This window comes from Vibrio sp. McD22-P3, from assembly GCF_021568915.1.
GTDB classification, from domain to species: Bacteria; Pseudomonadota; Gammaproteobacteria; order Enterobacterales; family Vibrionaceae; genus Vibrio; species Vibrio mediterranei.
Genome location: NZ_JAKGTN010000001.1, coordinates 115,344 through 346,029, shown reverse-complemented (window position 1 = coordinate 346,029; position 230,686 = coordinate 115,344). Strand labels below are relative to the sequence as shown.

Annotated in this window: 197 protein-coding genes and 2 tRNA genes (2 of these 199 only partly in view); 126 read left to right on the top strand and 73 right to left on the bottom strand. The window is 44.4% G+C overall.

Translation table 11 applies throughout. The features are described 5' to 3' along the window. From L2W36_RS01560 to tldD, 9 genes are all read left to right on the top strand, one after another. On the top strand, positions 1–3,161 hold the 3' portion of the coding sequence (locus L2W36_RS01560) for a DUF6701 domain-containing protein (protein WP_236109157.1). It extends 814 nt beyond the left edge of the window; the window shows 3,161 of its 3,975 coding nt (coding positions 815–3,975); its start codon lies off the left edge, out of view; it ends in the stop codon at positions 3,159–3,161. 151 nt (positions 3,162–3,312) lie between these two features. Then, the gene (locus tag L2W36_RS01555) at positions 3,313–4,356 is read left to right on the top strand and encodes a rod shape-determining protein (RefSeq protein WP_006071009.1); all 1,044 of its coding nucleotides are present in this window, start codon (positions 3,313–3,315) and stop codon (positions 4,354–4,356) included. Between the two features lie 61 nt (positions 4,357–4,417). Then, positions 4,418–5,281, top strand: a complete 864-nt coding sequence (gene mreC / locus L2W36_RS01550; RefSeq protein ID WP_006071010.1) for a rod shape-determining protein MreC — start codon at positions 4,418–4,420, stop codon at positions 5,279–5,281. A gap of 17 nt (positions 5,282–5,298) precedes the next feature. Then, complete coding sequence (mreD, locus tag L2W36_RS01545) at positions 5,299–5,787, top strand: rod shape-determining protein MreD (protein WP_006071011.1); 489 nt, start codon at positions 5,299–5,301, stop codon at positions 5,785–5,787. Positions 5,788–5,791: 4 nt separating this feature from the next. Continuing rightward, complete coding sequence (locus L2W36_RS01540) at positions 5,792–6,361, top strand: Maf family protein (RefSeq protein WP_031493050.1); 570 nt, start codon at positions 5,792–5,794, stop codon at positions 6,359–6,361. Between the two features lie 18 nt (positions 6,362–6,379). After that, complete coding sequence (gene rng / locus L2W36_RS01535) at positions 6,380–7,849, top strand: ribonuclease G (protein ID WP_006071014.1); 1,470 nt, start codon at positions 6,380–6,382, stop codon at positions 7,847–7,849. 10 nt (positions 7,850–7,859) lie between these two features. Beyond that, on the top strand, positions 7,860–11,753 hold the full coding sequence (locus tag L2W36_RS01530; RefSeq protein ID WP_236109156.1) for a YhdP family protein: 3,894 nt from the start codon (positions 7,860–7,862) through the stop codon (positions 11,751–11,753). 4 nt (positions 11,754–11,757) lie between these two features. Continuing rightward, a complete protein-coding gene (locus L2W36_RS01525) occupies positions 11,758–12,582 on the top strand; it encodes a carbon-nitrogen hydrolase family protein (protein ID WP_236109155.1) in 825 nt (274 codons plus the stop codon). Between the two features lie 26 nt (positions 12,583–12,608). Continuing rightward, entirely contained in the window at positions 12,609–14,048 is a 1,440-nt protein-coding gene (gene tldD, locus L2W36_RS01520; RefSeq protein WP_006071021.1) for a metalloprotease TldD, read from the top strand. A 64-nt stretch (positions 14,049–14,112) separates the two neighbouring features. Here tldD and L2W36_RS01515 read toward each other — a convergent pair whose 3' ends face one another. Next, positions 14,113–15,489: a PhoH family protein gene (locus L2W36_RS01515; RefSeq protein WP_236109154.1), complete on the bottom strand. Its 1,377-nt coding sequence runs from the start codon at positions 15,487–15,489 to the stop codon at positions 14,113–14,115. A 491-nt stretch (positions 15,490–15,980) separates the two neighbouring features. Here L2W36_RS01515 and rapA point away from each other — a divergent pair, with 491 nt between their 5' ends. The 3 genes from rapA to L2W36_RS01500 are packed head-to-tail and all read left to right on the top strand — an operon-like array spanning position 15,981 to position 20,682. Beyond that, positions 15,981–18,890 carry an RNA polymerase-associated protein RapA gene (rapA, locus tag L2W36_RS01510; RefSeq protein ID WP_236109153.1) on the top strand — a complete coding sequence of 970 codons (2,910 nt, stop codon included), beginning with the start codon at positions 15,981–15,983 and terminating at the stop codon, positions 18,888–18,890. 59 nt (positions 18,891–18,949) lie between these two features. After that, positions 18,950–19,687, top strand: a complete 738-nt coding sequence (gene rluA / locus L2W36_RS01505; RefSeq protein WP_236109152.1) for a bifunctional tRNA pseudouridine(32) synthase/23S rRNA pseudouridine(746) synthase RluA — start codon at positions 18,950–18,952, stop codon at positions 19,685–19,687. 32 nt (positions 19,688–19,719) lie between these two features. Continuing rightward, positions 19,720–20,682, top strand: coding sequence for a D-2-hydroxyacid dehydrogenase (locus L2W36_RS01500; RefSeq protein ID WP_236109151.1), 963 nt, complete (start codon positions 19,720–19,722; stop codon positions 20,680–20,682). Positions 20,683–20,717: 35 nt separating this feature from the next. Here L2W36_RS01500 and L2W36_RS01495 read toward each other — a convergent pair whose 3' ends face one another. The 4 genes from L2W36_RS01495 to argR all read right to left on the bottom strand — a co-directional run bounded on the left by L2W36_RS01495 (position 20,718) and on the right by argR (position 25,891). Continuing rightward, positions 20,718–21,158, bottom strand: a complete 441-nt coding sequence (locus L2W36_RS01495) for a universal stress protein (protein ID WP_006072878.1) — start codon at positions 21,156–21,158, stop codon at positions 20,718–20,720. A 125-nt stretch (positions 21,159–21,283) separates the two neighbouring features. Then, positions 21,284–23,863, bottom strand: coding sequence for a TRAP transporter permease (locus L2W36_RS01490; protein ID WP_171389586.1), 2,580 nt, complete (start codon positions 23,861–23,863; stop codon positions 21,284–21,286). 254 nt (positions 23,864–24,117) lie between these two features. Next, entirely contained in the window at positions 24,118–25,086 is a 969-nt protein-coding gene (locus L2W36_RS01485; RefSeq protein WP_006072880.1) for a TAXI family TRAP transporter solute-binding subunit, read from the bottom strand. Between the two features lie 334 nt (positions 25,087–25,420). Further along, positions 25,421–25,891: a transcriptional regulator ArgR gene (gene argR, locus L2W36_RS01480; protein ID WP_006072881.1), complete on the bottom strand. Its 471-nt coding sequence runs from the start codon at positions 25,889–25,891 to the stop codon at positions 25,421–25,423. Positions 25,892–26,229: 338 nt separating this feature from the next. Between argR and mdh the strand changes: the two genes are divergently transcribed. Together mdh and L2W36_RS01470 are read left to right on the top strand one after the other, a co-directional pair. Next, the gene (gene mdh, locus L2W36_RS01475; RefSeq protein ID WP_038229161.1) at positions 26,230–27,165 is read left to right on the top strand and encodes a malate dehydrogenase; all 936 of its coding nucleotides are present in this window, start codon (positions 26,230–26,232) and stop codon (positions 27,163–27,165) included. 105 nt (positions 27,166–27,270) lie between these two features. After that, entirely contained in the window at positions 27,271–27,462 is a 192-nt protein-coding gene (locus tag L2W36_RS01470) for a hypothetical protein (protein WP_031496916.1), read from the top strand. Between the two features lie 55 nt (positions 27,463–27,517). Here the strand turns inward: L2W36_RS01470 and ispB are convergent, their stop codons facing one another. Then, the gene (ispB, locus tag L2W36_RS01465) at positions 27,518–28,489 is read right to left on the bottom strand and encodes an octaprenyl diphosphate synthase (RefSeq protein ID WP_062456728.1); all 972 of its coding nucleotides are present in this window, start codon (positions 28,487–28,489) and stop codon (positions 27,518–27,520) included. A 272-nt stretch (positions 28,490–28,761) separates the two neighbouring features. Here ispB and rplU point away from each other — a divergent pair, with 272 nt between their 5' ends. From rplU to folA, 7 genes are all read left to right on the top strand, one after another. Beyond that, complete coding sequence (gene rplU / locus L2W36_RS01460; protein ID WP_006074830.1) at positions 28,762–29,073, top strand: 50S ribosomal protein L21; 312 nt, start codon at positions 28,762–28,764, stop codon at positions 29,071–29,073. Between the two features lie 21 nt (positions 29,074–29,094). Further along, positions 29,095–29,352: a 50S ribosomal protein L27 gene (rpmA, locus tag L2W36_RS01455; RefSeq protein WP_004409945.1), complete on the top strand. Its 258-nt coding sequence runs from the start codon at positions 29,095–29,097 to the stop codon at positions 29,350–29,352. A gap of 268 nt (positions 29,353–29,620) precedes the next feature. Continuing rightward, the gene (gene cgtA / locus L2W36_RS01450; protein ID WP_038229165.1) at positions 29,621–30,787 is read left to right on the top strand and encodes an Obg family GTPase CgtA; all 1,167 of its coding nucleotides are present in this window, start codon (positions 29,621–29,623) and stop codon (positions 30,785–30,787) included. Positions 30,788–30,927: 140 nt separating this feature from the next. Further along, positions 30,928–31,983, top strand: a complete 1,056-nt coding sequence (locus tag L2W36_RS01445; RefSeq protein WP_236109150.1) for an FUSC family protein — start codon at positions 30,928–30,930, stop codon at positions 31,981–31,983. 109 nt (positions 31,984–32,092) lie between these two features. Further along, a complete protein-coding gene (locus L2W36_RS01440; protein ID WP_031493074.1) occupies positions 32,093–32,860 on the top strand; it encodes a threonine/serine exporter family protein in 768 nt (255 codons plus the stop codon). Then, a complete protein-coding gene (locus tag L2W36_RS01435; protein WP_006074835.1) occupies positions 32,860–33,333 on the top strand; it encodes a threonine/serine exporter family protein in 474 nt (157 codons plus the stop codon). The genes L2W36_RS01440 and L2W36_RS01435 overlap by 1 nt, the downstream gene beginning before the upstream one ends. Positions 33,334–33,352: 19 nt before the next feature. Further along, entirely contained in the window at positions 33,353–33,832 is a 480-nt protein-coding gene (gene folA / locus L2W36_RS01430) for a type 3 dihydrofolate reductase (protein WP_107306321.1), read from the top strand. 46 nt (positions 33,833–33,878) lie between these two features. On the opposite strand, the gene L2W36_RS01425 is transcribed toward folA, so the two are convergent. The 6 genes from L2W36_RS01425 to lptD form a co-directional block, all read right to left on the bottom strand. Continuing rightward, positions 33,879–34,685 carry a symmetrical bis(5'-nucleosyl)-tetraphosphatase gene (locus L2W36_RS01425; RefSeq protein WP_124940631.1) on the bottom strand — a complete coding sequence of 269 codons (807 nt, stop codon included), beginning with the start codon at positions 34,683–34,685 and terminating at the stop codon, positions 33,879–33,881. An 8-nt stretch (positions 34,686–34,693) separates the two neighbouring features. Next, a complete protein-coding gene (apaG, locus tag L2W36_RS01420) occupies positions 34,694–35,074 on the bottom strand; it encodes a Co2+/Mg2+ efflux protein ApaG (RefSeq protein WP_006074838.1) in 381 nt (126 codons plus the stop codon). An 89-nt stretch (positions 35,075–35,163) separates the two neighbouring features. After that, positions 35,164–35,970, bottom strand: a complete 807-nt coding sequence (rsmA, locus tag L2W36_RS01415; RefSeq protein ID WP_006074840.1) for a 16S rRNA (adenine(1518)-N(6)/adenine(1519)-N(6))-dimethyltransferase RsmA — start codon at positions 35,968–35,970, stop codon at positions 35,164–35,166. Further along, positions 35,967–36,953, bottom strand: coding sequence for a 4-hydroxythreonine-4-phosphate dehydrogenase PdxA (gene pdxA / locus L2W36_RS01410; RefSeq protein WP_236109149.1), 987 nt, complete (start codon positions 36,951–36,953; stop codon positions 35,967–35,969). Before pdxA ends, rsmA begins: the two co-directional genes overlap by 4 nt. Further along, positions 36,943–38,247, bottom strand: a complete 1,305-nt coding sequence (gene surA, locus L2W36_RS01405; protein ID WP_236109148.1) for a peptidylprolyl isomerase SurA — start codon at positions 38,245–38,247, stop codon at positions 36,943–36,945. Before surA ends, pdxA begins: the two co-directional genes overlap by 11 nt. Before the next feature lie 73 nt (positions 38,248–38,320). Further along, positions 38,321–40,660 (bottom strand): LPS assembly protein LptD, encoded by a 2,340-nt coding sequence (lptD, locus tag L2W36_RS01400; RefSeq protein ID WP_236109147.1) that lies wholly within the window; start codon positions 40,658–40,660, stop codon positions 38,321–38,323. A gap of 159 nt (positions 40,661–40,819) precedes the next feature. On the opposite strand from lptD, the gene djlA reads away from it, so the two are divergent. Beyond that, the gene (gene djlA / locus L2W36_RS01395) at positions 40,820–41,668 is read left to right on the top strand and encodes a co-chaperone DjlA (protein ID WP_038229178.1); all 849 of its coding nucleotides are present in this window, start codon (positions 40,820–40,822) and stop codon (positions 41,666–41,668) included. Then, entirely contained in the window at positions 41,668–42,210 is a 543-nt protein-coding gene (locus L2W36_RS01390; RefSeq protein WP_124940635.1) for a DUF924 family protein, read from the top strand. The genes djlA and L2W36_RS01390 overlap by 1 nt, the downstream gene beginning before the upstream one ends. Before the next feature lie 40 nt (positions 42,211–42,250). Here L2W36_RS01390 and L2W36_RS01385 read toward each other — a convergent pair whose 3' ends face one another. From L2W36_RS01385 to leuA, 5 genes are all read right to left on the bottom strand, one after another. Further along, positions 42,251–43,042 (bottom strand): DUF547 domain-containing protein, encoded by a 792-nt coding sequence (locus L2W36_RS01385; RefSeq protein WP_124940636.1) that lies wholly within the window; start codon positions 43,040–43,042, stop codon positions 42,251–42,253. 117 nt (positions 43,043–43,159) lie between these two features. Beyond that, on the bottom strand, positions 43,160–43,762 hold the full coding sequence (gene leuD, locus L2W36_RS01380; RefSeq protein WP_006074847.1) for a 3-isopropylmalate dehydratase small subunit: 603 nt from the start codon (positions 43,760–43,762) through the stop codon (positions 43,160–43,162). Positions 43,763–43,775: 13 nt separating this feature from the next. Further along, positions 43,776–45,176 carry a 3-isopropylmalate dehydratase large subunit gene (leuC, locus tag L2W36_RS01375; protein WP_124940637.1) on the bottom strand — a complete coding sequence of 467 codons (1,401 nt, stop codon included), beginning with the start codon at positions 45,174–45,176 and terminating at the stop codon, positions 43,776–43,778. A gap of 60 nt (positions 45,177–45,236) precedes the next feature. Continuing rightward, positions 45,237–46,325 (bottom strand): 3-isopropylmalate dehydrogenase, encoded by a 1,089-nt coding sequence (leuB, locus tag L2W36_RS01370; protein ID WP_124940638.1) that lies wholly within the window; start codon positions 46,323–46,325, stop codon positions 45,237–45,239. A 120-nt stretch (positions 46,326–46,445) separates the two neighbouring features. Beyond that, on the bottom strand, positions 46,446–47,993 hold the full coding sequence (gene leuA / locus L2W36_RS01365; protein ID WP_006074850.1) for a 2-isopropylmalate synthase: 1,548 nt from the start codon (positions 47,991–47,993) through the stop codon (positions 46,446–46,448). Positions 47,994–48,397: 404 nt separating this feature from the next. Here leuA and L2W36_RS01360 point away from each other — a divergent pair, with 404 nt between their 5' ends. The 7 genes from L2W36_RS01360 to L2W36_RS01330 all read left to right on the top strand — a co-directional run bounded on the left by L2W36_RS01360 (position 48,398) and on the right by L2W36_RS01330 (position 58,717). Beyond that, a complete protein-coding gene (locus L2W36_RS01360) occupies positions 48,398–49,054 on the top strand; it encodes a TetR/AcrR family transcriptional regulator (RefSeq protein WP_236109146.1) in 657 nt (218 codons plus the stop codon). 15 nt (positions 49,055–49,069) lie between these two features. Further along, positions 49,070–50,371, top strand: a complete 1,302-nt coding sequence (locus L2W36_RS01355) for an efflux RND transporter periplasmic adaptor subunit (protein ID WP_236109145.1) — start codon at positions 49,070–49,072, stop codon at positions 50,369–50,371. Further along, on the top strand, positions 50,368–53,469 hold the full coding sequence (locus L2W36_RS01350) for an efflux RND transporter permease subunit (protein ID WP_063605953.1): 3,102 nt from the start codon (positions 50,368–50,370) through the stop codon (positions 53,467–53,469). The genes L2W36_RS01355 and L2W36_RS01350 overlap by 4 nt, the downstream gene beginning before the upstream one ends. Positions 53,470–53,629: 160 nt before the next feature. Beyond that, a complete protein-coding gene (locus tag L2W36_RS01345; RefSeq protein WP_236109144.1) occupies positions 53,630–54,163 on the top strand; it encodes a phosphatase PAP2 family protein in 534 nt (177 codons plus the stop codon). Between the two features lie 12 nt (positions 54,164–54,175). Then, a complete protein-coding gene (locus tag L2W36_RS01340; protein WP_236109143.1) occupies positions 54,176–55,219 on the top strand; it encodes an MJ1255/VC2487 family glycosyltransferase in 1,044 nt (347 codons plus the stop codon). A 522-nt stretch (positions 55,220–55,741) separates the two neighbouring features. Continuing rightward, positions 55,742–56,701: a transcriptional regulator LeuO gene (gene leuO / locus L2W36_RS01335; protein ID WP_006074856.1), complete on the top strand. Its 960-nt coding sequence runs from the start codon at positions 55,742–55,744 to the stop codon at positions 56,699–56,701. A gap of 204 nt (positions 56,702–56,905) precedes the next feature. Further along, positions 56,906–58,717, top strand: coding sequence for an AMP-dependent synthetase/ligase (locus L2W36_RS01330; RefSeq protein WP_038229195.1), 1,812 nt, complete (start codon positions 56,906–56,908; stop codon positions 58,715–58,717). Between the two features lie 85 nt (positions 58,718–58,802). Here L2W36_RS01330 and L2W36_RS01325 read toward each other — a convergent pair whose 3' ends face one another. Continuing rightward, on the bottom strand, positions 58,803–60,092 hold the full coding sequence (locus tag L2W36_RS01325) for a peptidoglycan DD-metalloendopeptidase family protein (RefSeq protein ID WP_236109142.1): 1,290 nt from the start codon (positions 60,090–60,092) through the stop codon (positions 58,803–58,805). A gap of 129 nt (positions 60,093–60,221) precedes the next feature. Between L2W36_RS01325 and tyrS the strand changes: the two genes are divergently transcribed. Next, positions 60,222–61,409 (top strand): tyrosine--tRNA ligase, encoded by a 1,188-nt coding sequence (tyrS, locus tag L2W36_RS01320; protein WP_062456773.1) that lies wholly within the window; start codon positions 60,222–60,224, stop codon positions 61,407–61,409. A 234-nt stretch (positions 61,410–61,643) separates the two neighbouring features. On the opposite strand, the gene grcA is transcribed toward tyrS, so the two are convergent. Continuing rightward, the gene (gene grcA / locus L2W36_RS01315) at positions 61,644–62,021 is read right to left on the bottom strand and encodes an autonomous glycyl radical cofactor GrcA (RefSeq protein ID WP_031494358.1); all 378 of its coding nucleotides are present in this window, start codon (positions 62,019–62,021) and stop codon (positions 61,644–61,646) included. 372 nt (positions 62,022–62,393) lie between these two features. Between grcA and nfo the strand changes: the two genes are divergently transcribed. The 3 genes from nfo to L2W36_RS01300 all read left to right on the top strand — a co-directional run bounded on the left by nfo (position 62,394) and on the right by L2W36_RS01300 (position 64,919). Continuing rightward, positions 62,394–63,245 carry a deoxyribonuclease IV gene (nfo, locus tag L2W36_RS01310; RefSeq protein WP_236109141.1) on the top strand — a complete coding sequence of 284 codons (852 nt, stop codon included), beginning with the start codon at positions 62,394–62,396 and terminating at the stop codon, positions 63,243–63,245. A gap of 347 nt (positions 63,246–63,592) precedes the next feature. Next, positions 63,593–64,267, top strand: coding sequence for a uracil-DNA glycosylase (gene ung, locus L2W36_RS01305; RefSeq protein ID WP_096441801.1), 675 nt, complete (start codon positions 63,593–63,595; stop codon positions 64,265–64,267). Positions 64,268–64,367: 100 nt separating this feature from the next. Further along, positions 64,368–64,919 carry a hemerythrin domain-containing protein gene (locus tag L2W36_RS01300; protein WP_006075429.1) on the top strand — a complete coding sequence of 184 codons (552 nt, stop codon included), beginning with the start codon at positions 64,368–64,370 and terminating at the stop codon, positions 64,917–64,919. Between the two features lie 61 nt (positions 64,920–64,980). Here the strand turns inward: L2W36_RS01300 and L2W36_RS01295 are convergent, their stop codons facing one another. The 10 genes from L2W36_RS01295 to L2W36_RS01250 form a co-directional block, all read right to left on the bottom strand. Further along, positions 64,981–66,168, bottom strand: a complete 1,188-nt coding sequence (locus tag L2W36_RS01295) for a tetratricopeptide repeat protein (protein ID WP_236109140.1) — start codon at positions 66,166–66,168, stop codon at positions 64,981–64,983. Next, positions 66,165–66,791 (bottom strand): energy transducer TonB, encoded by a 627-nt coding sequence (locus L2W36_RS01290; RefSeq protein WP_063605963.1) that lies wholly within the window; start codon positions 66,789–66,791, stop codon positions 66,165–66,167. The genes L2W36_RS01295 and L2W36_RS01290 overlap by 4 nt, the downstream gene beginning before the upstream one ends. Beyond that, positions 66,791–67,195, bottom strand: coding sequence for an ExbD/TolR family protein (locus tag L2W36_RS01285; protein WP_006075432.1), 405 nt, complete (start codon positions 67,193–67,195; stop codon positions 66,791–66,793). The genes L2W36_RS01290 and L2W36_RS01285 overlap by 1 nt, the downstream gene beginning before the upstream one ends. Beyond that, positions 67,192–67,770 (bottom strand): MotA/TolQ/ExbB proton channel family protein, encoded by a 579-nt coding sequence (locus L2W36_RS01280; protein WP_062456778.1) that lies wholly within the window; start codon positions 67,768–67,770, stop codon positions 67,192–67,194. Before L2W36_RS01280 ends, L2W36_RS01285 begins: the two co-directional genes overlap by 4 nt. Continuing rightward, positions 67,760–69,118 (bottom strand): MotA/TolQ/ExbB proton channel family protein, encoded by a 1,359-nt coding sequence (locus tag L2W36_RS01275; RefSeq protein ID WP_443088375.1) that lies wholly within the window; start codon positions 69,116–69,118, stop codon positions 67,760–67,762. Before L2W36_RS01275 ends, L2W36_RS01280 begins: the two co-directional genes overlap by 11 nt. After that, a complete protein-coding gene (locus L2W36_RS01270; RefSeq protein WP_236109139.1) occupies positions 69,118–69,900 on the bottom strand; it encodes a DUF3450 domain-containing protein in 783 nt (260 codons plus the stop codon). The genes L2W36_RS01275 and L2W36_RS01270 overlap by 1 nt, the downstream gene beginning before the upstream one ends. Positions 69,901–70,219: 319 nt before the next feature. Then, the gene (locus L2W36_RS01265) at positions 70,220–70,960 is read right to left on the bottom strand and encodes a siderophore ferric iron reductase (RefSeq protein ID WP_236109138.1); all 741 of its coding nucleotides are present in this window, start codon (positions 70,958–70,960) and stop codon (positions 70,220–70,222) included. A 6-nt stretch (positions 70,961–70,966) separates the two neighbouring features. Further along, complete coding sequence (locus L2W36_RS01260) at positions 70,967–73,111, bottom strand: TonB-dependent siderophore receptor (protein WP_206379133.1); 2,145 nt, start codon at positions 73,109–73,111, stop codon at positions 70,967–70,969. A gap of 132 nt (positions 73,112–73,243) precedes the next feature. Further along, positions 73,244–74,161, bottom strand: a complete 918-nt coding sequence (locus L2W36_RS01255; protein WP_236109137.1) for an AraC family transcriptional regulator — start codon at positions 74,159–74,161, stop codon at positions 73,244–73,246. A 152-nt stretch (positions 74,162–74,313) separates the two neighbouring features. Next, complete coding sequence (locus L2W36_RS01250; RefSeq protein WP_006075440.1) at positions 74,314–74,499, bottom strand: DUF3545 family protein; 186 nt, start codon at positions 74,497–74,499, stop codon at positions 74,314–74,316. A 704-nt stretch (positions 74,500–75,203) separates the two neighbouring features. On the opposite strand from L2W36_RS01250, the gene L2W36_RS01245 reads away from it, so the two are divergent. Next, complete coding sequence (locus tag L2W36_RS01245) at positions 75,204–76,640, top strand: alanine/glycine:cation symporter family protein (protein WP_038225549.1); 1,437 nt, start codon at positions 75,204–75,206, stop codon at positions 76,638–76,640. Positions 76,641–76,747: 107 nt separating this feature from the next. After that, positions 76,748–77,521 (top strand): peroxide stress protein YaaA, encoded by a 774-nt coding sequence (gene yaaA, locus L2W36_RS01240; RefSeq protein ID WP_038225586.1) that lies wholly within the window; start codon positions 76,748–76,750, stop codon positions 77,519–77,521. Between the two features lie 99 nt (positions 77,522–77,620). Here the strand turns inward: yaaA and srmB are convergent, their stop codons facing one another. Together srmB and L2W36_RS01230 are read right to left on the bottom strand one after the other, a co-directional pair. Then, positions 77,621–78,844 (bottom strand): ATP-dependent RNA helicase SrmB, encoded by a 1,224-nt coding sequence (gene srmB / locus L2W36_RS01235; RefSeq protein ID WP_006075412.1) that lies wholly within the window; start codon positions 78,842–78,844, stop codon positions 77,621–77,623. 99 nt (positions 78,845–78,943) lie between these two features. Beyond that, positions 78,944–79,666 (bottom strand): tRNA1(Val) (adenine(37)-N6)-methyltransferase, encoded by a 723-nt coding sequence (locus tag L2W36_RS01230; protein ID WP_236109136.1) that lies wholly within the window; start codon positions 79,664–79,666, stop codon positions 78,944–78,946. 297 nt (positions 79,667–79,963) lie between these two features. Here L2W36_RS01230 and brnQ point away from each other — a divergent pair, with 297 nt between their 5' ends. Further along, positions 79,964–81,274, top strand: coding sequence for a branched-chain amino acid transport system II carrier protein (gene brnQ / locus L2W36_RS01225; RefSeq protein WP_006075410.1), 1,311 nt, complete (start codon positions 79,964–79,966; stop codon positions 81,272–81,274). A 75-nt stretch (positions 81,275–81,349) separates the two neighbouring features. Here brnQ and fldB read toward each other — a convergent pair whose 3' ends face one another. Then, positions 81,350–81,868 carry a flavodoxin FldB gene (gene fldB / locus L2W36_RS01220; RefSeq protein WP_062457033.1) on the bottom strand — a complete coding sequence of 173 codons (519 nt, stop codon included), beginning with the start codon at positions 81,866–81,868 and terminating at the stop codon, positions 81,350–81,352. Between the two features lie 150 nt (positions 81,869–82,018). Between fldB and xerD the strand changes: the two genes are divergently transcribed. The 8 genes from xerD to L2W36_RS01185 all read left to right on the top strand — a co-directional run bounded on the left by xerD (position 82,019) and on the right by L2W36_RS01185 (position 90,672). Then, positions 82,019–82,933: a site-specific tyrosine recombinase XerD gene (gene xerD / locus L2W36_RS01215; RefSeq protein ID WP_370736768.1), complete on the top strand. Its 915-nt coding sequence runs from the start codon at positions 82,019–82,021 to the stop codon at positions 82,931–82,933. Between the two features lie 30 nt (positions 82,934–82,963). Next, a complete protein-coding gene (gene dsbC, locus L2W36_RS01210; RefSeq protein WP_236109135.1) occupies positions 82,964–83,749 on the top strand; it encodes a bifunctional protein-disulfide isomerase/oxidoreductase DsbC in 786 nt (261 codons plus the stop codon). A 42-nt stretch (positions 83,750–83,791) separates the two neighbouring features. Further along, a complete protein-coding gene (gene recJ, locus L2W36_RS01205) occupies positions 83,792–85,531 on the top strand; it encodes a single-stranded-DNA-specific exonuclease RecJ (protein WP_236109134.1) in 1,740 nt (579 codons plus the stop codon). Positions 85,532–85,635: 104 nt separating this feature from the next. Next, positions 85,636–86,734, top strand: a protein-coding gene (prfB, locus tag L2W36_RS01200) for a peptide chain release factor 2 (RefSeq protein WP_096441785.1) whose coding sequence is annotated in 2 segments (ribosomal slippage) — positions 85,636–85,710 and positions 85,712–86,734 — 1,098 coding nt in all. Because the reading frame shifts where the segments join, the coding sequence is not laid out codon by codon here. A gap of 34 nt (positions 86,735–86,768) precedes the next feature. Further along, on the top strand, positions 86,769–88,286 hold the full coding sequence (lysS, locus tag L2W36_RS01195; protein ID WP_006075403.1) for a lysine--tRNA ligase: 1,518 nt from the start codon (positions 86,769–86,771) through the stop codon (positions 88,284–88,286). A gap of 216 nt (positions 88,287–88,502) precedes the next feature. Then, positions 88,503–89,831: a sigma-54-dependent transcriptional regulator gene (locus L2W36_RS01190; protein WP_006075402.1), complete on the top strand. Its 1,329-nt coding sequence runs from the start codon at positions 88,503–88,505 to the stop codon at positions 89,829–89,831. Positions 89,832–90,181: 350 nt separating this feature from the next. Continuing rightward, complete coding sequence (locus L2W36_RS27270; RefSeq protein WP_256200709.1) at positions 90,182–90,307, top strand: hypothetical protein; 126 nt, start codon at positions 90,182–90,184, stop codon at positions 90,305–90,307. 113 nt (positions 90,308–90,420) lie between these two features. Further along, on the top strand, positions 90,421–90,672 hold the full coding sequence (locus tag L2W36_RS01185) for a DUF1127 domain-containing protein (protein WP_236109133.1): 252 nt from the start codon (positions 90,421–90,423) through the stop codon (positions 90,670–90,672). 52 nt (positions 90,673–90,724) lie between these two features. Here the strand turns inward: L2W36_RS01185 and L2W36_RS01180 are convergent, their stop codons facing one another. Continuing rightward, positions 90,725–91,759, bottom strand: coding sequence for an NADP(H)-dependent aldo-keto reductase (locus tag L2W36_RS01180; protein WP_236109132.1), 1,035 nt, complete (start codon positions 91,757–91,759; stop codon positions 90,725–90,727). Positions 91,760–91,905: 146 nt separating this feature from the next. On the opposite strand from L2W36_RS01180, the gene L2W36_RS01175 reads away from it, so the two are divergent. After that, positions 91,906–92,211, top strand: coding sequence for a DUF6482 family protein (locus L2W36_RS01175; protein ID WP_006075661.1), 306 nt, complete (start codon positions 91,906–91,908; stop codon positions 92,209–92,211). A 20-nt stretch (positions 92,212–92,231) separates the two neighbouring features. Here L2W36_RS01175 and mutH read toward each other — a convergent pair whose 3' ends face one another. Next, positions 92,232–92,897, bottom strand: a complete 666-nt coding sequence (mutH, locus tag L2W36_RS01170; RefSeq protein ID WP_031493629.1) for a DNA mismatch repair endonuclease MutH — start codon at positions 92,895–92,897, stop codon at positions 92,232–92,234. Between the two features lie 628 nt (positions 92,898–93,525). On the opposite strand from mutH, the gene rppH reads away from it, so the two are divergent. Genes rppH through L2W36_RS01145 form a run of 5 tightly spaced genes read left to right on the top strand, consistent with a single transcriptional unit; the run spans position 93,526 to position 98,821 of the window. Next, positions 93,526–94,044 (top strand): RNA pyrophosphohydrolase, encoded by a 519-nt coding sequence (gene rppH / locus L2W36_RS01165; protein ID WP_038225527.1) that lies wholly within the window; start codon positions 93,526–93,528, stop codon positions 94,042–94,044. A gap of 2 nt (positions 94,045–94,046) precedes the next feature. Then, a complete protein-coding gene (gene ptsP, locus L2W36_RS01160) occupies positions 94,047–96,296 on the top strand; it encodes a phosphoenolpyruvate--protein phosphotransferase (RefSeq protein ID WP_236109131.1) in 2,250 nt (749 codons plus the stop codon). Positions 96,297–96,317: 21 nt separating this feature from the next. Beyond that, positions 96,318–97,109: a sulfite exporter TauE/SafE family protein gene (locus L2W36_RS01155; protein WP_006075641.1), complete on the top strand. Its 792-nt coding sequence runs from the start codon at positions 96,318–96,320 to the stop codon at positions 97,107–97,109. Positions 97,110–97,142: 33 nt separating this feature from the next. Then, on the top strand, positions 97,143–97,958 hold the full coding sequence (gene lgt / locus L2W36_RS01150) for a prolipoprotein diacylglyceryl transferase (protein WP_006075640.1): 816 nt from the start codon (positions 97,143–97,145) through the stop codon (positions 97,956–97,958). An 11-nt stretch (positions 97,959–97,969) separates the two neighbouring features. Continuing rightward, entirely contained in the window at positions 97,970–98,821 is an 852-nt protein-coding gene (locus L2W36_RS01145) for a thymidylate synthase (protein WP_006075639.1), read from the top strand. 42 nt (positions 98,822–98,863) lie between these two features. On the opposite strand, the gene L2W36_RS01140 is transcribed toward L2W36_RS01145, so the two are convergent. Both L2W36_RS01140 and L2W36_RS01135 read right to left on the bottom strand, forming a co-directional pair. Continuing rightward, a complete protein-coding gene (locus L2W36_RS01140; RefSeq protein ID WP_006075638.1) occupies positions 98,864–99,604 on the bottom strand; it encodes an SDR family NAD(P)-dependent oxidoreductase in 741 nt (246 codons plus the stop codon). Between the two features lie 113 nt (positions 99,605–99,717). Continuing rightward, on the bottom strand, positions 99,718–100,041 hold the full coding sequence (locus L2W36_RS01135; RefSeq protein ID WP_006075637.1) for a hypothetical protein: 324 nt from the start codon (positions 100,039–100,041) through the stop codon (positions 99,718–99,720). A 245-nt stretch (positions 100,042–100,286) separates the two neighbouring features. Between L2W36_RS01135 and L2W36_RS01130 the strand changes: the two genes are divergently transcribed. Beyond that, entirely contained in the window at positions 100,287–100,856 is a 570-nt protein-coding gene (locus L2W36_RS01130) for a Slp family lipoprotein (protein WP_006075636.1), read from the top strand. Between the two features lie 61 nt (positions 100,857–100,917). On the opposite strand, the gene L2W36_RS01125 is transcribed toward L2W36_RS01130, so the two are convergent. Next, the gene (locus L2W36_RS01125; protein WP_031493676.1) at positions 100,918–102,063 is read right to left on the bottom strand and encodes a Na/Pi symporter; all 1,146 of its coding nucleotides are present in this window, start codon (positions 102,061–102,063) and stop codon (positions 100,918–100,920) included. A gap of 406 nt (positions 102,064–102,469) precedes the next feature. Between L2W36_RS01125 and nhaR the strand changes: the two genes are divergently transcribed. Together nhaR and L2W36_RS01115 are read left to right on the top strand one after the other, a co-directional pair. Then, entirely contained in the window at positions 102,470–103,363 is an 894-nt protein-coding gene (gene nhaR, locus L2W36_RS01120) for a transcriptional activator NhaR (RefSeq protein WP_006075376.1), read from the top strand. A gap of 177 nt (positions 103,364–103,540) precedes the next feature. Then, positions 103,541–103,840, top strand: coding sequence for an ArsR/SmtB family transcription factor (locus tag L2W36_RS01115; protein ID WP_006075375.1), 300 nt, complete (start codon positions 103,541–103,543; stop codon positions 103,838–103,840). 64 nt (positions 103,841–103,904) lie between these two features. Here L2W36_RS01115 and rpsT read toward each other — a convergent pair whose 3' ends face one another. Next, positions 103,905–104,165, bottom strand: coding sequence for a 30S ribosomal protein S20 (rpsT, locus tag L2W36_RS01110; protein ID WP_031493675.1), 261 nt, complete (start codon positions 104,163–104,165; stop codon positions 103,905–103,907). Positions 104,166–104,423: 258 nt separating this feature from the next. Between rpsT and murJ the strand changes: the two genes are divergently transcribed. From murJ to L2W36_RS01075, 7 genes are all read left to right on the top strand, one after another. Beyond that, positions 104,424–105,986 carry a murein biosynthesis integral membrane protein MurJ gene (gene murJ / locus L2W36_RS01105; protein ID WP_038225514.1) on the top strand — a complete coding sequence of 521 codons (1,563 nt, stop codon included), beginning with the start codon at positions 104,424–104,426 and terminating at the stop codon, positions 105,984–105,986. 69 nt (positions 105,987–106,055) lie between these two features. Beyond that, positions 106,056–106,991, top strand: a complete 936-nt coding sequence (gene ribF / locus L2W36_RS01100) for a bifunctional riboflavin kinase/FAD synthetase (protein ID WP_038225512.1) — start codon at positions 106,056–106,058, stop codon at positions 106,989–106,991. Positions 106,992–107,053: 62 nt separating this feature from the next. Next, complete coding sequence (gene ileS, locus L2W36_RS01095; RefSeq protein ID WP_006075371.1) at positions 107,054–109,882, top strand: isoleucine--tRNA ligase; 2,829 nt, start codon at positions 107,054–107,056, stop codon at positions 109,880–109,882. Between the two features lie 115 nt (positions 109,883–109,997). Beyond that, positions 109,998–110,501, top strand: a complete 504-nt coding sequence (lspA, locus tag L2W36_RS01090; RefSeq protein WP_236109130.1) for a signal peptidase II — start codon at positions 109,998–110,000, stop codon at positions 110,499–110,501. Between the two features lie 129 nt (positions 110,502–110,630). After that, positions 110,631–111,062, top strand: a complete 432-nt coding sequence (gene fkpB / locus L2W36_RS01085; protein WP_038225509.1) for an FKBP-type peptidyl-prolyl cis-trans isomerase — start codon at positions 110,631–110,633, stop codon at positions 111,060–111,062. 29 nt (positions 111,063–111,091) lie between these two features. Further along, on the top strand, positions 111,092–112,048 hold the full coding sequence (gene ispH / locus L2W36_RS01080) for a 4-hydroxy-3-methylbut-2-enyl diphosphate reductase (protein ID WP_081836341.1): 957 nt from the start codon (positions 111,092–111,094) through the stop codon (positions 112,046–112,048). 414 nt (positions 112,049–112,462) lie between these two features. After that, complete coding sequence (locus L2W36_RS01075) at positions 112,463–113,308, top strand: magnesium transporter (RefSeq protein ID WP_006075367.1); 846 nt, start codon at positions 112,463–112,465, stop codon at positions 113,306–113,308. A 33-nt stretch (positions 113,309–113,341) separates the two neighbouring features. Here L2W36_RS01075 and dacB read toward each other — a convergent pair whose 3' ends face one another. After that, positions 113,342–114,781 carry a serine-type D-Ala-D-Ala carboxypeptidase gene (dacB, locus tag L2W36_RS01070; protein WP_236109129.1) on the bottom strand — a complete coding sequence of 480 codons (1,440 nt, stop codon included), beginning with the start codon at positions 114,779–114,781 and terminating at the stop codon, positions 113,342–113,344. Positions 114,782–115,253: 472 nt separating this feature from the next. On the opposite strand from dacB, the gene greA reads away from it, so the two are divergent. Beyond that, positions 115,254–115,727 (top strand): transcription elongation factor GreA, encoded by a 474-nt coding sequence (greA, locus tag L2W36_RS01065; protein WP_006075365.1) that lies wholly within the window; start codon positions 115,254–115,256, stop codon positions 115,725–115,727. A 147-nt stretch (positions 115,728–115,874) separates the two neighbouring features. On the opposite strand, the gene yhbY is transcribed toward greA, so the two are convergent. Next, positions 115,875–116,171, bottom strand: coding sequence for a ribosome assembly RNA-binding protein YhbY (gene yhbY, locus L2W36_RS01060; protein WP_038225582.1), 297 nt, complete (start codon positions 116,169–116,171; stop codon positions 115,875–115,877). 112 nt (positions 116,172–116,283) lie between these two features. Between yhbY and rlmE the strand changes: the two genes are divergently transcribed. From rlmE to L2W36_RS00975, 17 genes are all read left to right on the top strand, one after another. After that, on the top strand, positions 116,284–116,913 hold the full coding sequence (gene rlmE / locus L2W36_RS01055) for a 23S rRNA (uridine(2552)-2'-O)-methyltransferase RlmE (protein ID WP_038225504.1): 630 nt from the start codon (positions 116,284–116,286) through the stop codon (positions 116,911–116,913). Positions 116,914–117,019: 106 nt separating this feature from the next. Further along, positions 117,020–118,999: an ATP-dependent zinc metalloprotease FtsH gene (ftsH, locus tag L2W36_RS01050; RefSeq protein WP_124940659.1), complete on the top strand. Its 1,980-nt coding sequence runs from the start codon at positions 117,020–117,022 to the stop codon at positions 118,997–118,999. 55 nt (positions 119,000–119,054) lie between these two features. After that, positions 119,055–119,885, top strand: a complete 831-nt coding sequence (gene folP / locus L2W36_RS01045) for a dihydropteroate synthase (protein ID WP_038225500.1) — start codon at positions 119,055–119,057, stop codon at positions 119,883–119,885. Positions 119,886–119,906: 21 nt separating this feature from the next. Further along, entirely contained in the window at positions 119,907–121,244 is a 1,338-nt protein-coding gene (gene glmM, locus L2W36_RS01040; RefSeq protein WP_236109128.1) for a phosphoglucosamine mutase, read from the top strand. 280 nt (positions 121,245–121,524) lie between these two features. Further along, complete coding sequence (gene secG / locus L2W36_RS01035; protein WP_006075643.1) at positions 121,525–121,860, top strand: preprotein translocase subunit SecG; 336 nt, start codon at positions 121,525–121,527, stop codon at positions 121,858–121,860. A gap of 34 nt (positions 121,861–121,894) precedes the next feature. Then, positions 121,895–121,978 (top strand) — tRNA-Leu (locus L2W36_RS01030). A gap of 55 nt (positions 121,979–122,033) precedes the next feature. After that, a tRNA-Met gene (locus tag L2W36_RS01025) sits at positions 122,034–122,110 on the top strand. Between the two features lie 234 nt (positions 122,111–122,344). Beyond that, a complete protein-coding gene (rimP, locus tag L2W36_RS01020; protein WP_006072042.1) occupies positions 122,345–122,800 on the top strand; it encodes a ribosome maturation factor RimP in 456 nt (151 codons plus the stop codon). 33 nt (positions 122,801–122,833) lie between these two features. Next, positions 122,834–124,321, top strand: coding sequence for a transcription termination factor NusA (gene nusA / locus L2W36_RS01015; protein ID WP_006072040.1), 1,488 nt, complete (start codon positions 122,834–122,836; stop codon positions 124,319–124,321). A 22-nt stretch (positions 124,322–124,343) separates the two neighbouring features. Next, complete coding sequence (gene infB, locus L2W36_RS01010; protein WP_171388989.1) at positions 124,344–127,061, top strand: translation initiation factor IF-2; 2,718 nt, start codon at positions 124,344–124,346, stop codon at positions 127,059–127,061. 108 nt (positions 127,062–127,169) lie between these two features. Continuing rightward, positions 127,170–127,586, top strand: coding sequence for a 30S ribosome-binding factor RbfA (rbfA, locus tag L2W36_RS01005; RefSeq protein ID WP_006072035.1), 417 nt, complete (start codon positions 127,170–127,172; stop codon positions 127,584–127,586). Then, entirely contained in the window at positions 127,586–128,539 is a 954-nt protein-coding gene (truB, locus tag L2W36_RS01000; protein ID WP_038225493.1) for a tRNA pseudouridine(55) synthase TruB, read from the top strand. Before rbfA ends, truB begins: the two co-directional genes overlap by 1 nt. A gap of 118 nt (positions 128,540–128,657) precedes the next feature. After that, complete coding sequence (gene rpsO / locus L2W36_RS00995; protein WP_005380094.1) at positions 128,658–128,927, top strand: 30S ribosomal protein S15; 270 nt, start codon at positions 128,658–128,660, stop codon at positions 128,925–128,927. Positions 128,928–129,239: 312 nt separating this feature from the next. Continuing rightward, entirely contained in the window at positions 129,240–131,381 is a 2,142-nt protein-coding gene (pnp, locus tag L2W36_RS00990) for a polyribonucleotide nucleotidyltransferase (RefSeq protein ID WP_236109127.1), read from the top strand. Between the two features lie 176 nt (positions 131,382–131,557). Beyond that, complete coding sequence (gene nlpI / locus L2W36_RS00985) at positions 131,558–132,493, top strand: lipoprotein NlpI (protein WP_124940661.1); 936 nt, start codon at positions 131,558–131,560, stop codon at positions 132,491–132,493. Positions 132,494–132,614: 121 nt separating this feature from the next. Continuing rightward, positions 132,615–133,025 (top strand): MarR family winged helix-turn-helix transcriptional regulator, encoded by a 411-nt coding sequence (locus L2W36_RS00980; RefSeq protein WP_031494136.1) that lies wholly within the window; start codon positions 132,615–132,617, stop codon positions 133,023–133,025. A gap of 46 nt (positions 133,026–133,071) precedes the next feature. Continuing rightward, a complete protein-coding gene (locus L2W36_RS00975) occupies positions 133,072–134,412 on the top strand; it encodes an MATE family efflux transporter (protein WP_124940662.1) in 1,341 nt (446 codons plus the stop codon). Between the two features lie 49 nt (positions 134,413–134,461). On the opposite strand, the gene L2W36_RS00970 is transcribed toward L2W36_RS00975, so the two are convergent. From L2W36_RS00970 to L2W36_RS00960, 3 genes are all read right to left on the bottom strand, one after another. Beyond that, the gene (locus L2W36_RS00970; RefSeq protein ID WP_031494832.1) at positions 134,462–135,340 is read right to left on the bottom strand and encodes a U32 family peptidase; all 879 of its coding nucleotides are present in this window, start codon (positions 135,338–135,340) and stop codon (positions 134,462–134,464) included. 10 nt (positions 135,341–135,350) lie between these two features. Further along, positions 135,351–136,364, bottom strand: coding sequence for a ubiquinone anaerobic biosynthesis protein UbiU (gene ubiU / locus L2W36_RS00965; protein ID WP_236109126.1), 1,014 nt, complete (start codon positions 136,362–136,364; stop codon positions 135,351–135,353). A gap of 126 nt (positions 136,365–136,490) precedes the next feature. Then, on the bottom strand, positions 136,491–138,530 hold the full coding sequence (locus tag L2W36_RS00960) for a sensor domain-containing protein (protein WP_006072012.1): 2,040 nt from the start codon (positions 138,528–138,530) through the stop codon (positions 136,491–136,493). Positions 138,531–138,709: 179 nt separating this feature from the next. On the opposite strand from L2W36_RS00960, the gene ubiT reads away from it, so the two are divergent. The 7 genes from ubiT to L2W36_RS00925 all read left to right on the top strand — a co-directional run bounded on the left by ubiT (position 138,710) and on the right by L2W36_RS00925 (position 143,117). Then, entirely contained in the window at positions 138,710–139,237 is a 528-nt protein-coding gene (gene ubiT, locus L2W36_RS00955; RefSeq protein WP_006072010.1) for a ubiquinone anaerobic biosynthesis accessory factor UbiT, read from the top strand. After that, the gene (locus tag L2W36_RS00950; protein WP_006072009.1) at positions 139,221–139,736 is read left to right on the top strand and encodes a GNAT family N-acetyltransferase; all 516 of its coding nucleotides are present in this window, start codon (positions 139,221–139,223) and stop codon (positions 139,734–139,736) included. The genes ubiT and L2W36_RS00950 overlap by 17 nt, the downstream gene beginning before the upstream one ends. A gap of 162 nt (positions 139,737–139,898) precedes the next feature. After that, positions 139,899–140,330 carry a DNA polymerase III subunit psi gene (locus L2W36_RS00945; RefSeq protein WP_236109125.1) on the top strand — a complete coding sequence of 144 codons (432 nt, stop codon included), beginning with the start codon at positions 139,899–139,901 and terminating at the stop codon, positions 140,328–140,330. Beyond that, positions 140,323–140,781, top strand: coding sequence for a ribosomal protein S18-alanine N-acetyltransferase (gene rimI / locus L2W36_RS00940; RefSeq protein ID WP_236109124.1), 459 nt, complete (start codon positions 140,323–140,325; stop codon positions 140,779–140,781). The genes L2W36_RS00945 and rimI overlap by 8 nt, the downstream gene beginning before the upstream one ends. 170 nt (positions 140,782–140,951) lie before the next feature. Next, positions 140,952–141,743, top strand: coding sequence for a hypothetical protein (locus L2W36_RS00935; protein ID WP_236109123.1), 792 nt, complete (start codon positions 140,952–140,954; stop codon positions 141,741–141,743). A 203-nt stretch (positions 141,744–141,946) separates the two neighbouring features. Next, positions 141,947–142,714, top strand: a complete 768-nt coding sequence (locus L2W36_RS00930; protein WP_236109122.1) for an SDR family NAD(P)-dependent oxidoreductase — start codon at positions 141,947–141,949, stop codon at positions 142,712–142,714. Between the two features lie 13 nt (positions 142,715–142,727). Then, complete coding sequence (locus tag L2W36_RS00925) at positions 142,728–143,117, top strand: hypothetical protein (protein ID WP_038167341.1); 390 nt, start codon at positions 142,728–142,730, stop codon at positions 143,115–143,117. Between the two features lie 54 nt (positions 143,118–143,171). Here L2W36_RS00925 and L2W36_RS00920 read toward each other — a convergent pair whose 3' ends face one another. After that, positions 143,172–144,827 carry a transmembrane adenylate cyclase gene (locus tag L2W36_RS00920; RefSeq protein WP_171388997.1) on the bottom strand — a complete coding sequence of 552 codons (1,656 nt, stop codon included), beginning with the start codon at positions 144,825–144,827 and terminating at the stop codon, positions 143,172–143,174. A gap of 271 nt (positions 144,828–145,098) precedes the next feature. On the opposite strand from L2W36_RS00920, the gene L2W36_RS00915 reads away from it, so the two are divergent. Continuing rightward, positions 145,099–146,223: a BamA/TamA family outer membrane protein gene (locus L2W36_RS00915; RefSeq protein ID WP_006071997.1), complete on the top strand. Its 1,125-nt coding sequence runs from the start codon at positions 145,099–145,101 to the stop codon at positions 146,221–146,223. Positions 146,224–146,275: 52 nt separating this feature from the next. On the opposite strand, the gene L2W36_RS00910 is transcribed toward L2W36_RS00915, so the two are convergent. Further along, the gene (locus L2W36_RS00910) at positions 146,276–147,454 is read right to left on the bottom strand and encodes an MFS transporter (protein ID WP_236109121.1); all 1,179 of its coding nucleotides are present in this window, start codon (positions 147,452–147,454) and stop codon (positions 146,276–146,278) included. 335 nt (positions 147,455–147,789) lie between these two features. Here L2W36_RS00910 and prfC point away from each other — a divergent pair, with 335 nt between their 5' ends. Further along, positions 147,790–149,379: a peptide chain release factor 3 gene (prfC, locus tag L2W36_RS00905; RefSeq protein WP_006071994.1), complete on the top strand. Its 1,590-nt coding sequence runs from the start codon at positions 147,790–147,792 to the stop codon at positions 149,377–149,379. Positions 149,380–149,454: 75 nt separating this feature from the next. Here prfC and L2W36_RS00900 read toward each other — a convergent pair whose 3' ends face one another. The 4 genes from L2W36_RS00900 to L2W36_RS00885 all read right to left on the bottom strand — a co-directional run bounded on the left by L2W36_RS00900 (position 149,455) and on the right by L2W36_RS00885 (position 154,242). Next, complete coding sequence (locus L2W36_RS00900; RefSeq protein ID WP_038225478.1) at positions 149,455–150,420, bottom strand: ABC transporter permease; 966 nt, start codon at positions 150,418–150,420, stop codon at positions 149,455–149,457. Positions 150,421–150,422: 2 nt separating this feature from the next. Continuing rightward, the gene (locus L2W36_RS00895) at positions 150,423–151,553 is read right to left on the bottom strand and encodes an ABC transporter permease (RefSeq protein WP_006071990.1); all 1,131 of its coding nucleotides are present in this window, start codon (positions 151,551–151,553) and stop codon (positions 150,423–150,425) included. Then, on the bottom strand, positions 151,550–153,130 hold the full coding sequence (locus tag L2W36_RS00890) for an ABC transporter ATP-binding protein (protein ID WP_062456862.1): 1,581 nt from the start codon (positions 153,128–153,130) through the stop codon (positions 151,550–151,552). Before L2W36_RS00890 ends, L2W36_RS00895 begins: the two co-directional genes overlap by 4 nt. A gap of 116 nt (positions 153,131–153,246) precedes the next feature. Further along, positions 153,247–154,242 carry a BMP family lipoprotein gene (locus tag L2W36_RS00885; RefSeq protein WP_236109120.1) on the bottom strand — a complete coding sequence of 332 codons (996 nt, stop codon included), beginning with the start codon at positions 154,240–154,242 and terminating at the stop codon, positions 153,247–153,249. A gap of 318 nt (positions 154,243–154,560) precedes the next feature. Here L2W36_RS00885 and L2W36_RS00880 point away from each other — a divergent pair, with 318 nt between their 5' ends. The 7 genes from L2W36_RS00880 (at position 154,561) to deoD (ending at position 161,628) form a co-directional block, all read left to right on the top strand. Then, complete coding sequence (locus L2W36_RS00880; protein WP_006071986.1) at positions 154,561–154,683, top strand: DUF5363 family protein; 123 nt, start codon at positions 154,561–154,563, stop codon at positions 154,681–154,683. After that, positions 154,673–155,452, top strand: coding sequence for a TatD family hydrolase (locus L2W36_RS00875; RefSeq protein WP_031493527.1), 780 nt, complete (start codon positions 154,673–154,675; stop codon positions 155,450–155,452). Before L2W36_RS00880 ends, L2W36_RS00875 begins: the two co-directional genes overlap by 11 nt. 205 nt (positions 155,453–155,657) lie before the next feature. Beyond that, positions 155,658–156,923, top strand: coding sequence for a NupC/NupG family nucleoside CNT transporter (locus tag L2W36_RS00870; protein WP_006071982.1), 1,266 nt, complete (start codon positions 155,658–155,660; stop codon positions 156,921–156,923). A 449-nt stretch (positions 156,924–157,372) separates the two neighbouring features. After that, complete coding sequence (gene deoC / locus L2W36_RS00865) at positions 157,373–158,149, top strand: deoxyribose-phosphate aldolase (protein WP_006071980.1); 777 nt, start codon at positions 157,373–157,375, stop codon at positions 158,147–158,149. 85 nt (positions 158,150–158,234) lie between these two features. Continuing rightward, complete coding sequence (gene deoA / locus L2W36_RS00860) at positions 158,235–159,569, top strand: thymidine phosphorylase (protein ID WP_236109119.1); 1,335 nt, start codon at positions 158,235–158,237, stop codon at positions 159,567–159,569. Between the two features lie 15 nt (positions 159,570–159,584). Further along, on the top strand, positions 159,585–160,805 hold the full coding sequence (locus tag L2W36_RS00855; RefSeq protein ID WP_236109118.1) for a phosphopentomutase: 1,221 nt from the start codon (positions 159,585–159,587) through the stop codon (positions 160,803–160,805). Positions 160,806–160,908: 103 nt separating this feature from the next. Then, a complete protein-coding gene (gene deoD / locus L2W36_RS00850) occupies positions 160,909–161,628 on the top strand; it encodes a purine-nucleoside phosphorylase (protein ID WP_006071974.1) in 720 nt (239 codons plus the stop codon). Between the two features lie 96 nt (positions 161,629–161,724). Here the strand turns inward: deoD and L2W36_RS00845 are convergent, their stop codons facing one another. Beyond that, positions 161,725–162,324: a YtjB family periplasmic protein gene (locus L2W36_RS00845; protein ID WP_006071972.1), complete on the bottom strand. Its 600-nt coding sequence runs from the start codon at positions 162,322–162,324 to the stop codon at positions 161,725–161,727. A 107-nt stretch (positions 162,325–162,431) separates the two neighbouring features. Here L2W36_RS00845 and serB point away from each other — a divergent pair, with 107 nt between their 5' ends. Continuing rightward, positions 162,432–163,400 (top strand): phosphoserine phosphatase, encoded by a 969-nt coding sequence (serB, locus tag L2W36_RS00840; protein ID WP_236109117.1) that lies wholly within the window; start codon positions 162,432–162,434, stop codon positions 163,398–163,400. 51 nt (positions 163,401–163,451) lie between these two features. On the opposite strand, the gene L2W36_RS00835 is transcribed toward serB, so the two are convergent. Next, on the bottom strand, positions 163,452–165,797 hold the full coding sequence (locus L2W36_RS00835) for a PilZ domain-containing protein (RefSeq protein ID WP_088876748.1): 2,346 nt from the start codon (positions 165,795–165,797) through the stop codon (positions 163,452–163,454). A gap of 262 nt (positions 165,798–166,059) precedes the next feature. Between L2W36_RS00835 and radA the strand changes: the two genes are divergently transcribed. Beyond that, positions 166,060–167,439: a DNA repair protein RadA gene (gene radA, locus L2W36_RS00830; RefSeq protein WP_006071967.1), complete on the top strand. Its 1,380-nt coding sequence runs from the start codon at positions 166,060–166,062 to the stop codon at positions 167,437–167,439. A gap of 293 nt (positions 167,440–167,732) precedes the next feature. Next, positions 167,733–169,814, top strand: a complete 2,082-nt coding sequence (fusA, locus tag L2W36_RS00825) for an elongation factor G (protein WP_236109116.1) — start codon at positions 167,733–167,735, stop codon at positions 169,812–169,814. A 55-nt stretch (positions 169,815–169,869) separates the two neighbouring features. Here the strand turns inward: fusA and L2W36_RS00820 are convergent, their stop codons facing one another. Further along, positions 169,870–170,811 carry a LysR substrate-binding domain-containing protein gene (locus tag L2W36_RS00820; RefSeq protein ID WP_006071963.1) on the bottom strand — a complete coding sequence of 314 codons (942 nt, stop codon included), beginning with the start codon at positions 170,809–170,811 and terminating at the stop codon, positions 169,870–169,872. Positions 170,812–170,902: 91 nt separating this feature from the next. Between L2W36_RS00820 and L2W36_RS00815 the strand changes: the two genes are divergently transcribed. Beyond that, positions 170,903–171,118: a DUF1127 domain-containing protein gene (locus L2W36_RS00815; protein WP_236109115.1), complete on the top strand. Its 216-nt coding sequence runs from the start codon at positions 170,903–170,905 to the stop codon at positions 171,116–171,118. A 41-nt stretch (positions 171,119–171,159) separates the two neighbouring features. Here L2W36_RS00815 and L2W36_RS00810 read toward each other — a convergent pair whose 3' ends face one another. The 3 genes from L2W36_RS00810 to chrA form a co-directional block, all read right to left on the bottom strand. Continuing rightward, entirely contained in the window at positions 171,160–172,845 is a 1,686-nt protein-coding gene (locus L2W36_RS00810; RefSeq protein ID WP_038225467.1) for an AMP-binding protein, read from the bottom strand. A gap of 204 nt (positions 172,846–173,049) precedes the next feature. After that, positions 173,050–174,183: an HD domain-containing phosphohydrolase gene (locus L2W36_RS00805; RefSeq protein ID WP_236109114.1), complete on the bottom strand. Its 1,134-nt coding sequence runs from the start codon at positions 174,181–174,183 to the stop codon at positions 173,050–173,052. Positions 174,184–174,353: 170 nt separating this feature from the next. Further along, a complete protein-coding gene (gene chrA, locus L2W36_RS00800) occupies positions 174,354–175,511 on the bottom strand; it encodes a chromate efflux transporter (protein ID WP_236109199.1) in 1,158 nt (385 codons plus the stop codon). Positions 175,512–175,659: 148 nt separating this feature from the next. On the opposite strand from chrA, the gene L2W36_RS00795 reads away from it, so the two are divergent. The 6 genes from L2W36_RS00795 to L2W36_RS00770 all read left to right on the top strand — a co-directional run bounded on the left by L2W36_RS00795 (position 175,660) and on the right by L2W36_RS00770 (position 184,207). After that, positions 175,660–176,604, top strand: a complete 945-nt coding sequence (locus tag L2W36_RS00795) for a LysR family transcriptional regulator (RefSeq protein ID WP_236109113.1) — start codon at positions 175,660–175,662, stop codon at positions 176,602–176,604. 254 nt (positions 176,605–176,858) lie between these two features. Further along, positions 176,859–178,118: an ABC transporter substrate-binding protein gene (locus tag L2W36_RS00790; protein ID WP_006071952.1), complete on the top strand. Its 1,260-nt coding sequence runs from the start codon at positions 176,859–176,861 to the stop codon at positions 178,116–178,118. Positions 178,119–178,190: 72 nt separating this feature from the next. Then, the gene (locus L2W36_RS00785; RefSeq protein ID WP_006071943.1) at positions 178,191–179,108 is read left to right on the top strand and encodes a carbohydrate ABC transporter permease; all 918 of its coding nucleotides are present in this window, start codon (positions 178,191–178,193) and stop codon (positions 179,106–179,108) included. Beyond that, positions 179,108–179,923, top strand: coding sequence for a carbohydrate ABC transporter permease (locus tag L2W36_RS00780; protein WP_006071941.1), 816 nt, complete (start codon positions 179,108–179,110; stop codon positions 179,921–179,923). The genes L2W36_RS00785 and L2W36_RS00780 overlap by 1 nt, the downstream gene beginning before the upstream one ends. 13 nt (positions 179,924–179,936) lie before the next feature. Beyond that, positions 179,937–183,041: a beta-galactosidase gene (locus tag L2W36_RS00775; RefSeq protein WP_236109112.1), complete on the top strand. Its 3,105-nt coding sequence runs from the start codon at positions 179,937–179,939 to the stop codon at positions 183,039–183,041. An 80-nt stretch (positions 183,042–183,121) separates the two neighbouring features. Further along, positions 183,122–184,207, top strand: a complete 1,086-nt coding sequence (locus L2W36_RS00770; RefSeq protein WP_236109111.1) for an ABC transporter ATP-binding protein — start codon at positions 183,122–183,124, stop codon at positions 184,205–184,207. A gap of 54 nt (positions 184,208–184,261) precedes the next feature. On the opposite strand, the gene L2W36_RS00765 is transcribed toward L2W36_RS00770, so the two are convergent. Beyond that, positions 184,262–185,605, bottom strand: coding sequence for an MATE family efflux transporter (locus L2W36_RS00765; RefSeq protein ID WP_038225461.1), 1,344 nt, complete (start codon positions 185,603–185,605; stop codon positions 184,262–184,264). A 442-nt stretch (positions 185,606–186,047) separates the two neighbouring features. Between L2W36_RS00765 and mglB the strand changes: the two genes are divergently transcribed. The 7 genes from mglB to galM all read left to right on the top strand — a co-directional run bounded on the left by mglB (position 186,048) and on the right by galM (position 194,413). Beyond that, on the top strand, positions 186,048–187,022 hold the full coding sequence (mglB, locus tag L2W36_RS00760) for a galactose/glucose ABC transporter substrate-binding protein MglB (RefSeq protein ID WP_006071934.1): 975 nt from the start codon (positions 186,048–186,050) through the stop codon (positions 187,020–187,022). 135 nt (positions 187,023–187,157) lie between these two features. Then, positions 187,158–188,666: a galactose/methyl galactoside ABC transporter ATP-binding protein MglA gene (gene mglA / locus L2W36_RS00755; RefSeq protein ID WP_006071932.1), complete on the top strand. Its 1,509-nt coding sequence runs from the start codon at positions 187,158–187,160 to the stop codon at positions 188,664–188,666. A gap of 10 nt (positions 188,667–188,676) precedes the next feature. Beyond that, positions 188,677–189,684, top strand: coding sequence for a galactose/methyl galactoside ABC transporter permease MglC (gene mglC / locus L2W36_RS00750; protein ID WP_006071930.1), 1,008 nt, complete (start codon positions 188,677–188,679; stop codon positions 189,682–189,684). A gap of 299 nt (positions 189,685–189,983) precedes the next feature. After that, positions 189,984–191,003 carry a UDP-glucose 4-epimerase GalE gene (gene galE, locus L2W36_RS00745; RefSeq protein WP_236109110.1) on the top strand — a complete coding sequence of 340 codons (1,020 nt, stop codon included), beginning with the start codon at positions 189,984–189,986 and terminating at the stop codon, positions 191,001–191,003. Positions 191,004–191,054: 51 nt separating this feature from the next. Then, on the top strand, positions 191,055–192,107 hold the full coding sequence (galT, locus tag L2W36_RS00740; protein WP_171389012.1) for a galactose-1-phosphate uridylyltransferase: 1,053 nt from the start codon (positions 191,055–191,057) through the stop codon (positions 192,105–192,107). Positions 192,108–192,185: 78 nt separating this feature from the next. After that, on the top strand, positions 192,186–193,343 hold the full coding sequence (gene galK / locus L2W36_RS00735; protein WP_171391547.1) for a galactokinase: 1,158 nt from the start codon (positions 192,186–192,188) through the stop codon (positions 193,341–193,343). After that, a complete protein-coding gene (galM, locus tag L2W36_RS00730; protein ID WP_236109109.1) occupies positions 193,340–194,413 on the top strand; it encodes a galactose-1-epimerase in 1,074 nt (357 codons plus the stop codon). Before galK ends, galM begins: the two co-directional genes overlap by 4 nt. A 52-nt stretch (positions 194,414–194,465) precedes the next feature. On the opposite strand, the gene L2W36_RS00725 is transcribed toward galM, so the two are convergent. Continuing rightward, positions 194,466–195,482 (bottom strand): LacI family DNA-binding transcriptional regulator, encoded by a 1,017-nt coding sequence (locus L2W36_RS00725; RefSeq protein ID WP_006071920.1) that lies wholly within the window; start codon positions 195,480–195,482, stop codon positions 194,466–194,468. Positions 195,483–195,700: 218 nt separating this feature from the next. Here L2W36_RS00725 and L2W36_RS00720 point away from each other — a divergent pair, with 218 nt between their 5' ends. Continuing rightward, entirely contained in the window at positions 195,701–196,771 is a 1,071-nt protein-coding gene (locus tag L2W36_RS00720) for a cellulase family glycosylhydrolase (protein WP_236109108.1), read from the top strand. Positions 196,772–196,840: 69 nt separating this feature from the next. Further along, positions 196,841–198,226 (top strand): MFS transporter, encoded by a 1,386-nt coding sequence (locus tag L2W36_RS00715; protein ID WP_152559635.1) that lies wholly within the window; start codon positions 196,841–196,843, stop codon positions 198,224–198,226. A gap of 65 nt (positions 198,227–198,291) precedes the next feature. On the opposite strand, the gene L2W36_RS00710 is transcribed toward L2W36_RS00715, so the two are convergent. Beyond that, a complete protein-coding gene (locus L2W36_RS00710) occupies positions 198,292–199,293 on the bottom strand; it encodes a substrate-binding domain-containing protein (RefSeq protein ID WP_006071916.1) in 1,002 nt (333 codons plus the stop codon). A 229-nt stretch (positions 199,294–199,522) separates the two neighbouring features. Then, entirely contained in the window at positions 199,523–201,415 is a 1,893-nt protein-coding gene (locus L2W36_RS00705; RefSeq protein WP_236109107.1) for a PTS fructose transporter subunit IIABC, read from the bottom strand. 431 nt (positions 201,416–201,846) lie between these two features. Between L2W36_RS00705 and L2W36_RS00700 the strand changes: the two genes are divergently transcribed. Next, complete coding sequence (locus L2W36_RS00700; RefSeq protein ID WP_236109106.1) at positions 201,847–202,677, top strand: helix-turn-helix transcriptional regulator; 831 nt, start codon at positions 201,847–201,849, stop codon at positions 202,675–202,677. On the opposite strand, the gene L2W36_RS00695 is transcribed toward L2W36_RS00700, so the two are convergent. Both L2W36_RS00695 and L2W36_RS00690 read right to left on the bottom strand, forming a co-directional pair. Next, positions 202,672–203,466: a PTS sugar transporter subunit IIA gene (locus L2W36_RS00695; protein ID WP_236109105.1), complete on the bottom strand. Its 795-nt coding sequence runs from the start codon at positions 203,464–203,466 to the stop codon at positions 202,672–202,674. The two genes, L2W36_RS00700 and L2W36_RS00695, sit on opposite strands and share 6 nt — an antisense overlap. Before the next feature lie 2 nt (positions 203,467–203,468). After that, positions 203,469–203,780, bottom strand: a complete 312-nt coding sequence (locus tag L2W36_RS00690) for a PTS fructose transporter subunit IIB (RefSeq protein WP_038225448.1) — start codon at positions 203,778–203,780, stop codon at positions 203,469–203,471. 256 nt (positions 203,781–204,036) lie between these two features. On the opposite strand from L2W36_RS00690, the gene L2W36_RS00685 reads away from it, so the two are divergent. Further along, complete coding sequence (locus tag L2W36_RS00685) at positions 204,037–205,221, top strand: NnrS family protein (protein ID WP_236109104.1); 1,185 nt, start codon at positions 204,037–204,039, stop codon at positions 205,219–205,221. Positions 205,222–205,292: 71 nt separating this feature from the next. On the opposite strand, the gene asnB is transcribed toward L2W36_RS00685, so the two are convergent. The 4 genes from asnB to nagA form a co-directional block, all read right to left on the bottom strand. Then, positions 205,293–206,957, bottom strand: coding sequence for an asparagine synthase B (gene asnB / locus L2W36_RS00680; RefSeq protein WP_006071905.1), 1,665 nt, complete (start codon positions 206,955–206,957; stop codon positions 205,293–205,295). Between the two features lie 227 nt (positions 206,958–207,184). Further along, entirely contained in the window at positions 207,185–208,765 is a 1,581-nt protein-coding gene (locus L2W36_RS00675; RefSeq protein WP_038225443.1) for a cation:proton antiporter family protein, read from the bottom strand. 101 nt (positions 208,766–208,866) lie between these two features. Next, entirely contained in the window at positions 208,867–210,081 is a 1,215-nt protein-coding gene (nagC, locus tag L2W36_RS00670; RefSeq protein ID WP_006071900.1) for a DNA-binding transcriptional regulator NagC, read from the bottom strand. Positions 210,082–210,083: 2 nt separating this feature from the next. Continuing rightward, a complete protein-coding gene (gene nagA, locus L2W36_RS00665) occupies positions 210,084–211,220 on the bottom strand; it encodes an N-acetylglucosamine-6-phosphate deacetylase (protein WP_006071898.1) in 1,137 nt (378 codons plus the stop codon). Between the two features lie 466 nt (positions 211,221–211,686). On the opposite strand from nagA, the gene nagE reads away from it, so the two are divergent. Next, positions 211,687–213,255, top strand: coding sequence for an N-acetylglucosamine-specific PTS transporter subunit IIBC (gene nagE / locus L2W36_RS00660; protein WP_038222489.1), 1,569 nt, complete (start codon positions 211,687–211,689; stop codon positions 213,253–213,255). Between the two features lie 203 nt (positions 213,256–213,458). After that, positions 213,459–215,126, top strand: a complete 1,668-nt coding sequence (gene glnS / locus L2W36_RS00655) for a glutamine--tRNA ligase (RefSeq protein WP_236109103.1) — start codon at positions 213,459–213,461, stop codon at positions 215,124–215,126. Positions 215,127–215,217: 91 nt separating this feature from the next. Here glnS and fcrX read toward each other — a convergent pair whose 3' ends face one another. Next, on the bottom strand, positions 215,218–215,664 hold the full coding sequence (gene fcrX / locus L2W36_RS00650) for a ferric iron uptake transcriptional regulator FcrX (protein WP_006071894.1): 447 nt from the start codon (positions 215,662–215,664) through the stop codon (positions 215,218–215,220). Positions 215,665–215,855: 191 nt separating this feature from the next. Between fcrX and L2W36_RS00645 the strand changes: the two genes are divergently transcribed. Together L2W36_RS00645 and L2W36_RS00640 are read left to right on the top strand one after the other, a co-directional pair. Beyond that, positions 215,856–216,368, top strand: a complete 513-nt coding sequence (locus L2W36_RS00645; protein ID WP_236109102.1) for a DUF4442 domain-containing protein — start codon at positions 215,856–215,858, stop codon at positions 216,366–216,368. A 74-nt stretch (positions 216,369–216,442) separates the two neighbouring features. Then, positions 216,443–216,850: a hypothetical protein gene (locus L2W36_RS00640; protein ID WP_236109101.1), complete on the top strand. Its 408-nt coding sequence runs from the start codon at positions 216,443–216,445 to the stop codon at positions 216,848–216,850. Positions 216,851–216,897: 47 nt separating this feature from the next. Here L2W36_RS00640 and fldA read toward each other — a convergent pair whose 3' ends face one another. From fldA to L2W36_RS00625, 3 genes are all read right to left on the bottom strand, one after another. Further along, complete coding sequence (gene fldA, locus L2W36_RS00635; protein WP_006075773.1) at positions 216,898–217,431, bottom strand: flavodoxin FldA; 534 nt, start codon at positions 217,429–217,431, stop codon at positions 216,898–216,900. A 48-nt stretch (positions 217,432–217,479) separates the two neighbouring features. Continuing rightward, positions 217,480–217,701: a DUF2788 domain-containing protein gene (locus tag L2W36_RS00630; RefSeq protein WP_006075772.1), complete on the bottom strand. Its 222-nt coding sequence runs from the start codon at positions 217,699–217,701 to the stop codon at positions 217,480–217,482. Between the two features lie 98 nt (positions 217,702–217,799). Next, a complete protein-coding gene (locus L2W36_RS00625) occupies positions 217,800–218,558 on the bottom strand; it encodes an alpha/beta fold hydrolase (protein ID WP_236109198.1) in 759 nt (252 codons plus the stop codon). Positions 218,559–218,651: 93 nt separating this feature from the next. Between L2W36_RS00625 and seqA the strand changes: the two genes are divergently transcribed. The 6 genes from seqA to rlmM all read left to right on the top strand — a co-directional run bounded on the left by seqA (position 218,652) and on the right by rlmM (position 224,342). Further along, complete coding sequence (gene seqA, locus L2W36_RS00620) at positions 218,652–219,182, top strand: replication initiation negative regulator SeqA (RefSeq protein WP_171389018.1); 531 nt, start codon at positions 218,652–218,654, stop codon at positions 219,180–219,182. Between the two features lie 91 nt (positions 219,183–219,273). Then, positions 219,274–220,920, top strand: a complete 1,647-nt coding sequence (gene pgm, locus L2W36_RS00615) for a phosphoglucomutase (alpha-D-glucose-1,6-bisphosphate-dependent) (protein ID WP_236109100.1) — start codon at positions 219,274–219,276, stop codon at positions 220,918–220,920. 400 nt (positions 220,921–221,320) lie between these two features. After that, the gene (locus tag L2W36_RS00610; RefSeq protein ID WP_038225434.1) at positions 221,321–222,229 is read left to right on the top strand and encodes a transcriptional regulator GcvA; all 909 of its coding nucleotides are present in this window, start codon (positions 221,321–221,323) and stop codon (positions 222,227–222,229) included. Further along, positions 222,222–222,845 (top strand): alpha/beta family hydrolase, encoded by a 624-nt coding sequence (locus L2W36_RS00605; protein ID WP_236109099.1) that lies wholly within the window; start codon positions 222,222–222,224, stop codon positions 222,843–222,845. The genes L2W36_RS00610 and L2W36_RS00605 overlap by 8 nt, the downstream gene beginning before the upstream one ends. Continuing rightward, entirely contained in the window at positions 222,838–223,254 is a 417-nt protein-coding gene (locus L2W36_RS00600; RefSeq protein WP_031493794.1) for a DUF423 domain-containing protein, read from the top strand. Before L2W36_RS00605 ends, L2W36_RS00600 begins: the two co-directional genes overlap by 8 nt. Next, the gene (gene rlmM, locus L2W36_RS00595; RefSeq protein WP_038225431.1) at positions 223,251–224,342 is read left to right on the top strand and encodes a 23S rRNA (cytidine(2498)-2'-O)-methyltransferase RlmM; all 1,092 of its coding nucleotides are present in this window, start codon (positions 223,251–223,253) and stop codon (positions 224,340–224,342) included. Before L2W36_RS00600 ends, rlmM begins: the two co-directional genes overlap by 4 nt. Before the next feature lie 14 nt (positions 224,343–224,356). Here the strand turns inward: rlmM and xni are convergent, their stop codons facing one another. The 4 genes from xni to L2W36_RS00575 all read right to left on the bottom strand — a co-directional run. Next, positions 224,357–225,139: a flap endonuclease Xni gene (gene xni / locus L2W36_RS00590; protein WP_236109098.1), complete on the bottom strand. Its 783-nt coding sequence runs from the start codon at positions 225,137–225,139 to the stop codon at positions 224,357–224,359. Positions 225,140–225,202: 63 nt separating this feature from the next. After that, complete coding sequence (gene ppnN / locus L2W36_RS00585) at positions 225,203–226,564, bottom strand: nucleotide 5'-monophosphate nucleosidase PpnN (protein WP_031496516.1); 1,362 nt, start codon at positions 226,562–226,564, stop codon at positions 225,203–225,205. A gap of 290 nt (positions 226,565–226,854) precedes the next feature. Then, entirely contained in the window at positions 226,855–228,423 is a 1,569-nt protein-coding gene (locus tag L2W36_RS00580; protein WP_329605657.1) for a diguanylate cyclase domain-containing protein, read from the bottom strand. A 104-nt stretch (positions 228,424–228,527) separates the two neighbouring features. Then, positions 228,528–230,686: the 3' portion of a tetratricopeptide repeat protein gene (locus L2W36_RS00575; RefSeq protein WP_006075399.1), read on the bottom strand. 106 nt of this gene lie beyond the right edge of the window; the window shows 2,159 of its 2,265 coding nt (coding positions 107–2,265); its start codon lies beyond the right edge, outside the window; it ends in the stop codon at positions 228,528–228,530.

Sequence of the window (230,686 nt, the reverse complement as noted above, 5' to 3'; positions counted from 1 at the left end):
TTTGCCCTTATTTCAAAGAAGAAGTGCAGACTACCCTTTATGACACATCTGGATCGCCACAAGGGCTTCTGAATGTGAATAGTGAATATGACAATGATAGAGACGAATGGTTTGATGATTTTGATGTCAACGCTATCGTTTTACCGCGCAATAACACTGGCCTCGCGTTTTCTCGCTTTACTAATAACAGCACTTATGGCGGCTGCTTTTATACGTCTTCATCCATTGGCTTACGTGGCTTTGGTTGGCAAAACTGTCAAGTGGAGCCCACGAAGAGCTTTGAAAACTATCCACCGCAATTGGATGATTTTCCGAGTGGTGACTATTCGAGCGATTTTAAGTGTAAAGACGGCAAAGTATGTCATTTGAAATGGACTAATAATAAGATCAAGAAGTTAGAGGTTAAAGATGACAGTAAGCTTATTATTGACTCTGGCGAGTATTGGGTTAATGAGCATATACATCTGGAAGATGCGGAGATCCAACTGATCAATGGGCCAGTTAAGATCAATTATCGAGGAATAAAAGCAAACGGAGAGCTGTATCCGCCTCACTTCAAAGATGAGCTAAAAATCAATACATTAGGAAACAGTGAAGATTTACTTTTTGTCGGGCATGGCGCGGGCAGTGACATTGAAATAGAGAGTGAAGACTCTGTTATCAAAGCCTATTTTTATGTCCCTCCTGAAGCTGCTACTGTCGGAACGCGAGGTTTCTTAGTCAATGGTGAAGACAACTACATCTTTGGTGGAGTTGCTGCCCCAAATGTGACGCTTGGCGAGCGTGACTATGATGATCGGAAACGACATAAAGACAGAGATGATAACGATATTGAAGGTGAGGGTAATGTGTTGTTTGCGCGTATTCCTGCGCAATGTAAAGCTCCACCACCAAGTCAAGACTACTATTTGGAATTAGAGCCATTAAAAGGTATCGCATTGAGTTGTGAAACCCAACGAGTCACGTTTAATGTGGTAGATAAGTACGGTAAGCCTATTGAAGACTACACCAAAGGCGTCAGAATTACAGTGCCTGCCTCTGCCACAATGCAATTGATAGAAGGGATTCGTATTAGCGAGGGGCTATACAACCCAAGTACTAACGGCCGGGTTATATTTGATGTGAGTAGCCAACATATCGAACAGCTCAGCGTGTCCGGTGAATTGGTGGAGAGTGCGAACAATACGCTTGTGACAGGTAACTACGAGTTTACGGCAAACAAGTTTGAATTTACGCCGCAAGCGTCTAGTTTGATTGCTGGAAAATCGGCAACGCTCGAAGTACGCCCTGTGACCTGTAATGTAACGCGTTCAGGTCTGTCCCAAGTTGTAGCAGCAAAAAACTATTCTGGAGTGCAAAACGTTGATATTACAACGACACGTTATCTAGAACCCAAATCTCCAACAGTACAGGCATCAGTTAAAGTCAAAGCTGCACAGAGTAATGATTTTGTGCCAATTCCAGTGACGGATCTCGCACTAGATTTTTCTCATGGCAGCAGCACCCCTGATGCTGGTCGCAGTGCTCTGATGGATATTCAATACGATGAAGCTGGGCGAGTTTCTTTTGAGTTATCTCAGACGCGTTGTGTCAATGAGAGTGAGCATAACCCTTCAGACCAACAAGGTGCGGACGCCGCGAAGCAATGCGTCACATATAAAGGAGTTCACGAGTTAAAAGTAAGGCCGTGGACGTTCGCGATCTGTGATGCATCAAACTACCAATTAGCATTAGATGGTACTTCATCTCAAGGCAGTGGCTATAAAGCAGCAGGGGAACGCTTTAACCTAGATGCCGTTCCAATTCGATGGCAGAAAAATGGCGCGACTCAAGGTGAAATTCCGATATTGCCATCCTTTTGCCAGTCGCAATTTATCACCAAAAATTACTTCGATAATGATGCGCCTGTCTCCAGTGTTTTACTCACTGCCACTGAGAACACGCCTGCAGTTAGACCTGTCGACGAAAGATTCCCTATTAAAATGGATGGTGAGGACGGGTCAACATTTGTTCGTAGTAATCGAGGTAGTAATGGTGTGTTGCCATTTTACGCTCTCTATTGGGAAGATGTCGGAAGTCTTCTAGTACAGACTCAAAGTCAATCGAACTATTTGGGGATGGTAATCAATCCAAGTAGCCGTAGTATCGGCCGCTTCTATCCTCATCATCTTGCTATGGTCTCCAATCAATGGGGCTATGAGTCAGGGCATTCAGGGTTTGCATATATGGGCCAACCAATAAAACCAAGCTTTGTTGTGGAGGCGCGTAATCTAGAAAAATCACCTACCCCTAACTATGGTTATTTTGCCTCCAATTTGATGGTGACCTTAAATCATGTTGCTGCCAATGAAAGTGGTGATAGTTACTTACCGAGAATAAGTGCGACGGCAACGAGTTGGGATAGTGAAGCTTGGAAGTGCGATTCTACTGACTTGTCATGCAGCACTTCACGAGCTCGACTTGAGGCTAGCTTTGGTGATTATGTTTTCTCTAAACGTTATCAACTGGATGGTGTTACCTCGATAAAAGAACTGCCTGTTAAAGGGCACTTTGGGGTACAGTCTAATTTAGTTGACGGTGTAGATTTTGAAAGCCCTTCTTTAACCGTAAGTGGTACCAACGCGAAAGCGTTCCCAATACAACCCGAGTTTCGTTATGGCCGTATGTTGATAGATAACGTTGGTGGCGATTTGACAACGGACATCAATATCCCTTTGAGAACAGAATATTGGACTGAGACTGGGTTTGTGCTCAATGATGAAGACAGTGGTTCTGTATTCAATGGTAAGCACTACTGCCGGCAGATCTTGTGGTCAGGTCAGCTAGAGACGGATGCAAAGCTGTTTAATAAAGACGGCAATACTATAACCACAGAAGATGCTGCCATCAGCCAAGGTAGCAGCAGCCAACTCTTTGCAAGCAACAATAGGATTCGCGAACAAGTTAATTTGTGGTTAAGGCTTGATCAAAGTGCCCCAATTAAACTGAACCAAAACGATAGTGCTGTTAAGTGTTTTGACAGTAATGCCGGTCGTTCCTGGTTGAGATATAACTGGCGCGGTGTGGGTGATGAAGATCCACATGCTGTAGTGACCTTCGGATCACATAGAGGAAATGATAGAGTCATTTATCGAGGTGAGCCACGCCTTATCGGACAATAAATCCTGTGAATTTTTTGCGTTAAGTAAGGAAACTGTAAGAAAATGCGGGTTTCACCCCATGTTTCTGCTTCAATGCCTTGCTGTGATGGCAAGGCATTGGTACATTTAGTGCAATTTTTGTCTTCTCATTCTTGCAGGACGAGCGAAGAATATGTTTAAAAAACTGCGTGGCATGTTTTCTAACGACCTATCGATAGATCTAGGTACTGCCAACACACTGATTTATGTAAAAGGACAGGGTATCGTCCTTGACGAGCCTTCTGTAGTAGCAATCCGCCAAGATCGTGCGGGTTCAGCCAAAAGCGTTGCGGCGGTAGGCCATGCAGCGAAGCAGATGCTAGGTCGAACGCCTGGTAATATTTCTGCGATTCGTCCAATGAAAGATGGCGTTATTGCTGACTTCTATGTGACCGAAAAAATGCTTCAGCACTTTATCAAACAAGTGCACGACAACAGCGTTCTTAAACCAAGCCCACGTGTTCTAGTTTGTGTCCCTTGCGGTTCAACACAAGTAGAGCGTCGTGCTATCCGTGAGTCTGCACTGGGTGCAGGTGCTCGTGAAGTGTATTTGATCGATGAACCTATGGCTGCTGCTATTGGTGCAGGTCTACGCGTCTCTGAGCCAACAGGTTCTATGGTTGTTGATATCGGTGGTGGTACAACAGAAGTTGCGGTTATCTCACTTAACGGTGTGGTTTACTCTTCTTCAGTACGTATCGGCGGTGACCGATTTGACGAAGCGGTTATCAATTATGTGCGCCGAAACTACGGCAGCTTGATTGGTGAAGCGACTGCTGAGAAGATCAAGCACGAAATCGGTTCTGCGTATCCAGGTGATACGGTTGAAGAGATTGAAGTACGTGGTCGTAACCTTGCAGAAGGTGTGCCTCGTAGCTTTAGCCTAAACTCAAATGAAATTCTAGAAGCGTTGCAAGAGCCATTAACTGGTATTGTATCGGCAGTGATGGTTGCGCTTGAGCAATGTCCGCCAGAACTTGCTTCTGATATTTCTGAAAACGGTATGGTACTAACAGGTGGCGGTGCACTGCTACGCGATCTAGACCGATTGCTCACTGAAGAAACTGGTATCCCTGTTGTTATCGCTGAAGACCCACTAACATGTGTGGCTCGTGGTGGCGGTAAAGCTCTAGAAATGATCGACATGCACGGTGGCGATCTATTTACAGAAGAATAATGGTTTCACTCTAGTTTTGGTGTGGCACTGAAACTAGAGTCCACATCAGGATTATGAGTACATGAAACCAATATTTGGTCGAGGTCCTTCTTTACAACTTCGGTTATTTCTTGCTGTTACTTTATCAGCCGGCTTAATGCTGGCTGATAGTCGTTTAGATACATTCTCAAATTTCCGTTACTTATTAAACAGTGCAGTCGCACCGATTCAGTATGCCGCGAACCTTCCTCGTACCATGTTTGATGGTGTCTATGAAAGGCTAAATACTCGACAAGGTCTAGCCGAGCAAAACGTAAACTTAAAACGCGAAGTGTTGCGCCTTAAAAGTGACTTAATTTTGCTTGATCAATACCGTGAAGAGAATCAGCGTTTTCGTGAGCTTTTAGGCTCATCTTTCGTCCGAGATGAAAAGAAGATGGTGACAGAGGTGATGGCTGTGGACACGTCGCCATATCGTCACCAAGTGGTGATTGATAAAGGTCGTATCGACGGTGTTTATGAAGGTCAGCCGGTTATTAATGAAAACGGTATCGTTGGTCAAGTGACCTTCGTTGGCGCTCACAACAGCCGTATTATGCTGCTGACGGACTCTAACAGCGCAATACCAGTGCAAGTCATTCGTAACGATATTCGAGTTATTGCATCAGGCAATGGGTCTATCGATGAGATTCAACTAGAGCACATTCCAACAAGTACTGACATTCAGAAAGATGACCTGTTGGTGACCTCTGGTCTGGGTGGAATCTATCCCGAAGGCTATCCAGTTGCTCATGTTAAATCGGTACAACGAGACAATCGACGAGAGTTTGCCAGCATTATTGCGGAGCCCGTGGTCGACTTTGATCGACTGCGATACTTACTGTTGATTTGGCCGAGTAATGATAGACAGCAACAAGCGGTTGAAGATACGCTGAACGCGCAATAAAGGATTCTCATACTATTATGGCTAATAGTTCATTTCGCAGTCACTTAGTGATCAGTGTGTCACTGATAGTGGCGCTTGTATTGCAAACCATACCTTGGCCAGGCGTGCTAGACTTCGTAAGACCGTCATGGTTGTTCTTGGTTCTAGGGTACTGGGTATTAGCACTTCCGCACCGAGTAAATGTGGGTACCGCATTGATTGTTGGTCTGACTTGGGATCTACTGGTCGGATCTACCTTGGGTATTCGCGGGATGATGATGTCGATTGTCATCTATATCGTGGCTCTTAATTTCTTGGTACTTAGAAACATGGCACTTTGGCAGCAAGCCACGATCATGGCCTTGATATCTATGCTGCTAGAAGTGTTTATCTTTTTTGGTGAGTATTTGATCCAAGACGTCACTTTTAATCCGATGTCGCTGTGGAGTGGTCTGATTAACTGTATACTTTGGCCATGGATGTTTTTACTGTTGCGTCGTGTAAGACGGCATTGGCATGTCAGGTAAATCAATGACTACAAAGATAGTATTGGCGTCAACTTCACCAAGACGCAGAGAGCTGTTAAGCCAGCTCGGATACCAATTCTCAGTGGTGAGCCCTGATATTGAAGAAGTGAAACAAGCCCAAGAAAGTGCTCAACAGTACGTTGAGCGCTTGTCGTTAGAGAAAGCGATGGCTGGGCTTGAGCTGAGCGACTCCAGATCTGTAGTTGTCGGTTCTGATACGGTCGTCGTTTTAAACGAACATGTACTAGAAAAACCCAATGATTTCGAACATGCCAAAGCTATGCTTCAAGGGATGTCGGGAGAAAAACATCAGGTGCTCACTGCTGTCAGTGTTGTATCTAAGAATAAGCAGTCATCGGTCGTGGTAACGACGGATGTATGGTTCAAAACACTTAGCGAAAAAGAAATCGAACAATACTGGTTAAGTGGAGAACCTCAAGATAAAGCTGGCAGTTATGGAATCCAAGGATTAGGGGGACGCTTCGTCACTCGAATCGAGGGCAGCTATTACGCTGTAGTTGGACTGCCACTGTATGAAACTGACCAGCTCTTGCAAGAATTTATAAATAATTAAAAATATTGAGGTGCGCTCATGAGTGCAGAGCTGTTAATAAACGTAACCCCTAGTGAAACAAGGGTTGCCATGATTGAAGGTGGGGTTCTCCAAGAAGTCCACATTGAGCGCGAAGCAAAGCGTGGAATTGTTGGCAACATCTATAAAGGTAAAGTGAGCCGAGTCTTGCCTGGAATGCAGGCTGCTTTCGTGGATATCGGCCTCGAAAAAGCGGCGTTTCTGCATGCTTCCGACATCGTACCGCACACTGAGTGTGTGGCTGAAAATGAAAAGAAGCAGTTTCAAGTCCGTGATATTTCTGAGTTAGTTCGTCAAGGTCAAGACATCATAGTGCAAGTGGTCAAAGACCCGCTTGGAACTAAAGGTGCTCGTTTAACCACGGATATCACCCTCCCATCCCGTTACCTCGTCTTTATGCCTGGCGCGAGCCATGTCGGTGTTTCTCAACGTATCGAGAGCGAGGAAGAGCGTAACCGTTTAAAGAATGTGGTTGCTGACTACTGCGATGAAAACGGTGGCTTTATTATTCGAACTGCAGCAGAAGGTGCGAATGAAAAAGAACTGGCGCAAGATGCTGCATTCCTTAAGCGTTTGTGGACCAAAATCAATGAACGTCGTACTAAATATAAAACGCGTTCAACGTTATATGGTGAACTGGGTTTAGCGCATCGTATTCTTCGTGATTTCGTTGGGACGGAAATTACTCGTGTTCAAGTGGATTCAAGACTGATTTTTGAGAGCTTAAAAGAGTTTACTAGCGAGTTTGTACCTGAACTGGAGAGTTTGCTTGAACTTTATGAAGGCGATAAGCCCATTTTCGATATGTACGATACCGAGAATGAGATACAACGTTCACTTGAACGTAAAGTCGACTTAAAGTCTGGCGGTTACTTGATTATTGATCAAACTGAAGCGATGACAACAGTTGATATTAACACCGGTGCATTCGTAGGTCGTCGCAACTTAGAAGAGACTATCTTCAACACCAATGTCGAAGCAACGCAAGCTATTGCTCGACAGCTTAGACTGCGTAACTTAGGCGGTATCATCATCATCGATTTTATCGATATGGGTCTTGAAGAGCATCGTCAACGTGTGTTGAACTCTCTAGAAGGGGCACTTTCTAAAGATCGAGTGAAGACGAATATCAATGGATTCACCCAGTTAGGGTTGGTTGAGATGACACGAAAAAGAACTAGAGAAAGTATTGAACATGTTCTTTGTAGTGGTTGTCCAACTTGTGAAGGCCGAGGTTCGGTTAAAACTGTCGAAACAGTTTGCTATGAGATTTTACGCGAGATTACGCGTGTTAATCGAGCTTACGATGCCGACAAATTCGTGGCTTATGCGTCTCCTGCTGTTGCTGAAGCACTTGAAGGCGATGAATCTCATGCATTGGCTGAACTGGAAGTCTTTATAGGTAAACAGGTTCGAATTCAAGCTGAGCCTTTATATATTCAAGAACAATTTGATGTTGTTATGATGTAATGAGTAATTTGTGAGTTCTCGCGTTAATCGGATTGTCCGTTTTTTTCTCTGGTTACTACTGACCGTATTGGTATTACTTGCCTCTGCGGTCACAGTGTTGCGTGTGGGTTTGCCACAGCTAAACAAAATTCAACCAGAAATTGTGACTTGGGTAAACCAAGGAACAGGTCTCAATATTTCTTTGAAAGATGTGCGCGGTTTTTGGCGTAACACTCACCCTTCTATTTCTCTTCAAGGTGTTGTTGTAGGTCTTCCTGAAAGTCCTGAAACCAAATTCGAAGTCGGGAACTTAGAGCTCGAATTTGATTTGATTCAAACCATTATTCAAAGACAGCCTGTCTTAGCGGATATGGTCATTAATGACATGATGCTGGACATTCGTTCGGTCGATTTACTAAAAGCGACCGAGCCAAAAACGGTTCAACAGCCCAAGCAACCCGCAGCGAGTGGCGAGCAGTTGGTCAACCGCCTAGATAACTTGTTATTAAGGCAGTTAGATCGCTTTGCTGTCGCTAATTCAACTGTGTTGTATCAATCTATATCTGGTGAAGAACGTCAGTTAGATATAGAGAATCTGCAATGGCGGAATCAAAAGGCACGCCATTTAGCACAGGGCACCATCTCCATTGCCGATGCAAACTTAAACTCGCTAGAAGTTAGAGCGGACTTTATTGATAAAGGTTCGTTGTCGAATGTCTCTGGTGACTTTTATGTGGCCGTGGACCAAATGTCACTGTCCCCGTGGCTGTCTGAAACTCAAAAGCAACAAACTGGTATTAAAGATGGTGAAGTAAGCTTACGCAGCTGGATTACATTGGATAACAGCACTGCAAAAGAAGCTTATCTTGAAGTGTTACCATCTGAGCTTAGTTGGTCTAAAGATGGCAAAGACCACGATCTATTCGTCGAGTCTGCGGTTATGCATTTATTGCCATCAGATGCTGGTTGGCAGCTGAATGTTCATGAAGTTCAAGCCAGAACTAATGATGTTCCGTGGCCTGAACTAGATATTGCAGCAGAATGGAATCGCCAACAGCAATGGCAAGTGAATATTTCTCAGCTCGATGTGAATGCGTTAAAGCCATTGGCATCACTAAGTCCTGACCCGAGTGTGGAAGAGTGGTTAACTAAACTCAACCCGGGTGGGCTGATTGAAGATATTCGACTGTCCCAAACTAATGGTACTGACTCCCTGAAATATTCGGCACACCTTGAGAATATGTCGATGTCGCAATGGGAACTTTTGCCGGGCTTCTCTCATGTCTCAGGATCGGTGCGCGGTAATATGAAGCAAGCTCATGCCCGCGTTAACGTTATTGATGATCGTTTCCCTTATGGTGATGTGTTTCAAGCTCCACTAAATATTAAGCAAGGTTTGGTTGATATTCATTGGCAAAATAACGACGAGCAAGGTTGGTCGTTATGGTCTGATAAAGTGACGGCTGCGACGCCAGACTTGCAAGTGCTTGGTGCTTTTAGACTTGATTTCCCTAAGAATGACAGCCCATTCTTGTCATTCTATGCCGAAGCGGATCTTTACAACGCAGGTGAGGTTTGGCGTTATCTGCCAACTTTAGCTATGGGGCAAAGTCTTACGGACTACTTATCGGCAGCGATCCAAGCGGGTCGAGTCAATACATCTAAGCTGTTGTGGTATGGCAAACTGTCAGACTTCCCATATCGAGAACACAACGGCATGTTCCAAGCTTGGGTGGGACTTCGCGATGCTAAATTTAGTTTTGATACCAATTGGCCACCACTGACTGACTTACAACTCGATTTGTTGTTCCAGAATGAGACCATGTATTTGGACTCTCGTTCTGCGACACTGATGAACGTTAAAGGCCAGCGAATCACGGGTCGAATTCCAGTACTCAGTGGTGATGGGCACCTTGAAATAGAAGCGAAGGCAACAGGTCAAGGCAGTGCCGTCAGGGATTATATGACCGCTTCGCCGCTAGTGGACTCGGTTGGTGCCGCGTTAACCGCGGTTCAAGTTAGTGGCGATGTGAATGCCGACTTCCAGTTGTATATTCCGTTTTCTGGCGACGATACTCCGTCCAGAGCTTGGGGGTATGCGGAGCTAAAAGACAATCATGTCGAAATTGATGCTCCCCCAATGACGCTGGAAAAAGTGTCCGGTAGAGTTGAGTTTGACAATGATGTGGTGAAAGCGACAGGGCTGTCTGCAAACTTGCTGAACCAGCCGATTTTCCTTGATTTTCAAGGGCAGAATGCTGGCAAAGGTTATTCGGTTGGAATTGATGCGGTTGGAGATTGGAAAACCGCACCACTAGAGCCTTATGTTGGTGATAAGGTGGTCAGTCGACTGGCAGGGCATTCGCCTTGGAACCTAGACGTGGATATTCAGCTTAACGATGTCGGCTTTACTTACCAGCTTGACCTGAATGCTAACCTTGCAACCATTGCGAGTGAATATCCTTATCCACTCAAAAAAGCGTTTGGTGAATCAGGTAAAGCAAGGCTTCAAGCTTCCGGAAACCAACAAGCTATAACCGCTAGATTGCAGTTACCCTCCGTTAAATACCAAACCGAGATTGATATCACAGGAGAGGTTCCGGTTCTTAAGGCGACTAACTTGGTGTTGGGGAAAGGTGGGTTCAAAATCAGCCCTATAGTTGGCCATCACTTCCAAGTACGGTCCGATAAGTTCAATGTCGACCAGTGGAGCGAGTTGTTTAAAGAGCCGCCGAGTGAAAAGAAAGCATTACTAGATGAGCTGAATAAACCGGAGCTTCCATTACCTAAACGGGTAAACGTGGAAGCGAAAGAACTGATGTTAGGTGGTATTGAGTGGCACGATGTGAACTTCAATGCCAGATACAAAAAAGGTGGCTGGCAGTTCGATCTTGATAGCCAAGAGGCAAAAGGGCAGGCGAGTTACAGCGACAACAACGAGTTGTATGTTGCGTTGAAGCGTCTGCATATCTACGTGCCAGAATTTGATAAGAAGGCACAGGATGATGAGTCGCTGATCACTCAGGAAAACCTTGAAGCGCCATTAGTGACTGAGTTTGATAAAACCTTCTTTGATATCATGCCGGATACTCAACTGACGATTGATAACTTCTGGTTCCAAGGTTACAAAGTCGGCAAAGTGGATATGAATGTTGAACGACAAGGTAATAAGCTCGTTTGGAAAAAACTGGACTTATCGAGTGGGACAAACAAAGTACATATTGACGGCAACTGGATGGTCGCTGGTCAGCAAAATAAAACACAGGTCAACCTAGCAGTCAGTGGTGAGAACAACAGTGATCTTATGGAACGATTTGGTATTACCTCTGGTATCCAACGTGCACCATTTGATCTCGACTCAAAGTTAACGTGGGATGGCGCACCATGGTCGATGCGAGTAAATACCGTCAGTGGTGAAATCAGTACTAAGCTAGGTAAAGGTATTATCTCTGATGTGAGCGGTGCCGCACGCTTGCTTGGTTTGTTTAGCTTGGATTCCATTATTCGTAAGATGCAGCTCGATTTTACCGATGTATTTGATAAAGGGATGGCGTTTAACTCAATTACAGGTAGCGGCAAAATCAGAGATGGCGTGTTTGTGACCAATGACATTAAGATGGATGCGGTCGCTGGTGAAATGACGATTAAAGGATTGGCTGACCTCTCGACTCAAACCGTCGACGCTGAAGTAAACTTTACGCCTGACATGACTTCAGGGATCCCTATCATTACGGCTTTTGCGGTGACGCCTCAGACAGCATTGGTTGTGCTTGCCGTGACGACAGTGATATCACCAGTAGTTGAGGTCGTGACACAAGTTAACTACTCAGTTAAAGGTCCACTGGACTCACCAACGGTAAGTGAGATTTCGAGGAGTCAGGGAGAGTATAAGTTACCTGAAAACCTCAAGAAGGAGATTAAGTAACACCATGAGCAAGGAACGCTTTGGCATCATACAAATGACATCAGGACCTGAACCAGAAGAGAACTTCAAGTTCATTGAACATAAGGTTGAGTTTCTTTCTGCTAAGGGGATGAAGTGGATTCTTACCCCAGAGAACTCGCTGGTTTTTGGTTCCCGTGACGATTATCACCGTCACGCGGAATTTTTAGGAAAAGGCAAGTATCAAGACAAGTTATCTGACTTAGCAAGACGCCATCAGATTCACCTTATTATTGGCAGCTTTCCTATTCGGGTTTCTGAAACGGAAGTGACTACAACAACGCTGGTCTTTGACGTAAATGGGCAGCGTATGAATCATTATGATAAGCTGCATATGTTTGATGTAGACGTCAATGATGGTCACAAAAATTACCGTGAATCAGAAACGTTTAAAGCGGGTACAAGCATTGCGATGGTGCCGACTGATTTTGGTGCGGTGGGCTTAACCATCTGCTATGACCTGCGTTTCCCACATCTATTCAGTGCGTTGAGGGCTCAAGGGGCGAGCGTAATTGTTGTGCCTGCGGCATTTACTGCGGTGACTGGAAAGGCACATTGGGAAGTCCTGTTGCGTGCTAGAGCGATTGAAAACCAATGTTGGATAGTCGCAGCTAATCAATGTGGCACCCACCCGTGTGGAAGAGAAACCTGGGGACACTCTATGGTGATATCGCCTTGGGGAGAGGTTCAAGGACGGCTTGAGCAGCAGACAGGTACAATAACCGCCGAACTGAATTTTGATGTTGTTGAAGAAGTGAGACAGAGTATGCCTGTCGCTAAACACATTCGATTTGAACAGCACTTACACTAATTATATTTACTATAAAGAGTAATCATATGGAACGCATAGAAGACGCGCTATTAGGGCCTACAGGTCTGTCTGAGCAAGATATTGAAGCTACGCTTGCGAGCATTGCAACTCGCCAGATTGACTATGCGGATATCTATTTTCAATCCAGCTGGCACGAATCTCTAGTGCTCGAAGACAGCATCATCAAGGACGGTTCATTTAATATCGACCGCGGTGTTGGTGTTAGAGCGGTTGCTGGCGAAAAAACGGGTTTTGCATACTCAGACCAAATCACACTGGATGGTCTGAAGCAAAGTGCAGTAGCGGCAAGAGGCATTGCACAGCAAGGTCAAAGCGCGCAAGTTAACGCGCTTACTCGTCGCGATAATCAAGCTTACTATGCAGCGGTTAACCCATTAGAAAGTTGGGAAAAACAACAAAAAACTGAACTGCTAAAGCAGCTTGATGCCTACATTCGTACTAAAGAGCCTTTAGTTAAAGAAGTCTCTGTCAGCTTAAGTGGCGTCTATGAGCAAATGCTAGTGGCGGCAACCGATGGAACCTTTGCTGGAGATGTGCGCCCATTGGTGCGCTTATCTATCAGTGTATTAGCACAGAAAGGTGACCGTCGTGAGCGTGGTAGTGCCGGTGGTGGTGGCCGCTATGGTTACGATTTCTTCCTCTCAACAGAAGAAGGTCAACAAGTCGCTTACAACTATGCGGATGAAGCCATTCGCCAAGCGCTAGTCAATCTGGAAGCGATTGACGCACCTGCTGGTACTATGCCAGTTGTACTAGGTTCTGGTTGGCCGGGAGTACTGTTACACGAAGCCGTAGGTCATGGCCTAGAGGGTGATTTTAACCGTAAAGAGTCATCAGTATTCTCTGGCAAGGTAGGTCAGCAAGTCACATCAAACCTGTGTACGATTGTTGATGATGGAACACTGCAAGACCTTCGTGGTTCGCTTAACGTGGACGATGAGGGTGTTCATGGGCAGTACAATACGTTGATTGAAAATGGCACTCTAAAAGGTTACATGCAAGACAAGCTTAATGCGCGTCTAATGGGAGTAAACCCTACAGGTAACGCCCGTCGTGAATCCTATGCCCACTTACCTATGCCTCGTATGACCAACACTTATATGTTGCCGGGTGAGCATTCTCCAGAAGAAATTATCTCTACCGTGAAGAAAGGTCTTTATGCACCAAACTTTGGTGGTGGTCAGGTTGATATTACCTCTGGCAAGTTTGTGTTCTCAGCATCAGAAGCGTATCTCATCGAAGACGGTAAGATTACTGCGCCAGTGAAAGGTGCGACGCTAATTGGCTCTGGTATCGAAGCGATGCAGCAAGTCTCTATGGTGGGTAATGACCTGAGTATCGACCGCGGTGTTGGCGTCTGTGGTAAGGCTGGGCAAAGTGTGCCAGTTGGTGTTGGTCAGCCAAGCTTGAAGTTAGATGCACTAACTGTCGGCGGTACTGACTAAGTTCACAAGTATAAAGCAAAAACTACCGTCATCCCCTTTTTCAAGGGGATGACGTCTCAGCCACTTACAAGTTTTCCTCTGCAAATTCGGCCAATCTACTTCTTACCACACCATTTAAGTGAATGTTGGCACTGCCTCCGAAGTTCTTAAAGCGCTCAACCATATATGTTAACCCTGATGTTACTGGCGTTAAGTACGGGGAATCAATTTGTGCTAAGTTACCCGAGCAGACAATCTTAGTCCCCTCACCACAGCGAGTAATGATGGTTTTAATCTGAGAGGCTGTTAAGTTCTGGCACTCATCGAGTAAAACAAACGCATTTTGGATTGAACGTCCGCGCATGAAGTTAATAGATTTGAACTGAATGTTCGCTTTATCACAGATGTATTTCAGTGAGCCCTCAGTGCAGTGATCGTTCTTGTGTAGCGCTTCGAGTGTATCGGTAATGGCAGCCAACCAAGGCATCATTTTTTCTTCTTCAGTACCCGGAAGAAAACCGATGGACTCGCCAATATCTGGTGTATTTCGGGTGACGATGATCTTATCGAACATACCTCTCTCTATCGTCATCTCTAGCGCTGCAGCCATAGCGAGTAGCGTCTTACCACTACCAGCGGCACCTGTGAGAATCACTAAATCGATATCAGGGTCGAGTAAAGCATCCATGGCCATGCCTTGGTAGATATTCTTAGGGCGAATGTCCCATGCTTGTCGACACAATAGGCGTTCTTGGCTCAGATCTCGAATTGTCACTTTATCACTATCAATGTTGGCTACTCGTCCAGCAAAATCACTACTATCATCGATCAAGTATTGATTGATAAACGTTGGGTCAATCGCGGCTCTGTCGAAAGTGTGATATGTCTTGTTGGCGAGGGTTTTGGTTTCCACCTCGTCAATATGTTCCCAAAACGCCCCTTCAGATTTTTGAAAACCTTTTGTGAGGTACTGAACATCATCGATTAGTTGATCAGTACGGTAGTCTTCAACAAAGCGAACACCAGCTCCTTTAGCTCTTAAGCGCATGTTGATGTCTTTAGTGACTAAAACGACTTCTCGAGGAGAGCGTTTATTTTGCAAGTAGAGCACCGCATTGAGAATCCGGTTGTCGCCTTCCTTGTCGGCGAAAGCTTTGACTGTTTCTTGCAGCACATAATCTGCCAATATTGAAATGGTTCCTGTTGCTTCCATTTGGTGAGAGAAGGGAATTCCTTCAGAAATTTCATCAGGCGTCGCTTCTTTAAAGATATCTTCAAGAGCTCTAATTGCGACGCGTGCATCACGAGCAACATCGCGTTTGCTGTCCTTAATGCGATCGAGTTCTTCAAGTACGGTCATGGGTATGACGACGTCGTGTTCTTTGAACGAAAAAATGGCGTGGGGTTCGTGGAGAAGGATGTTGGTGTCGAGAACGAAAAATTTACGGTCGGTATCGCCCATAGAGTCTCCTTGCCGCAACTGGCGCTTGTCCTTTGCGGTTAACTCGGATTGGGAACGAGTCAGACTGGGGTCAATGCTGGCTCGGATTTCCTATCTTAGTGAGTCAACCTTGCTATGTTCAATCGATGGTTAGTCTGATTGAACCTGATACCCTTGTATCCAATTAAAACATGGTTCTTTGGTAACATGTTATTAACGTTTACAATTTGAGTATAAGTGAAAAAACTCACTTTGGTCTTTACATTTGCCACTATTTTTTTGCAGTTTGATGTCAGCCACGACAATACAAAAAAAACTTAGGATTTCCTTGTAATTGGCGTGACCTGCATCACGCCTTCAAGTAAGATTAGCGACCTTTCACCCTAGGGTGAAAATGAGCAATATTTGCTCTATCACCTACTATTATTTGGGCGGGGTTTTGAGCTTAGTTTTCGACTGAGTTACCGTTTGAATGACCAAAAGATATCGATACGAGTTGAGGTAGTCTCTCTATGACATTTGCTTTAGGGCAGCGCTGGATTAGCGATACGGAAAGTGATTTAGGTTTAGGTACGGTCGTCGCATTGGATGCGAGAACAGTGTCTCTTATGTTTGCTGCATCAGAAGAAAACCGTGTGTACGCACGCAGTGATGCGCCAGTCACCAGAGTTATCTTTAATGTTGGCGATGTCATAGATAGCCAAGAAGGTTGGACGCTTCTAGTTGAAGAAGTGCTCGAAGACCAAGGCGTATTAACGTATGTCGGTATACGTCAAGATACAGAAGAGCAGGGCGTTTCATTGCGCGAGATCTTCTTGAGCCATCAAATTCGTTTTAACAAGCCGCAAGACAAATTGTTTGCAGGTCAAATCGACCGAATGGATAACTTTGTACTGCGCTATCGTGCACTAAGTAATCAATACGAACAACACAAAAGTCCAATGCGCGGTCTTTGTGGTATGCGTGCAGGCTTGATTCCTCACCAGCTCTTTATTGCTCATGAAGTGGGTCGTCGTTATGCGCCACGTGTATTGCTAGCTGATGAAGTTGGTCTCGGTAAAACCATTGAAGCAGGTATGATCATTCACCAGCAAGTGCTGTCTGGCCGTGCTCAACGTGTTTTGATTGTGGTACCAGAGACACTACAGCATCAATGGTTGGTAGAAATGATGCGTCGTTTCAATCTGCATTTCTCTATTTTTGATGAAGAACGCTGTATTGAGGCATACGCAGAAGCGGATAACCCGTTTGATACTCAACAGTTTGTCCTATGCTCTTTGGACTTTTTACGTAAGAGTCGTAAACGTTTTGAACAAGCATTGGAAGGCGAATGGGATCTGCTGGTCGTAGATGAAGCGCACCACCTTGAGTGGAGTCAAGACAATCCAAGTCGTCAGTACCAAGTCATTGAAGCGCTGGCCGAAAAGACACCGGGTGTCCTTTTGCTAACAGCAACACCAGAGCAGTTGGGACGCGAAAGCCACTTTGCACGATTGCGCCTTCTCGATTCAGACCGTTTCTTTGATTATGAATCTTTCGTTAAAGAAGAAGAGCAATATGCGCCAGTTGCCGATGCAGTAACAGCTCTGTTCTCAGGGGAAGCGCTGAGCAATGAGGCGAAAAACCAAATTACTGAGCTATTGTCTGAGCAAGACGTTGAGCCATTGTTCAACGTTCTAGATAGCAATGCCAGTGATGAAGAAAAAGCCACGGCACGTCAAGAGCTTATCGACAACCTAATGGATCGCCACGGTACTGGACGAGTGCTGTTCCGAAATACGCGTGCCGCGATTAAAGGCTTTCCAAAGCGTAACGTAAACCTTGTGCCGATGCCGATTCCACAGCAATACACCACCTCTATGCGCGTATCAGGCATGATTGGTGGCAAGATGGCACCAGAAGCACGCGCGATGAAAATGCTTTACCCTGAAGAGATTTTCCAAGAGTTTGAAGGCGAAGACTCTAGCTGGTGGCAGTTCGATTCTCGTGTTAACTGGCTGATTGAAAAGATCACAGCAAAGCGCAGCGAGAAAGTGTTGGTGATTGCATCACGTGCAAGTACCGCTCTTCAGCTTGAGCAAGCGTTGCGTGAACGTGAAGGTATCCGTGCAACTGTGTTCCATGAAGGTATGTCGATTCTTGAACGTGATAAAGCAGCAGCCTACTTCGCTCAAGAAGAAGGTGGTGCTCAGGTCTTGATCTGTAGTGAAATTGGTTCTGAAGGTCGTAACTTCCAGTTTGCGAACCAACTGGTGATGTTTGATTTACCATTCAACCCAGACTTGCTAGAACAGCGTATTGGCCGTTTGGACCGTATTGGTCAGAAGCGTGATATTGACGTGCACGTTCCCTATTTAGAGAACACCTCTCAAGCGATACTAGCACGTTGGTTCGATGAAGGACTCAATGCATTTGCTGAGACGTGTCCAACGGGACGTATGGTGTATGACCGCTATGAAGAGAGCATTATCAACATGCTTGCGAGTGGCGATACGACCGAGCTGGATGAGGTGATTGAAGGCTCAAGACATTACAACCAAGAGCTTAAGCATGAACTTGAGCAAGGCCGTGACCGTTTACTTGAGATGCATTCTAATGGTGGTGAAGCAGCGCAAGAGATTGTCGAAAAGATTGCAGCGACCGATGGCGATACTAACTTAGTCACATTCGCACTGAGTTTGTTTGACACCATTGGTTTAAACCAAGATGACAAAGGTGAAAACGCTCTGGTGGTGACGCCTTCTGAGCATATGATGGTACCGAGCTATCCAGGCCTACCGTATGAAGGAGCAACCATTACGTTTGACCGTGATACGGCGCTTTCTCGTGAAGATATGAACTTTATTAGTTGGGAACATCCAATGATTCAGGGCGGTATCGATCTCGTGATGAGTGAAGGCGTAGGGACGTGCGCCGTTTCGCTTCTGAAAAACAAAGCACTGCCAGTCGGTACTATCTTATTGGAGTTGGTGTATGTTGTGGATGCGCAAGCACCAAAACAGAGTGGTATTAGCCGCTTCTTACCACCAACACCGATTCGCTTGATGATGGATGCTCGCGGTAATGATCTCTCTTCACAAGTAGAGTTTGAAGGCTTCAACCGTCAGCTCAGCCCTGTGAATCGCCATTTGGGCAGTAAGTTGGTGACGTCTGTTCAAGCCGATGTTCATCGATTGATTGAATCGGGTAATGAGGCGGTAGAAGAGAAAGTCGTGGCGGTTCGCGAGCAAGCGCATAAAGTAATGTATGCGAGCTTGAATGGTGAACTAGAACGCTTACAGGCGCTAAAAGCGGTGAACCCAAATATTCGTAACGAGGAAATCGAAGCGATTGAAGCTCAAATCAAAGAGCTTGATGGTTATATTGCGAAAGCACAAGTCCAACTGGATTCACTACGTCTGATCGTTGTCAGCCACAACTAATAACACAAAATAGGGCGCAGATATCTGCGTCCTACTTCATTGTGATGCGGTAAATTATTATGGCCATGCTTAGCTACACACCTCCAACAGATCCTTGGATAGACACTGTATTTGAAGATGAACATATTCTCGCGGTAAACAAACCTTCAGGCTTGTTATCTGTGCCAGGGAAAGCGCCCGAGCATTATGACAGTATGTGGAGCCGTCTTGTTGAGGTGTATCCCGAGATTCAAGTAGTGCATCGTTTAGACATGTCGACCTCTGGGCTGATGTTACTAGCGAAAAACAAAGAAGCAGAACGTTCTCTAAAGAAACAATTTCAGTATCGGCTTACTCATAAAGTTTACTATGCGCGAGTTTGGGGAACACCTGCTGAATCGGAAGGGTTAATCGATTTACCGCTTATTTGTGATTGGCCGAATCGCCCAAGGCAGAAAGTGTGCTACGAACATGGCAAGCCGTCGCAAACATACTACCAAGTGGTAAAGCAGGAACAACAGACAAGTATTGTGCGTTTATTTCCTATTACCGGACGTTCACATCAACTAAGAGTGCATTTATTGGAACTGGGGCATCCTATCGTTGGTGATGAGTTTTATGCCCATGAAGAAGCGCTGATGTTCTCAGATAGATTAGAGCTGCATGCGGCAGAGCTGTGTTTCTACCATCCTGAAACTGAAAAGCTACAATCCATTTTCGTGCCATGCGATTTTCATCAAGTGTCTGAGTCATTAGTGGTGCAACATTTTGACCCCGCGCCAGATTTACCGGATTATAAGACCTTGCCTCGGTCATAAAGTGTGTGGCCGTACGACATCAAGGAGAAGTCATGGCCACTAAGAAAATTGTCTTTTTAGATCGTGATACCATTCCAGGGTCCATCACGATTCCTACTCCAAATTTCGCACATCAATGGGTCGAGTATCAGTCGACCTCGCCTGAACAAGTCTTAGAGCGTATTTATGATGCGGATGTCGTCATCAGCAATAAAGTCTATTTAGGTTCAGACATTCTTAAACAGGCCAAGCAAGTAAAACATATTGCGGTGGCTGCTACTGGGGTTAATAACGTCGAGCTTGATTACTGCGCGCAACGCGGCATTAACGTTACCAATGTCCAAGGTTATGCGACTCAATCGGTGCCTGAGCATGTGATTGCATTGCTATTTACTTTGATGCGAAATATTCCTGCTTACCACAACGATATCCGCAATGGTGAGTGGCAACGCCAGAATAAGTTCTGTTTCTTCACTCATCCTATTCAAGATATTGCTCAATCTACCTTAGGTATTATTGGTAGTGGAGCCCTAGGGCAGGCGACAGCGACACTTGCTAGAGCAGTTGGTATGAAAGTGCAGTTTTCCGAACGCAAAGGTGTAACACAATGCCGCGAGGGCTATGTACCTTTTGAACGATTTTTGAAAACTAGCGATGCCATTGCCCTTCTGTGTCCTTTGACCGAGGAAACAACCAATCTTATCGATAGTGAAGCATTGTCGAAAATGAAGTCTACGGCGATATTGATTAATACTGGACGTGGTGGCTTGGTTAACGAAGCGGATTTGGTTTGTGCTCTAAAGGAGAATCACATTGCTGGAGCAGGAGTGGATGTGTTTACAGAAGAGCCTGCGCCTCAAACGAATCCTCTAATCGAGAATATGGATTTGCCCAATCTCATTTTAACGCCGCATGTCGCATGGGGAAGCCGCTCTTCCATAGAGAAGCTTTGTGAAATATTAGTGAGTAATATTGAAGCGGTAGAACAAGGCAAAACGCAAAATAGAGTGGTCTAGAAATAACTCGCCCCACGTAAAGTGGGGCGAGGAAATTAATCTGCTTGTGGTTTAACGACCAGTACATTGATGGGTGAGTTCTGAACCACTTTACTTGCAACAGAGCCAAGAACTACCTTGTCGATCTTAGAGCGTTTGTGACTTGGCATAACAATTAAGTCTGCGCCTAAGCGCTCCGCATAATCAAGTATAGTTGCATAAGGCTTACCCTCAGCAACATGAACTTTATAGACGACTTCATCAGGGATGTGCTGATCAGCAAATGATTTAAGTTGCGCTTTGACATCATTTTTCATTTGCGAGGCGGCATCTTTAGGGAAATACGTAGCCACCATAGACATATGGATACCCGGCAGAACATTTAGTAAATGCACTTCGGCATTAGAGTGCTTAGCATGCCATACCGCGATTTCTACAGCTTTGTCTGAAAAGCCTTTATCGTTTAAATCGACAGGAACAAGGATTTGCTTGTACATGTGTTTTCTCTTTTTGGTTTGTACCCTACTAGCATAGGGTAAAGCATACGCTTGGCTAGTTTTATCCGTTCCGTATTAAGGTTTTTAGGCTCTGGGTTCAAAAGCGAGTCCAGAGCCTGATACCTTTATGCGCTCAAGTTTTCACGACGAGCACGACGCTTTTGGTTCATCGCCATCGCGAGAAGCAAGAGCAACGCAGGTACAAATACCCACTCTTTCATTGGTCTATCGGCATCCTGCACAATAGATTTTATTTCCCAGTCAAAGTCTAGACCGGATGCTTCTGCTGGGCTTCCAAACTCAACCATATCGATGATCATTTTATCAGCATCTTTGTCGAGCATTAGTCCCATCGAAGCGATACGCTCTTCTGCGGTGACAGCGCTATCATCAAAAGGTAGTCGAACGGTTTTTTCAACGTACTTACCTTCGAGGGTTTCACCTGCAACACGTAACTCGATGGATTGTCCAACATTTAGCTTCTCAACAACTTGAGCTATCTCAACACCTGGCGAAAGAACTTTCGCAGGGAAAGCCATATCCCACCAAAAACCTGGTCTGAAGAAGGTAAACGTTAATACAAGTAGCAATACAGTCTCCCACCACTTGTTCTTAGTAAACCACCAACCTTGAGTGGCCGCTGAGAAAATAAGCATCGCAATAATCGCAGAGATAACCGTCAGAGCAAGGTGCCACCACGAGTCAATTCCCATCATCAATAATTGAGTGTTAAAGATGAACATGAAAGGCAAAATTGCAGTTCGAATATCGTAGGTGAAGCCTTGAATACCGGTGCGAATTGGATCGGACTTAGCAATTGCAGCTGCGGCAAAAGCAGCAAGACCAACTGGTGGTGTGTCATCGGCTAAGATGCCGAAGTAGAACACAAATAGGTGAACGGCAATCAGTGGGATGATCAAACCGTGTGCTGCACCCAATGTGACGATAACAGGCGCCATGAGAGTTGAAACAACAATGTAGTTTGCTGTTGTTGGTAGACCCATCCCGAGGATAAGAGAGATGACGGCGGTAAATAGCAGCATCAAGATAATGCTACCACCTGAGATAAACTCAACGAAGTCGGTCATTACAAGGCCGATACCCGTGAGTGTAACCACACCCACTACGGTACCCGCAGCAGCTGTCGCCACACCGATACCAATCATGTTGCGTGCACCAGACACTAGGCTTTCTGCCAAATCGACAAAACCAGCTTTGATCTCTGCATTGACATCACTGGTTTTCGACATGATTGCGATCAGTGGGCGCTGGGTAATCAGAATGAAGATCATAAAGACCGTTGCCCAGAACGCTGAGAGACCCGGAGAAAAGCGCTCAACCGTCAAACACCACACTAAAACCACGATTGGCAGTAGGAAATGTAAACCAGACTTGATGGTTGGACCCGGATCTGGCACTTCAGTAAGTTCTGCATCAATTTCAATACCACCTTCTTTCGCATACTTAGCTGAGACGCGCAGTAACGCGATATAAGATATCAAGAGCACAACACCTACGATTGGGGTCGCAGCGTCACCAAACACGTCTTTGGTCCAGCCAATGCCGTAGTACACCACAGCACTAATGACACAAAGACCAAGAATGGTGCCGGTAAATGATAAGAGACTTTGAACTAGCGTCGGGTTATGGCGGCGCGGTAGGCCAGTCATACCCGCTTTGCAAGCTTCAAGGTGAACAATGTAAATCAAAGCGATATAAGAAATCAGCGCAGGTAGTAGCGCTGCTTTGATTACTTCAACGTATGAAATCCCCACATACTCAACCATCAGGAATGCCGCAGCGCCCATGATCGGTGGCGTTAGCTGACCGTTGGTTGATGCAGCAACTTCCACAGCCCCCGCTTTCGTCCCTGGAAAGCCAACGCGCTTCATTAGAGGTATGGTAAAGGTACCTGTAGTTACTACGTTGGCGATGGAAGAACCAGAAACCAAGCCTGACAGACCTGATGCCACAACGGCCGCTTTTGCGGGACCACCACGCATGTGACCTAATAGAGAAAATGCGACTTTAATAAAGTAAGCACCTGCTCCAGCTCGCTCCAACATGGCTCCGAACAAAACGAATAAGAATACAAATGACGTTGAAACACCAAGAGCAACACCAAATACACCTTCTGTCGTTAGCCACAGGTGTGACATCGCTTTGTTTAAGCTTGCGCCTTTGTGAGCGATAACATCCGGCATGTATGGACCGCCAAAGGTATACAACAAGAATACTGCAGCGACGACCATTAGCGGCGGACCTAAAGCACGACGTGTTGCTTCAAGTAGTAGAACCATACCTGTACAGGCAACGACAATGTCCATTGTCGTTGGTGCGCCCGAGCGGCCTGCTAATTGAGTGTAAAAGAGGTAAATGTAGGCAGCAGATAAACTACCTGCCAGTGCTAAAATCCAGTCGATGGCAGGGATTCGATCGCGCGGTGACCCCTTCATTGCAGGATAAGCGGTAAACGCTAGAAAAATAGCAAACGTTAAGTGAATTGAACGTGCTTCTGTGTCGTTTAGTACGCCAAAGTTAAAAATGAACGGCAGTGGGGATGCGTACCAAAGTTGAAATAGCGACCAACATAGTGGAACAAACCAAAGTATTTTTGCGGGAATCCCTTTCGGGCTTCTTGCTCCAGTGTCAGCTTGTGCGACCATTTCTTGCACATCTTGCGACGGTTGTGTTGTCTGCGTCATGTACTTTTTCCTTTATTATTTTATGGTCCAGTGTTTTTCAAACAAAATGAACGAACCATATTTCGCATTTAACATTGTAGTCAATGGATGCAAACGTGTGGTTTTAGTTGTGTTTCTTAAGGCTCTAAAAATGACGGGCTTGGAAAGAGAGCCCAAATAGCCACACCAATTGGGTTAATTGGTGTTGATTGTTTTGAGTGATACTCATATTAGAAAAGTGATAGGGGAAGGGAGCCTTCCCCTACGGAGTCGTCTTACTTAAGAAGACCAACTTCTTTGTAGTACTTCTCTGCACCTGGGTGAAGAGGAATAGATAGGCCTGCTTGTACCATGTCTTCCTTCTTCAGGTTAGCAAATGCAGGGTGCAGACGTTTGAACGTGTCAAAGTTTTCAAACACTGCTTTTGCAACGTTGTAAGCCACTTCATCAGAAACATCTGATGTGGTTACCATTGTTGCTGCTACACCAAAGCTCTTCACATCTTGATCCGTGCCACGGTACATACCTGCTGGTACATTGCTGTACGCGTAGTATGGGTTTGCCGCTACGATCTCATCGATTTGTGCGCCTGTTGCTGGAACTAGCTTAGCATCACAAGATGTTGTTGCTTCTTTGATTGATCCGTTTGGATGACCAACCACATAAACGAATGCGTCGATTTTATTGTCACAAAGTGCTTGAGAACGCTCTGAACCTTTAAGCTCTGATGCAAGTTTAAAGTCTGCGTTGGTCCAACCCATTGCATCCATAACAACGCCCATTGTCGCACGGTCACCTGAGCCTGGGTTACCGATGTTCACGCGCTTACCTTTAAGGTCAGTTACGTTTTCGATACCAGCATCAGTGCGAGCGATAATGTTGAATGGTTCTGTGTGCAGAGAGAACATTGCACGAAGCTTTTTGTAAGGGCCTTGCTCTTCAAATTTGCTTGTGCCGTTGTAGCCGTGATATTGCCAGTCAGATTGAACGATACCGAAATCTAACTCACCAGCACGCATTGTGTTGACATTGTAGATAGAACCACCAGTGGACTCTACTGAACAACGAATATTGTGTTCCTTACGGCCTTTATTCACAAGCTTACAGATTGCGCCACCAGTTGGGTAATAAACACCTGTTACCGAACCTGTACCAATTGTGATGAACTCTTGAGCGTTAACAGCGCCAGTGCCCATAACTGCAGCGGCAATAGCACCAATTTTAACAAGTTTCTTAAATGCCATGAATTTCCCTTCCTTATTCATTATTAGCCCTGAATAACTATAGATGTCTTCAGAGGTTTCCTATGTGGAAACGGCATCTTTTTCAATCCATATGTTGAAAAAGTGGCGCAATCATACCAAAAAAATTGGCAGAAAATTACTGAATTGTTAATGAATATAGGGGAATTGTCTGTGCTAGAGGATTTAGAAGGATAGGGGTGATTAGGGTGTTATTCAATAAAAACAGGTAATTAGGTGTTTTTTGTGGCTTATTTTTCGATTTATCAAGATGTGATATAAATCACGGAACAATCATGTTCCGTGATACTTTATTCTAAATGTTAATGTTTAAAACTTAGCCAGCGTAATCAAATAGATCACATACCGATTCAAACAATTGCTGGGTAGACACACTCAAGGTTGGTGTGATGAAGATGGTATCGTCGCCTGCAACGACCCCTAGAATCCCTTCTGCTTTACCCAAAGAATCGAGCAATCGAGCAATCAACTGTGCAGCACCTGGGCCAGTGTGAATAACGACGATAGCGTTGTTGTAATCTATATCAAGAACCAATTCACGTAGAGAGCTAGAGACAGTTGGAACGCCAAGCTCTGCTGGTAGGCAGTACACCATTTCCATTTTTGCGTTGCGGGTCCTCACTGCGCCAAACTTAGTCAACATGCGTGACACTTTTGATTGGTTGATGTTCTCAAACCCTTCAAGTTTTAATGCGTCGACAATCTCGCCCTGAGAACCAAAACGCTCTTCTTTTAGTAACGCTTTAAACGCGCGAACCAGGTTGTCTTGTTTGTCATTATTGCGCATAAACGCCTCTTATTTTTGTTCAACTAGCAGTGATCCGGCTATTGTGGCACAGAACCTCGATCTTGACCAAATAATCCATGGTTTATGCCAACGGTATCACTATTATCAATGCTGAAGTTAGCGATGATAACCTTATAATTAGCAAGGGGAAAAATGGGTTCTCATCACCCTCTTGTCATGATAGCGTAGTAGCACGTAATCAGTGAGTTGCGCGAGCTCGCAAAGCTGAGGTTAATTGATTGTAATCGATTAGTGATTACTATAACTTTTTAGCTAATCGACGAAAAATTACCCTACAAGACTATTAATAAGAGATATAAATCTCAAGGAGAACTCCCATGAAAGTAGCTGTTATTGGTGCCGCAGGTGGCATCGGCCAAGCCCTAGCCCTATTGCTAAAAAACCGTCTTCCTGCTGGTTCTGATCTAGCCCTGTATGATATTGCTCCCGTCACTCCAGGTGTTGCAGCTGATCTAAGCCACATCCCAACGCCTGTTTCTATTAAAGGCTATGCGGGTGAAGATCCAACACCAGCACTTGAAGGTGCTGATGTGGTTCTAATTTCTGCGGGTGTTGCGCGTAAGCCAGGTATGGATCGCTCAGACCTATTCAATGTCAATGCAGGTATCGTTAAGTCATTGGCCGAGAAAATCGCGGTCGTGTGTCCTACTGCTTGTGTTGGTATCATCACTAACCCTGTTAACACCACAGTGCCTATCGCAGCTGAAGTCCTTAAGAAAGCAGGTGTGTATGACAAGCGTAGACTGTTCGGTGTGACGACGCTTGACGTTATTCGCTCTGAGACATTTGTAGCTGATCTGAAAGCGAAAGATCCAGGTGATATTCGCGTACCAGTTATTGGTGGTCACTCTGGTGTGACTATTTTACCGCTACTTTCTCAAGTTGAAGGTGTTGAGTTTACTGCGGAAGAAGTAGAAGCGTTAACTAAGCGTATTCAAAACGCTGGTACTGAAGTGGTTGAAGCGAAGGCGGGTGGCGGCTCTGCGACCTTGTCTATGGGTCAGGCAGCGTGTCGCTTTGGTTTAGCTCTTGTTAAAGGCCTTCAAGGCGAAGAGAACGTTATTGAGTGTGCTTATGTGGAAGGTGATGGTGAGCACGCTCCATTCTTCGCACAACCAGTTAAGCTAGGTAAAGACGGCGCAGAAGCTATCCTTAGCTACGGTGAACTCAGTGATTACGAGAAAGCAGCACTAGATGGCATGCTAGAGACGCTTAATAAAGATATTGAAATTGGTGTAGAGTTCGCTAAGTAAACTCCTACATTAATTTAAATAGCAAAAGCCGGTCTTTTTAAGATCGGCTTTTTTGATCTATACCCTATAAGACTCCGTAATAAATCGGAGCGGGGAGGAAGGGTCATGGAAATGAAAGATGTAGTAAAAGGTATGTGGGTGGATTCACAACATGGCGCTGGAAGAGTGCTTGTTGTCGACGAGCAGTCACAGTCCGTTTTGGTCGAACCAATCGGAAGCGAGGAGCAATGGGCACTATCTGTTGACGAAGTCGAAGAAGAGCTGCAGCTTCATAACGGTTGTGATAAATACTACTAAAGCTTGGTCTCAGAAACGGAAAAGGGCAGTGATGCACAATCACTGCCATTTGACCTTATGCCGTTCTTTTCACTGCCATGTAGGCAAGCGCGATTAAGGCTTCTTTATATTCACTGTCAGGCACGATAGAAAGTGCTTCAATGGCCTTATCAGCTTCTTTAAAAGCCATGTCTTCAGTGTACTTTAATGAGCCCACACGATTCATTGTTGCCATAATGGTATCGAGCTTATCAATCCCATTACCTTTTTCAATTGCTTCGCGAATCATCGCACTTTCGTGTTCTTCACCGTGCTGCATGGCGTGGATAAGCGGTAATGTTGGTTTACCTTCAGCTAGGTCGTCACCGACATTTTTACCCATGTCTTCACCCGTAGAGGTGTAATCCATGACGTCATCAATAAGCTGGAACGCGGTTCCAAGGTACTTACCGTAATTCTGTAGTGCAAGTTCGACTTCTGGAGAGGCATCGTTGAGGATAGCTCCAACTTGAGTCGCGGCTTCAAACAAACGTGCCGTCTTAGAGTAGATGACTTGCATGTAGCTTGCTTCAGAAGTATTAGGGTCATTGCAGTTCATTAGCTGCTGAACTTCACCTTCTGCGATGACATTCACGGCATCACTCATAAGCTCTAAAATGCGCAATGAGCCAAGACCCGTCATCATTTGGAAAGAACGAGTATAGATGTAGTCACCTACTAGAACACTCGCAGCGTTACCAAAAGCAGCGTTTGCTGTTGCTTTACCTCGTCGCATATCAGACTCATCTACTACGTCGTCGTGCAATAACGTCGCAGTATGGATGAACTCAATAAACGCAGCAGCCGTTGTATGTGCGTTACCTTGATATCCTAAAGCTTTCGCTGAAAGCAACGCGAGTAGCGGTCTTAAGCGCTTGCCGCCACTACTTACAATATAGAAACCAAGTTGATTGATTAGACTAACTTCTGAGTTTAATTGTGCTTGTATTGTTTCATTCACTTTTGCCATATCATCGGCAGTCAGTGCTTGGATAGCTTTAAAATCCATTACGTACCCGGTTGAGCTTAGAGCCAATAAGGCTTAGTCGTTGGTTATAATCTGTGAATAATACACTAAAAAACGTTGATTAATACATGGTGAAAGGGCATTATTGCCGCACTTTTCATTGGCGATTAGTGTTTCGCCAATTTTTTCAAAATATGGCTTGTCATAGGGTAATCATTCGCGTAGAATCTGCGCCCTATTGATGATTAGTTTAGCGCACACCCTATTTGTTGAAATAACAATCAAAAGGCTGTGCGGAAAAAGCGGAGTAAAATATGTACGCTGTTTTCCAATCTGGTGGTAAACAACACCGTGTAAGCGAAGGTCAAACTCTTCGTTTAGAGAAATTAGACGTTGAAACTGGTGCAACTGTTGAATTTGATAAAGTTCTTCTTGTTGCTAACGGTGAAGACATTCAAGTTGGCGCTCCTCTTGTTGAGGGCGGCAAGGTAGTTGCTGAAGTGGTACAACACGGTCGTGGCGATAAAGTAAAAATCGTTAAGTTCCGTCGTCGTAAGCACTCTCGTAAGCAACAAGGTCACCGTCAGTGGTTCACGGAAGTGAAAATCACTGGCATCAACGCTTAATTCGATTAGGAGAGTTTAACAATGGCACACAAAAAAGCTGGTGGTTCTACTCGTAACGGCCGCGATTCAGAAAGCAAACGTCTAGGTGTTAAGCGTTTCGGTGGTGAGTCTGTTCTTGCAGGTAACATCATCGTACGTCAACGTGGTACTAAGTTCCACGCTGGTACTAACGTTGGTATCGGTAAAGACCATACTCTTTTCGCTCTTACTGAAGGTAAAGTGAAATTCGAAGTTAAAGGTCCTAAGAACCGTAAATTCGTTAGCATCGAAGCTGAGTAATTTTAGCGCTAAGCTAAATTACGAATAAGCTTTCTAGCTGAATTCAAAAGCCCTGCCGAGTCGGCGGGGTTTTTTATTTATATGGGCAGTCGATAGAGACGAGTCTCTAGGCATAGCTATGTTGAAACAACAAGCTCTGTACCATGGGGAATCGTCTCTGTCATCTGCTAAAATGTAGTGATAATTGATTGAGCCCACAAAGTGATCTTATGTCTTTTCGGCAGGATGGCTTTGGTGGTGGGTAGCGAAGAAGTAGTCGGAGTAAGAGATGAAGTTCGTTGATGAAGCGGTAGTAAAAGTCCAAGCGGGCGATGGCGGTAGCGGTGTCGTTAGTTTTTGGCGTGAAAAATTCGTAGCGAAAGGTGGTCCTGACGGTGGCGATGGCGGCGACGGTGGCGACATCTATATCGAAGCAGATGAGAACCTAAATACGCTCATTGACTATCGCTTCCAACGCTTTTACGAAGCTGAGCGTGGCGAAAATGGTCGCGGTGGTAACTGTACTGGTAAGCGTGGTAAAGATAAGGTACTTAAAGTGCCTGTCGGTACTCGAGCTGTAGATATTCACACTAATGAAATCGTTGCTGAAGTTGCTGAACATGGCAAAAAAGTGATGGTTGCAAAGGGTGGTTGGCACGGCCTAGGTAATACTCGATTTAAGTCATCGGTTAACCGAGCTCCTCGCCAGAAAACACTGGGTACTAAAGGCGAAATTCGTGAATTGCGTTTAGAGCTGTTGCTACTTGCTGACGTGGGTATGCTTGGTTTGCCAAATGCGGGTAAATCAACATTTATCCGTGCAGTTTCGGCGGCTAAGCCAAAAGTAGCCGACTATCCATTTACTACACTGATCCCTAGTTTAGGTGTGGTTAGCGTTGTTCCTGAGAAAAGCTTTGTTGTGGCGGATATCCCAGGTCTGATTGAAGGTGCCGCAGACGGTGCTGGCTTAGGTATTCGTTTCCTTAAGCACTTAGAGCGCTGCCGAGTATTGCTGCACATGATCGATATTATGCCTATCGATCAAAGTAACCCTATCGAGAACGCACTGACGATTATCGATGAGCTAGAGCAGTACAGCGAAAAGCTAGCGGATAAACCGCGCTGGTTAGTATTCAATAAAGTCGATCTTATGCCAGAAGAAGAAGCGAATGAAGTGATCCAAGAGATCCTCGATGCACTTGGTTGGGAAGATGAGTACTTCAAGATCTCTGCAGTGAATAAGCAAGGAACTAAAGAGCTTTGCTATAAGCTTGCTGACTTTATGGAAACACTGCCACGCGCTGAAGAAGAGATTTCTGAGGAAGAGAAAGTCGACTTTATGTGGGACGATTACCACAAAGATGCAATGTCTGGTAAAGACGTGATTACTGAAGACGATTGGGATGATTGGGACGACGAAGAAGATGACGGCCACGTTGTCTACGTCCGTGACTGATTGTTACCTCAATGATTTAAAAAGCTGCAAAGTTACTTTGCAGCTTTTTTTGTACTCAAATTATTTCAGTGTGGCTTGTACTAAGGCAAACTAATACAAACTCTCTTTTCTCCCCCTTTATGCTAAAGGAAGCCTTTTAAATGGATTTAAATCGGCGAATTTCGGATGTGGATGCTCTGATATTTAAACACTACCGTGTTGTACATGGCATTCGGATTTCCGTGGCATTCGTTTTAACTCTAGCTTTAACCAGTTATTTTCAGATTCCCGAAAGCACCTGGATACTCATTACGTTAGTAGTAGTGATTGGCCCTATCTCGTATTTAGGTAATGTTTTACCACGAGCTTGGCATCGCACTATGGGAACGATTATTGGAGCATTGTCAGGGATTACCGCCATTTTACTTGGACAATGGTCAATGTCGGCTATGTATGCTTGGTGCGGCGCTGTGATGTTTTGTAGTGCCTATTTTGCGTTAGGTAAACGCCCTTATGTGGGTTTGCTGATTGGTATTACCCTTGCGGTCACTATTGGAGCAGGTAATCACGATATTGAAGTTGCGTTGTGGCGTGGTCTTGATGTAACGATTGGCTGTGTATTAGCGGTGTTGTTTTGCATTATTTATCCGCAAAGAGCGTTTATTCATTGGCGCATGCGTCTAGGCGCCACGCTGGACCGGTTTGCTAAGGTCTATCAAATATCCACATCATTGAACATGCTTGAACAGCCGAACCTTGAGCGCTATCAGCAAACGCTAATGAAGGAGATGGTAACCTTGAGAAGTCTCATTTCTCCTTCAGTTAAAGAGTCAAAGCTAAGTGCACAATTATTAGAAGCGATTCAAGTACAGCTTCGCAACATGCTTTACTCTATTGAACTTTTGAACACCTCTTATTGGAGCGACAGGCACAGTCATTTGAATATGCTTTGGTCCAAACCCCTTAATGATTGCCAGAAAATCATTGAGAAAGAGTTCGAAGCACTTGCAACATTAATAATGACCGGGAAATTAGAGACCGAGCTTTCAGGTAAAGAAATTGCGACAGCAAGAGAGGCCTTAAAAAACAGTTTGCCAAAGATTGATGGTGAGGAGACGAGCATCAATGGCTACTTATGGCTTAACTTGAAGCTAATGGAAGACCTTGTAAGCCTAAAACGACTGTTAGTTTATTCGCTGAATCTGTCTCAAGAGTAGTTTTCACAAATTTGTTGTTTTCTGTCAATCGTGCCCCAGTTTTTAGTTCATCAACAATGAAAATGCCCCTAAAATGGATTCAATACTGAATGACCACGAAAAAACTGGAATGGATTCTAAGCAACGAGCCGTCTCTCGGCTGATTGCGCAAGCAGGGCAAATGTTACTTGCTCATGGCGCAGAAAGTACGTTAGTTGGCGATATTACTCGAAGAATGGGTATTGCTGCTTCTATGGACGAAGTAGAAGTATCACTGTCAGCAAGTTCATTAGTGATTACCACGGTTTACAAAGAACATTGTGTTACGACGGCAAGACGAAGCCCAGATCGTGGGCTTAATATGCGTGTTGTGACTCAGGTTCAACGTATCTGTATCATGATGGAGAAAGGCATTCTTGACTATCAACTAGCTCAGAAAAAACTGAATAAGATCAGTCCTGAACGCTATAATCGTTGGCTAGTCGTGGTGATGATAGGGCTATCATGCGCTGCTTTTAGTCGTCTCGCTGGCGGTGACTGGTCAGTGTTTGCAATGACTTTTCTAGCTTCAGCCGTTGGTATGACGGTACGTCAAGAAATCGGCCATCGCCATTTTAACCCACTCTTAAACTTCTCCGTCACGGCGTTTGTTACCACACTTATTTCTGCCCAAGCAGTTATCTATAGCATCGGAGCGCAGCCTCAGCTAGTGATGGCGTCATCAGTGCTCATGTTAGTCCCCGGCTTTCCACTAATTAACTCTGTTGCTGATATGGTCAAAGGTTATGTCAACATGGGGATCGCTCGTTTTGTGTTTGCCAGCTTATTAACCCTAGCAACCTGCTTGGGGATAATTGGTGCCATGAGTCTGACGGATGTTCTAGGGTGGGCTCAGTAATGACAATAGTGGAATTATTATTTGCTCTGCTTAACGACATGTTCTTTGCCGCTATTCCAGCAGTAGGGTTTGCGTTGGTATTTAATGTTCCTCAAAATGCGTTAGCTTATTGCGCGATTGGTGGGGCAGTTGGCCATGGCTCTCGCTTTTTGATGATGCATTATGGTGTTCCGATTGAATGGGCTACTTTTTTTGCCGCAACGATTGTCGGTATGATTGGCGTTCATTGGTCGCATAAGTTTCTAGCTCATCCTAAAGTGTTTACGGTGGCCGCGCTAATACCGATGGTTCCTGGGGTGTTTGCCTATAAAGCTATGATTGCTATGGTGGAAATCAATCATCTTGGTTATACCCCAGAGCTTCTGGCTACTCTAATGGAGAACTTCCTAAAGGCGATGTTTATAATTGCTGGTTTGGCTATTGGTCTTGCCATGCCGGGGCTGTTATTCTATCGCAGCCGACCCGTCGTTTAATTAGGAATACAGTACCTCAATGATTATTAGCATGATTGCCGCTATGGCAGACAATCGAGTCATAGGCAAAGATAACCAAATGCCTTGGCACTTACCTGCCGACTTTATCTGGTTCAAAAAGTGCACCATGGGAAAACCCGTTATTATGGGTAGAAAAACCTATGAATCTATAGGGCGCCCTTTACCTGGTCGTCAAAACATTGTTGTTAGTCGAAATTCTGAGCTTCGCATAGATGGAGTGGAGACGGTAACTTCATTGGAACAAGCTTTGAGCTTAGTGAATGATGTGGAAGAAGCGATGATCATTGGTGGCGGTAGCTTTTACGAGCACTGTATGCCGATGGCAAACAAGCTTTATCTAACCTATATCGATGCAAATGTTGATGGCGATACTCAATTTCCTGATTGGGGAGAAGGCTGGAAACAAGTGCATAGTGAGCAATATCAAGCGGATGAGAAAAACGCGTACGACATGCAGTTCGTCATTCTTGAGCGCTAATATTCGCCGCCTAAGAGAGGTTTCTTAGGCGTCTTTTATTGAATATTTAACCTAAGGCTGGTTGTTCAAAAACGGCCTTATCTTCCCAACGAATCATAGTAAGGCTACCTCCCCAAACACACCCGGTATCCAATCCTATAACCTGTTCACTGATGTAGCCTCCTAGTGCTGCCCAATGCCCAAAAATTACGGTTTTATTAAGCGAGACTCGATTTTTTAATTGGAACCACGGAACATATTCTAGAGGGTTTACGTCGCTAGGAGGTAGCTTACAGGCCATATCTAAGCGCCCATCTGGATAACAAAAGCGCATTCGGGTGTAGGCATTAATGATGTAACGCCAACGTTCGAAACCGGTGAGTCCTGATTGCCAGAAGTCGGGGTCATTGCTGTACATATTATGGATGAGTGCTTGCCAATCATCACTTTGTAGTTGTTGCTCAACTTCTCGAGCATTGACTCTCGCCTGTTCTAAAGTCCACTGAGGAGAAATACCTGCATGACAAACGACAAATTCATCATGTTCTAAGAGCAAAGGCTGGTGTCTGAGCCAGTCTAATAAATCTGTCTTGTCTAGAGCTTCTAAAATCGGAAGTGTTTTGTCTTTGGGTTTCGCTTTGTGTACGCCAAGCGATACGGCTAATAAGTGAAGATCATGATTGCCCAGACAGACTTTTGCAGCCTCTCCCATGGCTTTGACGAAGCGGAGTGTTTCCAGTGATTTAGGGCCTCTAGCGACGAGATCTCCGGCAATCCAAAGGGTATCTTTTTGTTTGTCGAAATGACTTTTCGACAACAGTAGTTCCAATTCATCCAAGCAACCTTGAATGTCACCAACAATGTAATTTGCCACAAAAAACCTTAATTTAGAATATTGGGAATAGCTAAGCGGAATGGCTCTATTTCGGTAATGAATTCTTTGCCGTTGGCATCGATCATTATGTAATGACCTTGCATCACGCCAACAGGTGTCTCAATAGCCGTGCCACTGGTATACGTGTACTCATCACTTTTTTCGATTATTGGTTGTTGGCCGATCACACCTTCACCCTCGACACTGATCTGTTTTCCGTTAGCATCAGTAATCAGCCAACGTCGACTCATTAATTGCACAGTTTGCTGACTTAGGTTTTTTATCGTGATGACGTAAGCAAAGACAAAGCGCTTATTGTCTGGGTCAGATTGCTCTTCAACGTATTTGGTATGTACTTGGCATTTCACGCATGGCGAAGTTGTATCCATATGACTCTCCTATGCTGTTGAAAGGGCTACCTATTCACTATGACAAAAAAAAACGCCCATTAGCAAGCTAGTGAGCGTTTTTTAATGAATTAGTTATGATTTTCATCTAACCAGTTAGCCATGGCTACGAACTGTTGTAATGTTAGATTCTCTGGTCGCATAGAAGGGTTTACGCCCAGTTCTTCCAGCGTTTCTGCTGACATAAGAGACTTGTAGCAATTACGAACGGTTTTACGACGCTGGTTAAAGCCATCGCGACAGACTCTATCTAGCCATTTCAAACTAGTCGCAGGATAAGGTAGTTCTTCATAAGGAACCAATCTTACTACCGCTGAATCTACTTTCGGTGGCGGAACAAATGCTGTAGGTGGTACTTCAAGTACTGGAACCACTTTGCAGTAATACTGAGCCATAACCGTCAGACGGCCGTAAGCTTTTGTGCCTGGACCGGCGGCAAGGCGGTTCACCACTTCTTTTTGTAGCATAAAGTGCATATCTTGGATGTCTTTATGGAACTCAAACAAGTGGAACATCAAAGGTGTAGAGATGTTGTACGGCAAGTTACCGAAGATACGCAGCTTGTTATTTGGATTAACAAGTTGAGTAAAGTCAAAACGCATAGCGTCACCTTCATGAATGGTGAGCTTATCTCCCAAATCTGGGTGATTGCGTAGACGCTCTGCAAGATCTCGGTCTAATTCAATAACTGTAAACTTGTCGACTTCTTTACCTACTGGTTCAGTAATCGCACCAAGGCCTGGGCCAATCTCAACTAAGTTTTGACCTGGACGTGGATTAATTGCTGATACAATTCCGTCGATAACGTAAGGATCATTTAGGAAGTTTTGACCAAAACGCTTTCTTGCTTTGTGCCCTAGGTGGACATCATTTCTCATTGTCTGCTCTCTACTAAATCTATTGCGTACGCCAGTGCTGTCTCAAAGCTGCCAAAATCTGCTTGGCCTGTGCCAGCAAGATCCAATGCAGTGCCATGATCGACCGATGTCCTTATAAAGGGTAGACCAAGAGTTATGTTTACTGAACGACCGAAGCCTTTGTATTTAAGTACAGGGAGAACTTGATCGTGATACATGCCTAAGACAGCATCCGCATCGCGTAAATATTTGTCATTAAATATCGTATCGGCGGGTAATGGGCCGATAAGTTGATAATCTTTTTCTGTGCGAAGTTTCTCTAGGGTAGGAGTGATAGTTTCTATCTCTTCCATACCTAAGCAGCCATCCTCACCTGCGTGAGGGTTGAGGCCACAGACATAGATATTGGGTTTGGTAATACCAAACTTGGTGACCAAGTCGTGATGCAATATATCAACAATGCGTGTAACACGCTCTTCGGTGATGGCAGCAGGCACTTCCGATAATGGAAGGTGAGTTGTGACAAGTGCGGTTCTTAATCCTTCCGTTGCCAGCATCATGACCACAAGTGGTGTATTTGATACTTCTGCAAAGAACTCAGTATGGCCACTAAAGCTGACACCTGCTCGATTGATCACCCCTTTATGCACAGGGCCGGTGACAATAGCATCAAATTCACCTTTCATACAGCCTTTTGCTGCTTTTTCTAGGGTATTTAACACGTATTGTCCATTCGCTTCGTCTAACTTTCCTGCTTTGGCAGGGACTTGCAACGGCTCATGTAAAATAACCAAGCGGCCTTTGCAATGTGAATCATAAACCGTCGGATCATAATCGAGTAGGTCGATCTCAATGCCAAGCTGCTGTGCACGCTCGGCAATTAAGTTCTTATCAGCACAGATAACCACCTGATGTGGCCAGTCTCGCTGTGAGAGAGCAACCGCGAGATCGGGGCCTATACCTGCGGGCTCTCCGGCGGTAACAACAATACGCTTAGTTGGCATTGTTATCTTCCTCATCATCGTTCACCATTTCTACGAATGCACTGGCGCGAAGTTCTTGAATCCAGGCCGAAGCTTCTTCATTGAACTTACGATTAAACAAGATGCGGTATGCGCGGTTCTGCATGGCTGAGCCTGTCTTGTCTACATCTCTACGATCTAGAACTTCGACGATGTGCCAACCGTGTACGGTTTTAAATGGCTTACTGATTTGGCCAATAGGCAAGGTTTCAACCTGGTGCTTGAACTCCGGAACGTATAGTTCTGGTGTTTGGTAACCCAGTTCGCCGCCTTGGACAGCTGAGCCAGGGTCTTGGCTATATTGCTCGGCCATTTCAGCAAAGGTAGATTCACCAGATTGAACTTTAGCGATGATATTGTTGAGCTCTCTTTGAACCCCTTCATCACTTAAAATAACCGTAGGTTTGATAAGAATGTGTCGTGCGTTCACTTCAGTAACAGACACCGTCTCTAAGCCTTTAACGTCTTCAATTTTTAAGATGTGAAAACCAACACCGCTGCGGAATGGACCAATAATAGTGCCTTTAGTTTGCATCTTAATTTGGTCAGCAAAGATGGTTGGCATCTCTTCTTTACGCATCCAGCCCCAATCACCGCCTTCTAGCGCTTTCGGACCTTTTGAGTAGGTATATGCCATAGTGGCAAAATCTTCACCTGATTTTAGGTGTGCAACTAGATCCTTCGCTTGCTGCTCTTGAACGCTTTTATCTTCGCCATCATTAAAGCGCAATTGAATGTGACGAATCTTATAGGTCACAGTGGCGTCGCTTTCTTTAGCAAGCAGCTCTGCGAGGTTATCGACTTCAGCTGGTAGAATGTTGATTCGTTGTCTTACCATAGCGTTACGAGCTTCACTGGCGGCGATTTCATCACGAATTTGTTCACGAAATGCTTCCCACGTTAGTCCTTCTTCACGTACGGTTTGGCGAAGTTGCTCGATGGTTTGATTGTTGTTTTTAGCAATATCGTTAAGCGTGCTTTCTAGTCGGTTATCATCGATACGAACACCAATGCGATCAGCTTCTTGTAACTGCAGCTTTTCTAAGATCAGTTTATCGAGGATTTGCTCTTGGATAATATCTGCAGAAGGTAGCTCTTGGTCATTCTTACGAGCGTTGGCAGTAAGAGTCTTAGTGGCAGAATCAATATCACTTTGTAGGATAACGCCATCGTTGACGATAACACGAACGCGATCAAGCTCAACGGGCTCGGCAATGGCATGTAAAGCCATAACCGACAAAAGACATGTTGAAAGGAGTTTGCTTATAAATTTCATCGATATTCCTAGTGAAAACTTCACAGACTAAGAGTCTGTGAAGTTGATAAAGTTCCTAATTTCAGTCTAACGATCAATTATTTAGAATAAATGGTCGGCTGTATCCCAAAGCGTTACCTGTCGGGGATGGCGGTGGAGCCGTACTTCCGCCGAGGCCGGTAATACCAAAGTTTACTCGGACGTTTTGTTCAAATACAGGGGTGTTGCCTATATTTCCAGTCTCAGGACTATTACCTTCCCAAGAACGCAGCTGTTTACTGAAGTCGAAGCCTATGTACCAACAATCTGATTCGTATTGAATTTGGGCTAGCCATTCCATTGCTACGTTTTCAGTCGTGTCATAAAAGTATTGCCCCTGAACAACCCACTTGGGACCAAAACGATACCCACCCATCAGTCCTATTTGTGAAATGCCATTTCGAGTATTAGTTTGGAGGTAGTCTTCACTATAGTTTAATGTGCTTTTTATGTACTCACGGGAAACGTATCTATAATTGGCTTGAATGTAGTCTCCACCTATTCGATATTCGAGAGCAGAATTACCAATAGATACTTGAGAACCATCCAAATCGTACTGAATCCCGCCTCGATAGAAGACTTTGTCATTGAAATTCACATCCGTTTCAACAGCCCATGCAGAATAGTTAGTTGTAACATCGTCAGAAGTTTGATTGACGTCCTTAGTACCAGGGTCTAAATAGTATATTTGCCCAAAGGAAACTGCTAAGCGTTCTCGATGTATGCTATCGAAGAATCGAGTAGAAGCTCCATAACTAAATTGATTTGCTGGAGCAATAAAGTCAACTCCGCTGTATTTGCGTGCTCGAAAAAGACCGTAATAATCGGTTTGAAGTAATGATGTGTCGTATCGATATATTCCATCTTGATTTACATCAGGAATATATAGGTATTGAACCTGAGGCTCTAAGGTTTGGGTATAGTCTTTAACAAAGGTAGTTTTTCGTTCAAACACCATTGAACCATGACTTCTAAACTGAGGTACAGTTCTAGTTACTTTTTCCTTAAGCTCTGTCATATAATCGGGCGTTACAAAATTATCTTGTTTTGCCTGATCATAGTATGTGTACATTAGCCTAGCTTCATTGGTCCAAGAGCCCCACGTGTTCGCCAAAGGTAAAGTCAGACCAGGTTCAACATGAACGCGTATTGCCGTCGGTTTGGTTTGATCATCAGAAGTGAAGTTTGAAATATGACTAACTACGTCAAAATTAAGATTCTTATACGCTTGAGGTAAGTAGTAGTTAGCTTCAAACTGAGGAGCTAGTCGAAAAGGAGCATTTGATTCTTGAAGAATTTGAAAGTCACGAGCTCTTAAAGCGGTATCCCAGTTCGCGTTTCGGTAGGTTATTGTACCTTCCTGCATCAATTGACCATCAGAACGGTTACCTAAACTAGAGTCCATATCTGTAAAATATTCAATATCAGAGACTTGAGAATAGTCAATGTTTAGACCCCAGTTAGAACTAAAACTAGTATAGTTGGTAAACTGTGTAGCCCAGCGAGCGCCCTTATCCTCGAACTTCTTATCTTTACCTAAAACTTCAGCTTGCAGTCGACCAGTACTATTTGAAGTTAAGTATCTAAAATCACCTTTAAGTTGTAACCCACGGTTTTGCATATAATTGAAAGTAGTAAGCAAATCGTAGTTTTCAGCTAGGTTCCAGTAAACAGGTAGTGCAAACTCAAAACCATTCTTAGAACCAAGTGATGCAGATGGTCGTAACACGCCGGTTTTGCGTCTGTCACCAATAGGCATCTGCATATATGGCAAATAAAAGATAGGGACGTTCTGAACTTCAACTCTTGAATTATAAAGAGTTGCGACTTCCTCGTCTGGATCAATATCAATACCAGAAGCTAAGAAACGCCATGAGTTGTCTCCTTCTGGGCATGAAGTAATCGAGCCATCTTCAATCTCATATAGCTTTTTACCAGTCTTGGAAACAAATACTGCATCGCCACGGCCTGGGGTACACAAAAATTGATATTGCGTGTTCTCAAGAGTAATTTCATCTTTATTGAGGTTGTTTGTGGCTTTGTCAGAGACTGCTCGGATCTCACCATCATTCATTACCACGTTACCTTCAGCGACAACGATATTTTCTTTTTGATGAAGTGTGACATTATCTGCGGTGATGGTTTTATTGCCTTGAACTACCACTACATCGCCTTTATATGTCGCGCGTTGTCCACTGATCGCTTCCAAAGAGTCCGCTTCTATATTGATTGGCTCTTGATTGGAATCGGAACTTTGTGCAGTATCAACAGAGCACTGCTCTGCTGGTGGCATAGTTTGCCCACTATTTTTCGATGTTTCTTCGGCATGTGCGTAAGACGCTAGCAGCGCAGCACCTATTGAGGCCGCTAGATATGTGCGGGAAAAACGTGACATCGAGTTGTACTATCCTGTTTAACTTGATTCATTCAGTTGAATTCGATTGATATTGAATCGTTTATAAGACGGTCTCTATCATAAAGGAAATTGACCTTAACGACACTAGTAGACTGCGAATCAGCGCAAAAATTCATAAATAAAGAGCACATAAATCACATGATAGGTAAAATTTTAGGCGTATTTTTCGGCATGTTATTTGGCGGACCGTTAGGTGCGCTGTTCGGTTTATTCATTGGGCACCAGTTCGACAAAGCGAGACGATTAAATCAAGGTGGTTTTGCACGAGGTGGATTTGGCGGTGCAGATCAAGCTAAACGACAAGAAGAATTTCTCACCTCTGCCTATGCTGTGATGGGGCATGTTGCCAAAGCGAAAGGACAAGTCACCAAAGAAGAGATTCAACTAGCGACCATTATGATGGATCGTATGAACCTTAATAGTGAGCAAAAAAGAGCAGCTCAAGAAGCGTTCCGCGAAGGGAAGTCGGCGGATTTTCCGTTAGAACGTATTCTTGATAAGGTCCGTATTTCGTCGGGCGGTCGTCATGATCTGCTTCAGTTCTTTTTGGAATTGCAAATTTCAGCAGCCTTTGCTGACGGAAGTGTTCACCCTGCTGAACGAGAAGTGTTGCACCGGATTGCACAAGGACTTGGCTTTTCAGCTCAGCAGTTAGAGCAGCGATTACGAATGCAAGAAGCGGCGTTCCGATTCCAACAAGGTGGTAATTTCGGTGGTGGTCACTATCAAGGTGGTCAACAATCAGGAAGTTGGCAGCAAGCGAGCAGTGCGTCGCAGCTTTCTGATGCGTATGATGTGCTTGGTGTGTCAGAAGATGCCGATGCGAAAACGCTCAAACGAGCTTATCGTAAACTGATGAATGAGCATCATCCAGATAAACTGATGGCTAAAGGCTTGCCACCTGAAATGATGAATATGGCAAAAGAAAAATCTCAAGAGATTCAAAATGCCTATGATTTAATTAAGAAGGTGAAGGGATTTAAATAATGCAGACAGACAAGGATGTACTGGACTTTTGGTTTGGTGAATTAACGCCCGCAGATTGGTTCTCAGGGGATGTGGCACTAGATAGCCTTATAGAGCAGCGCTTTTTGTCGCTGCATAATAAAGCCGCGCTCGGTGAACTGTATACGTGGCGTCAAAGCCCACAAGGACGCCTGGCTGAAATCATAGTATTAGACCAGTTTTCTCGGAATTTATATCGCGGTAAGCCTCAGTCATTTTTGTCCGACCCAATGGCGTTGGTACTCGCCCAAGAAGCGGTAGCATTAGGCGAAGATATGAAGCTAAGTGAAGAGCAACGTAGCTTCTTATACATGCCTTATATGCATAGCGAATCTTTGGTTGTTCATGAAGAGGCTGTGCGCTTGTTTAAACAAAGCGGTCTTGAAAATAACCTGGATTTTGAATATCGCCACAAAGTGATTATCGAGCGATTTGGCCGCTACCCACATCGGAATAAGATTTTAGGGCGACAATCTAGTGAGGAAGAGCTGGAATTTCTTACCCAGCCCGGCTCTAGTTTTTGAAATGTAGTAAGGTCTAGGCAAGCAAGCCTGGACCCTAATACTATTTTTCGTTTAAAGCCCAATCGTAATCGTAGTCAATTTTACCCGCAAACCCTGTTAGCTTAGGGCTGTATTTTGCCATATGAGCAATGACACCACCTTGAGCTTTGAAGTCCTCAGCAAACCAGTCGTAAATCGACGAAAGTGTTGCCTTGTCACCTTTGATGTTTACGCCCTTATTTGAGTTGATAAAAGTGCTTGCCGCCTGTTCCAGTAACGCTTCTGTATTGCTTGATGTGAATGCTTGAGGTTGCAGGTTTGGACACCCTAAACTGGCGCAGTTAACGGCGTAATGGGTTCTTGGATCATTCCAAATAGGACGAAGGATTCTATGCTCAATATCATTAAGCGTCAGCGTCTGACCTGTAATTGTAATGACATCATCTCCCCAAGGTCCAAAGCTAAATAAACCACCCAGCTTTGTAATCGATTTTATTGGGTAATTATCCAAAATTAGGTCAACGGTAATCGCATTGTAGAGGTTCACCCAGTAAGCGTATTGTTCCGCTTTATTCAGTGTTCTTGGGTCGATGGCTGCGAGTTCCGACAGATAACTTTTTAATTGCTGCTTATCGTTTGGAGAAACTCGAACGTAACGTACCAAGGTGTTATCACCTTCTACTACCAAATACTTATCAAGAAAGGCTTGCCAGCTTTGGTGTGACACGTTTTGAAGGTTTGCTTCATTACTTGAATTCCAGTAAGCCCAAAGCTCAGATTTCGGCGCGGAAAACGCAGTAAAACTAAACAATAAGAGAGAAGCCGTGAGTGCTTTAAGCAGTGTTTTGACCATAGCAACGATCCATTTTATGTAAGGCTAATCCATCAGACCTGTAAAGATGCCAAGTTATTTCAATTGAGTGAAAAAAATCCCAGCACTTGGCTGGGATTTATCAATTCGTTTTGACTTTTATTTTAGGAAGCTAGGAATGTTGGCTTCATAAGCTGCAATTTTGTCTTCGTGCTGCAACGTTAGGCCAATGTTGTCTAGACCGTTTAATAGACAGTGGCGACGGAATTCGTCAATCTCAAAGCTGTAAGACTTACCGTTAGCTGTTACTTTCATTGCTTCTAGGTCGACAGTTATTTCTGCACCTTCGTTTGCTTCGACGTATTGGAACAGTTCATCCACCTCTTGCTCCGTTAATCGAACTGGTACCATTTGGTTGTTAATAGAGTTGCCATAGAAAATATCGGCAAAACTTGGAGCGATCATTACTTGGATGCCGTAATCAGCTAGTGCCCAGGGAGCGTGTTCACGCGAAGAGCCACAGCCAAAGTTTTCACGAGCAAGTAAAATGCTAGCGCCTTGATAGCGAGGAGCATTCATGACAAATTCTGGATTGTCTTGCTCGCCTGCGTCGTCCAAGAAGCGCCAGTCGTGGAATAGGTGTTTACCAAAACCAGTGCGGGTGACTTTCTGTAAAAACTGCTTAGGGATGATGGCGTCGGTATCGACATTCGCTGCATCTAAAGGTACGACTAAGCCGGTGTGTTGTTTAAATCCTGACATGTGAGTTTCCTTCTTAGTCTAGCTCTCTGATATCAACAAAATGACCTGCGATAGCCGCTGCGGCTGCCATTGCAGGACTCACTAGATGTGTGCGACCGTCACGGCCTTGACGACCTTCAAAGTTACGGTTACTAGTAGAGGCACAGCGCTCCTGTGGGCCTAGGCGGTCATTGTTCATCGCCAGACACATTGAGCAGCCTGGCAAGCGCCATTCAAAGCCCGCTTCTTTAAAGATAGAGTCTAAGCCTTCCGCTTCAGCCTGAGCTTTTACCTGCTCTGAGCCAGGGACAATCAAAGCTTGCACATGATCTGCGACTTTACGACCTTTAGCAACAGCAGCTGCAGCACGCATATCTTCGATACGAGAGTTAGTACAAGAACCTACAAATACTTTGTCTACTGGGTAGTCTTTAAGTGATTTACCCGCTTCTAGACCCATATAAGCCAGTGCTTTTTCTGCAGATGCTTTTTCTACTGGGTCAGCAAAGCTTTCCGGTGATGGAATAGGTTGGTCAACGGCAATAACTTGGCCGGGGTTGGTGCCCCAAGTAACCTGAGGTTTAATATCGGCACCGTTTAGTGTAACGACAGCGTCAAACTTAGCATCGTCATCGGTTTTAAAGGTTTTCCAGTATTCAACGGCAGCATCCCAGTCAGCGCCTTGAGGAGCGAACTTACGGCCTTTTAAATACTCAAACGTCGTTTCATCAGGAGCGATTAGACCTGCTTTCGCACCGAGTTCGATAGCCATGTTACATACCGTCATACGACCTTCCATAGAAAGGTCAGTAATCGCTTCACCACAGAACTCAACGACGTAACCCGTACCACCTGCTGCTGTAGTTTCACCGATAATGGCTAGGACGATATCTTTTGCCGTTACACCGGGAGCCACTTTACCTTTGACTTCAATCTTCATCGCTTTAGCGCGAGATTGTTTTAGTGTCTGAGTCGCTAGGACGTGCTCTACTTCTGAGGTACCAATGCCAAATGCCAATGAACCAAATGCACCGTGAGTAGCCGTATGCGAATCACCACAAACAATGGTCATCGCTGGTAGCGTAATACCAAGCTCTGGGCCCATAACATGAACAATACCTTGGTATTTATGATTGATATCGTAAAGTGTCACCCCGAATTCTTCGCAGTTCTTGGATAGCGTTTCCATCTGGATACGTGCCATTTCACCAGAGGCGTTGATGTCTTTGGTCGTTGTCGAAACGTTGTGGTCCATCGTCGCGAAAGTCTTACCTACTTGGCGCACTTGGCGACCTTTTTCGCGCAGACCATCAAATGCTTGAGGAGATGTCACTTCATGAACCAAGTGACGATCGATATATAGGATTGGGTTTTCACCCTCCGCTTCTACGGCGACGTGTGCATCGTAGACTTTTTCGTATAGTGTTTTTGACATTGCTAAATTCCTTGCTTCTTCCGCCACGCCCCTATAGGCGCAGCGAAGGCGATGTTGTAATTATGAGTTCAATACGTAACTTGCGATCTTGTCACCCATCTCAGAGGTGCTAAGTGCTGGCTTATCGCCTGCTAGATCCGCCGTTAACTCGCCTGCAGATAGTGCCTTACTAACTGCGGCTTCGATGTCTTGCGCTGCGGCCTCTTCACCTAAGCTGTAACGAAGCATTAGCGCAGCAGAAAGAATTTGTGCTACTGGGTTAGCAATGTTTTTACCAGCGATGTCTGGTGCACTGCCGCCAGCTGGCTCGTAGAGACCGAATTGACTTTCATTAAGACTTGCTGATGGCAACATGCCCATAGAACCTGTGATCATCGCACACTCATCAGAAATGATGTCACCAAAGATGTTAGAGCAAAGCATGATGTCAAACTGAGCCGGATCTTTGATTAATTGCATGGTTGCGTTATCGATGTACATGTGGTTTAGAGTGACATCTGGGTACTCTTTTGCTACTTCTTCAACGACTTCACGCCATAGGATAGAGCTTTGTAAAACATTCGCTTTATCGATGGAGTAAACGTTTTTGTTGCGAAGACGTGCGGACTCAAAGGCAATCTTGGCAATGCGTTCAATTTCAAAACGGTGGTAGACCTCAGTATCAAACGCTTTTTCTGTCGGGCCTTCACCTTCACGACCTTTTGGCTGACCAAAGTAGATGCCACCTGTTAACTCACGAACCACTACAATATCGAAGCCTTTTGCTGAAATATCAGCACGAAGAGGTGAAAAGTCTTCTAGACCAGCGTGAATTTGCGCTGGACGTAAATTACAGAATAGTTGGAAGTGTTTGCGAAGTGGTAGAAGGGCGCCACGTTCTGGCTGGTCATTGGGTGGAAGGTGCTCCCACTTGGGACCTCCAACTGAACCGAATAGGATTGCGTTTGATTCTTCACAGCCTTTCACTGTGCTCTCTGGAAGAGGGCAACCGTGATTATCGATGGCGATACCACCTACATCGTATTCTTCACGTTCTAGTGTAATGCTGTGCTTCTCTGAAATCGCATCCAACACTTTATGTGCTTGAGCCATAACTTCTGGGCCAATACCATCACCTGGTAGAACTGCAATCTTGTAAGTACCTGCCATGGGGCTAATTTCCTTAAATGTTGTATTTACTTATATTTCTTAAGCCCCTTGAAAACTATTGTCTGGACAACAACAGCAAGGGGCTAAATTTTCCTGTGGTCTTGGGAATGAACGCTTACCTTAGACCGCTTCTACTTTTTTCTGCTTCATCTCTTCAATCTGATCAGCGCGATGAATACTATTGATAACATGAAGTAGGGCTTGACCAGAAGCTTCAACGATATCCGTTGAGACACCAGTCCCGTGATATTTGCGACCCTTGTAGTTAGCAATAATATCGGCTTGGCCCAAACCATCTTCGCCTTCACCTTTTGCAGTCAAATCAAACTTATCTAGAACAATGTCGTAACCCGTCACGCGATAGATACATTGATAAAGCGCATCAACTGGGCCGTTACCGACGGCCGCCTCGCATTTCTCTTCATCACCACATTGAATCTTGATGCTTGTCGTTGCCATGATGCTACCAGATTGAACGCTTAGATAGTTCAACTTAAAGAAGTCGTCTTCGGCACGCAAGTTCGCAAAGTGCATTAATGCTTCTAAATCGTAATCAAAGACCTGACCTTTACGATCCGCTAGCTTCAAGAAATCCTCATATAGCGTGTCTAGATTGTATTCATTCTCGTTGTAACCCATCGCATCCATATGACTCTTAACAGCAGCTCGACCAGAACGACTCGTTAGGTTCAATGCTTTGTCTTTTAGGCCAATGGATTCCGGTGTCATGATCTCGTAGGTATTTTTGTTCTTCAACATACCGTCTTGGTGAATGCCTGAAGAGTGGCTAAATGCATTCGCACCAACAATGGCTTTGTTGTCTTGAATTGGCATGTTGCATAGCTGGGAAACCAGTTTACTGGTGCGATGGATTTCTTGATGTTGCAAGCCAGTATGAACACCTAGAAGCTCTTGGCGCGTTTTAATAATCATCGCAATTTCTTCTAGAGAGCAGTTACCTGCGCGCTCACCGATACCATTGATGGTACCTTCAATTTGGCGAGCACCTGCTTGGACTGCTGCGATAGAGTTCGCCACCGACATGCCTAAGTCATCATGGCAGTGCACCGAAATAATCGCTTTGTCGATGTTAGGAACGCGATTGAAAAGGGTTTGGATGATACCACCGAATTCGTTTGGAACCGTGTAGCCTACCGTGTCTGGAATATTGATGGTACTTGCGCCAGCATCAATAGCGGCTTCGACCATACGGCAAAGATTGTCGATTGGTGTGCGTCCTGCATCTTCACAAGAGAACTCAACGTCGTCGGTATAGTTACGTGCATGTTTCACCGCTTTTACGCCCATCTCGACTACATCGTCATAACTACGACGCAATTTATCTTGAACGTGAACCGTTGAGGTAGAGATGAACGTGTGAATACGGAATGCTTCTGCGACTTTTAACGCTTCAGCGGCGGCATCAATATCTTTAGCCACTGCGCGCGACAATGCACAAACTCGACTGTTTTTGATGTGTTTAGCGATGGTTTGTACTGACTCAAAGTCACCTGGAGAGGAGATAGGGAAGCCAGCTTCAATAACATCAACACCTAGACGCTCGAGCGCATAAGCAATTTGCAGTTTCTCTTTAACTGTCAGACTTGCTGAAAGTGCTTGCTCGCCGTCACGCAATGTGGTGTCGAATATTATCACCTGATCTTTCATAGTTGCTTCCTCTTTGTACAGGTTAATCGTTTACGTCCAGTTCAATCGATATAAAAAAACCCGCTTGTCTAAGCGGGTTTTTTTAGAATTCTTAGTGGTGTTTTTCGTCCACAACCTACCCGCGCGATTTTTTCACGATAAGGAGGAGGTTCAGGAGTAGAGAAAAACGTAATGACACTGTTATGCATTCCACAAAATTAAGTTACAAGATTAGTACCGCACTCAAGCTCATGCGTCAAGGGTTAATCTGATTTTTCTTGGATATCGGATCAGTGAGCACTGCAGTCTCAGCGTTTTCAATAGTAAATTAATCAAATGATTAAATTGTGATGAATTATTGTTCTGCATAAAGCAAAGGTATCAGTCCTATAATTAATCTAGTGATTAATAATCAAGGTTAAATTATGCAGCCTGTGGAACAAGAAAAGAGAAAGGTAGGCCGCCCTAGAAAGCAAACTGACGCGCGCCAAAAGCTGCTAGAGCATGCTCGTGAACTGTTTGTTGTCATGCCATACGATAAAGTATCGACTCGCCTGATTGCGCAACGAGCGGGCGTCAACATTGCGATGATTCGTTACTACTTTGGCAACAAAGAGGGGCTCTTCGAAACCATGGTTCGTGAGACCATCGCCCCTATGAAAAACAAAATGGATGAAGTTTTTACGAAAGGCGATCATCGTAACTTGTTTGATTTTATGCGTATTTATTATCACGAAATGAATAAAGTTCCGCAGTTCCCGCGTTTAGTCGCTCAAATTATGCATATGCCTCCCTCGGCGACACAGAGACGACTGTTTGAAAAAGTGTTTGCTGATCTTGCTCGCCCAGACCATGACCTGATGTTTGGTCGACTGCAACAGGCAGGATATTTACGTGATGATATTGATCCGAAGCTTTGTAAAGTATCGTTTATATCACTCATGGTGTTTCCGTTTGTCGCGCCACCTGCCATGTTGCAACTACACGGAATCGAACTGAATGAAGCCTTTCTAGATGAGTTGCTCGAACACAACATCTCATTGCTATCACGTGCGCTGTTACGCGACCCTACTAACGACTAATCAGAATGTGACCTTATGACGTCTAAAAATAAAAAGCTGTTGTTTTTTCCTGCCTTTGCAGTTGGTGTAATTGCGCTCATTGCAGCAATAAACCTGAGACCCGATGTGCCAACGAAACCCGCTGGAGATCGTTCAAGAGTAGTTGATACCATGACTCTAACACCGCAGATGTCAGCGCCTATCGCAATTGGCTTTGGTCGAGCTGAACCGAAAGTTGAGTGGAAGGCCATCGCAGAGGTGACAGGAGCGGTGGTATACAAGCATCCGAATTTAGAAAAAGGCACCGTGGTAGCGGCGGGAACGGAAATTCTTCGTATTGACCCTTTAGATTACGAACTCAAGCTATCACAGGCGATTGCCGACCTTAAATCAAGCGAAACTCAATTGGCCCGTTTAGACCAAGAAGAGACGAACCTGAAACAAACACTATCTATTGAGATAAACCGCTTACAACTCGCGGAAAACGAATACCAGCGTCGTGTGAACCTCAATAAGCGTGGCTTAACGTCTCAGTCTGATGTCGATACTCAAAAACAAAATATGCTGTCGCAGAAAAAGTTGGTTCAAGATATTGAAAACCAATTGGCGTTGATGCCGGATGAAAGAGGTGTCTCCCAAGCTTTGGTGAAAGTGAACCAAGCGAAAGTAGATGAAGCGAAGCGCTCATTGGAAAAGACACGTATTGTTTTGCCCGTTACGATGCGTGTTTCTGAAGTGGATGCTGAGTTAAACCAAGTAGTGAACTTGCAGCAAACCATGGTTACAGCACACCTAAACGATGTGATGGAAGTAGAAGCGCAGTTGTCGATTCACGATTTGCAGCTGTTGTCGAATACCCTGAATTGGGATGAGAGCCAAAGTGGTAATGTTGAATTAGATAAGCTGCAAGCCACTGTGGAATTGAGTAGTGGAAACCTTACTGCAACGTGGCCAGCTAAAGTGGCACGTGTCAGCGAAACCGTTGATGCTAACCAAGCGACAGCAGGTGTGATTCTGGAAGTTTCTCAATTACCAAGCAACAACGGCCTTGCGGGTACGCCAGTGCTGGTCAATGGGATGTTTGTAAAAGCAACCATTGAAGGACAGAAACAACCATCTTGGCTCGTGCCTGAACGCGCATTGCACGGCGATAAAATCTATTTGATGAACGATGAAAATCGCCTTGAAATGCGTTCGGTACAAGTCTCTTACCGTAGGGATAATCAAGTGATCATCACTGGTGACCTACAGCAAGGTGAGAAAGTGATTCTGAACGATATTTTGCCCGCTATTGAAGGAATGTTAGTCCGAGAAAGCATCGACGAGGCAAGCCAATGATTCGATTTTTCTCTAAGCACCCAACTGCTGCCAATTTGCTAATGTTGGCATTGTTGATCTTGGGTATCTCGTCATTGTCGACCATAAAACGTGAAACCTTCCCGGAGTTTGATCCGCCTTATATTATGGCAGCTATCACTTATCCGGGGGCATCGCCACAGGAAGTGGAAGAGAGTCTCTGCGTACGAATGGAAGATGCCGTCGATGGCCTATCAAATATTGAAGAAACCAAATGTGAAGCGATTGAAGGTTCTGCGCGTTTAACGCTTAAACTCAATGAGCGAGCAGACATCGGCCGTATGCTGGTGGATGTGCAAACTCAAATTAATGCTATCAACGACTTTCCTGACGAGATTGAATCTCCAGTAGTTCAAGAGCTGGATTGGAATGAGCCTGTAGTAGACGTTGCTATAACAGCAGACACCAGTTGGCCAGAGCTAAAAGCGTACGCCGAGCAGCTCAAGCGCATTCTAAAGCTAGATTATGGTGTATCACTTGTCGATGTGAGCGGTTTCTCGGATCACCAATATCGTGTGGAGTTGAACACTCAAATTATGCGCCAAATGGGGCTCAGTATCAGCGATATTGCGGTGCAAATTGGTAATCAGAACATCAAGTTACCGAGTGGTAATGTTGAAACTGAAGACAAAAATTTCTTAATTCGTTTTGATGAACGACGAGTAACTCCGCAAGAGTTGGAGTCTATTGTTGTCGGTTCAAGTCCCAGCGGTGCACTTATTCGCCTGAAAGATGTAGCGACCATTACCGACCGCTTTGAGCTTGATGAGCAAAAGGTACTGTTCAACGGTAAGCCTTCTGCAGTGCTAAAGATCAGTAAAAACAAAGAAGATGATGCACTGCGTGTAAAAGAGCAGGTCACCAAATTTGTGGATGCACAGCGACTTATCGCACCAGAAGGCGTGACGTTAGAAATGACCAACGATATGTCATCGGTACTTTGGGATCGTCTGACCATGATGGTCAAAAATGGCTGGCAGGGGATCTTATTAGTCTTTGCGACGATGTGGTTGTTCTTTAGTTTCCGTTATTCGTTTTGGGTTGCCGCTGGCTTACCGGTGGCATTTCTTGGTGGTCTTTTCTTGATGGCTAACCTCGGGCTGTCGATCAATATCATGTCGCTAGTTGGGCTATTAATGGCCATCGGTATCATGATGGATGATGCTATCGTTATCGCAGAGTCGATTCAATCTCACCTTGACCGAGGACAGAGTATCGATGATGCGGTCATCAATGGAGTGAAGAAAGTCCTACCCGGTGTTATCTCCTCGTTTTTGACTACTGTGTGTATTTTCGGCAGCTTGCTCTTCCTGCAAGGAGAAATGGGGGCGGTGCTGCGTGCTGTGCCACAAGTGTTGATTTTGGTGTTGTCGCTTAGTCTGGTTGAAGCATTTTTGATTTTGCCGAATCACTTGTCTCACTCGCTGCATAAACATAATAAAGATAAGCCTCCCGTAAAGTTCAAACGCGTATTACTCGAGCGCTTTGAGCATTTTCGCAATACAACATTAGTGAATGCGGTCGACAAAGTTGTTTCCTACCGCTATGCCTTTATGGGCAGTGTCTTTGCGATGTTACTTATCTCGGTGAGCTTAATCGCTGGTGGAGTAGTGAAGTTCCACCCATTCCCTTCATTAGATGGCGATATTGCTGAAGCGAGGATCATCCTGCCACCAGGAGCTTCCTTGTCTCAAACAGAGCGTGTTGTTGATAAAATTGTAGCGTCGGCTGAAAAACTCAATAAGCAGTGGAGCGACGAAATGGAAGGTGGCGAACCACTGGTAAAACAAATTACTAGTCAGTTCAATACCAACCGTGATGCTAACGAATCAGGGCCACATATTGCTACTGTGAGACTGGATTTGCTCAGTGCTGAGCAGCGAAATACCTTGATCGATGATTTTATTGCGGCTTGGAGAGAAGATGTGGGAGAGCTTGCTGATCCGATCTCATTAGTTTTCAAGCAACCGACAATGGGGCCGGGTGGCCGTGCATTGGAAATTCGCATTAAGCATGATGACCTAGACATGCTAAAAGCGGCGTCCGTTGAGATACAGCAATACTTGAATGAGTTTGATGGTGTCAGTGGTGTCTTGGACGATATGCGTTTAGGTAAAGAAGAAATTCTGGTCAAATTACGCCCAGGTGCCGAGAGCTTTGGTGTTAATGGTCAGCTGATTGCTAGCCAGCTTCGAGCCGCGTTTTTTGGTCAAACTGCCGATGAAATTCAGGTAGGGGTGGAGAACATTAAAATTGAGGTGAAACTCAACAAGCAAGATATTGGGGATATCCAGCAGCTGGCTAATTTCCCGATTTTCCTGGCGGACGGTTCACAAGTTCCTCTGGCTTCTGTCGCTACGTTAGATTTTCAGCGTAACTATGTGCGTATCCAACGTGTTGATGGTTTGAGAACCGTGAGCGTATTTGGTGATGTTGACGCATCTAAAGCTAGCTCGACCGATATTATCAGCCAGTTCCGCGCTGAAGAAGTCAGCAAGCTACAGCAAGAATATCCAGGATTGAGATTCGACTTCGAGGGGGAAACCAAAGACAGTGCAGAAACTGGCGCGTCAATGGCAAAAGGGTTCCTATTAGGATTATTTGGCGTATTCACCATTCTGAGTTATCAGTTCAGAAGTTACCTTGAACCTTTTGTGGTTATGTTGGCGATTCCTTTAGCCTTTATTGGTGTGGTATGGGGGCACTTGCTGTTAGGACACTCAATGAGTATGCCAAGTATTATGGGATTTGTGTCGCTAGCCGGTATTGTAGTGAATGACTCGATTCTCTTGGTTCAGTACATACGTCACCATGTGGATGAAGGCGATTCAGTGCATGACTCTGTGGTTAAAGCGAGCCGTGAACGTTTTCGTGCGGTGTTCTTAACGTCAATGACTACGGCGGCAGGTTTATTGCCTCTACTTACCGAGACCAGCTTGCAAGCTCAGGTTATTCAACCGCTCGTTATTTCGATTGTGTTTGGTATTTTTGCTTCGACAGCCTTGGTGCTATTTATGATTCCATCGGCGTATGCCATATTGGCTGATTGGGGATTGGTCCACAAACACGAAGAAATCTAATTCGCGTAAATATAATATTCCTTACTTCCATTCTACAAGTTAGTGAGCTGAGTTCCTCAGCCACTAACTTTCATCATTTCTCCAATAAATCGTCACCTAATTGTCATTGTTGCTGACTACTTTTTGATCATGAGTTACTCGTTATCACAAGGAGTGAGTTATGAGAACCATTGAGCCAATTGCGCGAATGGATTTAGCCTTTTCATTGTTTTGCTTGCAGCATCGCTTTAATGCCCCGGTCGCTAAGATAAGCCGTTGGGTGTCCAGAACTGGAGATGGTCATCTTTACCTAATATTAGGATTGATGATTTGGTTTATGGACGATGTGGCAGGGCGTTTGTTCTTTGCTGCTGCGTTGCTGGCTTTCGCCATTGAGCTACCTATTTATTGGTTAACGAAGAACAGTTTTAAACGCCGCCGTCCTGAAGAGTTCTCTCATCTTCTTCAGGCCTTCATCACACCTTCTGATCGTTACAGCCTGCCTTCAGGGCATACCGCAGCGGCGTTTCTAATGGCAACAATAATCGGGCACTTCTATCCAGCTTGGTATGACGCTGCTTTGATATGGGCGTTGCTGATTGGTGCGTCACGAATTCTGCTCGGGGTTCACTTTCTTACTGATGTGGTTATTGGTGCTGTCTTAGGTGTATCCGCTGCGTATGTATCGATCAGTTACGTGCTTGAGTTAGTTTAAAAGGTGATATTGATGAAGATTCTTTACGGTGTTCAGGGAACTGGAAATGGACATATTGCCAGAGCGAGGGCTATGTCTCAGGCACTGAAGTCTCATGATGTCGAGGTAGATTTTCTATTTTCCGGACGCGACAGAGACAAGTATTTTTCCATGGAGCAATTTGGTGATTACCAAACCCGGCGGGGATTTAGTTTTGTCACCGAGGATGGCAAGGTTAATTACTTGAAAACAGTAATGGAAAATAGTTTAACCAGCTTTTTTAGTGAAGTGAGACAAATGGATGTCTCGGACTATGACTTAGTCATCAACGACTTTGAGCCAATCACGGCTTGGGCAGCGCGCTCTCAAAACGTACCAACCGTAAGCATCAGCCATCAAAATGCGTTTCTATTTGATGTACCACAAAAGGGGGCGAACTGGATTGATGACTCAGTTATCCAACATTTTGCACCTTCTCAGTATCAACTAGGTCTGCATTGGTATCATTTTGGCCAACCTATCTTACCGCCTATTGTTCATACCAACGGACATGATGTGACCTCGGAAGACTTCGTATTAATTTACCTGCCTTTTGAAAACACACAAACCATTATCGATGTGCTATTGCGCTTCGTAAATCAACGTTTTATCTGTTATCACCCTGAGATTATTGAGCAGCAACAAGTCGAAAACATTCTGATGAAGCCGCTGAGTCATGAGCAGTTTCAGCGCGATCTGCACCGTTGCCAAGGGGTAATCGCCAATGGTGGGTTTGAGTTGCCGTCTGAAGCACTGAGCTTAGGTAAGAAGCTATTGGTAAAACCACTTGATGGTCAGTTTGAACAACAAAGTAATGCCGCAACGCTAGAGAGCTTAGGGCTTGCTCAGTCCATGGACTTCCTTGATGCATCAGTCATTCGTGCTTGGTTAGATGAAAAGCAAGCTGAACGAGTAACCTATCCAGATGTTGCTAACGAGATTGCGGAGTGGCTAATAGCTGGAAACTGGGATTGTAGCCAGCAGCTACGTCATCGTTTATGGGAGAAAGTTGATTTTCCGAGCTACGCTTCCATTTAACGATCGTTTAGCCACCTTTATCACTTTAACGAAAAGCCGCATTGAGCGGCTTTTTTGCGATTAAAGCTCTGTAATACGTCGTTGTTGTATTTGCCATAAGCATCAATTCATTTTGAATGATAGACGTGATGTATCTATTATGCGAATACTTTGAAAGTGGTTCTATATGGTAGTTAGATATAGCTAATGCGTTGGAAATTTCGAAAGATATACTTACTAGTTATGGTTTTAGAAGTTGTAACGGACAAAAGTTATTAAAAATGTAATTTATCTTTTTTTATATATAATGTAACTTATTGTTGTTAATGGATAATGTATTTGTATCGATAAAATTTGGTGATTCTTTGTCAAACTTGTTGGTGTTGGGTTTGTTATTAGTAGATAGTTTGTTTTGTCCTCGAACTATGCAGAGGATTAATAGAACGTTGTAAGGTACGTAGTGGTAGCGAGTAAATAACTCCTGTTGCTAACCATTAATCCTTACTCACATATTCGAGATTGAAATTACACGAGGCTTACTAAATGTTAGACAAAAAAGATGCTATGAGCGCTATCGCTAGCTACCGCATGGAAAGCACATTACGCGGCGTAGATCTAAACCTATTGACTGTTTTCGACGCAGTGATGCAAGAGCAGAATATCACTCGCGCGGCACACAATTTGGGTATGTCGCAACCAGCAGTTAGTAATGCCGTTGCGCGCCTTAAAGTGATGTTCAACGATGAGCTATTTATGCGTCAGGGCCGTGGTATTCAACCAACACAACGTGCTCGTCAGCTGTTTGGTCCTGTGCGCCAAGCATTGCAGTTGATTCGCAATGAACTACCGAGTTCTATTTTTACACCAGAAACATCAACTCGCCTGTTCAAAATGGCAATTTGTTCTCCATGTGATATGCGTTTTGCTCCAAAAATCATGCACACTATTTCCGAGCAAGCGCCTCACGTTCAATTGCACTTGGACGCTGAAGCTGACCGTCAATTAGCAGATCGCATGCGTTATCAAGAAATTGATTTTGTCATTGATTACGCTCGTTATGATGCGCAAGGCTTCTCAAGCACAGAGATCTTCCAAGATGAACTGGTTGTAGTTGCTGCCAAGAATCACCCACGAATTCATGGTGTAGTGAGCACAGCTCAGTTAGCACATGAAAAGCACGCTAAGTTATCTAAAGTACACGGTGTTCGCAGCTTCTCTGAGCAAGCATATCGTGAACTGGAGTGCCAAGCATCTTATGAAGGAACCAGTCTAAGCAACGTGCTTTATGTGGTTGGTCAATCTGAGCTTGTGACTATCGCACCACGTTGGTTGGTAGAAAATGCGGTTAATAAAGAGCAGCTACAAGTACTTTCACTGCCATTAGAAAACACCAAAATCAGCGGCTACTTGAGTTGGCATGAGTCGAGTGAGAAAGATAAAGGTCACATCTGGTTGCGTGATCAGTTGATGGTCATCTGCGGCGAAGTTGTCGCGTTGTCATAGTCTATTACAACTTTCTAGAGCAAGCCCTGAACAGTATCTGTACAGGGCTTTTTTAGTTTTTACAGAAAGTTATTATCATTGAATGATTAAACCGATAACTATTATTGATAACTTTGATATAGGTCGGTTGCCTTTTTTACGAGCATAGGTACACTTGTGCGCTCAAAAAGCTTACATGTGTAAGCTAAAAGGTAAAGATAGAACATGGCTAATTTAGATTTCCATATTGTAAAGAAGATTCGTGACCGAATCGCACAAGGTGGCGACAAGATCGCCTTACGACATAAAATCAACAATGTGTGGCAAGGGATTAGCTGGAAGGAGTTTGGGGTAAACGTTGATGCGTTATCTCTGGCTCTACTTGGAAAAGGAATCCAACCTCAAGACAAAATCGGTATCATTTCCAATAACATGCCGAAGTGGACAATTGCTGACTTAGCAGCATTGCAAATTCGCGCGGTAACCGTGCCGCTATACCCTACAAATACCCCAGCTCAAACCAGCTATATCGTTCAGAACGCTGACGTTCGTATCTTATTCGTTGGAGAGCAAGCGCAGTATGATGCGGCTTTATCTATTTATGAAGAGTGCAGTCAGTTAGAGCTTATCGTCGCGATGAGTGATGACATCGTTCTGGCTGAAAATGATTTCAGTGTGAGCTGGCAAAGCTTTATGTCTGATGCCAGCATTGAACAACAGTCCACGCTATCAGAGCGACTAGAACAGGCCAATTACGATGATCTGCTAACGCTGATTTATACGTCTGGTACCACAGGTCAACCTAAAGGTGTAATGCTAGATTACGCTAACATCGCAGCACAGTTGAAAGGTCATGATGCAAGGTTAAGCCTTACTGATCGAGACGTATCATTGTGCTTCTTACCGCTATCACACGTGTTCGAGCGTGCTTGGACGTTCTATGTATTGTATCAAGGCGGTACCAACTGCTATCTACAAGATACAATGCAGGTTCGTGATGCATTGAGTGAGATTCGTCCTACAGTAATGAGTGCGGTGCCTCGTTTCTACGAAAAAATCTTCTCAGCTATTCATGAACGTGTTTCTAAAGCGCCCGTTCATCGCAAGATTATGTTTACCTGGGCGGTCAACATGGGTGCGAAAATGGCACAATGCCGTCAGGACAACGTTGAGCCTTCATTGATTCTTAAGAAGAGTCATGCATTGGCAGACAAGTTGGTGTTGAGTAAGTTACGTGAGCTACTAGGTGGACGTATTAACTTTATGCCTTGTGGCGGCGCTAAACTTGATGAAACCATTGGTCGCTTTTTTCAAGCCATTGGTATCAATGTCAAGCTTGGCTACGGTATGACCGAAACAACGGCAACCGTCTCGTGCTGGGACGATACTTGTTATAACCCAGACTCTATCGGTATGCCGATGCCTGGTGCGGAAGTGAAAATTGGCGAGAACAATGAAATATTAGTTCGCGGACCAATGGTTATGCGTGGCTACTATAAATTGCCGGAAGAAACCGCGCAAACGTTTGATGCCGATGGTTTCCTAAAAACTGGTGATGCGGGTCAATTTGATGAGCGAGGTAATCTGTTTATCACTGACCGTATTAAAGAGCTAATGAAAACCTCAAATGGTAAGTATATTGCCCCACAAGCGATTGAAGGTGCGATTGGTAAAGACCATTACATCGAGCAAATTGCTGTTATTGCCGATACCCGTAAATTCGTGTCGGCGCTGATCGTGCCATGTTTTGATACGTTAGAAGAGTACGCTAAAGAGCTTAATATTAAATATCATGATCGTCTTGAGCTGATTAAGCACAATGAAGTGGTTGAGATGTTTGAGAAGCGTATAACTGAACTGCAAAAAGAGCTGGCAAAGTTTGAGCAGGTGAAAAAGTTCAAGTTGCTGCCGACGGGTTTCTCTATGGATAAAGGTGAGCTGACGCCAACGCAAAAGCTTCGCCGTAAAGTGATCAACGATCGCTACCAAGATGAAATTGAAGAGATGTATCGCGATACACCAAATAAGCCACACTAAGCTCTAGCGATTAAGCTGCAGTAGTTAAAGAAAAACCCTAGCGAATAGCTAGGGTTTTTCTATTTTGGTGTTCCGGCTCTTGAACTTAGTTGTTGGCGTATAACAATTCACTGTATCTATCTAAGGTGTTGAGTCGGTTCTCAGCATTGGCTAGGAAGGTCTGCTTAGCTTTACCTGTTAACGATTTAGATTGCGGCAGTTTTACCGTTCTCGGGTTCTTATGGACGCCATTTACTAAGAATTCATAGTGAAGATGAGGTCCGGTTACACGACCTGTCCCGCCAAGTGTACCAATAGTTTGACCTTGTTTTACTCGTTGTCCGGTTTTTACGGTTCGCTTCGTCAAGTGCAAGTACTTGGTGATATACGTATTGCTGTGTTTGATGAATACATAATTACCATTGAACTGGTTATAACTGGATTTCTGGACAATACCGTCACCAGCAGCCCAAATTGGTGTACCGACTGGCGCGGCATAATCGGTGCCTCGGTGGGCGCGAACTTTTCCGGTCACTGGGTGGCGACGAGTTGGGTTAAAGTTTGATGTTACACGGCGAAAATCGAGTGGGGAACGCAAGAACGCTTTCTTCATTGCGCGACCATTTTCGTCGTAATAGTTACCCGTCTTATCGTCTAATATTGCCTTGAAGGTATCGCCTTGGTTTTTAAAAATCGCGGCGATAATTTTGCCACGGCCGATCACTTCTCCTTCCACGACTTTTTCTTGGTATAGCAATTGAAAACTGTCACCGGAGCGAATATCTAACGCGAAGTCGATATCCCAACCGAAAATACCGGCCAACTCCATAATTTGATTAGCAGTTAATCCAGCTGAAATCCCAGCGTTCCAAAAGTTAGATGAAATTTGTGCTTGTGCGTAATTGTATTGATAGTCGACCTCTTTTTTATCCCAAGTCGAGGTAAATCCGTCATCAGTACGAGTGATCTTGAACGTTTCATAGTCGTTAATCCTACGTTTTAGCTGGATAAAGTCGCTATTCTCGTCGAATCCGAATGTTAGCTTATCTCCCGGTCTCAATTTCGAGAGCTGCTGTTTAATATCGTTATTGGTATAAATTAACTCATGCAGCAAGCGTGGTGACAGTCCTAAACGTTGAAAGAGAATGGCAGCGCTTTCTCCAGAGCGAACAGTATGCTCTTCCCAATTGAGTACAACGGTTGGTGGAATGGCATCACCAATAGGAAAGGCGCTATTGTCAATCGTTAGGGCGTAATGCTTGCCGACTTCAAGTCGGTCATTCCCATCATCCAGCTCATTTACGTCTGGCAGGAACAAGGCAATAACGATTAGTGCCGTAAAAAAGGCGATGAGCGCACGGTGAAGCCAAGGCAGGCGCTTAAAAACAGATACCATGAGAGTTCAATTCAACATTATTTTTGAAATTTCCTAAACCAATTAGTCTAACTGGTTTCAAAAAACATCGCTATTCAAGTAAGATGTCCAACTATTATATTTTTGCCAAATCTGTGGGAGTGAACAAGAATGGCGAACCTTGAAGCAGCGTTGGCTGAGATCAAACGTGGTGTTGACGAGCTAATTCCAGAAGAAGAACTGATTGCTAAGTTAAAAGAGGACCGTCCTCTACGCATCAAACTGGGTGCCGATCCTACAGCACCAGATATTCACCTAGGCCACACAGTAATTTTGAATAAGTTACGTGCATTCCAAGACCTAGGTCATGATGTGACTTTCTTAATCGGTGACTTCACTGGTATGGTTGGTGACCCAACGGGCAAAAACACGACGCGTCCACCGCTAACTCGTGAAGACGTTTTGCGTAACGCTGAAACGTACAAAGAGCAAGTGTTTAAGATCCTAGATCCAGCGAAAACGACGATCGCATTTAACTCTGAGTGGCTATCAGAACTGGGTGCTGAGGGCATGATTCGCCTTGCAGCTAACCAAACTGTAGCTCGTATGCTAGAGCGTGATGACTTTAAAAAGCGCTATGGCAACAACCAGCCAATCGCAATTCATGAGTTTATGTATCCACTGCTACAAGGTTACGATTCAGTAGCGATGAAAACGGATGTAGAGCTTGGTGGTACAGACCAGAAGTTCAACCTATTAATGGGCCGTGAGCTTCAAAAATCACATGGTCAGAAACCACAGGTTGTGCTGACTATGCCGCTTCTAGTAGGTTTGGACGGCGAGAAGAAGATGTCCAAGTCTGCACACAACTACATTGGTGTCAGCGAAGCGCCGTCAGAGATGTTTGGTAAGATCATGTCTATCTCTGATGAGCTAATGTGGAGCTACTATGAGCTGCTGTCATTCCGTCCTCTAGGCGAGATTGAACAGTTCAAAGCCGATGTTGAGGGTGGCGCAAACCCTCGAGATATTAAGATTCTACTTGCGAAGGAAATCATCGCACGCTTCCATACTGAAGCGGATGCCGATGCGGCTGAGCAAGAGTTCATCAATCGTTTCCAAAAAGGTGCGATGCCGGATGAAATGCCAGAATTCGAATTCGAAGCAGGCCTTCCAATTGGTAACCTTTTAAAAGAAGCAGCACTGGTTAACTCAACATCGGATGCAATGCGCATGATTCGTCAAGGCGCAGTGAAGATCGATGGCGAGAAAGTGGAAGATACTAAGCTAGTACCAGCTGCGGGCCAAGCGGTTTACCAAGTCGGTAAACGTAAGTTTGCTCGAGTGACACTGAAATAATCGGTGATATTGTAAGCGCATTAGTTAGCTCCCTGCCTGCGCAGGGATGACATCTCTAAGATAGAGGACATGCCTAAGGTGGATGGCATGATTGAAATATTAGTGTGTGCTTGATGTGCTTTGAAAACCTCCTTCGGGAGGTTTTTTTGTATGTGTCGGACACCATTTTACATACATAAAAAAACAGACGCTTGCGCGTCTGTTTTTCTGTATTTGCTTACATCACGTCTCTAATTATAGAGACTCAGTAAATGTACGAGCGATAACGTCACGTTGTTGTTCTGGAGTTAGCGAGTTAAAACGTACTGCGTAACCAGAAACACGGATAGTTAGCTGTGGGTAGTTCTCTGGGTTAGCAACAGCGTCTTCTAGAGTTTCACGCTTAAGAACATTTACGTTTAGGTGTTGGCCACCTTCGATGCGAGGTGCAGCTTCGATTGCTACTTCGCGGCTTTCGTATTCGCCTAAGTCGCTAACAGAGATAACTTGGTCAGCTTCAAAACCAGCATTTGCTGCAACGCAACGTGCTTCGTTTTTGTCACCGTCGATCAACCAGATTGAGTTTAGTAGATCGTCATTTGCTGCTTTAGTAATTTGGATACCTTGAATCATCACTATCTCCTAATCCACTTTCAGAGTGGCATTTTTGTGGTGTTAATTTTCAATTCTTGTCGAGCTGGCTTATATATAACCCGTTATGGGTATTCTAGTATTGATTTAGATCAAAATACAACAAAAAACATTAATGAAGTTGTGGTTAATTTTTTGATTGAGGTCAATCAAACCTTTAAAAATGGTGCTTTAAAATGATATTTTAATAATTAAAAATTATTTGAATTTCCATTTTGTAGTAATAAAACAACAAAAACACCGTAAGAAGCTAGCTATCTAGGTAAAATCAATGGCTTCCATAACCAAAACTGAAAGTATAAGATCGCTAAATAACAGTTCAAAAACTGTGAACTCGATCAGGTAGTCAATCATATGAAAAAATTTATTGGTGCACATGTCTCCGCCGCTGGTGGGGTTGATAATGTGCCACAAAGGGCAAATGAAATCGGTGCGAACGCATTTGCTCTTTTTACTAAGAATCAGCGACAGTGGGTGGCAAAACCGTTGACCGAAGAGGTTATCCAACGGTTTAAATTGGAATGCCAAAAGTACGGCTTCCGTGCGGAACAAATTCTTCCACATGACTCCTATCTCATTAACTTAGGTGCGCCGGAGTTGGATAAACTTGAAAAGTCTCGAGCTGCTTTTATCGATGAGATGGAGCGGTGCCAACAATTGGGGCTTACACTACTTAACTTTCATCCGGGCAGTCATTTAAAAAAGTTGTCTGAAAGTGATTGTTTAGACCGTATTGCCGAGTCCATTAACTTAGCGCATCAAGAAGTACCGGATGTCATCGCGGTCATTGAAAACACCGCAGGTCAGGGCACTAACCTTGGCTGGCGCTTCGAACACTTAGCTCACATCATTGATAAGGTAGACGATAAATCGAGGGTCGGCGTATGTCTTGATACCTGTCATACCTTTACTGCTGGCTACGACTTACGAACTAAAGAGGCATGCGAGCACACATTTGCAGAGTTTGACCGAATTGTTGGCATGCACTATTTGCGAGCCATGCACCTTAATGATTCAAAGATCCCGTTGGGAGGTAAGGTTGATAGGCATCACTCGCTTGGTAAAGGAGAGATTGGATGGGCGTGCTTTGAGTACATCATGCAAGATCAACGATTTGATTCTATCCCACTGATTTTAGAAACAATAGAGCCCACTATTTGGCCTGATGAGATCCAACAATTGAGACATTTTTCAATAAATTGCTGATTTTTTCGTGTGCTACATGGCATTTTGGCATCTTTCTTTCATACTATGTTACATGTATGTTGCATAAATGTGTGATTCGATAAGGTAGGTGCCATTATGACTCGTCCAGTAACTCCTAGACCAAATGCTACGCGTTCTACTCGCTTTCCGACCCCAAACCGACATATTCATGGTCAAGGTCATTACCGAACACCGCAAATAAAGCATCCTAATCATTGAGCGATAAATAATATAATAAGCACTGCCTCTGGCGAGGAAAAGTGCATGGCGACACGCCAAATTGACAGTAGTGGTGACCCTTCGTTGAGTGATAGACTACCTGAAGTATTCATCTTCAGGGACCCACAATGACAACACTCACATGGCACGACGTAATCGGTAATGAAAAGCAACAAGAGTACTTTCAACAGACCATGGCGTATGTTGAAGCACAGCGTACTCAAGGGAAGGCGATTTTCCCTCCTGCTCAAGATGTATTTAATGCATTTAGATTTACTGAGTTCTCGGATGTGAATGTGGTGATGTTGGGGCAAGATCCCTATCACGGACCTAATCAGGCTCACGGACTTTGTTTTTCCGTCTTACCAGGCGTAAAGACACCACCTTCTTTGGTCAATATGTATAAAGAGCTCGCTCAAGATATTGAGGGTTTTGAGATACCTGCGCATGGTTATCTGAAGAGCTGGGCAGAGCAAGGTGTGTTGATGTTAAACACGGTGTTGACTGTGGAGCAAGGGCAGGCACATTCTCATGCTAAATTAGGTTGGGAGACATTTACTGACCGAGTTATAGAAGCTTTGAATCAGAACGGTGAAGGCATTGTCTTCCTGCTATGGGGTTCGCATGCTCAAAAGAAAGGTAAGATGATAGACCGTAGTAAACATCACGTATTGACTGCACCTCATCCTTCCCCATTGTCTGCACATAGAGGCTTCTTCGGTAGCGGCCACTTTTCTAAAACAAATCAAATACTTCAAAGTATGGGTAAGCGACCTGTTGATTGGCAACCACGACTAGATTAAGCAATCTTAGTCAATTGGTGGTTTTTCGAGCATCCTCAAAACATGATCCTACTTTCTCTTATACACTTACAAAGAGTATGGAAAATTAGGGAGAAGGATCATGATGATCGAAAGGATTAGACGGGAGCATGGTTATATGGTGCGATTGCTCGCGATTTTAAATCGAAAATTGCACTTACTAGAAAAAGAGCAGCCAATTAACTACAGTATCGTCAAAGAGATTGTCGATTACTTAGCCAATCATTCTGAAAAAATACATCACCCCAAAGAAGACATTCTCTATCACTACTTTATCGAAAAATACGGTGCTCAAGAACAAGTAGAGAACCTTGAGACAGACCATCTAGATCTATCAGAGAAGACGCATGCTTTTCTAGATGTTGTCGAGATGATTCTCCAAGACTCAGTGGTGCCTCAAGAAGTATTCATGGGGCGTTTATCGGAGTTCATTCAAGACCAAAAACGCCACCTTGATTTGGAAGAACAATCTGTGCTGCCTTTGATAGAAAAACGGTTTACTACCCAAGATTGGCAAGTAGTAGAAAGCCAATGGACGGTGACCGAAGACGATCCGGTCTTTGGTGATACTATAGCTGACCGTTACAAACAGCTAGCCGCTCGCGTCAGACAAAATGATGTCGAAAGTGTTTAGTTTTGACATTTGAAAACGAAAGAACAATAAAAAACCCAAGCTGAGCTTGGGTTTTTTATTGTTAGCGAGGTTGACTCATTTGTTCTAAATACTGCAACCAGTCTGCGGTTTGTGTGGTTGGCTTTTCTCTATGCGCTGCTTGAGCAACCTTGGTTGCCTTGACGTAATCTTTCAGGCCCACATAGGCTCTCACTTGTAGTAACAGTTTCTCTTGTTGATTAATACCAGTGACTTTGTCAAGTGAACTTAGCGCCTGATTGAATGCGCCTTGCTGAAGCTCCAACCTTGCCACCTCTTCATAGTACTTACCATTAAGCCTTGCTGCTGCTAGCCAAGCCGTTTGAGCGTTTGACCACTCACGAGCCATTTGCCAATGCCTTGCCTGCTTGATAATGGTGTCAATATCGCTCTCTTTAACTTGTAAATTGGCATAGGACTCAGCAGCCTTCTCGGGAATACCTTGCTGAGAATAAAGCTGAGCTTTGCTGACCTCAAGATTCTCTGGTAACTCAATACCAGCGCGTTCGGCGGATACTAAGGTTGCCAGTGCCAATTTGTACTGCCTAGTTTGCATATAGAGTGAGCTCAACTGCTGCCACCACATTAGGTTATCCGGCTGTAACGCCAATAACTTTTGTGTCGTCAAAATCGCACTCTTCAAGCGTTTTAACTGCATCTCACCCGTTAATTGCAAACTTAATGGCTGTAGCTTAGGGGTATTGTCACGCCTGTGATATTCATTAATTGCCGCCAACAAAGGTTTCCATTGCTGCAATAAGTAATGAGTTCGCGCTTTATTGAGCCATACTCCGGTGATTTGGTCTTTGCTGATGTTGTTTGCTTCAGCGGTTTTGGTCAGCTGATTGAAGTGCACTAACGCCTGTTCAGGTTTATCTTCAGAGAGTAAAAGTTCTGCCAGCATACGTTCCGTTTGCCAACCTTGTTCATCTTCGAATGCCCCCGTATTCACGGCTATTTGCAGCTGTTTAACGGCTTTGTCAGCTTGTTCAGCTTGCCAATAATAGATGCCTAGCATACGTGCCACATACGCTTTGTCGTAATTGGCACTCGGCTTCAGTCCTTCTAAAAGCTTAATGGCTTCGCTTAGCTTATCCTCTTGCTCCAGCTCATAGGCCTTGGAAACTTGCGTTGCTGTTCGCATACCAAGTTGCGGGGCAGCAGCTACGCTAGTGGTCACTAAGAGACTGCTCAGAGCTAGGGCGGAGATAACAAATAGACGCTTTATCATTGATTCAACTTAAACTCTAATTTGACGGTTTGGCCGATGCGCGGAGTCGCTTTGCCATTCACAATCATCGGTTGATATTTCCATTGTTTAAGTGCCACCATTGCCTCACGTTCAAACATTCGTCTTGGTTTGGCTTCTACCACTTGAACATCCGTCGGGCGACCACTTTCATCGATAGTAAAAGACATCACCACATAACCTTCGATATTACGCTGTAATGCACGACGCGGATAGCGAGGCTCCTTACGGTGTAATGGCATGACTTGCTGGTTTTGACCTATATCTGGAACGGTTGGAGCATTGAGCGCCACGCCTGCCACTTGAGTTGAAATGGCGATGTTAGGTAGTTGAGGTGTACTTGGTGTTTGTACACTTGATACTTGTGAGCTTTGTTCTACCACCGCTGCCGAAGGAGGCGTTGAAGGCATTTTGGGTGGCTCAGGGAGCACACGTTGGCGCCTTGCTGTTTCACTATCTGGTTCCACCATAACTAAATCATAACTCAGCCTTGGCTTATCATCAGGCTTAGCTTTAGGCCCAATATCGATCATCCAACTCATAAAAGAGAACAGGGCAAAAGCTAACGCAGCTGCAAGTGGGACACTAGCCAGTAGTCGAACCATTATGGGCTCTCCGTCGCCAACGCAATTTTCGTGACACCTGCTCCTTTAGCGCTGTCCATCACCTCTACCACAGTGCCATTGAAAGCGTGCTTGTCAGCCTGAATTACCATCGAAGCATTAGGTTGTTCTAACAACAGTTTCTCAATTGTTGCTTGCACACGTTCCACGTCCACGCGACGTTTATCAATGTAGATATCGTTAGCGGAAGTAATGGCCACAAAGATCCCTGCATCTTTCTGGCTAACGGCGTGGCTTGCCTGTGGTCGATTAACATCAACACCAGACTCACGAACGAATGAACTGGTGACAATAAAGAAGATCAACATGATAAATACAATATCGAGCATTGACGTCATATCGATATTGGCTTCTTCGGTCTGTTTTCTACGATGACCTAATCTCATTGAGAGTCTCCTGAGTGAGCCGCATTGGAAGACAAGTGACGTTCACTTCTAAGTAACTGTTCAAGTTGAAGTAGGCTTTTGCTACTCCATTTTTGAATACGTGAATAGGCGAGCATGCCTGAGAGTGCGGCGACCATGCCTGCCATAGTCGGAATCGTCGCCATTGAAATACCAGCTGCCATTAAGCGAGGCTGCGCGCTACCTTGAGCGGCCAGGGTATCAAATACTGTGATCATACCGGTGACAGTTCCAAGTAGTCCTAGCATGGGACACAAGCTAAGTAGGCACTTCAGCAAGTTTAAGTTTTGCTTAAGCTTATTCTCTGCTTCACTTAGCATGGCATTGCGCTGTGACTGAGCGTACCAAGAGTAATGATCTTGGCGTGCTACCCATTTCTCAACCCAGCTTTTTTTCTCGGTAGGAAAGACCTTGGCGAAATAGATCACTCGTTCAAAGGCCACTAACCAAAAAATAAACACCACCGCGGCGAGCCACCATAATACTGGCCCACCTTGCGTCATAAACTGGTTCAGATGCTCGCTACCGGGTAGCCAACTGAATAGGTTATGCGGCATACGCTTCCTTATGCTCAACGGTTTGAACTTCGGCTTGCTCTGCAACAAGACCAACACTCTGACGTTCTAGGATATTGCGAATCGTTTCGGCCTTAGAACTCAGTAAGTTGTGAGCAAGAAGTAGTGGCATCGCAGTAATCAGACCGAGTACGGTTGTGACCAATGCCATAGAGATACCACCCGCCATGACACGAGGCTCGGCATTACCAAACTGGGTAATCACTTGGAAGGTTTCGATCATACCGGTAACTGTACCTAACAGACCTAGCATTGGTGCCAGAGCTGCCAATAGCTTAAGCATGCTCAGACCACGTTCAAGGTGCTGCTGCTCATCCATGATGGACTCAAGCAGTCGTAGCTCAAGTGCTTCAACATGAAGCTGTTTCTCGCTGTTGTAGACGCTAAGAACACGACCTAGTGGGTTATCAGTAGGGGTGCTCGGTGATTTTAGTTGTTTGTTGATCTTTTGCTCAGTGGTAATCAGAACAGCTGCTCGATATAGAGCGATGATCATGCCTAGAGCAAAGAGCCCTGCAATGATCTTACCGACAATACCACCGTGTTCGAATCGCTCGGCTAAGGTCGGGTTATCCGCCAGCTGCTTGTAGATATCACCACGGCTTGGGTCGATAAGGGCGGCTGTTTGGCCTGTCACAATACCAGCAGCATCTGCTGAGGTGGGAACGTTTTTAGGAAGGCGAGGGAAATCACTGGCCAACTTGCCATCCCAATCAATAGGACCATGGTCCGACAGTAAAGCAAAGTTGCCTAAACGAACCGCATCGAGTTGGGTGATTTCACCGTTACCCGCAACAAAGGGAACTTGGACGTTGGCGTAGGTCGCGCTGGTGGCTATTTGGGCTTGATAAGCACGCCACAGTCCCGTCAGCTCCTGAATGGATGGCAATGTTTTCGCCGCGACGATACCATTGATGTCAGCGATTTGCTTAGTTTGCTCAGTATTGGCGACAGAATGATCGAGTTCCACTTGAAGCTCTTTGGCTGATTGTCTGACTACGCCAAACAGTTCACCTAAACTGCCTGTTTCTAAATGCAGCTTCTTTTGTTGCTCTGCTAAGGTACGTTCATTATCAGAAAATGCAGTGCTGAGCGATTCAATGCTTGCGTCCAGTTGAGCTTTACGTTTCTCGAGTTCAGCTTTACGGGCCGCTAGTTGCTGCTCTTGCTTCTTAAACTCAGCTTCACGGTTTGCATTGTGCTGACTCTCTTGTTGCTGAGCAGTTTTGGCTTTTGAAGTTAGACTCTCTGCGGCTAAAGAAGGTTGTGCTAATCCAAGGCTTAGCAGCGCAACCATAAGCGGAAATTTATGCAATGATAACGTACGCATTAGCTAGGATCCTGTGTTTGAGTCGCTGGGGTCAATGATACTGGAAGTTCAACAAGCGATGGAGACGCTTGCTTGTGAGCAATAGCAAAGGCTTTGTCAATCTGTGGGGCTAACGCACTATCAACGGCAACCCAGCGGTTTTGGTTGATATCCCATGACCAATATTGGTTTCTGTCTAGACTGCGAGCGACCAGAGAAAGGCGGCCTAAATAAAGCTGCTCAGCTTCAATATCGTTGCCAACATGGATAAGGCCTCGGTAACTACCTAGCTTAATGCCGTAGTCCATTTCAATCTGATACGCTTCTAAAATACGACGGTACTTTTCAGCATCACTGACATCAGCTTGAGGCATCAAAGCCTTCAACTCAGCAAGTCTCGCTAGACGTGTATCAATTCGAATTGGTTTGTCCTGCTTAATATGTGCTTCAAGCCCTGCAAGCATTTGATACATCAATGGCACAACACCTTGGCGAGTTGCACTGATTTGCTCTAACTGAGTATCAATACTAGCCATCTCTTCTTCTTGATTAGCAACAACGGCTTGCAAGTGCTTTTCGTATACTTCTAAGTTCGCCACTTCTTGCTCAAGCATCGCGATATCAGACTTCAGTTCAAGTGCTTTATCGCTACTTTTGTTGATGCGAGTTTGGCTTTGTGCACTTTGCGTGATGGTTTGCGCCTCGACATTTCGAGCACTATTAAGATCGTTGGCGGTCGCGAAGCTGCTTACGGACAGCAGTGGGAGCGAACACAAGGTCAGGCGAAGAGCCGTTTTGTTCATTTCAAGAGCCTTCTGCTTTCTAGTAGAAAGTACCAGTTATTTAGTTGAATTCGGGTTCCAAATGTCTGCTACTGATTTGCGGAGTTAACGCAGTGAATCGAGTCAGAAAGAATGGCATTAAACGAGTCGTGTTACCGTTTTCATGTCTGCATTGGAAGCGCGGTTATTGTATTGCAACTGCGTGGAGAAATACAGTCTAAATGATATTGATATGAGTTATCATTTGTTATCTCTTAATCAATATCTTGTAACGAAATATCATCAGTTTTTGGTTAAGGATAAATAACTCATATAAATCAATGTCTTTAATAATGTTATGTTATTTGTTTTGAGGACACCCTTGGCAATAATCACCGTCTGCACGTCGGTAATGCATGCAGCAGGCGCGTCGTTGGACGAAATATTCCCCGTCGATGGAGACATCTAGCCGTCCAAAGCGAGTAAGCGGTAATTCCAGAGCCTGTTGCCAATGCTGAAGTTCATGAGCAAAGGTAGGGTGCAGCTGTTCTGTGGTTAGTAGACTTACGCTAACCATATGATTGAGTCCGCGAAGCAACATTTCCATCACAGTGTCAGCAAGCAGCTTCTCTTGAGTGGCTGGGCTCATTCTGCATACGTCACTGAGTTGTCGCGCTAGATCGGCAATAAGTAATTTTAGCTCTTTGGCGGCAATGGCTAAGCGCTGATGTTGGTCGCCAAGTTGCCAATTGTGTTCAGCAAAATCAAACTGCCCAACAACACCATTATCAAGATTTACCGCTTGTTTCATTGTGCTGATTGGCGGTACGTGTTCGGCATAATAAGTAGTGACTAAAGCGATGGTAATTGGCTGCCAAACTAACATGGTCCAAGTACGTGTTTGCCAGTAGACCGCACCAGCTTCGGGATAGTGTTGCTTCCAGTATTGATAAAGCGACTGTACTTCTTGGCGTGATGTTGAATTGGGTTCAATAACGTGTGCTCCCTCTGTCAGTTCAACTAACAGAGGGGAGACTTGTTGTGAGACATGCGTCAACGCCTCAAGGCGTGACGCATGTTGATTAGCGAGTGAGGTTTGCATTAACCATTAAAAACCAAATTTCAACCTAGCAACGATGCGACGTTCGTCATTTGCCCAACAGTTTAATGAGTCATAGCATGTATATGTTTCGTTATTGAACAAGTTGGTAACCGCAACGGATGCAGATGATCCTTTCATACTGCTTCCTAGTGTGCCTAGGTCATAACCTAAAGATAAGTCGACAACAGTGTATCCCGGAATAGTTCCAGAGTTAGCCGCATCGAGCTGAGTTTCACCGATGTAGCGCACGCCACCACCAAGAATGGCACCGTCTAGCGCAGTTCCGTAGAAGTTATAGTTAGCCCATAAGTTGGCCATTTGATCTGGTACCCACACCGGTTTTTTACCAATTTGAGTCGGATCGGTATCTTCCGTAATTTCCACATTTTGGTAGGTATAGTTAGCTGCGAGATCTAAACGATCCGTCGCGTACCATTTACTTTCAACTTCGACCCCTTTAGAAACGCTTTCACCGACCTGTATTTGATGCTGTGGTAACGAGCCATTTGGATCTTTGACTAGTGCACCTTTCTTAGTGATATGGAACGCAGCAATATTTAGCATCTTGGTCATGTCGGCAGAGTTGTACTTCACACCCGCTTCCCATTGATGACCTGTGGATGGCTTGAAGGCATTACCGTCTTTATCCGTTCCTGCAACAGGCTCAAAGCTATCTGCGTAGTTGATGTATGGCGATATACCGTTGTCGAACTCGTACAAAGCACCAACACGATATGAGGTGTTATTTTGGTCTAGGGTGGTTGTCGCGCCTGTTGAGTTGGCTGTTGTATCGCTCTTGTAATTGTCAAATCGAACACCAGCGATCATAACAAGGCGGTTAAGACGCATCTGATCTTGTAAGTACAGTCCCAGCTGTTTCGAATCGACTTGGTTGCCGTAATTCGTTGCACTGGCCATCTGCTTTTTGATCTCTTCTTCACTTAGCTGATTATTGTTAGGGTTATAGATATCAATGGTCGATGTGGCAACGTCAAAGTAGTCCACTTTTGAATCTAGCTGCTGATAATCCAAACCAATAAGCAAGTTGTGCATCAAGTTGCCAGTATTAAAATTACCGTTTACCTGTGCATCAGACACCCAACCTTTGGACTTTTCATCGGTTAGATAGGCGTTACGACTTAAGGTTCGACCGTCGGCAGCTAAGCCAGTACCGTAGGTATTGTGCTGTAGAGCCGAGCCATCCATGTAGCGAGTATTTACTAATAAGGTCCAGTCATTACTGAATTCATGATTCAGTTTAACCCCGTAGAGACCAACTTCTTTTTCAAACTTGTTCCAGTTTTGATCGCCGGTGAAGAGATTTTTGCTGAGATCACCGTTTGGATTAGGCAGTACCGTTCCGTAGCCTGGCATAGAAGTATAAATGCCCGCTTTAGGGTCATTTTGATAGTAGGCATTAAAGTTAATCAGTGTTTTGTCACTGACGTTCCAATCGACAGAAGGTGCGATTAAGTAACGCTCTTCTTCGGAAGTATCTGCCATCCCGTCTCTTTTTAGAGCTTTTCCTAAGAAACGGTAATTAAAGTTGCTATCGCCAATCTGGCCGCGAGAATCGATAGTGAACTCTTTGTGAGCGTGAGAACCACCCGCTACGCTAATGTCTGTAGCGCGCTCTTGTGTTGGTCTCTTGGCCACTAAGTTGACCATACCACCAGGAGGCATCGCTCCATAGAGCACGGATGTTGGACCTTTAAATACTTCTATTTGCTCAACAGCGAACGCGTCCACTTGAGGTTGAAGGTTCCATGCATTGTATTGGAGTTGGAGACCGTCGTAATAATTCTGGTAGTTGGTAAAACCGCGTATGTTAAATAGGTCCAGACGACCTACTGCGCCGCCACGCAGCTGAGTATGTACCCCTGGCGTATAACGTAGGGCCTCAGCAACGGAGTTAACGCCGCGCAGATCGAGTGTTTCTCGATCAATGACTGAGATGCTTTGCGGTGTCTCTTCCGGCGTCAATGAAGTTTTAGTGGCAGTATTACGATAAGTCTTACCCAGTACAGTCATTTGCTCGTCGGTTTGAGGTGTTTGACTTGTCTGGTTATCTTCTGCAACTGAAAGTGTAGGCACGGCGATTAGCATGCTTACGGCCACTGCTATTGGGCTAAGTTTTGTTTTTAACATCATAGAAAAAGATTCTTAAAGAGTATGTAAATGTTATTGATAATTACTTTCATTTACAATTCTAAGGATTTTGATTCTGTGATACTTAACAATTTGGTGCAAGTTTTTTTTGGAAACGATTTGTCGAAAGTACTGCTATAACGATTGAATAGGTAACCAAAACTCCATTTTAGCGTCTTGGCTTTCCAGTTGATAATCTCTTGGATAGCACTCGAGTTCAAACCCCTCCAGACCCATGTAACCTGAGCTTGGGAGCCAACTTTGTAGTACCCACTCGAGTGTTTTTGGAAACGTAGCAGCAGGCCCTACGTGGGTAATGACGGCATACATCTGTGCAGGGATGGTAACGTGCTCAAGCTGTGAAATTTGAGAAAATGCTGGGTTATCACTGGCTGCCCAATACACTAGCTGTGAGTTGGGCAATACTCGCACTGTATCGACAATACCGTAATAGAAGTGATTTGGGGCGATCGAATGTTGCAGTGCGATTTGAGTAAAGGTGCCCCAAATATCGAGAACTTGCTGACTAAATTGTGGATTCGCTGCATAGATGGAGTCGATGGGCCCATACACGCCCCAAAACTGAGTTTCTGGTTTACTTTCTATTCGAACGACTTGCGTTGCGGCTTGATCAAGAGGCAATTCTGGACTCATGACTAGAGGTAGCCTGATACCATTAAGTTTACCTACTAGGCGATATTGTCTTGGAGAGATGGCAAAAAGCTGCTTGAAGGCACGGCTAAAGCTCACTTCAGAATTAAAACCAAAATCGAGCGCAATGTCGGTGACCTTTTGGTCACTCTTTAAAAGTTGCTCTGCTGCGCGGCTGAGCTTTTGTTCTCGCACGTACTGGGCAAGGTTGTGATTGGTTTGCTCTTGAAACACACGTTGTAACTGCCAGCGAGACCAGCAGCTTATATCGGCAAGTTCAGTGACCGTAAGCGGTTTATCTAAATTCTGATGAATATAATCAACGATCTTTTCGACGCGATTTAGATGAATAGGTTTTCGCTTTGAGACCATAACCGAAGTCAACGTGGTTAAACATCGCACTATCTTGACACTTTTGTCACCGGAGGTCGAATACAACGTACTGTTCGAGAAAAAACAAAACCCTCTATAAAGAGGGTTTTGTATGTTATCACTTATGAAGTTTCAGGCTCTTCATAAGCGAAAATTCTTATTGAGATTGAATCAGTGGTGGTTTAGAGATCAACGTCATCAAGTGAGAAGTCGAGTCCGATATCCATATCGTTCAGTTCTTTTTGTAAGCGCTGTCTGTCTTTAATAGCTTCAATTTCTCGCCATTTCCTTTTTACCGGTTTAGAGCGTCCTGCGCGAGCACGTGGAGCACCTAGTTCCGCAATGTCATCCAGTTCAAAGCCTTCCATAAGCTACCTCTACTATTGTTATTCTCCTCACGGAGACCTTTTAGTACCACATTACAAGGCAGACTAACTTTGATTTGTTTCTCATTTGTTTCGCAAGTATGAAGTTTTTATGCCATTTTGAATGCAACCTCACACTTTTTAGTAACGCATTTGTCTAAAAAACAACCGATTGAATCACATTATGAAAAAGAAATTGTTCGATGAGATTGTTAATACCGTGTGCTGAGAAGGGAGTAGATAGCGAATCGTGTGCTACGAGAAAGGTTCTCATTGCATGATAATGTCTAAAAAGTATTCCATTTGGTAAAACAACGTTCATCCGTTGCTATGTCTAGGCTTGCCCCCAAACAAGCGAATGCAAAGGTGATTACTTGCTATGCTTACCTATTGTTAAGAAAACAAGTCGAATTTGATAATGACAAGTAATGAAGTTGCTTTGTAAAGTGTTAACTTTTCGTGATTTTATGGTGAAAAATAACAATAATATGCCTCTTGTTGCGTATTGATTTTTACGCGTCATGACTGCAAAATCCGCCCGTCAAAAAATAAGCCGACTTGTGTGTCGTTCCCAATAGGTAAGAAATACAAGCTAAGTTGCAGTGAAAAACAGTGAAATCAACAAAACCACATGGATGGGATAACCACGCAATTTAGGACGCACTTGGATGTGCAGCTCGGTACTCTAACTTTAAGTGAGGTTTAAAGTGACAGACGTTATTAATCTAATGAATGATCTTCTTTGGGGATCGATTCTGGTTTACTTACTCGTAGGTGTGGGGATTTACTTTACAGTGCGCCTAGGGTTTATTCAGTTCCGCCATTTTGGTCACATGTTCAGTGTGCTAAAGAACAGCCGCAAAGCAGACAGCGCTGGTATCTCTTCTTTCCAAGCTCTTTGTACCAGTCTTGCTGCACGTGTTGGTACCGGTAATATGGCTGGGGTTGCCGTTGCACTAACCGCAGGTGGCCCAGGTGCAATCTTCTGGATGTGGCTCATTGCCATGCTAGGTATGGCGACATCATTTGCTGAAAGTACGCTTGCACAGTTATACAAAACCAAAGATGACGACGGCAACTACCGTGGTGGTCCTGCTTACTATATGGAAAAAGGTTTAGGCATGCGCTGGATGGGCGTGTTGTTCTCAATCTTCCTGATTATTGCTTTCGGTTTGGTATTTAATGCCGTACAAGCGAATGCTATTGCAAACGCAATGAACACGGCATTTGGCTTCGACCCTATGATTGTCGGCGTTGCCATTGTACTTATCTCTGCGTTCGTTATTTTCGGTGGTGTTCGCAAGATTGCTCGTACTGCTGAACTTATCGTTCCAATTATGGCGCTGGCTTATCTTGCGCTTGCGATTGTTGTAATGGTAATGAACCTTGAGAAAGTGCCAGAAGTTATTGCGTATATCTTCAAGAGTGCCTTCGGTCTACAAGAAGCCGCTGCTGGTGGTCTAGGTTACGCCATTGCACAAGCGATGATTCAAGGTATCAAGCGAGGTCTGTTCTCAAACGAAGCTGGTATGGGTTCTGCGCCTAATGCTGCAGCGTCTGCTACGCCTTATCCGCCACACCCTGCGTCACAAGGTTATGTGCAAATGCTTGGTGTGTTTACCGATACCATCGTAATTTGTAGTGCAACAGTAGCGATTATCCTGATGTCAGGAGAGTACGTGCCTCACGGAGAAGTGACAGGTATTGAACTGACTCAACGTGCATTGAGTTCACAAGTAGGTGAGTGGGGTGGCATTTTTGTTGCTGTAGCGATTTTCTTTTTCGCATTCACATCAATCATTGCTAACTACTCTTACGCAGAAACCAACCTTATCTTCCTAGAGCACAACCACAAAGCGGGTCTTGGCCTGTTCCGTATTATCGTACTAGGTATGGTGATGTTTGGTTCAGTGGCGACGCTGCCAATGGTGTGGGCTTTAGCGGATGTTTCGATGGGCTTGATGGCTATCGTTAACTTGATTGCGATTATCTTACTATCGGGCATCGTGATTAAGCTTGCTAAAGATTACAACAGACAGCTAAAAGCGGGCAAAGTGCCTACATTTGATGCTAACGACTACCCTGAGCTTAAGTCTCAACTTGAGGAAGGTATTTGGTATAGCAAAGAGACAGATAACAAGTAATCACTTTTACCTATCTCAAAAATAGATTAAGCCATGCACTATTTGATTGAAGAAAGTGCATGGCTTTTTTTATACTGGGTAAAACCATTATTAAAAAGAGTATAGTCATGCTTATCGTTGTTTCACCAGCAAAGACCTTAGATTACGAGTCACCACTCGCAACTGAGCGATTCACTCAACCAGAACTTGTCGAGCAGTCTGCGGAGCTTATCGAAGTGTGCCGCAAGCTGACGCCTGCTGATGTATCAGCATTGATGAAAGTCAGCGATAAGATCGCAGGACTGAATGTGGCTCGATTTGAACAATGGTCTCCGACATTCACTACCGACAATGCTCGTCCAGCCATTCTGGCTTTCAAAGGCGATGTGTACACGGGCTTAGCCGCAGAGACGTTATCTGAAGATGATTTTGACTACGCACAGCAGCACCTGCGTATGTTGTCTGGTCTTTACGGTCTTTTAAAGCCATTAGACTTAATGCAGCCATATCGTCTAGAGATGGGAACCAAGCTCGCTAACGCACGTGGGACCAACCTTTATCAGTTCTGGGGCAATATTATTACAGATAAGCTGAATGAAGCTTTGAATGCTCAAGGTGATAATGTGTTGATCAATCTTGCCTCGAACGAATACTTTAAAGCGGTAAAGCCTAAGCAGTTAGACGGCAAAGTTATTACTCCGGTCTTTAAAGACTGTAAGAACGGTCAATATAAAGTGATCAGTTTCTACGCTAAAAAGGCGCGAGGCATGATGGCTCGTTATATCATTGACAACCGCATTGACTCTATTGAAAAACTCACCGCATTTGATGTGGCGGGTTACTACTTTGTTGAAGAAGAGTCGACGGCAACAGAGTTAGTTTTCAAGCGAGAAGAGCAGTAAGTTTCTTTTCCTGCTTCGCGTGATTACAGGTTACAACAATGAAAAAAGGCTCTAATGTTTCATCATTAGAGCCTTTTAGATTATTGAGAGAAAGTTAACTTACTTCTTCTTGCCATTTTTCTTTTTCACGGCTTTTTTCTTGTCTTCTTTCTTCTTCTTTTTCTTAAACACAGGCTTTTTGTGTGTAGGACGTAAGCCATCAATAAAGCGCTCTTTTATCAGCTCTTTAGTGTAACGACCTACACGATCCATCATTGGCTGGTCGTGAGCTTCCACAATAGAGATTGCTGTACCTTTTTTACCAGCACGTGCAGTACGGCCAATACGGTGCAGATAAACATCAGCACTGCGTGGTAGGTCGTAGTTGATCACATGTGAAACGTCGGGAAGGTCAATACCACGAGCAGCAACATCAGTTGCCAGTAGGATATTCACGCTACCGTCACGGAAACGGCTGATCGCATTGTTACGGCGATCTTGAGGCATTTCACCTTGAATCCATGAACATGGGATTTGTGCACTGTCTAGCTGCTGACGAAGTTCACCTAAGCGTTCACGGGTCTTTAAAAATACGATAGTGCGCTGAGCTTGTTCAGTGAGTATATGCTTGAGCAATGCCAGTTTGTGCTCAGCATTGTCGGCACGGTGATACCACTGAGTGATTTTTTTACGTTCACGCGTTGATGGCTCTGCAGAAATCTCAGCAGGAGCTTTCAGTAGATCGGCAGTGAAGCCTTCTACACCACGACCTTCCAATGTGGCAGAGAACAGTAACGTTTGCTTGCGCCATCGGCATTCTGCAGACAAGCGGTCTACGGTTGGCCCAAAACCAAGGTCGAGCATACGGTCTGCTTCGTCCAATACCAACCACTCAATCGCGCGGCAATCAAAACGCTCTGATTCGATGTATTCCATCAGACGTCCTGGTGTCGCTACCACGATATCTTGGGTTTGAGCGAGCGTGTCAGCATGAGTGTCGTAAGTCACGCCACCAGTAATGGTCGCAACCTTTAGACGAGTGTGTTTTGCCAGAGCTTTGGTGTGCTCAGCCACTTGCATCGCTAGTTCACGCGTTGGCGTTAAAACTAGAATACGTGCAGGGCCAGCTTTTTTGCGTGGAAAATCCAGCAGATATTGAATCGCTGGAATAGCAAAGGAAGCCGTTTTACCAGTCCCTGTTGGCGCTGAGGCTAAGATGTCTTTGGCATCAAGTGCTTGTGGGATAGCCTGTGCTTGGATCTCTGTAGGGCGGCTATAGCCCATTTCCTCTATCGCTTCTAAAAGGACAGGATCTAAATCTAATTCAGCGAAGGTTCTGATCACTATGGTGTCTCCACAAGACGTAAGTTAGCCCTGAGCAAAAAAACAGCAATCAGGGGAAAAGTAGGGCGGCTATTATACTCAAACAGAGCCAGAGCGCACTTACATTTTAAGGTAAAAGTCTTTGGTTAGGGCAATAAAGTCTTTGGAATAGCCCCCAGTCTCGGAATGAATGATCAAATGCTCTGTATTTAATGAGATTGCCTGTTTACAAAGGGTAAATAGCAGCCGATGACACGACTTTTTTGTTGTCGATTGGATTTGGCAAATTCGGTTTAAATACCAGCCTTTTTGTTGTGCGATATCAATAAACTGTTCGCCCTCTACTTTAGGCAGAACAAAACTGGCTTCGCCCTCATCCGATAACAGATTAAAACAGGCGTCGAGTAATTGATCGTGAGAGAGTGTATCAGTGTGGCGGGCTGTTGCTCGGTGCTGGTTCTTAGATTGCTCACCACTATTAAAATAAGGTGGGTTGCAGATAATGCCACTAAATGACTCAGGAAATGGTGTAGTTAACACATCACTATGAAGAAGAGATACTCGTGAATGCCAAGGTGAGCGATTGATATTGATTTCCGCATCTTGAATCGCCACTGCATCGATATCGATAGAGGTGATTTGAGCGTTGCTATATCGCTGAGCAATCATTAAGGACAGTAAACCTGTTCCCGTTCCAATATCCAAAATATGTGTTGAATCGCGGTATTGTGCCCACGCTCCTAATAACACTCCGTCGGTGCTCACGGGCATACCGGAATGACCATCGAAGATGGAGAACTGTTTGAACTGAAAGCCTTTGGTTTTTGTTGTGCTAGAAGTCATGGTTTATTTTGTTAATCGTTTGCTTTTGAGTAAATATCACTATTGTTAAATAATTGAGTAGTGATATGTTCTGTCTGTGATCGACTTGTTTTAATTTTTGGTCAGTATAAATAATTGCTTATTTGTTTTAATCTAGAGAATCTAACTGCTTTTTAAAGGTCAAAGCAAATTAATGTAGTGTTTATTTCTATATCTATTGCTTATTGACTAGTGATTCGTCATCATGCCCGCCTTATTTTTACGGTAGAGCAAAGACTCTTCCGGCTAACACACAACATAACAAGTAAGGGCATATCTGTGAAACAGACGTTGAAAACAACAGATATTATAGCAGTCGGCTTTATGCTGTTTGCATTTTTCCTTGGCGCGGGAAACATCATCTTCCCTCCATTGGCAGGTCAATTAGCGGGTGATCATTTATTACCAGCAATGACTGGCTTCCTTCTCACTGCTGTAGGTCTTCCTCTTATTACCATTATTGCCGTTGCAGTGGCTGGGGGCTCATGGGAGCACTTGACTAAGGATCTTCCTAAACGAGCGGCAACATTGATTGCTGTACTCATCTTTATCATTATTGGACCTGCATTTGCGGCGCCACGTACTGGCTTAGTGGCTTATGAAATGGCCGTTCGTCCATTCTTTGCTGACGCTGCTCAAATGCACCTGACTGTGTTCTCAATCCTGTTCTTTGCTATCGCCATGGCATTTGCTTGGTCTCAAGGCAAGTTGATTGATGTGATTGGTAAAGTGCTAACGCCTGTGCTGTTTGTTGGTTTGATTGTGTTGGCTGGCGCGGTATTCATTGATCCTCAAGGTGAAATGATTGCACCGGTAGGCGATTATCTAACTCAACCTCTGACTAAAGGTTTCCTAGAAGGTTATAACACCATGGATACGTTTGGTTCACTGATGTTCGGTATGTTGATCGTCGATGCGCTTCGCAAGAAAGGCATTACGGAACAAGCGGCAACGACTAAGTATTTAATCAGCTCAGCGCTTATTGCTGCGGCTGGTCTGGCGTTTGTTTATATCTCTCTATTCTACTTAGGCGCGACCAGTGCGACAGTGGCAGCAGGAGCTGACAACGGCGGTGCGATTCTAAGTCAATATGTTCAAGCGCTATTTGGTCCATACGGTCAAATCGTGTTATCAGTAATTGTATTACTGGCTTGTCTAACAACAGCAATTGGCCTGATCTCTGCGTGTTCTGATTACTTCAGCTCACTCACGTCTATCAGCTATCACAAGTGGGTCATCATTATCGGCGTTGCTTGTGCAACCGTGGCGAACATCGGCCTAGCTCAGCTTATTTCGCTGTCTGTACCGGTTCTGTTTGCACTTTACCCAGTAGCTATTGCATTGGTTGCCTTGACGTTTGCACGCAAGAAACTAGCAAACCCTAAACTGGCGTATCGTGTGGTGGTACTTGTTGCACTGACCTTCGCACTGATTGATGCTGCAAAAGTATCGGGTATCGATGTATCGTTCTTCAACGTGCTACCACTGTTTAGTGTTGGTATGGGTTGGGTAATGCCAACATTTGCAGCGATTATCTGCATGTGTTTCATTGGTCGAAATGATCAAGAATTCACGCAAGAAACGGCGTAGTTTACTGATTGATTACAAAAATGGCGCTTCTTATGAAGCGCCATTTTTTATGCGTGAGAATGTACAGAGTAGGGTTTACAGCAGCTCTTGGTACTCGACTAATATCTGTTCACACCAGGTTGCAATGCGTTCGTCACTGAGTTCGTATTGAGAGTCTTCATCTAATGCTAAACCAACAAACTGGCTGCCATCTTCCGTTAAAGCTTTTGACGCATCAAATTCGTACCCAACATTAGGCCAGTAGCCAACGAATTTCGCTCCAGTGACCTTTAGTTCATCGTGAAGCATGCCCATTGCATCAAGGTACCATTCACCATAGCCTTCTTGATCGCCAAGACCGAATAGGGCAACCACTTTTCCTTGCAGTGATATGCCAGAAACTTGATCCCAAATCGCGCCCCAGTCTTCTTGAATTTCACCAAAGTCCCAAGTCGAAATACCAAGAATTAACAGGTCATAGTCGCTCATATGAGAAATAGGCGTATCTTTTACGTTGAAAATGTCGACGATGTCTGGACCTATAATCTCGCGAATTTTCTCCGACGCCATTTCGGTATAGCAGGTTGACGAACCGTAAAACAAACCTATTTTCATCATTCTTTCTTGCTGTCGTTCTATATGATTCGAGATTCTACCCTTAATCTGACCATCTTTGCAGCGCTTATTCATCTTCTATAGGTTTTTTATGGCATTATCGTTTCTTCTCGCATACTCTGTTGAAAGTACTGTATAAACATCCAAGAGGTGGTTGTGAGCGACGTAAATATCCAAGATCAAGGCTTAGTGGAGCAATTTTTAGACTCCATGTGGATGGAGCGAGGGCTGTCTGAGAATACCCTTTCTTCGTATCGCAATGATCTCTTTAAGCTATTGAAATGGATGAATGAGCACAATTACCGACTAGACTTTATTAGCCTGTCGGGATTGCAGGAGTATCAAACGTGGTTAATGGACCAGAATTATCAGCAGAGCTCACGGGCAAGAATGCTCTCTGCTATTCGTCGTTTGTTTCAATACCTCCATCGTGAAAAGCTGCGCTCCGACGACCCAACGTCACTATTGGTGAGCCCTAAGTTACCCAAACGATTACCGAAAGATTTGACGGAAGATCAGGTGACCGCTTTATTGGAAGCGCCAGATCCTAATGATCCCATTGAGCTTCGTGATAAAGCAATGTTGGAGTTGTTGTATGCTACGGGGCTACGTGTGACTGAACTGGTTAGTCTAACCATGGAAAACATCAGTTTGCGTCAAGGCGTGGTGCGAGTGATTGGTAAGGGCAATAAAGAGCGCTTGGTGCCAATGGGTGAAAATGCGATTGATTGGATCAGCGAGTTTATTGAAAAAGGGCGTCCGGCCTTACTCGGAGATAAAACCTCTGACGTTGTATTCCCAAGTAAACGTGCAAGGCAAATGACCCGGCAAACCTTCTGGCACCGTATTAAGTTTTACGCCGTATTGGCGGATATTGATACCGAATTGCTTTCACCGCATGTTCTTCGCCACGCTTTCGCGACGCACTTATTGAACTATGGCGCTGATCTTCGTGTCGTACAGATGTTGTTAGGGCATAGTGACTTATCGACCACACAAATTTATACTCACGTAGCAACAGAACGATTGAAAAATATTCATAGCCAGCATCATCCAAGGGCTTAACTTAACGTTTTTTATACAAAGGTGATTTTAATGAGCGTAATGCGCCGTTTGACTCTACTTACTCTTCCACTTTTTGTAACTGCTTGCGGTGCGGAAGAAACACAAGCAACTCCTCAAAAAGCGGAAACGGTGGCGGTTGCAGCCGTGCAGGCTGATGAGGCTGCTATTAAGGCTCGATTTGCCAAGATTGGTATCGAAGTCGATGAGATTGTTGCTTCAGACATTAATGGTTTGGTAGAAATACGCACTGCTGGAGGCGTTCTGTTTGCTTCGCCAAACGGCGAGCACTTTATTGCTGGGACACTGTACTCTTTGGATGAAAATGGTAACTACAAAGACGTCATTGCTGAGCGTCAGGCTCCAATCAATGCAGAAAAAATCGCGCAGTTTAGCGATAGCATGATTGAGTACAAAGCCAAAGACGAAAAATACGTTGTGACCATCTTTACTGATATTACTTGCGGCTACTGCGTTCGTCTCCACAGTCAAATGCAGGGTTATAACGATCTAGGTATCACAGTACGTTATCTTGCTTATCCACGCCAAGGCGCAACAGGTCCAGTGGCAGAGCAAATGGCGAAAATCTGGTGTTCAGAAGACCCTGCAGGGGCAATGCATGATGCTAAGGTCAACCGTCAAGAGCCTCAGTTTGATGGCGACCTAAAACAGTGCAAAGAAACAATAGCTAAACATTACAACTTAGGGCGTGAGCTAGGCATTAGCGGTACACCTGCTATTTTCCTACCAAACGGTGAAATGGTTGGTGGTTACTTACCACCAGCTGACCTTCTTAAGCGCCTAGAGCAAATCAAATAATTATTAGGATAAGGGCTCGATAATACGAGCCCATTTTTGTTTATGATAGAAATTCAACGTCGTCCTGAAGTCGATATTTCCGCTTTACCTGATACCATTCCTCCGCTGCTAAGACGCCTGTATTTATCGCGAGGTGTTACCGATATTGCTCAGCTAGAAAAAACAGCACGCGGCCTTATTTCATACCAACAATTGGCTGGTATCGATGCAGCTGTTGCTTTGCTGTTTGAAGCGATTAAGCAACAAAAACGCATCATCGTTGTGGGTGATTTTGATGCCGATGGCGCGACGAGCTCCGCGTTATCAGTTCTTGCCCTGCGAATGCTAGGCAGTCGAAATGTCGATTATTTGGTGCCAAACCGCTTTGAAGATGGCTATGGTTTGAGCCCTGAAGTAGTGGACCAAGCAATCGAAATTGGCGCTGAAGTGATCATGACCGTTGATAATGGTGTGTCTTCGATTTCTGGCGTGCAATACGCTAAAGACAATGGCTTACAAGTGTTGGTCACCGACCACCATTTACCGGGTGCAGAACTTCCCAATGTGGATGCCATGGTGAACCCAAACCTTAATGAATGCGGCTTTCCTTCTAAGGCATTAGCTGGTGTTGGCGTGGCCTTTTACCTCATGATGGCGCTTTGCGTGTTCATGCGTAAACAAGGTTGGTTTGCCAAGCAAGGTATGGCGGAACCTAAGCTCATGGAGCTCATTGATTTAGTTGCGCTTGGTACAGTCGCAGACGTAGTGCCATTGGATGAAAATAATCGAATTTTGGTGCATCAAGGTTTGCAGCGTATTCGTGCTGGTAAGGCTCGTCCCGGTATACAAGCGTTAATTGAAATCGCCAAACGCGATGCGCGTAAGTTGGTGGCGTCAGACTTTGGTTTTGCGTTAGGGCCAAGAATTAATGCCGCAGGACGACTTGATGATATGTCGTTTGGCGTTGAATTGCTGATGTCCGATAACATTCATGCAGCACGACGTATGGCGAGTGAACTTGATGGTTTGAACCAAACTCGTAAAGACATTGAAGAAGGCATGAAGCAAGAGGCGCTGGCGTTTTGTGAGCGTTTGCAAATCAGTGATAAATCCGAGCTTCCTTACGGCTTAGCCCTGTTTCAGCGAGATTGGCACCAAGGCGTTATTGGAATTCTAGCATCTCGAATTAAAGATAAATTTCATCGACCTGTTATTGCGTTTGCTGATGGCGGAGAAGGAACCATCAAAGGCTCTTGCCGTTCCATCCAAGGATTACATATGCGAGACGCTTTGGATCGAATCGATACGCAAAATCCGGGACTTATCTTGAAGTTTGGTGGGCACGCGATGGCGGCCGGTCTGACTATCATGGAGAAAGACTACGAACGTTTCAGTAAGTTGTTCGATGAAGTGGTTCGTGCTGAGTTAGGGGATACCGCACTAAAAGGCATTATTTTGTCTGATGGCGAGTTAACACCTGAAGAGTTTTCTATGCACACGGCGGAGCAGCTTCGTGCCGGTGGACCTTGGGGTCAAGCGTTCCCCGATCCGTTGTTTGATGGTGAATTTAAAGTGCTCCATCAAAAGCTGGTGGGCGAAAAACACCTAAAACTGATGGTTGAGCCAATGCACAAAGGGTTTGGCACTCATATTATGTTGGATGCAATAGCCTTCAACGTAGATTTACGCCGCTGGCCAGATGCTTCAGTGAAAACGGTTACGTTGGCATATAAATTGGACATTAACGAGTTTCGCGGAAACCAATCGTTACAGTTGATGGTAGACCATATAGAACCTCGCTAGAGCTGGATATTTTAGGTCAAGGAAGTTCGATATTTTTCTGTATCTTCGTCACATTTTTGAGTAGAATTCTTCGGTTAAATTCTACTCATAAATGCTGAGCAAATATGTTTGAAATCAATCCAATTAAAAACCGCCTACAGGATGTGACCGAGCGCACTAATATCCTGAGGGGGTATCTTTGACTATGACGCCAAGAAAGAGCGTCTAGAAGAAGTTAATGCAGAACTAGAGCAACCGGATGTATGGAATGAACCTGAGCGTGCTCAAGCGCTAGGTAAAGAGCGTGCATCACTTGAAGCTGTCGTAGAGACTATCGACCAACTTGACCAAGGTGTTGAGGATGTTGATGGCCTTCTAGAGCTTGCGGTTGAAGAAGAAGACCAAGAAACCTTCGACGAAATTGAACCTGAACTTGCTGAACTGGAAGCCAAGTTGGCTAAGCTTGAGTTCCGTCGTATGTTCTCGGGTGACCATGACGCATCAGATTGCTATATCGACTTGCAATCTGGTTCTGGTGGTACGGAAGCACAAGACTGGACCAACATGATGCTACGCATGTACTTGCGTTGGGCTGAAGCGAAAGGCTTCAAGACCGAAGTGATTGAAGTATCTGAAGGTGAAGTCGCAGGTCTAAAAGGCGCAACAGTAAAGATCTCTGGTGAGTATGCTTATGGCTGGCTTCGTACTGAAACGGGTGTACACCGTTTAGTTCGTAAATCACCTTTTGATTCTAGTGGTCGTCGTCATACTTCATTTGCCTCTGCATTTGTTTATCCTGAGATTGATGACAACATTCAAATCGATATTAACCCTTCTGATCTTCGTATTGACGTATACCGCGCTTCGGGCGCAGGTGGTCAGCACGTCAACACGACAGAATCTGCGGTACGTATTACTCACGTTCCAACCAATATCGTAGTGCAGTGTCAGAATGACCGTTCTCAGCACAAGAACAAAGACCAGGCGATGAAACAGCTTCGCGCAAAACTGTTCGAATTTGAACTTCAAAAGCAAAATGCTGAGAAGCAAGCGAACGAAGATGCGAAATCTGACATCGGCTGGGGTAGCCAAATTCGTTCGTACGTTTTAGATGACTCACGCATCAAAGACTTACGTACAGGTGTCGAAAATCGTAACACTCAAGCAGTACTTGATGGCGATCTAGACAAGTTTATCGAAGCTAGCCTTAAATCAGGCCTTTAAGCTTTTCACCAATTTAAAACGGGATACATCGAAAATGACTGATGATGTTCAAAATGAAAACCTACAAGAAGAAAACAAGCTGATTGCTGAGCGCCGCGCTAAATTGGAACAAATCCGAAAGAGCTGCAAGGCGAACGGACATCCGAACGATTTCCGTCGTGATGCGCTTGCTGGTGATCTGCAAAAAGAATTTGGTGAAAAGAGCAAGGAAGAGCTGGAAGCACTAAACCATGTAGTGTCAATTGCTGGCCGTATCATGGCGAAACGTGGTCCATTCCTTGTGATTCAAGAAACTTCTGGTCGTATTCAAGCGTATGCTGCAAAAGACGTTCAGAAAGAACTTAAAGAAAAATACCAAGGTCTAGATATCGGTGACATCATCGGTGTGAAAGGCGCGCTTCACAAATCAGGTAAAGGCGATCTTTACGTAAACATGGAAGAGTATGAGTTGCTAACTAAAGCACTTCGTCCACTTCCTGAGAAGTTCCACGGTCTGACTGACCAAGAGATGCGCTACCGTCAGCGTTATGTTGACCTGATCGTAAACGAAGATTCTCGCCAAGCGTTTATTGTACGTTCTAAGCTTGTGTCATCGATTCGTAACTTCATGAGCTCGAAAGGTTACCTAGAAGTTGAAACGCCAATGATGCACGTGATCCCAGGCGGTGCGACGGCTCGCCCATTCATCACGCACCATAATGCACTGGATATCGACATGTACCTACGTGTTGCGCCTGAGCTATACCTTAAGCGTCTAGTGGTTGGCGGTTTTGATCGCGTATTCGAGATCAACCGTAACTTCCGTAACGAAGGTCTTTCTCCTCGTCACAACCCAGAATTCACAATGATGGAATTCTACCAAGCTTACGCAGACTACAAAGATTTGATGGATCTTACTGAAGAAATGCTGAGCACAGTTGCGATGGATGTTCTAGGTTCGACTTCAATGCCTTACGGTGATGAGACGGTAGAATTTGGTGGTAAATATGCTCGTATGAGCATGTTTGATGCGATCAAACACTACAACCCTGAGCATGAGCAAATTCAAGCGCTAACAGAAGAAGACCTAACTAATCGTGAGCTTATGGTTTCTATCGCGAAATCAGTACACGTTGAAGTGGAAACGTTCTGGACATGTGGTCAGCTTCTAGAGGAAATCTTTGGTGAAACGGCAGAACCAAAACTGATTCAGCCAACCTTCATCACGGGTTACCCAGCGGATATTTCTCCATTGGCTCGTCGTAGCGATGATAATCCATTCTTCACAGACCGTTTCGAGTTCTTTATCGGTGGTCGTGAAGTAGCTAACGGTTTCTCTGAGCTTAACGATGCAGAAGACCAAGACGCTCGCTTTAAAGCACAAGTTGATGCAAAAGACGCTGGTGATGATGAAGCTATGTATTACGATGCAGACTACATTACAGCGCTAGAGCACGGTCTACCGCCAACAGCAGGTCAAGGTATTGGTATTGACCGTCTGGCAATGCTGTTTACTAACACTCACACGATTCGTGACGTGATTCTGTTCCCAGCAATGCGTCCACAGCAATAAGCTGAAACGGTGACTCATTCTTACAAAGCCTCTCATTGAGAGGCTTTTTTCATGCCATATTTCTAAAAATGTTTATAGAAAAGTCATAAATCGTGCACTAGTCTTAATTATGAGACAGTAGCGATTGTGTTAATTGCGATAGTTCTATTTGATAGCTATGACGAATTCAATAGAATTAACAAGTTGAATCTAAAAGCAATAATAAGGAATGATGTAATGGGAACCGAGTTTCGGATGGATTCTATCCCCGGCTCTTTAGTCGTAGTGGGTGGAACCTATGAGCCATGGCTATCTGTATTGGAGCAGGCTGGATGGCGATGCACGCAATGTTCCGACTTGCGAAAAGCCGATGCCTTGTTTTCAGAAATAGGCCCTTGTATTGGGATTGTAGACTTAACGAGGGATGATTTTAGCCTTAATGGCATTGCGAAACTTGTAAGTACACACAAGCAAGTTCGTTGGATTGCGTTTATCCGTGAGTCGCAGCTGAGTTCGGATACTATTTGCCAATTTATAGTTAATTTCTGTATTGATTTTTTCACTACGCCTATTCCTGATTCCCGTTTAATGAGCACGATAGGTCACCAGTTAGGAATGCTAAAACTGGAACAAAAAGTGTGGCCTCATAATGGAAATGACAATGACCTTGGTTTGGTTGGTCAGTCATTACCAGTGAGACGGTTGCGTGATCAAATTAGACGTATCGGCCCCACCGATGTCAGTATAATGATTCATGGCGAAGTTGGATCTGGCAAGGAGTCAGTAGCTAAAGCCATTCATCGCTGTTCTGCGCGTTCTCAAAAACCCTTCATCGCCGTCAACTGCCGAGCATTTTCCGACGCGCGTTTTGAAAATGAATTCTTTGGCATGCATGATGCCGACCGAGCATCGCTTTTAGATCAAGCCTCGGGCGGAACCATTGTTCTAAATGACATTTTTACCTTACCTCCCAAACAGCAACTTAACCTGCTTAAGTTTTATCAAGATGGTCAAATAGAGACGGCAAAGGGCATCAAAGAATTTGATGTGCGTATTTTAGCAGCGGATACATCAGATATTGAAAAAGCACTAGGCGATGGCATGTTCAACGAAGAGCTATTCCATTGCATAAATGTTCTTCGTATCAATGTACCAAGCCTTAAAGAGCGTGCGACGGACATTGGTTTGCTGGTCAGTCACCATATCGGTCAGTTTGCTAAAGAGTTTAATTCTCCAGTCAAATCTATCGATGATGATGCTCTGAAAACGCTGACGTATTACCATTGGCCTGGAAATGTGAAAGAGCTGATGAATCAGGTGAAACGTGCGGTGCTGATGACGGAAGAAGAAGTGCTGACTAAAAAGCATTTTGAGCTGCCCGGTACTTTCTCTGGCAAGCGCAGCTTGAAGAGTATTCGAGAACGTTCTGAGCGTGATGCGTTGATCTTAGTGCTAGATAGCCACAATGGACAAGTTACACTAGCTGCCAAAGAGTTGGGCATTTCTAGGGCGACGATGTATCGTTTGCTCAATAAGCATAATTTGATTACTGAAGAGACGGTGTAGTCGTTGTTCATGATTAAAAAAAGGCGCGGTCGCGCCTTTTTTAGTTTCTGTCGGGATATTTGGTATTACTGTTAATTAAGTGATGTGAATCGAAAGATTACAGAGTCATACAATATCTAGTTGTTTTATTTGGAAATAAAACGAATCACTAACACAAGCTATTTCTACAGTTCAATACATTGGGTATAAGTTATTACAACGGAATATATTGAAATATTCCTTTGTTTTTTACATTTCTTGTTACATGTCTGTTGAAATTATCATCAATTTGCATAAGAATTACCCCTGAGCACTACGCTCAACCTTTCAAATTTATTTCGGATTATTAAGTGAGTATGGAGGCACAGAAAATGATGAATCGTATTTCTTTTATCAATATTTGTGCTGGCCGTTTTACTCATGCGGATCGAATCGCGACTGATCTATCTACTGCAATGGCAGCGGATAAACCGTCAATCGATACAGCACACGCTTAATTAGTCCGTAACCTCAAGAGGCTGCGGAAATAGCAGTCAACTGAGGAATCACAATATTTCTCCTTATATCCTGACCGCTATTTCTCTCCTCAAATTATTTCTAGGAGAAAACTATGCGTACTTCAATTTACTTAACTGTTGCAACTTGGCTTATTAAAGCAGACATCCAAAAAGAAGAGCGTGAGTGGAGACGACGTTACCGTCGCAATGCACACCACTTGCCACTTCACAATGAGCACTTGTTAAAGGACATTGGTTTGGATAGACATGGCCGTCCACTTGGTCAAGTTGCTCCACCTCACATTGTAGCGAAACGTAAAGCTCGTCACCTTCGTCGAGAATTACACTCTAGAATCGCTACGTAAAAAAAGGGCAGGTCGCTTATCGCGACCTGCCCATACTGTGTGAAAAACCTATTTAGGGGCATGGGTTAGAATATTTAGCCCCTATTTCTTGAAGTCCATTCAAGAGTTCATCAGAGAGTTCTACATCGATGCTGTTTATGTTGCTTTCTAGCTGCTTAAGATTGGTTGCACCAATAATATTAGAAGCGACAAATGGACGTTGATTAACAAATGCCAATGCCATCTGAGCGGGGTCTAGGTTATGCTCGCGAGCTAGGTCCACATATGCTTGTGTTGCTTCAATGCCTTGTGGAGTAAAGTAACGGACAAATCGCTCAAATAGACTGCAACGCGCTCCCTCTGGACGTTGCCCATTGAGATATTTTCCGCTCAAACAGCCGAAAGCGAGTGGTGAGTAAGCGAGTAATTCCACACCTTCGTGGTGGCTAATTTCAGAAAGGCCGACTTCAAAGCTACGGTTGAGTAGGTTGTAAGGGTTTTGAATCGAGACTATTCTTGGCAAATCATGTTTTTCGGCCAGTTTAAGTAGCGTCATAACTCCCCAAGGCGTTTCATTAGAGACTCCGATATAGCGTATTTTTCCAGCTTTGATGAGTTCGTTTAGTGCCTCTAATGTTTCGATTAGTGTAACTTCTTCATTTCCTTCAGGGTAAGGGTAGTTTAGTTGTCCAAAACAATTGGTTTTTCTTTGTGGCCAGTGCAATTGGTATAAATCGATATAATCGGTTTTTAAACGGCTTAAACTATCGTCTACTGCTAAATGTATATTACGTCTATCTAGACTCATATTGTCGCGGATATAAGGAATATTTCGCGGTCCAGCGACTTTAGTCGCTAACACTACTTTTTGTCTTTTATCTGAATGCGAAAGCCAATCGCCAATATATTGTTCAGTTTTTCCTTGAGTCTTAGCACTTGGAGGAACGGGATACATCTCTGCAGTATCAATAAAATTAACACCGCGTTCTAGAGCAAAATCGAGCTGACTGAATGCTTCCTGCTTGGTGTTTTGCTCACCAAACGTCATTGTCCCTAAAGCTATCTTGCTGATTTCTAGCGAAGAGTGCGGGAGGTTATGATATTTCATTGAGCCTTCCTTGTTTGTTGTTGTTTTTATCCACTATACCTCGTTTTGGTAAAAGATCTGCTTGTTTAGTACCTAATGCGATTATTTTTACTAAACTGACTTTTATCAGTAACGCATTATCCACAAAAATAGTAAGGGGGTGGAATATGCAAAAACATCAGCTCGATCGTTGGCTACATGGGTATCACAAAGACACTTATAAACAACCCAAAGTTTTTGTGATTGGTTGTGCTGATATTTCACACTATCTGTTAGCAGTGGAATACAAACATAAATTAGAACCAATTAAACAAGATGATGAGCCAATTCATTTTGAGTCGTTGGACTCGGTGAAAGAGGAGTTGCATCGATTAGGTATCGAAAAAGCGTACCTTAGGTTGCATAACGCTTACGATGAATGTGGCAGTGCAGAAATGAATCGTTATTGTGATATCGAACTAAAACTTCATTAACTGGTTCGAAAATCTTCTGTTTAGACAAAGTACTGTTCAAGTATATGAGCAGTAAAGCGTGCTCTGAGGTAGAAACCTCGGGGCAGGGTACGTATTTTTTGTCCTGACGTACCGTAAGCTTCTGTTTTCACACGGCTATTGGCTGCTTTAGGGCGAATTTGTAACACCTCGCCGGTATGGGCCGTGATCTGATTGATTTGACCTAATGAAATAAGCTCCATCAATTCTTCCCAATCATTTTTCAACATGGTTTCTTCCTCTGGAGATGGGCTCCAGATTAGTGGAGAGCCAACATGTCGCTCTGCAACGGGGATCTCTCGTTCACCCTCAACCGGTAGCCAAAGGACACGAGACAGCTTATTGCGTATATGGCTAGTTTCCCACGTTACTCCATGAATGCCGGTAAGCGGTGCAACACAAACGAAAGTTGATTCTAAGGGCTTGCCGGTATGGCTAATAGGGAGGCTCTTGAGCTCAATACCAATGTCGGGAAAGTCTTGAACTGGCTTACTACCGGCCTTTGCACCTAAGTGCCACTCAAGTAGTTGTCCTACCCAACCTTTATCGCGCTTAAGATTATCTGGTACACACATGCCTGCCTGTGCAGCGAGTTCGCCAAATGTTAATCCTGCGATATCACGAGCGCGTTGTAATAGTTCTGTTTCGGAGGTCGGAGTTGGTTTCATAAATACGTTGCAGGTTAATTTAGGCCCAATAGGGAGCTAACTATTCTATCATGGCGATGAAGAATTTATCGGTATAAAAAAAGATCAGTCTGTTTGAGATTTGATCTATTCATGACTTATCCACAGAAAATTTATTCTCTAAGTTGAATTTGCCATGTACTGTATGAATAATCAGTATTTTAACGCGGATTAACACTTGATAAATCGAGGTTTGTTTGAAACTCGACAGTTTCAGTGTGGATAAAATAGCCATAGGTTGATCTTTGACCGATCTGAGTGTGTGTATTTATTTGTAGTAAATTAGAGACTTTTACTTGATTGATTTGATTTTAAGTTTATGAAAATTATAAGTTTAATGTTCTCGCGTCGATCTTGGAAAAATTCGGCTTGGTAGAAAAAGAACCAAAAACTCGTAAAGATCATAGATTCTTCACATGGTTATTCACAGAAAAGGTGAATAAATGTGGGCTGGGTCTCATTGTTGTGTTGATAACTAAGGCTTTGCGCGAAACTTATCCAGTATGGCAGCATTTAATGGTAATTGTTCAAATTTACGGGCGACTAAGTTTGCTCAACTTGGGGATATGTGGAAAAATCAGGGTAATGAAAATTTAATTGAGGTTGGCCAGTGATAGATGGCGATGGTTACCGACTTAATGTTGGTATTGTGATTTGTAACAACCATGGTCAGGTCTTCTGGGCTAAGCGATACGGACAACATTCATGGCAGTTTCCTCAGGGCGGCATTGACGATGGTGAATCCCCTGAGCAAGCCATGTATCGAGAACTTTATGAAGAGGTGGGATTAACCAAGAACGACGTCAAAATCGTTGCAGTTAGTCGCCATTGGCTGAGATATAAGTTACCCAAGCGATTAGTACGCTGGGATTCGAAGCCAGTCTGTATTGGGCAAAAACAGAAATGGTTTTTACTGCGTTTAGATTGTGATGAATCTAAGATCAACATGCAGCGTGGTAATACCCCTGAATTTGATGGTTGGCGCTGGGTAAGTTATTGGTATCCAGTCAGGCAAGTGGTTTCTTTTAAACGGGATGTGTATCGACGTGCGATGAAAGAGTTTGCATCATTGGCAATGCCGTTTAAGGAACGTAAATTTAAAGGCAAGAGAAAGCATCGAAGAGGGTAAGTATGCTATCGCAACTAAGGGATATAGTTGAGCACGTTTCAAAGGTTGAAGATGTGCACGCCGCCCTCGAAATTCTTGTTCAACAAACTTGTGCAGCTATGCATACTGAATGCTGCACAATTTATTTGGCAAATAACGATAAACAGCGTTTGGAGTTAATGGCTACACAGGGCCTGACCTTCAAGGGCGACACTATCCATATCGATTTTAACGAAGGTCTAGTCGGCCTCGTAAAACGAACTGCCGAACCGATTAACTTGGCAGAAGCTGCCAAACATCCCGCATTTAAATTCTTCCCAGAACTTGGAGAAGATATCTACCATTCTTTCCTCGGTACACCGATTATTCATCGTAAACAGGTCCTTGGCGTTTTGGTTATCCAGCAAAAAACGTCGCGTCAGTTTAGCGAGATGGAAGAGTCTTTCTTAGTCACACTCGCAGCTCAGATAGCGGTTTTGATAGCACATGCAACTGCACAAGGGCATGGCTTCTTTGACGATAATAAAACGGCGGTGATTAAAGGGATTGGGGCATCATCGGGAGTAGCTATTGGCCCAATCTGGTGGGACAACACTCAACCTGACTTAAGCAATGTATTTCCAGCTTCCGCGTTGGATATTGCGCGTGAACACGAAACGTTATCGGTCGCCATCGAAAATGCATTGGCTGACTTTAAGCGCATGCGTAAGAAGTTGGATCTTGAATTAAATAAAGATGCACTAGCAATATTTGATCTGTTCACTCACTTACTAAATGATCCTATGCTGCGCAATGATTTAAAAGCGCAGATACAAAAAGGCGATCGAGCAGACTGGGCTTTGCGCCAAGTAGTAGAAAGTTATGCGAACCGTTTTGCCAAGATGTCTGATGTATACATGCGCGAGCGTGCTCAAGATGTCAAAGAACTTGGCCAACGTTTGCTGTTTTTCTTGCACAATACTGAGCAGCCTATTCATGAGTTCAACGAGCCTGTTATTCTTGTTGTGCGTGAACTTACTGCGTCCATTCTCGCTTCAGTACCCAAGGAACAGCTACTAGCTGTGGTGTCTCTTGAGGGGGCGGCGAACTCTCATGCGGCTATCTTATCCCGGGCGATGGGAATTCCTGCCGTTATGGGAGTGAACACTAACCCTGAGCTCCTAAGTGGCAAGGTTGGTATTGTTGATGGGTATAGCGGTGAGATTTTCCCTGATCCTAGTAATGAATTACTACTTGAATACCAAGAGTTAGTGACAGAAGAGACTGAGTTGTCTCGAATGGTTGAACAAACCGTTGATCTTGAAGCAAGTACAAATGATGGTAAACGCATCCAAATTATGCTGAATGCTGGCCTTAGCGCTGATACTAGTATTTCTTTGAATAGGAATGTCGATGGTGTGGGGTTATATCGAACCGAAATTTCCTTCTTGCTTCAGCAGCAGTTCCCTTCGGAAGAAGAACAGGTGCATCAGTATCGTTCGGTGCTCGGTGCTTATCCGACGAAGCGTGTTGTGATGCGTACGCTTGATATCGGCGGCGACAAGCCTTTGCCTTATCTACCTATTGATGAAGACAATCCTTTCTTAGGTTGGCGCGGTATCCGCTTTACTCTCGATCATCCTGATATTTTCTTGATTCAGTTGCGCGCTATGCTTCGTGCGAGCGAGGGATTAGATAACTTAAGCATTCTTTTGCCTATGGTGTCGTCGGTACAAGAACTTGACGGAGCGACGGCGCTTATTGAGCAAGCTTATCAAGAAGTATCCGCAGAACATCCGAAGGTAAAACGCCCGGAAATTGGCGTTATGATCGAAGTACCTTCTATGCTGTATCTCTTACCATTTATGGCACAGAAGGTGGATTTTGTATCGGTTGGAACGAACGACTTAACGCAATATTTATTGGCTGTTGACCGCAACAACGCTCAGGTGGCCGATATTTACGAAACCCTGCATCCTTCCGTATTGGCGGCAATGAAACATATTTTTGAAACTTGTCAGTCGTATCATCTTCCTGTTTGCATTTGTGGTGAGCTGGCGGGTGACCCTATTGGTGCATTGCTGCTGGTGGGGCTTGGTTACGATACTTTAAGTATGAACACGTCGAACGTCGCGAAAGTGAAGTACTTACTCAGACAAACCTCACAGCAGGAGCTTAAATTACTTGCTGACAAAGCATTGATGCAACCGTATGGTGAAACCATTTATAATCAAATGCGTGATTACTTTGAGGATAAAGGACTAGCTGGCTTCATCCGTGCCGGTAAGTCTTAAACCAACCCTTTTGGAATACATGTGAACTACGAACTGATCTTATTACTACTGTGTCTTGGCGCAGTAGTCGGCACTATGTCCGGGTTGCTCGGCATTGGTGGGGGACTTATTGTTGTCCCAGCGCTGGCTTTCATCCTACCTAAATTTGGTATCGCGAGTGATATGGTTATGCATATTGCACTGGCGACTTCCTTAGCCTCTATCATTATTACATCAGGCTCTTCGGCAGTTAACCATCTTAAACTGGGTAACGTTGATTTGTTTGTTATTAAATGGCTTATGCCCGGCGTGGTGATTGGCGGATTTGCGGGCTCCAATGTCGCAGAGTGGATTCCTTCTCACTATCTACCGAAGGTGTTTGCTGTCATTGTACTGCTTCTAGCAATTCAGATGTTTTTGTCTATCAAATCGCAAGTGACGCGTAATCTCCCTAGTCCTTTTATCACAACATGTTGTGGCGCGGGAATCGGTATGGTATCGAGCTTAGCGGGGATTGGTGGGGGATCAATGTCGGTTCCTTTTCTTAGTAAACATGGCGTTGAGATGAGAAAAGCGGTAGGCTCTTCGTCAGTATGTGGTTGCGTGATCGCGATCGCAGGTATGATTGGCTTTATTATGCATGGCGCTAAAGTACAAGGGCTACCGGAATACAGTATCGGCTATGTCTACTTGCCGGCTTTACTGTCCATTGCTGCTACCTCAATGTTAACAACGAAATTTGGTGCAAAATTGGCGACAACTATGCCAACACCGAAACTAAAGAAGATTTTTGCAGTCTTCTTATTATTCGTTGCATTTTCAATGATGTTTTAATCTCAATACTCAAACCTGATAAGTGAGCGTTTTATGTCTCAGGGATATATCCAGTTTCCTAATATCGACCCAGTTCTTGTTGAATTAGGTCCCATTTCTATTCGTTGGTACGGCTTGATGTATCTTGTCGGCTTTGCATTCGCGATGTGGTTAGCTAATCGTAGAGCCGACAAGCCAAACTCAGGATGGACGCGCGAGCAAGTATCAGATCTGTTGTTTGCAGGTTTCTTAGGGGTGGTGCTAGGTGGCCGCATAGGATACGTCCTATTTTATGGTTTTGATGAACTGCTACGTGACCCGCTCTACTTGTTCAAAGTATGGACCGGTGGTATGTCGTTCCATGGTGGCTTGTTAGGCGTTATTACCGCTATGTTCTGGTATGGCAGAAAGAACGGACGCACGTTTTTTAATGTCGCAGACTTCATCGCGCCTCTTGTTCCTTTTGGTCTAGGTATGGGGCGTCTAGGTAACTTTATGAACAGTGAGCTTTGGGGACGAGTGACTGATGTGCCATGGGCGATCATCTTCCCTAATGGTGGACCTTTTCCACGTCACCCGTCTCAACTGTACGAATTTGCCTTAGAGGGTGTTGTACTGTTCCTAATTTTGAATTGGTTTATCAAGAAACCTCGCCCAGAAGGGGCTGTGTCAGGTTTATTCCTTCTGGGTTATGGTACATTTAGATTCTTGGTCGAGTTCGTACGTGAACCGGATGCACAATTAGGACTGTTTGGTGGCTTTATTTCTATGGGCCAAATCTTGTCTTCACCAATGATTATCCTTGGTGCACTAATGATTGCATGGGCATACAAAGTCAACGGACCGAAACTACAAAAAGTATCAAAGTAATAGGAATTGTCGTGAAGCAGTATTTAGACTTATGTCAGCGAATCGTTGACGAAGGTGTTTGGATTGAAAATGAGCGTACGGGTAAACGTTGTTTAACCGTAATCAACGCAGATCTGACCTATGATGTCGCCAACAACGCATTTCCTCTAGTTACTACAAGAAAGAGCTTTTGGAAAGCAGCCGTAGCTGAGCTATTGGGATATATTCGTGGCTACGATAACGCGGAAGACTTTCGCAAGTTAGGAACCAAAACATGGGATGCTAACGCGAACTTAAATGAAGCGTGGCTGAACAATCCTTACCGTAAAGGTGAAGATGATATGGGCCGTGTCTATGGTGTGCAGGGCCGTGCATGGGCTAAGCCAGATGGTGGTCATATAGATCAACTTCGTAAGATTGTGGATGACTTAAGCAAAGGGATCGATGATCGTGGTGAGATCTTAAACTTCTACAACCCAGGCGAGTTTCATATGGGGTGTTTGCGCCCATGCATGTACAGTCATCACTTTTCGCTATTAGGTGATACGCTGTATTTGAACAGTACGCAACGTTCGTGTGACGTACCGCTTGGTTTAAACTTCAATATGGTTCAAGTCTATGTGTTCTTAGCGATTATGGCTCAGATTACCGGTAAAAAACCGGGACAAGCATTTCATAAGATCGTTAATGCGCATATTTATGAAGACCAATTGGAGTTGATGCGAGATGTTCAGCTAAAACGTGAACCGCTGGCGGCTCCGACGTTCCGTATCAACCCAAAGATTAAGACGCTTGAAGATTTAGAAACCTGGGTGACGCTTGATGACTTTGAAGTAGAAGGTTACGAGTGCCACGAGCCTATTCGCTATCCATTTTCTGTCTGAGAATAAGGCCGAGTATTGCTCGGCCTTATTTTTTAACGAGAGCTACCAGTTAATTTTCTCTCTTTCACTAAAGAATCCCGCTGTTGGTCCATCGGCATCTAGCGTTGCTAACCAAATGGCTGTATCTGCACCTTCTTTAGGGGACTTTAATCGAATATGTTCACCATAATCAGGCAGCTCATCCAAATTCATTCCTGAATCAACCCATCCAGGACAGTAAGAATTTACTTTAATTCCAAATGGCTCTAGCTCTTTTGCAAACAATACTGTGTTGGCATTTACACCAATCTTCGAGGATTGATAGGCTGCGCATACATCGTCTTTAATCGGCGAGGCCATGTCAGAAAGTTGAGCAAGTTGACCTGCTTGACTGGAGACATTGACTATTCTGGCTTGAGAAGACTTTTTGAGGAGTGGTGTTAGAGCACGAGTCAGTAAGAAAGGGCCAATCTGGTTGACCTCAATCACTCGGCGGTAGGTATCCTCATCTATAAGAGAAGGATGTCTACCAAGATCGACTAAGATAGCTGCATTATTAACGAGTACATCAAGACGACCAAACTGCTCTTCTATCTTATTAGCAACCGCAGGAAAGACCGATGACATGGCAAGGTCCAATTTAAGATGGGAGGCGGTATAGCCTTTCTGGCGAAAATCATTAACTAATGCTGAGCAGGATTGAATGTCGGCCATGATGACATGAAAGCCTTGTTCCATTAATAACTCAGAGGTGGCTAAGCCGATACCCTGATATGCACCGGTGACTAAGGCAATTTTCTGCATGATTGACCTTTTTGTTGACTACATTTAGGCCAGTCTATCGATGGGGCTATCAAAAGGGGAGTAACAAGGGGAATGTTACTCTGTCCCATACGTTATGCTGTCAATGGTAATGCTTAGTCGTAATAGGCATCCTCGATAATTTCTTCTTCAACGATTTCTTCTTCAATAATCTCTTCTTCTACAACGACATCCGTCGCCACTTCACAGGCTCCTTCATCGTATGCACCGTCGATGGTTCCCGCCACTGCGCCAGCACCGCCACCAATAGCTGCTCCAGCAGCAGCGCCGGAACCACCATCTACAATACCGCCAACGACTGCGCCAGTAATCGCCCCGTCGACTGCACCATCAATAGCGCCTTCAGCGGTTTGGTCACAGTAATAGGCATAACTCGGTGAAGATAATATTAGAGCTAGGGCAAAGAACTTGAGTTTCATGGTTTATTTCTCGATTGATGAGTTTGCCTATTAGCCTAAGTGATTGAACTGGTTATTATAAGTAACATCTCGTCAAACCTTGGTTAGTTTAGAGTGTGTTTATTGTTGAGAGTAATTAACAGAAGGGAACGGATTTTCCTCACTGATAGTATCGTTAATAAATCCAGAAAAGGAGTTATAAGGTACTTGCGAGATAGTAAATAAGTCACTCATACTTGAGCTAAAAGAACCTGTGGAGACGGAACATGCGATTACTAGGGATGGCGTTGAGTCTTATATTAATAGGATGCAGCGGTGCGCCCAACGAAATCAAAGTTGCTGATGAGAAGTTATTGATTGAGTTTAATCAAGCGGTAAAAGAGGCGACACCGTATGTCGGCCAGCCAGCTAGATGGGGTGGAGTGATTGCAAATTTGACCAATTTAACCCCTAACACCAGTGAGCTACAAATTAGTCAATTTGCATTGGACTCAAAAGGTCGTCCTGATGATACTCAACAGGGCAGTCAACGATTTGTCGTCAATGTCGATAGGTTCTTAGACCCTGAGGTGTTTACTCAAGGTAAATCAATGACATTTGTTGGTGTTATAGAAGGCATGACTTCAATTACGGTTGGGCAACAGGAGCTTAAGGTTCCGGTATTAAAAGCTTCAAACTACTATCTTTGGACTGAAGATAAACGCATTAAAACTTATTATGTTGGTGACCCATATTATAACTACTATTACGACAGCTATTATTACTGGGATGATATCGATGACGCCGATTTGATCGAGCACTATGATGACTTTGATTATGACTACGGTGATTTCTAGATAGTAAAAGGCCCAGCTAAATGTAGCTGGGCCTTTTTTTTTAGTAGAGCTTAGCGTCTGTCTATGCTGTTAGCGCTAGAATAGTGCCTGGAATAACAACAAAGATAGAAGCGAGGTAACCAGCGACGACGGCTTTGTTCTTGATAGCCATGTCCGAGATATAGTCTGCACCTTTCACTGGCAGTTCTCTCAAGAATGGAATACCGAAGATAAAGACGGTTGCCATGATATTAAATACCAGGTGCACCAGCGCGATTTGCAATGCGAATACTGCGTATTCTCCAGAAACTGCTGTCGCTGCTAATAAGCCAGTGATACACGTACCGATATTAGCACCTAGTGTAAATGGGTAAACATCACGAACTTTCAGCGCACCTGAGCCAACGAGAGGCACCATTAAGCTGGTCGTTGTTGATGAAGATTGCACAAGAATCGTAACGATAGAGCCTGATGCGATACCATGTAGCGGACCACGACCAATAGCGTTTTTCAAAATTTCACGTGCACGGCCAACCATCAAGCTCTTCATTAGCTTACCCATAACAGTAATCGCCACGAAGATAGTTGCAATACCAAGAACAATCAGTAGTACGCCACCTGTTACGCTGCCAAATGAGCTTAATGGCTCCTGAATCGCACTTACTACAGGCTTGGTGATTGGCTTGATGAAGTTCAGGCCTTTCATGCTCATGTCACCTGTTGCTAGCATTGGTGATACAAGCCAGCTAGAGATTTTGTCTAGAATGCCAAACATCATCTCCAATGGAAGGAAGATAGCAACGGCTAGCAGGTTAAAGAAGTCATGGATCGTTGCACTTGCAAAGGCACGTTTAAACTCAGTGTTACAACGAACGTGACCCAAACTTACTAGTGTATTGGTAACCGTAGTACCAATGTTTGCACCCATGATCATAGGGATTGCTGTCGTTACAGGTAAACCACCAGCAACCAAACCAACAATAATCGAAGTGACGGTACTAGAAGACTGAATTAGTGCAGTAGCAACTAGACCAATCATTAACCCAGCTACAGGGTGTGAGGCAAATTCAAATAGTACTTTTGCATGTTCACCTGTTGCCATTTTAAAGCCACTACCCACCATTGAAACAGCAAGTAGCAATAAATAAAGCATGAACGCCAAGTTAGCCCAGCGTAACCAACGCGTCGTATTCGACATTGGAGTCGCAGCTGTTGTTGCTTGGTTCATCATAGTTTTCTCCATTTGGCCGTGTAATTCGTAAGTTGGCCTGTTGTTGAATCTGAGGCGATATTAGATCTCAAATATTACAGAAATATGACGTTTCTATTTCTGTGTTAATTAACTGCGATGTTTGCTTGGTTTTTGTATTTGTTGGTATTTTTTGTTTGTGTAAGTTATTGATTTTTTAAGACTGTTTTCTTTGGGAGAAAAAGAGATTAATTTGCCGTCATCAATGAATAAATTCGATTTAGAGCGAGTATTATGATGCTTATATGACAGTGAGGTGGCTAATGTGACAATGTAATTTTCGGAAAAATCATCGAATTTTAATTGTAACGTAAGTTTTATCGAATATTGTCGCTTGAGGCAGATTTTGCTATAAATGAAACACACTCATTTTAGGCGATATCGCATGTCACACCTTAACTATAATCACCTCTATTATTTCTGGATGGTCTGCAAACAGGGTTCAGTTACGAAAGCTGCCGATGCGTTATTTTTAACGCCTCAAACAGTAACAGGGCAGATTAAAGCATTAGAAGAGAGAATGGACGGTAAGCTCACTAAGCGAAATGGACGTAGCGTTGAGCCAACTGAGTTAGGGCAGTTGGTATATAAGTATGCTGACCGCATGTTTGGTTTAAGCTATGAAATGTTGGATATCGTAAACTATAGCCAGCGTTCGAATGTACTGTTCGATGTTGGTGTGGCCGATGCTCTTTCTAAACGTCTGGTCAGTAAAATATTGATGACCACTATCCCGCCAGACAACAGTATTCATCTACGCTGTTTTGAATCCACTCACGAAATGTTGCTGGAACAATTGGCTCAGCATAAATTGGATATGATCCTATCGGACTGTCCTGTGGATTCAAGTCAAAGTCCTGGTTTGTTTAGTAAGAAGTTAGGTGAAAGCCGCATGAGTTTCTTTACGTCGGGCTATATCGATAATGTGAGTTTCCCTGAGATTCTTGAACAAAGACGTTTGCTGATACCCGGTAGTCGTACCTCGATGGGACGTAAAGTACTGCAGTGGTTTGATCAACAGGGTATTCAACCGAATATTCTTGGTGAATTTGATGATGTCGCATTGATGAAAGCCTTCTCAATGTATAAAGAGGATGTCATTTTTCTTGCTCCAAGTATTTACATGTCAGAGATGAGAGACAAACGCCACCTTCAACTGATCGGCGATATTGAAGATCTGAAAGAAGAATATTACGTTATTTTTGCTGAGCGAATGATTCAACATCCGGCGGTAAAGAGTGTTTGTGAGGCAGATTTCACCGATTTGTTAGCGTTCTAAGATTCGTGTTAGGTAACAAATTGGTAAAGAGAAATACACTATTTTAAACAAAGCGCTACTAACAACATTTTTATCCATGTAAAATGTGATGAGATTTATGGATTTATTACGAGAAAGATGGTTAGTGTCTAAGTGATAAAGAAGTAAATAAAGACGGATAAAATATAGAGGTAAAGTATGAACTTGCAGGAGATGGAAAAAAACGCATCACAAGCGGTAGTTCTCCTTAAGGCGATGGCTAATGAGAGACGCCTGCAAATTCTGTGCATGCTCCACAATACAGAGTTATCAGTAGGGGAATTGTGTACTCGATTAGAACTCAGTCAGTCAGCATTGTCACAGCATTTGGCCTGGCTGCGTCGAGATGGCTTAGTGTCGACGAGAAAAGAAGCGCAAACGGTCTACTACACATTAAGTAGTAAAGAAGTTCGTCAGTTGATTGAACTATTACACGGCCTTTATTGCAGCTCAGAATAGTGTGATTTACAGATACAAAAAAACCGGCATTAGCCGGTTTTTTTAACACAATACAAAGTCTAAATTATAGAGCTTTGATTGCAGCAGAGAAGCGTGCCTTGTGACGAGCTGCTTTATTCTTATGAATAAGGCCTTTAGTCGCCATGCGGTCAAGGATTGGAGTAACTTCTGCAAATGCTGAAGTTGCTGCTTCTTTATCGCCAGCTGCGATAGCTGCGATTGTTTTCTTCATGTAAGTGCGCATCATAGAGCGACGGCTAGCGTTGTGCTGACGACGTTTCTCAGCTTGGATAGCGCGCTTCTTAGCAGATTTACTGTTTGCCAAGGGTCTAACTCCCAAAAACTTAGTTCGGTGACAATTTAAGGGCGAGGAATATCCCTCATTTGCGCTTAATTGTCAAATGATTTGTGCAAAAACCCGACGATACAAAACAACTTTTGATATCTGTGGGCTATCGCGGTTAAGATGGCGGGGATTCTAACAGTATTTTTCGACCAATGCTAATACTAATCCTCTCTTCAATAACAAACGCTATTGAATCCGATAAATAGCAGGCATTGGCTAGGTAATTCAGAGGTTATTGTGAGTAAACGCCTTCTTAAGTCAGGCATGATTGTTAGTGCCATGACGCTGGTGTCTCGTGTATTGGGACTGGTACGAGACGTTGTAGTTGCCAACCTTATGGGGGCAGGTGCAAGCGCAGATGTTTTCTTCTTTGCGAATAAGATTCCTAACTTTTTACGTCGCCTGTTTGCTGAAGGCGCTTTTTCTCAAGCATTTGTTCCGGTGTTAACGGAGTACCACGCATCTGGAGATAAAGATAAAACTCGTGATTTAATAGCGAAAGCGTCAGGTACCTTAGGCGTCATTGTGACAATAGTGACGTTATTAGGTGTGATAGGGTCAAGTGTTGTCACTGCACTATTTGGTTTCGGTTGGTTCTTAGATTGGCTGAATGATGGGCCTGCTGCACCTAAGTTTGAGCTTGCCAGCTTGATGCTTAAGATTACCTTCCCTTACTTATGGTTCATCACCTTTGTGGCGTTATCTGGGGCTATTCTCAATACTTTAGGTAAGTTTGCTGTTTCTTCTTTTACCCCCGTTTTTCTAAACGTCATGATTATCCTCTGTGCGTGGTTTATATCTCCAAACCTTGCCCAGCCGGAAATTGGCTTAGCTCTTGGTGTATTCTTAGGTGGTTTTGTCCAGTTTGCCTTTCAATTGCCTTTCTTAATAAAAGAGGGCGTATTGGTAAAACCTAAGTGGGGCTGGCGCGATCCTGGCGTAGTGAAAATCAGAACCTTGATGATTCCAGCCTTATTCGGTGTGTCGGTTAGCCAAATTAACCTGCTTTTTGACACCTTTATTGCTAGTTTTCTTGCCACGGGCTCGATTAGTTGGCTTTACTACTCCGATAGACTACTTGAGTTCCCTCTAGGCTTGTTTGGAATTGCCATCGCGACGGTTATTCTTCCTGCGCTGTCACGCAAACACGTGGACGCGCATAGTGAAGGATTTGCTAGTACGATGGATTGGGGAGTTCGAATGGTTATCCTATTAGGTCTTCCTGCCATGTTGGGGCTGATGGTGTTAGCCAAGCCGATGCTGATGGTCCTATTTATGCGTGGAGAGTTTACCCCTCACGACGTTCATCAAGCGTCATTGTCACTGCTAGCTTACGCATCTGGCCTGCTTAACTTTATGTTGATTAAGGTGCTGGCCCCGGGTTACTACTCGCGTCAGGATACCAAAACACCAGTGAAGTATGGCATTGTAGCCATGGTGTCTAATATGGTCTTCAATGCTATTTTTGCTTACTTCTATGGTTATGTTGGACTGGCGATGGCAACCGCGTTGTCGGCATTTATCAATATGGCGTTGTTATACCGAGGGCTACACCTACAATGTGTTTACCAGATTAGTCGCCAGACTATCGGTTTTGTGGCACGTTTAGTGATGGCAGCCGTTGTTATGGTGCTAGTGCTTCGTTGGCAGCTACAAGATATGCAGCAATGGTTGACTTGGGGCTTAACAGAGCGTGTGTATACCTTGATCGGATTGATTTTGATCGGCGCTGTGAGTTATCTAGTTAGCCTATTTGTTCTTGGTGTTCGAGCTCGAGATCTAAAAGCAGCGACAGATTAACAATGATTGGTTATAATCCGTCGGTTTCACACTAGTATTATTTCATTAAGCAGGTGGTTTAGTCGTTTCATGGAACTCATTCGAGGCATACATAACCTAAAAAGTCAGCACCATGGCTGTGTGTTAACCATCGGAAACTTCGATGGTGTGCATTTGGGGCACCAACGTGTACTCGAACAGGTGAAGAAGAAAGCATTGCTTTTGGGTTTGCCTGCTGTAGTAATGACTTTTGAACCGCAACCGATGGAATTGTTTGCTAAGGATAAAGCGCCGGCTAGACTGACTCGTCTTCGTGACAAGTTTGAATTGCTTGAAGCAATGCACTTGGATCGTTTGTTGTGCGTTAACTTTAACCGCCGCTTTGCCAGCATGTCACCGGAGTCTTTTATCAAAGACTTGTTGGTGAATAAATTGGGTGTTAAGTTCCTTGTTATCGGCGATGATTTTCGCTTTGGCAAAGGGCGAGAAGGCAACTTCGATATGCTCAAAAAAGCCGGTGAAGAGTTCGGTTTTGAGGTGGTGAATACCGCTAGTTTCTGTGTAGAAGACACTCGTGTGAGCAGTACGGCGATTCGCCAAGCACTAGCAAGTGATCATCTTGATGAGAGTGCAGAAATGTTAGGGCGTCATTATACGCTGTCTGGGAGAGTGGCTCACGGTCAAAAATTGGCGCGTGATTTTGGTTTTCCAACTGCTAACATTTCTTTGAAACGCTATGTGTCACCTGTTCGTGGTGTATACGCTGTGCAGGTGTATGGGGTTGATAGTCAACCGTTACCTGGCATTGCTAATGTTGGTAAAAAGCCAACCGTAGCAGGGACTACCCCAGATTTAGAAGTGCATATTTTCGACTTTGAAGGCAACCTTTATGGCAAGCAAATTGAAGTCGCTTTATTGCATAAAATTCGTGATGAGAAAAAGTTCGAGTCACTTGAGCTGCTTAAGCAGCAAATAGAATTGGATGCTGATGTAGCAAGGGTGTGGCTACGTCAGTTTAAGGGTTAGCGGAAGATTCCACCGCTAACATAATGTCTAACTTTCGCCCAATACAACGGAATTAAGAATCGATGAGTGAGTATAAAGATACCCTGAACCTACCTGAAACAGGGTTTCCTATGCGCGGCAATCTGGCAAATCGTGAGCCAGAAATGCTTAAGCGTTGGTATAAAGAAGATCTTTACGGTGAGATCCGTAAAGCTAAGAAAGGCAAAAAATCCTTCGTGCTGCACGATGGACCTCCATACGCGAACGGTGACATTCACATTGGTCACGCACTAAATAAGATTCTTAAAGACATTATTATTAAATCCAAAACACTTTCAGGTTTTGACGCCCCTTATATTCCTGGTTGGGATTGCCACGGTCTACCAATTGAATTAATGGTAGAAAAGAAAGTAGGCAAACCAGGTCAGAAGGTAACGGCTGCTGAATTCCGCGAAAAATGTCGCACTTATGCGGAAGGCCAAGTTGAAGGTCAAAAAGAGAGCTTCAAACGTCTAGGTATTCTTGGTGAGTGGGATAAGCCTTATCGCACAATGGACTTTGATACTGAAGCGAACATTATTCGTGCGCTTGGCAAAATTGCTGATAAAGGTCACCTATTGAAAGGCTTCAAGCCTGTTCACTGGTGTACAGATTGTGGCAGTGCACTAGCAGAAGCAGAAGTAGAATATAAAGATAAAGTTTCTCCTTCTATTGATGTACGTTTTAAAGCGGCTGATGAAAGCGCGCTTATCTCTAAATTCTCATTGAATGAAGGTCATGAAGGTCAAGGTGATATTTCAATCATCATCTGGACAACAACACCTTGGACTCTGCCAGCAAACCGAGCAGTCTGTCTACGTGATGACTTAGAGTACGTATTGATTCAAACAGAAGGCGACAACCCAGAGCGTATTATCGTTGCGTCTGAGTTAGCAAAAGATGTGATGGATCGTGCTGGTATCGAGCACTTCCATAATCTAGGTTTTGCGAAAGGTGCAGATCTTGAGTTATCTCAGTTCAACCACCCATTCTATGACTTTACAGTACCAGCTATTCTTGGTGATCACGTAACTACCGATTCTGGTACTGGTGTGGTGCATACAGCACCTGGCCACGGCCAAGAAGACTTTGCAGTAGGCCAAAAATATGGTCTAGAAGTTGCGAACCCTGTAGGTTCTAACGGTGTTTATCTACCTGACACTGAGCTATTTGCTGGTCAGCATGTATTTAAAGCTAACGACGCTGTGGTAGAAGTACTTAAAGAAAAAGGTGCGCTACTGCATCACCATGCTTACGAGCACAGCTACCCACACTGCTGGCGTCATAAAACGCCAATCATCTTCCGAGCAACACCACAATGGTTCGTATCAATGGACCAAGCTGGCCTTCGTGCTAAAGCACTAGAGTCAATTAAAGGTGTTGAGTGGATGCCTGAGTGGGGCCAAAGCCGTATCGAAGGTATGATTGAAGGTCGCCCTGAGTGGTGTATCTCTCGTCAGCGTACATGGGGTGTGCCAATTGCTTTGTTTGTTCACAAAGAAACTGCTGAGCTTCATCCGAATTCGCTAGAGCTTATCGAAAAAGTAGCTCAGCTTGTTGAACAAAAAGGCATTCAAGCTTGGTGGGATGTTGAGCCTGCTGAACTATTAGGTGATGAAGCCGACAACTACGAGAAAGTGCTTGATACACTAGACGTATGGTTCGACTCAGGTGTGACACACTACTCTGTTGTGGATGCACGTGAAGAATATAACGGCAATAGTGCTGACCTATATCTAGAAGGTTCTGACCAACACCGTGGTTGGTTCCAATCGTCGCTAATTACGTCTATTGCGATGAAAGACGAAGCACCATACAAGCAAGTGCTGACTCATGGCTTTGTGGTTGATGGTCACGGCCGTAAGATGTCGAAATCTATCGGCAACGTTGTAGCTCCAAAAGATGTTACCAACAAACTGGGTGCGGATATCCTTCGTCTGTGGGTAGCTTCAACAGACTACACTGGTGAAGTGGCGGTTTCTGATGAAATCCTTAAGCGTTCTGCTGATGCTTATCGTCGTATTCGTAACACAGCCCGTTTCTTCCTAGCGAACCTAAATGGCTTCAACCCAGAAACGGATCTTGTTCCTGCTGATGAAATGGTAGCACTTGACCGTTGGGCGGTTGGTCGTGCGCTAGCTGCACAAGAAGAGATTGTGAAAGCTTACGGTGAGTACAACACGCACGCCGTAACACAGCGTTTAATGCAGTTCTGCTCTATCGAGATGGGCTCTTTCTATCTTGACGTGATCAAAGACCGTCAATATACAGCGAAACTTGGTGGTCACGCACAGCGTAGCTGTCAAACTGCTCTTTACTACATCGTAGAAGCACTGGTTCGTTGGATGGCGCCAATCATGTCGTTCACAGCAGACGAAATCTGGAATGAAATGCCGGGTCAACGTGACAAGTTTGTGTTTGCAGGTGAGTGGTTCGATGGCCTATTTGGCCTTGCTGAAGGCGAAGAGCTAAGCAACGAATTCTGGACTGAAATCCAGTCAGTTCGTAACGCGGTGAACAAGCAACTTGAATCTGCACGTGCAGAAAAGATCATCGGTGGTGCACTGCAAGCAGAAGTCACTCTATATGCAGACGATACGCTGACGGCAACCATCAACAAGCTTGAAGATGAGCTTCGTTTTGTGCTTCTTACTTCAGCAGCAACAGTTAAGCCGCTATCAGAGAAAACTGACGCTGCGAAAGAGACGGAAGTTGAAGGTCTGTTTGTTGAAGTTAAGGCAACGGAAAACGAGAAATGTGACCGTTGTTGGCACCACACTCCAGATGTAGGCACGATCGAAGGTCACGAGAAGATTTGTGGTCGCTGTGTTTCGAACATCGCAGGTGAAGGTGAAGTTCGTAAGTTTGCTTAATTGACAGTAAGTCAACGGAACTTTTAACTAATATGACAGCCCCAGTTTTTACTGGGGCTATTTTTAGCTAGTACTTTTCTTATGCTTGTTTAAGCATGACAATTTAAGGATTGGAATGAGCGAAACAACAATTACCTTTAAGCAATCGGGTATGCGCTGGCTTTGGTTAGCCATTGTCATTTTTATTGCCGACATTAGCATCAAGCTGGTTGTTATGGACAACATGGGATATGGCTGGGCAAATCGCATTGAAATCCTGCCATTTTTCAATTTACTGTACGTTCACAACTATGGCGCTGCGTTTAGCTTTCTAAGCGAACAAGCGGGATGGCAACGTTGGCTGTTCACTGGTATTGCGTTTATTGTTACGGGGCTATTAACCTATTGGATGAGCAAACTCCCAGCGAAAGAAAAGTGGAACAATATTGCGTATGCCATGATCATTGGCGGGGCGGTTGGTAATGTTTTTGACCGTGTTGTACATGGTTTTGTTGTTGATTACCTAGACTTTTACTGGGGAACATACCATTGGCCAGCTTTCAATTTAGCTGATATGGCTATCTGTATCGGTGCCGGTATGATTATCATCGATAGCTTTCGCAACAAAGAGGCTAAGTAATAATTGCCAATAACCTTAAGCGCTGTGCGTTGATATGCACGGCGCTTTTTTATATAACAATAGCGATAACGAAACGACAAATAACAAAGAGCAATACTAAGACTCTTTGAGAGCAAAGGAAGCAGTAACGTGAGTAAAATTTCCCAAGATAGTGCGGTCACTCTACATTTTACCATTAAATTGAAGGATGGCTCAGTCGCAGATAGCACCCATAATATGGGCAAGCCCGCTAAATTTATTATTGGTGATGGAAGTTTAAGTGAGAACTTTGAAAGTTGCCTGATCGGTTTATCAGTAAACGAGAACAAAGCTATCGAGTTGAAAGCAGAAGACGCTTTTGGTATGCCGAATCCAGACAATATTCATCATATGGACAGAGCGAAGTTTGTGGGTGACTCTGAGGTGGAAGTCGGTACAATAATGGCCTTCTCTGGTCCTGATGGTATGGAAATTCCAGGTATTATTACCGATATTGCAGGTGATTCTGTAACGGTTGATTTTAATCACCCGTTGGCCGGACAAGACGTGACATTTGAAGTGGAAATTCTCGAAGTAGAATAGCAAGCAGAGTAAGTAGAAGCGGTTGATCAATGAGTAATGAAATGAAAATTAAATTAGCTAACCCACGAGGCTTTTGCGCCGGCGTAGACAGAGCAATCAGTATTGTGGAGCGTGCTTTAGAAATGTATCAGCCGCCAATTTATGTTCGTCATGAAGTGGTTCATAACCGATTTGTGGTAGAAGGTCTAAAACAGCGTGGTGCGATCTTCGTGGAAGAGCTCAGCGAAGTGCCAGACGATAATATTGTTATATTTTCTGCTCATGGCGTCTCCCAAGCGGTTCGTAAAGAAGCTAAGCAACGTGCTCTCACTGTGTTTGATGCGACGTGTCCTCTGGTAACGAAAGTTCATATGGAAGTAGCACGCGCCAGTCGTAAAAGTATGGAAGTTGTTCTTATTGGTCATGCTGGTCATCCAGAAGTGGAAGGCACAATGGGGCAATACTCTAGTGAGACAGGTGGCATGTACCTTGTTGAGCGACCAGAAGATGTTCTTACACTTAAGGTAAACGATCCAACCAACCTTCATTATGTAAGCCAAACGACCTTATCTGTGGATGAAACGGCCGATGTGATTGAAAAGTTGCGTGAAGTGTTCCCTGAGATTCAAGGGCCTCGCAAAGATGATATTTGCTACGCGACACAAAACCGTCAAGATGCAGTCCGAGAGCTAGCACAAGCAGTGGATGTGATGGTTGTTGTTGGTTCAACAAACTCATCGAACTCCACTCGTCTTAAAGAACTTGCGGAAAAGCTAGGGACACCGGCTTATCTCACTGATACTCCAGACTTGATTGAGGCGTCTTGGTTTGAAAGTAAGGGGTTAGTGGGCGTAACGGCGGGCGCTTCAGCTCCTGAAGAGCTCGTGAATCAGATCATTGATAAAATTAAAGACTTGGGTGCTGATGATGTTGAAGAAGTATTAGGCAGAGAAGAAAACATGTTCTTTGAAGTCCCTAGAGAGCTGCAAATCAAGCAGGTTGATTAATAAAAAAACGCCGCATCATAATGCGGCGTTTTTTTATTAATTATTGAAATTACCATGGCGGCTTTCTAAAGCATTGCGTAAAGATTACGAAAGGTAAAAAATCGTTTCAACTACGATAATCACCTTTACTCATTGACGAATTTTGGTATCCTAGCGCCGCTATCGAATCGATAGTTTTTTCGGAGATAACTATGAACAATACCGACCATCCTCCTAGTATCAAGGGAGAAAAGTAACAACTCGTCGGTAATTGCGATCTTCGTACCTACCTTCGAGGTAGGGCTCCTTTCCTTTTAATAACTTATCGTTATTTTTCTCCTTTCTGCTATTTCGTTAAGACGTCTGCACATTCGCGTGTAAGGCTATTATTTTGACGTTTGATGGTCGTTACCAACGCTAATCGGGAGATTCGCCATGACGGTAATGAACAATACTTATATTGAGAATGCACCACTGTTTTCAGAAGAAGAAATTAGTGCAGCAACTCAAGCATTTTTGAAATACGACACACCACAGCAATTGAACCTATTGACCGTGATGCCAATAGACGAAGCCGTTGGCGTGTTGCAACACTGTGCTTTAGGGCAGGTGCAATATTTAATCGAACAACTCGACTTACAAGGCCATGATAGACGAGCCAGGCATTTTGCTCACCAATTGGGACTGATTCACTCTGAAGCAGAGACCACTGGTGGTTATCTGACAACAGGTGTTATGGAACACGTAAAGCAACGCATTGGTTGGATCATTACGTTGGCACTGTTAGGGATTGTCTCGGGCCTTATTATAGCTCAGTACGAAGATACGCTTAGCCAGCTAGTACTGCTAGCGGTCTATATGCCTGTAATAGCCGCAGCTGGTGGTAACACTGGTACCCAAGCGGCGACATTGGTGATCCGCGCTCTAGCAACAGGAGAGCTAAGAAAGCGTCAGTGGCTAGAGGTACTTTGGAAAGAAAGCCGAGTCGCAGTCTGTCTTGCTGCGGCGGTTGCTTTAGTTATGGTTGGCCGAATTCTCGTCTTTGGTGATGTGAACTCAGCCGGTGGCTTTGACATTCATTTAATTGCCATGGCCATTGCAGTAGCGTTGTTTATTCAGGTAACGGTATCAACGACCCTAGGTGGTGTGCTGCCTATTATTGCTCGAGTCTTTAAACTAGACCCAGCAGTACTGGTGAGCCCAGTACTGGCTTCGATTGTTGATATTTCAGGGATGTGGATTTACTTCACTGTTGTGAATCACTTCTTAGGTTTATCTTAAATCTGCCTAAAGAGTCACTTAAGTAAAGCGCAGCTAAGGCTGCGCTTTGTTTTTTGAACGTCCCAAAGAGTAGCTATAGTCTACTACTTGACGATAGTAGCTCTGCTCAAACTGCGTTAACGGTGAAATAGTGGGAGTTTTAGTTTTTGGTTTTTGAGGGTGATAGTCGGTGACAAACTGCACAAATAGACTCTCTGGTTTCCCCTTATCATCAAGGCCATATCCCATCATATTGTAAGTTCCGAATAGCGACCCACTTTTGGCGATAAGCGCGCCTTTGATAGGAGCCTTTCTCATACTAGAGCGATATTTCAATGTGCCATTGTTACCGGAAACGGGCATAAGCTTGATGAGTTTTAACGTGCTGTCATTATCATAGATGTAGCGCAATACTTGCTGCATCTGGTTGGCTGTAAGGCGATTATTGCGTGAAAGCCCAGAGCCATCTTCAAGCACGGCAGATTGAATGTCGATACCTGCTTTAGTCTTCAAAATCTCTTTAATTGCCGCTGTTCCGTTATTAAATGAGCCCGCTTGCCCATAATAGCGAGCGCCGAGTGTTTTGGTGATATTGTCGGCATAGAGGTTGTTGGAGTCCTGAAGCATCACGGCCAATAACTCAGGAAGAGGTTTTGAGCGTTGGATAAATAGTGGCTGCTCATTCGCTACCTCAGGATTACCCATCTTTATTTCACCTTTAAGATTCATTCCTAAACGCTTGAGCTCTGTTTTGATGACTTCTGAGGTAAATAAATCGGGTGAGGCGACAGCAAATTTAAGTGGTAAGGGCGAGCTCCTATTGACCACACAGCCATCAATTGAGTAATGATTTTGTCCATCAAATTGAAGTTCGAGGTCGCAGTGAGCTTGTTCTTGATCTTGTTTAGAAAGACTAACGGCAGAAGTAGAGACAGTAATAGGCTGATGAGCAGGAACATTTACCCGCGTAGTGCCATCTTTATTGGTATAAAGTGCACCTTGGACACAGTTGCCATCTAAGGTGATCGCTGAAGATGGGGCACTATAACAGACACCAAGAATATCCCATGGCCACCCTACAGCTCTTTCGTATCCACTGAACACTGTATCATCAAGCCATATCGTATCGATGTTCTTGCCGACACTTGATTTAGCTTCTTTTAGCATCGTTCTTAGTGCTTCGCGACTAAAAGTTGGATCGCCTGTATAGCGAATAATTAAGGTGTTTTTAGAGTGTGATAACACTGTTTCAAAACGAAAATTATTGGGTAGCGCCAGCTTTGCTGCGAGCGCAGTGACCACTTTAAGCGTGCTAGCGGGAGGAAAAAACTGGTCGGCATCTAGTGAGATGAGCGTTTCTGTTGGTGAATGTAATGGCGCCAAAAGTAATGCGTTGCGGCTACCATCTGGTAAGTACTGAGTCGCGTCGACACCAGTAGCGAAAGAGGAAAAAGGTAGCATCATTAATGCAGTGAGCAAGCATTTGGATTTCATAAGTCGGTTCGTTAAGTTGGGCTTATTTTTAATGTAGGCTAACAACCTATTAAGTCGAGATAAAGTGATAAATTATCAAAGAAATCTATGAAGTTTTTATCTCAAGATAGACAGTGAAATACGATATGCATTTGTTGGACAATATAAGTCTCAACTTAGTTGAGTTGACCTTGCGTATGCTAAGAGACCTAAGCTATATTGTCTTGCTGACCAGTAAGCTTTCGAACTTAAGGCAGAATAGGGCCAGTGTTCACTTCGAAACACACAGGAAACACACAGATAGTCGTCGCAATTGTTAATTTTAAGATGACTGATTGTTTCTAGCATCAATGAACGAATGTGTGAATTTCAGTGATTTGTATACGCACTTTGATTACACTAGGCTTAATCCAGTTATTTTTTAAATTGTACTCAGGCTTGCCTGAGTAGGGTTTTATTGTCCAAAGTCTGCTTTGGAAAAGAGGTTGTTAAAATGGAAAAGGTTCCAATGACTGTACGTGGCGAACAAAAGCTACGTGAAGATTTAGATCGTCTACTTAAGCTTCGCCCACAAATTTCTGAAGCTATCGCTGAAGCTCGTGAGCTAGGTGACCTAAAAGAAAATGCTGAGTACCATGCTGCGCGTGAAGAGCAAGGCATCTGTGAAGCTCAAATTCGTGATATTGAATATAAACTCTCTGTAGCTCAAGTTATTGATGTGACGAAGCTAGATAACTCCGGCAAGATCATCTTCGGCTCTACAGTGACTTTGATTGATATCGATACTGACGCTGAACAGACTTACCAAATTGTTGGTGATGACGAGGCTGATATTAAGTCGGGCCGTATTTCAGTGAGTTCCCCAATTGCACGTGGACTGATTGGCAAAATGGAAGGCGATGAAGTGACTATCGTGACTCCAGGCGGTCAAAAAGATTTTGAAATCGATAAAGTTGCTTATATTTAAGCTGATTTCGCAGAGAAAAAGTCGCCAAGGGCGGCTTTTTTTGTAGATGAGATACGAGTTCAGGATGTAAGAAAAATGAAAAGGCCGCTGTTGCGACCTTTTCCACTTTGAAACAAAATGTTTCAATTAAATCAAACAGTGAGCAAATTATTTGCGTGGCAGTTCGATTTTCTTTTGCTCTGACTGACGGTAAAGAACAAGCGTCTTACCGATAACCTGAACTTTTTCAGCTTTAGTTTCGCGCACAATAGCGTCGATAATCAGTAGCTTAGTTTCACGGTCTTCTGATGCCACTTTCACTTTAATCAGTTCGTGGTGGTCAAGAGCGATTTCTACTTCCGCTAGAACAGCCTCTGTTAGTCCATTTGCGCCTAGAAGCACGACAGGTTTAAGTGCGTGTGCTAGGCCTTTTAGGTGCTGCTTTTGTTTGGTGCTTAGGTTCATAACGCGGCCAAATTTATTTACTATTAGGGTTGAAAAGTCGTATTTTAACGCCATCTAATGACGAAGACTATACTTTATTCTGAGGGCGTGCCCTTATTGAGTTGGAATTTGAATGAGTAAGCAAAAACATTCGGCCAGTTCTGGTCGTTGGTTGAAAGAGCATTTTGATGACAAATATGCGAATGAAGCCAGAAGAAAAGGTTACCGCTCTCGTGCTATCTTTAAGATTGAAGAGATTCAAAATAAAGATAAGCTACTGAAACCTGGGATGACAGTGGTTGACTTAGGCGCTGCTCCCGGTGGCTGGTCTCAATACGCCGCAAAGGTTTTAGGTGATGAAGGGCAGGTAATTGCTTGTGATTTATTGCCGATGGATCCAATATCAGGTGTAAGCTTTCTTCAAGGGGACTTTCGAGAAGAAGCAGTTCTAAATGCACTACTCGAAAGAATCCAACCGGATATGGTCGACGTAGTAATGTCTGATATGGCTCCTAACATGGCAGGAAACTTATCTGTCGATCAGCCTAGAGCAATGTATCTTGTTGAACTAGCATTAGATATGTGTCATCAAACTTTGGCACCAGGCGGCAGTTTCGTAGTGAAAGTGTTCCAAGGTGAAGGATTTGATGAGTACGTCAAACAGGTGCGCGATGCCTTCAAAGTAGTGAAGATTCGCAAACCAGACTCATCTAGAGCTCGCTCTCGTGAGGTGTTTATTGTAGCTAATGGTTTCAAAGGCTGAACATTAGTTTACAAAGACAAAATTAACAATGTAGCTACAGCCGAAAAACTGTAGTACCCTACCTTTAATTACAATTAGTTATCGAGAGGCTGACACCTTGAGTGACATGGCAAAGAATTTAATTTTGTGGTTAGTCATCGCCGTTGTGTTGATGTCGGTATTCCAAAGCTTTGGACCAGGCGAAAGCAACGGTCGAGCGGTAGATTACACCACGTTCGTACAGGAAGTTGGCAATGGCCAGATTCAAGAAGCTCAATTTAAAGACAGCGAGATAACCTTTACTCGCCGTGGCGGTGGCAGTCGCTTTGTGACTTACATGCCAGTTTATGATCAAAAGCTACTTGATGACCTAATTAACCAAAACGTAAAAGTTTCAGGGACACCACCAGAAGAACAAAGCCTGTTGGGCACTATCTTTATCTCATGGTTCCCAATGATTCTTCTTATTGGTGTTTGGATTTTCTTCATGCGTCAAATGCAAGGCGGCGGTGGTAAAGGTGCCATGTCGTTTGGTAAGAGCAAAGCTCGTATGATGAGTGAAGAGCAGATCAAAACCACGTTTGCTGATGTTGCAGGTTGTGATGAAGCAAAAGAAGACGTAAAAGAGCTGGTAGATTACCTACGTGATCCAAGCCGATTCCAGAAATTGGGCGGTAAGATCCCAACTGGTGTTCTAATGGTTGGTCCTCCAGGTACTGGTAAAACGTTGCTTGCTAAAGCTATTGCTGGTGAAGCAAAAGTACCGTTCTTCACTATCTCTGGTTCAGATTTCGTTGAAATGTTCGTTGGTGTGGGTGCATCTCGTGTACGTGACATGTTCGAGCAAGCGAAGAAAGCTGCACCTTGTATTATATTCATCGATGAGATCGATGCGGTAGGTCGTCAGCGTGGCGCTGGTGTTGGTGGTGGTCACGATGAACGTGAACAAACATTGAACCAAATGCTAGTAGAAATGGATGGCTTTGAAGGTAACGAAGGTATCATCGTTATCGCAGCAACTAACCGTCCTGACGTACTTGACCCAGCACTACTTCGCCCTGGTCGTTTTGACCGTCAAGTTGTGGTTGGTCTACCAGATGTACGTGGTCGTGAGCAGATTCTTAAAGTTCATATGCGCAAAGTACCTCTAGCATCAGACGTAGAGCCATCTTTGATTGCACGTGGTACTCCGGGCTTCTCTGGTGCAGACCTTGCAAACCTAGTTAACGAAGCGGCACTATTTGCGGCGCGCGGTAACAAGCGCAATGTATCTATGGTCGAGTTCGAATTAGCGAAAGATAAGATCATGATGGGTGCAGAGCGCCGCTCTATGGTGCTTTCGGAAGAAACCAAAGAGTCGACGGCATACCACGAAGCGGGTCACGCGATCGTTGGTCGTTTGGTTCCTGAACACGATCCAGTGTATAAGGTGTCCATCATTCCACGTGGTCGAGCACTGGGTGTGACTATGTATCTGCCAGAGCAAGATCGTGTGAGTATGTCTCGCCAACACCTAGAGTCTATGATCTCAAGCCTATACGGCGGTCGTCTTGCTGAAGAGCTTATTTACGGTAAAGACAAGGTATCTACAGGTGCATCAAACGATATTGAACGCGCAACTGATATCGCTCGTAAAATGGTTACTCAATGGGGTTTCTCTGAGAAACTTGGGCCTCTTCTGTATGCAGAAGATGAAGGCGAAGTATTCTTGGGTCGCAGTGTAACTCAGACTAAACATATATCTGGTGAAACAGCGAAACTGATTGATGAAGAAGTTCGTTTGATCATCGACCGCAACTATGACCGTGCGAAGAGAATTCTTGAAGAGAACATGGACATCATGCACTCGATGAAAGATGCGCTTGTTAAGTACGAAACCATCGACGCGGGTCAAATCGATGACCTAATGGAACGTAAAGATGACATTCGTGAGCCAGCGGGTTGGGGTGACCAAGCTAAATCTCAGCAGGAAAGTGCTCCAGAGCCAAAAGCGGAAGCGAAACCGCAACAAGCTGAGCCTAAAGTCGAAGAGTCTGCACCAGCGGTTGACTCCGATGCTAAGGCTGAAAAAGTAGATTCTGAAACTACGAAGAAAGATTCAGAATAAGCAGTAATAAATAAGCCCCGAGTTTTGCTCGGGGCTTTTCTTGTTTATGGCAACTATGATTTTAAAAGCAAACAATAAATCCCTCCCTTTGGATCGCCCACATGTCATGGGTATCGTCAATGTTACCCCTGATTCGTTTTCTGATGGTGGTAAATTCAATTCTATCGATGCAGCTTTGACTCAGGTTGAATCTATGATTCAAGCCGGTGTATCGATCATCGATATCGGTGGCGAGTCAACACGTCCTGGTGCGCCAGATGTGACACTTGAGGAAGAATTATCACGCGTAATTCCGATTATCCAAGCGATTCGTGAACGTTACGATGTCTGGATCTCAATCGATACCAGTAAAGCTGAAGTGATGCAAAAGGCAATTGAAGCGGGTGCGGATATCATCAATGACGTTCGAGCACTGCAAGAGCCTGGAGCGCTTCAAGTCGCAGCTGATGCAGGCGTTCCTATTTGCTTAATGCACATGCAAGGCCAGCCTAGGACAATGCAAACGAATCCAACTTATAACGATTTACTTGGAGACGTCGCTGAGTTTCTAGAACAGCGCATCAAGGCTTGTGAGGAAGTGGGAATCAAAAAAGATCAATTGATTCTTGACCCTGGATTTGGTTTTGGTAAAACGCTAGAGCATAATTATCACCTTCTGGCTCACCTGGAGAAATTTCACCAGTTTGGTCTGCCAATACTGGCGGGCATGTCGAGAAAGTCGATGATCTTTAAATTACTTGATAAAGCACCAGCAGACTGTCTTGCAGGGAGCTTAGCTTGCGCGACGCTTGCCGCAGCTAAAGGTGCGCAAATTATTCGTGTGCACGATGCAGAAGAAACCATCGAAGCGATGAAAATCGTCCAGATGATGCAATCAAATATATAAGAATAAAATTAGGGAAATACTATGTCACAACGACGTTATTTTGGTACTGATGGTATTCGTGGAAAGGTCGGTCAATTTCCGATCACTCCAGACTTTGTACTAAAACTCGGTTGGGCTGCCGGCCGAGTACTTGCGAAACAAGGCACTAAAAAGGTTATCATCGGTAAAGATACTCGTATCTCTGGTTACATGTTGGAGTCTGCCTTGGAAGCAGGTCTTTCTGCGGCGGGTCTAAAAGCTATTTTCACAGGCCCATTGCCAACGCCAGCCGTTGCATACCTTACTCAGACGTTTCGTGCCGAAGCTGGTATCGTGATTTCAGCGTCACACAACCCATATTACGACAACGGTATTAAGTTCTTCTCTTCGGAAGGCACGAAATTGCCGGACGCGATTGAACTGGCTATTGAAGAAGAGCTCGACAAAGATATTGAATGTGTTGAATCTGCTGAGTTGGGTAAAGCAAGCCGTCTAAGTGATGCCGCTGGCCGTTATATTGAGTTTTGTAAAAGTACTTTCCCACATGATCTGAGCCTAGCGGGATTAAAAATCGTTCTAGATTGTGCTCATGGTGCGACGTACAAAATTGCACCGTCTGTGTTTGCCGAATTAGGTGCTGATATCATTACGATGGGTGTTGAGCCAAATGGAACGAACATCAATCACGAAGTAGGTGCAACGGATGTACGTGCCTTACAAGCTCGAGTGGTAGCTGAAAAAGCAGATATTGGCTTAGCGTTTGATGGTGATGGTGACCGTATTATTATGGTTGATCACCTAGGCAATAAAGTCGATGGCGACCAAATCGCTTATATTATTGCTCGCGATGCACTGCGCCGCGGTGAACTTAAAGGCGGTGTTGTTGGTACATTGATGACCAACTTAGGGATGGAAAACGGTCTTAAGCAGTTAGGAATTCCTTTTGTTCGCGCAGCAGTTGGTGACCGTTACGTAATGGAGCAACTGTTAGAGAAAGGTTGGCGTATTGGTGCTGAAAACTCTGGGCACGTTATTCTACTTGATAAAGTCACCACTGGTGATGCGATTGTTGCAGCACTGCAAGTACTGGCTTCTATCGTTGGTGCGAAAATGTCACTCAATGAACTAGCAAGTGGCATGACGCTTTATCCGCAAGTACTGATTAATGTTCGTTTTAGCGGTGATGCAAATCCATTGGAAGCGGATGCTGTTATTGCTGCGGTGAAGAAAGCAGAAGCAGATCTAGGTGATAAAGGTCGAGTACTTCTGCGTAAATCAGGTACTGAACCTCTGCTGCGAGTTATGGTTGAAGGTGAGGACGAAACTTTGGTTAACGATTCAGCTCAGTACATTGCCGATATTGTAAAAGAAAACTGCTAACCTTCGTAGGCTATTGTATTTAACAAGAACCAAAAATTGCTTTTGGTTCTTGTTTGTTTTCTATATGATTAACCGCTTCTTCTTTACGATAATTGAGCTTTCGCCTTTTTTTTGAGCGGTTAACGGCTCGGCGAAAGATTTTTGTCATTTTTCTCTTGTCAGTCAGTGCGGCATTCGCTAGTATTGCCACCGCCTTCTCTTAGGAGGTCATAGCCAGGTTTTCAATGCATGTAGCAATGAAAGCAGCGCTGGCTCAACAATTTGGAACATAGGTGGACAAATGATTCAAGTTCTACTTGTGATTTACCTGTTGGCTGCGCTTGGTGTTATTGGCCTAGTGTTAATTCAACAAGGTAAAGGCGCAGATATGGGAGCCTCATTCGGTGCTGGCGCGTCAAACACTGTGTTTGGTGCTAGTGGCTCAGGGAATTTCCTAACCCGAATGACTGCAATTTTTGCAATCGTATTTTTTGTTATCAGCTTAGTACTTGGCAACATGTACACTCACAAAGGTGAGTCTCAATGGGTTGACCCTTCTCAAGGTCAAGTTGTTGAACAGCAAGTTGATGCAGCGAGTGATGTTCCTGCTAAAAGCAGTGATGAAATCCCTCAATAAGTTAATTGCTATTTATTAGACGATTAACTTAAATGCCGAGATGGTGAAATTGGTAGACACGCTAGCATGAGGTGCTAGTGCCTTTGGTGTGAGGGTTCGAGTCCCTCTCTCGGCACCATTATTTATAAACTTGTAATACAGTTTGGTGAGCGTATAATGCTCAGCAAGTCGGACGCGGGGTGGAGCAGCTTGGTAGCTCGTCGGGCTCATAACCCGAAGGTCGTCGGTTCAAATCCGGCCCCCGCAACCAATACTTTCTAAGTGTTGATGGATTGCAAGTTTAGCAGTGTGAAAAAATCACTGCACACTAAGAAAACACTGACTACTATGTGTAGAGTGTTACTTTTTCTTAGTGATCAGGGTCCAGCAACAAACAACCCCGACTTTCGGGGTTTTTTGTTATTTGAGCTTTTTGAAACGCTCGAATAAATGCTTGGAATTTAAATTGGGCTATATGCCCTTTTTTTGTTTCTGGAGTGGTTAAATGACTGGTTTAGAAAGACAACTTACAGAATTGCTCGAAGCGCCTGTTGAGGCACTTGGCTACGAGCTTGTTGGTTTAGAGTTCATCCGTGCTGGTGAGCATTCTACCCTTCGTATCTATATCGACCATGAAGATGGTATTACTGTTGATGCTTGCGCAGAAGTAAGTCATCAAGTAAGTGCAGTAATGGATGTTGAAGACCCAATTACGGTGGCTTATAACCTAGAGGTGTCTTCACCAGGCTTAGAAAGACCACTTTTCAAAGCAGCACACTACGAACAATTTATTGGTCACGAGGTCAGCATCGTTCTGAAAATGGCTGTGGGTAACCGTCGTAAATGGAAAGGTACAATCCAATCTATTGAAGGCGAGACTGTCACAATCATTGTTGACGGCAACGAAGAAGAAATGGCACTGAGTAACATTTCTAAAGCTAACCTGATCCCTAAATTTTAGGTCCCTAATAATAAAAGCTTAGAGGCTAGATAAATGAGTAAAGAAATTTTAGCGGTAGTAGAAGCAGTTTCTAACGAGAAAGCTGTTCCTCGTGAGCGTATTTTTGAAGCGCTAGAAATTGCGCTAGCAACATCAACGAAAAAGAAACACGAAATCGAAATTGATGTACGCGTAGCTATCGATCGTAAAACGGGTGAATTCGAAACATTCCGCCGTTGGATGGCAGTAGAAGAAGTTGAGTTCCCAACAAAAGAAATCTCAATTGAAGCAGCTCAATTCGATGATGAATCTATTCAGGTTGGTGACTTTGTAGAAGAAGAAATCGACTCTGTAACGTTTGACCGTATTACGACTCAAACTGCTAAACAAGTTATCGTGCAAAAAGTACGTGAAGCTGAGCGTGCACAAATCGTTGAGCAGTTCATTGATAACGAAGGCGATCTAGTGACTGGTGTGGTTAAGAAAGTTAACCGTGACACTATTATCCTAGACCTTGGTAACAACGCTGAAGCGGTTATTTTGCGCGATGATCAATTACCTCGTGAAAACTTCCGCCCGGGGGACCGTGTACGTGGTCTTCTATACAAAGTTGCACCAGAAGCTCGCGGTTTCCAACTATTCATTACTCGTTCTAAGCCTGAAATGCTTGCAGAGCTATTCCGTGTTGAAGTGCCGGAAATTGCAGAAGAGCTAATTGAACTTAAGGGCGCGGCTCGCGATCCTGGTTCTCGCGCTAAGATCGCCGTGAAAACTAACGACCGTCGTATTGACCCTGTGGGTGCGTGTGTTGGTATGCGTGGCGCGCGTGTTCAAGCTGTTTCTGGTGAACTTGGCGGTGAGCGTATCGATATCGTGCTTTGGGACGATAACCCAGCACAGTTTGTTATTAATGCAATGGCTCCAGCGGATGTTGCTTCTATCATCGTTGATGAAGACGCGCACTCTATGGATATCGCTGTTGAAGCAGACAACCTAGCACAAGCTATCGGTCGTAGCGGTCAAAACGTACGTCTAGCGTCTCAACTAACGGGTTGGGAACTGAACGTAATGACGGTTGCAGACCTACAGAAGAAACACCAAGAAGAAGCTATCGCTTCTATCGAAAACTTTATGAAGCACCTCGACATCGAGCAAGACTTTGCAGAAATGCTGGTTGAAGAAGGCTTCTCAACACTAGAAGAAGTGGCATATGTGCCAGTGAATGAGCTTCTAGAAATCGACGGCTTAAACGAAGAGCTTGTAGAAGAACTTCGTAGCCGTGCAAAAGATGCCCTAACTACACTTGCGCTTGCTCAAGAAGAGTCATTTGAAGGTGTTGAACCAGCAGAAGACCTACTAGCACTAGAAGGTCTTGAGCGTGAAATGGCATTTAAACTAGCTGCCAAAGGTGTAGCTACGCTTGAAGATCTTGCAGACCAAGGTGTAGACGAGTTAGAGGGTATTGAAGGGCTAACAGAAGAGCGCGCAGGCGAGCTAATCATGGCTGCACGTAACATCTGTTGGTTCGGCGACGAAGAATAATAATCAGCAAGGAGGTAGTTGCATGACAAAACTTACGGTTAAAGCACTTAGCGAAGAAATTGGTACGCCAGTGGATCGCCTAATTGAACAACTTGCTGATGCTGGTCTTAACAAATCAGAGAGCGATCAGGTGAATGATGAGGAGAAGCAAACGCTTCTTACTCACCTGAAAAAAGAACATGGTGATACATCGGGCGATGCTGAGCCTACACGTCTTACACTACAACGTAAGACTCGTAGCACGTTATCTGTTTCTGCAGGTGGCGGTAAAAGCAAAGATGTACAGGTAGAAGTGCGTAAGAAGCGCACTTATGTAAAACGCAGTGCGATCGACGAGCAAGCAAAACGTGAAGCTGAGGAAGCAGCAAATCGTGAGGCGGAAGAGCGTGCACAACGTGAAGCCGAAGAGCTAGCCAAACGTGAAGCTGCAGAAAAAGCACAGCGCGAAGCTGAAGAGAAAGCGAAGCGAGAAGCCGAAGAAAAACGTTTAGCTGAGGAAAAAGCAAAACGTGAAGCGGATGAGAAACGCAATGCAGAATCAACAGCAGAAAAGCGCGACGAAGCGGAAAAGGCTAAGAAACAAATGAACGCAAAGAATGCTGAAGCGAAGAAAGAAGCGGACGAGCTGAAGCGCCGTCAAGAAGAAGAGGCGCAACGCAAGGCAGAAGCTGAAGCGGCTCGTCTAGCAGAAGAAGCTCGTAAACTAGCTGAAGAAAATGCAGCTCGTTGGTCTGAGGAAGAGAAGAAGTCAAAAGACAGCGAAAAAGCTGACTATCACACAACGACTTCAACTTACGCTCGTGAAGCGGAAGACGCTCAAGACCGCAGCGAAGAGAAAGCACCTCGTCGTCGTAAGAAGAAATCTGCACAAGAGCGTGATGATTCACGTGGTGGTCGCGGTGGTCGTAACCAACGTGGCAAGAAAGGTAAGTTGGCTAAACCAACTTCTATGCAGCACGGCTTCGATAAGACAGCAACCGTTGCTAAGCAAGACGTTGTAATTGGTGAGACAATCGTGGTTTCTGAACTAGCTCAGAAGATGTCAGTTAAAGGCACTGAAGTCATCAAAGTGATGATGAAGATGGGTGCAATGGCGACAATCAACCAAGTGATTGACCAAGAGACAGCTCAACTTGTTGCTGAAGAAATGGGTCACAAAGTTGTTCTTCGTAAAGAGAACGAACTGGAAGAAGCAGTACTGTCTGATCGTGACGCAACGTCTGAAGCCGTATCTCGTGCGCCAGTTGTTACTATCATGGGTCACGTTGACCACGGTAAGACTTCAACACTTGACTACATTCGTCGTACACACGTTGCTTCTGGCGAAGCGGGTGGTATTACACAGCACATCGGTGCATACCACGTTGAAACTGAAAACGGTATGATCACCTTCCTTGATACTCCAGGACACGCGGCGTTTACTGCTATGCGTGCTCGTGGTGCTCAAGCGACAGATATCGTTGTTCTTGTAGTTGCTGCGGACGATGGCGTAATGCCGCAAACGGTTGAAGCTATCCAGCACGCGAAAGCAGCAGGTGTACCTCTAATCGTTGCTGTAAACAAGATCGATAAAGAAGACGCGAACCCAGATAACGTTAAGAACGAGCTGGCACAGTACGATGTTATTCCTGAAGAGTGGGGCGGTGAGAACATGTTCGTTCACATCTCTGCGAAACAAGGTACTAACATTGACGGTCTTCTAGAAGCTATCCTACTTCAATCAGAAGTACTTGAGCTAACAGCGGTTGCTGACGGCATGGCATCTGGTGTGGTTGTAGAATCATTCCTAGATAAAGGCCGTGGTCCAGTTGCTACAGTCCTAGTTCAATCTGGTACGCTACGTAAAGGCGACATCGTACTATGTGGTCAAGAATACGGCCGTGTGCGTGCAATGCGTGATGAACTAGGCAAAGAGGTAACAGAAGCTGGTCCTTCTATTCCTGTAGAAATCCTAGGTCTGTCTGGTGTGCCATCGTCAGGTGATGAAGCAACTGTAGTACGTGATGAGCGTAAAGCTCGTGAAGTAGCAAACTACCGTCAAGGTAAATTCCGTGACGTGAAACTTGCGCGTCAGCAAAAAGCGAAACTAGAAAACATGTTCTCTAACATGACAGCTGGTGATGTTGCTGAGCTTAACGTAGTACTGAAAGCAGACGTACAAGGTTCTGTAGAAGCAATTGCAGACTCGCTACTGAAACTGTCTACTGACGAAGTTAAAGTAAACATCGTAGGTTCTGGTGTTGGTGGTATTACAGAAACTGATGCAGTACTTGCAGCAGCATCTAACGCTATCATCCTAGGTTTCAACGTACGTGCTGACGCATCTGCTCGTCGTGCAGTTGAAACAGAAAACCTAGACCTTCGTTACTACTCAATCATTTACCAATTGATTGATGAAGTGAAACAAGCAATGGGCGGTATGCTTGCTCCTGAGTTCAAGCAAGAAATCATCGGCCTTGCAGAAGTACGTGACGTATTTAAGTCTCCAAAACTTGGCGCAATCGCTGGTTGTATGGTCACTGAAGGTACTATCAAGCGTAACAACCCAATCCGCGTACTGCGTGATAACGTTGTAATCTACGAAGGTGAGCTAGAATCTCTACGCCGCTTCAAAGATGACGTTCAAGAAGTTAAGAACGGTTACGAATGTGGTATCGGCGTTAAGAACTACAACGATGTTCGCGTTGGCGACCAAATCGAAGTATTCGAAATCGTTGAAATCAAACGTACTCTAGACTAATTGACAAAATCGTTACTCAGTTTTTAACTTGAGTATTGATGGTTGTTGAATACGCCATGGGGGGCTGGTTAATACCATCCCCCCATTCTTTCTATAGTGAGAAAAGAAATGTCAAAAGAATTTAGCCGCACACAACGTGTTGCGCAGCAACTACAAAAAGAGCTTGCTCTTATTCTTCAACGCGAAGTTCGTGACTCTCGCCTAGGTATGGTGACGATTTCAGACGTAGAAGTCTCTCGTGACCTCGCATACGCAAAAGTATTCGTTACTTTCCTATGTGTTGGTGAACAGACTCCAGAATCGAGCCTAGCAGCCCTTCGTGAACACGAAGCTCACATTCGCATGATGCTAGGTAAGCGCATTCGCCTACGCCTAACACCGGAAGTACGCTTCCACTATGACAACACGCTTGTCGAAGGTATGCGTATGTCTAACCTAGTGAGTGAAGTGGTTAACGAAGATAAGCGTAAGCAAGACGAAGCAGGTCGCAGCGAAGAAAACGGTGCAGAGGGAGAAGAGCAGTAATGGCTAGACGTCGCAAGGGACGTCCAGTCAACGGCGTTATCCTTCTAGATAAACCTACCGGAATCTCATCGAATGATGCTCTGCAAAAAGTAAAGCGCATCTACTTCGCTGAGAAAGCAGGGCACACTGGCGCACTTGACCCATTAGCAACTGGCATGTTGCCAATTTGCTTGGGCGAAGCAACTAAGTTTTCTCAATTCTTGTTAGATTCAGACAAGCGCTACCGTGTTATCGCTAAACTTGGTGAGCGTACCAATACCTCTGACTCTGATGGTGAAGTGGTAGAAACTCGCGATATCAATGTAACACCTGAGCTTCTTGATGAGTGCATAGACAAGTTCCGTGGTGAATCTGATCAAGTGCCGTCAATGTTCTCTGCACTGAAATACCAAGGTAAGCCACTATATGAGTACGCTCGTCAAGGTATCGAAGTTCCTCGTGAAGCGCGCAAAATTACCGTGTATGAAATTGTCCTACATCGCTTTGAAGGTGATGAAGTAGAGATGGAAGTACATTGCTCGAAAGGCACTTACATCCGCACTATCGTCGATGACCTCGGTGAAATGTTAGGCTGTGGTGCGCACGTAACTATGCTACGTCGTACTGCTGTTGCTAAGTATCCTTATGAGAACATGGTGACCCTAGAGCAGCTTAACGAGTTATTTGAGCAGGCAAAGCGAGAAGAGCGTCAGCCGCGCGAGTTGCTTGATCCACTGCTAATGCCAATGGACAGCGCAGTACAAGATCTTCAAGAAGTGAATGTATCACCTGAGCTTGGTGACTTGCTTCAGCATGGTCAGCCAGTGCAGGTTTCAGGCTTACCAGTCGATGCACCAGTACGCATGACCATGGGTGAAGAGCGTTTATTCATCGGCGTTGGCGCTATGAATGACGATGCTAAGCTTGCACCCAAGCGACTCGTTGTTTTCCGTGAGGAAGAAAGTGCTCAATAGAGCCATGAATACTCCTTGCTCTAGCTAGAATTATTCCCTATAATTCGCGCTTCGCGTAGCGGCTGAATCAGAGATTGGCTGCTACAACTTTTAAACTTACTCTTATTAGGAGAGAATTATGTCTCTGAATGCAGAAACTAAAGCAGCAATCGTTGCAGAATACGCACAAGGCGAAGGCGACACTGGTTCACCAGAAGTTCAAGTAGCTCTACTTACAGCTTCTATCAACCACCTACAAGGTCACTTCAAAGCACACAAAGGCGATCACCACAGCCGTCGTGGTCTTCTACGTATGGTTTCTCGTCGTCGTAAGCTTCTAGATTACCTAAAAGGTAAAAACCTAGCTCGCTACCAAGACCTAATCAAACGTCTAGGCCTACGTCGCTAATCAGCGTCTGCATAGAAAGTTTGTTAAAAGGGGCTATATGCCCCTTTTTTGTTAGCTAAATTTCTTAGTTAATAGCAAAACTTCCACTAAGTAGTTTATACTACGTCCCGTCTAAACTGAGTTGTGAAGAGCAAGCACGTTTAGTCACAATTTGTTCAGTACATTACAGTCCATTTAGTCGACCTCAGGGTCGCGACTATTCCAAGCACACTTACTTTTTTCAAGTGAAGTTTGTTTGAACTAGTCGCGATTTGTAATGCATTGAGCGCACAATCAAATGATCTGGACTCGCTCCAGAAAAAAGGAAATACAATGTTCGAAAAACCAGTTGTTAAGTCGTTCCAATACGGCAACCACACTGTGACGCTAGAAACAGGCGTTATCGCACGTCAAGCTACTGCAGCTGTAATGGTAACAATGGACGATACGTCAGTATTCGTTTCTGTTGTTGGTAAAAAAGAAGCAGTAGAAGGTCAAGACTTCTTCCCACTAACAGTAAACTACCAAGAGCGTACTTACGCGGCAGGTAAAATCCCAGGTGGTTTCTTCAAGCGTGAAGGTCGTCCTTCTGAAGGCGAAACACTGACTGCACGTCTAATCGACCGTCCAATTCGTCCACTATTCCCAGACGCATTCAAAAACGAAGTTCAGGTTATCGCGACAGTAATGTCTGTAAACCCGAACGTTCAACCAGACATGGTAACAATGATCGGTACTTCAGCTGCTCTTGCTATCTCTGGTATCCCGTTCAACGGTCCTATCGGTGCTGCACGTGTTGGTCACATTGACGGTCAACTAGTACTAAACCCAAGCAACACTGAGCTAGAAAACTCTAAACTAGACCTAGTTGTTGCGGGTACTGAAGGCGCTGTTCTTATGGTTGAGTCTGAAGCAGACAACCTAACAGAAGAAGAGATGCTATCAGCAGTGGTTTACGGCCACGACCAACAGCAAGTTGTTATCAAAGCAATCAACGAGTTTGCAGCAGAAGTTGCTACTCCAGCTTGGGATTGGGTTGCTCCAGAAGAGAACACGGCTCTTAACAACCGCATCGCTGAGCTAGCAGAAACTAAGCTTGTTGAAGCGTACCAAATCACTGAGAAGATGGCTCGTTACGACCGCATTCACGCGATTGCAGCAGAAGTGAACGATGTTCTTCTTGCTGAAGATCCAGAAGCGAACACGAAAGAAATCCACACTATCTTCCACGACCTAGAGAAGACAGTTGTACGTCGCAGCATCATCGCGGGTAACCCACGTATCGATGGCCGTGAAAAAGACATGGTTCGTGCACTAGACGTGCGCACTGGCGTTCTTCCACGTACTCACGGTTCTTCACTGTTCACTCGTGGTGAAACGCAGGCAATCGTAACTGCGACTCTTGGTACGCAGCGTGATGCTCAAATCATCGATGAGCTAACAGGTGAGCGTAAAGATCACTTCCTACTGCACTACAACTTCCCTCCATACTGTGTTGGCGAAACTGGTTTTGTAGGTTCTCCAAAGCGTCGTGAAATCGGTCACGGTAAATTGGCTAAGCGCGGTATCGCAGCAGTAATGCCTTCTGTTGAAGAATTCCCATACACAGTACGTGTTGTATCGGAAATCACTGAATCTAACGGTTCATCTTCAATGGCATCTGTATGTGGTACGTCTCTAGCGCTTATGGATGCTGGTGTTCCAATCAAGTCTTCTGTTGCGGGTATCGCAATGGGTCTTGTTAAAGAAGGCGACGATTTCGTTGTTCTTTCTGACATCCTTGGTGACGAAGACCACCTAGGTGACATGGACTTTAAAGTAGCAGGTACTAACACTGGTATCACTGCACTTCAGATGGACATCAAGATCGAAGGTATCACTAAAGAGATCATGCAAATTGCTCTTAACCAAGCGCAAGGTGCACGTAAGCACATCCTTTCTGTAATGGATGAAGCTATCTCTGGTGCTCGTGAAGAGATCTCTGAGTTCGCTCCACGTATCCACACAATGAAGATCAGCGCAGACAAGATCAAAGACGTTATCGGTAAAGGTGGCGCGGTTATCCGTCAGCTAACAGAAGAAACTGGTACGACTATCGAGATCGAAGATGATGGTACTATCAAGATCGCTGCAACTGACGGTGACCAAGCGAAAGATGCGATCGCTCGTATCGAAGCTATCACTGCAGAAGTTGAAGTGGGTAAGATCTACACGGGTAAAGTTGCTCGTCTAGCAGACTTCGGTGCATTCGTAACGGTTCTTCCTGGCAAAGATGGTCTAGTACACATCTCTCAAATCGCTCATGAGCGTGTTGAGAAAGTGACTGACTACCTAAAAGAAGGTCAAGAAGTTCAAGTTAAAGTACTTGAAATTGACCGCCAAGGTCGTGTACGCCTAAGCATGAAAGAAGCAATGGAAAAGCCTGAAGCGAAAGCGCCAGCAGCGGATGAAAATTCAGCGTCTGACGCAGAATAATTCGCTTTTCTAGACCATTACGTTAAAAAGCGTGCTATAAAGAGGGGGCAATAGCCCCCTTTTTTAATGCGCGAAGGATAATTCCCGCTACTACGCATTACGCTGTGCAACTATAACGATACTTTAAATGTTGCCAATAATAGCGACGCCATAGTGGGTACAAGGAGAATGATATAGTGAAGTTGTTTCGAATCTTAGGATTAAGCTTAGTGGTGGCAGTGACTGGTTGTGCTACCAACTCGTCAACACAAGATGAACAATGGTTGAACCCACCAATGGCTGTGCCATTACAGGCAAATGTTCAATACGAAGTTCAAGTCGCCCGATTGACACAGCTTCTGCAGCGCAGTGACCTTGAGAATGACGTCAGAGCAAAAATGCACTTCGAGCGAGGTTCTTATTACAACAGCCTCGGATTACGTGACTTGGCTCAGTTAGACTTTAATCAGTCATTACAACTTAACCCTGCGCAACCTGTCGTTTTTAACCAAGTGGGACAGTACTTCACCCAAATTGGCGATTTTGACTCTGCGTATGAAGCCTTCGATTCGAGTTTAGAGCTTGATCCTTCAAACTCTTATGCATTAAGAAACCGTTCTATTGCGCTTTACTATGGTGATCGTATCCCATTAGCGATTGAGGGCATGACGCGTTATTACCAAGAGAACCCTGCCGATCCGTATCGTGCACTTTGGCTCTACATCATTTCTCGTGAGGCAGGTCCACTAGATGCCGCTATTGCACTAGAGAAGCGCTACCAAGCGCGTAATAATGATTGGGGCTGGATCCTGGTTGCGTTGATGTTAGATAAAGTCTCTGAAGAACAAGCGTTTAAAGCGATTCTTGCTAGCAGCCGAGACAATAACGTGTTAGCGGAAAGACTCACTGAAGTCTACTTCTACTTGGCAAAACGTCATCAAATCGATGGCAATTATCCAGCAGCTGTCTCTCTATATAAACTGGCCATCGCCCAGAATGTCTACGATTATGCCGAGCATAAGTACGCATTTCTTGAGTTAACTAAAATCTTTGAAATTGTGAGAGCACAACAAGCAGAGCAGGCTAAGCAAGAAGCTAAGCAAGCAGCAGAGAGCACCACCGACTCACTGTAATGTGAACTTTTCACAATCATCGCTAAAAAAACACCAGCCTAGCGCTGGTGTTTTTTTAGCCGTTGACTCTAGTTCTAATTTAGCTAAACTAGTTAGCTATGCTAATTAATAGTTAATATGAATGACTATAGAAACTAATTTAGAGAAGATGGAGCGGCTGACGTCGAAAGTATGGCGTAGCTACAGCAAAGAAGACCCACTAGGGCACTTGAGCTTCAATGAATACGATTATTTAAAAGCAATACAATCTTCAGCAGAGCCGATTCGATTAACCGATCTGGCAAAAGAACTAGAGGTGTCCAAACCCTCAGCAACCAATATGGTAAAAAGACTTGAGCGTAAAGGTTTGGTGAAGCGATTATCGTGTACCGAAGACGCGCGTTCAAAGCGAGTGACCTTGACGGAGAAATCACGATTACCGCTAATGTCGGAAGCTGAGATATACAGTGTGGTAGCGGAAAAACTGCGGGCACATTTAGACGAGCAGGAGTTCGCCTTGCTTGACACGTTATTGACCAAAGCACTGAGATAAAAATTTAAGGATTTAGTTAGCTAAGATAACTAACTATTTGGATGATATGACTGAGAAATCAATCTATAAACAATTCTGGCGCTATGCCATTCCGACCGTTGCGGCTATGTTGGTTAATGGTCTTTACCAAGTGGTCGATGGCATCTTTATTGGACAATATATGGGAGGGGATGGCCTAGCCGGCATTAACCTCGCGTGGCCAATTATCGGTACGATTCTTGGTCTAGGTATGATGGTCGGCGTGGGCACTGGTGCGCTGGCCTCGATTAAACAAGGCGAAGGTAAGCTTACAGATGCTAAGAATGCTCTGGCTACTGGATTAATTGCGCTTGTGGCCTTAAGCCCTGTTATCGCTGTGATTTTATGGCAATACTCAGATGTATTTCTAAGCATTCAAGGTGCTAAAGGGCGAGTACATGACTTGGCTATGCAGTACTTGGACATCTTGATTATTGGTGGTGTGTTTACTCTGGGCTCGATAGCAGTGCCATTTTTGCTACGTAATGATGATAGTCCTAACACCGCTACTATGTTGATGGTACTGGGGGCCATTATTAATATTGCCTTGGACTATTGGTTTATCGCGGTTCTTGATTGGGAGTTGCGTGGTGCCGCGTTAGCGACAGCGATTGCTCAAGCGGTAGTGACACTGCTAGGTTTTGCCTACTTCTTCTCAGGTCGAGCTAAGATGCGCTTATCGTTAGCCGATCTTAAGTTCCAATTTAGTATGCTGCCATCAATCATATCTATTGGTTTGGCGAGTTTCTTTATGTATGCCTATGGCTCGTTTATGGTCGCGCTACACAATGGATTGTTTGCTGATTATGGTTCGGTAACCTTAGTGGGAGCCTATGCAATATTGGGTTATATCGTCGCGTTTTACTATCTTGTGGCTGAGGGACTGGCGAATGCTATGCAGCCATTACTGAGCTATAACTATGGTGCGAGAAGACAAGATAATATGCGCAAGCTATTTAACATTGCGACTTTGAGTGCGGTATTAGGTGGTGCCATTTTTGTCACTGTGCTAAACCTGTTCCCATATCAAACAGTATCAATCTTTAACTCGAGTGAGCCATTGCTGATTGAGCACACCGTAAACGGGATTCGTCTCCACTTATTCTCAATGTTCTTAGATGGCTTTATCGTGGTGGCTGCTGCGTACTATCAAGCGATCAGTCATAGTCGCAAAGCGTTGTTCGTGACGCTGGGTAATATGTTGGTTCAGTTGCCATTCTTGTACATTATGCCCAAGCTATGGGGAGTGGATGGTATTTGGGTTGCGTACCCACTTTCTAACATCGCGATCAGCTTGGTAGTCGGTGTGATGATATGGCGTGACATTAGTAAGCTTGATAGAACGGCTTTAAAGCCGGTCACGGCATAATAAAAAAGACCTCGCGTATCAGCGAGGTCTTTTTATTTAAAGTCGGGGACTAAATCTGCTTGATATCTAGCCCAGCGATTTGATGCCAGTAGCCGTTACATTGCCTATCCAATATTTTGGCCGGTTGTGTGCCATCTTCGTTCGCTTTAAAGCGATCAACTTCAGCGAAGGTATCCAACCCTAGCGGGCTAAGCCTGACCACATCTACCAAACCTTGCATAGATTTCAGGTCATTGATCAGGTTGTATTGGTAACCAGATTGAGTCTGAATACCATTGAGATTAAAGACTGACTGACCTTCTTGGCTCTCCACTTGAAGACCCGTTGGATACTTAATACAGCAAGTTTCGCAATCGTCTTTTGCTCGGTTCTCTGCACGAGCAGTAAAGCAGCGTGCGGAATAAGCTAGCGGTAGATAACCGTGACTAAAGACCTCTACCTCAAATTGATCGCGGATACCAATATTGTCGGCTTGCTCTAGAGCGTTGCTTAACCACTCACGCGATAACTCAACAGGCATACACCAGCGAATCATGCCTTGTTTGGCAAATAGCTTCAGTGTGTGGGCATTGTAGGTATTAACGGCAGGACCAACAACAAATGGAACTTTGTGTTCACTTGCTAGTTGAATCGCTGAGACATCATTGGCTTCGATCGCAAAGTCACCATTATCGATGTACTTTTTCATGATGTTAACTTCGCTTGGTGCTTCTAGCAGTGCCATTGTTGACAGAACTACCTGCTTGCCTGCTAGATTTAGCTCCTTAGCGATATCTAACCAGTGTGCTGGTTTCATCTCTCTGCGTTTTGAGCACACGGTTTCTCCAAGGTACACGATATCTGCGGAGCTCGATTTAGCTTGCTCATAGAAACTTTCAACGTCTTGTTTTGGCCAAAAGTACAGTAATGGGCCTAATGCGTATTTCATAAGTTGCTCCTTACTGCCATTTTCTATGGTAGGCACCCAATGTGGTTTGGGTTCCTTCAGAGACATTTGCCAAGGCTTGATCCCAGGTTGGTTTCACTTGATAGTTCTCAGGGTTACGTTGATACGCATCGATGGCTTCACGCCAAGTTCGAGTGACTTGTTCAACGTAAGCTGGACTGCGCTGACGTCCTTCAATTTTCACTGACGCGACATTAGCGGCGAACAGTTCAGGAAGCATAGACAAAGTGTTCAAACTGGTTGGCTCTTCAAGTGCATGGTAGCGCTTACGCTCTCCTTCTATTTCGGCTTCAAAGCGGCCTTTGCAGAGTGTCGGATAGCCTGCATTTTCGCCCTGAGCGTAGCGGTCAATAAGAATGTCATTTAGACGAGACTCTAATCCTTGCTCTGTTTCTTGCCAGCGCACGTATTTCGCTGGAGAACACGCACCAACCGTATTAGGAGATTCACCGGTCAAGTAGGACGACAAATAGCAGCGCCCTTCAGACATAATACAAAGACTGCCGAACGCGAATACTTCAAGCTCGACATCAGAGGTAATGTTTCTAGACAGTTGTTTTACCTGATGAATAGACAGCACTCGAGGTAATACAACGCGCTTTACATTAAAGTTTTTATGGTAGAAGTCTACAGCAGCTACATTGGTTGCGGAGGATTGTACTGAGAGGTGTAACTCTAGCTCTGGATACTTATTGGCAGCGTAATCCAATACAGCAATATCGGCGACAATCAATGCATCGACACCAAGATCGGCAGCTTGGTCGACTGCATTAGTCCAGCGCTCAAAGCCATTAGGGTGTGCGAAGGTATTCAACGCGATATGTAGCTTTTTATTGCGATCGTGAACATATTGAGCCGCACGCTCCAGTTTCTTTCCCGTAAAGTTCAGACCAGCGAAATGACGCGCGTTGGTATCATCTTTGAAACCGATGTAAACCGCATCTGCACCGCAATCAATTGCAGTTTTAAGAGCAGGTAAATTCCCTGCTGGGCATAAGAGTTCCATATGCTCATTACCATATTTCTGACAGTAGCCCGCATTTTATGAACAATTATGAACAGCGAATTTGATGTAAGGCAGGTTTACCTTAATAAACACGTAATTAACACCAAAGAGGTAACGTTTATATGGTCAATTTCGATGACGACGGTTTTGCGCAAATAGTGCTTCGACTTCGTGCTTAGGCTGTGGTCGGTGGAAGTGGAAGCCTTGAATGGAGTTACAGTTAAGATTGGAGAGCAGTGTTGCTTGGTGGCGTGTCTCCACACCTTCGGCGACCACAGAGAGATTGAGTGATTTACCGAGGTTGATGATGTTTTCGATAACGGTGAGCTGTTTTGGTAGTGTATCGATATCCATGATAAAGGCACGGTCGATTTTTAGTTCATCTATTGGAAAGTGCGCTAAGTAGGATAGCGAAGAGTATCCTGTACCGAAGTCGTCAATAGACAACGCAAAGCCGAGTTTCTTAATGGCATCGAGCATTTGCAATGTGTGTTCACTGTTGCTCATTACCGCACTTTCAGTGAGCTCGAACGTGATACAGCTCGGATCCAGTCCTGTGCTGCGTAATAAGCGCTCCATATAATCGATAAGCTTAGGGTTGCCAAATTGTTCTGGAGACAAGTTGATCGCCACGCGACCTGGTAAGATACCTTGTAGTTTCCAGCGTTTGACGGTATTGAACACATCACGCATGACCACGCGGCCAAGGCTTTCGATCAGTCCTGCTTGTTCTGCCACTGGGATGAACGAAGCCGGGCTTATATACCCTTCGACGGGGTGCTTCCATCGAACTAGCGCTTCTGCACCGTTGATACTAAAGTCACGGGCATTGACCTTGGGTTGATACCATACTTCCAAGCCATTTTGCTGTAGCGCTTTTTGCAGTTCTATTTCCAACCAAAGGCGCATGCGCGCTTCTTTGTTCATTTGGTCATTGAACTTAACGAGACGGTTCCTACCTCTGGCTTTGGCTTCATACATGGCCGTATCGGCATTTTGCAGCAGGATACGCGCATCATTTCCATCGTTTGGGTAATGAACACTGCCAATGGAGCAAGCAAGGCGTTTGCTGAAGTGGTGTAAATCGAAAGGTTGGTTGATGAGACCAATGATTTTCTCAGCCAACATTTCTACCGTGCTGTTGCTTTCCGGCTCTGGGAGAATAATCCCAAACTCATCACCGCCTAAATGGGCCAGGACCGATTGTTGAGGAAGATGACGCTTCAGTCTAGAAGATACCTCCTGAATCACTCGGTCGCCAATGTGATGCCCTAAAGAGTCATTGATGTTCTTAAAGTTATCAATGTCGAGGTACAGCATGACGAGCGGAGTTTTATCTTGAATAAAATGATCCAAGCAACGGGTGAAACCTAGTCGGTTGTACAGCTTCGTCAGAGTATCAATGTTGACGTCTTCATTGCTGTTTTGAGCCACTGGGTTTGGCTTTTCGTCCATATCTTGAATTAGGACTAAGTGAGCGCTATTGCCAAACAGATTAGCGTCATCGACATGCAGTGACAGTCGGCGCTGCGTTCCGCAGTACTCACTGGTCAAAAAGTGCAGTGGTGTGCCGTTAACGATATTGGCTAAATCGAGTTGCACACGATTGTTATTTTTCTCGTTACTTAGTAAGCGATTTAACGACTCACCTAGTAAATCGGTACTTTTTGCGTAACCAAATAGACGTGCAGACGCAGGGTTGGCCGATAAAATACAATCGTCTTCAACCAGAATTAATCCATCTGGGATAAGCTGAGAAAGTTTGAGGAATTTGCTTTCTGATTCTTCGAGAGAGCGGGTTAGGATCTGTTTTTCGGATGTGTCGATGGCATGGAATACGATATATTCGATGACGCCGTCATTGAGAATTGGCGACACACTGAAATGCAGGCTGGATTCGACATCTGACTCATCGAGTGTCACTTCGGCTTCAATCGACTCGCCTTGTAGCGCTCGATCGTAATAGGGTTTTAACTGGTTATAAAAACGCTCACCTAGTATTTGCAAGTCATTCATGCCAACTAAGTCGCTGTGTGTTAACCCTGCCACATCACAATAACGGTCGTTGACCATACAGTAATGATGTTCGTCATCCAAAATAGCAAAAAAGAAGGGGCTATTGGATGTTAACTTAGCAAAGTATTCCTTTAACATTTTGGATGACATCAATGTACTACCAGTTCTCCGGAGAGCTTATATATCAGTAACCCCAACACTATAACTGTGATTTATCAGTTAGAAAAGGGCAAAGGCGAAAGCAAAAAATTTTTGATGCACAACAGGATTTTTTTTGTACTAATGCCGTATTATTAGCCTTCTGAACTACAAATTAACGGAAAAACCGCGTGTTAGACAAGATTCGAAGTCAACTAGTTAAAAACGCAGCACAAATTTTGCGATCTCCAGTCCACTTTCTGCCAACTAAAATCCAGAATAGAGCTTTGCTTGAAGGACTAAAAACCGTTTTTAAAGAAGCACTTGAGGACGGTGACTTTGAATTTCTCGAAGAAAAATGGTTAAAAGTTCATATTCGTGATCTAAACCTCAGTTGGTATATTTCTTACAGCGATGAACAGCTGGTGGTTTCTGAAACTGTCGAGCAGGAAGATGTCAGTTTTAGCGGTAATTTAAATGACTTAGTGTTGATTGCGGGTCGTAAAGAAGACCCAGATACTTTATTCTTCCAACGCCGCTTGAGTATTGAAGGTGATACCGAGTTAGGCCTAGAAGTGAAGAACTTGATGGATAGCGTTGATCTTGACGCATTACCGAAACCAATGCTTTCAGCATTGACTCATTTAGCGGATTTTGTTCAGAAAGGCATGCAGCCTGCAACAAATCCTAACGAGGTAGCGAATGCTTATTCGAACTGAAGCGCCGGCCGATATACTTGCCATTGACCGATTACTCAAATCGGTATTTGATACGGATGCAGAAGCCAATTTAGTGATGGCACTGAGAGAAAATGGTCGTCTAACGTTATCTTTGGTAGCGTGCTCTGATGAAGGTGAAGTCATTGGGCATCTGTTGTTTACACCTGTCACTATCGATGGCGACGACTTGTCATGGCAAGGTTTAGCACCGCTAGCGGTTGCCAAGGAGCATCAGGGGCAAGGAGTGGCATCTGCACTCGTTGAAGAGGCATTCACCACTTTACCTGAGTTCGGCTATCCCGCTTGTGTGGTGCTTGGAGACCCAAGCTATTACGGACGATTCCAGTTTTCTGCTGCAGCTGACTATGATCTTCATTGTCAGTGGGAAGTACCAGAAGGCGCATTCCAAGTTCGTTCATTGACGGAAGATTCGGTGGCCGAACAGCTTGCGGGCCGTAAAGGGTTGGTGGATTACTGCCCTGAGTTTAACGGTCTGTAATAGCGTTCAAAGTGAAATATCAAGCCTAGCGCTGTGTCATCACCGCTAGGCTTTGTTTTATCCGCACTTTGCTTTATCCGCACGTTGATATCTTGGTAATCAAATAGAGCTCTGCTAAACTGCGCGTCATTATGACGGCGAATTACTTGGCGCAAATCAATCATGCAAGACAGCATAAAACTACAGTTAATGGGCGTTCAAACATGGGAACTAACTCACCCTGAGCGTATTCCTGTGCGTAGTAGCCCTTCGTTGTCACTTCGGCCTGACTGTCGACTCTTGTTTGTGTCATCAGTAAAGCCGCAAGGCGATAATGTGCTGTTCTATCAGAAAATCCTTAAAGCGATGAAGTTGGATCTTAGTGATACGCTACATATTGCTCCAGAACAATTACTTAGTCTTGATGGTCAACATATACCAGAATGGATATGGTTTACTGGAGAAGAACAGGCAAATGAGCGCTTTGCTCAATTAACGCAACAGTATCAATTCACCTCGTCCCCGAAAAAACTCGTTTCTCCGCAACTGTCTAACATTGATGGTAATGATATGGAAAGACGTGCACTTTGGAATCAAATCCGCAGCTATGGCTAATCTTACCTTTGCAATCATGGATACTGAGCACTTAGATGCCATCTTATCCATAGAAAATATGGCACACTCCCATCCATGGAAAGCCCCTATGATTACCGAATTGAATGGCCGCGGAGCTTTCAATTATGTGCTATTGGCTGACGAACGCGTTGTTGGCTACTTTTATGCACAGAACATTGTAGGTGAAGTTTCGTTGCTTAATATTGCGGTCTCACCGAGCGAGCAAGGCAAAGGCTACGGTAGGGCATTGCTGAATCACTTTTTAGAACAGTGTGAATCTCGTGAAGCAGAAAGTGCTTGGCTAGAGGTTCGAGAAAGTAACCAAGCCGCAGTTTCTTTGTATCTTGATGAAGGGTTTAATGAAGTTGACAGACGTCGTGATTATTACCCATCAGACCAAGGTCGAGAAGACGCTGTTATCATGAGTTATTATTTTTTATTCTCAAGTTAATTCTGCTGTCTATTTCTAAATCACGAGGGTAGTGACCTATCCGCATGGCCCTCTATAAAGCAAGGTAATCTAGTCGTTCTGTAAATAGGTTACATTACCCGTAGTTACTTCGATAAAAAATCGATTTCCTCATACTTCCTATTAGTTATTGATAACAATAGGAATAGAAAATGAAACACTTCTCTATAGTTTCTGCTGCCTTACTGAGTGTTACTAGCGCTCAAGTAATGGCAGATGAGGCACAAGTGAATGATCCTGCCGATGTAACCCGTCCCCAAACCTATCTTAAAGTTGATTCTGGCGCCAAAGGTAAAGATGGTATGACTCGCCTACAGTTAAACATGGCGGGTTCATACAGCGAAGATATTGGCTATTTAGGCCAGTTCGAAACAGACTTTCAAACTAATCTGGATGCGCAGCAAGGCAAATCTAAAGACTTTGGTTTGTCGCGTATTCGAGGTCGTTATTTTCAAGTGCACGCAACGGGCTTAGAGGTACTCCCAGAAATAGGTTTCTCATTGGACTACATCAGCTATGGCTCTAACTGGGTAGCTAAGAACTCAGGCACAGAGCAAACTGCTGCTATTGGTGCCGTGGCTAAAGTGATTACGCCATTTGAAAATTGGGTCTCTTATCCAAATTTGGCTGTAATGAAGAATGAGTACGACAATGGTCGCTCAGAAAATGGCTGGCAAGCGAATTGGTTTAACTCTTTCTATCTAACTGAAAAAGGGTCTTACATCACAGTAAACCCACAGTACGCTAACTATAACAATGCTATCGGTAAGAACGAACAATCTCTTGAATTGAACTTTGAAGGTGGTATTCCACTTACCAATGACGGCAGCATCTGGGGTAACGTGACCTATTCTGAACACTTCTTTAAAGCGGCAGGTGAATCGCGCATGAAACACTTAGACGGTAACCGAGAAGTTCGCATTGGTGCGACTTGGTTCTTCTAATCTCATCGCTTTACTCAGTTTAAGGCACGGAAGCCTTTATTCATCCTCTCTAATTGTTTCTTACTTTTTTCTCCGTGTTACTGGATCGATTCCAGTTAATAACTCAACAGCTGTTATCGGTCGAGATAGAGTGCGTTTTGACTTTATACCCACGTTACTCAGCTCGTTTAATCTCAATGTGAAAAATAGAAGAGAGGCCAATAATGAAAGTGCCATTTCAGCTAACAGATAGAGTTGTTGTCATTATTGGCGGCACCTCTGGTATCGGAGAGGCGATTGCTCAGCGTTTTAGCTCTGCAGGCGCCAAGCTGGTCATTGCTGGAGTTAATGCATCAGACAAAGAATTGCAGTCACTAGAAGCCCTCTATATTCATGCGGACGTGACGGATGAGTTGTCACTGAGTGAACTGATGGCTATTACCTTTGAGAAATTTGGCAAAATCGACGTGTTAGTGAATTGCGCAGGTTCGACTAATGGTTACAGCACCATAGTGGAGTCTAAAAAAGATGAGTATGAAGCCAATTTTTCCGTCAACGCACTAGGGACAGCATTGTCGATGAAGCATGCAGTGCCCTATATGCCTAAAGGCAGCAGTATCATCAATATTGCCTCGGTGTCAGGAACTCAGGGTGTGCCTTATCTTGGCGCGTTAGCTAGTTCAAAGTGGGCAGTGCTTGGCATTACTCAAACGGCGGCTTTGGAGCTTGGCAGTAAACAGATTCGTGTTAATGCCGTTTGTCCCACCTCTGTCGATACCCCTCGTGCTTATGCCAAAGGTGGCGAACCTCAACTGAGAATGGAGAGACGTTCGATCCCGATGGGAAGAATTGCTCAGCCTGAAGAAGTGGCGGCCGTTGTCCACTTCTTGGCCTCTGAAGACAGCAGCTTTGTTAATGGTCAATCTATCGGGGTGGACGGTGGCTTTAGCGCAGGTATGAGTATTGAAGCCTACAACCAACTTGCGCAGTAATTGAGAGCAAATAATGAAAAAACACATTCAAATCACTTTAGCATTACTATTATCAGCCAGCTTTAACAGCTACGCTTACTACTGTGACCAAACCGCGGAAGGTACCATAGTAGGTGCCGTGGATGGGGCAATAACCGGTGCCATCGTTGGTGGTATTGTTGATGGTGGCGAAGGCGCGAAAACTGGTGCAGTTATTGGTGGTGGCGCTGGGGCAGTCGGTGGGGCTATCGATGGCGCTTATTACGAGGGCGCTTGTGAGATGGCAACTGACGCTATTGTTGAAGATGAGATCATCGCTGAAGAGTATATTGCTGAGGAATATATCGAAGAAGAATACATTGCCGAAGAAATCGTGGAAGAAGAGATTATCGAAGAGGAAATGTATGATGATTATTACGATTAGAATCTAAATAAAAAAGAGAGCAAACTGCTCTCTTTTTTATTAGTATCAATGAGGTTAAAGCCTGCCTAAAGCGTCGAGCAGCTTTGATTTTATCTCTGGACTCGCAATATAAGCGCTGAGATAGTGTTCTTCATTATTCTCAAAATCTGGCTGCATTTGCAGCATTTCTTTATAGCTGGCTTGAGCCTGTTTGAACTCACCTTTGTATACTTGAATGATCGCTTTTAGCATCGGAATCCAAAATACACGGCGTAAAGACAGCTTGCTAATGGCTTTATCGGCACCCTCAAAATCATCAAGCATGATCTTGTGAATAATAGAGGCCACAGAGAACCATGGCGGTCTAAATGGGTTCAGAGCTTTTGAGTCTTGGATAAGTTGCAATCCTCGGTCAAATTCCCCTGCCATGCATAATGCCCAACCGGATAAGCCAATCTGATAGGCGGCATTGGGGTTAATCGCAATCACTTTGTCGACTGTCTCGATGACGCTATTGACGTCTCCAGCAACTTGGTGCGCCATTAACATCGCTATTTGAGATTCTTGGTTAGTCGGCTCTAGCTCAACCGCTCGTTTGGCATAGTTAAGAGCTGTTTCGACAGCACTGTCGACCTTATTCATTCCTAACATGTCAGCATCAAAGTAAAGCACAGCTAACATAGCATGCAGCAACGCAACATCAGGTTCATTTTGTACAGCGCTCAACAAGGCTTGAGTAGCCTGCTGGTGGGTATCTTCCGAGAGCGTCATTAAGTAGTGACGATAACGCAGTGTCGCTTCATAGGTAGAGAGATGCTCAATCTTTTTCTGGTTACAGCTTTGATAGATTTCTCTGTGAATAATGCCAAAGCTGGAAGCCAGCTCAGCGACGACTTCCGCAATGATGTCATCTTGAACAGAAAATAGATCGTCGGTTGCTAAATCACAGGTGTACTTCTCAGCCCAAACTTGCTCACCGGAGTCAGTGCGATACAGCTTGGCATAGATTCTCACCTTATTACCTAGTGCTTGCATGGTGCCAGAGGTAATAAACGACACACCTAGCTTTTCACCTAAACCTTTGACATCGGCGGAGGTACGAGGATCAATGCTCGTTTCACCGAGAGCATGCATTGAGACGACTTTGAGCATATCAAAGCGCGCAAGCTCAGTGGCTAATTCTTCGCCGAAACCTTCAGCAAAAAAGCGTTTCTCAGGATCATCTGACAGTGAAAGAAACGGTAATACCGTCAAAGTAGGGCTTAAGGACTTCTGAGTTTCACGTGCAAACTGAGCCAAGGATGCTGTTTGTCTTGCAGCTTGAGGTACTTGCGGCGTAAACAATGGACTATAACGCCCTTTTGGAATTGACAGAACAATGGGGTCATTGACGCCTTCGGTAAGGTAGTAGGTTTCTAGAGTTCGGCGAACTCGCCCTGCTTGAATTCGAACGATAGGATCAGCTTGGTGGTCAAAGTCGGCATCACGATCAAACACTTCAGTTGCGATCGTAAACTGTTTTAGACGATCACCGTTACCAACGAGAGTCTGCTCGACAACAAAAGATAGTAACTCTTTCATCTTCGGGCTTTGATCAAATGCTTTACTCGAAAGAATGCGGTTAAGCTGATCTTTGACTCGGGTTTGGTTCTCTTCTATTCGAATATCTAATGGAGCTTGTTCTGACACCGTAGCTAACTCTCTTATCGTAGGATCTGGGTATTTTGCCATTTTAAGACAGCTAAAAATAGTAATGAGTTCACTATTTGCGACTGCTCACCTGTGTTATTTAAGGTTAGCATCAAATGACTGAGACCTTAGCTAGAAAGCGTTGAAGTGTAGGGTAAGTCCGAGGTTTGTTGATAGATCTTGTCAAATTGCCTTTGTGTAGTAGCAAGTTTTTGAAATGATGTATATTTAGTTGGATAATTGTTAAAACATATAACTAGTGAGCCTTTCATTGTTTTGATGGATCGGTTTGCATAGCGTTCAAGGAAGAAGTATGAAGAAGCTACCAGTATGGTTGTTAGGTGGTATGGCAGCGGCGTCTTCTGTCTCTGCGATGGAACAGTTCCTCGACCCTAAAGATGGCATGTTCGATGCCAGTAAATGGGTACTTGATAATGCGGTTGGCTTTATGCCTGTACCCATAATTATCACCGATCCCGCTGTTGGGGCAGGTGGTGGTGCAGCGTTGCTGTTTTTCCACGAATCAGAAAAACGTAAGCAACTGCGTGAGGAAAATCCCGATGAAGTCGTGGGATTGCCGCCGAGTGTGACGGCGGTTGCCGCTGCTGCGACAGAAAATGGCTCGTGGTTAACTGGGGCGTTTCACTTCGGCTCATGGCAGGAAGATACGTGGCGTTATCAAGGTGGTTTGTTCTACGGCTCATTCAACCTAAAATATTACGAGGGTGATATTCCTTTCGATTTCAATATCGATGGCTTGTACTTCATGCAGGATATTGATTATCGCATTGCAGGTAGCGATTGGTTTGTCGGTGCCAAATATTCCATCCTATCTTCTCAAAGTACTTTTGATATTGGCAATATTATTCCGGGTATACCGCCTATCGATTACGACATGAACGATGCGGGGGTTGAATTAAAAGTCACTTATGACAGCAGAGATACTATTTTCACACCGAATGACGGCCTGAAAGCCAAGTTGAGCGTCGATTTTCATAATTCGGCTTTTGGTGGCGATGTGGACTACCAAAAAGGACGCTTTCAAACCAACTATTTTGCACCGTTAACCAATGATTTTGTCCTGGGGCTACGTGGCGATTATCAAACCGTTTCCAATGATGCACCATACTATGCTCGTCCATTTATCAGCATGCGTGGTATTCCAGCAATGCGCTATCAAGGTGATGATATGGCTTTGGTTGAAGTGGAGGCTCGCTATGATCTTACCCCTCGTTGGTCACTAATTGGTTTTACTGGAACTGGCAAAGCGTTTGATGAAGGTGATAGTTTTTCAGATGCCAAGTATCAAAATGTTGTCGGCGGAGGTTTTCGCTATTTGGTGGCGAGACAGTTAAATATGCGAGCTGGTGTCGATGTTGCAAAAGGTCCTGAAGAGTGGGCGTATTATATTACCGTTGGTCATGCTTGGCAGTTGTAATGAACAAGAGAAAGGCTGGATTCATCCAGCCTTTCTTCATTAATGTGGATATTTACTTACGTTTAAACAACAAAGTAGCGAATGCTAGCACTAAGGTCACAACGATACTTGCCGCGCAATAATCCACGACTGACACAAAACCTTCAACGTCGATGAGCTGACCTGCAATGTAAGTACCCACTCCAAACCCTATTGCCATTGCAAACATCAGAATGCCTTGTGTGAGTGCAGGTGTGCTTGGGCTGAGCTCTTCTGCAATCGCTGGTATTACCATATCGAACCAAGATATTGCTTGCATCAGTAGTACTATCAATAGAATAGGGACAAGGCTTGGAATGTTCGTTCCTATCGCCAGCCATAGACCAATTGAGGTTACTGCATAGCAAGCCAGTGACGCCATCCAGATGAGATAAGGGCTGCTTTTTTCTGCCAGGCGACCAGCTGGCTCAAGGAGTATCATGGTTAATACCGCGGAGCCTGCGAGACCAAACGCAGAATGTCCAAGGTCGACGTTAAACACCTCTTTGATGATGATTGGTCCAGTTTCCATCAAGTTACTGGCGGTAAACATGGAAATGAACACTGTTGCCAAGAACATCACGAATGCAATGGAGGTGCGTTTGTTGCTCTTCTTAGTTAGTGATTCATCGTCGCTTTGCTGTTCAACCTCAGGCACTTTGACTTTCGGTGGCGGTGCAATAAATACAGTAACAATAGAAACGCAGACCAGAGTCATAAGCATCAGTAGCTTTTGTTCACTTGTCCAACCCAATAGACTTACCACTCCGAGGAGCGAGCCCGCAATCACCACACCCAAAAACTGGAACTGAAATAGACGACTTAGTCCACGCGCTTGCTCATTTTCTGGTAGAGAATTTAGGACAAATGTTGGGTTCAGTACCAATTGAGAGACAGTACCAATACCGATGGTAAGTCCGACTAACAAGTAGGTGTAGGTTTCAGTTTGCGCAAAATAGAGTAGCACCAGCGAAAGTAAGTGAGAGAACAACGCCACTTTTTGCATTTGACGGTGGATACCATATTTATCTGCAAGCCAACCAATGAGCGGTGCGCTGATGCCAAATAGGCCAATCAGAGATATTACGCTGCCCATAAGAGAGCCGCTTCCTGTGCGTTCGATAATAAGCGGTGTCAGCATCAGGGCAATGCCCGCCCACTGAACCACGCCGTTTGACATCTGTGCGATGTACCAAGGTTTAAGAGTTTTCATGGAGTGTTCCCCAAATTAAAGACCTTAAGGTCAAAAGAAATGAAATTGCGATAGGTAAAACCACAGGAAAATGCTCTTATTTATCGAAACTCTGTTTAAGGTAAAAAGTATATGGGAGGCGATTTACGATGAGCAGTGTGTAACCCGTTGTTACTTAAGGGGAGCAAGTAAGTTACTGAGTCACTGAGTGGTTAGTCAGTAGCTTGAAGAAACTAGTGATTGAGAATCGAAGCCAGATCGGTGAAAATAGCGCCCATTATTTTTTCGACGCCTTCGAGTAGTAGTTGAGCCAATACTCTCAAACGCTATTCTACAAACCAAGAAGATCGAGATTCATGTCAAATCCTCAATTTCAGCAACAAGTTTCTAAGCGCAGAACTTTTGCGATCATCTCTCACCCGGATGCGGGTAAAACCACCATTACTGAAAAAGTACTGTTATTCGGAAACGCGATTCAGAAAGCAGGCACAGTAAAAGGCCGTGGCAGTGCGCAGCACGCCAAGTCAGACTGGATGGAAATGGAAAAAGAGCGTGGTATCTCGGTAACAACGTCCGTGATGCAGTTTCCTTATAACGACTGTTTGGTTAACCTACTTGATACTCCTGGACACGAAGACTTCTCGGAAGATACTTATCGTACGCTTACCGCTGTTGACTCATGTTTGATGGTGATTGATGCGGCAAAAGGTGTCGAAGACCGTACCCGTAAATTGATGGAAGTAACTCGTCTTCGTGACACGCCTATCGTGACCTTCATGAACAAATTGGACCGTGATGTACGCGACCCAATGGAAGTGCTAGACGAAGTAGAAAGTGAACTGGGTATGATGTGTGCCCCTATCTCTTGGCCAATTGGTTGTGGTAAAGAGTTTAAGGGTGTTTATCACATTCACCGTGACGAAACGATTCTGTACGAATCTGGCCATGGTCATGAAATCCAAGAAGTTCGTATCATCAAAGGGTTAGATAACCCAGACCTTGATGACGCGGTAGGTGCTGATCTAGCAGAAAGCGTTCGAGAAGAGTTAGAGCTAGTGATGGGCGCATGTCCTGAGTTTGATCTTGATTCTTTCCTTAAAGGTGAGCTAACTCCAGTATACTTTGGTACCGCACTTGGTAACTTTGGTGTTGACCATATGCTAGACGGCCTAACTAAGTGGGCACCAGCACCACAAACGCGTCAAGCGAATGAGCGCGATGTTGAAGCAACGGAAGAGAAGTTTTCTGGCTTTGTCTTTAAGATTCAGGCAAACATGGATCCAAAGCACCGCGACCGTATCGCCTTTATGCGTATTGTATCTGGTACCTATTCTCAAGGTATGAAGATGAACCACGTTCGCACCGGCAAAACAGTCAGCATTTCTGATGCGGTTACGTTTATGGCGGGTGACCGTTCTCGCGCCGAAAAAGCGTATGCTGGTGATATCATTGGTCTTCATAACCACGGTACCATTCAAATTGGTGACACCTTTACTCAAGGTGAAGCGCTCAAGTTCTCTGGCATTCCAAACTTTGCACCGGAGCTATTCCGTCGCATTCGTCTAAAAGATCCATTGAAGCAGAAGCAGCTACTAAAAGGTTTGGTTCAGCTTTCTGAAGAGGGTGCTGTTCAGGTATTCCGTCCGCTACAAAACAACGACCTTATTGTTGGTGCGGTTGGTGTGCTTCAGTTTGACGTGGTTGTTGCTCGTCTAAAATCTGAGTACAACGTTGAAGCGATTTATGAAAGTGTTAACGTTGCAACAGCTCGTTGGGTTGAGTGTGATGATGACAAGAAGCTTGAAGACTTCAAACGTAAGAACCAGCAAAACCTTGCGCTTGATGGTGGTGACAACTTGAGCTACGTAGCACCAACTATGGTTAACTTGAACCTAGCGCAAGAGCGTTTCCCGGATATTAAATTCCGCGCAACACGTGAGCACTAATCTATAGTTGCTAATACTAGGCAATAAAAAACCGCTCGTTTGAGCGGTTTTTTTCGGTCTGAATATCGCATCCGGTTATTCGCGTTCTTTAGTGTAAGGCACGCCGATAGCTTTTGGTGCTACCGCCTTACCAATAAAGCCTGCGAGTAGGAATACGGTTAACACGTAAGGTACCGCTTCAATCGCTTGTACCGGAATAGGGAAGTCACCAATGGTCACGCCTTGCATACGAATAGCTAGTGCATCCAAGAAACCAAAGAGCAAACATGCACCCATTGCGGTAAACGGACGCCACTTACCAAAAATAAGCGCAGCCAAAGCCATATAACCTTTACCTGCACTCATGTTTGGAATGAACTGAGCCGTTTGCGCGACCGATAAGTAAACGCCACCAATACCCACTAATACCCCACAGATTGCAACGGCAGCGTAACGCATACGCACGACAGAGATACCTGCAGTATCCACTGCTGATGGTGACTCACCTACAGCACGTAAGCGCAAGCCAAAACGAGTTCGGAACAGTAGGTACCAACAAGCAGGAACGATAAACACCACAAGGTATACCAAAATGGAGTGTCCACTAATCAGCTCTGAGTAGATATCGCCCAAAATAGGCACGTCCGCAACGGCATCAGCACCAGGGAAGGTAATCGGTGCGAAACGAGCGTCACCAGATAGGGCTGGAGTTTGACCACCTTGTTGGAACCAGTGGCGACCTAACGTAATGGTTAAGCCTGCGGCAAGAATATTGATTGCCATACCACTGACGACTTGGTCACCTCTGTGGGTGATACAAGCGAAGCCGTGAAGCAAGGCGAGAAGCACCGAGATACCTATACCAGCAAACAAACCTAGCCACGCTGAACCGGTGACATGGGCTGTAGCAGCACCGGCAAATGCAGCGGCCAATAGTTTACCTTCTAGTGCAATGTTCACTATCCCTGAACGTTCACAGAACATACCGGCTAAAGAGGCAAGAATCAGTGGCGTTGCCACACGTAAGGTGGCATCAAGCATGAGAATAATCGTTTCAAACATAATCAAGCGACTCCTTTCTCTGCTTGTTGCTCATTGTTTTTGCTACCAAAAAGTTTGAGGTAAGTACGTTCTAGTGAAGGACGGAACATGTGCTCTAGTGCTCCTGAGAATAGAATCACCAGACCTTGCAATACCACAACGATATTTCGGTCAACGCCGTACTCAAAACTTAGCTCAGCACCACCTTGATACAGGAAGCCGAACAACAAACTTGCTAATAGAACACCGATAGGGTGGTTACGCCCCATTAAAGCAACCGCAATACCAGTAAAGCCAAAACCTTCAACGAAGTTGAGTTTGATTTGATGCAGTTCGCCTTGTAATACATTCAAACCAAAGAAGCCCGCTAACATGCCTGAGATAAGCATGGTAAGGACAATGATTTTTACATATTTAATACCTGCATAGCTTGCAGCTGATGGATTTGAGCCGACAGAGCGGATTTCGTAACCCCAACGTGAGTGCCACATAAATAGCCAGACAAACACACAACACAAGAGCGCAAAAATGAAGCTCAAGTTCATTGGGCTTGGTGCCATTTCAATACCGACCACAGCGAGCATTTCATGCATCTTTGGTAACCAGCTTGAGACTGCGAACACACGGCTTTCTGTTGCCATCGTGTTTTCAGGCTTCAAGATATCAACTAGTAGATACGCCATTAACGAAGAGGCGATGAAGTTGAACATGATAGTCGTGATTACGATATGGGAACCGCGTTTTGCTTGAAGGTAAGCTGGAATAAACGCCCACGCAGCACCAAATAAACCGCCAGCAATGATGGCAACTGGGAAGACGATATACCACGGTGCGTATTCACCTAGAGTCAAACAGACCAAGCCAACGCCCAAACCACCGATATACGCTTGCCCTTCACCCCCAATATTGAATAAGCCAGCATGGAAGGCGACGGCTACAGCAAGACCGGTAAAGATAAAGCCTGTCGCGTAGTACATGGTGTACCCAAAGCCTTCTGCGTAGCCAAAGGCTCCTGTCCACATGACTTTTGCCGCGTCAATTGGGTTAATATCGATATAAATAAACAGCAGAGCCGACACCAAAAACGCAACTAATACGTTGATTGCTGGCAGCAGTGCCACGGTTACCCAAGCGGGTACTTTTGCTTGGCTCATGCGCTTTCTCCTTGTGGCTCTGCGTGTTCCTTGGATGCTTTAAGGTGCTCAGGCATGATATTGGCCATCATTAATCCCAGCGTTTTCTCATCGGCATCTTCAATGGATACTTCACCCACGATAGAGCCATCAAAGACCACTAAAATGCGATCAGATAGGCTTAGGATTTCATCTAGCTCAACCGAGACCAGCAAGACAGCTTTGTCTTCGTCACGTGCAGCAATGATTTGCTGGTGGATGTATTCGATAGCACCGATATCTACCCCACGAGTTGGTTGGCCGACCAAAAGCACATCTGGGTTCTGTTCCATTTCGCGCGCGATGACTAGCTTCTGTTGGTTACCACCGGAAAAGTTTGCGGTTTTTAATGTGGTGTCGTTAGGACGAACATCCCACTTATCCATGCTCTTCTGACAACACTCTTTAATGGCTTGCTTATCTTGCAGTAAGCCTTTGTTGTATTGTGGTAAGTGGTGGTAGCCCAGGATATACGCTTCTTGAGCTTCAAATTTGTTGATAAGACCCTGCTTATGACGGTCTTCAGGAATATGACCTACACCAATAGCACGTACCTGTTGAGGATCGAGAGGGTGATGTTTGTCGATATGGCTACCGTTAATGTCAATGCTGCCGGAATAAGGCTTAATAATCCCAGATAGCAGACCAAGTATTTCTGATTGACCATTACCAGAAACACCAGCAATACCAACGACTTCACCCTGTCTGACACCAAAGCTGATACTCTTGACACGCTCAACACCTGCGTCATCAAAAAACTGTAACTGATCAACTTTGATAAGCTCTTTCTTCGGATTCGCTTCAGATTTATCAACTTTTAGGCGAACCTTGCGTCCCACCATTAGTTCTGCCAGTTGCTCTTTGTTCGTTTTCGCCGTCACCACGTGCTCGACCATTGTGCCTTGGCGCATTACCGAAATATTGTCGGTAATCGCTAGGACTTCACGCAGCTTATGCGTGATGATCATGATAGTAGTACCTTGAGCGCGAAGTTTATCTAAGATGCGGAAAAGGTGATCGGCTTCTTGTGGAGTGAGTACACCTGTTGGCTCATCAAGAATCAGGATTTTTGCGCCACGATACAGCGCTTTTAAGATTTCGACACGTTGCTGAAGACCAACAGGTAGCTCGCCTACAACGGCATCAAGGGGAACTTCGAGCCCGTAATCCTGTGCTAGCGCTTTCAGCTTTTTGCGCGCTTTACCTAAACTTTCATTTAGCTGCCATCCATCTTCGGCACCGAGAACAATGTTCTCTAATACGGTAAATGTTTCCACTAACATAAAGTGTTGGTGGACCATGCCAATTCCTGCTTTGATTGCTTCTTGAGAGTTAGCGGGCTTGTAAGGAGCGCCGTTCACTGTCATTTCACCAGCATCAGCATGATAAAATCCGTAAATAATACTCATAAGAGTGGACTTGCCAGCACCATTTTCACCAATGATGCCGTGAATCGTGCCCTGAGGAACTCTAAGATCGATAGCTCGGTTAGCGTGAACGGCTCCAAAGCGTTTATCTATCTGCTTAAGTTCAATGGCAATAGATTGTCCGTTTGTCACTAGATACTGCCTTATAATTATACGCCGCTGTTTTTAGGCAGCGGCGTTGTTATGTTTACTCAGCTTATTGATAACAAACTAAAATAAGCTGAGTCTTTCATTCTGAGCTAGGACGCTTAGAAGTTACACGTGTTGTCAGACATGTAGTCGTGAACTTCGATCTTGCCAGCGATGATGTCCGCTTGAAGCGTATCTAGGTATGCTTTCATTTCAGGTGTGATTAGGTCTTTGTTGTACTCGTCGTAAGCCCACTCAACTGCGCCTTCTTTTAGGCCAAGTACTTTGATGCCTGCTTCCCAAGTACCGTTTTCAGCGTCGTCCCAAGTATTGTATGCAGCAACACCGACTTTCTTAACCATAGACGTCAGCATAGTGCCTGGTTGAAGGTGGTTTTGGTTTGAGTCAACACCGATTGCGTACTTACCAGCATCTTTAGCTGCTTGGTATACACCCATGCCAGTACCGCCAGCTGCTGCGTAGATAACGTCAACGCCTTTAGAGAATTGAGATTTAGCAAGCTCTGAACCTTTCGCTGGGTCAGCGAAGGCTGCTGGAGTAGAACCTGTCATGTTTTGGAATGTTTCGATTTCTGGGTTCGCGTATTGTGCACCTTGACGGTAGCCACATTCGAACTTACGAATCAATGGGATATCCATGCCACCAACAAAACCTACTTTGCCAGTTTGAGAAGCTTTTGCTGCCAACGCACCTACAAGGAAAGAACCTTCGTGTTCTTTAAAGACAATAGATTGAACGTTTGGCTTATCAACGACCATATCGATGATGGTAAATTGAATATCAGGGAATTCAGTGGCAACTTTTTCTACGGCTGATGCCATGTTGAAGCCAACAGCAACAATAGGAGTGAAGCCACGGCTTGCAAGGCGACGAAGGCCTTGTTCACGTTGCGCTTCGTTTTGAGGTTCAAATTCACGAACTTTAATGCCTTTGTCCGCATTAAATACTTTTACACCGTTCTGGAAAACAGCTTCGTTGAATGATTTGTCAAATTTACCGGCTGTATCGTATACCACTGCTGGTTTCGCTGCGAATGCACCAAATGAAGCTACTGCTACTGCGAGCGCAGACATTTTTAGAATAGTTTTTTTCACGATCAATTCCCTTGTAGTGTCGAATGATAGAGCATCATTGACGATTCGATAGGCTAGGCTCATTCCAGTTTTTAGGTGCCTAGAAAATGGTCGCATGTAAACGACACAGAAATGACGATAGAGACAATTTGTGTGGTTTACAAACAATAGGCAACATTTTATCGTTTGCGTATATGAAAAAAAACCGCTTCTATCACAGCATTGAGGGGTAAGTCACAACTTAGTGATAAAACTCTAACTATTGCGCTATCCTTTGTAACATAAGGATTTGAGATAATATCGATTGCAATCGATTACATTTATTTAGGTAAATTTACCATGGTTGAACTGCTCAAAAAGTGGCTTAAAAAATACGATGATTGGTGTGCCTCATTAGGACTCACACCAGAGAATAAACGTAGTTGCGTGCCTTATCGAAAAGAGCCAAAAGATGGTGATTGATAGCCATTGCCACCTCGATCTATTGGCAAAGAAAAAAGACATAAACCAAGTACTATTAGAGGCAGCAAAGGCTCAAGTTGCCGCTATCGTTGTACCTGGTATTAATGAGCAAAATTGGCTGACCATAAATAAGTTAGCCAGTGAGCATGCAACGGTGTATTTCGCTTTAGGGTTTCATCCCTTGTTTCTTGAGGAAGTGGATGATGGCTCTATTGCTCGCCTAGAGCAACGTGTTGCTGAGTTGAAAAACAACCAAAAGTTTGTCGCATTAGGAGAGTGTGGTCTCGACTTCTATCAAGGTAGAGAAAACGAGCTTCTACAAAAATCACTTCTTAGTGAGCAAATTCGTATTGCCAACCAGTACCAACTACCCATTATTCTTCATTGCAGGAAAGCACACCAAGATCTTATTGCCTTATTGAAACAGAACCCTCCTCTATATAGTGGCGTTATTCATGGATTCAGTGGCAGCTACCAACAAGCGATGGATTACGTCAATCTCGGTTTAAAAATAGGTGTCGGTGGTGTCATTACCTACGAAAGAGCGCAAAAAACACGCTCAACTATCATTAATCTTCCACTAGAAAGTTTGTTACTAGAGACGGATGCGCCTGATATGCCTCTTTATGGGTATCAAGGTCAGCCTAATGAGCCCAAAATGGTAAACATGGTTCTATCATCGTTAAACATGCTGAGAAGTGAAAATGAGCAAACGGTTACGTCACAGCTACTAAAAAATAGCAAATTGACGTTTAATTTTTGTGACTAAATGTGCTGTTAATTGTGAATTCGAAAACGTTTGCAGAGATGAATTGTGATCATGATCGCAAAATGACGTGTATCTTTTATGTGTTCAAGACGAAAGTGTGAGGGGGGTACTACTTTCTTTTCTGTGGGTTTGTATAATCGCCCCCGCTTTTGAGCTTCAAATTTTGTTACACGCCAAATTATTAAATATAAGGAAGTCATAAACTATGAGCCTGTTTATGAGCCTGGTTGGTATGGTTGTACTGATTCTTATCGCAGTACTTCTATCGGATAACCGCAAAGCTATTAATATCAGAACTGTGGCTGGCGCTTTTGCTATCCAATTTGCACTTGGTGCGTTTGTTCTTTATGTACCTTGGGGTCAAGAGATCCTACGTAGCTTCTCTGACGCTGTATCTAGCGTGATTAACTACGGTAACGATGGTACGTCATTCCTATTCGGTGGTCTTGTTTCTGACAAGATGTTCGAAGTATTCGGCGGCGGCGGTTTCATCTTCGCATTCCGTGTACTACCGACACTGATCTTTTTCTCTGCGCTTATCTCGGTACTTTACTACCTAGGTGTAATGCAGTGGGTTATCAAGATTCTTGGTGGCGGCCTGCAAAAAGCACTAGGTACATCTCGTGCGGAATCTATGTCTGCTGCGGCAAACATCTTCGTAGGTCAAACTGAGGCTCCACTTGTTGTACGTCCTTTCGTGCCTAAGATGACTCAATCTGAGCTATTCGCCGTAATGTGTGGTGGTCTAGCTTCTATCGCTGGTGGTGTACTAGCGGGCTACGCATCAATGGGCGTGCCAATTGAATACCTAGTAGCGGCATCATTCATGGCAGCTCCAGGTGGTCTTCTATTCGCTAAGATCATCAAGCCTGAAACTGATGAGCCTGTTGAGCAGCTTCACAGCATGCAAGCTGAAGGTGAAGACAAGCCAGCTAACGTTATCGACGCAGCAGCGGGCGGTGCATCAGCAGGTCTTCAACTAGCTCTTAACGTAGGTGCAATGCTAATCGCATTCATCGGCCTTATCGCCCTAGTTAACGGTATGCTTGGCGGCATCGGTGGCTGGATCGGTATGCCAGAACTACGTCTAGAAATGATTCTAGGTTGGATCTTCTCACCACTAGCATTCCTACTAGGTGTGCCATGGTCTGAAGCGACAATCGCTGGTGAGTTCATCGGTATGAAGACTGTTGCGAACGAATTCGTAGCATACGCGAACTTCGCACCATACCTAGGTGACGCAGCACCAGTTGTTCTTTCTGAGAAAACTAAGGCAATCATCTCATTCGCTCTATGTGGTTTTGCGAACCTTTCTTCTATCGCAATCCTTCTAGGTGGTCTGGGTAGCCTTGCGCCTAAGCGTCGTGGTGATATCGCACGCATGGGTGTGAAAGCAGTAATCGCAGGTACGCTATCTAACTTGATGGCAGCAACGATTGCTGGTTTCTGTCTAAGCCTAGCTGGCATGTAATTGCTCGCGTAAAGGTTATTAGTATATAGACGCCGTATTAAATCGCCCCGTAGCAAGAAATTGCTGCGGGGCTTTTTTGGTTTTAGGAGCCAGATAATTCCTAATGAATCGTTACTGGATAAGCGATTCAACGACTGAATGGAAGTTTTTTGAGAAGCAAACCGTTTGCGTTTTAATCAGCTCTACCGTTTTGAACGAGAGTTCTATACTGTATAGGCTACTAAGTAATTCTTTCGTGTTTTCGCGAAGCTTTATGTAGCCAGAGCCAGTTCTCACCAAGATAGGAATCAGGTGATTTTAACGAGCAGGTACTGTGCGGTGACAAGGATAGCAATTGGTATTCAGCTTTAACCTAATAGCTGAACCGAGTCTTCAAGGAACCAAGTCCGTTCATTTATTGCTGACGAGTTTGTCAGGTAATTAATTGAATATATTGACCGGAGATAGAAATGAGCGATTTAAAAGCAGCAGCTCTACGTGCACTAAAACTTATGGATCTAACCACGCTAAATGATGACGACACTAATGAAAAAGTGATCGCACTATGTCATGACGCAAAATCGCCAGTGGGTAACACGGCGGCGATCTGTATTTATCCTCGCTTTATTCCTATTGCAAAGAAAACGCTACGCGAACAAGGTACACCAGAAGTACGTATCGCAACTGTGACTAACTTCCCTCACGGTAACGATGACATTGAAATTGCGGTAGCTGAGACTAAAGCAGCTGTTGCATACGGTGCAGACGAAGTGGACGTTGTATTCCCATACCGCGCACTGATGGCAGGCAACGAAGAAGTAGGCTTCGAACTTGTTAAGCAATGTAAAGAAGCGTGTGGTGATATCCTTCTAAAAGTGATCATCGAAACTGGTGAGCTTAAAGAAGAAGCGCTTATCAAGAAAGCTTCAGAAATCTGTATCAAAGCAGGCGCGGATTTTATCAAAACATCAACAGGTAAAGTGCCAGTTAACGCTACTCCTGAGTACGCGCGCATGATGTTAGAAGTGATTCGCGATATGGGCGTTGCTGAGAAAGTTGGCTTCAAGCCAGCTGGTGGCGTTCGTACAGCGGAAGATGCTGCTGCTTATCTAGCAATGGCTGATGACATTCTAGGTGCAGATTGGGCAGACAACATGCACTACCGCTTTGGTGCCTCTAGCCTTCTAACTAATCTCCTGAATACATTAGAAGTAACAGACGAAACTGCAGATCCATCTGCATATTAATCTGAATCTTTTTGTTGGTGGCTGATTTCCAGCCACCACTATTCCCTCTATCCCTACAACCCAAGCTTAGACTGGGGAGGTACTAATGTATTTACCACAAGAAATTATTCGTAAAAAACGTGATGGCCAAGAGCTAACTGCTGAAGAAATTAACTTCTTTATCCAAGGTGTTGCCAAGGACACCGTATCTGAAGGCCAGATTGCTGCCTTTGCAATGACCATCTTTTTTAATGAAATGACTATGCCAGAGCGTATTGCTCTCACGTGCGCAATGCGTGATTCTGGCATGGTTATCGATTGGGGCCACATGAACTTTGGTGGCCCGATTGTTGATAAACACTCAACAGGTGGTGTTGGTGATGTAACATCACTGATGCTTGGTCCTATGATTGCTGCATGTGGTGGCTTTGTACCGATGATCTCTGGTCGCGGTCTGGGTCATACAGGTGGCACGCTGGACAAGCTAGAATCTATTCCTGGCTATGACATTACACCAACCAATGACGTGTTTGGTGAAGTAACCAAAGACGCTGGTGTGGCGATTATCGGTCAAACGGGAGATCTTGCGCCTGCTGATAAGCGTGTTTATGCGACTCGTGATATCACTGCAACGGTTGACAATATCTCTCTGATTACTGCGTCTATCTTATCGAAGAAACTGGCGGCAGGTCTTGAATCACTAGTGATGGATGTAAAAGTCGGTTCTGGTGCTTTCATGCCAACTTATGAAGCATCAGAAGAGTTAGCCAACTCTATCGTTGCCGTAGCTAACGGTGCTGGTACTAAGACTACGGCTATCCTTACCGATATGAATCAAGTGCTTGCTTCTTCTGCAGGTAATGCAGTTGAGGTTCGTGAGGCAGTACAATTCTTGACGGGTGAATACCGCAATCCACGTTTGTATAAAGTGACGATGGCACTTTGTAGCGAAATGTTGGTGTTAGCGAAGTTAGCTGAAGACACTGAGCAAGCAGAAGCTAAGCTGAATGAAGTACTTGATAACGGTAAGGCTGCTGAGTGCTTTGGCAAAATGGTCAAAGGTTTAGGCGGCCCTGCAGACTTCGTTGAAAACTACGATAATTATCTAGAGAAAGCAGAAATTATTAAGCCAGTATACGCTGACAATGAAGGTATTGTTTCAGCGATGGATACTCGAGCGATTGGTATGGCTGTAGTTGGCATGGGCGGTGGTCGCCGCGTGGCAACAGATACCATCGACTACGCGGTAGGCTTTGATCAATTTATTCGATTAGGCGAGACGGCAAGTGCAGACAAACCACTAGCTGTTATCCATGCGCGTAATGAAGCGCAATGGCAAGAAGCAGCAAATGCATTGAAAGCCGCAATGACAATCGGTGAGCAAGCATACGTAGAAACGCCTTGTGTGTACCGCCAAATTCGAGCGGAAGATCTCGCATAAGCGTGAGGAGAAATTATGAAACGCGCATTTATTTTAGTATTAGATTCATTTGGTATTGGCGCATCAGCCGATGCTGAGCAATTTGGTGATGTAGGCTCAGATACACTGGGTCATATTGCAGAGCAGTGTGCAAAAGGTTTGGCTGATAACGATCAGCGCAACGGTGAGCTAAAGCTACCGAATTTGAGCAAGCTCGGCCTAGCCATGGCGCATAAAGAGTCTACAGGTGCTTTGGCACAGGGCCTTCGTGATGACGTCGAAATTATCGGTGCTTATGGTCACGCAGCAGAGTTATCGTCAGGTAAAGATACGCCGTCCGGCCACTGGGAAATTGCTGGTGTTCCTGTTTTGTTTGATTGGGGCTACTTCACGGATAAGCAAAATAGTTTCCCGAAAGAGTTGACTGACCGCATTCTAGAACGTGCAGGTTTAGACGGCTTTTTAGGTAACTGTCACGCATCAGGGACTCAAGTACTTGATGACCTAGGCGAAGAGCATATGAAGACGGGCAAACCTATCTTCTATACGTCAGCGGATTCAGTTTTCCAGATTGCATGTCATGAAGAAACTTATGGTTTAGATCGTCTGCTTGAGCTTTGCCAAATCGCTCGTGAAGAGCTTGAGGATTACAATATTGGTCGTGTTATCGCGCGTCCATTTATTGGTCCAGGTAAAGGGCAATTTGAGCGCACGGGTAACCGTCGTGACCTTTCTGTTGAACCGCCAGCGCCAACCGTGTTGTCGAAGCTTGTTGAAGAGAAGCAGGGACAAGTGGTATCTATCGGTAAGATTGCTGATATTTACGCGAACTGCGGTATCACTAAGAAAGTGAAAGCCACAGGCATTCCAGCGCTATTTGAAGCAACCAAAGAGCAAATCAAAGAAGCGGGCGACAACACGATCGTTTTCACTAATTTTGTTGATTTTGATTCAGCGTATGGTCACCGTCGTGATGTGGCGGGTTATGCAGCTGCGCTTGAGTACTTCGATTCTCGTATTCACGAAGTAATCGAATTGATGGAAGAAGACGATGTTCTTATTCTGACGGCTGACCATGGTTGTGACCCAACTTGGCCAGGTACTGACCATACACGTGAACACATTCCTGTTATCGTTTATGGTCACAAGGTTCCAGCAGGTTCTTTAGGTCTTCGTGATAGCTTTGCTGATATTGGTCAAAGCCTTGCAAGCTACTTTGGTACATCCTCAATGGATTACGGAAAGAACTTCCTATAATCATTAACGAACAACGCTCAAGTCTCACTTGAGCGTTGTACATTTAACATATCTCTAGGCACTAAGTCCTAGGAACAAGCACTGAGAATAAAGGGAAACAGTCATGGCTACTCCTCACATTAATGCGGAAATGGGTGATTTTGCAGACGTAGTATTGATGCCGGGCGATCCACTGCGCGCAAAATACATTGCTGATACGTTTTTGGATGATGCAGTACAAGTGTGTGACGTACGTAATATGTATGGCTATACAGGCACTTACAAAGGTCGTCGTATCTCTGTAATGGGTCACGGTATGGGTATTCCATCATGCTCTATTTACGTTACTGAACTGATCAAAGATTTTGGTGTTAAGAAGATTATCCGTGTAGGTAGTTGCGGTGCGGTTAATGAAGACATCAAAGTGCGCGACGTTGTTATTGGTATGGGTGCATGTACTGATTCTAAAGTGAACCGTATTCGTTTTAAGAACCATGACTTTGCGGCGATTGCTGACTACAACATGGTGAAGAACGCTGAAGAAGCGGCAAAAGCTCGCGGTATCAACGTAAAGGTGGGTAACCTATTCTCTGCTGAGCTGTTCTACACTCCTGATCCTGAAATGTTCGATGTAATGGACAAATATGGCATTGTTGGTGTTGAGATGGAAGCGGCAGGCATCTACGGTGTTGCAGCAGAATACGGTGCAAAAGCACTGGCTATCTGTACCGTATCTGACCATATCAAGACTGGTGAGCAAACGACCTCTGATGAGCGTGCAACCACATTTAATGAAATGATGGAGATTGCTCTAGATTCTGTTTTGCTAGGTGACGCAGAATAAGCAAGACGCTTAATAAAGTATGTAAAAAAGCCTCGCTTGTGCGAGGCTTTTTTGTATCTGGGAATGGCTTATGTTTTCAAAAGGTACACGAGCATTCTATTGCTTGAGCAGTAAATTCTCGCCTTTGGTTTTTGGTTGTTTTCTAAGGATGACCATCAGTAACACACCAGAGATAAAACTCATCAAGATCATCATATACATAAAGCGATCACTCTTGCGGTAGTGATGATCGGAAATTGCGGTTACCTTACCAGTTTCAAAGGTGATTCGAACAAAACCTATGATGGTATGATCGTTGATGATCGGCTCGACTAGCTGTTGGCGGCCAATGCTGGCAGTTGAGAGTGGAGTATCGAGCCCTAGGACTTCGCGCGCCGTTTTGGCGTCTGTACTGGCGGCAATTTTGACCCCTTCAGAATCATAAACGGTTGCATCTAACACCAGACGTTCTTGTGCTAACTGGTTGGTCAGAGCGCCTAAACGCTCTTGGTCTTGATCAATCAGCATCTGTCTAGCAGAGAGTGAGGCCTGAGAAATCAGAACTTTAGAAAGCACTTCTAACTGATTCGCTTGAATGCGCTCGTTACCTTTACTGATAACAAAGCTATTTGTTGTGATGAAGAACACCATAGCAGCGATTAAGCAAAGCGCTACTAACCTCAAAAAGTTGCGAAATGAAAACAGCGAACCGTCCATATAAGTTTAAAAGTACTATGAAATTACTGATTGGTTCATATTGATGCTTGCACAACCAAATTGCAATAGGTTAACGTTTTAGGAGCTTTTTAAAGGAAGGATTAGCCATGGACGCTGTAAAGCCGTTAGCGATTACCAAACGTATTCCATTGAAGGAACGTTTCCCTGAGACACTCATGTCTCATCAACTGGAGAAAAATAAAGCCAGTTGGATTATGTATTCTCATTATTTGTCTCCTGATATTTTCAATGATATGGATTTCTACATCGGTGAAACTAGCCGAATTCTCGACATTTGGCAGGTCGGGCAATATGAAGTGGCACTGATGGATGGCCAGTTAACCGCCGACCATAAAGTGATTCTGAATGAGCTCAAAGTGGATTGCGCAGCACTGTATGATGTTCCCGACCTCAATAAGCCGGGTGTGATTGTCTTGGATATGGACTCGACCGCCATTCAGATTGAGTGTATTGACGAGATCGCCAAACTTGCTGGAGTAGGTGAGCAGGTTGCAGAAGTAACAGAGCGAGCGATGCAAGGAGAGTTGGATTTTGAGGCGAGTTTGCGCCAACGTGTTGCAACATTAAAAGATGCAGATGAAGCGATTCTTGAGAGCGTTCGTTCACAGTTGCCGTTGATGCCAGAGTTAGAAGAAATGCTAAAAACTCTTCAGTCTTATGGCTGGAAAACGGCGATTGCGTCTGGTGGATTTACCTATTTTTCTGATTTCTTAAAGCAGAAATTAAATTTGGATTTTGCTCAATCAAATACGTTGGCGATTGAAAATGGCAAACTGACTGGCGACGTACTTGGGGATGTCGTCTCAGCACAAACTAAAGCAGACATCTTGCTAGAGTTAGCGGAAGAGTATGATGTTGAGCCGCATAACACCATTGCCGTGGGTGATGGTGCCAATGACTTGGTGATGATGGCGGCGGCTGGTTTAGGTATTGCGTATCACGCAAAACCTAAAGTTGAAGCTCAGGCACAGGTAGCCATTAACCATGCTGGTTTAGGTGGGATTGTGTGTGTGCTGTCAGGGTTACTCGCAAGACAAAAACGAATCAACTGGTAAGTGAAAGATAACAAAGGGCGCATTGAGCGCCCTTTGTTTTTTGGATGAAGCTTAATGATTTAGCTCTAAGCGAATTAATACTTCTTCTGTAATGTCGATAAGCTCGCAATAGCCGCAAATTGATGTCATCTCATTTTCTAAGTTGCGAGCGTGGCTCAAACTCAACGAAAGCAGTTCATTGATGTCTTTCTTCATCAAGGTTGTCAAAGCATCATACACCGGACCAGAGGAAATTCTTAACACGTAGAGTTCGCCCATACTTAGCGCATCTTTAATGAACTTAATCCGGCTTTGGGTGGACTCAAAGTCTTCGCGTAATTTGGTATGAATCGACTGAATACGTTGCCCTAGTTTCAATACTCCAATATACAGTTCGTGATAGACCGGCTTTGCTCCGGGCTTCTTCTTCATCGGTTCTGCAATTAACGTATTGCTGCGTCCTTTAAAAATAGGTTCTAAGGCAAATTTTTGATTGTGGCCAATTCGCTCCAAGAACTGCATATAGCCTGGCAGAGGGAAATTGACGCCAACAGTGCGACTCTTTATTGAGGTCCCTCGTTTATCGATATAGATAGGTGTTGAGACCATTTTAGCCAATAAGACGTTATGCAATGATTCCAGTAAAGCGGGACTTGGAAGCAGCTCTTGTTTAGCGATCAGCTTATCTTGGTTGTTATCAATCATGCCATTGAAAAAGGCGATGGTCTTGATGGTTTTGCCGGATTCGACAATCGATAAATGTACGGTTTTGCGATCCTGGGATAACCGAACCACCTCATAGGGGACTCGGTTCAATGGCAATCTGTCGTTATAGCGTTTCAGCTCCAAGTAATCTATCGAGATTAATGCCCCTGTTTTGACAGGCAACGGTTCCAATAGCTCTATGCTTGCACCACGTTTAGACAAGTCGAGCGTTTTTCCACGAATAACAGTGTTTTCATCACATTGAACAAACAGCGGCGTGCTGAATTGATATCGCGGTTCTTTTCGTCTGGATTGCGCATCGAAATACAACCCTCTTGGCTGGCTTTCTACTTTTCTTGGGTGTCTAAAGCGATTTAGACTGTTAGCCGGAAGACGAGGTTTTTCTGTAAATAGGTAGTCAGCGGCTGAATTAGCATCACTGATCTCCTGCAGAATACCGAAGTGAGTCAATTTTTCATTACCATTCACGAGATCGCTGTAGTTGTGTGAAATTGTGGTGACGTCTTCTTCGGACAGCTCAAATACGGAGAGACGAAACGCTTTCCAACTACCTCGACGTCCGCCAATATGCCAGAACAATTGACGTTCTTGACGATCCGCCTCTGGCATCATCATGGAATAAAACAGTTTCATCCCCTGATGTTCGTGGGTAAAGGTATAAAGTACGTTGCTACAGCCTTTAATGCCTGCTTTGACCAGTAAATCCATTCTCTCTCGAGAAAACAAAGCCCCCAGCGATTGTTGATTACGCTCATCATGCCAGTAGTGCCAAATGTCTTGGTTATTTTCTGTTAGCAGTGCCACCTTCAGTTCATTACCGCTAAAAAATAGCGGTAGGTTACAGGCGTGTTTAAGATAACTGTGTTCGAAACCTCGAGTACGAGCTCGGGTAATCCTATCTTGGTTATCGTGGCGGATTTTTTTTGATTCAGTATTCAGTAGCTTTTCAACCACCATTTCGACCGCATTAGTGCGCGATAATCTTAGTGTTCTTAGATACTTAACCGGGGAGACACCGTGTAGACCATCGACACCGAGTACACGGTATTCGATGGGTTTGGTGATTTCCTTAACTTGACTGGTTTGGGCGAGTTCGTCAAAGCTAACACTAATCACTTGGCCCAAGTCGTAATCAAAGGTACCAGGCACTTTGAATTTTGCACCTGAACTGGAGAGATCGACACTAAGCCCAGTGACTACGTCTCCATTTTCCAATTGAATAGATACTTGAGATTCGAGTTTAAGGCGATTCTCTTTACGCTTCAGGTCGTAACCTAAGTTAATGGCGTCCGCCAGATAAGGGCTTTGTGGATCGGTCAACTCGCCCTCATGCGCGGCGCGTTGCTCATCACCAAGATTGCTCAAGGTTTTCTTATTAACTAACGATTCCCATACGCCTTCGGTGTAGCCGCCAAATTTCTTGGTCAGTTTGTGGTAACTATCAAATGCACGGTCATCAAGCCAGTGAGCGAGCCCATTAAGTTGATACTCGTGGCAATTGCTGGTGACTCGACCACGAAGGTCAATACGCTTATGGCAAGGGGCCATAAGGCGATTAAGTTCCATTTTAACCAGGAGTTTTGTCGAGGGAGACTCACCCTCGGTCACTTGACTAAGTACATAATCAAAGTCATCAGCGTGATACGCCGAAATCAAGCGTTCTGCGATGGAAAGTATTTCAGGTTGCTGCATGAGTTTTGTTAAAGTGTCCCTTTGAGATGATGAGTGTCATCAAGAAATAGCACAGCGTGAAGCTATTATATCGGCTACCATGCCGAAAACCTTAATGTTATCTACTGATAAATATAAGGTAATTATCGGATCTATTTTTAGATTCTTGTCGATTCTTGACAAATTTTATCGCCGAACATTTTCGAAAATTAATACATTTCTCAATAAAAGGTGCAATGGATTGCATTTGTTTGAGTAATTATCGTGACGGGTTGAGTTAAAAATGGCAAAAGCGAAAAGAGCTTATGTATGTAATGACTGTGGGGCTGACTTCCCTCGTTGGCAGGGGCAATGTAATGCATGTGGTAGTTGGAACACCATCAGTGAGGTTCGTTTAGCGGCATCACCTCAAGTCGCTCGTAATGAACGCTTGACCGGTTACGCAGGCAGTTCCACGGAATCTAGCGTCCAAACCTTATCTGAGATTGACTTACAAGAGGTCCCTCGATTTACCAGTGGTTTTAAAGAACTTGACCGTGTACTTGGTGGCGGGGTGGTCCCTGGGGCAGCTATCCTCATTGGTGGTAACCCAGGGGCAGGTAAATCGACACTGCTTTTACAAGCAATGTGCTGGCTATCGTCGCAAATGCCAACCCTTTACGTAACGGGTGAAGAATCCTTGCAGCAGGTTGCCATGCGAGCATCTCGTTTAGGTTTGCCAAAAGAGCACCTAAAAATGCTGTCTGAAACCAACGTTGATCGTATTTGTCAAGTGGCAGAGAAGGAACAACCGAAGCTGATGGTTATCGACTCCATCCAAGTTATGCATGTGGCTGATGTTCAATCGTCGCCAGGCAGTGTGGCTCAGGTAAGAGAGTCGGCAACCGCATTAACTCGATATGCTAAACAGAATAACGTTGCTATCTTCATTGTTGGTCACGTGACTAAAGATGGCACGTTGGCAGGTCCTAAGGTTCTTGAGCATATTATTGACTGTTCGGTGTTGCTCGACGGTGGAACGGACAGCCGATTTAGAACATTACGTAGCCACAAAAACCGTTTTGGTGCGGTTAATGAGCTAGGCGTATTCGCCATGACGGGACAAGGTTTGAAGGAAGTGAGTAACCCTTCGGCGATTTTCCTCTCTCGTGGTGAAGAAGAAACATCAGGCAGCTCGGTTATGGTTGTGTGGGAAGGTACGCGTCCACTATTGGTTGAGATTCAAGCACTGGTAGATTATAGCCAGCTAGCAAACCCACGCCGAGTTGCAGTTGGCTTAGAGCAAAATCGCTTGTCTTTATTGCTTGCTGTTTTGCATAAACATGGCGGTCTGCAAATGGCTGATCAAGATGTATTTGTGAATGTGGTTGGTGGTGTCAAAGTCACCGAAACCAGTGCTGACCTGGCTTTAGTGATGGCGTTACTTTCAAGCTTTAGAGACCGTCCGCTACCTAAAGATGTCGTCGTATTTGGTGAAGTTGGGCTGGCGGGTGAAATTCGTCCGGTTCCAAGTGGTCAAGAGCGATTAATGGAAGCGTTTAAGCACGGTTTCAAGAAAGCCATTGTACCTGCGGCAAATATGCCAAAAGGCGGTATTGAAGGTATGCAAATCCACGGAGTTAAGAAGCTATCTGAAGCGATTTCTGCTTTCGATGAACTTTAATGATGGTTTTTGTGAAAAATTAGGTAGAATGTCGCCAACAAAATGTATGATTTTACGAAATGACATCGAAAAATCACGAAGAGCAGCTAAAATTAACTGCGAACTAACAACAGTGGCCAACACGGATGAAGCTAGGTGTAACAAGCGTTTAGAGGCAGTTCTGCTCTATTTGGCACCTGAATACGCCGCGAAGGCATAACTTTTTTTTAATACGAATGCACGCAAAGCTATCCGTCTTGACAGATTGTGATATACTCTGCGCGCATTTTATATCCTATTAACAGAGTAAAACGATGACTGATTTATCAAAATACAGAAATATTGGTATTTTCGCGCACGTTGATGCGGGTAAAACCACAACAACTGAGCGTATCCTAAAACTGACTGGCCAAATCCATAAGACTGGTGAAGTTCATGATGGTGAATCAACTACTGACTTCATGGAGCAGGAAGCTGAGCGTGGTATTACTATCCAATCAGCGGCAGTTAGCTGTTTCTGGAACGATCACCGTCTAAACGTTATCGATACTCCTGGACACGTTGACTTTACAGTTGAAGTATATCGTTCTCTGAAAGTACTAGATGGTGGTATCGGTGTATTCTGTGGTTCTGGTGGTGTTGAGCCTCAGTCAGAAACTAACTGGCGCTATGCGAACGAATCAGAAGTATCTCGTATCATCTTCGTTAACAAACTTGACCGTATGGGTGCAGACTTCTTCAACGTAGTTGATCAAGTTAAGAACGTTCTTGCTGCAAACCCACTAGTAATGGTTCTTCCAATCGGTCGTGAAGACGACTTCGTTGGTGTTGTAGACCTACTAAGCCGTAAAGCATACGTATGGGATGACTCTGGTCTTCCAGAAAACTACGAAGTTAAAGACGTTCCAGCTGACATGGTTGACGACGTTGAAGCTTACCGTGAAGAGCTTATCGAAACTGCTGTTGAGCAAGACGATGACCTAATGGAAGCGTACATGGAAGGTGAAGAGCCTTCAATCGAAGACATCAAGCGTTGTATCCGTAAAGGTACTCGTGACCTAGCATTCTTCCCAACATTCTGTGGTTCTGCATTTAAGAACAAGGGTGTTCAGCTAGTTCTTGACGCAGTTGTTGACTATCTACCAGCTCCAACTGAAGTAGATCCTCAGCCTCTAACTGATCCAGAAACTGGTGAACCAACTGGCGAAGTTGCAACTGTATCTGCTGATGAGCCACTACGTGCTCTAGCATTTAAGATCATGGACGACCGTTTCGGTGCTCTAACGTTTATCCGTATCTACTCAGGTGTAATGAACAAGGGTGACACAATCCTTAACTCTGCAACTGGTAAAACTGAGCGTATCGGCCGTATGGTTGAGATGCAAGCAGATGAGCGTAACGAACTAACTACTGCACAAGCTGGTGACATCATCGCTGTTGTTGGTATGAAGAACGTTCAAACTGGTCACACTCTATGTGATCCTAAGCACGAGTGTACTCTTGAGCCAATGATCTTCCCTGAACCAGTAATCTCTATTGCTGTTTCTCCTAAGGACAAAGGTTCTACAGAGAAAATGGGTATCGCGATCGGTAAGATGGTTGCAGAAGATCCATCATTCCAGGTTGAGACTGACGAAGATTCAGGTGAAACTATCCTGAAAGGTATGGGTGAACTTCACCTAGACATCAAAGTAGACATCCTGAAGCGTACTTACGGCGTTGAGCTTGAAGTAGGTCAACCACAGGTTGCTTACCGTGAAACTATCACTCAAGCAGTTGAAGATAGCTACACGCACAAGAAACAGTCTGGTGGTTCTGGTCAGTTCGGTAAGATTGACTACCGTATCAAACCGGGTGAGCCAAACTCTGGCTTCACGTTCTCTTCAACAGTTGTTGGTGGTAACGTACCTAAAGAATTCTGGCCTGCAGTTGAGAAAGGTTTCGCATCTATGATGGAAACTGGTGTTCTAGCTGGCTTCCCAACGCTAGACGTTGAAGTTGAACTATACGACGGTGGTTTCCACGCAGTTGACTCGTCTGCAATCGCATTCGAAATCGCAGCGAAAGGTGCATTCCGTCAATCTATGCCAAAAGCTGGTGCTCAACTTCTAGAGCCAATCATGCACGTTGACGTGTTCTCTCCAGAAGACAACGTTGGTGATGTAATCGGTGACCTTAACCGTCGTCGTGGTATGATCAAAGACCAACAAGCTGGTGCTACTGGTGTTCGTATTAAAGCTGATGTTCCTCTATCTGAGATGTTCGGCTACATCGGTCACCTACGTACAATCACTTCTGGTCGTGGTCAGTTCTCTATGGAGTTCTCACACTACAATGCATGTCCAGCAAACGTTGCTGAAGAAGTTATTGCTAAAGCGAAAGAAGAGAAGAAGTAATTCGTCTTTTCCTTTGAATAAAAAAACCCGCCTTATGGCGGGTTTTTTATTGCCTTTATAGCGGCCTGAGTACGTAATCGGTGTCGATAATATCTAAATGAGACATATCGCACTGCTTAAAGTCGGCGACTTCTTGCTGTAGCCATTGAATAAAGATTTTGAGTTTAGGTCGATTGAAGTAATGCTCTGGAGCACACAGGTAATAGGCAAACTTAGGCTTGAGTGCGTAATTGCCGATTCGCACTAGGGTTCCTTCTTTGATATAGCGATAGGCTAGGCTGTGTTTGATAAGCCCAACGCCTTGAACAGACAGTGCGCCTTCGACAACGAAGTGCGAGCCGTTATATTGTAGCGTTCGATTGCCTACAGGTGCACCGACATGTTGTAGCCACAAGTTCCAATCCATATCCGGCCAAGTATCTTCAATCAGGTCGGCTCGATGCAAATCTTGAACATCATAAATCTGGTGTTGCTGTTGGTACAGCGGGTGGCACACAGGGTAGATAATATCTTCCATGAGTAAGTGGCTTTGCACGCCCTCATAGATACCTTCACCATAACGTAGACAAATATCAACGGATTGATCCTGAAAAGAGACCAATTGGTTATTAGGCTCGATCAAAAGCGCAATATCAGGGTTTTGCTGACGAAAGCTTTGTATTCTCGGCACCAACCAGTGCTGAGCAAATGATGGCAATGTCGAGATGGACAAACGATTGGGGTTAGGATCTTGGTTGACACTCTGAACTCCGGTGAATATATGTTCAAAGCCCTTAGCAAGTTCTCTATATAGTTGTTGGCCCTCTGGCGTTAATAACACTTTCCTGTGCTGCCGATAAAACAAATGACAACCTAGGCTCTCTTCCAACTGTCGAATTTGTTGACTTACCGCAGCCGCTGAAACAAACAGACGATTGGCGGCCACTTTAAAGCTGCCTAGTTCAGCCGCTTTATAGAAATAGTAAAGTCCTTGAAGGGGAGGCAGCTTTTCTTTCACTTAAGTTTTCCTTAACTCAAAGTCAAAATAGATCGTTTGTCACATATTGATGTTTTGCATAAAAATTATACAAAACATAGGGAGATAGGCAATGGATAAAACAATCAACTCCGATCAATATGTACAAGATAGAGCGGTGAAAGGCTCGTTGACTAAGTTAATCTTAACTTACGTCAGGCAATGTCGTCAGAATCAACGTACTAGAAAAGTGTTATCGGAAATGCCAGATCATTTGTTAGAAGACATTGGAGTGACTAGAGAACAGGCCAATCGAGAAAGTCGAAGACCATTTTGGCAATACAAATAAAAAAGGCGACTAACGTCGCCTTTATCTAGTATGCATGAGTGTTACTCTTCCCAAACGACCAGTTTATCTTTAGGCCAGCTATGGCCGACTTCATGATACTTCTGTTCAAGCAAATGGCGTTTGATTTTCAGTGTTGGTGTCAGTAACCCGTTCTCAATACTCCATGGTTCCTTAACCATTAGCACACCTTTGATTTGCTCATGAGACTCAAGTTCTTGATTCATGCGCTTAACGACACGCTCAGCGGTACGTGCGTAGCGTGCTTTGTCAAAGTTAGGGAAGTCGTGAGGCACAACGAGTAAGATTGGAGCTGGTAAGCCTAAACCGATTAAACACATCATTTCGACACGGCTGTATTCCGCCAGCTTTTTCTCAATAGGTACAGGTGCGACAAACTTACCTTTAGCCGTTTTGAAGGTGTCTTTCTTACGACCCTGAATGGTTAGATAACCTTCGCCATCAATAGCGCCGATATCGCCAGTATGCAACCATCCTTCGCTATCAAATGCTTCTTGAGTCGCAATGTCATTTTTGTAGTAGCCCGAGAAAAGACCTTGTCCTCGAACCATGATTTCATCATCCTCAGCAATCTTAAGCTCAATACCTGGGCCTGCGTTACCAACAGTACCTATTTTGTCGGCCCTAAATGGGTAGTTAATGGTACTGTAAGCGAAAGATTCGGTCATGCCCCAGGCTTCAGTGATATTCAGCCCGACGCTGTGATACCAATCTAACAGAGCTGGAGGCACTGGAGCGGAGCCACAACCAAGTACTCGTGCTTGGTCAAGTCCTAAGCCGTCTGCCAACTTCTTCTTAATCAATGAATTGACAAACGGTATCTTAAGTAGAATGTTGAGTTTCTTCTGTGGCAGCTTATCTTGAATACGCTGCTGGAACAGAGTCCATAGTCGCGGCACTGAAATAAACAGTGTTGGACGCTGCATCTTCACATCTTCGATAAAGGTGTCCAGTGACTCTGGGAATGCAGTCTGCACGCCTCCTACTACTGATGAACCAAAGATATACACTCGCTCAGTAATATGAGCTAGCGGTAAATAAGAGAACAGACGATCGTTGGGTTCAATGCCAATATGGTCGATAAGTCTTTGTACCGACCAGCTAAATGCGCCATAAGTCAACATGGCACCCTTTGGTAGCCCCGAGGTACCGGAGGTATAAACCAACGACATTAGTTTGTCGTCGTAATGAACAGGGCGCTCTTCACTTGGCTTGTTATCAGCGATTAATTGATTAAACGTGTGCTGGCAATCTGGCGCGGTATCGTAAGGTAGAGAAATCGTGATTAGGTCACCAAGAGATTCAATGACAGAGGTGGTGGCTTTAGCATCATCAAGTTTACCTGCAATCAATACCTTACTTTCACTGTGCGTTAGACAGTATTCGATGGTATCGGCACCAGCGGTTGGGAAAATTGGTACACTGATGTAGTCGCCAAGCATCATCGCCAAGTCGCAAATAAACCACTCTGCGCAGTTTTTGGAAATGAGCGCGACCTTTTCGCCTGGCTGTATGCCAAGACTACGAAGAGCAGAAACAAGACGTAATGCTTTATCTGCTACATCAGCATAAGTAAATTCGACGAACTCACGATTGATAATTTGTTTTAAGTAAACTTCATTCGGTCTTTCTTGCGCCCACTTTAGGATCATCTCGTTGGGCGGCGGTAGGGTACAACTTGAGAGAGTGCTTTCATTAGGCAGTATCATTCCTGAACTCCGTTTTCGTGTAGAACGATAATTTATAGTTATTGTAATGTTAATGTGTTGTTAACATTACAATACTAGTCACAATGGGTAAGTACCGCAAGATGCTAATGACGGATTATTGTGGGCTCAAGCACATTATTGGAGCAAAAGCTCCAATAATGTGAGTTAAGTGGAATATAAGGATTTAGATTGTCCAATAAGATTTTAATGCCAAGGAATATGTGTGGAATACATAACAAGCTTGATTGCGTCTTGCTGGCAGCGCAATGCGTGCACACAATTGCTATCAATCTTGCCGAGTGCGACCATCTTTTCTAGTTCCAATAATGCATGGATCAAGGACCAAGATTCACTGTAATGACGGTGACTGGTTAGGGCATCAAAAATGTTAGCAACGGTAACAATACGAGCAGCAATAGGAATTTCGGCATGACTTAGTCCGTTTGGGGCACCTGAACCATCTAAATATTCATGATGATATTGGATGATATCTGTTAACAGTGTCATGCTGGTTGGCTGCCGATCGTGGATCTGTTTTGCGAGCTGGTTGACTAAGTTCAGCCCTTGTTGAATTTGTCCTTGCATTGCGACATTGCTATGCCACATTTCTTGCCACGGAGAGCTCTGTTTCGAACTCAATGAAGAGTACTTACCTATGTCGTGTAACTCTGCAAAGTGCACGATATAGTCGATGGTTTCATCATCGAGTTGATACAGTTCAGCCACTTGCAGCGCAATGAGCCTTGCGTACTGACCGACTCGGTAAGCATGATCGAGGCTCTCATCTAGATGTTCGAAATTGGTACTACGAACGGTATAGCCCATATCAGCCATGGCATTGACGTAGCTGCGCTGTTCGTTGACCGCTTTAGCGAGCTCATTGGTACAAGAGGTTAATTGTTCAACCGTAGTATTGTCGAAAAACTGAGGTTGATTTGCATCTAAAAATAGTAACCCAGTAAAGTGACCATCGTTGAGGACGGGTAAGGTTAATGAGGCCGCATAAGGCTGTTGTAACAACCAACGTGAGTGTTGCGATGAATTGGTAATAGCTGATGAAAGGTCATTAATGACGCGATGTTTATGCTTGCAGGCCAGTTGTCCAAGCGCGGAGTTAGCGCTAATAGGAGCACTGTATCGAAGCAGGGGCTCTCCTTGTAATGTACTATGTGCAAATGTACTCAACCTAGCATGCTGGGCATCGAAGAGCGCGACAGAGATCCTAACGATTTCGGGAGCATGAAGGCTAATAGCATGATGGGCACGTTTTAATTCATCATTAATAGAGCCTCGGCTCGAACTCCGATGATGGCTCCCAATAGAGCAGTCCTTTCTCATAACTCACCCCCTGTTTGTGTAGGTGTTTTAGCACCTAATCACTGCTTGTCGATATAAAACCCTTTTATTGAATTGAAACAGCAATGAGGGGAAATCCCCTCATTAATTAGTGTATGACTAAGCTGAAAATCTGACGAGAAATATTACCTAAAATCAGAGTGATAATTGATTTAGATTAAACTTACCACGGCTGGTGATAGTAACCCTGCAAAAGCAAAGAACACCACCATCCAAACGATAGGCAGTTTAAACTGCTTCATAAGGAGTGCACCTAAAAGCACCCAAGCAAGATCCATTGCATCAAAAACAGCGCTAACAAAGACAGGCTGGTAGAGGGCAGACAATAACAAACCAACTACGGCGGCGTTTACGCCCACTAATGCACCAGAAATCGCCGGTATTTTAGCGAGCTGCTGCCAGTTTTTTAACACGCCGATAAGGAGCAAAAAGCCAGGAACAAATACACCAAGTGTTGCAACAATCGCTCCCCATACTGGTGCCGAAGGCATTAGCTCATAACCGATGTAAGTAGCAAAAGTGAACATTGGCCCTGGCACTGCCTGCGCTGCGGCATAACCCGTCAAGAAAGCGTCTTGCGTTAATTGATCGCCCACAATATTTTGTAACAGAGGAAGAACTACGTGACCGCCACCAAATACCAAACTGCCTGCTTGGTAGAAATCGGAGAAAAGTGCTATCGATGACGACCATTGACCTATAAATGGTAAAGCAACAAGAAGTACGACGAAGCTGACTAATGGCAATACAGAGAAAGACAGTTTACTGGAGGTATTTACGGTTTCTGTGTTTGCGAGATATCGAACGCCTAAAAGAGCTGCTAAAACTAAAACCAGAATTTGCGCAGCAATACTTTGGAACAAAAGCAGTGTAATGGCAGTAGCGATACAAATAGAAACAGTGAGTTTAGACTTGCAGAAATTCTTATACATACCCCATGTGGCGTCAGCGACGACTAACACCGCGAGGAGTTTTAGGCCGTGCACCACACTCTGAAAGTAACTGGATTCAGTGAGCTGACTACTCAATGCTGCAAGGGCTAGCATAAGGATTACCGATGGCAGTGTGAAGCCAAGAAATGCCATGATACCGCCGCCAATGCCTGCGCGTTGATAACCGACAGCAAAACCGACTTGGCTTGAACCTGGGCCCGGTAGAAATTGGCTTAAAGCAACAATTTGAGCGTACTCTTCATCGCTTAGCCAATTGAGTTTCTCAACAAAGGTATTGCGGAAATAACCTATATGAGCTGCGGGACCACCAAAGCTGACCCATCCTAGAGCGAAAAAGATCTTAAATATAGCAAACAATGACTCATTGCTGTTTGAGTGGTTGTTTGTGGTTTCTTTGCTTAACGTAGACACCTGCGCACCTATCTTATGAAAATAACAATTTCGATTAGCGCCGATGCTACTGACTCATCTATAATGATTCAAATTAATAGATTTGATAGATACTATGAGTGAAACTGGACGAGAGAAGATTGATTGGAAACGCATTGATTTAAATTTGTTGATCGTATTCTTTCACCTTTACCAAACACGCAGTGTGTCTGTAGCGGCAGAGAGGAGCTTTGTCAGTCAGTCAGCAATGAGTCACAGTTTATCTAAGTTACGAACTTTGTGTGGGGACCGACTTTTTGAACGCAAAGGTCATCAAATGGTACCGACAGAGCGAGCTACAGAGCTGTATCCAACGGTAGAACAGATATTAAATCTGGTGCAATTTAACGTGTTACCCACAGAACAATTCTTGGCAAAGAATTATCGCGGAATCTGCAAAATAGGATTAACTGATTACGCGGAGTTTATCTTTGCTCCAACTATTTATGACGCCATAGTGTCACAAGCCCCTGGCGCGAAAGTCAGTTTCATCAATGTTAATCGACACAATTACCGTTCAGTCAGTGAGCAGGAAAACTTAGACATTATCATCGGTAGTATCCCCGATTTAGAGCAGCAGTTTAGTGCGCAAAAGCTCTACACTGAAAAACATGTCTGTATCTATGACAGTAGTTTGGTGAAGGTTGGCGAATTGGATATCGAGACCTTCGCCTCTCTGCCGCATTGCTTAGTCAGTCCGGAGGGTAACTTCACGAGTAACGTCGATAAGCAGCTAGAGTCAATTGGATTATCCCGTGAAGTCACTGCCGTCTCGCGAAACTTTCTGACGATAGGGCGTTTAGTTACTGGTCGTGAGATGTTTGCGATAGTGCCCGAAAAAATGGCCAAGATTAACCTGATTCAAACTAACCTTACATCCGCTCCACCACCAGTGCCCGTGGCTGATTTTGATATCTCTATGATTTGGAAGAAGCAGTCGCACATGAGCGATAAAATTCATTGGCTAAAAGACACCATATATGAAGCCATTTTATCGTCGCTGCATGAAACCACACTTTAGTGGTAAGGATTACACAAGTTTGCGCTGTAACAATTGTTAACGTATCCAAATTTAGCAGTTAGTTGCATATGGAGGCTAACTGCTAACAATTCTGTTAAGAAAGTGATCAGACCCACAACCTAAGCAATTTCTAGCTACAATAGATCAAAAATCCCATCTCTCCCCCTTTAATTCTAAAAAATAAATGCTAATTTCTCTGTGTAAACGTTTCCAAATGGAAGCAAAAACCCCTACAAAAAATGAGAATAACAGTTATGAAGAAGCAAATGGTTAAAGGATTAGTGGCCTCTGCAGTAGGTCTAGCTTGTTTCAGTCAAACAGCATTCGCGAAAGACATCACGGTGTGGGCATGGGATCCAAACTTTAATGTGGCCATCATGCAAGAAGCTGCCGAGAAATACGAAGCGAAGCATGAAGATGTAAACATTAAAGTCGTTGATTTTGCGAAAGCGGATATCGAACAGAAGCTGCATACTATGCTAGCGTCTGGAATCACGTCGGCATTGCCTGATGTGGTATTGATTGAAGATTACAATGCTCAGAAATACTTACAGTCATATCCTGGCTCATTTGCTCCTATGACAAATGTCGTTGATTACACTAAGTTTGCTCCGTACAAAGTGAATGTAATGACCGTCGGCGATGAAGTATATGGCCTACCATTTGATACTGGGGTATCAGGCCTTTACTACCGTACTGATATTCTTGAAAAAGCAGGCTTCAGCGCTAAGGACATGGAAAATATTACTTGGGACCGTTTCATTGAAATCGGCAAACAAGTGAAAGAGAAAACTGGTGTTTCCATGCTAGGTAATAATCCATCTGACCTTGGTTTGCTGCGCGTCATGATTCAAGGTGCAGGCAGTTGGTACTTCAACCAAGACGGTAGCTTAAACATTGCTAACAACAAAGCGCTTGAAGAAGGCATTAAGATTTTCCGTGATCTTCATACGACAGAAATCGCGCGTCCTACCATTGGCTGGTCTGAGTGGGTTGGTTCGGTAAATAGCGGCGCTGTTGCTTCTATTACGACTGGTGTTTGGATTACAGCATCAGTGAAAGCTGGTGAAGGTCAAGAAGGTAAATGGGCGGTCGCACCAACACCACGCTTGAATGTAGAAGGAGCAGTGAACAGCTCTAACCTTGGTGGTTCAAGCTGGTATGTATTGAGTGCATCGAAAGAAGCAGATACAGCCATCGACTTCTTAAATCAAACTTTTGGCTCAGACAAAGAGTTCTACAACGAAATTCTTAAGAAGCAAGGTGCAGTAGGTTCTTACTTACCAGCTGGTAACACACAAGCCTACCAATATGAAGATAGCTACTTCAATAACCAAAAGATTTACGCAGACTTCAACAAGTGGGCTGCTGAAATTCCAGCGGTTAACTATGGTATGTACACCTATGAAGTCGATGCTGCGATTGCAGCGCAGATGCCTTCAATCATGCAAGGTGCACCAATCGACAAAGTCTTAGAAAGTGTTGAGCAACAACTGAAATATCAAATTCAATAATCGTTTTTCCTTTGCCCCCATCTCTGCTGCGAGTCAGGGTGGGGGCCTTTTCTTCTCTTTGTTGGTGTCATTATGAGTGAATTAGTCAAGACGATTAAGTCTAACTCCAAAAACAATAAAAATAGCTTTCAGCGTTTTTATGATATTAATGGCTGGGGTTTCGTTTTACCTGCCGTCATATTAGTGTCCTTATTTATGATCTACCCAATAGTGAATTCACTTTGGATGGCCATGCACTCTGGACGTGGTGTTATTATGGAGTTCGTTGGTTTTGGCAACGTAACTCGTTTATTTAACGATCCTGTATTTTTAAAAGCACTCTCGAATACGTTTATTTTCTTGATTATTCAAGTGCCTATTATGATCTTGCTTTCGTTAGCATTATCGTCTTGTTTAAACTCACCAAATCTTAAATTCAGAAGCCTATTCCGCTTAGCGATTTTCCTACCATGTGTTACTTCCTTGGTAGCTTACTCGATTCTATTTAAGAGTATGTTTGCGTATGAAGGTATTGTGAACTCATTCCTTATGTGGACAGGCATTGTAAGCGACCCAATTCCATGGATGGCTGACCCATTTTGGGCCAAAGTAACCATTATTATTGCGATTACGTGGCGCTGGACTGGCTATAACATGATCTTCTTCTTGTCTGCAATGCAGAACATAGATAAGTCAATTTATGAAGCTGCGCGTATTGAAGGTGTGAGTCCTATTAAACAGTTCTTCTTTATTACGGTTCCCTTGCTTAAGCCAGTAATCCTATTTACTACGGTTATGTCGACCATTGGTACATTGCAGTTATTTGATGAGGTGGTGAATATTACCGCTGGTGGTCCTGCGAATGAAACTCTAACGTTATCTATGTATATCTATGACCTGTCATTTAAGTTTGTTCCAAACTTCGGTTATGCAGCAACGGTATCGTACGTCATCGTATTCTTTGCCGCTATTCTAGCAATGCTTCAATTTAGAATTGCGAGGGATAAATAATGAATAATAAAAACAAAGCGATGCGTGGTTTAATGTACGCATTTCTATCAATATTCTCGTTAGTCTCATTATTTCCGTTTTATTGGATGATTGTGTCCAGTACTAACACAACGACTCAGGTTAATACGGGTAAATTCACTTTTGGTGACCAATTACTGATTAACTTAGCTAAATTGAATGAGCAAATTGACCTTTGGCTAATTTTCTACAATACCTCGAAGATTGCCATTATTAGTACGCTGTTTACGCTGCTAATCTCATCCATGGCTGGTTATGGTTTTGAAGTGTATAAGAGCAAGGTACGTGACCGTGTTTACAGTGCCATGCTGCTGACAATGATGATTCCATTTGCCGCGCTGATGATTCCATTGTTCACGCTAATGGCGAAGGCAGGTCTGTTGGATACTCACCTTGCAGTGATGCTGCCGACCATTGCTTCAGTATTCATTGTGTTCTATTTCCGCCAATGTACTAAAGCGTTCCCATCAGAGCTAATTGATGCGGCGCGAGTTGATGGTGTGAAAGATTGGAAAATCTACCTGTTTGTTTATATGCCCGTGATGAAAACCACGTACGCGGCTGCCTTTATTATCGTCTTTATGACGTCGTGGAATGCCTTCTTATGGCCGTTGATTGTATTGCAATCCGCCGAACTAAAAACAATTAACTTAGTGCTGTCCTCTTTGTCGTCAGCCTACTTCCCTGATTTTGGCATCATTATGGTGGGGACTGTGGTGGCAACCATTCCAACCCTAGCCGTATTCTTTTTGATGCAGAAGCAATTTGTGGCCGGTATGACTGGCTCTGTGAAATAGTGAGATGTTTAGAATGAGAACTTTCGATCAAGTAATTTCCGCTAGAGAGTGGGAAAACCAGCATGTAACGCATCATAACGTTCTGGACGCACATGCGCCGCTTAATGCGTTTCACAGTGAAGTTGCTGCAAAAGAGAACCAACCGTCTGAGAATATGCGCTCGCTAAACGGTGAATGGAAATTTAAGTTGTTCTCTCAACCGGAGCAGGTTGAAGCATCGTGTGTTGAAACTGCGTTTGACGACAGTCAATGGGACGCGATTCAAGTGCCAAGTAACTGGCAACTGCAGGGGTTTGATAAACCTATCTATACCAATGTTAAGTATCCGTTTGCTGATACCCCACCAATCGTGCCGCAGGATAACCCAACAGGGTTGTATCGTGTGTCATTCACACTCGACAGCGTCAAAGCTGATGAGCGCCAAACCGTGACTTTCGATGGTGTGAACTCGGCATTTCATATCTGGTGTAATGGAGTATGGGTTGGTTATTCTCAAGACAGTCGTCTAGCGGCTGAGTTCGACCTGACTGACTTTGTCGTTGAAGGTGAAAACCAATTATCAGTGATGGTTCTTCGTTGGTCTGACGGTTCGTATCTCGAAGATCAAGATATGTGGTGGCTGAGTGGAATTTTCCGTAACGTTACTCTGCGCACTAAGCCAAAAACAGCCATTGCTGATGTACAGGTTAACACTGAGCTTGATGCGTGCTACCGCGATGCAGTGCTAAACGTCACCACTAAGCTTACTGAGAAGGCCTCACCATTTAGCGTCAATATTGAGCTGTTTGATGAATTGGGCAATAGCATCTTTGGGCGCAAGTCTGCACTATGTGGTCAGCGCATCATCGATGAGAAAGGTCCGTGGCAAGAAGTCGCTGAGCATCAGGTTACTATTGAAAACCCGAAAAAATGGAGTGCTGAAGAGCCGAATCTTTACCGTCTAGTGATTTCTCTTAATGACGAAGATGGTCAGTTGGTGGATTGTGAAGCATACAACGTTGGCTTCCGCAGCGTTGAGATCACTGACGGTCAATTGAAGGTGAACGGTAAGGCACTGTTGGTACGCGGGGTTAACCGTCACGAACATCATCCAGAAATGGGTCACACTATGACTCGTGAAGGCATGATTGAAGACATCAAACTGCTTAAACAATACAACTTCAATGCAGTGCGCACTGCACACTATCCGAATGATCCACTTTGGTATGAGTTATGTGACGAATACGGCTTATATCTAGTTGATGAGGCCAACATCGAAACGCACGGTCAGTTCCCAATGTGTCGTCTGTCAGATGATGTCACATGGATGAACGCGTATATGCGTAGAATGACTCGTTTGGTTGAGCGCGATAAAAACCACCCATCCATTATCATTTGGTCTTTAGGCAATGAGTCAGGTATTGGTAACAACCATCATGCAATGTACCAATGGACTAAACTTCGCGATCCATCACGTCCGGTACAATATGAAGGTGGCGGTTCCGATACGGCAGCAACCGATATTATCGTGCCGATGTATGCTCGTGTGGACAGCGATCAGCGTCATCATATCGACCCAACGGTCACTCCAAAACTTGCCATCAAAAAGTGGCTTGGAATGCCGGGTGAAGAGCGCCCGCTTATCCTTTGCGAATACGCACATGCGATGGGGAACAGTTTAGGTAGCTTCGACAAATACTGGGATGTGTTCCGTGAGTACCCACGCTTACAAGGCGGCTTTATTTGGGACTGGGTAGACCAAGGTTTGACTAAGACCGACGAAAACGGTACTCAGTACTGGGCATATGGCGGTGATTTTGGTGATGACATCAATGACCGACAGTTCTGTATCAATGGTCTCATTTTCCCTGACCGCACCGTGCATCCTACTTTGTTTGAAGCGAAAAAGGCGCAGCAATTCCATCAAGTTACTCTTCGCTCTACTGAGCCTGTAGTGATTCGAGTAGAAAGTGAGTACCTATTTACATCGCCAAGCGATGAGGTATTAAACTGGACTATTACAGAAGATGGTTTTGCCATTGCTCAAGGCTCTACGGAGTTAATTATCTCTCCAGAAGGTCATCTTGATATTCAGTTAGCTGAAGCATTACCAGAAACTAAGTTAGGTAGTGATTACCATCTTAATGTTGAGATTGTAAAAACCTCAGCAACCACATGGTCTGAAGCTGGTCATCTTGTGTCAGCTGAACAAATAACCCTGCCTGCGAAGTTTGGTCTAGCACCGCGACTAAGTAACGATTCTGGTTTGCCTGATGCAGTAGTGAAAGGTGATACTTTGACGCTGACCGCGGGTGAGCAGTCTATTACGTTTGATAGCGCAACAGGGTATCTAACGTCTTGGTTAGTGGCAGGACAAGAGTCGTTACTGCAAGCGCCAAAAGATAACTTCTACCGTGCGCCATTGGATAATGACATCGGCACCAGTGAAGCTGACCGAGTGGATCCAACAACATGGCTAGCTCGTTGGGATGCGGCAGGTCTGCCATCGTTGACGGCCGAATGTATTGGCTTTGACCACTTTGCTCGTGGCAAATACCACCAAGTAGAATCTCGCTACGCTCATACGTTTGAAGGGCAGTTAGTGTTTGAAACACTATGGACTTATCAAGTCTTCAATGATGGTGAGGTCAACGTAGATGTAACGGTCAACGCGGCTAAAGGTCTGCCATCACTGCCTCGAGTCGGTATGGAGTTAGCACTTGCTAACACAATCGATTCAGTTAGCTGGTATGGACGTGGTCCTTTTGAAAACTACAGCGATAGAAAACTGGCGGCGCATATGGGACGTTATCAAGCGTCTATTGAAGAGATGCATACGCCCTATATATTCCCAACTGATTGTGGCCTACGCAGTGATGTTAAACAGAGCCAAATTGGCGCGTTATCGATTACTGGTGAGCACCACCTCTCCGTCAGTCGCTATAGCACTGAAGTGATGAAAGCAGCGAAACATACCAATGAATTGGTGGACAGCGGAAAACTGTTTGTGCGCGTTGATGGCTTCCATATGGGTGTGGGCGGTGATGACTCATGGACACCAAGCGTTCATGAAGAATTCAAGTTGCTTGCTGAACAATATCGCTATCAGTTGACGCTGCGTATGTCAGCGCACGCATAGCGTTTCATCATTCATAGAGATTGAACTTCGCTTGCTAAGTAGACGCTTAGCAAGCGAACAAAAAGAATAAAGGATAGAACATGGCAGATATTAAACTTTCCAATGTAGTGAAGCGCTATGGTGATGCAACCGTTATTCACGGTGTGGATCTTGATATCAAAAAAGGCGAATTCGTTGTTTTTGTCGGTCCATCGGGCTGTGGTAAATCAACGCTACTACGTCTAATTGCTGGTCTAGAAGAGATCACCGATGGTGTTTTAGAAATTGATAACAAAGTGGTGAACCATGTTGACCCGGCTGAGCGTGGAATTGCGATGGTATTCCAATCGTACGCGCTATATCCGCATTTAACGGTTGAGGAGAACATGGGCTTTGGGATGAAGATGAATGGCTTCCCTAAAGACGAAATCAAAACGCGAGTTGACCGCGCAGCAAAAGCCCTACAACTTGATCATCTTATGGATCGCAAACCTAAAGATATGTCAGGTGGTCAGCGTCAGCGTGTGGCGATTGGGCGTGCGATTGTTCGTGATCCAAAAGTATTCTTGTTTGACGAGCCTCTATCAAACCTTGATGCCGAACTGCGTGTAGACATGCGCTTGCAAATTGCCAGTTTGCACCGTGAGCTTGATACCACGATGATCTACGTTACCCACGATCAGGTAGAGGCGATGACCCTAGCTGATAAGATTGTCGTATTACGTGATGGTCAAGTAGAGCAAGTGGGTTCTCCGCTTGAGCTCTACAACAGTCCAGCTAACGAGTTTGTGGCTGGTTTTATCGGTTCGCCAAAGATGAACATGCTACCTGCACACGTTACCAGTGTTGGTGATGATAGCATTACCATTTCATTACCAGATGAGCAGTCTCTTAAGGTCAAGGTGGATACGTCTAAAGTAAAAGAAGGCGATAAGGTGAGCTTTGGTCTGCGTCCTGAGCATATTGCTTTGGATAACTCTGGTGAGGAGAAGCTTCATTTCTCAACACAAGCAGTAGAGCGCTTGGGGAACAGCACATACCTGTTTGGTATGGTAGCGGGCTTTGATAACTATCGAGTGCACGTTTCAGGTGACTTTGAAGTGGTTCGTGGTGATGAGTTGGATCTGAGTTTCAATGTAGAAGATTGCCATATCTTCTTAGATTCACTTTGTATTTCGAACATCTAACTAAAATGGGCTAGCAATCGCTAGCCCATTTTTCTATCCGCTACTTTTTATCCGCTACGTCAAGGCGAAGCGTGTCCATACTTTAGAGCGCCAGCGTCGAATCATTACGATACCGCGAACCCACTCATCCATACCAATAGCAATCCAAGCGCCTATTACGCCATAGCCCCAATGAATGCCAAGCAGATAGGCAAACAGAACCGCAATACCCCACATGCTCAAGATCCCCATTTTTACAGGGAACTTGATATCGCCAGCACCTTTGAGTGCGGCGATGAATATTAAGTTGGATACGCGTCCAGACTCGACAAATATTGATCCGCCAATAAGCAGTGCCACTAAAACAACAATTTCGCTATCTTGTGTGAACAGATCAATCAATGGATAACGGAACAGAAACAGCAGTACAACAATACCAGTCGATGCGATTAGACCCACTAAATAGTATTTTTGAACTCGGCCTAAGATGTCATCGATCCAGCCTTTACCGATAAAGTAGCTGGCCTGAATTTGTCCGGCTTGCCCAAGAGCTAATGCAAAAGCAAACGACACGCGAGTGATGTTTTGTGCGTAAGTGTAAGCGGCAAGGGAGGAGGTTCCCATCTGCACCACGAAATATACGATGGTCATTTGCGCCATGTTGTAAGAGAGAATTTCTCCGGCGTTCATGGCACCGATCTTCATAATCTTTTTGTACAGTGCTTTAGGGATCTCGCGCCATTGGTTAAATGGCAGCTCAATGCGTTTTTTACGAACGACCCAGATCATCAATAAGGTACCGATCACTTGGCTGACTACTGTCGCAGTCGCAACGCCACTAACGCCAAAGACTGGCAACCCAAATGGTTGGTACAGCGCTACATAGTTACCGGCGATATTAATCACCCCAGCGATGAGGTTGATAACCATAGGGGATCGTGAGTAACCATGACTACGCAATATTGTAGTCAGTACTATGCCTATGGTGACATTGAACGTCATGGAGCCGCTGATGATCAGGTATTCGTAACCAAAGGCTGCTACTTGATCTTCAAGACCAAATAGCGCGATAAAATGTTCCGCCCCTAAAAACAGTGACAGACTGAGAACGCCACCGACCACTACCGCTAACAGGATACTGGCAACACCAGTTTGTGCAGACTCGCTGAATTTGGATGCGCCGTTGTATTGAGCGATAAGTATTCCTGTACCACTGCTTACCATCATGGAAACAACAATCAAGAAGAAAGTAATTTGGGTAATAACACCAACAGCGGATACCGCTAAGTCGGAGTACCCACTGAGCATAAACACATCCGTGGTATTAAGTGCGGTTCTTAGCAAAACTTCAATAAAGATTGGCCAAGTCAACGCTACGATATTCATTCGTTTGCTGAGCGCTGAAGCATTTTCAGACATTCGATTACGCCTAATTAAATAGAGGAGCTGATTAAAGGGGCGGCAAGTGTACTCTCAAATAGAGTAAACGCAATACCACTAGTAAAGGTAGGGGATAGTTTGACATATTTCGAACTATTGTAAACGTTCTCATAGAAGATCGAGAATGCGTAAGAATTACAGCAGCAAAATTCGGTAAAAAAGGAGACCAAGATCTCGATGTTACACTATGAAACGTTCAGAGAGCTTGTTTTTACATGATGTGTTAACCATTTCAAACAAATTAAACAACTCGTTACAGATGTTGTTACGTTTGTAAATTTTTTTAACTTCCTCACATTAATTGTTCATTTTATCACTATACTCTGGGTTAAACGTTTTCACTTTGAATGCAATTTAGTCAAACAATAACGTTTTTATCCCCTACACAAACACTATAAAATTAACAAATAGGACTTGTTCAATGAAAAAGTTAACTCTTCTAGCTGCGCTATGTGCTGGTATGGGCTTCGGAACTCAAGCAGTTGCAAGCACAACAGTAGGTTTTACTATCTACAAGTACGACGATAACTTCATGTCTGTAGTTCGCCAAGCTATCGAGAAAGAAGCAGGCCAAGACAGCGATACTCGCATCCTGATGAACGATTCTCAGAACAGCCAGTCTATGCAAAATGACCAAGTTGACGTAATGCTTGCTCGTGGCGTTCAAGCGCTTGCTATCAACCTAGTTGACCCTGCAGCGGCACCAACTATCATCCAGAAAGCGAAAATGGATGACGTGCCAATTGTTTTCTATAACAAAGAACCAAGTGCTAAAGCACTAGCAAGCTATGATAAGGCTTACTATGTAGGTACTGACTCTAAAGAGTCAGGCATCATCCAAGGTGACTTAATTGCTCAGCAATGGAAAGCGAATCCATCTTGGGATAAGAACGGCGACGGCGTTCTATCTTATGTTCTTCTTAAAGGCGAACCTGGTCACCCAGATGCAGAAGCACGTACTACGTACTCTGTAAAAACTATCAATGACAACGGCATCAAGACTGAAGAGCTACACATGGATACAGGCATGTGGGATACAGCGATGGCGAAAGATAAGATGGATGCATGGTTGTCAGGCCCTAACGGTAACAAGATTGAAGTGGTTATTGCTAACAACGACGGTATGGCAATGGGCGCAGTAGAAGCTCTGAAAGGTGCGGGTGCTGATATCCCAGTGTTCGGTGTTGATGCTCTAGCGGAAGCACTAGCGCTTATCAAGTCTGGTGAAATGGCGGGTACTGTACTTAACGATGCAGACTCTCAAGCAAAAGCAACATTTGAATTGGCTCGTAACCTAGCAAATGGCAAAGCGGCAACTGAAGGCACTCAGTGGGAACTGAACAACAAAGTTGTACGTGTTCCTTATGTTGGCGTTGATAAGTCAACTCTAGAATAATCTCGCAAATAAGGGAGAAGTGATAACTTCTCCCTTAATCCCTACCAAGCATATCGATACCAATCATTAAAATTATTGGTATGGGATTGTTTTGTCTGATTTCTACCTAATACCAGATAATTAATAAGTGATGCCATGGAAAATCAACAGCATGAATTTCTGTTAGAAATGACAGGGGTGAGTAAGTCTTTCCCAGGGGTTAAGGCATTAGACAAGGTAAATCTTAAAGTTCGACCACACTCTATTCATGCGTTAATGGGTGAGAATGGGGCGGGTAAGTCGACGTTACTAAAATGCCTATTCGGAATATACGAAAAAGATGAAGGCGATATTGTTTTCCTAGGAAAGCATGTCGATTTTCAATCATCAAAAGAAGCATTGGAATCTGGGGTTTCAATGGTTCACCAAGAATTGAACCAGGTACTTCAATGTACCGTTATGGATAATATTTGGCTTGGCCGCTATCCAAAGAAAGGCCTCTTTGTCGATCACGACAAAATGTACCATGATACCAAAGAGATCTTTAAAGAACTCGACATCAATATCGATCCTAAAGTGAAAGTGAATACCTTATCGGTATCACAAATGCAGATGTTGGAAATCGCTAAAGCGTTCTCTTACGATGCAAAAATCGTGATCATGGACGAGCCAACCTCCTCTCTGACTGAGAAAGAGGTAAACCACCTGTTTACTATCATCAAGAAATTGAAAGATAAAGGGTGCGGTGTTGTTTATATCTCACACAAAATGGAAGAGATCTTTGCCATTTGTGATGACATCACCATTCTCCGTGATGGTCAATGGGTCGATACGCGCCCTCTTGAAGGTCTCACTATGGACTCTATTATCGCCATGATGGTAGGTCGTGAACTGACGCAGCGTTTCCCAGAAAAAAGTAATGTACCTAAAGAAACGATTCTTGAGGTCAAAAATCTCACCGCACTTAACCAACCTTCTATTCAAGATGTTTCATTTGAACTTAAAGCCGGCGAAATCCTAGGGGTTGCAGGTTTGGTGGGTTCAAAACGAACTGACATCGTAGAAACCATTTTTGGTGTTCGAGAGCGCAGCGAAGGCACCATTTTGCTTAACGGCAAAGAGATGCGAAATCGAGATGCGCATGAGGCGATCAACAATGGTTTTGCTTTGGTTACCGAAGAGCGTCGCTCGACCGGTATCTACGGCAATCTTGATATTACCTTTAACTCCTTAGTGGCGAACGTTGAGGAATACAAAACCAAGTCTGGTTTGCTAAGCAATAAGAAAATGAAAAGTGACACTCAATGGGTGATTGATTCAATGAGCGTGAAAACGCCGGGTCATGAAACGGCGATTGGATCACTGTCTGGTGGTAACCAACAAAAGGTCATCATTGGTCGCTGGTTGTTAACGCAACCTGAAATTCTCATGCTTGATGAACCAACTCGTGGTATCGACGTTGGTGCGAAGTTCGAAATCTATCAACTTATTTTAGAGTTAGCGAAGAAGAACAAAGGCATCATCATTATCTCTTCAGAAATGCCGGAACTATTGGGTATCACCGACCGAATTCTTGTGATGAGTAATGGTCGTGCTGCTGGTGTCGTCGAGACGAAGAATACTACTCAGAATGAAATTTTAGAGCTGGCCTCTCGTTACCTCTAGGAAAAATATTATGGACTCAGTAAAAACATTTGCACTAAAGCACCTCAAAGAAGGGGCTATTTATGCGGTTCTTTTTATCTTGTTAGCGGTAATCGTGATTCAAGAACCGTCTTTCTTAAGTTTACGTAACTTCAGTAACATCCTGACTCAGTCCTCGGTGCGTGTCATTATCGCTCTGGGTGTGGCTGGCTTGATTGTGACTCAGGGTACTGACCTTTCTGCAGGCCGTCAGGTTGGTTTAGCAGCGGTGGTCTCCGCGACGTTACTGCAATCCGTTGATAACGTAAACAAGGTTTTCCCAAGCATTGGTGAAGTGCCAATTGTTGCGGTTATCCTTGTTGTTTGTGCTATCGGTGCAATCATCGGTTTAGTGAACGGTATCATCGTTGCTTACCTCAAAGTAACACCGTTCATCGCTACTCTAGGTACGATGATCATCGTTTATGGTATTAACTCTCTTTACTACGACTCTGTAGGTGCATCACCGATTGCAGGTTTCGATGAGCGCTTTTCTGTGTTCACGCAAGGTTTTATACGGATGGGAGATTTTAGGTTCTCCTACATAACCTTCTACGCCATTATCGCCATCATCTTTATGTGGATTCTATGGAACAAGACGGTCTTTGGTAAAAACATCTTTGCAGTGGGTGGTAACCCGGAAGCTGCGAAAGTATCGGGCGTTAACGTACCAATGACGCTGTTAAAAGTGTACGCGTTGTCTGGTGTATTCTACGCTTTCGGCGGTATGTTAGAAGCTGGCCGTATCGGTAGTGCCACCAACAACTTAGGTTTCCTCTACGAGCTTGATGCCATTGCGGCCTGTGTGGTGGGTGGTGTGTCCTTTGCAGGTGGTGTCGGTAGTATCGCCGGGGTCGTTACCGGTGTTCTTATCTTCACCGTTATCAACTATGGTATGACTTATATTGGTGTGAGTCCGTACTGGCAGTACATCATTAAAGGTTCCATCATTATCTTCGCGGTCGCACTTGACTCAATGAAGTACGCGAACAAGAAGTAACTTCCAATAGGCGTCCATTTCGGGCGCCTTTTTGTTTCCTTTTCACAGCTATTGGTTAAATTTGTGTAATCGTTTAACTTTGGTTTTTGGGTTTAGGTTCCTTAACTAAAGGTGTTCATATCCACTTTTACGCTATCAGTAGCTGTTTTTTATTGAAATTAGTGTAAACGTTTACACTTTTTGCGCTTGATCACAGATCGATCTTGCTGGCTATTGCTACAATTTCCTCAGTTTGAGAATAACGAGCGTATTCGCGTAACAACTCGCTCAATAATCAGAGTTTAACGTAGGAGTGTAATGTGAAAGTACTAGTGACGGGTGGAATGGGCTATATCGGCAGTCATACCTGCGTTCAAATGCTGGAAAGTGGTATCGAACCTATCATCATCGATAACTTGTGTAATGCGAATCAAGCCGTGCTATCACGCATTGAAGCATTAACGGGTCAAGCACCGACATTTTATCAGGGTGATATTCGCGACGAAGCACTACTTGACCGTATTTTTGAGGAAAATGAAATTCAGTCGGTGATCCATTTTGCTGGTCTCAAGGCTGTGGGTGAGTCTGTTGCCAAACCTATCGAGTACTATGACAACAATGTGAATGGCACATTAGTACTTGCACGTTCAATGAGAAAAGCAGGCGTGAAGAGTATTATCTTCAGCTCTTCTGCCACAGTCTATGGTGATCCAGAAGTAGTACCTATCACCGAAACGTCTCCTGTTGGCAATACGACTAATCCGTATGGCACCAGCAAGTTTATGGTCGAGCGCTGCCTAAGCGATGTATTCACATCGGATGAAGAGTGGAGCATTACCTTACTGCGCTATTTCAACCCAGTTGGCGCACATCCGTCGGGCACTATGGGCGAGGATCCAAAAGGTATTCCGAACAATTTGATGCCATTTATTGCTCAAGTAGCTGTTGGTCGCCGTGAAAAGTTAGCGGTGTTTGGTAATGATTACCCAACCCCAGACGGCACTGGCGTTCGCGATTATATTCATGTCATGGATTTAGCGGATGGTCACATCGCTGCGTTAAAAGCCGTTGGTCTTAAGTCTGGATTGCATATCTATAACCTTGGTACCGGCAAAGGCAGCAGTGTACTAGAGATGGTGGATGCTTTTGCGAAAGCTTGTGGTAAGCCTATTCCTTATGATTTGCAGCCTCGCCGTCCTGGTGATATTGCAGAGTGCTGGGCAAGTACGGCCAAAGCAGAAGCCGATTTAAACTGGAAAGCGTCACGTACACTGCAAGACATGACCGCTGATTCATGGCATTGGCAGTCAAACAATCCTAATGGTTATGACAGCGAATAGACCGCTTTGTTATCCAATTGATTTTTAGAATTTAACTATTGAGTAAGCATTATGTCGAGCATTGAATTTAACCCAGTAGATCACCCACATCGCCGTTATAACCCTCTCACAGGCCAGTGGATCCTAGTATCGCCACACCGTGCTAAGCGCCCTTGGAGTGGTCAGAATGAAGAGGTCTCTCACGTTCAATTACCAACTTACGATGAGAAATGCTTTTTGTGTCCGACCAACGAGCGCATTTCTGGTGATGTAAACCCAGATTACAAAGGCACTTACGTGTTCGGTAACGACTTTGCGGCTTTGATGCCAGATTCTCCGGATGCTCCTGAATCAGACAATCCGTTGTTTAAAACCCAAGGGGTACGCGGTTTAAGTCGCGTTATCTGCTTCTCGCCAGACCACAGTAAAACGCTTCCTGAGCTTAGCCCCCAAGAGCTTCGTTGTGTCGTTGATACTTGGAATGAGCAAATTGAAGAATTGGGCAAAGAATACCTTTGGGTTCAAGCATTTGAAAACAAGGGTGAAGCAATGGGCTGCTCACAGCCGCACCCTCATGGCCAAATTTGGGCGAACAGTTTTCTTCCTAATGAAATTGAACGAAAAGATCGCTTAATGCGCGAATACTATCAGCAACAAGGCTCAAACCTGCTGGTGGACTATGTCACTGCGGAGATGCAAGACGGTGCCCGTACGGTAGTAGAAACAGAGCACTGGCTTGCAGTGGTCCCATACTGGGCGGCGTGGCCATTCGAAACTATGTTGCTCCCTAAGACACACATTCGTCGCATGAGTGAACTTAGTGAAGAACAAAAAGACGATTTAGCGGTAGCAATTAAGAAGCTGACGTCTCGTTACGACAACTTATTTGAGTGTTCATTCCCTTATTCCATGGGTTGGCACTACGCGCCATTCTTTGATGAAGGTGAGAGCACAGAGCATTGGCAGCTGCATGCTATTTTCTATCCACCATTATTGCGCTCTGCAACCATTCGTAAGTTTATGGTGGGATATGAAATGCTGGCCGAATCGCAGCGTGATTTAACCGCTGAGCAAGCAGCAGAGCGTCTAAGAGCATTGAGCGACGTTCATTACAAACAACAATAATTTAAGAATTTGATGTTGCTGCGTGCCGAACGCATTAGTTGGTACGCAAACCAACATCAGGTATTGAGAGACGAAAACATGAAAGACCTAATCCAAAACGTAGCGAACTCTTTTGAAAACGTACTGGGCTACAAGCCGACACACGTTATCCAAGCTCCTGGTCGTGTAAACCTGATTGGTGAGCATACCGACTATAATGACGGTTTTGTCCTACCGTGTGCCATTAACTATCAAACGGTAGTTGCGGCCGCTAAGCGTAACGATAATCTCGTCCGCGTTGTGTCTGTGGATTACCAGGATGCCACTGACGAATTTGATATCACTCAAGAGATTACTTTCCAACAAGACAAGATGTGGGCGAACTACATCCGCGGTGTGGTTAAGTTCTTAATGGCTCGTGGTTATCAAATTGGTGGCGCGGACATTTCTGTGTCTGGCAATGTACCGCAAGGCGCAGGTCTGAGCTCTTCTGCGGCACTAGAAGTGGTTATCGGTCAAACATTTAAAACGCTTTATAACTTAGAGATCACGCAAGCTGAAGTCGCACTTAACGGCCAGCAAGCAGAGAATGAATTTGTGGGCTGTAATTGCGGCATCATGGATCAACTTATTTCTGCCGAAGGTAAAGAAAATCACGCATTGTTGATTGACTGTCGTAGCTTAGAGACTCAAGCAGTCTCAATGCCAGAAGATATGGCAGTTGTGATTATTAACTCCAACAAAAAGCGTGGCTTAGTCGACAGTGAATACAACACTCGTCGTGAGCAATGTGAAGAAGCAGCTCGCATTTTTGGTGTGAAAGCGTTGCGTGATGTCACTATTGAGCAATTTAATGATCGTGTCTCTGAGTTGGATGAGATGGTGGCTAAACGTGCTCGTCACGTTATTACTGAAAACGATCGTACGGTTGAGGCGGCAAAAGCACTAAGTACTGGTGATATGAAGCGTATGGGTGAGCTAATGGCACAGTCTCATGCATCGATGCGAGATGATTTTGAAATCACAGTGAAAGAGATAGACACCATTGTTGATATCGTTAAAGCGGTAATCGGCGACCAAGGTGGTGTGCGTATGACTGGCGGTGGTTTCGGTGGTTGTGTGGTTTCTCTTATCCCACCGACGCTTGTAGAAGCAGTTACGACGGCTATTGCAGAGCAATATGAAGCGGCTACAGGTTTGAAAGAGTCGATTTATGTCTGCCAAGCAAAAGATGGCGCAGGAGTTGTCTCACAATGATCACCACAAGCGAGCATTTTAGTACGATTGAAGACGCGATGACCCAATCAGCGTCATTTGATGGACTGCCTGCAAAGGTGATCCACCTTAAAAATGCATCTGGTATGACGGCTTCTTTTATGGATATCGGAGCAACGTGGCTGAGTTGCTCGCTCCCTTTGCCAGGGGAACAACGTGAAGTGTTGTTGCGTTCGCCAAATATGGCTGAGCACATGAGGCAAGGGGCTTATTTTGGTTCAGTGGTGGGGAGATACGCCAATCGAATTGATAAAGGGCAATTCGAGATAGGTGGCACGTCGTATCAAGTCACTTGTAATAATGGCGAAAACGCTTTGCATGGGGGTGTAGAGGGTTTTGATAAGCGTCGTTGGAGTATCGACTCGCACACTGAATCAACTCTTGTTATGTCGTTACAGTCGGAAGATGGTGATCAAGGTTTCCCTGGTACGGCTAAGGTTCAAGTTGAATACCAGCTAACTGACGATAATGCGTTGAAGATTACTTATCAGGCGTCTTGCGATAGGACAACGCCGATGAACTTGACCAATCATGCGTATTTCAACCTAGCTGGCGAATCTAGTAAGGCGAAGAGCACGGATCATAAACTGCAAATGTTTGCTGATGCCTATCTACCTACTAGAGAGGATTTGATCCCTCTTGGTGAGCTAAAACCGGTAGAGGGAACCAGCTTTGACTTCACAGTGCTGAAGCAAGTGGGTCGAGATTTTCTGTCGGAGCAGGACCAAATCACAGCAGGTGGTTACGATCATGCGTTTGTGTTTGACGCCAAGCTCACTGATGGCAGCGCTGTGGTGGCGACATTGGAATCCCCTGAGCAAGATGTCTTGATGGAAGTCCTGACCACCAAGCCTGCAGTACAATTCTATTCGGGTAATTTCCTTGATGGCACACCTGGCTTAAGCCGTACTTACGATAAGCTTGATGGCTTAGCTCTTGAGACCCAGTTCTTCCCTGATGGGCCAAATCGCCCAGAATGGGGGAGCAGCAATGGTGTACTTGAAGTAGGAGAAAACTACCAACATCAAACCACCTATCGTTTCAAGTTTTAGTGTATTGGTGAAGTAACTTGCCTAGTAAAAAGTGAGCAACTGCTCACTTTTTTTATGCCTTGGTGGAAGAAGCACGAACAATCAGTTCGCCTTCGACTTTTCGTATTTGCGACAGTAACGGCTGTTCTTGGATTTGTGCAAGGATATTATCTACAGCCAGCCTACCCATGTCAGCGTAAGGCAGTTCAATAGAAGAAAGTGCTGGGAAGCTCTCTGAGGCAATTTGTTGGTTGTCATAACCAACAACTGCAATGTCTTTAGGGATTTTTAATTGACGTTCAGCAATCGCTTGGTAACAGCCCATCGCCATATAATCACTACTACAAAATATAGCTTCGGGCGGAATAGCCAAATCCAGTAAACGATTTGTTTGCTCGTAAGCTTCTTTGAGGGACCAGTTGGCCTCTAAGACGTAATCCTCGTTAGGAATAATATCCGCATCAATAAGCGCTTGTCTGTAGCCATCAATACGTTGTGTCGATGCATACATCCAACTCTCTCCAGCTAACATAGCAATTCGTCTGTAGCCTTGATTCGTTAGGTGCTTGATGGCTTTATAAGCTCCGATCATATCTGCTGGTAGGATGGATGGCGTGTTTTGCTGATCGCTCATGGTGCAATTGAGTAAAACCGTCGGTAGGTGAGTTTGTACTCTTTGCGTTGAAAGCTCACGTGTCATGCTCGATGCATAAATAAGCCCCGCATAATCACCGTTGTTGATCTCTGTTTCTATTTTATTGGCGAGTATTTCATCGTGATTGTAGCTAAAGGTAATCAGTAGATAGTCGTTGTTCCACGCTTCTTCTCTCGCCGTATTGACAGCGTCTATGAAAGGATCGTAACTGGTTAGCCCATTGACGACCATAGCAATTTTCTTCGACCTTCCTAACGCATGAGCGACCTTCTTGCTTTGATAGCCCAATTCTTTCGCAGTATCGAGAACTTTGCGCTTCGTTGCTTCTGAGATTTTTACCGTTTGAGAGCCATTGAGAACTAACGATACGGTAGGTTGTGATACGCCCGCTGCTGCAGCAATGTCACTCATAGTGATCTTTTTACTTTTCGTCATTCTGTCTCTGCCAATATTTTTATTAGCTATATATTAGCGAATTGCCTACTTAAATGCACCTTCGAAAGATCGTGATCACAGAATGCCTTAATGATCCTCTAGTAGATGTGACGCATAACACGTATTCATTGCTTTTATCTTTAATTGAAATAACTAATAAATATATTAGCTAATATTATTAGTTAAGTTATTAATCTTATTAATTCAAGGTGAGTAAGATGCAAAGATGGTCTGAAAAGAAAGCGTGGCAATGGCAAGAAACTCATGGTTGGTTGCGTGGCTTTAATTATTTACCTCGTACGGCTGTGAACTGGACGGAAATGTGGCAGGCAAACACTTTTGACCCTGAGATCATGGAGCAAGAACTCGAGTGGGCGGCAAGCGTGGGGTATAACACGCTAAGGACCAATCTGCCGTTTATTGTGTGGCAAGTCGATCGCGAAGGTTTACATCAAAGGATTGACCGTTTCCTTGATATTTGTGAGCGAAACAAAATCAAAGTAATGATGACTCCAATGGATGACTGCGGTTTCTCTGGTGACCATCCATATCTTGGCGAGCAGAAGTTACCTGTACCAGAGCTTCACAATAGCCAAGCAGCAGCAAGTCCAGGCCGTAATGTTGTTATGGACAAGTCTCAATGGGGAGAGGTTGAAGGGTATATTCGTGACATTATCTCAACTTACAATACCGATGAACGCATCGTTATTTGGGATTTATATAACGAGCCAACTAACCGAATGATTTTTACCACCTCTGGTGAGCTTGCTTTCGATGAAGAGATGGAGCGTTATAGTCATGAATTGATGGAAAAAGCATTCCAGTGGGCGCGTGAAGAACAACCCGTACAACCTTTGACGGTTGGTGCTTGGCACGCTCCGAGTATTCTTGACCTATCTTTGCCTCTCTATGAACACCCAACAGATCGGAAAGCGATGGAGCTATCTGACATCATCACTTTCCACGCCTATTTGCCTCTTGAACAGTTCAAACAAGCTGTCGAAATCGTTAAACAACATAACCGACCAATGATGTGTACCGAATGGTTAGCGCGTCACGCTGAGTCACATCTTCTTGAACAGCTGCCAGTGTTTCAGGCGGAACAAATCGGTTGCTATCAATGGGGGCTAGTTAAGGGCAAAACGCAAACACACTTACCATGGCCTGAGATTAAGCGTAGTGATGAGAACTACGCGCAACGCTGGTTCCATGATCTGCTTAATGATGATGGCACACCCTATGACCCAAAGGAAGTTCACCTAATTCAATCGCTAGCAACATTGGACTGAGGCTAGTGTTCGCCAGTGGCTTAAAGAAGCAACTGGCTTTACTATAATAATTCTGGATGAGTACACATTATGAATACCCTACAAAACAAACTCTCGAATAAGGAACTGATGTCCTATTTTGGATATGGCGTAGGCCAATGCTTTAGCTTTGGTCTCGTGGGTTCCTTTATCCTCTACTTTTATACTGATATTTTGGGCATTTCTCCCATCGCGGCGAGTACCATATTTCTAATTGCTCGAGTGTGGGATGCGGTGAATGACCCTATCATCGCCGGATACATGGATACCTTAGAGTCTCGCTTTGGTAAATTCAGACCCTATATGTTGTTTACGCCAATACTTATCGTATTGGTGACTATTGCGTCGTTCTACAATATAGATGCCGATACATCTACAAAAGTAATGTACGCCGGTATCACCTATATTCTTTGGGGCACGTTATACACTATTTCGGATGTTCCATTTTGGTCGATGTCTTCTGTTATGACAGATGAACCACAAGAGCGTGCAAAAGCAGCAACATGCGCAATGCTAGGTGTTAATGCGGGTATTGGTGCAACACTGGTGCTATTTCCTAAACTGAGCGCTTACTTTGCTGACGGCCGCGCGGACCAAGGTTATTTACCTGCAGTTATTGTCCTGATGGTGGCGGGTTTGCTGTTCATGTGGAATGGCTTCTATAACACCAAGGAACGAATTTCTACGGCGAGTGAGAAGGTTACACTTAAACAGACATTCCAAGCAGTGCGCAAGAATAAACCGTTGTTTTTTATTCTTGCTGCGTTCTTTATGAATGTGTTCTTTAACTTAGTTAATGGCCTGTATATTTTCTTCTTCACTTACAACATGGGTGATGCTGGACTAGTCTCACTGATCGGTACGATTACTTTAGTCAGTGCGATTGCCTGCTTAGCGACGCCAGTGTTAACGAAGCGCTTTAAGAAACGTGATATTTTTATCACGCTATGTGTATTAGAAATTATTGCACGTGTTGGTTTCTACATGACCGGTTACGATAACCCGACGGTTGTGATGTCATGGTTAGCCGTGATTACCGCTATCTTTATGATGACTAACCCCCTGATTTCAGCAATGATCGCTGACACCGTAGAGTATTCGTACTATCACAGTGGTAAGCGTACAGCGGCAATTACTTTCTCTGGTCAAACGTTTACTGGCAAATTATCTGTAGCGGTTGCTGGTGGGTTAACAGGCCTTATTTTAGCTTCGATAGGGTATGTACCTAATGCAGAGCAGACAGAGACAGCGCTTGATGGCATGTTCTTCTGTATTGCGTTATTGCCTGCACTAGGGGCGCTGATTCGAATCTTTATTATGTCGAAGTACACGTTTACGGAAGATCAACATGCGATTCTGCGTGAAAAATTACAGCGTGGTGAGTTTGCTGAAGGCGTTAATGTTGAAACGGTTAACGCGCAGCAAGTAACAAACTAACGAGTTGATAAGCAATAAAAAACACGGCAAAAGCCGTGTTTTTTCGTTTATGCATTGGAATCAAATTAGTTCTTACGAGCTACAGATGCTCGCTGTACCAATGTTGGTGAGTAAATCATTGGGTCGGTTTCAACCGATTCACTTTTTGATAATGCCAAAGCGATTTGCGCTGCTTTTTCCGCCATCATTTGAATTGGGTAGCGGATCGTGGTGAGTTTTGGGTGAAGATATTTGGCAATCAAACCATCATCAAAGCCGATAATGGACATTTGATTTGGCAAAGCATATTGGTTTTCTTCAAGCACTGATAGAGAACCCGCTGCCATATTATCGTTGTACGCCACCACAGCAGTAATTGGCAGTGATTTCGTTAGTAGGTTGGTCATGGCGATTTCGCCGCCATCACTGTCTGGAGAGCCGTATTCAATATAGCTGGCGGACAGCTTTATATTATTGGCTTTAAGGGCATCTCGATAGCCTTCTAGTCGCTGGTCTACGTCTTCGATATTGTGTGAAGATGCTACACAAGCAATGTTGGTATGTCCGTTACGAATGAGATGCTCGGTCGCGATATAGGCTCCTTTATAGTTATCTAGCGAGATACAACGACCAGGGAGTTGGGGGATGTCGCGATTAATGTAGACCAAGCCTTTTACTTCTTCAGCGTATTGAATGAGTTCTTCATCAGACAAGGCTTTGGAATGTATCACCAAGGCATCACAGCGGCTGTTGATGAGCAGTTCAATTGCTTTACGCTCTTCTTCAGCATCGTGATAGCCATTACCCACTAAGATATGTTTTCCATGTTGGTGTGCAACTTTGTCTACGGCTTTCACCATGGTGCCAAAGAATGGGTCAGACACATCACTTACCAAAACACCTACAGTATTGGTACTTTGACTGACTAAAGCTCTAGCGTTTGCATTTGGGCGGTAGCCTAACTTTTTCATTGCGCTGGTGACGGATTCTATTGATGCCGCGCTTGCTTTTGGGGATTTGTTGATTACCCGGGAAACCGTTGCTACTGAAACGCCAGCTTCCTTTGCTACGTCTTTAATCGTTGCCATTTGAAACCTCTCATTCGATATGACTTCATTAGACTCCTATCGTGTAAATATCGCAATGTAAGTTTCACAAAGTTAGACATTTTGTGATGTGTAACGCCTTGTAGATATTGAACTTGATGCCAATGTAAACGTTTCGCACTTTGAGGGGGTTATATATCGTTCTAGAACAAAAAAAGCCCCGAGTAGGGGCTTCAAAGATAGGCGCAGGGGGCACCTTTAGGAGCTCGGGTTATGCAACAGCCATTTCTGCTTTTGCTGCACGCATTTTCTTCAAGCTGATACAAACTAGTGCTGTCACAACCGTACCTGCTGCCATACAAACTAGAGCAAGTAGAGGTTTGTTCATTGCGCCAAGTAGAGCCACAACAGGGCCACCGTGTGCCACGCTGTTAGTGATACCGAATGAGAACGCCATGACTGCCGCAACCATTGAACCAACGACGTTTGCAGGAATTACTGACATTGGGTCTTGTGCAGCAAATGGGATAGCACCTTCAGAGATACCAACTAGACCCATTGCGCCAGCAGCTTTACCAGCTTCAAGTTCAGACTCTTCGAATAGGTTGAACTTACGGCCTAACACAGTCGCTAGTCCCATACCAAGTGGCGCAACTGGGATAGCACATGCCATAGCACCCATGAATTGAGTTTGACCACTTGCAATCATGCCAACAGAGAATAGGAACGCTACTTTGTTGAATGGACCACCCATATCAAAGCCAGCCATGCCACCAAGTACGATACCGAGAAGAATAACGCTACCTGTACTCATGCTGATAAGCATCGCATTCAAGCTGTCCATAAGGCTTGCAATTGGCGCGCCGATAACGAAGATGAACAGTGCAGAGATAAAGAGAGAGCCAGTAATCGGTGCAATCATAATCGGCACAAGTGGTTGAATAAACTTGTGATAGTTACGAGTGACAACCCATTTGACGAAGTAACCGACAAGTAGACCAGCAACGATAGCGCCGATAAAGCCTGTACCTGCCTCAGCACCATAGAATGAACCGTTGTTTGCAATCCAGCCACCAATCAAGCCAGGGGCAAGTCCAGGGCGGTCGGCAATAGCGTAAGCAATATAACCGGATAGAACAGGAATCATTAGAGTGAACGCGACGACACCGACATCAAGTACTTTCTGCCACATGCTGCCTTCAGGGATAGCCATGCCAGCTTCGCTAGGTTGACCACCCACCGCAAGAGCCAAAGCAATCAAAAGACCACCAGTTACAACAAACGGGATCATGTGTGATACGCCGTTCATCAAGTAACGGTATAAGTCAGAACGCTTCGAAGAATTGTCTTCCAATTTGGCTGCTTTGGCATCAGCAACAAATTCAGGCGCCTCAAGCGCTTGGTTTATAACAGCTTTTGCATCGCTGATAGGGGCTTTAACGCCAGTTTCGATCAATTTTTTACCCGCGAAGCGATTCATATCCACTTGCTTGTCTGATGCGACGATGATGGCATCAGCGCGAGCAATTTCATCGGCACTTGGTGAATTTTTTACGCCGATTGAGCCATTAGTTTCTACCTTGATTTGATAACCAAGCTCGGCTGCGCCTTTTTCTAATGCTTCTGCTGCAAGGTAAGTATGTGCGACGCCCGTTGGGCAGCCTGTTACGCCGATAAGAAAGCCTTTGTTTGCTTCCAGCTGATTAGCTGGTGCTTCAGATTTAGCCAGCAGCAACTCTAACGCTTGCTGCTCTGTTTCTGCCTTTAGGAAATTCTCAATAAAACCATCTTCAATCAGTTTGGAAGATAATTCAGCAAGCACTTCAATATGATGATCAGAGCCGCCATCTGGAGAGGCGATCATGAAAAAGAGTTTTGACGGTTGACCATCTTCAGCGCCGTAGTCGATCCCAGATTGACTCACACCAATCGCAACGGCTGGTTCAACAACCGCCTTACTTTTCGCGTGCGGTAGCGCAACACCATCTTCAAATCCGGTATTGCCAATTTCTTCACGAGCATAGATATCGGTTAGGAATTGTGCTTTATCGCTAATTCTGCCTTGAGCATGGAGCAACTGCGCCATTTCTGCGAATACTTCGTCCTTGCTCGTTGCTTTTAGATTTAGGCAGATCAGTTTTTCATTAATGAGATCCGTAATCATAATGATTGTCCTATTGACCATTGTAGGTGGAGGTTGGACTACACGATTTCTCATTTACAACATATTGGCATCCCAAGTATTGGGGTGACCGATTCGCTGAGAAGTGATGTAGTCATTCGATAGGGTAATTATCGGTGGCTTTGGCAAGAAATTTTAGAGCACCATAAAGGCTTTTACTGGATTATTGTACCTATGGAATTTTAATGTGAACTGGCTCAATATTTTATATAACCCATTTTTGGTAAGTGAACTGTGTTAAACTTTTTATTTATCAGGTGCTTATTTATTTGTTTCTAGTTGTTATTATTGTCGTAATTGTCATTATGTTAGACTTGGCTAGAGCTTTGTAACCTCATGAATGTCGCAGGAATGCATGACGCAGCTCACAAAAAGAGCTCATATTTCTATTTGGTCGCTGGAGAAATTCGCCAATGTTCCACAATTTAATTGAAACGTTAATTGCCGAAAGGGAGCATTTCAACCGAATCTGGTTTGCTGCCGATCAGCTCACGCCACCACCGTTTAGCTATCAAGTTAATTTCCCAAGGCTTGAGTTAGTAATTAGTGGAGAGTATGAGAATGAACTTGAAGATCCTGAACAGGGTATATCCTCAATCAAGGTATTATCGGGTGATGCGTTGTACATTCCTCCGAACTGCTGGAACAAACCAAATTGGCAAGGGGACTGCTCAGTATTAAGTTTGCTGTTTGGGAAGCGCCAACTAGGCTTTAGCTTAGTGAGTAAGAGACACGGTGAAACTGGGTTTTACGATATCCAAAAGCACAGTGTGCAAACACGTACGGGTCATGCCATTGACCATATTCTTGAGGCGCTCAATGCGATAGCAAGAGAGCCGAAGAAGTCCCCAATGGATGAGCACTTGCTCATGGCGTTACTTTCCTATAGCCAGTCTATGGTGTCAGAACCATCGGATAACTTACGAAGTGGCGACCTGTATCAGGGTATCTGTATTTACATTCAGGAGAATTTCCACCGCACTATTACTCGCAGTAGTATTGCGAAGAGATTTCATATTAGTCCTAATCACCTATCGAGACTGTTCCGCCAGCAAGGACACATGACTTTAGCGGACTACATCACATGGGTGAGAATGGAACGCGCGAAGTTTATGCTGAAAAAATACGACTTTAAGCTGCAGGAAGTGGCAACTCGCTGTGGCTATCATGATGTGAATTACTTTTTTAGAGTATTTAAGTCAAGAACAGGGCAAACGCCAAGCGAGTACCGACAGGTATTATAAGGCTTTTGCCCGTTGACCTTTGACCAGCTGATGAATCAATATCGCTTTTATTGCTTCAGGCTCTCTACTGGTGGTCAGCAGTTGACAAAACTCCTCATCCAATAGCGATTTGGTGAGATGAGTAAAACTCACTAATAGCGAGCGCTCCGGAGGAGAGGGGAGTATTAGGGCAATAACCAGAGTAACGGGTCCTAGTTTAGGTGCTTGCCAATCGACAGGATTCTCACACTTAATGACGGTTAGCGATGCTTTATCTACGTCACTAGTGAGTATGTGTGGTAATGCGATCATTTTACCCGTTGCAGTTGACGAATACTGTTCTCGTTTCAGTAAGTTCTGTGTCATCTCTGCGGAGTTAACTTGGGCTGTCAGATTAGCGACTTGCTCAAGAATGGCGGTTTTATCGTTGCTGCTATCACGAGCAAAATGGTAGTCGATTTCAAATGGTAACCGGAAGGTGCTTAATCCTCTCAATAACGATAGATTGGCGTGTTTATTGGAACGATGAGCCGTATTCACCAACATAAAGTGTTCAGCAATAAAGTCCATCAAGACCATACAAGCAAGCTCAGCATCTGAGCCTTCAATGTGCAGCTGGCAAAGGTCATCTTGTTTGCCTGCTAGTGAAAGAATACGCAGTGGATGCTCTATATTAGCACTATCCCAGCAGGTTAAATTACGCAGAATCACCACTGAGCGAAACATGTTACTCAGTGTTTTTAATCGATTGATTTTCCATCCAGAGAACCCGTCTTCCGGTAGGACAAAGGTGATTCTACGTTCTATCAAGGTTAACCTCTAACAAGCCCCATGCAACGCTGTATAACCGAATCAACATCAGTCAGAACCTCTTCGATTGTGACGCAGTGTATTTTACTACCCGTAAATCGAGCTCGGTGCTCAACTTCAATATCGGAAGCAATGAGGACAAGATCGGCATTAGCGATATCTTGGGTGCTCAGTTGTCCTTCAATACCCATTGCACCTTGAGTCTCTACTTTGATGCCTATATTTTCTTTTTGAGCCGCTTTTCGAATAGCGTCAGCTGCCATATATGTATGAGCAATACCAGTTGGGCAAGCCGTGACCGCAACCATTTTCATTGTCTATTCTCTATATTATCAACCAGAATAAAGTGAGCGTTAGAGTACTAATTTGTCATTGATTCGTATAGCAAAGAGATCAAATTCTGGATGATTTAAATTGAACCTACATGAGTCATAATGACTTGTATTTTATCTATGTCCATTTGACTTTATTTTAAGTGATTTGGACTCGTGGTGCCCGAAATATGGGGCCTTTGTTACTTGGTATGATTTGTGCACTTACACAAATGTATGTCATTTTAAGTGAGTCGTTATGCTAAATATTACTGATAAAAAGGTTGAAGAGAAGATACCAGCTTGGCTTCGTCTTGGTTTTCGTCCTTTTTTCTTACTCGGAAGCGTTTATGCCATCTTTGCGGTGGTGGCCTGGGTCATCATGTTCCAAAAAGGTCAGCCCGAAGCGTTGCAAGTCCCCGCGTTATGGTGGCATGCCCATGAAATGATATTCGGTTTTGCGATGGCAATCGTGGTCGGTTTTGTCCTAACAGCAGTGCAGACATGGACCGGAGTTAACGGAACTAAGCATTATCGCCTATTATTGCTCGTTACACTGTGGGGGCTAACACGTGTTTTGTTTTGGACACCAGCACCGTTGTGGTTGACGTCTAGTATTGAGTCTCTGTTCATCTTGATAGCCGCATACGAAGTAGGTTTTAGGGTTTACCAGTCAAAAGGCTGGAAGAACTTGTTTTTTGTGCCTTTGTTTTTGTTAGCTATTTTTGCCAACTTTGCCAGTTATGCCACCGTTAAAGGAATGCCTCCATTTAGTTCAAGTGCGGTATGGGGCGCGATGATCTGGTGGTTCACTATCCTGATCTCAGTAATGGGCGGTAGAGTGATTCCGTTTTTCTCTGCGCGCCGATTCCAGTTTGATAAACCCCAGCCGTTAATTTGGCTGGAGTGGCTAGCGACGCTGCCTCTGATGGGTTTATTCGTGCTGAGTTTCTTCCCGTTGTCATTTGCTGTGCTAGGTAAACCGCTTATGTTGATTGCAGGGCTGTTTCAATTAGTGCGTTGGTTGCGTTGGAAGCCTTGGCTGACGCTTTCTGAACCTTTAGTTTGGTCATTAATGCTGACTTATTTATGTCTGCCATTAAGCCTGTTGTACCGAGGAATGCTAAGCGATGCTTTTGCATCACACGCTATGCTGCACTTGTTTGCGGTAGGCGCGTTAGGTGGCGTAGTTTTATCTATGATCAGTCGCGTGACGATGGGGCATACCGGTCGTGCTATCTATAAGGGCCCTAATATGACATGGGCATTTGTCGCTATTATTGTTGCAGCAGTCATTCGTAGTATTGGTGTTGCCGTGTGGCCACAGCACATGTTCCTGATGATTGATATTAGTGCGGGACTTTGGGCCTTTGCGTTCGGTATGTATGTATACCACTTTGGCAAAATGCTAGTCACTCCAAGAGTGGATGGTCACCCGGGCTAACGTCAATTTAGTGTTCAAATAAAAAAACCAGCCGTGAGGCTGGTTTTTTTGGATTAGGTTAACTTTGACACTTAGTAAGAGTCGTTGTGAACTGCTTGAACAGCTCGACCTGAAGGATCAACACAGTTCTGGAAAGATTCATCCCATTCAAGTGCTTTTGCAGAAGAGCACGCTACCGACGGGCCACCTGGAACACATTGGGCCGCAGATTCGAGTGGGAACAGCTCTTCGAAGATTTCACGGTATGCGTAACCTTCTTTTGTTGTTGGCGTGTTGTATGGGAAGCGGAATGCTGCGGTTTCCATTTGTTGGTCAGTCACTTTCGCTTCAGCCACTTCTTTTAGTGTATCAATCCAGCTGTAACCTACACCGTCAGAGAACTGCTCTTTTTGACGCCATGCGATTGACTCTGGAAGGTAGTGTTCAAAACACTCACGCAGGATATGTTTTTCCATCTTACCGTTGCCACACATTTTGTCTTCAGGGTTTAAGCGCATTGCTACATCGATAAACTCTTTATCTAAGAAAGGTACACGGCCTTCAACGCCCCATGCTGCAAGTGATTTGTTGGCACGTGCGCAGTCAAACATGTTCAATGCAAGCAGTTTACGAACTGTTTCTTCGTGGAACTCTTTTGCGTTTGGCGCTTTGTGGAAATACAGGTAGCCACCAAAGATCTCGTCTGCCCCTTCACCAGAAAGAACCATTTTAATACCCATTGCTTTGATCTTACGTCCCATTAGGAACATAGGCGTTGAAGCACGGATTGTGGTGACGTCATACGTTTCGATGTGGTAGATAACATCGCGAATCGCATCCAAACCTTCTTGAATGGTATAGGTCATCTCGTGGTGAACGGTACCGATTTGGTCAGCCACTTCACGAGCGGCTTTGAGATCTGGAGCGCCTTCGAGGCCAACTGCAAATGAGTGAAGTTGAGGCCACCATGCCGCTGACTTTTCATCGTCTTCAATACGCATTGCTGCGAAACGTTTTGCGACAGCAGAAGTGATAGAAGAGTCAAGGCCACCTGAAAGTAGTACGCCATAAGGTACATCTGTCATTAGCTGACGTTTAACCGCCGCTTCTAATGCTTCAGTCAGTTCTTCTTTGCTTGTACTGTTGCCTTGCACTGCTGCGTATTCGTTCCAGTCACGAATATAGTAACGCTGAGGCTCTGCATCTTTAGAGCCATAGTAACTGCCAGGAGGGAATTCGCTAATAGTCTTACAAACAGGCACTAGCGCTTTCATTTCTGACGCAACATAGTAGTTACCGTGTTCGTCGTAGCCTTGGTAAAGCGGAATGATACCAATATGGTCACGGCCAACAAGATACTCATCTTTCTCTTCATCATAAAGGACGAAAGCGAAAATGCCGTTTAGCTCTTCTAGTAGGTCTGCACCCATGTCTTGGTATAGCGCTAGAATGACTTCACAATCTGAGTCAGTTTGGAACTCATATTTGCCTTCATAGCGAGCACGAATTTCTTTGTGGTTGTAGATTTCACCATTAACAGCAAGGATGTGTTTTTTATCTTGGCTGTAAAGTGGTTGAGCACCACTATTTAGGCCAACGATAGCTAGGCGCTCATGCGCAAGAATTGCTTTGTCTGAAGCATAGATACCAGACCAATCTGGTCCACGATGACGAAGCTTTTTAGACATCTCTAACGCGACTGGACGTAGAGCGGCTGCATCACTTTTTATGTCTAAAATGCCAAATACTGAACACATACAACTTCCTTTTAGATGAAATTTAACGCTGTTGAGTTCAATTTGCCATCTGCTCAAAAAAAAGCAACCGTGATGAACGAAAAAGATGATAAAAGTGAGGTTTGATTAAATTTTTTTTAATTAAATGGCTTTTTTGGTATATGGCATTTAGATATTGGTGCTTTGATGGTCAATTAACCACAAAAAAAGCCGGATTGACCGGCTTTTAAATATGTTTGTAGAGGTTGTTATTTGAGGTTAGGTTGCAGCTGATCGCACACATGGCGTGCGAAACCACTACCTGCTTCGCTGTAGATATTAAATGCTGCATTGACACCCATCTGCTCCAACTCATCCAATTGATCTGGGTAAGCGGCGATAGCAGCAATTTGCCCTTTAAACTGCTTTTGGTGAAGTAGGTCTAACGCAGTTTGATTACCTTGATGGTGGGGCATTGCCAGCAATACCAACTTTACATGAGCTGTGTCGAGAATACGTTCCCAGAAATCAGGGTCGGTGGCGTCGCCGGCTATAACATTTCTGCCTTCCTCTCGATGTTGCTTAGCGGCTTCTTCGCGCACTTCAACACCTAGGCTAACTTTTCCATATCGTTGGTAGAGCTCGTCATAAGCGCCAGTGCCGATTCGTCCCATGCCAAGAATCAGAACCTGAGCTTCGCCTGGATTGATGAATTGGTCGCGGGTATTGATCTTCTCTGCTGCTTGTTCCTTTAGCCACTTCGCACTGCGCAAGTAAATGCTGTGCCCAATTCGGTTTAGAGGGGCAGAAACGATAAAGGACAACGATACGGCAATGGCTAACGCGACTAGGATGTCACCGGAAATCCAACCCAGTTTGTAAGCCAAGCCACCGACAATGAGACCGAACTCACTGAAGTTAAATAGAGTGAGTGTAGTTAGAAGGCACGTACGGACACGGAATTTAAATGCGTTGATGACCACGAAGTAAAGAATGCCTTTCAGTGGCAGTAACAAGAGGAGCAATGCACCGAGCACAAAACCTTCGATTGTCGGCTGATCAGCAAGACCAATATTGAGGAAAAAGCAGACTAAGAACAGCTCTTTTAAATTGAAAAGTGATTTTGACAGCTCAGAAGCTTTAGAATGTGAAGCTAACAGCATACCCAAGATAAGCGCACCCAAATCCGGCTTCATTCCAACCAATTCAAATAACCCTGCACCCATGACGAGTGCGAAGAAAATGCCGCTTAATACGAGCATTTCGCCATGTCCGGCTTTATTTAATAGCTTGAACATGATGGGACGAAGGAGAGGAAGAGCAAATAGTCCGATGGCATACCATTCTGGGAACTTGCCTGTTGAGGCCGTTAAAAAGATGACCGCGAAGATATCCTGCATAACCAGAATACCAATGGCGAGAGTGCCATAGGTAGCATTCATCTCACCTTTTTCTTGTAAGGTTTTTACTGCAAATACAGTACTTGAGAAGGAAAGAGCAAAGCCCAACAGAATAAGTTGCTCAACGTCGAGCGTAGCAAGGCTAGAAACCCCCAGAATTTTCAAACCAAGTAACAAAACGGCGAACAAAAGTGTCGAAAGCAGATTATGAATGGTTGCGCCGGCCCAAATCTCTTTGGACAACAAAGTTTTAATGTCGAGCTTTAAGCCAATAGTAAACAGTAGAAGTGTCACACCAAGGTCTGCAAGAGTGGTAATAGTATCGGTCGATTCAAAACCAAAGTGATGCAGAATAAACCCAGCAAGTAGAAAACCTACTAAGGGTGGTAGTTGACATTTCAATGCGAGGAAACCCGCGATGAAGGCGACGGTTATAAGGATCAGTTCCATAGTATTTTTTATTATCTGAAGACAAAAAGACCACACCGAGGTGTGGTCACATATTCTACATAATTTATGTAAGGGTTTGTTTGTTATTTCAAAACATTTTCTCAATCTTCGAGTAGTTTTTGTAACAAAACCCCATTTAGCATGGCGCGTTTGATCATAGCGAAGGCACCCATTGTAGGTTGCTTATCGATTTCTGAAGCAACAATTGGTAGCTCTGTGTGGAATGTCGTTAACGACTGGTTTTCGACATTACGACGAATCGCTGGGAAGACAATCTCTTTTGCCATGGTAATGTCACCAGCAATAATGATTTTCTGCGGGTTGAACAGGTTAATAGTGATTGCGATGGCTTTGCCGAGTTGGTTGCCTACTCGAACCAAGCTCTGTTTGGCTAACTCGTCGCCATTTAATGCGTGTGAGCAAACATCTTCAATAGTTATGTGCTCTTTTAGAGCAAGTGTTGACTCATACCCTTGTTCAATCAGCTTTTTAACGCGTTTGACAATTGCTGGGTTAGCCGCAACCGTTTCTAAGCAGCCAAAGTTGCCACATTGGCATTGCTCACCTAGCGGATCGATTTGGATGTGACCAATTTCACCCACATTGCGGTTGTGCCCTAAGAACACTTGGCCATTGACGATAATACCAGCACCAGTACCACGGTGAACACTGACCAATATGGAATCTTGGCAGTCGCGGCTTGCGCCAAAGTAATGTTCTGCCAGAGCTAAACCACGAATATCGTTACCTACAAAACACTCTACTTTGAATTGAGCACGAACTAAGTCAGCGAGCTCGAGTTTGTCGATGTCGGTATTTGGCATGTATTCAACAACACCCGTAGTCGGGTTAACCAGCCCAGGTAGGGTAATGCCAATAGCAATAAGCTGTTCTATTTTAGGGCTGTGTTCTTTTAGAAATTCGCGAAGCGATGTCACCAAGCCTTCGCTAAGTTCACTTTGATTGGTGTAGTAAAAATCATTATGGGAGAAGGCCATTTCACGGCCACCCAAATCGTAAAGAGAGAACTGCACATAATCTCGACCGAGACGTACAGCGACAGAGTGGAAAGGCTCCACTGCTGTCGTTAGAGAGATGGCTCTGCGTCCACCTGTTGAGGCTTGTTGAGCGACCTCTTTGATAAGGCCGCGCTCCAATAATTGGCGGGTAATCTTGGTAACGCTTGCAGGTGCCAGCTGGCTAACATCAGCAACTTGAATGCGAGAAATAGGCCCTTGTTGGTCTATTAAACGGTAAACCGCTGCACTGTTAAGTTGTTTTACTAAATCTACGTTACCTATTTGTCCGCCATTCATGCTCAATTTTGCTCGTATTGTCCGTTAACAATTGTGCCTTGGACATTATAATCTCTATCGAATACGGTCAAGTTAGCAATCATGCCTTTCTTAATACGGCCAAGCTTGTCTTCTAAACCCATTGCTTTAGCAGGGTAAAGCGTCGCCATTCGTAGAGCTTCGTCCAAAGCGATACCAGCGTGTTCAACTGTGTTCTGAACCGCCTCAATCATTGTAAGTGCGCTGCCACCTAGCGTGCCGTTTTCATCCACGCACTTACCATCCTTGTAATATACTTTCTTACCGACAAAAATAAAGTAATCCATGTCAGCACCCGCTGGAGCTGTGGCGTCCGTCACTAATACTAACTTTTCACCTTTCACTTTATGCGCGATGCGAATGTTCGCATAGTCAACATGGAAACCATCGGCAATCACACCAGCGTAGACATCTGGCGTATCGTAGATAGCACCAACAACGCCTGGCTCACGACCTGTCATTGGCGTCATCGCATTAAATAAATGCGTTGCGAATGTAATGCCAGATTCAAAACCTTTACGGGCTTCTTCGTAAGTGGCATTAGTGTGGCCAATTGAGACCACAATACCTGCTTTACGTAGCTTTTCGATATGCTCTGGTGCGTTTTGTTCCGGAGCTAAGGTCACTTTTGCGACGAGGTCGCGGTTTTCACAGATAAGGTCGATCATTGCATCGTCAGATTGACGAATGAAGTCAGGGCTATGAATGCCTTTTTTCGCAACGTTTAGGTAAGGACCCTCTAGGTGTAGGCCAAGAGAGTGGTTTTGGTACTGGCTGTGGTATTCGCGAGCAGCGGTCAATGCCTGACGCATATTGTCATCAGATGAAGTAATCAGCGTAGGTAAGAAGCTAGTACAGCCTGACTTAAGGTTAGCTCTATGCATGGTATGGATAGTGTCAGCGGTTATTTCGTCATTGAACATCACACCGCCACAGCCGTTTAGCTGCAAATCAATAAAACCCGGGCTTAGGTTTGCGCCGTTTAAATCCAAGCACTTAATGTCACTTGGAAGCTCTGCGCTAGGCAGAACTGACTCGATTTGGTCACCATTGATTAGCACCGCATGATTGGTGAGAACGTCACTACCCGTGAAGATCTTACAGTTAGTTAATGCATACATAGTTAGCGAATCCTTGTGTTGTATTCTCTTTAGCTCATTGCGGTTATCGAAACAGTGAAGATTCGACTTAGTTTTCTGCTTGTAGCAATGAGACGGATTTAGTAGTCAGCAAGTTTTAATTAGATAAAACAGTCAAAGTAACTTAATGATAATGAGGGAGTTATTGTTATTTTATGTGTAGTCATTACATTGGAAAAGTTGATTCCAATCGCAAAATAATCGCTACTTAGTGCAACTCTCTCAGGCAAAATCCTACTTAGATTTTGCTATTTTTTCGTATGATAAAATAAGTTTTATGATCTAGCTAGCAAAAAGCCTCTATTTTGGCAAAAACTGGTGATTATGATCACAAATGGTGAGGTTTTAATTTGCGGAGCAAAATTAATTTCATAAACTGAATAGGACTAAATTGAACGGCTAAAATAAGTCGTCCAACAAAATTCAAATCCTATAGGGGGAACTTAAGGTGAATATGCTAGGATATGCACAGAAGCTAGGTAAAGCGTTAATGCTACCTATCGCAACGCTTCCGATTGCGGCGCTTCTACTACGTTTGGGTCAAGGCGACCTTTTAGACATTCCATTTATGGCGCAAGCTGGTGGAGCGATTTTCGGTCAACTACCTCTGCTATTCGGTCTAGGTATTGCGATTGGTCTTTCTAAAGACGGTAACGGTGCAGCAGGTCTTGCTGGTGCAGTTGCTTACTTCGTTCTAACTGCGACAGCAACAACAATCAACGCTGACGTTAACATGTCATTCTTCGGTGGTATCTTCGCAGGTATCATTGCAGGTCACTCTTACAACGCATTCCATGCGACTCGTCTTCCAGAATGGTTGGCATTCTTCGCAGGTAAGCGTCTAGTTCCTATCATGGCTGGTCTATTTGCTCTAGTAGCAGGTGCGATCTCAGGTGTGGTTTGGCCTAGCATCCAAGGTGGTCTTGACGCTCTAGCACACGCAGTATCAACTTCTGGCGCAATTGGTCAGTTCGTTTATGGTACGCTTAACCGTGCACTTATCCCTGTAGGTCTTCACCACGTTCTTAACTCATACTTCTGGTTCGGTATGGGTACGTGTCAAGAAGTTCTAGTTACTGGCGCTCAAGCTGCTGGTCAAGCGCTTCCTTCTCTACAACAGCTTTGTGTAGACCCTGCTCTTGCTAAGACTCTAGTAGCTGGTCAAGCTCATACATTCGAGTTTGCTAACTCTGTAACTCCTGAAATCACAGCAACAGTTAAAGAAGTTACTGAAACAGTGAAAACTGGTGACCTACACCGCTTCTTCGGCGGCGATAAGAGCGCTGGTGTATTCATGAACGGCTTCTTCCCTGTAATGATGTTTGGTCTACCAGGTGCAGCACTAGCAATGTACCTAGCAGCACCTGCTGAGAAACGCAGCCAAGTTGGTGGTGCACTATTCTCTGTAGCATTCTGTTCATTCCTAACTGGTATCACAGAGCCACTAGAGTTCATGTTTGTATTCCTAGCTCCTGCACTATATGCAATGCACGCAGTATTCACTGGTCTAGCTCTAGTTGTTGCTAACATGTTTGGTACGCTACACGGCTTCGGCTTCTCTGCTGGTCTAATCGACTTCGTATTGAACTGGGGTCTAGCGACGAAACCATTCACACTGCTACTAATCGGTCTAGGCTTCGGTGCTCTATACTTCTTCACATTCAGCTTCGCAATCCGCGCTTTCAACCTGAAGTCGCCTGGTCGTGAAGACGATGACGTAGAAGTAGAAGTTGACGGTGACGTGAAAAACGGTGACCTAGCTCGCCAATACCTAAAAGCCCTAGGTGGTCACGATAACCTAACTTCAATCGATGCTTGTATCACACGTCTACGTCTAACGCTTAAAGACCGCTCTGTTGCTGACGAAGCTGTACTTAAAAAGCTAGGTGCGAAAGGTGTAGTGAAACTAGGTGAAAATAACCTACAAGTTATCCTAGGCCCTCTAGCTGAAATCATTGCCGGTGAAATGAAGTCTATCGGTGCTGGTGAAGACTTATCAGAAGTAAAACTTCCATAGTCTAGCTACTCATTGATTTCCATAGTAAAGCCTCTCATTTGAGAGGCTTTTTTTATGCCTCTTTTCTTCTGCTTTTTCACCGTTCAAGTTTCAGTACTAAAATAATCTTGTGAAAATGCGAGTTCTTGTTGAGGTTTCGCAAGGAATTGTGGATCATTAGCGTTTATATATCTGACAATACTTAAAACATAGAGGTGTTATAGATGAGTGAAGCTGAGGCTCGTCCATCGAACTTTATTCGCCAAATCATTGATAAAGATTTAGCGGATGGCAAGCATACTAGCGTGCATACTCGTTTTCCGCCGGAGCCAAATGGTTACCTGCATATCGGTCACGCAAAATCTATTTGTTTAAACTTCGGTATTGCTCAGGACTATCAGGGACAATGTAATCTTCGTTTTGATGATACAAACCCTGAAAAAGAAGACGTTGAATACGTTGAGTCGATTAAGAATGATGTAAGCTGGTTAGGCTTTGAGTGGTCTGGTGACGTGTGTTATTCATCAAACTACTTCGATAAGCTTTACGAGTATGCGGTTGAATTGATTAATAAAGGCTTAGCGTATGTTGACGAGCTAAGTCCAGAGCAGATCCGCGAGTATCGTGGAACGCTTACCGCACCTGGTAAACCAAGCCCATATCGTGATCGTTCAGTTGAAGAGAACTTAGCGCTATTCGAAAAAATGCGTGATGGCGGCTTCGAAGAGGGTACAGCTTGTCTTCGTGCCAAGATCGACATGAGTTCATCATTTATGGTTATGCGCGATCCTGTGCTTTATCGTGTTCGTTTCGCTCATCACCATCAAACAGGTGACAAGTGGTGCATTTATCCGATGTATGACTTTACTCACTGTATTTCAGATGCGCTTGAGGGCATTACCCACTCGCTATGTACGCTGGAGTTCCAAGATAACCGTCGCTTGTACGACTGGGTTCTTGAAAACATCACTATTGATTGCCAACCGCATCAGTATGAGTTCAGTCGTCTGAACTTGGAATACACAGTGATGTCAAAGCGTAAGCTTAATCAACTGGTGACTGAGAAACTGGTTAACGGCTGGGATGACCCGCGTATGCCAACGATTTCTGGTCTGCGTCGTCGTGGATTTACGCCTGCTTCAATTCGTGAATTCTGCAAACGTATCGGTGTGACAAAACAAGAGAACATGATCGAGTTTGGTTCTCTAGAGTCATGCGCTCGCGATGATTTGAATGAGAACGCTCCTCGTGCAATGGCTGTTTTAGATCCTGTGAAAATTGTGATCGAAAACTACCAAGGTGAAGGTGAAACCTTATCAATTGCAAATCACCCGAATAAACCAGAAATGGGTACACGTGAAGTGCCATTTACTCGTGAAGTTTGGATTGAACGTGAAGATTTCCGCGAAGAAGCCAACAAGAAGTATAAGCGTCTTGTTTTAGGTAAAGAAGTTCGTTTACGTGGTGCTTATGTGATCAAAGCAGAGCGCATTGAGAAAGACGAAGCTGGCAATATTACTACGATTTTCTGTAGTTACGATGCTGATACGCTAGGTAAAAATCCAGCTGACGGTCGTAAAGTGAAAGGCGTTATTCACTGGGTATCAGCGGATAAAGGTCTACCTGCTGAGATTCGCCTGTATGATCGCTTGTTTACTGTTGCTAACCCTGCGGCGGCGGATAACTTTGCTGAAACCATCAATCCAGAGTCTCTAGTTGTGTCAAAGGGCTTTGTAGAGCCAAGTTTGGCAGCAGCAGATGCTTCTCAAGGTTACCAATTTGAGCGTATGGGTTACTTCTGTGCGGACATCAAAGACTCTAGTGCTGAATCTTTGGTTTTCAACCGTACCGTTGGTCTACGTGATACTTGGGCTAAGGTCGAAGCAAAATAATCACTTTAAGCCTCTCTTTTCTAAGAGAGGCTTTAGATACTAAAAAACCAGCCACAATGGCTGGTTTTTTTAATTCTACCCATTTTGCGTGTTAACGAGGTTCGTGCGCTTTAGGGTTATCTTTGCATGCTCCACCAATGCACTTACCATAGAGGTAAAGGCTGTGGTTGGTGAGTTCGATATTATAACGAGCGGCAATCTCTTTTTGACGAGTTTCAATCACATCGTCAGAGAACTCGATAACCTCACCACAATCTAGGCATACAAGGTGATCATGATGGTGCTGAGTAGAAAGCTCAAATACCGATTTACCACCTTCGAAGTGATGGCGTGTAACAATACCCGCATCATCAAATTGGTTTAGAACACGGTAAACCGTTGCTAAACCGATCTCTTCTCCAAGATCGATGAGCTTCTTGTACAGATCTTCTGCACTGATATGTTGGTACTCTGGCTTCTGCAGTACTTCTAAAATTTTTAGTCGCGGCAGCGTGACTTTCAGTCCCGCGTCTTTAAGTGCCTTATTGTTGTCTGACATAAACTTTCCTGTAATGATCTGCAGCAATAAACAGATTTCAGTAATCTATTCATTATAGGGTACTACAGCGTAACAATAAACCTCGAACTTCAAAGGGTTACTAAGTATTAACATAGAAGGCGAACAATGTCACTTTACAAACACGTCTGACCAGTTACAATTCGTTTACATATCAAGTTGGATTGCGAGTTATGGATAAACGATTAGCGAAAATTTATAAACCCAAATACGTGAAGTTTGCATTGAACATCTGGCCACCCTTTTGGGGAGCCGGGATAAAAATCACTGAGATCAGTGAGGATTTTCGTTCAGTTAAAGTGCGGTTAAAACTGAAGTGGTGGAACAAAAATGCCAATCGTTCCCAGTTTGGCGGCAGTATTTTCGCTATGACTGATCCTATCTATTCGTTGATGTTGATGGGAATTCTTCGCGAGCAATATTATGTTTGGGATAAAGAAGCCAGTATCGATTTTATCAAGCCAGGTTTTTCTGACTTAAATGCTGAGTTTGTGGTGAGCCAAGATATGTTGGACGGCATTCTACACAGTACGGCAACAGGGGATAAGTGCTTTCCAGAGTTTGTCACCCACATTCACAACCAGCATGGTGAGGTCGTAGCCACCATTCAACGTAAACTTTATATCCGTAAGAAGCCTAAATACCGCGCAGAAACGGAAGATGATACGACGTCGGTGCAAGCTTAGTTTTTGCCAGTAGTACACAACACGGTTATGGTTTGGTTTATTATTAACTGAATTAATGATGTAGTGAGGTGTCAGTGAAGCGTTTAGTCATTTTAGGTTTAACAGTGCTCTTTAGCGGCACTGCACTTTCAGAAACCTTAACACCTGAAATTTTGAGGCAGCTCAACGACGATCTTGCTCATACTCAATTTAAGCAAGTTGACCCTAAAATCACAATCTCTGATATGCATCTTGCGCTCAATGATGGGATTTTGTTTAGAACGACCACATATCGATATGCGGGAGACCCTGAAACAGAATCAATGACTACCTGGATGCTAGAGGCGATGACTCAGCAAGTCTGTCAGCAACTGATGCCTATACTTAATGGACGGTTTAGCAATGTTAGCCAAATTGCTGCGACAGAGTCGATTGAGTTTGAAACAGGGCAAATTGCTTCAAAAACCCGAATTTGTAGTATTTCTGATACACAATCAAAATAAAAAACCTCCGAAATGGAGGTTTTTTTGCATTCACTTTGGCGAGTGAATTAATCTTCTAGCTCAGCTAAGCACATTTCTTCATAAAGTTGCTTAGTCCAGTTAGATACACGCTCGTCAGTTAGTTCTGGCTGGCGGTCTTCGTCGATACATAGGCCAACGAATTGTGACTCATCGCCTTCAACAAGTGCTTTAGAAGCTTCAAACTCGTACCCTTCAGTTGGTGTGTAACCAATGATAGTACCGCCTTTTGCTTCAACGATGTCACGTACTGTACCCATAGCATCACAGAAGTACTCTGCGTAGTCTTCTTGGTCACCACAGCCAAAGATAGCAACAAGCTTAGTTGAGAAGTCAATGCCTTCTAGCTCTGGGAAGAAATCATCCCAATCTGCTTGAGCTTCGCCGTAATACCAAGTTGGGATACCTAAAAGCAGTAAATCGAAATTGTCGATATCTTCTTTGCTGCTTTTTGCAATGTCTTGAACGTGAACGAGCTGTTTACCCAATTGTTTTTGGATCATCTTTGCAATAGCTTCTGTGTTGCCAGTATCGCTACCAAAGAATAGACCTACACTTGCCATAGATTCAGTACCTTTTCATTGTCTGTGTTGGATTAAGGAACCGGAACGTTAGCCGAGTCCTGTGCCTTCCCAGCTGAGCTGAATAATGCCTTTTGCGACAAAACCTGCACACCCTAAGAACAGCACAAGCCATACAATACGTCGACCAAAAACAGGAACATTACCTTGTTTGAGGACATCTTTGATTGCCATACCGATCAAAAAGAAGATCGCTGCAAACAGTAGATCCAAACCAATAGATTCCAGTTTGTTTATGTAGTCGTAAAGCATGGTATTCCTTTATGCCAATATGCTTGCGCGGAACTATACCACTGTTGTTCGATAAAGTTAATGCGTGCTCGCAGTCGAGTAATGGTTTGACGTCAAATTTAGATAAATTTGCGTATAGCTCTTAGTACTTCTGCCGGTTTTTCTGCATGAAGCCAATGCCCAGTATTGGCAATAACATGCGCTTTGGCATTTGAAAATTGAGCTTGTATCAAAGGCTGATGTTCGGCCGTGAGGTAATCTGAGTCTCCGCCTTTAATAAATAAAATCGGAACATTACTTTTCTCAATTGGTTGCCAGCTCAAGATAGCTATGTAGTTACGCTTCAAACTCTCAACATTAAAACGCCAAGCAAGATAGTCATCCTGTTTATACAAAGATTTACCAAGAAATTGGCGAACCCCTTCCATTTCGATGTGTTGACTCATCAGTCCCATAGCATCGGCGCGCGACGTTGGCTTACTGGCAATCACCGCGTCTAGTCCAGACAATACATTGTCATGTCTGCGCACAGTGTACTCGACTGGAGACATGTCCATCACAATCAGTTTTGAAAGTGGATAATCAAAATCACACAAACGCATAGCAACTTTGCCACCCATTGAATGACCGATGACAATTGGCTTAGTGATATCTAATGACTCAAGCAGTTGCACCACATCTTGAGCCATCAAGGTGTAGTTATGATCATCGCTATGGAAAGAACGACCATGGTTACGTAGGTCGATACTAATGACATCAAAGTCTTGTTTTAGGTCTCTAGCCAAAACACCAAGGTTGTTCAAGTCTCCGAACAGACCGTGGATGAGGACGACAGGTAAGCCTTGACCTTCTCTTTTATAGTTCAATAAAGCTGACATTTTTCTGTTATTCGTGATGTGTTTAACGTAGAGGTTCATCGCGGAACTCGTTATAATCACCCAGAGTTTAAACATAGAGACTGTGAAAAGCGAATGAAAACAATTGAGGTTGATGAGGATCTATACCGTTATATTGCAAGCCAGACCCACCACATTGGCGAAAGTGCTTCAGATATCTTACGACGTTTATTAAAGGTAGATGCAGCCGAAACGGAACAGAAACCAGCTGCCGCTAAAACTATCGTCGTTAGTAAAGAGAACCCTCAGGTAGAGGCGGTAGATTCAGTAAAAGAAATGCGCTCACTGCTGATTTCTGACGAGTTTGCTGGATTGAAAAAAGCTATCGATAGATTTATGTTGGTACTATCAACTCTGCATCGCTTAAATCCAGAAGGCTTCTCTGAAGCTTCACAAGTTAAAGGTCGCAAACGCGTTTATTTCGCAAATAATGAAGCGGCTTTGCTAGAAAGCGGCAATACGACTAAGCCGAAAGCAATTCCTAATACCCCTTTCTGGGTTATCACCAACACTAATACCAGTCGTAAAAGGCAAATGGTGGAGCAGGTGATGACCATGATGGATTATCCCGCCGAACTCATCGAAAAAGTGACGGCATCCATCTAAGATTTCGATTCAAACCTCATAATGTTCATATTGAAACGAGTATTATGAGGTTTTTTTTATTTTTAAGCTTAATTTTGAAAGGACGTCTGTTATGGCTATACACCCACGCGCGGGCCAAAAGGCTCAGCAAGAAGACCTGCATAATATTCCTGCGCTCGTTGCTAATTACTTTTTAATTCAACCTGAAGCTGGCAACCAAGCACAAAGTGTGCAATTTGGTACTTCCGGTCACCGTGGTTGCGCTGACAAAGCAACCTTCAATGAAAACCACATTTTAGCAATAGCGCAAGCTGTTGCTGAAGTTCGTGCAGAAAAGGGCACTACAGGTCCACTTTTCGTAGGTAAAGATACTCACGCATTGTCAGAGCCTGCATTCTCAACTGTCGTTGAAGTGCTTGTAGCAAACGGCGTTACTGTTATCGCTCAAGAGAACAATGGCTACACCCCAACACCGGGTATTTCTCACGCTATTCTTACACATAACTTAGCAAATGCGGATAAAGCGGATGGTATTGTTATCACACCATCGCATAACCCACCGCAAGATGGTGGCATCAAGTACAACCCAACGCATGGCGGTCCAGCAGAAGCAGAACTTACTCAGGCTATTGAGGATCGTGCTAACGACATCATTGCTAATGAAATGAAAGACGTGAAACGTCTTCCTATTGCAGTAGCAAAAACTCAGCCTTTATTCCAAGAGCGTGACCTTGTTAAGCCGTACATCGATGACTTGGTAAATGTGATTGATATGGAAGCGATTCAGAAGTCAAACCTGAAAATCGGCGTTGATCCATTAGGTGGTTCAGGTATCGATTATTGGCGTCAAATTGCCAGCGCTTACAACTTGGATCTGACGTTAGTCAGCGAAGCGGTAGACCCATCATTCCAGTTTATGTCTTTAGATAAAGACGGCGTGGTTCGCATGGACTGTTCATCACCTTATGCTATGGCGGGATTACTGGCGCTTAAAGATGACTACGATTTAGCATTTGGTAATGACCCAGATTATGACCGTCACGGTATTGTGACGCCAAAAGGCCTAATGAACCCGAACCACTATTTGGCTGTTTGTATCGACTATCTGTACCGTCATCGTAGCCAGTGGCGTGACGATGTGGCAGTAGGTAAGACGCTAGTATCGAGTGCGCTAATTGACCGTGTGGTTGCCGACCTTGGCCGCACACTGTGTGAAGTACCTGTGGGCTTTAAGTGGTTTGTAGATGGTCTGTATAACGGCGAGTTTGGCTTCGGTGGTGAAGAAAGTGCTGGTGCGTCCTTCTTACGTAAAGACGGAACGCCATGGTCAACGGACAAAGACGGTATCATCCTTTGCTTGCTAGCTGCTGAAATTACCGCGGTAACGGGTAAGAATCCACAAGAGTACTACGAAGAGCTGGCAGCGAAGCACGGTGAATCTAAGTACAACCGTATTCAAGCTGTTGCCAACACTGAACAAAAGAATGTACTTAAGAAACTGTCTCCAGAAATGGTAGCGGCAGAAACGTTAGCTGGTGATGCCATCACAGCTCGTTTGACGCACGCTCCAGGTAACGGTGCTGTAATCGGCGGTCTGAAAGTGACGACAGAAAACGGCTGGTTTGCGGCTCGTCCGTCAGGCACAGAGGACATCTATAAGATTTATTGTGAAAGCTTCAAAGGTGAAGAGCATTTGAAACTGATCGAGGCAGAAGCGCAAGAAATCGTCAATCAGGTGTTTGCCGCGGCAGGTCTGTAATCTTAATCTGATAGATTAACGATTAGTTCTACTATTAATAATATTGTAATAAGCGGTCGCAAATTGCGGCCGTTTTTTTATGCAATAGTTTCGAATAAAACGCAGATAAAAAAACACCGCCATTTAGGCGGTGTAAGAAAATTTGACAGACAGGTCAAAAATACAGGAAGTACACACATCGACTAGGGGATAACTAGCCAAAGTGTGGTGGTAGAATCTACCTAACTCGAAAATCGAGATTGCAAACACAACATCGCAAGCGCAAGTCAATTGATTCTACAGAGAATCAAGCCGTTCAGACTCGCGTTTGCGGGATGAAATATAGAATTTCTCTGGCTGTTCGGCAATGGACAATTTATAATGTTTCAGATTAAAAAAACTAATGCTTTAGAGAGTCGCTATGTCTAGACGTTTGCCTCCACTTAACTCGCTAAAAGTTTTCGAAGCTGCAGCGCGCCATTTGAGTTTTACTCGCGCAGCCGAAGAACTGTTTGTGACCCAAGCTGCGGTCAGTCATCAGATTAAAGCCCTTGAAGAATTCTTGGGATTAAAACTGTTTCGTCGCCGTAATCGTTCATTATTACTTACCGAAGAAGGGCAAGGGTATTTTCTTGATATCAAAGATATATTTACCTCTTTAGCCGAAGCGACAGATAAGGTGTTAGAGCGAAGCGAAAAAGGTGCGTTGACCATCAGCTTACCGCCGAGCTTTGCGATTCAGTGGTTGGTTCCTAGGCTTGCTGACTTTAATGAGCAAGAACCTGACATTGATGTGCGCATAAAGGCGGTGGACATGGATGAGGGTTCGCTAACGGATGACGTTGACGTAGCGATTTACTACGGTCGCGGCAATTGGCCTGGTTTACGTGCTGATAAGCTCTATCAGGAGTTTTTGGTGCCACTCTGCTCTCCAGCACTGTTACTTGGCAATAAGCCTTTAGATGCGCTATCCGATTTGTCAAAACACACCTTATTGCATGATACCTCTCGTAAAGACTGGAAGCAGTTTGCGAAACAAAACGAGATTGATGGCGTAAATGTGAATCATGGCCCGATATTCAGTCACTCGACTATGGTGCTGCAAGCTGCGGCACATGGGCAAGGGATTGCTTTAGGGAATAACGTATTAGCCCAACCCGAGCTTGATGCTGGGCGATTGATTGCTCCGTTTGATGAAGTGCTGGTCACCAAGAATGCGTTTTACGTCGTGTGCCATGATAAACAAGCAGATATGGGACGTATCGCGACCTTTAGAGATTGGATGTTAGCTAAGGCACAGAGTGAGCAAGAGGAACTTCTGGATGAATAATGTTGTGTTTGATGGCCCAGAAAATGGACCACTGTTCTTATTTGCTCACGGTGCGGGCGCTGGAATGGACCATGAGTTCATGCAAGATGTCACCACGCGTTTGGCTGAAAAAGGGGTTCGCGTTGCTCGTTTCAATTTTCCTTATATGGAAAAACGTGCAATAGATGGCAGAAAACGCCCACCTGATCGTGCGCCTAAACTGTTAGAGGCGATGACTGCAGTCATAGAGGAAGTTGCTGATGGTCAGCCGATAGTGATTGGTGGTAAGTCGATGGGAGGACGCATGGCATCCATGCTATCTGAACATCCCATGGTTCAATCCATTGCTTGTCTAGGTTTCCCATTCCATCCTCCTGGTAAACCAGAGAATTATAAAGGCGCACATTTAGCGACGATCGATAAACCGATTCTTATTATCCAAGGAGAGCGAGATACGTTTGGGAAATTTGAAGAATTCGAACAGTTCGAGTTTTCAGACCAAGTCTCAACCAGCTTTATTCCCGATGGTGATCATAGCTTTAAGCCTCGCAAGTCTTCGGGGTTCACGGAAGCCCAAAATAGACAGTTAGCCGTAGATCGTCTCGCGTTGTTTATCAAAGGGATCTCTGATGTCTAGCCGCTTTCTTGTCATAGTCGCTTCTATTTCGGGGCTGTTGAGTGTTGCGCTTGGAGCGTTTGCTGCCCACGGTTTGAAAAAGATACTGTCGCCTTATCTTATTGGCGTTTTCGAAACGGGCGTGACTTATCAGTTTATTCATACTTTAGCGATCCTACTGTGTGCTTTGTTGGCAACGATCGTTAGCAACCCTAATTCTCGAAAGGCATTTCATCGTGCTGCGATTTGCTTTATCATCGGCATCCTTTTCTTTAGCGGTAGTCTATACGCCTTAGCGCTAACAGGGGTGAAGTGGTTTGGACCTATCACTCCAATGGGCGGCGTGATGTTTATGGTAGGTTGGGTATTTCTCGCCTACGCTGGATATCAGATGACTGACGAAACAACCAAAGATGGAGTCAATCAGTGAAACAAGTAATGCTTTATTGCCGCTCTGGATTCGAGAAAGAGTGTGCAGGTGAGATTCAAGACAAAGCGAATGCCATTGAAGTATTCGGCTTCCCTAGAGTGAAGAATAACTCTGGCTATGTGATATTTGAATGTTACCAAGCAGGCGATGCAGATAGATTGATTCGTGAGATCGATTTCCAATCACTGATTTTTGCTCGTCAAATGTTTGCCATCGCGAGTGAACTAGAGTCACTCCCAGCAGAAGACCGTATTACGCCGCTACTTGAATCATTGGAGTCCATTGAGCAATTTCCTCGCTGTGGGGATTTACGTATTGAAACCCCTGATACTAATGAAGCGAAAGAGCTTCTTAAGTTCTGTCGTAAGTTCACGGTGCCGGTTCGCCAAGCGATGCGTGGTAAAGGTTATCTGTTCAATAAAGAGCATAGTAAGAAGCCAGTGCTGCATATTTGCTTTATTCGTTCAGGACACTGCTTTGTTGGTTACTCCTATCCAGAAAATAGCTCAGCGTTTTTCATGGGTATCCCTCGTCTTAAGTTCCCGGCGGATGCGCCAAGTCGCTCAACATTAAAGCTTGAGGAAGCATTCCACGTCTTTATCCCTAAAGAAGAGTGGGATACTCGATTAGCATCAGGCATGTGGGGCGTTGATTTAGGTGCTTGTCCAGGCGGTTGGACGTATCAATTAGTGCGTCGTTCGATGTTTGTTCATGCTATCGATAATGGCATGATGGCAGACAGCTTAATGAATACTGGTCAAGTTAAGCATCATCAAGTCGATGGTTTTAAGTTTGAGCCACCACGTAAAAACGTTACTTGGTTGGTGTGTGATATGGTTGAGAAACCAGCTCGTGTTGCTCATCTGATGGGCGAGTGGTTGATTCGTGGTTGGGCGAAAGAGACTATCTTTAACCTGAAGTTGCCAATGAAAGGTCGCTATGACGAAGTTCTTCAGGATATTGAAAACCTTAAGGTATTCTTAATCGAGAACAAGGTGAAGTTTAAGCTTCAAGCTAAGCACTTGTATCACGACCGTGAAGAAATCACAGTGCACATCCAAGTGCTATCCAACATCTCGCCTCACTAAAGCGTATTGGGGGCTTAAGACTGAGCGCTTGAGCCCTCGAATCTGATATCTTGTAAATTAAAGCCTAGCTCAATGTCGGTTTTGAGTGCGGCAACCTGCTTACACTTTCTCGCCATTTCAATATGCTCATCTAACTTCTTACGGTATTTAGCTGCGAGGTCCTCTGAGGCATAAGCCGACTCGATATCGTCGAACTGATTAAGGATTTCCTTGGCCGCTTTAGGTCCTACCCCGGCAACCCCGGGTACTTGTGATGAGCTGATTCCGGTTAACCCCCAGTAGTCGGCAAGTTGTTCCGGTTTGACCCCAAACTCTTGCTCAACAAATGGTGCGTCTAGCCAACGGTGTTGGAAATAATCGCGAATTTGTAATGTTGGCGAAAGTATCTGGCAATAGCCTTTATCTGTAGAAATAATGGTGACTTTCTCGTTGTGACTGGCTACTTTTACCGCCAAGGTCGCGACCAAGTCATCAGCTTCATCGCCTTCAGAAAGCAAGGAATCGATGCCTAATTGCCACCAAGCATCTTGTATTTTTTCCAAACCATTGAATAAAGGCTCAGGCATGGGTTTACGGTTTTGCTTGTATTCAGGAAGGATGTCAGCGCGCCAACCTCGATCCTGTTCATGATGGTCAAACACGGCAATGATATGCGTGGGTTTGGACTCGTCTAAAATGCGATGTAAGGTTCTCGACGTGGTTTGAATGGTTCTATCGATATCTGTTGGGTCGGGTTGAACCGCATGTACTCGGCGGATGAGATTGAGTGCATCGATGATAACGAGATGAATTGACATAAATTTAAGGCCACTTGAGAACGTGGCCTTATTGTAAATAATCTTCAGTTGAGTTTCAGTGTTTTATTCGCCGTTGGCGATTCGATAACATGGAACATACTCAGAACCCGGTAATTTCATGCGTTGTTGCGCCACGAAATCAGCTAACAATCGGTCCATTTTCTTCATTAATGATTTATCACCGTCAATGATAAATGGTCCATGTTTCTCTATCTCTTTGATGCCTTCAGCTTTAACGTTACCAGCCACGATGCCAGAAAACGCTTGGCGCAGGGCGGCTGCTAGGTTTTCAGGTCTTTGGTTAAGATGTAAATCTAACCCTGCCATATTTTCATGAGTGGGGTCGAACGGAAGTTGGAACTCAGGTTCAATATGCAGTGACCAGTTGTAGCTGTATGCATCGCCCGTTTTTTTACGATGTTCTTTTACCGTTGGCATCGCCTGTTTCATGATTTGTGCAGCTTTCTCTGGATTATCAATAATGATCTGATAATACTTCGTCGCTTCTTCGCCAAGGGTCGAACGGACAAACTCATCAATGGAGCGGAAGTAGGCTTCGCTCTCTTTTGGACCTGTCAGGACGATTGGCATTGGCTGGTCGGCATTATTCGGATGCATCATGATACCAAGGATATATAGTAGTTCTTCAGCTGTCCCTGGACCACCAGGGAAAATAATAATACCGTGGGCAATTCGAACAAACGCTTCCAAGCGCTTTTCAATGTCGGGCATGATAACCAGCTCATTGACGATTGGGTTTGGTGGCTCGGCCGCAATAATTGATGGTTCGGTTAAACCTAGATAACGCTGCTCAGTATAACGCTGTTTGGCGTGACCAATCGCGGCTCCTTTCATTGGTCCTTCCATTGCGCCTGGACCACAACCAGTGCAGATATTAAGCTCTCGTAGACCAAGTTCGTTACCGACTTCTCGAGTGTACTGGTATTCTGTTGGGTTTATGGAGTGTCCGCCCCAACAGACAATCAAATTAGGTTCGATACCCGGAATCAATGTGCCCGCATTACGTAAGATACCAAACACTAAGTTAGTGATATGGGTAGAGTTGGTCAGGTTAAGTCGCTGACTATCGGCCAAGTGCATGTTGACGTATACGATGTCACGTAACACAGAGAAGAGGTGTTCTTGGATACTTTTGATAATATGACCATCCACGAATGCATGTTCTGGTGGATTGGCTAGTTCAAGTTTGATGCCGCGTTCACGGCGCATGACATTAACATCAAAAGTCTTATATTTGTCGAGCAGCTCTTTTGAGTTGTCGGTGTGGCTGCCGGAATTGAGTACCGCTAAGGTACAATTGCGATACAGTTGATAAAGGTCACTAGATGCGGTTTTTTTAAGACGCTCTACTTCTAGCTGAGACAGCAGGTCCATACTCCCTGCTGGGCTAATATGCGTGATCATAAGCATTTCCTTTTCTAGAACCGAAAGCGATTCATGTCTCGCTACTGTCTGTATTTGTTGGCTGAAAGCTTAAGAGTCAAATATCAGACAGTGAACCAATCGCCTTAGTTATTCGTGTTGTTATAGTTATTTGCGTTGCTATAGTTACTCGCGCTTTGCAGTCGGTCGCGTAGTTTTAGTTATTGGCTGTGGACTTAGTTCCAGCAATAGCTTCGGTTAAGTACACAGATAACTATTAGATTAGCAAATGTGACACAAGTTTCTATAACTATTTGAAAAATAAAAGAGGACTAGGGCTTCCAAGCCAATTGGTTAGGACCGAGTTTTTGAGTGTGTGTGATCGTTTTGTGTAAACGCTCAAGCACTTCATCTGGGGTGTCATTGTGACTAAAGGCCGTACTTGCTGCTGATAAAGTGATAGTGATCAGTTGGTCACGGAATTTGAATGGTAAGTTGCTGATTTTAGTTTGTATTTCTCTAACTTTAGCTTGGCAATAAGCTTCATTTTGCTCAGGCATAATCAGTACAAACTCTTCGCCAGAGAAGCGAGCAACGGTATCTGTCTTTGAAACTGTGCTTGAAATGGTTTTAGCGATGATTTTAAGAGCCTTATCTCCAGCGCTATAGCCAAAATTGTGGTTTATGCTCTTAAACTTATCGATATCAAAGATAATAACCCAGAGTGGATGCTGATTCTTAAGCCAGCGACGATATTCGATCTCAAGTTTATCCAGCAAAGCGGTACGATTGTAGACCTTAGTAAGGGGGTCTAACAGCATGCGTTTGGATTGATCCTCTAGGCGGCGTCGATAGTCTTGAGTGACATCGTAAAGTGACTCAAGCTGATTATTGCTGTGCGTCATTCTTTCTAACAAGGCTTGTTCACGAGCTTCGGCATGTTGCAGGCGCTCGGTTAGGGAAGCTAGTTGAGCAAACAATGGATTCATGGTTCGCTTAGCATCTTCTAAGTCTTGCAAGTTGGCGATACTGTTTTGTCCCGTAGTCACTAAATCACTGAGTTCTTTACTCATGATTTGTCGCTGCTCAAAGTAGATTTGATTCTGATCGAGGTTTTGAGCATTGCTTTTTAGTGAGGACGAAAGTGACGTATTTACTCGTTCTAAAAATTGCTCTGAGGTGCGACGCTCATATTTGGTGGCATCAATAACCAAACGTAGTACTTGTAAGGTCAGCTCGAGCAAGTTATTGCCGGAGGCATCAGTAAGTAGCTTAGAGCGAATTTCAAACAACTGCTCCCCAGGCTCACCGTCAAAATCAAGTTCTGTAATCAGGTTCTGAAGCTCGTCACCTAAGGTTAACAGTAAAGCGGAATCCGCACTGATTTCTGGTTCTTTGGAGGTTAACGCAGAGTTTGAGGTAATAATCTTGATGGCACGTTCATAAATTGCCAGCAGTTTCACCGCGTTATCAGTGAGTTTTAGTGAGTTGTTGTCGTTGTAAGCAAGGATAGAGCGCAGGTCACGCTTGATTTGAGCGGGTAGGCCAGCAACACGCTGCAACGTTTCGCCACTGCGTCGAGTCTGCTCTTCCAATGAGCTTTGTTGTTTTTCCATGGCAACTGCCTTTTGACCGATCAGGCGCTCCAAAATAGCAAACTTTGGCACCAAACTACTGATGTCTTTGTTATGCTCTAACTCATGGCGTAATTCAATCAGTTTGTCATCAATTCGCGAGTGCGAACCAATATGGGCGTGACTTAAGGTACCAATAAAGCGTTTTAGAATGGTTTGCTCACGACGAGATTTCAGCGATGCATCTCGTTGAGCAACGCGTAATTGCTCCAACTGCATTCTAAGCTGATGGAGATTCTCCATTGTCTCGCTATCCTGTGAGCCCATAAATCCTATAAAAACAAACTAGTTGTCACACTTATTGATGTATTGATTGATAATATCAAAAAACATCACAACGTCACGTAATCTTGCGTTCAAGTGCCGTATTTTTACTCACTAGTCAGTATTTTTTTGAACCCGTCCTCATTCTGAGAGGATGAGTGCACTTTTATTAGTCCTTGTTTTATAGCGGTTCGACATGCTTGTCGGATATCTTCAGTCGCTAAACTTGCAGCAGGTGCATTATCTATCGCCTTCAAATAAACCCAATGACTTTTACTTTCTTTCATACTGACATCACGTGCCATATGCGTGGCGATGAGTAAGATGTCAAGCAGCTCTTTATCATTGATGGCGGTGTAGGCTCGTGGCAAGAAGGGGTAGTTGGCCATGCCGACTCGGACGATACGATTGATGTTTCGATTTGGCTCAAATTCGTCCACCCAACTTTGAATTTCTTCGAATAAACTCTCTGCGGTTCGCGGCTTAATACTCGGCTCAATGTAGAGTAAGTTCGCGTCGGAGAAATGATAGATACGAGCGGGGCTTTCTATTTTGCTACGGATAAATTCACCAAATGCTCGTTCTAGTTCGAGACCCGATTTGTAACCGTTTTGAAGGTACATGTTTCTTAGGAACGGTACATCGATCATGACAAAACGAAGACGATCGCTTAGTGGCTCGTTAATGAGCTCACCAACCTGCCACTGTTCAAAGTAGCTTTGGGTACGCTGTAAAGAACTTGGTAAGTTAGCGTTCAATAAACGTAGGTTCGGTAAACCAGAGCGAGCATGGGTAAATAACGTGTCATTAAGTTCTTTTAACTCGGTTTTGTTACGTCGATAAACATAGAACAATCTCAGCCCCATCAGTGCCATGACAGAGAGGGCACAGAACAGACCAAAAGCGACTTTCTGGAACTTTTTCTGTTGCAGCAGTGCATCTTTGAGCTCTTGTTTTTGCGTTTCGTAGTGTAGGCCCTGTTCAACAAACTGTTTTTGTTGCCTGAAGGCGTCTTCACTTATTTGATTAAGCTGATCTTGCTGGTAAATGCGCAGCGAATTAGCTTTCTTAATTTCATCGAGTGCTTGTTGGTAGTGGCCTTGCTGTTCATGGCCTAACGCTAACAACTGGTATGCTTGCTGTTCTAGCGATGTTTGATTCAGGGATTTACTCAGCTCAAGTGCCTTGGTGGCATGTTCAATGACTTTGTCATTTTCTTGCTGGTGGTAAGCTAGTCCTGCGTACAATAGTGACGCACGCGCCTTAAGCGCCGGGTAATCGGCATAACTTAATAGGTTTTCTGCTCGGGTAAGATACTGCTCGGCAAGCGGATAGTTGTAGAGTTGCAAATACGTGGATGCCAAACTAATTCTAATATCGATGACTTTTTCGATATTTTTATCGGTTGCTTGGTGGTCGATAACATTAAAGTAATGCACTAAAGCCAAGTTGTATTTCCCTTGAAGGAAATAAATATCCCCCATGAGCTTTAACACATCCGCGAGGATAGGGGACTCAGGGTAATTGCCATAAAAATCGGCGGCTTGTGACAAGTGTTCAAGCGCTTTATCCAGTACCTGACGCTGCATGAATAACTGCGCTAGCAATTGGTTAATATGTGCCAGCTGATCGCTACTGTTCAGCTCGATTGCGGTCCAATAAGCGAGCAAGAGCTCAGATAGCGCTTCGTTGTAGCGTCGGTAGCGGAGGAAGTGGGTGCCATAAGCGGTATGATATTCAACTTCCCATTTCGAAAGTTTATCTTGCGGTACGAATTCATTCGCCTTTTGATACATATGATTCGCGAGATCGTATTCATTTTCCGCCGAAGCTATCTCTGCTTGTAAGATTTTGATGCGGTAGCTGGTGCGGTTAGCGATGCTTTGGCCTTTACGAATCGCCTCAAGGTCTTTTTCTATAGTCTTGAGCGCATCTAACGCCTTTGCCCCTTCGCTGTCTGTCAGCCATAGTAAACGTGTCTTGAGAATACGAACATCCAACTCTAAGAACAGCAAGTGATATTGCTTGGTCATTGACTCGGCTTTATCTAAGCCTTGCAACGCCTCGCGGACTCGCCCCAAGTTAAACTGGGCTTGAGAAGCGATGATTAACGCATTCACCGTACTTAATGGCGTTCGAATGCGTTGGTCGGTATCGTCACGAGATAGGTTTGGAAGGCGATCATCATTGGGCTCTGCAAAACTGCGGTTTGTCAGGTAGTCGGTCGCGATTTCTAGCGCTTTGCTGGGCTCAATTTCGACCAACT

Excerpts from the sequence above, each read along its gene's own strand:
- L2W36_RS01555 (WP_006071009.1), top strand. The coding sequence starts at position 3,313 with ATGTTTAAAAAACTGCGTGGCATGTTTTCTAACGACCTATCGATAGAT.
- mreC (WP_006071010.1), top strand. The coding sequence starts at position 4,418 with ATGAAACCAATATTTGGTCGAGGTCCTTCTTTACAACTTCGGTTATTT.
- mreD (WP_006071011.1), top strand. The coding sequence starts at position 5,299 with ATGGCTAATAGTTCATTTCGCAGTCACTTAGTGATCAGTGTGTCACTG.
- L2W36_RS01540 (WP_031493050.1), top strand. The coding sequence starts at position 5,792 with ATGACTACAAAGATAGTATTGGCGTCAACTTCACCAAGACGCAGAGAG.
- rng (WP_006071014.1), top strand. The coding sequence starts at position 6,380 with ATGAGTGCAGAGCTGTTAATAAACGTAACCCCTAGTGAAACAAGGGTT.
- L2W36_RS01525 (WP_236109155.1), top strand. The coding sequence starts at position 11,758 with ATGAGCAAGGAACGCTTTGGCATCATACAAATGACATCAGGACCTGAA.
- tldD (WP_006071021.1), top strand. The coding sequence starts at position 12,609 with ATGGAACGCATAGAAGACGCGCTATTAGGGCCTACAGGTCTGTCTGAG.
- L2W36_RS01515 (WP_236109154.1), bottom strand. The coding sequence starts at position 15,489 with ATGGGCGATACCGACCGTAAATTTTTCGTTCTCGACACCAACATCCTT.
- rapA (WP_236109153.1), top strand. The coding sequence starts at position 15,981 with ATGACATTTGCTTTAGGGCAGCGCTGGATTAGCGATACGGAAAGTGAT.
- rluA (WP_236109152.1), top strand. The coding sequence starts at position 18,950 with ATGGCCATGCTTAGCTACACACCTCCAACAGATCCTTGGATAGACACT.
- L2W36_RS01500 (WP_236109151.1), top strand. The coding sequence starts at position 19,720 with ATGGCCACTAAGAAAATTGTCTTTTTAGATCGTGATACCATTCCAGGG.
- L2W36_RS01495 (WP_006072878.1), bottom strand. The coding sequence starts at position 21,158 with ATGTACAAGCAAATCCTTGTTCCTGTCGATTTAAACGATAAAGGCTTT.
- L2W36_RS01490 (WP_171389586.1), bottom strand. The coding sequence starts at position 23,863 with ATGACGCAGACAACACAACCGTCGCAAGATGTGCAAGAAATGGTCGCA.
- L2W36_RS01485 (WP_006072880.1), bottom strand. The coding sequence starts at position 25,086 with ATGGCATTTAAGAAACTTGTTAAAATTGGTGCTATTGCCGCTGCAGTT.
- argR (WP_006072881.1), bottom strand. The coding sequence starts at position 25,891 with ATGCGCAATAATGACAAACAAGACAACCTGGTTCGCGCGTTTAAAGCG.
- mdh (WP_038229161.1), top strand. The coding sequence starts at position 26,230 with ATGAAAGTAGCTGTTATTGGTGCCGCAGGTGGCATCGGCCAAGCCCTA.
- L2W36_RS01470 (WP_031496916.1), top strand. The coding sequence starts at position 27,271 with ATGGAAATGAAAGATGTAGTAAAAGGTATGTGGGTGGATTCACAACAT.
- ispB (WP_062456728.1), bottom strand. The coding sequence starts at position 28,489 with ATGGATTTTAAAGCTATCCAAGCACTGACTGCCGATGATATGGCAAAA.
- rplU (WP_006074830.1), top strand. The coding sequence starts at position 28,762 with ATGTACGCTGTTTTCCAATCTGGTGGTAAACAACACCGTGTAAGCGAA.
- rpmA (WP_004409945.1), top strand. The coding sequence starts at position 29,095 with ATGGCACACAAAAAAGCTGGTGGTTCTACTCGTAACGGCCGCGATTCA.
- cgtA (WP_038229165.1), top strand. The coding sequence starts at position 29,621 with ATGAAGTTCGTTGATGAAGCGGTAGTAAAAGTCCAAGCGGGCGATGGC.
- L2W36_RS01445 (WP_236109150.1), top strand. The coding sequence starts at position 30,928 with ATGGATTTAAATCGGCGAATTTCGGATGTGGATGCTCTGATATTTAAA.
- L2W36_RS01440 (WP_031493074.1), top strand. The coding sequence starts at position 32,093 with ATGGATTCTAAGCAACGAGCCGTCTCTCGGCTGATTGCGCAAGCAGGG.
- L2W36_RS01435 (WP_006074835.1), top strand. The coding sequence starts at position 32,860 with ATGACAATAGTGGAATTATTATTTGCTCTGCTTAACGACATGTTCTTT.
- folA (WP_107306321.1), top strand. The coding sequence starts at position 33,353 with ATGATTATTAGCATGATTGCCGCTATGGCAGACAATCGAGTCATAGGC.
- apaG (WP_006074838.1), bottom strand. The coding sequence starts at position 35,074 with ATGGATACAACTTCGCCATGCGTGAAATGCCAAGTACATACCAAATAC.
- rsmA (WP_006074840.1), bottom strand. The coding sequence starts at position 35,970 with ATGAGAAATGATGTCCACCTAGGGCACAAAGCAAGAAAGCGTTTTGGT.
- pdxA (WP_236109149.1), bottom strand. The coding sequence starts at position 36,953 with ATGCCAACTAAGCGTATTGTTGTTACCGCCGGAGAGCCCGCAGGTATA.
- surA (WP_236109148.1), bottom strand. The coding sequence starts at position 38,247 with ATGAAATTTATAAGCAAACTCCTTTCAACATGTCTTTTGTCGGTTATG.
- lptD (WP_236109147.1), bottom strand. The coding sequence starts at position 40,660 with ATGTCACGTTTTTCCCGCACATATCTAGCGGCCTCAATAGGTGCTGCG.
- djlA (WP_038229178.1), top strand. The coding sequence starts at position 40,820 with ATGATAGGTAAAATTTTAGGCGTATTTTTCGGCATGTTATTTGGCGGA.
- L2W36_RS01390 (WP_124940635.1), top strand. The coding sequence starts at position 41,668 with ATGCAGACAGACAAGGATGTACTGGACTTTTGGTTTGGTGAATTAACG.
- L2W36_RS01385 (WP_124940636.1), bottom strand. The coding sequence starts at position 43,042 with ATGGTCAAAACACTGCTTAAAGCACTCACGGCTTCTCTCTTATTGTTT.
- leuD (WP_006074847.1), bottom strand. The coding sequence starts at position 43,762 with ATGTCAGGATTTAAACAACACACCGGCTTAGTCGTACCTTTAGATGCA.
- leuC (WP_124940637.1), bottom strand. The coding sequence starts at position 45,176 with ATGTCAAAAACACTATACGAAAAAGTCTACGATGCACACGTCGCCGTA.
- leuB (WP_124940638.1), bottom strand. The coding sequence starts at position 46,325 with ATGGCAGGTACTTACAAGATTGCAGTTCTACCAGGTGATGGTATTGGC.
- leuA (WP_006074850.1), bottom strand. The coding sequence starts at position 47,993 with ATGAAAGATCAGGTGATAATATTCGACACCACATTGCGTGACGGCGAG.
- L2W36_RS01360 (WP_236109146.1), top strand. The coding sequence starts at position 48,398 with ATGCAGCCTGTGGAACAAGAAAAGAGAAAGGTAGGCCGCCCTAGAAAG.
- L2W36_RS01355 (WP_236109145.1), top strand. The coding sequence starts at position 49,070 with ATGACGTCTAAAAATAAAAAGCTGTTGTTTTTTCCTGCCTTTGCAGTT.
- L2W36_RS01350 (WP_063605953.1), top strand. The coding sequence starts at position 50,368 with ATGATTCGATTTTTCTCTAAGCACCCAACTGCTGCCAATTTGCTAATG.
- L2W36_RS01345 (WP_236109144.1), top strand. The coding sequence starts at position 53,630 with ATGAGAACCATTGAGCCAATTGCGCGAATGGATTTAGCCTTTTCATTG.
- L2W36_RS01340 (WP_236109143.1), top strand. The coding sequence starts at position 54,176 with ATGAAGATTCTTTACGGTGTTCAGGGAACTGGAAATGGACATATTGCC.
- leuO (WP_006074856.1), top strand. The coding sequence starts at position 55,742 with ATGTTAGACAAAAAAGATGCTATGAGCGCTATCGCTAGCTACCGCATG.
- L2W36_RS01330 (WP_038229195.1), top strand. The coding sequence starts at position 56,906 with ATGGCTAATTTAGATTTCCATATTGTAAAGAAGATTCGTGACCGAATC.
- L2W36_RS01325 (WP_236109142.1), bottom strand. The coding sequence starts at position 60,092 with ATGGTATCTGTTTTTAAGCGCCTGCCTTGGCTTCACCGTGCGCTCATC.
- tyrS (WP_062456773.1), top strand. The coding sequence starts at position 60,222 with ATGGCGAACCTTGAAGCAGCGTTGGCTGAGATCAAACGTGGTGTTGAC.
- grcA (WP_031494358.1), bottom strand. The coding sequence starts at position 62,021 with ATGATTCAAGGTATCCAAATTACTAAAGCAGCAAATGACGATCTACTA.
- nfo (WP_236109141.1), top strand. The coding sequence starts at position 62,394 with ATGAAAAAATTTATTGGTGCACATGTCTCCGCCGCTGGTGGGGTTGAT.
- ung (WP_096441801.1), top strand. The coding sequence starts at position 63,593 with ATGACAACACTCACATGGCACGACGTAATCGGTAATGAAAAGCAACAA.
- L2W36_RS01300 (WP_006075429.1), top strand. The coding sequence starts at position 64,368 with ATGATGATCGAAAGGATTAGACGGGAGCATGGTTATATGGTGCGATTG.
- L2W36_RS01295 (WP_236109140.1), bottom strand. The coding sequence starts at position 66,168 with ATGATAAAGCGTCTATTTGTTATCTCCGCCCTAGCTCTGAGCAGTCTC.
- L2W36_RS01290 (WP_063605963.1), bottom strand. The coding sequence starts at position 66,791 with ATGGTTCGACTACTGGCTAGTGTCCCACTTGCAGCTGCGTTAGCTTTT.
- L2W36_RS01285 (WP_006075432.1), bottom strand. The coding sequence starts at position 67,195 with ATGAGATTAGGTCATCGTAGAAAACAGACCGAAGAAGCCAATATCGAT.
- L2W36_RS01280 (WP_062456778.1), bottom strand. The coding sequence starts at position 67,770 with ATGCCGCATAACCTATTCAGTTGGCTACCCGGTAGCGAGCATCTGAAC.
- L2W36_RS01275 (WP_443088375.1), bottom strand. The coding sequence starts at position 69,118 with ATGCGTACGTTATCATTGCATAAATTTCCGCTTATGGTTGCGCTGCTA.
- L2W36_RS01270 (WP_236109139.1), bottom strand. The coding sequence starts at position 69,900 with ATGAACAAAACGGCTCTTCGCCTGACCTTGTGTTCGCTCCCACTGCTG.
- L2W36_RS01265 (WP_236109138.1), bottom strand. The coding sequence starts at position 70,960 with ATGCAAACCTCACTCGCTAATCAACATGCGTCACGCCTTGAGGCGTTG.
- L2W36_RS01260 (WP_206379133.1), bottom strand. The coding sequence starts at position 73,111 with ATGATGTTAAAAACAAAACTTAGCCCAATAGCAGTGGCCGTAAGCATG.
- L2W36_RS01250 (WP_006075440.1), bottom strand. The coding sequence starts at position 74,499 with ATGGAAGGCTTTGAACTGGATGACATTGCGGAACTAGGTGCTCCACGT.
- yaaA (WP_038225586.1), top strand. The coding sequence starts at position 76,748 with ATGCTTATCGTTGTTTCACCAGCAAAGACCTTAGATTACGAGTCACCA.
- L2W36_RS01230 (WP_236109136.1), bottom strand. The coding sequence starts at position 79,666 with ATGACTTCTAGCACAACAAAAACCAAAGGCTTTCAGTTCAAACAGTTC.
- fldB (WP_062457033.1), bottom strand. The coding sequence starts at position 81,868 with ATGAAAATAGGTTTGTTTTACGGTTCGTCAACCTGCTATACCGAAATG.
- dsbC (WP_236109135.1), top strand. The coding sequence starts at position 82,964 with ATGAGCGTAATGCGCCGTTTGACTCTACTTACTCTTCCACTTTTTGTA.
- recJ (WP_236109134.1), top strand. The coding sequence starts at position 83,792 with ATGATAGAAATTCAACGTCGTCCTGAAGTCGATATTTCCGCTTTACCT.
- lysS (WP_006075403.1), top strand. The coding sequence starts at position 86,769 with ATGACTGATGATGTTCAAAATGAAAACCTACAAGAAGAAAACAAGCTG.
- L2W36_RS01190 (WP_006075402.1), top strand. The coding sequence starts at position 88,503 with ATGGGAACCGAGTTTCGGATGGATTCTATCCCCGGCTCTTTAGTCGTA.
- L2W36_RS27270 (WP_256200709.1), top strand. The coding sequence starts at position 90,182 with ATGATGAATCGTATTTCTTTTATCAATATTTGTGCTGGCCGTTTTACT.
- L2W36_RS01185 (WP_236109133.1), top strand. The coding sequence starts at position 90,421 with ATGCGTACTTCAATTTACTTAACTGTTGCAACTTGGCTTATTAAAGCA.
- L2W36_RS01180 (WP_236109132.1), bottom strand. The coding sequence starts at position 91,759 with ATGAAATATCATAACCTCCCGCACTCTTCGCTAGAAATCAGCAAGATA.
- L2W36_RS01175 (WP_006075661.1), top strand. The coding sequence starts at position 91,906 with ATGCAAAAACATCAGCTCGATCGTTGGCTACATGGGTATCACAAAGAC.
- mutH (WP_031493629.1), bottom strand. The coding sequence starts at position 92,897 with ATGAAACCAACTCCGACCTCCGAAACAGAACTATTACAACGCGCTCGT.
- ptsP (WP_236109131.1), top strand. The coding sequence starts at position 94,047 with ATGCTATCGCAACTAAGGGATATAGTTGAGCACGTTTCAAAGGTTGAA.
- lgt (WP_006075640.1), top strand. The coding sequence starts at position 97,143 with ATGTCTCAGGGATATATCCAGTTTCCTAATATCGACCCAGTTCTTGTT.
- L2W36_RS01140 (WP_006075638.1), bottom strand. The coding sequence starts at position 99,604 with ATGCAGAAAATTGCCTTAGTCACCGGTGCATATCAGGGTATCGGCTTA.
- L2W36_RS01135 (WP_006075637.1), bottom strand. The coding sequence starts at position 100,041 with ATGAAACTCAAGTTCTTTGCCCTAGCTCTAATATTATCTTCACCGAGT.
- L2W36_RS01130 (WP_006075636.1), top strand. The coding sequence starts at position 100,287 with ATGCGATTACTAGGGATGGCGTTGAGTCTTATATTAATAGGATGCAGC.
- L2W36_RS01125 (WP_031493676.1), bottom strand. The coding sequence starts at position 102,063 with ATGAACCAAGCAACAACAGCTGCGACTCCAATGTCGAATACGACGCGT.
- nhaR (WP_006075376.1), top strand. The coding sequence starts at position 102,470 with ATGTCACACCTTAACTATAATCACCTCTATTATTTCTGGATGGTCTGC.
- L2W36_RS01115 (WP_006075375.1), top strand. The coding sequence starts at position 103,541 with ATGAACTTGCAGGAGATGGAAAAAAACGCATCACAAGCGGTAGTTCTC.
- ribF (WP_038225512.1), top strand. The coding sequence starts at position 106,056 with ATGGAACTCATTCGAGGCATACATAACCTAAAAAGTCAGCACCATGGC.
- ileS (WP_006075371.1), top strand. The coding sequence starts at position 107,054 with ATGAGTGAGTATAAAGATACCCTGAACCTACCTGAAACAGGGTTTCCT.
- lspA (WP_236109130.1), top strand. The coding sequence starts at position 109,998 with ATGAGCGAAACAACAATTACCTTTAAGCAATCGGGTATGCGCTGGCTT.
- ispH (WP_081836341.1), top strand. The coding sequence starts at position 111,092 with ATGAGTAATGAAATGAAAATTAAATTAGCTAACCCACGAGGCTTTTGC.
- L2W36_RS01075 (WP_006075367.1), top strand. The coding sequence starts at position 112,463 with ATGACGGTAATGAACAATACTTATATTGAGAATGCACCACTGTTTTCA.
- dacB (WP_236109129.1), bottom strand. The coding sequence starts at position 114,781 with ATGAAATCCAAATGCTTGCTCACTGCATTAATGATGCTACCTTTTTCC.
- greA (WP_006075365.1), top strand. The coding sequence starts at position 115,254 with ATGGAAAAGGTTCCAATGACTGTACGTGGCGAACAAAAGCTACGTGAA.
- yhbY (WP_038225582.1), bottom strand. The coding sequence starts at position 116,171 with ATGAACCTAAGCACCAAACAAAAGCAGCACCTAAAAGGCCTAGCACAC.
- rlmE (WP_038225504.1), top strand. The coding sequence starts at position 116,284 with ATGAGTAAGCAAAAACATTCGGCCAGTTCTGGTCGTTGGTTGAAAGAG.
- ftsH (WP_124940659.1), top strand. The coding sequence starts at position 117,020 with ATGGCAAAGAATTTAATTTTGTGGTTAGTCATCGCCGTTGTGTTGATG.
- folP (WP_038225500.1), top strand. The coding sequence starts at position 119,055 with ATGATTTTAAAAGCAAACAATAAATCCCTCCCTTTGGATCGCCCACAT.
- glmM (WP_236109128.1), top strand. The coding sequence starts at position 119,907 with ATGTCACAACGACGTTATTTTGGTACTGATGGTATTCGTGGAAAGGTC.
- secG (WP_006075643.1), top strand. The coding sequence starts at position 121,525 with ATGATTCAAGTTCTACTTGTGATTTACCTGTTGGCTGCGCTTGGTGTT.
- rimP (WP_006072042.1), top strand. The coding sequence starts at position 122,345 with ATGACTGGTTTAGAAAGACAACTTACAGAATTGCTCGAAGCGCCTGTT.
- nusA (WP_006072040.1), top strand. The coding sequence starts at position 122,834 with ATGAGTAAAGAAATTTTAGCGGTAGTAGAAGCAGTTTCTAACGAGAAA.
- infB (WP_171388989.1), top strand. The coding sequence starts at position 124,344 with ATGACAAAACTTACGGTTAAAGCACTTAGCGAAGAAATTGGTACGCCA.
- rbfA (WP_006072035.1), top strand. The coding sequence starts at position 127,170 with ATGTCAAAAGAATTTAGCCGCACACAACGTGTTGCGCAGCAACTACAA.
- truB (WP_038225493.1), top strand. The coding sequence starts at position 127,586 with ATGGCTAGACGTCGCAAGGGACGTCCAGTCAACGGCGTTATCCTTCTA.
- rpsO (WP_005380094.1), top strand. The coding sequence starts at position 128,658 with ATGTCTCTGAATGCAGAAACTAAAGCAGCAATCGTTGCAGAATACGCA.
- pnp (WP_236109127.1), top strand. The coding sequence starts at position 129,240 with ATGTTCGAAAAACCAGTTGTTAAGTCGTTCCAATACGGCAACCACACT.
- L2W36_RS00980 (WP_031494136.1), top strand. The coding sequence starts at position 132,615 with ATGACTATAGAAACTAATTTAGAGAAGATGGAGCGGCTGACGTCGAAA.
- L2W36_RS00975 (WP_124940662.1), top strand. The coding sequence starts at position 133,072 with ATGACTGAGAAATCAATCTATAAACAATTCTGGCGCTATGCCATTCCG.
- L2W36_RS00970 (WP_031494832.1), bottom strand. The coding sequence starts at position 135,340 with ATGAAATACGCATTAGGCCCATTACTGTACTTTTGGCCAAAACAAGAC.
- ubiU (WP_236109126.1), bottom strand. The coding sequence starts at position 136,364 with ATGGAACTCTTATGCCCAGCAGGGAATTTACCTGCTCTTAAAACTGCA.
- L2W36_RS00960 (WP_006072012.1), bottom strand. The coding sequence starts at position 138,530 with ATGTCATCCAAAATGTTAAAGGAATACTTTGCTAAGTTAACATCCAAT.
- L2W36_RS00950 (WP_006072009.1), top strand. The coding sequence starts at position 139,221 with ATGCTTATTCGAACTGAAGCGCCGGCCGATATACTTGCCATTGACCGA.
- L2W36_RS00945 (WP_236109125.1), top strand. The coding sequence starts at position 139,899 with ATGCAAGACAGCATAAAACTACAGTTAATGGGCGTTCAAACATGGGAA.
- rimI (WP_236109124.1), top strand. The coding sequence starts at position 140,323 with ATGGCTAATCTTACCTTTGCAATCATGGATACTGAGCACTTAGATGCC.
- L2W36_RS00935 (WP_236109123.1), top strand. The coding sequence starts at position 140,952 with ATGAAACACTTCTCTATAGTTTCTGCTGCCTTACTGAGTGTTACTAGC.
- L2W36_RS00930 (WP_236109122.1), top strand. The coding sequence starts at position 141,947 with ATGAAAGTGCCATTTCAGCTAACAGATAGAGTTGTTGTCATTATTGGC.
- L2W36_RS00925 (WP_038167341.1), top strand. The coding sequence starts at position 142,728 with ATGAAAAAACACATTCAAATCACTTTAGCATTACTATTATCAGCCAGC.
- L2W36_RS00920 (WP_171388997.1), bottom strand. The coding sequence starts at position 144,827 with ATGGCAAAATACCCAGATCCTACGATAAGAGAGTTAGCTACGGTGTCA.
- L2W36_RS00915 (WP_006071997.1), top strand. The coding sequence starts at position 145,099 with ATGAAGAAGCTACCAGTATGGTTGTTAGGTGGTATGGCAGCGGCGTCT.
- L2W36_RS00910 (WP_236109121.1), bottom strand. The coding sequence starts at position 147,454 with ATGAAAACTCTTAAACCTTGGTACATCGCACAGATGTCAAACGGCGTG.
- prfC (WP_006071994.1), top strand. The coding sequence starts at position 147,790 with ATGTCAAATCCTCAATTTCAGCAACAAGTTTCTAAGCGCAGAACTTTT.
- L2W36_RS00900 (WP_038225478.1), bottom strand. The coding sequence starts at position 150,420 with ATGTTTGAAACGATTATTCTCATGCTTGATGCCACCTTACGTGTGGCA.
- L2W36_RS00895 (WP_006071990.1), bottom strand. The coding sequence starts at position 151,553 with ATGAGCCAAGCAAAAGTACCCGCTTGGGTAACCGTGGCACTGCTGCCA.
- L2W36_RS00880 (WP_006071986.1), top strand. The coding sequence starts at position 154,561 with ATGGTTGAACTGCTCAAAAAGTGGCTTAAAAAATACGATGATTGGTGT.
- L2W36_RS00875 (WP_031493527.1), top strand. The coding sequence starts at position 154,673 with ATGGTGATTGATAGCCATTGCCACCTCGATCTATTGGCAAAGAAAAAA.
- L2W36_RS00870 (WP_006071982.1), top strand. The coding sequence starts at position 155,658 with ATGAGCCTGTTTATGAGCCTGGTTGGTATGGTTGTACTGATTCTTATC.
- deoC (WP_006071980.1), top strand. The coding sequence starts at position 157,373 with ATGAGCGATTTAAAAGCAGCAGCTCTACGTGCACTAAAACTTATGGAT.
- deoA (WP_236109119.1), top strand. The coding sequence starts at position 158,235 with ATGTATTTACCACAAGAAATTATTCGTAAAAAACGTGATGGCCAAGAG.
- L2W36_RS00855 (WP_236109118.1), top strand. The coding sequence starts at position 159,585 with ATGAAACGCGCATTTATTTTAGTATTAGATTCATTTGGTATTGGCGCA.
- deoD (WP_006071974.1), top strand. The coding sequence starts at position 160,909 with ATGGCTACTCCTCACATTAATGCGGAAATGGGTGATTTTGCAGACGTA.
- L2W36_RS00845 (WP_006071972.1), bottom strand. The coding sequence starts at position 162,324 with ATGGACGGTTCGCTGTTTTCATTTCGCAACTTTTTGAGGTTAGTAGCG.
- serB (WP_236109117.1), top strand. The coding sequence starts at position 162,432 with ATGGACGCTGTAAAGCCGTTAGCGATTACCAAACGTATTCCATTGAAG.
- L2W36_RS00835 (WP_088876748.1), bottom strand. The coding sequence starts at position 165,797 with ATGCAGCAACCTGAAATACTTTCCATCGCAGAACGCTTGATTTCGGCG.
- radA (WP_006071967.1), top strand. The coding sequence starts at position 166,060 with ATGGCAAAAGCGAAAAGAGCTTATGTATGTAATGACTGTGGGGCTGAC.
- fusA (WP_236109116.1), top strand. The coding sequence starts at position 167,733 with ATGACTGATTTATCAAAATACAGAAATATTGGTATTTTCGCGCACGTT.
- L2W36_RS00815 (WP_236109115.1), top strand. The coding sequence starts at position 170,903 with ATGGATAAAACAATCAACTCCGATCAATATGTACAAGATAGAGCGGTG.
- L2W36_RS00810 (WP_038225467.1), bottom strand. The coding sequence starts at position 172,845 with ATGATACTGCCTAATGAAAGCACTCTCTCAAGTTGTACCCTACCGCCG.
- L2W36_RS00805 (WP_236109114.1), bottom strand. The coding sequence starts at position 174,183 with ATGAGAAAGGACTGCTCTATTGGGAGCCATCATCGGAGTTCGAGCCGA.
- L2W36_RS00795 (WP_236109113.1), top strand. The coding sequence starts at position 175,660 with ATGAGTGAAACTGGACGAGAGAAGATTGATTGGAAACGCATTGATTTA.
- L2W36_RS00790 (WP_006071952.1), top strand. The coding sequence starts at position 176,859 with ATGAAGAAGCAAATGGTTAAAGGATTAGTGGCCTCTGCAGTAGGTCTA.
- L2W36_RS00785 (WP_006071943.1), top strand. The coding sequence starts at position 178,191 with ATGAGTGAATTAGTCAAGACGATTAAGTCTAACTCCAAAAACAATAAA.
- L2W36_RS00780 (WP_006071941.1), top strand. The coding sequence starts at position 179,108 with ATGAATAATAAAAACAAAGCGATGCGTGGTTTAATGTACGCATTTCTA.
- L2W36_RS00775 (WP_236109112.1), top strand. The coding sequence starts at position 179,937 with ATGAGAACTTTCGATCAAGTAATTTCCGCTAGAGAGTGGGAAAACCAG.
- L2W36_RS00770 (WP_236109111.1), top strand. The coding sequence starts at position 183,122 with ATGGCAGATATTAAACTTTCCAATGTAGTGAAGCGCTATGGTGATGCA.
- L2W36_RS00765 (WP_038225461.1), bottom strand. The coding sequence starts at position 185,605 with ATGTCTGAAAATGCTTCAGCGCTCAGCAAACGAATGAATATCGTAGCG.
- mglB (WP_006071934.1), top strand. The coding sequence starts at position 186,048 with ATGAAAAAGTTAACTCTTCTAGCTGCGCTATGTGCTGGTATGGGCTTC.
- mglA (WP_006071932.1), top strand. The coding sequence starts at position 187,158 with ATGGAAAATCAACAGCATGAATTTCTGTTAGAAATGACAGGGGTGAGT.
- mglC (WP_006071930.1), top strand. The coding sequence starts at position 188,677 with ATGGACTCAGTAAAAACATTTGCACTAAAGCACCTCAAAGAAGGGGCT.
- galT (WP_171389012.1), top strand. The coding sequence starts at position 191,055 with ATGTCGAGCATTGAATTTAACCCAGTAGATCACCCACATCGCCGTTAT.
- galK (WP_171391547.1), top strand. The coding sequence starts at position 192,186 with ATGAAAGACCTAATCCAAAACGTAGCGAACTCTTTTGAAAACGTACTG.
- galM (WP_236109109.1), top strand. The coding sequence starts at position 193,340 with ATGATCACCACAAGCGAGCATTTTAGTACGATTGAAGACGCGATGACC.
- L2W36_RS00725 (WP_006071920.1), bottom strand. The coding sequence starts at position 195,482 with ATGACGAAAAGTAAAAAGATCACTATGAGTGACATTGCTGCAGCAGCG.
- L2W36_RS00720 (WP_236109108.1), top strand. The coding sequence starts at position 195,701 with ATGCAAAGATGGTCTGAAAAGAAAGCGTGGCAATGGCAAGAAACTCAT.
- L2W36_RS00715 (WP_152559635.1), top strand. The coding sequence starts at position 196,841 with ATGAATACCCTACAAAACAAACTCTCGAATAAGGAACTGATGTCCTAT.
- L2W36_RS00710 (WP_006071916.1), bottom strand. The coding sequence starts at position 199,293 with ATGGCAACGATTAAAGACGTAGCAAAGGAAGCTGGCGTTTCAGTAGCA.
- L2W36_RS00705 (WP_236109107.1), bottom strand. The coding sequence starts at position 201,415 with ATGATTACGGATCTCATTAATGAAAAACTGATCTGCCTAAATCTAAAA.
- L2W36_RS00700 (WP_236109106.1), top strand. The coding sequence starts at position 201,847 with ATGTTCCACAATTTAATTGAAACGTTAATTGCCGAAAGGGAGCATTTC.
- L2W36_RS00690 (WP_038225448.1), bottom strand. The coding sequence starts at position 203,780 with ATGAAAATGGTTGCGGTCACGGCTTGCCCAACTGGTATTGCTCATACA.
- L2W36_RS00685 (WP_236109104.1), top strand. The coding sequence starts at position 204,037 with ATGCTAAATATTACTGATAAAAAGGTTGAAGAGAAGATACCAGCTTGG.
- asnB (WP_006071905.1), bottom strand. The coding sequence starts at position 206,957 with ATGTGTTCAGTATTTGGCATTTTAGACATAAAAAGTGATGCAGCCGCT.
- L2W36_RS00675 (WP_038225443.1), bottom strand. The coding sequence starts at position 208,765 with ATGGAACTGATCCTTATAACCGTCGCCTTCATCGCGGGTTTCCTCGCA.
- nagC (WP_006071900.1), bottom strand. The coding sequence starts at position 210,081 with ATGAATGGCGGACAAATAGGTAACGTAGATTTAGTAAAACAACTTAAC.
- nagA (WP_006071898.1), bottom strand. The coding sequence starts at position 211,220 with ATGTATGCATTAACTAACTGTAAGATCTTCACGGGTAGTGACGTTCTC.
- glnS (WP_236109103.1), top strand. The coding sequence starts at position 213,459 with ATGAGTGAAGCTGAGGCTCGTCCATCGAACTTTATTCGCCAAATCATT.
- fcrX (WP_006071894.1), bottom strand. The coding sequence starts at position 215,664 with ATGTCAGACAACAATAAGGCACTTAAAGACGCGGGACTGAAAGTCACG.
- L2W36_RS00645 (WP_236109102.1), top strand. The coding sequence starts at position 215,856 with ATGGATAAACGATTAGCGAAAATTTATAAACCCAAATACGTGAAGTTT.
- fldA (WP_006075773.1), bottom strand. The coding sequence starts at position 217,431 with ATGGCAAGTGTAGGTCTATTCTTTGGTAGCGATACTGGCAACACAGAA.
- L2W36_RS00630 (WP_006075772.1), bottom strand. The coding sequence starts at position 217,701 with ATGCTTTACGACTACATAAACAAACTGGAATCTATTGGTTTGGATCTA.
- L2W36_RS00625 (WP_236109198.1), bottom strand. The coding sequence starts at position 218,558 with ATGTCAGCTTTATTGAACTATAAAAGAGAAGGTCAAGGCTTACCTGTC.
- seqA (WP_171389018.1), top strand. The coding sequence starts at position 218,652 with ATGAAAACAATTGAGGTTGATGAGGATCTATACCGTTATATTGCAAGC.
- pgm (WP_236109100.1), top strand. The coding sequence starts at position 219,274 with ATGGCTATACACCCACGCGCGGGCCAAAAGGCTCAGCAAGAAGACCTG.
- L2W36_RS00610 (WP_038225434.1), top strand. The coding sequence starts at position 221,321 with ATGTCTAGACGTTTGCCTCCACTTAACTCGCTAAAAGTTTTCGAAGCT.
- L2W36_RS00605 (WP_236109099.1), top strand. The coding sequence starts at position 222,222 with ATGAATAATGTTGTGTTTGATGGCCCAGAAAATGGACCACTGTTCTTA.
- L2W36_RS00600 (WP_031493794.1), top strand. The coding sequence starts at position 222,838 with ATGTCTAGCCGCTTTCTTGTCATAGTCGCTTCTATTTCGGGGCTGTTG.
- xni (WP_236109098.1), bottom strand. The coding sequence starts at position 225,139 with ATGTCAATTCATCTCGTTATCATCGATGCACTCAATCTCATCCGCCGA.
- ppnN (WP_031496516.1), bottom strand. The coding sequence starts at position 226,564 with ATGATCACGCATATTAGCCCAGCAGGGAGTATGGACCTGCTGTCTCAG.
- L2W36_RS00580 (WP_329605657.1), bottom strand. The coding sequence starts at position 228,423 with ATGGGCTCACAGGATAGCGAGACAATGGAGAATCTCCATCAGCTTAGA.